General features: G+C 35.9%; 151 protein-coding genes, 3 tRNA genes, 3 rRNA genes, 1 other RNA gene, 1 riboswitch and 1 other annotated feature (1 of these 160 running past the window's edge). Of the genes, 24 read left to right on the plus strand and 134 right to left on the minus strand.

Translation table 11 applies throughout. The features are described from left to right. Positions 1-660, plus strand: partial view of a M20 metallopeptidase family protein gene (locus KPF49_RS07235; protein ID WP_183673703.1) — the 3' portion only. 519 nt of this gene lie to the left of the window's left edge; only the last 660 of its 1,179 coding nucleotides appear in the window; its start codon lies beyond the left edge, outside the window; it ends in the stop codon at positions 658-660. 275 nt (positions 661-935) lie between these two features. On the opposite strand, the gene KPF49_RS07240 is transcribed toward KPF49_RS07235, so the two are convergent. Continuing rightward, positions 936-1,841, minus strand: coding sequence for a nuclease-related domain-containing protein (locus KPF49_RS07240; RefSeq protein ID WP_246562831.1), 906 nt, complete (start codon positions 1,839-1,841; stop codon positions 936-938). 322 nt (positions 1,842-2,163) lie between these two features. Between KPF49_RS07240 and KPF49_RS07245 the strand changes: the two genes are divergently transcribed. Continuing rightward, positions 2,164-2,496 (plus strand): TM2 domain-containing protein, encoded by a 333-nt coding sequence (locus tag KPF49_RS07245; RefSeq protein ID WP_183673699.1) that lies wholly within the window; start codon positions 2,164-2,166, stop codon positions 2,494-2,496. Positions 2,497-2,536: 40 nt separating this feature from the next. On the opposite strand, the gene KPF49_RS07250 is transcribed toward KPF49_RS07245, so the two are convergent. The 33 genes from KPF49_RS07250 to KPF49_RS07410 all read right to left on the minus strand — a co-directional run bounded on the left by KPF49_RS07250 (position 2,537) and on the right by KPF49_RS07410 (position 40,804). Then, the gene (locus tag KPF49_RS07250; RefSeq protein WP_183673697.1) at positions 2,537-3,019 is read right to left on the minus strand and encodes a hypothetical protein; all 483 of its coding nucleotides are present in this window, start codon (positions 3,017-3,019) and stop codon (positions 2,537-2,539) included. A gap of 82 nt (positions 3,020-3,101) precedes the next feature. Then, the gene (locus KPF49_RS07255) at positions 3,102-3,551 is read right to left on the minus strand and encodes a hypothetical protein (RefSeq protein WP_183673695.1); all 450 of its coding nucleotides are present in this window, start codon (positions 3,549-3,551) and stop codon (positions 3,102-3,104) included. 65 nt (positions 3,552-3,616) lie between these two features. Beyond that, positions 3,617-4,804 carry an elongation factor Tu gene (gene tuf, locus KPF49_RS07260; protein WP_183673694.1) on the minus strand — a complete coding sequence of 396 codons (1,188 nt, stop codon included), beginning with the start codon at positions 4,802-4,804 and terminating at the stop codon, positions 3,617-3,619. Positions 4,805-4,928: 124 nt separating this feature from the next. Next, the gene (gene fusA, locus KPF49_RS07265; protein ID WP_183673692.1) at positions 4,929-7,010 is read right to left on the minus strand and encodes an elongation factor G; all 2,082 of its coding nucleotides are present in this window, start codon (positions 7,008-7,010) and stop codon (positions 4,929-4,931) included. Positions 7,011-7,069: 59 nt separating this feature from the next. Further along, the gene (gene rpsG, locus KPF49_RS07270) at positions 7,070-7,540 is read right to left on the minus strand and encodes a 30S ribosomal protein S7 (RefSeq protein ID WP_183673690.1); all 471 of its coding nucleotides are present in this window, start codon (positions 7,538-7,540) and stop codon (positions 7,070-7,072) included. A gap of 47 nt (positions 7,541-7,587) precedes the next feature. Next, on the minus strand, positions 7,588-8,001 hold the full coding sequence (gene rpsL / locus KPF49_RS07275; RefSeq protein ID WP_183673688.1) for a 30S ribosomal protein S12: 414 nt from the start codon (positions 7,999-8,001) through the stop codon (positions 7,588-7,590). A 263-nt stretch (positions 8,002-8,264) separates the two neighbouring features. Continuing rightward, positions 8,265-14,207 (minus strand): G5 domain-containing protein, encoded by a 5,943-nt coding sequence (locus KPF49_RS07280; protein ID WP_183673686.1) that lies wholly within the window; start codon positions 14,205-14,207, stop codon positions 8,265-8,267. A 204-nt stretch (positions 14,208-14,411) separates the two neighbouring features. After that, on the minus strand, positions 14,412-18,050 hold the full coding sequence (rpoC, locus tag KPF49_RS07285; RefSeq protein ID WP_183673684.1) for a DNA-directed RNA polymerase subunit beta': 3,639 nt from the start codon (positions 18,048-18,050) through the stop codon (positions 14,412-14,414). Positions 18,051-18,088: 38 nt separating this feature from the next. Next, the gene (gene rpoB, locus KPF49_RS07290) at positions 18,089-21,631 is read right to left on the minus strand and encodes a DNA-directed RNA polymerase subunit beta (protein ID WP_183673682.1); all 3,543 of its coding nucleotides are present in this window, start codon (positions 21,629-21,631) and stop codon (positions 18,089-18,091) included. Positions 21,632-21,928: 297 nt separating this feature from the next. Further along, positions 21,929-22,168 (minus strand): ferredoxin family protein, encoded by a 240-nt coding sequence (locus KPF49_RS07295; protein ID WP_183673680.1) that lies wholly within the window; start codon positions 22,166-22,168, stop codon positions 21,929-21,931. Positions 22,169-22,249: 81 nt separating this feature from the next. Further along, positions 22,250-22,843, minus strand: coding sequence for a class I SAM-dependent methyltransferase (locus KPF49_RS07300; protein ID WP_183673678.1), 594 nt, complete (start codon positions 22,841-22,843; stop codon positions 22,250-22,252). Between the two features lie 84 nt (positions 22,844-22,927). Continuing rightward, positions 22,928-23,293: a 50S ribosomal protein L7/L12 gene (rplL, locus tag KPF49_RS07305; RefSeq protein WP_183673676.1), complete on the minus strand. Its 366-nt coding sequence runs from the start codon at positions 23,291-23,293 to the stop codon at positions 22,928-22,930. A 43-nt stretch (positions 23,294-23,336) separates the two neighbouring features. Then, positions 23,337-23,852 carry a 50S ribosomal protein L10 gene (gene rplJ, locus KPF49_RS07310; protein WP_183673674.1) on the minus strand — a complete coding sequence of 172 codons (516 nt, stop codon included), beginning with the start codon at positions 23,850-23,852 and terminating at the stop codon, positions 23,337-23,339. A gap of 27 nt (positions 23,853-23,879) precedes the next feature. Continuing rightward, positions 23,880-24,028, minus strand: a sequence feature (ribosomal protein L10 leader region). Positions 24,029-24,080: 52 nt separating this feature from the next. Further along, positions 24,081-24,782 carry a 50S ribosomal protein L1 gene (rplA, locus tag KPF49_RS07315; RefSeq protein ID WP_183673672.1) on the minus strand — a complete coding sequence of 234 codons (702 nt, stop codon included), beginning with the start codon at positions 24,780-24,782 and terminating at the stop codon, positions 24,081-24,083. A gap of 67 nt (positions 24,783-24,849) precedes the next feature. After that, positions 24,850-25,275 carry a 50S ribosomal protein L11 gene (rplK, locus tag KPF49_RS07320; RefSeq protein WP_183673670.1) on the minus strand — a complete coding sequence of 142 codons (426 nt, stop codon included), beginning with the start codon at positions 25,273-25,275 and terminating at the stop codon, positions 24,850-24,852. A 143-nt stretch (positions 25,276-25,418) separates the two neighbouring features. After that, a complete protein-coding gene (gene nusG / locus KPF49_RS07325; protein ID WP_183673668.1) occupies positions 25,419-25,961 on the minus strand; it encodes a transcription termination/antitermination protein NusG in 543 nt (180 codons plus the stop codon). 16 nt (positions 25,962-25,977) lie between these two features. Beyond that, a complete protein-coding gene (secE, locus tag KPF49_RS07330; RefSeq protein ID WP_183673666.1) occupies positions 25,978-26,154 on the minus strand; it encodes a preprotein translocase subunit SecE in 177 nt (58 codons plus the stop codon). A gap of 17 nt (positions 26,155-26,171) precedes the next feature. After that, entirely contained in the window at positions 26,172-26,315 is a 144-nt protein-coding gene (gene rpmG, locus KPF49_RS07335) for a 50S ribosomal protein L33 (RefSeq protein WP_183673664.1), read from the minus strand. Between the two features lie 52 nt (positions 26,316-26,367). After that, a complete protein-coding gene (locus KPF49_RS07340; protein ID WP_183673662.1) occupies positions 26,368-26,955 on the minus strand; it encodes a sigma-70 RNA polymerase sigma factor region 4 domain-containing protein in 588 nt (195 codons plus the stop codon). Between the two features lie 58 nt (positions 26,956-27,013). Continuing rightward, on the minus strand, positions 27,014-27,538 hold the full coding sequence (locus KPF49_RS07345) for an NYN domain-containing protein (RefSeq protein WP_183673660.1): 525 nt from the start codon (positions 27,536-27,538) through the stop codon (positions 27,014-27,016). A gap of 6 nt (positions 27,539-27,544) precedes the next feature. Next, positions 27,545-28,282: a 23S rRNA (guanosine(2251)-2'-O)-methyltransferase RlmB gene (rlmB, locus tag KPF49_RS07350; protein ID WP_183673658.1), complete on the minus strand. Its 738-nt coding sequence runs from the start codon at positions 28,280-28,282 to the stop codon at positions 27,545-27,547. Then, positions 28,279-28,665 (minus strand): Mini-ribonuclease 3, encoded by a 387-nt coding sequence (locus KPF49_RS07355; protein ID WP_183673656.1) that lies wholly within the window; start codon positions 28,663-28,665, stop codon positions 28,279-28,281. The genes rlmB and KPF49_RS07355 overlap by 4 nt, the downstream gene beginning before the upstream one ends. Next, positions 28,658-30,052: a cysteine--tRNA ligase gene (cysS, locus tag KPF49_RS07360; RefSeq protein WP_183673655.1), complete on the minus strand. Its 1,395-nt coding sequence runs from the start codon at positions 30,050-30,052 to the stop codon at positions 28,658-28,660. The genes KPF49_RS07355 and cysS overlap by 8 nt, the downstream gene beginning before the upstream one ends. Next, positions 30,036-30,689: a serine O-acetyltransferase gene (gene cysE / locus KPF49_RS07365; RefSeq protein WP_183673653.1), complete on the minus strand. Its 654-nt coding sequence runs from the start codon at positions 30,687-30,689 to the stop codon at positions 30,036-30,038. The genes cysS and cysE overlap by 17 nt, the downstream gene beginning before the upstream one ends. A gap of 556 nt (positions 30,690-31,245) precedes the next feature. Beyond that, positions 31,246-32,706: a glutamate--tRNA ligase gene (gene gltX, locus KPF49_RS07370; protein WP_183673651.1), complete on the minus strand. Its 1,461-nt coding sequence runs from the start codon at positions 32,704-32,706 to the stop codon at positions 31,246-31,248. A 3-nt stretch (positions 32,707-32,709) separates the two neighbouring features. Then, the gene (gene ispF / locus KPF49_RS07375) at positions 32,710-33,186 is read right to left on the minus strand and encodes a 2-C-methyl-D-erythritol 2,4-cyclodiphosphate synthase (protein WP_183673649.1); all 477 of its coding nucleotides are present in this window, start codon (positions 33,184-33,186) and stop codon (positions 32,710-32,712) included. Next, positions 33,183-33,857: a 2-C-methyl-D-erythritol 4-phosphate cytidylyltransferase gene (gene ispD, locus KPF49_RS07380; protein ID WP_183673647.1), complete on the minus strand. Its 675-nt coding sequence runs from the start codon at positions 33,855-33,857 to the stop codon at positions 33,183-33,185. The genes ispF and ispD overlap by 4 nt, the downstream gene beginning before the upstream one ends. Further along, positions 33,854-34,876, minus strand: coding sequence for a PIN/TRAM domain-containing protein (locus tag KPF49_RS07385; protein WP_183673645.1), 1,023 nt, complete (start codon positions 34,874-34,876; stop codon positions 33,854-33,856). Before KPF49_RS07385 ends, ispD begins: the two co-directional genes overlap by 4 nt. A gap of 17 nt (positions 34,877-34,893) precedes the next feature. Next, a complete protein-coding gene (gene radA / locus KPF49_RS07390; protein WP_183673643.1) occupies positions 34,894-36,267 on the minus strand; it encodes a DNA repair protein RadA in 1,374 nt (457 codons plus the stop codon). A 125-nt stretch (positions 36,268-36,392) separates the two neighbouring features. Then, on the minus strand, positions 36,393-38,837 hold the full coding sequence (locus KPF49_RS07395; protein ID WP_183673641.1) for an ATP-dependent Clp protease ATP-binding subunit: 2,445 nt from the start codon (positions 38,835-38,837) through the stop codon (positions 36,393-36,395). Positions 38,838-38,840: 3 nt separating this feature from the next. Then, complete coding sequence (locus tag KPF49_RS07400; protein WP_183673639.1) at positions 38,841-39,854, minus strand: hypothetical protein; 1,014 nt, start codon at positions 39,852-39,854, stop codon at positions 38,841-38,843. After that, on the minus strand, positions 39,826-40,335 hold the full coding sequence (locus tag KPF49_RS07405; protein ID WP_183673637.1) for a UvrB/UvrC motif-containing protein: 510 nt from the start codon (positions 40,333-40,335) through the stop codon (positions 39,826-39,828). The genes KPF49_RS07400 and KPF49_RS07405 overlap by 29 nt, the downstream gene beginning before the upstream one ends. Before the next feature lie 4 nt (positions 40,336-40,339). Continuing rightward, positions 40,340-40,804, minus strand: a complete 465-nt coding sequence (locus tag KPF49_RS07410; RefSeq protein ID WP_183673635.1) for a CtsR family transcriptional regulator — start codon at positions 40,802-40,804, stop codon at positions 40,340-40,342. Positions 40,805-40,993: 189 nt separating this feature from the next. Here KPF49_RS07410 and KPF49_RS07415 point away from each other — a divergent pair, with 189 nt between their 5' ends. Continuing rightward, positions 40,994-42,208 (plus strand): NupC/NupG family nucleoside CNT transporter, encoded by a 1,215-nt coding sequence (locus KPF49_RS07415; RefSeq protein ID WP_183673633.1) that lies wholly within the window; start codon positions 40,994-40,996, stop codon positions 42,206-42,208. A gap of 72 nt (positions 42,209-42,280) precedes the next feature. Next, positions 42,281-42,736 (plus strand): stage III sporulation protein AH, encoded by a 456-nt coding sequence (locus KPF49_RS07420; protein ID WP_183673631.1) that lies wholly within the window; start codon positions 42,281-42,283, stop codon positions 42,734-42,736. 58 nt (positions 42,737-42,794) lie between these two features. Here the strand turns inward: KPF49_RS07420 and rpsN are convergent, their stop codons facing one another. Further along, positions 42,795-43,064 (minus strand): 30S ribosomal protein S14, encoded by a 270-nt coding sequence (gene rpsN, locus KPF49_RS07425; protein ID WP_183673630.1) that lies wholly within the window; start codon positions 43,062-43,064, stop codon positions 42,795-42,797. 128 nt (positions 43,065-43,192) lie between these two features. Between rpsN and KPF49_RS07430 the strand changes: the two genes are divergently transcribed. Then, positions 43,193-44,506 carry a MurT ligase domain-containing protein gene (locus KPF49_RS07430; protein ID WP_183673629.1) on the plus strand — a complete coding sequence of 438 codons (1,314 nt, stop codon included), beginning with the start codon at positions 43,193-43,195 and terminating at the stop codon, positions 44,504-44,506. Between the two features lie 62 nt (positions 44,507-44,568). Here KPF49_RS07430 and KPF49_RS07435 read toward each other — a convergent pair. The 8 genes from KPF49_RS07435 to folP all read right to left on the minus strand — a co-directional run bounded on the left by KPF49_RS07435 (position 44,569) and on the right by folP (position 49,081). Further along, a tRNA-Ile gene (locus KPF49_RS07435) sits at positions 44,569-44,642 on the minus strand. Between the two features lie 13 nt (positions 44,643-44,655). Then, a tRNA-Gly gene (locus KPF49_RS07440) sits at positions 44,656-44,727 on the minus strand. A 26-nt stretch (positions 44,728-44,753) separates the two neighbouring features. Next, positions 44,754-44,826, minus strand: a tRNA-Val gene (locus tag KPF49_RS07445). 111 nt (positions 44,827-44,937) lie between these two features. Further along, complete coding sequence (gene lysS, locus KPF49_RS07450; protein WP_183673627.1) at positions 44,938-46,431, minus strand: lysine--tRNA ligase; 1,494 nt, start codon at positions 46,429-46,431, stop codon at positions 44,938-44,940. 13 nt (positions 46,432-46,444) lie between these two features. After that, positions 46,445-47,452 (minus strand): tRNA dihydrouridine synthase DusB, encoded by a 1,008-nt coding sequence (gene dusB / locus KPF49_RS07455; RefSeq protein WP_183673625.1) that lies wholly within the window; start codon positions 47,450-47,452, stop codon positions 46,445-46,447. Continuing rightward, positions 47,445-47,921, minus strand: coding sequence for a 2-amino-4-hydroxy-6-hydroxymethyldihydropteridine diphosphokinase (folK, locus tag KPF49_RS07460; RefSeq protein WP_183673623.1), 477 nt, complete (start codon positions 47,919-47,921; stop codon positions 47,445-47,447). Before folK ends, dusB begins: the two co-directional genes overlap by 8 nt. Continuing rightward, entirely contained in the window at positions 47,921-48,283 is a 363-nt protein-coding gene (gene folB, locus KPF49_RS07465) for a dihydroneopterin aldolase (protein WP_183673621.1), read from the minus strand. Before folB ends, folK begins: the two co-directional genes overlap by 1 nt. Further along, the gene (gene folP / locus KPF49_RS07470; protein WP_221265228.1) at positions 48,284-49,081 is read right to left on the minus strand and encodes a dihydropteroate synthase; all 798 of its coding nucleotides are present in this window, start codon (positions 49,079-49,081) and stop codon (positions 48,284-48,286) included. 130 nt (positions 49,082-49,211) lie between these two features. Here folP and KPF49_RS07475 point away from each other — a divergent pair, with 130 nt between their 5' ends. Further along, entirely contained in the window at positions 49,212-50,225 is a 1,014-nt protein-coding gene (locus KPF49_RS07475) for a zinc-binding alcohol dehydrogenase family protein (RefSeq protein ID WP_183673617.1), read from the plus strand. Between the two features lie 44 nt (positions 50,226-50,269). Further along, positions 50,270-50,962 (plus strand): YsnF/AvaK domain-containing protein, encoded by a 693-nt coding sequence (locus tag KPF49_RS07480; RefSeq protein WP_183673615.1) that lies wholly within the window; start codon positions 50,270-50,272, stop codon positions 50,960-50,962. Between the two features lie 61 nt (positions 50,963-51,023). Here KPF49_RS07480 and KPF49_RS07485 read toward each other — a convergent pair whose 3' ends face one another. The 22 genes from KPF49_RS07485 to KPF49_RS07590 all read right to left on the minus strand — a co-directional run bounded on the left by KPF49_RS07485 (position 51,024) and on the right by KPF49_RS07590 (position 80,255). Further along, the gene (locus KPF49_RS07485; RefSeq protein WP_219490111.1) at positions 51,024-59,312 is read right to left on the minus strand and encodes a collagen-flanked surface repeat-containing protein; all 8,289 of its coding nucleotides are present in this window, start codon (positions 59,310-59,312) and stop codon (positions 51,024-51,026) included. Positions 59,313-59,573: 261 nt separating this feature from the next. Next, on the minus strand, positions 59,574-60,509 hold the full coding sequence (cysK, locus tag KPF49_RS07490; protein WP_183675412.1) for a cysteine synthase A: 936 nt from the start codon (positions 60,507-60,509) through the stop codon (positions 59,574-59,576). A 457-nt stretch (positions 60,510-60,966) separates the two neighbouring features. Beyond that, positions 60,967-61,833: an Hsp33 family molecular chaperone HslO gene (gene hslO / locus KPF49_RS07495; RefSeq protein ID WP_183675410.1), complete on the minus strand. Its 867-nt coding sequence runs from the start codon at positions 61,831-61,833 to the stop codon at positions 60,967-60,969. A gap of 48 nt (positions 61,834-61,881) precedes the next feature. Then, on the minus strand, positions 61,882-63,951 hold the full coding sequence (gene ftsH, locus KPF49_RS07500) for an ATP-dependent zinc metalloprotease FtsH (protein ID WP_183675408.1): 2,070 nt from the start codon (positions 63,949-63,951) through the stop codon (positions 61,882-61,884). A 73-nt stretch (positions 63,952-64,024) separates the two neighbouring features. Next, positions 64,025-64,567, minus strand: coding sequence for a hypoxanthine phosphoribosyltransferase (gene hpt / locus KPF49_RS07505; RefSeq protein WP_183675406.1), 543 nt, complete (start codon positions 64,565-64,567; stop codon positions 64,025-64,027). Further along, the gene (gene tilS / locus KPF49_RS07510) at positions 64,557-65,756 is read right to left on the minus strand and encodes a tRNA lysidine(34) synthetase TilS (RefSeq protein WP_183675404.1); all 1,200 of its coding nucleotides are present in this window, start codon (positions 65,754-65,756) and stop codon (positions 64,557-64,559) included. The genes hpt and tilS overlap by 11 nt, the downstream gene beginning before the upstream one ends. 60 nt (positions 65,757-65,816) lie before the next feature. Further along, positions 65,817-66,179 (minus strand): S1 RNA-binding domain-containing protein, encoded by a 363-nt coding sequence (locus KPF49_RS07515; protein ID WP_183675402.1) that lies wholly within the window; start codon positions 66,177-66,179, stop codon positions 65,817-65,819. 66 nt (positions 66,180-66,245) lie between these two features. Continuing rightward, positions 66,246-66,629, minus strand: a complete 384-nt coding sequence (locus tag KPF49_RS07520; RefSeq protein ID WP_183675400.1) for an FtsB family cell division protein — start codon at positions 66,627-66,629, stop codon at positions 66,246-66,248. Positions 66,630-66,675: 46 nt separating this feature from the next. Then, a complete protein-coding gene (locus KPF49_RS07525; protein WP_183675398.1) occupies positions 66,676-66,948 on the minus strand; it encodes an RNA-binding S4 domain-containing protein in 273 nt (90 codons plus the stop codon). Continuing rightward, on the minus strand, positions 66,935-68,095 hold the full coding sequence (locus tag KPF49_RS07530) for a MazG nucleotide pyrophosphohydrolase domain-containing protein (RefSeq protein ID WP_183675396.1): 1,161 nt from the start codon (positions 68,093-68,095) through the stop codon (positions 66,935-66,937). Before KPF49_RS07530 ends, KPF49_RS07525 begins: the two co-directional genes overlap by 14 nt. Further along, positions 68,092-71,568, minus strand: a complete 3,477-nt coding sequence (mfd, locus tag KPF49_RS07535; RefSeq protein WP_183675394.1) for a transcription-repair coupling factor — start codon at positions 71,566-71,568, stop codon at positions 68,092-68,094. The genes KPF49_RS07530 and mfd overlap by 4 nt, the downstream gene beginning before the upstream one ends. Further along, positions 71,561-72,133 (minus strand): aminoacyl-tRNA hydrolase, encoded by a 573-nt coding sequence (gene pth / locus KPF49_RS07540; RefSeq protein WP_183675392.1) that lies wholly within the window; start codon positions 72,131-72,133, stop codon positions 71,561-71,563. The genes mfd and pth overlap by 8 nt, the downstream gene beginning before the upstream one ends. A gap of 62 nt (positions 72,134-72,195) precedes the next feature. Continuing rightward, complete coding sequence (locus KPF49_RS07545) at positions 72,196-72,822, minus strand: 50S ribosomal protein L25/general stress protein Ctc (protein WP_183675390.1); 627 nt, start codon at positions 72,820-72,822, stop codon at positions 72,196-72,198. 115 nt (positions 72,823-72,937) lie between these two features. After that, complete coding sequence (locus KPF49_RS07550; RefSeq protein ID WP_183675388.1) at positions 72,938-73,912, minus strand: ribose-phosphate diphosphokinase; 975 nt, start codon at positions 73,910-73,912, stop codon at positions 72,938-72,940. A gap of 15 nt (positions 73,913-73,927) precedes the next feature. Next, entirely contained in the window at positions 73,928-75,040 is a 1,113-nt protein-coding gene (locus KPF49_RS08170; RefSeq protein WP_183675386.1) for a DapH/DapD/GlmU-related protein, read from the minus strand. A 107-nt stretch (positions 75,041-75,147) separates the two neighbouring features. Beyond that, positions 75,148-75,456: a septation regulator SpoVG gene (gene spoVG, locus KPF49_RS07560; protein ID WP_183675384.1), complete on the minus strand. Its 309-nt coding sequence runs from the start codon at positions 75,454-75,456 to the stop codon at positions 75,148-75,150. A gap of 46 nt (positions 75,457-75,502) precedes the next feature. Next, the gene (locus tag KPF49_RS07565) at positions 75,503-75,883 is read right to left on the minus strand and encodes a RidA family protein (RefSeq protein ID WP_183675382.1); all 381 of its coding nucleotides are present in this window, start codon (positions 75,881-75,883) and stop codon (positions 75,503-75,505) included. Positions 75,884-75,911: 28 nt separating this feature from the next. Then, entirely contained in the window at positions 75,912-76,745 is an 834-nt protein-coding gene (gene purR / locus KPF49_RS07570) for a pur operon repressor (protein WP_183675380.1), read from the minus strand. A gap of 33 nt (positions 76,746-76,778) precedes the next feature. Then, positions 76,779-77,618, minus strand: coding sequence for a 4-(cytidine 5'-diphospho)-2-C-methyl-D-erythritol kinase (gene ispE, locus KPF49_RS07575; RefSeq protein ID WP_183675378.1), 840 nt, complete (start codon positions 77,616-77,618; stop codon positions 76,779-76,781). Between the two features lie 158 nt (positions 77,619-77,776). After that, positions 77,777-78,706, minus strand: a complete 930-nt coding sequence (locus KPF49_RS07580; RefSeq protein WP_183675376.1) for a metal ABC transporter substrate-binding protein — start codon at positions 78,704-78,706, stop codon at positions 77,777-77,779. Then, entirely contained in the window at positions 78,697-79,524 is an 828-nt protein-coding gene (locus KPF49_RS07585; RefSeq protein WP_183675423.1) for a metal ABC transporter permease, read from the minus strand. Before KPF49_RS07585 ends, KPF49_RS07580 begins: the two co-directional genes overlap by 10 nt. Positions 79,525-79,529: 5 nt before the next feature. Continuing rightward, a complete protein-coding gene (locus KPF49_RS07590) occupies positions 79,530-80,255 on the minus strand; it encodes a metal ABC transporter ATP-binding protein (RefSeq protein ID WP_183675374.1) in 726 nt (241 codons plus the stop codon). A gap of 1,676 nt (positions 80,256-81,931) precedes the next feature. Between KPF49_RS07590 and KPF49_RS07595 the strand changes: the two genes are divergently transcribed. Then, positions 81,932-82,705, plus strand: coding sequence for a putative hydro-lyase (locus KPF49_RS07595; protein ID WP_183675370.1), 774 nt, complete (start codon positions 81,932-81,934; stop codon positions 82,703-82,705). Positions 82,706-82,756: 51 nt separating this feature from the next. Here KPF49_RS07595 and KPF49_RS07600 read toward each other — a convergent pair whose 3' ends face one another. The 26 genes from KPF49_RS07600 to KPF49_RS07725 form a co-directional block, all read right to left on the minus strand. Next, positions 82,757-83,686, minus strand: coding sequence for a nucleoside hydrolase (locus KPF49_RS07600; protein ID WP_183675368.1), 930 nt, complete (start codon positions 83,684-83,686; stop codon positions 82,757-82,759). Positions 83,687-83,738: 52 nt separating this feature from the next. Continuing rightward, positions 83,739-84,638: a ribokinase gene (gene rbsK, locus KPF49_RS07605; protein WP_183675366.1), complete on the minus strand. Its 900-nt coding sequence runs from the start codon at positions 84,636-84,638 to the stop codon at positions 83,739-83,741. A gap of 142 nt (positions 84,639-84,780) precedes the next feature. Further along, positions 84,781-85,068: a Veg family protein gene (locus KPF49_RS07610; protein ID WP_183675364.1), complete on the minus strand. Its 288-nt coding sequence runs from the start codon at positions 85,066-85,068 to the stop codon at positions 84,781-84,783. Between the two features lie 110 nt (positions 85,069-85,178). Further along, entirely contained in the window at positions 85,179-86,060 is an 882-nt protein-coding gene (rsmA, locus tag KPF49_RS07615) for a 16S rRNA (adenine(1518)-N(6)/adenine(1519)-N(6))-dimethyltransferase RsmA (RefSeq protein ID WP_183675362.1), read from the minus strand. Then, entirely contained in the window at positions 86,060-86,614 is a 555-nt protein-coding gene (gene rnmV / locus KPF49_RS07620; RefSeq protein WP_246562735.1) for a ribonuclease M5, read from the minus strand. Before rnmV ends, rsmA begins: the two co-directional genes overlap by 1 nt. Positions 86,615-86,658: 44 nt before the next feature. After that, positions 86,659-87,426 (minus strand): TatD family hydrolase, encoded by a 768-nt coding sequence (locus KPF49_RS07625; RefSeq protein ID WP_183675360.1) that lies wholly within the window; start codon positions 87,424-87,426, stop codon positions 86,659-86,661. A 16-nt stretch (positions 87,427-87,442) separates the two neighbouring features. Then, positions 87,443-89,410, minus strand: coding sequence for a methionine--tRNA ligase (metG, locus tag KPF49_RS07630; protein WP_183675358.1), 1,968 nt, complete (start codon positions 89,408-89,410; stop codon positions 87,443-87,445). 22 nt (positions 89,411-89,432) lie between these two features. After that, on the minus strand, positions 89,433-90,254 hold the full coding sequence (rsmI, locus tag KPF49_RS07635) for a 16S rRNA (cytidine(1402)-2'-O)-methyltransferase (RefSeq protein WP_183675356.1): 822 nt from the start codon (positions 90,252-90,254) through the stop codon (positions 89,433-89,435). Continuing rightward, positions 90,251-90,505: a GIY-YIG nuclease family protein gene (locus KPF49_RS07640; protein ID WP_183675354.1), complete on the minus strand. Its 255-nt coding sequence runs from the start codon at positions 90,503-90,505 to the stop codon at positions 90,251-90,253. Before KPF49_RS07640 ends, rsmI begins: the two co-directional genes overlap by 4 nt. Further along, on the minus strand, positions 90,498-91,226 hold the full coding sequence (locus KPF49_RS07645; protein WP_183675352.1) for a tRNA1(Val) (adenine(37)-N6)-methyltransferase: 729 nt from the start codon (positions 91,224-91,226) through the stop codon (positions 90,498-90,500). The genes KPF49_RS07640 and KPF49_RS07645 overlap by 8 nt, the downstream gene beginning before the upstream one ends. A 44-nt stretch (positions 91,227-91,270) precedes the next feature. Further along, positions 91,271-91,591 carry an initiation-control protein YabA gene (locus tag KPF49_RS07650; RefSeq protein WP_221265277.1) on the minus strand — a complete coding sequence of 107 codons (321 nt, stop codon included), beginning with the start codon at positions 91,589-91,591 and terminating at the stop codon, positions 91,271-91,273. Positions 91,592-91,593: 2 nt separating this feature from the next. Then, on the minus strand, positions 91,594-92,400 hold the full coding sequence (locus tag KPF49_RS07655; protein WP_183675348.1) for a PSP1 domain-containing protein: 807 nt from the start codon (positions 92,398-92,400) through the stop codon (positions 91,594-91,596). Between the two features lie 7 nt (positions 92,401-92,407). Next, on the minus strand, positions 92,408-93,301 hold the full coding sequence (locus KPF49_RS07660) for a hypothetical protein (protein ID WP_183675346.1): 894 nt from the start codon (positions 93,299-93,301) through the stop codon (positions 92,408-92,410). 2 nt (positions 93,302-93,303) lie between these two features. Next, the gene (locus tag KPF49_RS07665; protein ID WP_183675344.1) at positions 93,304-93,633 is read right to left on the minus strand and encodes a cyclic di-AMP receptor DarA; all 330 of its coding nucleotides are present in this window, start codon (positions 93,631-93,633) and stop codon (positions 93,304-93,306) included. Then, positions 93,630-94,262 (minus strand): dTMP kinase, encoded by a 633-nt coding sequence (gene tmk / locus KPF49_RS07670; RefSeq protein WP_183675342.1) that lies wholly within the window; start codon positions 94,260-94,262, stop codon positions 93,630-93,632. The genes KPF49_RS07665 and tmk overlap by 4 nt, the downstream gene beginning before the upstream one ends. Position 94,263: 1 nt before the next feature. Further along, positions 94,264-95,466 carry an Orn/Lys/Arg family decarboxylase gene (locus KPF49_RS07675; protein WP_183675340.1) on the minus strand — a complete coding sequence of 401 codons (1,203 nt, stop codon included), beginning with the start codon at positions 95,464-95,466 and terminating at the stop codon, positions 94,264-94,266. Positions 95,467-95,476: 10 nt separating this feature from the next. Next, positions 95,477-97,024, minus strand: a complete 1,548-nt coding sequence (locus tag KPF49_RS08145) for a glycine betaine ABC transporter substrate-binding protein (RefSeq protein WP_183675338.1) — start codon at positions 97,022-97,024, stop codon at positions 95,477-95,479. Further along, complete coding sequence (locus tag KPF49_RS07685) at positions 97,014-98,105, minus strand: betaine/proline/choline family ABC transporter ATP-binding protein (RefSeq protein ID WP_183675336.1); 1,092 nt, start codon at positions 98,103-98,105, stop codon at positions 97,014-97,016. Before KPF49_RS07685 ends, KPF49_RS08145 begins: the two co-directional genes overlap by 11 nt. A 375-nt stretch (positions 98,106-98,480) precedes the next feature. Next, positions 98,481-98,594, minus strand: a 5S ribosomal RNA gene (gene rrf / locus KPF49_RS07690). Positions 98,595-98,646: 52 nt separating this feature from the next. Then, positions 98,647-101,516 (minus strand): 23S ribosomal RNA (locus KPF49_RS07695). Between the two features lie 189 nt (positions 101,517-101,705). Further along, positions 101,706-103,262 (minus strand): 16S ribosomal RNA (locus KPF49_RS07700). Together the 16S, 23S and 5S rRNA genes form the textbook arrangement of a ribosomal RNA operon. Positions 103,263-103,616: 354 nt before the next feature. Then, positions 103,617-104,213 (minus strand): recombination mediator RecR, encoded by a 597-nt coding sequence (gene recR / locus KPF49_RS07705; protein ID WP_183672835.1) that lies wholly within the window; start codon positions 104,211-104,213, stop codon positions 103,617-103,619. A gap of 1 nt (position 104,214) precedes the next feature. Then, positions 104,215-104,538, minus strand: coding sequence for a YbaB/EbfC family nucleoid-associated protein (locus tag KPF49_RS07710; RefSeq protein ID WP_183672836.1), 324 nt, complete (start codon positions 104,536-104,538; stop codon positions 104,215-104,217). Between the two features lie 38 nt (positions 104,539-104,576). Continuing rightward, positions 104,577-106,187 (minus strand): DNA polymerase III subunit gamma/tau, encoded by a 1,611-nt coding sequence (gene dnaX, locus KPF49_RS07715; RefSeq protein ID WP_183672837.1) that lies wholly within the window; start codon positions 106,185-106,187, stop codon positions 104,577-104,579. A 119-nt stretch (positions 106,188-106,306) separates the two neighbouring features. Beyond that, an RNA gene (gene ffs, locus KPF49_RS07720) (signal recognition particle sRNA large type) lies at positions 106,307-106,572 on the minus strand. A 53-nt stretch (positions 106,573-106,625) separates the two neighbouring features. After that, positions 106,626-107,390 (minus strand): hypothetical protein, encoded by a 765-nt coding sequence (locus tag KPF49_RS07725; protein WP_183672838.1) that lies wholly within the window; start codon positions 107,388-107,390, stop codon positions 106,626-106,628. A gap of 154 nt (positions 107,391-107,544) precedes the next feature. Between KPF49_RS07725 and KPF49_RS07730 the strand changes: the two genes are divergently transcribed. Then, positions 107,545-108,312 (plus strand): 2OG-Fe dioxygenase family protein, encoded by a 768-nt coding sequence (locus KPF49_RS07730; protein WP_183672839.1) that lies wholly within the window; start codon positions 107,545-107,547, stop codon positions 108,310-108,312. 109 nt (positions 108,313-108,421) lie between these two features. Then, positions 108,422-109,795, plus strand: a complete 1,374-nt coding sequence (locus KPF49_RS07735) for a sodium/glutamate symporter (protein ID WP_183672840.1) — start codon at positions 108,422-108,424, stop codon at positions 109,793-109,795. Between the two features lie 114 nt (positions 109,796-109,909). Here the strand turns inward: KPF49_RS07735 and KPF49_RS07740 are convergent, their stop codons facing one another. The 5 genes from KPF49_RS07740 to KPF49_RS07760 all read right to left on the minus strand — a co-directional run bounded on the left by KPF49_RS07740 (position 109,910) and on the right by KPF49_RS07760 (position 115,056). Then, a complete protein-coding gene (locus KPF49_RS07740; protein WP_183672841.1) occupies positions 109,910-111,187 on the minus strand; it encodes an MFS transporter in 1,278 nt (425 codons plus the stop codon). 477 nt (positions 111,188-111,664) lie between these two features. Next, positions 111,665-112,477 (minus strand): MetQ/NlpA family ABC transporter substrate-binding protein, encoded by an 813-nt coding sequence (locus KPF49_RS07745; RefSeq protein WP_183672842.1) that lies wholly within the window; start codon positions 112,475-112,477, stop codon positions 111,665-111,667. A 22-nt stretch (positions 112,478-112,499) separates the two neighbouring features. Beyond that, a complete protein-coding gene (locus KPF49_RS07750) occupies positions 112,500-113,150 on the minus strand; it encodes a methionine ABC transporter permease (protein ID WP_183672843.1) in 651 nt (216 codons plus the stop codon). Beyond that, positions 113,134-114,168: a methionine ABC transporter ATP-binding protein gene (locus KPF49_RS07755; RefSeq protein ID WP_183672844.1), complete on the minus strand. Its 1,035-nt coding sequence runs from the start codon at positions 114,166-114,168 to the stop codon at positions 113,134-113,136. Before KPF49_RS07755 ends, KPF49_RS07750 begins: the two co-directional genes overlap by 17 nt. A gap of 75 nt (positions 114,169-114,243) precedes the next feature. Next, a riboswitch (SAM riboswitch) is annotated at positions 114,244-114,346 on the minus strand. A 173-nt stretch (positions 114,347-114,519) separates the two neighbouring features. Next, on the minus strand, positions 114,520-115,056 hold the full coding sequence (locus tag KPF49_RS07760; protein ID WP_183672845.1) for a DUF1307 domain-containing protein: 537 nt from the start codon (positions 115,054-115,056) through the stop codon (positions 114,520-114,522). Positions 115,057-115,199: 143 nt separating this feature from the next. Here KPF49_RS07760 and KPF49_RS07765 point away from each other — a divergent pair, with 143 nt between their 5' ends. Further along, complete coding sequence (locus tag KPF49_RS07765) at positions 115,200-115,754, plus strand: hypothetical protein (protein ID WP_219490117.1); 555 nt, start codon at positions 115,200-115,202, stop codon at positions 115,752-115,754. A 32-nt stretch (positions 115,755-115,786) separates the two neighbouring features. Here KPF49_RS07765 and KPF49_RS07770 read toward each other — a convergent pair whose 3' ends face one another. Beyond that, the gene (locus KPF49_RS07770) at positions 115,787-116,251 is read right to left on the minus strand and encodes a TipC family immunity protein (protein ID WP_183672847.1); all 465 of its coding nucleotides are present in this window, start codon (positions 116,249-116,251) and stop codon (positions 115,787-115,789) included. 256 nt (positions 116,252-116,507) lie between these two features. Between KPF49_RS07770 and KPF49_RS07775 the strand changes: the two genes are divergently transcribed. The 6 genes from KPF49_RS07775 (at position 116,508) to KPF49_RS07800 (ending at position 124,365) form a co-directional block, all read left to right on the plus strand. Continuing rightward, on the plus strand, positions 116,508-118,025 hold the full coding sequence (locus tag KPF49_RS07775; protein WP_183672848.1) for an SLC13 family permease: 1,518 nt from the start codon (positions 116,508-116,510) through the stop codon (positions 118,023-118,025). A 186-nt stretch (positions 118,026-118,211) separates the two neighbouring features. Further along, entirely contained in the window at positions 118,212-119,510 is a 1,299-nt protein-coding gene (locus tag KPF49_RS07780) for an MFS transporter (protein WP_183673116.1), read from the plus strand. A gap of 18 nt (positions 119,511-119,528) precedes the next feature. Next, the gene (locus KPF49_RS07785) at positions 119,529-120,470 is read left to right on the plus strand and encodes an ornithine cyclodeaminase family protein (protein WP_183672849.1); all 942 of its coding nucleotides are present in this window, start codon (positions 119,529-119,531) and stop codon (positions 120,468-120,470) included. Positions 120,471-120,639: 169 nt separating this feature from the next. Continuing rightward, on the plus strand, positions 120,640-122,136 hold the full coding sequence (locus KPF49_RS07790) for a peptide MFS transporter (RefSeq protein ID WP_183672850.1): 1,497 nt from the start codon (positions 120,640-120,642) through the stop codon (positions 122,134-122,136). A 135-nt stretch (positions 122,137-122,271) separates the two neighbouring features. Then, positions 122,272-123,903 (plus strand): hypothetical protein, encoded by a 1,632-nt coding sequence (locus KPF49_RS07795; protein ID WP_183672851.1) that lies wholly within the window; start codon positions 122,272-122,274, stop codon positions 123,901-123,903. Positions 123,904-124,176: 273 nt separating this feature from the next. Continuing rightward, complete coding sequence (locus KPF49_RS07800; RefSeq protein WP_183672852.1) at positions 124,177-124,365, plus strand: hypothetical protein; 189 nt, start codon at positions 124,177-124,179, stop codon at positions 124,363-124,365. 280 nt (positions 124,366-124,645) lie between these two features. On the opposite strand, the gene KPF49_RS07805 is transcribed toward KPF49_RS07800, so the two are convergent. Continuing rightward, positions 124,646-125,695, minus strand: coding sequence for a nitric oxide synthase oxygenase (locus KPF49_RS07805; protein ID WP_183672853.1), 1,050 nt, complete (start codon positions 125,693-125,695; stop codon positions 124,646-124,648). 120 nt (positions 125,696-125,815) lie between these two features. On the opposite strand from KPF49_RS07805, the gene KPF49_RS07810 reads away from it, so the two are divergent. Continuing rightward, positions 125,816-126,388: a thymidine kinase gene (locus tag KPF49_RS07810; RefSeq protein WP_183672854.1), complete on the plus strand. Its 573-nt coding sequence runs from the start codon at positions 125,816-125,818 to the stop codon at positions 126,386-126,388. A gap of 71 nt (positions 126,389-126,459) precedes the next feature. Here the strand turns inward: KPF49_RS07810 and KPF49_RS07815 are convergent, their stop codons facing one another. The 8 genes from KPF49_RS07815 to KPF49_RS07850 form a co-directional block, all read right to left on the minus strand. Next, entirely contained in the window at positions 126,460-127,674 is a 1,215-nt protein-coding gene (locus tag KPF49_RS07815; protein WP_183672855.1) for an NRAMP family divalent metal transporter, read from the minus strand. Between the two features lie 21 nt (positions 127,675-127,695). Next, positions 127,696-128,454, minus strand: coding sequence for a LamB/YcsF family protein (locus KPF49_RS07820; RefSeq protein ID WP_183672856.1), 759 nt, complete (start codon positions 128,452-128,454; stop codon positions 127,696-127,698). Between the two features lie 5 nt (positions 128,455-128,459). Beyond that, positions 128,460-129,812: an acetyl-CoA carboxylase biotin carboxylase subunit gene (locus KPF49_RS07825; protein ID WP_183672857.1), complete on the minus strand. Its 1,353-nt coding sequence runs from the start codon at positions 129,810-129,812 to the stop codon at positions 128,460-128,462. Between the two features lies 1 nt (position 129,813). Continuing rightward, positions 129,814-130,260 carry an acetyl-CoA carboxylase biotin carboxyl carrier protein gene (locus tag KPF49_RS07830; protein WP_183672858.1) on the minus strand — a complete coding sequence of 149 codons (447 nt, stop codon included), beginning with the start codon at positions 130,258-130,260 and terminating at the stop codon, positions 129,814-129,816. Continuing rightward, positions 130,260-131,249 carry a 5-oxoprolinase subunit C family protein gene (locus KPF49_RS07835; RefSeq protein ID WP_183672859.1) on the minus strand — a complete coding sequence of 330 codons (990 nt, stop codon included), beginning with the start codon at positions 131,247-131,249 and terminating at the stop codon, positions 130,260-130,262. The genes KPF49_RS07830 and KPF49_RS07835 overlap by 1 nt, the downstream gene beginning before the upstream one ends. Beyond that, entirely contained in the window at positions 131,239-131,967 is a 729-nt protein-coding gene (gene pxpB, locus KPF49_RS07840; RefSeq protein WP_183672860.1) for a 5-oxoprolinase subunit PxpB, read from the minus strand. Before pxpB ends, KPF49_RS07835 begins: the two co-directional genes overlap by 11 nt. A 197-nt stretch (positions 131,968-132,164) precedes the next feature. Continuing rightward, positions 132,165-132,935 (minus strand): M15 family metallopeptidase, encoded by a 771-nt coding sequence (locus tag KPF49_RS07845; protein WP_183672861.1) that lies wholly within the window; start codon positions 132,933-132,935, stop codon positions 132,165-132,167. A 54-nt stretch (positions 132,936-132,989) separates the two neighbouring features. Further along, positions 132,990-133,532 (minus strand): cysteine hydrolase family protein, encoded by a 543-nt coding sequence (locus KPF49_RS07850; protein ID WP_183672862.1) that lies wholly within the window; start codon positions 133,530-133,532, stop codon positions 132,990-132,992. Positions 133,533-133,652: 120 nt separating this feature from the next. Between KPF49_RS07850 and KPF49_RS07855 the strand changes: the two genes are divergently transcribed. Then, positions 133,653-134,420, plus strand: coding sequence for a polysaccharide deacetylase family protein (locus tag KPF49_RS07855; RefSeq protein WP_183672863.1), 768 nt, complete (start codon positions 133,653-133,655; stop codon positions 134,418-134,420). A 30-nt stretch (positions 134,421-134,450) separates the two neighbouring features. Next, positions 134,451-135,209, plus strand: a complete 759-nt coding sequence (locus KPF49_RS07860) for a formate/nitrite transporter family protein (RefSeq protein ID WP_183672864.1) — start codon at positions 134,451-134,453, stop codon at positions 135,207-135,209. Between the two features lie 77 nt (positions 135,210-135,286). On the opposite strand, the gene KPF49_RS07865 is transcribed toward KPF49_RS07860, so the two are convergent. From KPF49_RS07865 to KPF49_RS07875, 3 genes are read right to left on the minus strand one after another with little or no spacing between them, the layout of a single operon-like run. Further along, positions 135,287-135,742, minus strand: a complete 456-nt coding sequence (locus KPF49_RS07865; RefSeq protein ID WP_183672865.1) for an SRPBCC family protein — start codon at positions 135,740-135,742, stop codon at positions 135,287-135,289. A gap of 2 nt (positions 135,743-135,744) precedes the next feature. Then, on the minus strand, positions 135,745-136,776 hold the full coding sequence (locus KPF49_RS07870; RefSeq protein ID WP_183672866.1) for a M42 family metallopeptidase: 1,032 nt from the start codon (positions 136,774-136,776) through the stop codon (positions 135,745-135,747). Positions 136,777-136,788: 12 nt separating this feature from the next. Further along, positions 136,789-137,763: a YeeE/YedE family protein gene (locus KPF49_RS07875; RefSeq protein ID WP_183672867.1), complete on the minus strand. Its 975-nt coding sequence runs from the start codon at positions 137,761-137,763 to the stop codon at positions 136,789-136,791. A gap of 187 nt (positions 137,764-137,950) precedes the next feature. On the opposite strand from KPF49_RS07875, the gene KPF49_RS07880 reads away from it, so the two are divergent. Continuing rightward, positions 137,951-139,837, plus strand: coding sequence for an acyltransferase family protein (locus tag KPF49_RS07880; protein WP_183672868.1), 1,887 nt, complete (start codon positions 137,951-137,953; stop codon positions 139,835-139,837). 36 nt (positions 139,838-139,873) lie between these two features. On the opposite strand, the gene nadX is transcribed toward KPF49_RS07880, so the two are convergent. Together nadX and KPF49_RS07890 are read right to left on the minus strand one after the other, a co-directional pair. Next, positions 139,874-140,632: an aspartate dehydrogenase gene (nadX, locus tag KPF49_RS07885; RefSeq protein ID WP_183672869.1), complete on the minus strand. Its 759-nt coding sequence runs from the start codon at positions 140,630-140,632 to the stop codon at positions 139,874-139,876. A 265-nt stretch (positions 140,633-140,897) separates the two neighbouring features. Continuing rightward, on the minus strand, positions 140,898-142,412 hold the full coding sequence (locus tag KPF49_RS07890) for a TcaA second domain-containing protein (RefSeq protein WP_183672870.1): 1,515 nt from the start codon (positions 142,410-142,412) through the stop codon (positions 140,898-140,900). A gap of 146 nt (positions 142,413-142,558) precedes the next feature. Between KPF49_RS07890 and KPF49_RS07895 the strand changes: the two genes are divergently transcribed. After that, positions 142,559-143,482 carry a zinc ribbon domain-containing protein gene (locus KPF49_RS07895; RefSeq protein ID WP_183672871.1) on the plus strand — a complete coding sequence of 308 codons (924 nt, stop codon included), beginning with the start codon at positions 142,559-142,561 and terminating at the stop codon, positions 143,480-143,482. A gap of 42 nt (positions 143,483-143,524) precedes the next feature. On the opposite strand, the gene KPF49_RS07900 is transcribed toward KPF49_RS07895, so the two are convergent. The 3 genes from KPF49_RS07900 to guaB form a co-directional block, all read right to left on the minus strand. Beyond that, positions 143,525-145,096, minus strand: a complete 1,572-nt coding sequence (locus KPF49_RS07900) for a TcaA second domain-containing protein (RefSeq protein WP_183672872.1) — start codon at positions 145,094-145,096, stop codon at positions 143,525-143,527. 837 nt (positions 145,097-145,933) lie between these two features. Next, complete coding sequence (guaA, locus tag KPF49_RS07905; RefSeq protein WP_246562738.1) at positions 145,934-147,478, minus strand: glutamine-hydrolyzing GMP synthase; 1,545 nt, start codon at positions 147,476-147,478, stop codon at positions 145,934-145,936. An 18-nt stretch (positions 147,479-147,496) separates the two neighbouring features. Then, positions 147,497-148,966, minus strand: a complete 1,470-nt coding sequence (guaB, locus tag KPF49_RS07910; RefSeq protein WP_183672875.1) for an IMP dehydrogenase — start codon at positions 148,964-148,966, stop codon at positions 147,497-147,499. Between the two features lie 186 nt (positions 148,967-149,152). On the opposite strand from guaB, the gene KPF49_RS07915 reads away from it, so the two are divergent. Beyond that, positions 149,153-149,539 carry a general stress protein gene (locus KPF49_RS07915; protein ID WP_183672876.1) on the plus strand — a complete coding sequence of 129 codons (387 nt, stop codon included), beginning with the start codon at positions 149,153-149,155 and terminating at the stop codon, positions 149,537-149,539. Between the two features lie 29 nt (positions 149,540-149,568). Here KPF49_RS07915 and KPF49_RS07920 read toward each other — a convergent pair whose 3' ends face one another. From KPF49_RS07920 to KPF49_RS07930, 3 genes are all read right to left on the minus strand, one after another. After that, the gene (locus tag KPF49_RS07920) at positions 149,569-150,015 is read right to left on the minus strand and encodes a hypothetical protein (protein ID WP_183672877.1); all 447 of its coding nucleotides are present in this window, start codon (positions 150,013-150,015) and stop codon (positions 149,569-149,571) included. Positions 150,016-150,199: 184 nt separating this feature from the next. Beyond that, positions 150,200-150,772: a hypothetical protein gene (locus KPF49_RS07925; RefSeq protein ID WP_183672878.1), complete on the minus strand. Its 573-nt coding sequence runs from the start codon at positions 150,770-150,772 to the stop codon at positions 150,200-150,202. A gap of 53 nt (positions 150,773-150,825) precedes the next feature. Beyond that, the gene (locus KPF49_RS07930) at positions 150,826-151,032 is read right to left on the minus strand and encodes a helix-turn-helix domain-containing protein (protein ID WP_183672879.1); all 207 of its coding nucleotides are present in this window, start codon (positions 151,030-151,032) and stop codon (positions 150,826-150,828) included. Between the two features lie 139 nt (positions 151,033-151,171). Here KPF49_RS07930 and KPF49_RS07935 point away from each other — a divergent pair, with 139 nt between their 5' ends. Further along, positions 151,172-151,642, plus strand: coding sequence for a general stress protein (locus tag KPF49_RS07935; protein ID WP_183672880.1), 471 nt, complete (start codon positions 151,172-151,174; stop codon positions 151,640-151,642). A 48-nt stretch (positions 151,643-151,690) separates the two neighbouring features. Here KPF49_RS07935 and rpsR read toward each other — a convergent pair whose 3' ends face one another. The 17 genes from rpsR to rpmH form a co-directional block, all read right to left on the minus strand. Beyond that, complete coding sequence (gene rpsR / locus KPF49_RS07940) at positions 151,691-151,930, minus strand: 30S ribosomal protein S18 (protein WP_183672881.1); 240 nt, start codon at positions 151,928-151,930, stop codon at positions 151,691-151,693. A 131-nt stretch (positions 151,931-152,061) separates the two neighbouring features. After that, on the minus strand, positions 152,062-152,727 hold the full coding sequence (modB, locus tag KPF49_RS07945; RefSeq protein ID WP_183672882.1) for a molybdate ABC transporter permease subunit: 666 nt from the start codon (positions 152,725-152,727) through the stop codon (positions 152,062-152,064). Positions 152,728-152,734: 7 nt separating this feature from the next. Continuing rightward, positions 152,735-153,487 (minus strand): molybdate ABC transporter substrate-binding protein, encoded by a 753-nt coding sequence (modA, locus tag KPF49_RS07950; RefSeq protein ID WP_183672883.1) that lies wholly within the window; start codon positions 153,485-153,487, stop codon positions 152,735-152,737. Then, on the minus strand, positions 153,488-154,327 hold the full coding sequence (gene modA / locus KPF49_RS07955) for a molybdate ABC transporter substrate-binding protein (protein ID WP_183672884.1): 840 nt from the start codon (positions 154,325-154,327) through the stop codon (positions 153,488-153,490). Positions 154,328-154,503: 176 nt separating this feature from the next. Next, positions 154,504-154,980: a single-stranded DNA-binding protein gene (gene ssb / locus KPF49_RS07960; RefSeq protein ID WP_183672885.1), complete on the minus strand. Its 477-nt coding sequence runs from the start codon at positions 154,978-154,980 to the stop codon at positions 154,504-154,506. 24 nt (positions 154,981-155,004) lie between these two features. Then, positions 155,005-155,313: a 30S ribosomal protein S6 gene (gene rpsF, locus KPF49_RS07965; RefSeq protein ID WP_183672886.1), complete on the minus strand. Its 309-nt coding sequence runs from the start codon at positions 155,311-155,313 to the stop codon at positions 155,005-155,007. A gap of 133 nt (positions 155,314-155,446) precedes the next feature. After that, entirely contained in the window at positions 155,447-156,547 is a 1,101-nt protein-coding gene (gene ychF / locus KPF49_RS07970; protein ID WP_183672887.1) for a redox-regulated ATPase YchF, read from the minus strand. 17 nt (positions 156,548-156,564) lie between these two features. After that, positions 156,565-156,750, minus strand: a complete 186-nt coding sequence (locus KPF49_RS07975) for a DUF951 domain-containing protein (protein ID WP_183672888.1) — start codon at positions 156,748-156,750, stop codon at positions 156,565-156,567. Between the two features lie 9 nt (positions 156,751-156,759). After that, a complete protein-coding gene (locus tag KPF49_RS07980) occupies positions 156,760-157,707 on the minus strand; it encodes a mechanosensitive ion channel family protein (protein ID WP_183672889.1) in 948 nt (315 codons plus the stop codon). Positions 157,708-157,710: 3 nt separating this feature from the next. Continuing rightward, entirely contained in the window at positions 157,711-158,496 is a 786-nt protein-coding gene (locus tag KPF49_RS07985; RefSeq protein WP_183672890.1) for a ParB/RepB/Spo0J family partition protein, read from the minus strand. 12 nt (positions 158,497-158,508) lie between these two features. After that, the gene (locus KPF49_RS07990) at positions 158,509-159,318 is read right to left on the minus strand and encodes a ParB/RepB/Spo0J family partition protein (protein ID WP_183672891.1); all 810 of its coding nucleotides are present in this window, start codon (positions 159,316-159,318) and stop codon (positions 158,509-158,511) included. A 13-nt stretch (positions 159,319-159,331) separates the two neighbouring features. Then, positions 159,332-160,048 (minus strand): 16S rRNA (guanine(527)-N(7))-methyltransferase RsmG, encoded by a 717-nt coding sequence (rsmG, locus tag KPF49_RS07995; RefSeq protein ID WP_183672892.1) that lies wholly within the window; start codon positions 160,046-160,048, stop codon positions 159,332-159,334. A 43-nt stretch (positions 160,049-160,091) separates the two neighbouring features. Beyond that, positions 160,092-161,972 carry a tRNA uridine-5-carboxymethylaminomethyl(34) synthesis enzyme MnmG gene (mnmG, locus tag KPF49_RS08000; protein ID WP_183672893.1) on the minus strand — a complete coding sequence of 627 codons (1,881 nt, stop codon included), beginning with the start codon at positions 161,970-161,972 and terminating at the stop codon, positions 160,092-160,094. 12 nt (positions 161,973-161,984) lie between these two features. Beyond that, positions 161,985-163,361, minus strand: a complete 1,377-nt coding sequence (mnmE, locus tag KPF49_RS08005) for a tRNA uridine-5-carboxymethylaminomethyl(34) synthesis GTPase MnmE (RefSeq protein WP_183672894.1) — start codon at positions 163,359-163,361, stop codon at positions 161,985-161,987. Positions 163,362-163,372: 11 nt separating this feature from the next. Next, positions 163,373-164,173, minus strand: a complete 801-nt coding sequence (gene jag, locus KPF49_RS08010; protein WP_183672895.1) for an RNA-binding cell elongation regulator Jag/EloR — start codon at positions 164,171-164,173, stop codon at positions 163,373-163,375. 14 nt (positions 164,174-164,187) lie between these two features. Then, the gene (gene rnpA, locus KPF49_RS08015; protein ID WP_183672896.1) at positions 164,188-164,523 is read right to left on the minus strand and encodes a ribonuclease P protein component; all 336 of its coding nucleotides are present in this window, start codon (positions 164,521-164,523) and stop codon (positions 164,188-164,190) included. Between the two features lie 108 nt (positions 164,524-164,631). Next, the gene (gene rpmH / locus KPF49_RS08020; RefSeq protein WP_040928948.1) at positions 164,632-164,769 is read right to left on the minus strand and encodes a 50S ribosomal protein L34; all 138 of its coding nucleotides are present in this window, start codon (positions 164,767-164,769) and stop codon (positions 164,632-164,634) included. Positions 164,770-165,216: the final 447 nt, after the last annotated feature.

A 165,216-nucleotide genomic window follows, 5' to 3' on the forward strand; every position in this document is an offset into this window, starting at 1 on the left:
TGGAATTACGATTCTATGTATGCGAATGCAGATACTTTCACAATTACAGCTACTGGAAAAGGGGGACACGGTGCAGCACCTCATACATCACATGATCCTATTCTAGCTTCTGCATATTTAATAGAACAATTACAATCTATCGTTTCTAGAAATGTAGATCCATTAAAATCAGCGGTGTTATCAATTACTGCATTTAACTCTGGCCACGCATTTAACGTCATACCAAATGGTACAGAATTAAAAGGTACACTACGTACTTATGATAGTGACGTTAGAGAATTTGTATTATCTAGAATAGAAGAAGTCGCAAAAGGGGTTGGACTTTCTCAAAATGTTGATTTTAATGTAGATATCCATCGTGGTTATCCTGCTTTAAAAAATGACGTAAAAATGACTGATTACGTACGCGGACTTGCTGAAGAAGATGTTAACTTTGTTGAAAGTGTCGTTGAACTTCCGTCATCAATGGGTGGTGAAGACGCGGCGTACTACTTACAAAAAGTACCTGGCTGCTACTTCTCAACAGGTGTCGGAAATGTCGACAAAGGAATTGAGTACCCACACCACCATCCAAAATTCGATATCGACGAAGAAGGTCTCAAATCAGTCCTAGAACTTTTCTTAAAAATTGTGTTGAACTTCGACAAAGTGGACGCTTAGCACTGATATAAACAATAACCCCCGGTGAACATGCGAGATTTCCTAGTAATCAAGCGTATCAGGGGGTTTTTATTCTTGTTATTGAAGGGTTGTTATTTACAAAAATGAGTGTTGAAAACTAAAATTTGTTAAATAAGTTCAGTTAATTAACAAATTTATATCATCCAGCGCCATTTTTGTTAGATAAAAAGCTTTGTTTAACAAAAAACACTATATGGCACCGAAATATGTGAAATAAATCAGGATAACTCACAAAGTTAAAAGAATTTTGTTAATTAAATATTTGAGACGGTGATAATATTACTCTTTAATGTATAATATCTCCCTTTTTTACTTCCGTGAGTGTGACAGATTTTTTTGAGTAAACGTCTCAGTTTGCTTGGTGAATATGTATGGTCAATCCATTCTAATAAGCGTCTTAATGTTATTTCGTCATCAGGAAATAATGTCTCTAATTCAGTAATGCTTCTCCCAATCGCTGATTCTATTTCTTCCTTAGTCCCACATGATTGACACTTCAATTGTTTATACGTGTCTACCTCTAACCATCCAGAACAGTGCTGACATACTAAACCTTTCTTTGCTTTATTAAAATCTAATTTTAACTCATGCTCATAACGTGATTTTAATAATCGACCATCTTCTAATCGGTTAATTATATACTCATGTTTTTTATCGTAAACTTCCTCGTTTAACGATTCTAAAAATCGATTTAATTGACTCGCCATGACTACTGGCATGTCTCGTGTTAAACCATAAAGTGAAAACTGTTCGTTTACAAATGCAACATAATATTTTATATTTAAATTCAAATTTAATCGTTTCAAATGACTGTGTAACATGATTTCTGCACGTTCAACTTGTGAAAATGGATGTTTAATTTTTCTCAGTGGATTTAACCGATAAAATCCATCCGGCCGTATTTCAAAATCACCGTAATAACTTTTTACCTCAATAATAATACAACTTTGATTCAACAAAATTAAGAAGTCAATTTGGCATTCGCTACCGTTTACTTCAAAACGATAGTCACTAATCACCGCTATTTCAGGATGCAGTTTAGTTTCAATCAAACTTTTTAAATAATATTCTCCAATTTTTCCTTTTCTTTCTTTATCCAACTGAATTTTCTGATCACGGTCTAGATTATACCGTTTTTCTAACATCTCGAGATGAGTCATTTTCACATTATCCCTCCTATAAACATATGCTAGGAAATAACGTTTTTTCTTTTATCAAATTTATTATTTTTTATTTACAAAAATCCGTTCCGAAAACTGAAATTTGTTAAATAAAATCAGTTAATTAACAAATTTACATCATCCATTCTCATTTTTGTTAGATAAAAAGATTTATTTAACAAAAAGTACTATGTGGCATCGAAATATGTTAGATAAACCAGGATAATTAACAAAAACGACAATTTACTGTTAATTAAAATAGATTGCTGACCTTTATCGTAGTTAACCCTTTAATGATATAATATTAATAGGAGTTGATTGTATGAGAAATCTTTCGGTTCAACAAAAATCTTATATTGAAAATTACGTTTCAAATGAAAGAAAAAGTCTAATTATCGGATATGTATTATGGTTTTTCTTAGGTATATTTGGTGTTCATCGATTCTATGTTGGTAAAACTATCACAGGTCTAGTAATGTTAATATTAGGACTAATTTGTGGGTTACTTACTTTAATTTCATTCGGAACACTATCATTCCTTACAATGGCACCTATCACAATTTGGTGGTTCATTGACGCAGTACTCATTATTTTTATGGTAAATAACTATAATACTCGTTTAAGAAGAATTGCATATCGTGATATTATAAGATAAAAAAATGCTGAATCTAGTCGTGTACTAGATTCAGCACTTTTTATTGTCTTTCAAACTCCATGTCATTGGTAATATATTCGTCATAGTCCCTATAAGTAGATCCTTCTGGCATATCAAGAAACTCACTTTCACCGTTTACGATTGTCTCATTAATTTTAACAAGAATTTCTATCATATCGTCTTTTTGCTTTAAATTCACATCTAATTTTATATTCTCTGAGTCATAGTCATCATCTACTTCATTGAGCATTTCATACTCTAATTTTTCAATATCTTGCTTAGATAATTTACCATCTTTATAGTCTAAATCAAGTTCATAAACAAAATCATCAAAATCTTCACTATATAAACTGTCTTCCATCACAAAGACTAGCTCTAACTCTTTCACTTCAGATTTGTCATGTTTTAAATGAACGGCACCTTTACCATCATAATCTTCTTTTACATAAGTCTCTTCTTTAGCACCACACGCAGTGAGTGTGATTAGTGCAATAACCATCAACATATACTTTAAATATTTCATAATGAAAACCTCTCTTAAAAATTTACCCTTTTTTAAAATTATAGCATATATTGATGTAAATTAACCTAAAAAATTCAACTCGTTACTTTTCTTCAAATCCTTGTGTTTTTAAGAATTCTTTGACGTCTTTGAAAGTACCACCCTTTTTAGTATGACCGATGATACTCTCGCCATCATCTACATTTTCTGTCCCACTAATAATCACTAAAATACCGTCATCTGTCTCTTTTACTTTCGTCTTCGTATCGACACCTTCAAATTGGTTTAAATCTGAATAAAAACTTTCTAACTGCTTTAAATCCTTTTTAGTGAATGAATCATCACTAGACTCTACAAAGTTCAATGCTTGTTCTTTAGGTACTAAGTTTTTAACCTCAAACTCTAGTGATCTAAGCTCTTCTCCACTGTGGTTTACCGTAATAATCATTCCATTATCATCATTAGTTCTATTTTCAAACTGGGTAGATTCTGTATTACATGCTGATAAAAAGACTGTTAAAACTATAGCTAGTACATATTTTAAAAACTTCATCTTTTACTCCTCATATTAAAAAAACACTCGAGGATAATCCCCGAGTGCTTATATTTTAGTTACAATTATTCGTTAATTTCAGTAACTACACCAGAACCTACTGTACGTCCACCTTCACGGATTGAGAAGCGTGTACCGTCTTCGATAGCGATTGGTGAAATTAATTCAACGTCCATTTCAACGTTGTCACCAGGCATAACCATTTCAGTACCTTCTGGTAAGTTTACGATACCTGTTACGTCAGTTGTACGGAAGTAGAACTGAGGACGGTAGTTTGAGAAGAATGGAGTGTGACGTCCACCTTCATCTTTAGATAAAACGTAAACTTCAGCTTTGAACTTGCTGTGTGGAGTAATTGATCCAGGGTGAGCAAGTACTTGACCACGTTGGATGTCTTCACGTGATACACCACGTAATAACGCACCAATGTTGTCACCAGCTTCAGCGTAGTCTAATAATTTACGGAACATTTCTACTCCAGTTACAGTTGTCTTAGAAGATTTTTCAGCAAGACCAATGATCTCAACTTCTTCACCAACTTTGATTTGTCCGCGTTCAACGCGTCCTGTAGCAACTGTACCACGACCAGTGATTGAGAATACGTCCTCAACTGGCATCATGAATGGTTTGTCAGAGTCACGCTCTGGAGTTGGAATGTACTCGTCTACAGCTTCCATAAGCTCAACGATTTTTTGTTCATACTCTTCATCACCTTCAAGTGCTTTAAGAGCAGAACCAGCGATTACTGGAATGTCGTCGCCTGGGAAGTCGTATTCAGAAAGAAGTTCACGAACTTCCATTTCAACTAATTCTAGTAATTCTTCGTCGTCAACCATGTCAACTTTGTTTAAGAATACTACTAATGCTGGAACACCAACGTTACGTGAAAGTAAGATGTGTTCACGAGTTTGTGGCATTGGACCATCTGCAGCAGATACTACTAAGATAGCTCCGTCCATTTGTGCAGCACCAGTGATCATGTTTTTAACGTAGTCTGCGTGTCCTGGGCAGTCAACGTGTGCATAGTGACGAGTAGGTGTTTCGTACTCGATGTGTGACGTGTTGATTGTAATTCCACGTTCTTTTTCTTCTGGAGCGTTGTCTACTTGGTCGTATGACTGAGCGTCTCCACCGTAAGTTTTAGATAAAACAGTTGCAATAGCAGCTGTTAATGTAGTTTTACCGTGGTCAACGTGCCCAATTGTACCAATGTTAGCATGCGTTTTCGAACGGTCAAATTTTTCTTTAGCCATTTGAAATATCTCTCCTTATTTATATACAAAATTTATAATTTGTTTTGTCCACTTAATTAAAAGTGGACAAAATGATACCTATACTTTTTATACATTGTTATCGAGAAAAAATCAAGTGCTGTGATTATTCTCCAGTATTTTTCTTGATAATTTCTTCAGCAATTGAGTTTGGAACTTCTTCGTAGTGATCGAAGTACATTGTGTAAGTTCCGCGTCCTTGTGTGTTAGAACGTAATGAAGTTGCGTAACCGAACATTTCTGAAAGTGGAACGAATGCGTTAACTACTTGTGCGTTACCGCGTGCTTCCATACCTTCTACACGTCCACGACGGCTCGTTACGTCACCCATGATATCTCCTAGATATTCTTCAGGCATAACAACTTCAACTTTCATGACAGGCTCTAATAGAACTGGCTTACATTTTTTAGCTGCTTCTTTTAATGCAAGTGATGCAGCGATTTTGAACGCCATTTCAGATGAGTCAACATCGTGGTAAGAACCATCATATAATTTAGCTTTAACGTCTACAAGTGGGTATCCTGCAATAACACCATTTTCTAGAGCGTTTTTAAGTCCTTCTTCAACTGATGGGATATATTCACGTGGAACTACACCACCAACAATTGCGTCTTCGAATTCAAAGCCTGCACCTTGTTCGTTTGGTGTAAATTCGATGTGTACGTCACCGTACTGACCGCGTCCACCTGACTGACGGCTGAATTTACCTTGAACTTGTGCTGGTTGAGTGAATGTTTCACGGTAAGATACCATTGGAGCACCTACGTTACATTCAACGTTGAATTCAGATTTCATACGGTTAACAAGAACGTCTAAGTGTAACTCACCCATACCACCGATGATAACTTGTCCAGTTTCGTTGTCAGTGTATGCTGTGAATGTTGGGTCTTCCTCTTGTAATTTAACAAGAGCGTTAGACATTTTGTCTTGGTCCGCTTTTGATTTAGGTTCAACTGATAAGTGAATAACTGGCTCTGGGAATTCCATTGATTCTAAGATTACGCCAAGTTTTTCTTCAGTTAACGTGTCACCTGTACCAGTGTCTTTAAGACCTACTGCTGCAGCGATATCTCCTGAGTAAACTGTTGAAATTTCTTCACGAGAGTTTGCGTGCATTTGTAGGATACGACCGATACGTTCACGTTTATCTTTAGTTGTGTTTGATACGTATGAACCTGAGTCTAATGAACCAGAGTACACACGGAAGAATGTTAACTTACCAACGAATGGATCTGACATAACCTTAAACGCTAATGCTGTGAAAGGCTCGTCATCTCCTGGTTTTGCAACATATTCTTCTTCTGGGTCGTTAGCCATATGACCAACAATTGGTTTTACTTCAAGTGGTGATGGTAAATACTCGATGATTCCATCAAGTAATAATTGAACACCTTTGTTCTTGAATGCTGTACCACAGAATACTGGGAAGAACTCTACGTCACAAGTCGCTTTACGAATTGCTGCTTTAAGAGTTTCTTCTGTAAGCTCTTCTCCTCCAAGGTATGCTTCCATAACTTCTTCGTTTACGTCAGCAAGACCTTCGATTAATGCTTCACGCATTTCTTGAGCTTTGTCTGCATATTCTTCAGGGATTTCAATTTCCTCTACATCTTGACCTAGGTCATCGTTGTAAAGGTAAGTTTTCATTTTAACTAAGTCAATGATACCTCTGAATTCATCTTCTGCACCGATAGGGTATTGTACCGCGTGTGCGTTTGCTTGAAGACGGTCTCTGATTGTACCGATTGCATAGTCGAAGTTCGCACCAATTTTATCCATTTTGTTTACGAATACTAGACGTGGAACTTCATAGTTTGTAGCTTGTCTCCAAACTGTTTCAGTTTGTGGCTCAACACCTGATTGAGCATCTAATACTGTTACAGCTGAGTCAAGTACACGTAAAGAACGTTCAACTTCAACTGTGAAGTCTACGTGTCCTGGTGTATCGATAATGTTAACACGGTGACCTTTCCACTGTGCAGTTGTTGCTGCAGAAGTGATTGTAATACCACGGTCTTGTTCTTGCTCCATCCAGTCCATCTGTGATGCACCTTCGTGAGTTTCACCAAGTTTGTGGATACGGCCTGTGTAATAAAGGATACGTTCTGTTGTAGTCGTTTTACCAGCATCGATGTGAGCCATGATACCGATGTTACGAGTGTTTTTTAGAGAAAATTCTCTTGCCATAGAACCTTTTACTCCTTCCAATTTTTAAAAATCAATTTATACTACCGAGATCCACAATTCTACCAGCGGTAGTGTGCGAATGCTCTGTTAGCTTCTGCCATTTTATGCATTTCTTCACGACGCTTAACAGCACCACCAGTGTTGTTAGCAGCATCAAGAATCTCGTTAGCTAAGCGTTCAACCATAGTTTTTTCTCCGCGTAAGCGTGAGTAGTTCACTAACCAACGAAGTCCTAAAGTAGAACGTCTTTCTGGGCGTACCTCAACTGGTACTTGGTAGTTAGAACCCCCAACACGACGTGCTTTAACTTCTAATAATGGCATAATATTTTCTAATGCTTCTTCGAATACTTCGTTTGCGTCTCTACCTGAACGTTCTTCAACGATTTCAAAAGCACTATAAAGAATTTTTTGTGATGTACCGCGTTTACCATCAACCATTAACTTGTTAATTAATTTAGTAATTAATTTAGAGTTGTGAATTGGATCTGGTAAAACGTCTCTTTTAGGTACTGGACCTTTACGTGGCATACTAAGTAGCCTCCTTCCATAAAATTATCTCTATTTATTTCGTTAAATTATTTGCTAGCTTTTTTTGCACCATATTTAGAACGGCTTTGTTCGCGTCCTTCTACACCTGAAGTATCAAGTGCTCCACGAACTACAGTGTAACGAACCCCAGATAAGTCTTTAACGTGTCCACCGCGTACTAAAACAACTGAGTGTTCTTGTAAGTTGTGGCCAATTCCTGGGATATATGCGTTAACTTCCATGTTGTTTGAAAGTCTTACACGCGCATATTTACGTAAAGCTGAGTTCGGTTTACGTGGCGCCATAGTACCAACACGAGTACAAACTCCACGTTTTTGTGGTGAGTTGTTGTGAGTCACTTCTTTTTTAAGGCTGTTAAAACCTCTGTTAAGTGCTGGTGCTTTAGATTTAACGTTTTTAGATTTACGTGGTTTTCTAATTAATTGGTTAATTGTAGGCATCTTAGTATATGTCCTCCCTTCTTCATTTTAATAATCCACACATCCAGGTGGTTCATTTTTAAATAATAAAAAATGCGTAAGAATTTTTCAACTCTTACTGCTTTTCAATAGTAACACGTTACCACATCTACGGTAACCTTAATCATTATATCACTAACTAAAAAAGCGTGTCAACACAATATCCTCTTTATTTGGATAAAACTACATATTATTATTTAAAACAAAAAAACGCTACACAAAAGTGTAGCGTAAAAAGATGAAAACTAATCTTCTTTTCTATTTCTGCGTCGCCCAAATGTGAACGCACCACCTAAAGTTGCTAAAGCTGTAGCGAATAATGTTAGATCTCTCTCAGCTTCACCAGTGTTTGGTAATTTTTTATCATCCTCTTTATCTTTAGAAGCTGTTACTTTATTACTTTGATCTGGCTTATTCGGTTGAGCTGGAACATTCGGTTGCTCAGGTTTACCTGGAGTTCCTGGTTTACCTGGTTCTTGTGGTGTCTCATCTGGTTTGCCTGGTGCTTCTGGGTCTTTAGGGTCTTCCTCACCTGGTTGCTCTGGCTGCTCTGGAACTTCTGGCTCTTTAGGCTTACCTGGTTCTTGTGGTGTCTCACCTGGTGCTTCTGGGTCTTTAGGATCTTCTTCGCCTGGCTTTTCTGGGTCCTTAGGCTCTTCTTCATCTGGTGCTTCTGGGTCTTTAGGCTCTTCTTCATCTGGTGCTTCCGGATCTTTAGGCTCTTCTTCACCTGGTGTTTCTGGGTTTTTAGGATCTTCTTCGCCTGGTGCTTCTGGGTCTTTAGGATCTTCTCCGCCTGGTGCTTCTGGGTCTTTAGGATCTTCTCCGCCTGGTGCTTCTGGGTCTTTAGGATCTTCTTCACCTGGTTGCTCTGGATTTTCAGGATTTTCTGGGTCTTCTGGTGTTGGCTCAGGATCAGGGTTTGGTTTAGGTTCTTCTGGGTCTGGATTTGGTTGTTCTGGTGTTGGTGGGATTTCACAAACATTCTTCGTACCAACTTCGATAATCTTATCTTGTTTTTCTACGATTGTTCTCGTGTCCCTAGAAACTTCTTGACTGTTTTCAATTTTAACAGTAGTTTCTGTTTTTCCAACGACGCCTTCTTGAATAACGTTAGTTTTACCTGCCTCTAATTCAGGGTTTTCACGAACAATTACATTGTATGCTCGCTCACTTTCAAACGTGATTTCTCCCTCAGTCTTAGAACCGTATTCTACAACTTTATTCGTCGGCTCAACGCGCTCTTCTGTAATTTCAAGCTCGCCTGTTTCTTTATTGAACGTCGTTGTATATTTCACAGAACCTTTAGTTCCTTCAACAATTACTCTCGTTTCGCCTTCTTTAAGTTCAGGGTTGTGTCTGTATTCTATGTCGTGACCTAATTCAATTTCTTTTACAACAGGTTTTACTCCAACTCTAACAACACGATCTTCTTTTTCAGTAATTGTATTAACTGTTTCCGTTGGTTCACCAACTGGTTGTCCGTCTTTTACTTTTTGAGTAACCGTGACTTCTTCCTTACCTGGTTTTCCTTCATTTTCAATTTGTTGGAATCCAGCTTCAAGAGTATCATCATAGATTACTTTTGTTTCAAACGGAATTTCTCTTTCGATAGTATGAGTAGTTTCACCTTCAGTTGATTTTCTACCAACTTTAACGATTTTATTCACAGGATTTTCTGTTCTTTCGAATTTTCCTTCTTTAGTTTCAACTACTTTACCATCTTTGATGACTAACGTGTTCGTTCTCTCTTCGATACCAGGTTTACCTTCTTGAACTACTTTTTCTTCTCCTGGTGCTAAGCTGTCATCGTATTCAATAATCGTTTCGAAAGGAATTTCTTTCTTTTCAACGATTTCATGAGTACCGTCAGTTGTGCCTTTACCAATTTGGATGAGTGCATCTTCCGCTGGCACTTCTTCAGTTACTGTTGGTCCTTCTACAACTTTAGAATCCTTGATCGTCCAAGTCGTCGTCTTAGTACCGACTTTACCTGGTTTTACGATTCTATATTCACCCTTCTTAAGGTCGTCTACTTCTTCAACTTTATAGTCGAATGGTAGTTCTTCAGTATGTTCTACTTTACCTTCACTATCTAAGTCTCCAACAAGAATAACTGCATTCTTAGGCTCTCTAGTTGTCTTATACTCAGTTTCTTCAGTTACTTTAGAGTTAACGATCGTTAACGTTCTTTCTTTAAGGCCACTTTCACCTGTTTGTTGAACTCCGTCAACTTCGGCATATTTCCATTCACCTTTTTTAAGTGTTGGATCTTTTCTAACTTCTACTTCAAATGGAATTGTTTCAGTTTCTTTGTACTGTCCATCTGTCTTAGAACCAACTCTAATTTTTCTGTTCACTGGTTCTTTGGTACGCGTTGTTTCACCGCGAACTTCCTCGCCAGCTTCACCGTTTGTAATTGTTCTTGTCACCTTAGTTTCTTGTTCTCCAAGTTCACCTTTTTGGTCTTCAACGACTTCTCCCGGTTTTAGACTTGGGTCAACTGTTACTTCTGTTTCAAACGGAATTGGATCTTTGTCTACATATTCCACAGAACCTGTGAAGTCAGTATTACCGACTTCAATAATCTCATTGACTGGTGCTTTTGTTTGTTTCGGATCAGAAGTATTCGTTACTTTTGAGTTCTCAATCGTAATCGTGTATTCTTCTTCACCTTCCACACCTTTTTGAACGACTTTGTATTCGCCCTTCTTAAGTTCTGGGTTTACCCTTACTTCTACTTCAAATGGTGTTTTACTTGTATAAGTGTGTGTACCATCAGTCTTAGCAGGACCAACTTTTACAATTCTCTTAACTGGAGCTTTTGTTTCTTTAGTTTTGCCCTCTTTAGACTCTGTTACTTCACCGTTAACAATCGTATGAGTAACTGGTGTTTCTGTTTCACCAAGTTCTCCCGCTCGTTCAACTTTAACTGTACCTGGTTCTAATTCGTTATCTACAATATATTCTGTTTCAAATTCAATTGCTTCAGTTTTCTTCGTTTCGAAAGTACCTGTAAAATCTTTTTGTCCAACTCGAATTTTAGCTTTAACAGGAGCTTTAAATTCTACTTCCGGCTCTCCGACGATTTCTGAGTTTTTAATAGTCCAAGTAATTGTCTTAGTACCTTCAGTTCCTTTGACATCAATTACATATTGACCCGCTTCTAGATTTTCATCATATTCAATGTCGTAATCGAACGGGATTTTTTCCTCGTGAACTACTTTACCTTCAGTATTTCTACCAACTTTGATGATTCTATCCGTTGGTTCTTTAGTAATTTCAAAATCGCCTGGATCAATATTCGTAACCTTACTATCTTCAATAGTTAGAGTATTAGTTCTCGTTTTTTCACCTGGAATACCTTCTTGAGCTACCTTTTTCTCACCTGGTGCAAGGCTATCATCAAACTCTATGATTGTCTCAAATGGAATTTCAACTGTTTCATCTTTTTCAATTTTTCCATTTGTTCCATAGGCTACAAACTGAACTTCTACTTCTCTAGTTGCTATTTCTTGATCGCTGCCTTGTTCATAGTAATGAGCTGTTACTGGAACATTTAATAAAGCTCCGTTGATATTTTCACCTTCTGGTACTGTTGCTGTTACTGTACCAGTGTTTTCATCAATCGATACATTCCAAGCGTTTCCTTTATCATCTGTATAAGTATTAGAAGCGAGACTGTACTTAGTTGGTCTTCTATTGAACTTATCCTCTTCATTAAGGATAACATCTGAAGTTAGAACGTCTCCCGACTTACCTGCTTTCGCATTGTAGCGTGGAGTCATATTTGCTTTTTCTTTAATAACAAATTCTGCTCTAGTTTTTTCCTCAATATTTTTGTCAGGTTCGTTTTCATCGACATAACGTGTAGTTACTGGCACTTGAAGTTTTTCTCCTCCATCAAATTTAGTAGGATCAACTGGTTGTGCTGTAATTTCTCCTGTCGTTTTATCGATAGAAACATTCCACTCATTACCACGGTCATCTTTAAATTCTGTACCTTCTGGGATGTAGTATTCGACTGGTTTTAGTTTTTTGTCGTCATCTGATAATTCAGGTAGTGACTTTTGTTCTTCTGAAGGGAATGCTACTTGTACAGGATACTCTGGTTTATTATTAGTTGATTCTTGTACTACAAAGTGGAACCAGTGTGTATCTGTAGAACCGTTTGTATAAGTGTAAACTAATGGTACTGCAACAAACTCCCCTGCTTTAGCAGATGCTGGTGGGATGATTTTTAACGTCGTCGGTAGTGTATTTTCATCAAATTCTAACTTCCACTGATCTTCCTTCGCTTTATCCGCATTGATTTTATTAATAAATGAGAAATCAATCGAACCTACTGCTTGATTCGCATCTTTAGCAGCTTCCATCTCTTCAGGAGTTTTTTGGTTAGGGAATACATCTCTATCTTTTTTGTCTTCAGGAACATATAACTCAACCGTAAACTCTTCACCAGGCTTTACAGCAGATGACGTATGTTTAGAAGTATCTTCATTATTACCATCTATAAACCCTTGATCATAGTAACGCGTATCGTCAAGGTTAATATTAAAGCTACCAATTAAGTTATAGTGATCATAACGATCAATACCTTGCTTATCAATCACAACATCTTGACCTTTGTGGTTGATCGTCTCAGTACCAGCACCAGTTTGCGTGTATGCTCCTTCTCCATAATTCTCTGGAGTATTAGTATGAACTGCTTCAAACTCCTGTTGGGTTCTTGGACGTGCAAAGAATTTAACGCTTAAATTTTGTAGTCCTTTATATTTTGAATCTTTAAAGAAAATAGAATTCTTATTGATGTTTCCATTTTCATCAACTGCACCTTGTGGCATTTCAATTACAACTTTATCATTTTCGTCGATATATGCTTTAGCATCTGGTACAACTTCGCCAGTCACGGGGTGATACACTTGACCAACTAATCTTTCTCTAGCATTGTCATCGAGGTTTTCTACTGATACATCAGTAGTGATAGTTTGTCCTTGAACAAACTCCTTTTTATTATGACTACCATTTAGTTTAATTTCTGATAGCATATCATTTTCATTCGGCCATGGGTTGACGGTTAAGGTGAATTCAGCACTTGGACCTTGAGTAGCTTTTACTCCACTTGTATGATCTTTTGTATAATTTCCCTTCCAGCTCATTACAGTGTTGTTATTATCTAAACTATTAATGTGTGCCAGATCTTCTTTAGTTGATACAAGGTTTAAGTTCCTTTGAATACCGCTACCATTAATTTCAATATCTGATTCAGCCTTATAGTTCGTCGCTTTACTATCGTCAATTAATTTTACTCCCTCATCACTAGCAGGAATAGTTCCTTTTGTGAGGAATGAACCAAGATTCCCACCGTTCGTAAAACTAAATAAAGTATAAGTTCTTTGCCCTTTTTCTTTGTCGAATTCAATCTCGATACCCCATTTTTTCTTATCGGGACTATCATCACCTGGTTCTATAGTCTTGTAACGGAATCCATCTTTAAAATCCATGCTAGGATCTCTAAACTCAAAGTTCGTTCCATTTCCTTGTTCCAAGTCTGTCGAACGATAACGTTCATTTTTACTATAGTCTTTTATTTTCGCTTCATCTTTTGCATAGTTTGGTTCGTTTGTTGCCGCTTTTGCTGCAAATGTTACAACTTGTGGTTCTTCAGATTTTTCTGATTTAGCACCTTCAGCATTAGTGTCGTTTTCTTCAATAGCTGCTGGATTAGCGAGTTCTGATTTTTCTGTGGCATTTCCTGAGGCATCTTCTGAAACTTCATTTGTTACATCTCGTGGTTTCTCATCAATATCTAATTCTCTATTTTCTATGTCAGTATCGTTTTCTTCAATAGCAGGGTTTTCAGCGAGTTCTGATGCTGCTTCAACATCATCAGCATCGCCTTCATCCGCGTCATACTGTGTAGCTTCAGGCGTTTCATCAACCCCTTCAGATGATACATTTTCTTCAGGTAATGTCGTGTTGTTGTCTTCTAAATTATCTCCTTGAGTAGGAGATATTGGGTCAACTGTATCATCTGTATTCTCAGGTGATACGCTTGTTTCAATTATCGTTGGATCTTCCTCAGCTGCTTTTGCGGTATCCGCTTGTCCAGCTAAAAACATCGCGACTGCTACACTACCTAATCCAAGAGTTGTTTTACGTAATGTATATCTGTAATGTTTGTTCATTTTATCTACCTTCTTACATTTTTAAAAATTTAATAGTAATTTACACTACTTATTATAATATACATAAATATAATTATACCACAATTTAGTATTTTATGTTAATTTTTTCACATAAATAATAGTGTTTTTCTATTTAAATTGTATTAGTTCATATAATTTTATAAAAAATAAGCATCCACATTAAATGTGGATGCTTTTCATTATCTATTCTTCAATTAGTTCTGCTTCTCTTTCTTCTGCTTCTAATTGTAAACGTTCGTCTTGACCTTCGACTTCGATATCAACGTCTCTATAGCGACTCATTCCTGTTCCTGCTGGAATAAGTTTACCGATTATGACGTTTTCTTTAAGGCCAAGTAGCTCATCTCTTTTACCTTTGATCGCTGCATCTGTTAGAACTCGTGTTGTTTCTTGGAATGATGCTGCTGATAAGAAGCTTTCTGTTTCGAGTGAAGCTTTTGTAATACCTAATAGTACAGGTTTCGCTGTTGCTGGTCGTTTTCTTTGTTTGAATACGACTTTGTTTGCTTCTTGGAACGTATGAATATCTACTAATGCTCCTGGGATAAGTGATGTTTCACCAGCATCTATGATACGTACTTTACGTAACATCTGACGAACCATTACTTCAACGTGTTTGTCGTCGATTTCTACCCCTTGTGAACGGTATACTTTTTGTACTTCTTTTAATAGATATTCTTGTGTTCTGTTTAATCCTGCAACTTTTAGTAGGTTTTTCGGCTCAATTGAACCGTCTGTCAGCATTTCACCTGGCACGACTGCGTCGCCTTCTTCTACGATAATTCTCGCATTTGCTGGCGCTGTATACGTACGTGTTTCTTCGTCGCCTTTTACTTTAATTTCTTGTTGACGGTCTTTAATCATTTCGATTGAAAGAATATGACCTTCAATTTCAGAAATTACAGCTTCCCCTTTCGGGTTACGCGCTTCGAATAACTCTTGAATACGTGGAAGACCCATCGTAATGTCTGATCCTGCAACCCCACCTGTGTGGAATGTACGCATTGTTAACTGTGTACCTGGCTCACCGATTGATTGTGCTGCAATTGTACCAATTGCTTCTCCAACTTCAACCTTTTCACCAGTCGCAAGGTTTTTACCGTAACATTTCTCACATACACCGTAACGTGTATTACATGTGAATGCTGAACGGATCACTACTGATTCAATACCAGCGTTGACGATTTCTTTTGCGATATCTGTCGTAATCAGTTCGTTCGAACCAACGATGACTTCGTTTGTATTTGGATGTCTCACTGTTTCTTTTGAGTAACGTCCTTCTAAACGGTCAAATAATGGTTCGATTAATTCTCCACCTTCACGGATTTCAGACACTCTAAGTCCTTTATCTGTACCACAGTCTGGTTCGCGAACAATCACGTCTTGTGCAACGTCTACAAGTCTTCTTGTTAAGTAACCTGAGTCTGCTGTCTTAAGCGCAGTATCTGCTAGACCTTTACGCGCACCGTGTGTTGAGATGAAGTACTCGAGTACTGTTAGTCCTTCACGGAAGCTTGACTTAATCGGTAATTCAATAATCTGACCAGATGGGTTTGCCATGAGTCCGCGCATACCTGCAAGTTGTGTGAAGTTTGACGCGTTACCACGAGCACCTGAGTCTGCCATCATGTAAATCGGGTTGAATTTATCAAGAGATTCCATGAGGCGATCTTGAATTTCATCTTTAATATCTGTCCATAATTTAATTACTGCGTTATAACGCTCTTCTTCTGTAATTAAACCACGGTCATATTGTCTTTGAACTGTTTCTACTTTTTGTTCTGTTTCATCGATCATACGTTGTTTTTCTGGTAAGACAACGATGTCTGATACCCCTACAGTAATACCTGCACGTGTTGAATATTTAAATCCTAAGTCTTTCATGCGGTCTAGCATTACTGATGTTTCAGTAATGTGGAATTTGTTAAACACTTCCGCAATAATTTGACCTAAGAATTTCTTATCAAACGGCGGGATAGCTTCTTGCTCTTTAAATTTACCAACTAATCCTTCTTCACCGAGATCTTCTGCTTTAATGAAGAAACGATCCGGTGTTTTACGCTCTAAGTTTTCGCGTGTTGGTTCGTTTAAGTAAGGGAATGATGGTGGCATAATCTCGTTAAAGATTACTTTACCAACTGTCGTCATAAGAATTTTGCCGCGATTTTCTTCAGCGACTTGTTCGTCTGACATTTCATTTGTATGAACTCCGATTCTTGTGTGAAGTGAAGCAAATCCTGAACGATATGCCATAATAACTTCTTCAAAGTTTTTGAAGATATGTCCTTCACGTTTAGAACCTGGTTTTTCTAATGTTAAGTAGTAGTTACCAAGTACCATATCTTGTGACGGTGTAACTACTGGTTTACCATCTTTCGGATTTAAGATGTTTGATGCCGCAAGCATTAACATACGCGCTTCTGCTTGTGCTTCCTTTGAAAGTGGTACGTGCACTGCCATTTGGTCTCCGTCAAAGTCTGCGTTATAAGCTGTTGTTACAAGTGGATGTAGTTTAATCGCACGACCTTCTACAAGCACTGCTTCAAACGCTTGAATACCAAGTCTGTGTAATGTTGGTGCACGGTTTAATAGTACTGGGTGTTCTTGAATTACATCTTCAAGCACGTCCCAAATTGATTCATCTAAACGTTCAATTTTATTTTTCGCGTTTTTTATATTCGTCGCAAGATCTCTACGAACGAGTTCTCTCATAACAAACGGCTTAAATAATTCTAATGCCATTTCACGCGGTAATCCACATTGGTACATTTTTAATCCTGGACCAACAACGATTACTGAACGTCCTGAGTAGTCTACACGTTTACCAAGTAAGTTTTGACGAAAACGCCCTTGCTTACCTTTTAACATATGTGAAAGTGATTTTAATGGACGGTTACCTGGTCCTGTTACTGGACGACCACGACGACCATTGTCGACTAGAGCATCGACGGCTTCTTGTAACATACGTTTTTCGTTTTGAACGATAATTCCAGGTGCACCTAAGTCTAATAAACGTTTTAGACGGTTATTACGGTTAATTACACGGCGGTATAAGTCGTTTAAGTCACTTGTCGCAAAGCGTCCACCATCAAGTTGTACCATAGGACGAATATCTGGTGGGATGACTGGTAATGCATCGAGCACCATCCATTCAGGTCTATTTCCTGAGTTTCTGAATGCTTCAACGACTTCTAAACGGCGAATCGCACGCGTTAAACGTTGACCTGTTGCAGTTTCTAACTCTTCTTTTAACTCTTCGAGTTCTTTATCTAAATCGATATTAGATAATAGTTCTTTGATTGCCTCTGCACCCATTTTTGCGTTGAAACGATTACCGTATTCCATATAATACTCACGGTATTCACGTTCACTTAGTAAGTCTTTTGCTTCTAGACCTGTTGGGCCTGGATCAATGACTACATATGACGCAAAGTAAATAACTTCTTCTAAAGAGCGCGGTGACATATCAAGAAGTAATCCCATACGTGAAGGGATTCCTTTAAAGTACCAAATATGTGAGACAGGGGCAGCTAACTCGATGTGCCCCATTCTCTCACGACGTACTTTTGCACGCGTTACTTCTACACCACAGTTTTCACAAACGTGGCCTTTGTGGCGAATACGTTTATATTTACCACACGCACATTCCCAGTCTTTTGTTGGACCGAAAATTTTCTCACAGAATAATCCATCTTTTTCTGGCTTTAAAGTTCTATAGTTAATTGTCTCTGGCTTTTTAACCTCACCGCTCGACCAAGAACGGATTTTTTCAGGTGATGCAAGCCCGATTTTCATATATTGAAATCTATTTACATCTATCAATGAGCTTTCCTCCCTAAAGTTTGCTGTAAGCTCAACTTCTACTTCGTTACAACTTCGTCTTTATCTTCTGCACGTTCTGTTTCTCTTTGTACATCTTCTTCAACAACTGAGTTCATGTTCACTTCGTTATCTTCGTCATCCATAATAGAGACTTCTAGACCGAGAGATTGTAACTCTTTCATGAGTACACGGAATGATTCAGGGATACTTGGATTTGGTAGGTTTTCACCTTTAACAATTGATTCGTAAGTGTTCACACGACCAATAGTGTCGTCTGATTTCACTGTAAGAATCTCTTGTAATGTGTACGCTGCACCATATGCTTCAAGTGCCCATACTTCCATCTCACCGAAACGTTGTCCACCGAATTGCGCTTTACCACCAAGTGGTTGCTGTGTAACAAGTGAGTATGGCCCTGTACTTCTTGCGTGAAGCTTATCATCAACCATGTGAGACAGTTTAAGCATATACATGACACCTACAGACACACGGTTCTCAAATGGTTCACCCGTACGTCCATCATATAATACTGTTTTACCATCTCTAGCAAGACCTGCTTCTTCCATAGTGCTCCAAACATCTTCTTCGTTCGCACCATCAAATACTGGCGTTGCCATTTTAAGCCCCATCTCACGTGCTGCCATACCTAAGTGTAATTCTAACACTTGTCCGATGTTCATACGTGAAGGTACCCCAAGTGGGTTTAACATAAGGTCAATTGGTGTACCATCTGGTAAGAATGGCATATCTTCTTCTGGAAGAATTGTCGAAATAACACCTTTGTTACCGTGACGTCCTGCCATCTTATCCCCAACAGAGATTTTTCTTTTTTGAACGATATAAACACGTACAAGTTGATTTACCCCTGGTGATAATTCATGACCGTCTTCACGGTTAAACACTTTAACATCTAAGACGATACCACCTGCACCGTGTGGCACACGTAATGAAGTATCTCTAACTTCACGTGCTTTTTCACCAAAGATTGCGTGTAATAGACGGTCTTCTGGTGTTTGTTCAGTCACACCTTTAGGCGTAACTTTACCAACTAGAATGTCGCCGTCTTTTACTTCTGCACCAATATGAACAATTCCGCGATCATCTAATTTTTTCATTGCAGATTCCGCAACGTTTGGAATGTCTCTTGTAATTTCTTCAGGACCAAGTTTTGTATCTCTTGATTCTGATTCATACTCTTCAATGTGGATTGACGTATATACGTCATCTTTAACCATACGTTCAGACATAATGACTGCGTCCTCGTAGTTATAACCATCCCACATCATAAATCCAACAACTAAGTTTTGACCAAGTGCCATCTCGCCGTTATCCATTGAAGGACCGTCTGCTAAGATTTCACCTTTTTCTACTTCTTCGCCAACTGATACGATTGGGCGTTGAGTATAACAAGTTCCTGCGTTTGAACGCTCGAACTTCACAAGATTATATTTATCAATTTCTGACGTTTCTGTGTAGTTGCCGTCACCGTTTTTATCTACGTAACGACGTACATGTACTTCACGCGCTTCAACGTGTTCGACAACACCTTTATAACGAGATACAACTGCTGCTCCTGAGTCTTTTGCAGTAACGTGCTCCATACCTGTACCAACATATGGTGAATCAGGAATTAGTAGAGGTACTGCTTGACGTTGCATGTTTGCACCCATTAAGGCACGGTTTGCGTCGTCGTTTTCTAAGAATGGGATACATGCTGTTGCTGCAGAAACAACCTGTTTTGGAGATACGTCCATGTAGTCCATTTTGTCTCTGTGCATTGCTGTGTTGTTACCTCTGAAACGACAAATAACTTCTTCATTTTTAAACGTTCCGTCTTCATTTAACTCAGCATTCGCTTGTGCGACGACAAACTGCTCTTCTTCATCAGCAGTTAAGTAGTCGATACGCTCAGTTACAGCGTTTGTTTCAGGGTCTACACGACGATACGGTGTTTCAATAAACCCGAATTCGTTTACGCGTGCAAAACTTGATAACGAGTTAATTAAACCGATGTTTGGTCCCTCTGGCGTTTCAATTGGACACATACGGCCATAGTGAGAATAGTGTACGTCACGTACTTCCATACCTGCACGTTCTCTTGTTAGACCACCTGGTCCAAGCGCTGAAAGACGTCTTTTATGCGTTAACTCAGCAAGTGGATTTGTTTGGTCCATGAACTGAGATAATTGAGAGCTACCAAAGAACTCTTTAATCGACGCAATAACTGGTCGAATGTTAATGAGTTGTTGTGGTGTTACTGTATTTTTATCCTGAATAGACATTCTTTCACGGATTACACGTTCCATACGTGCAACACCGATACGGAATTGGTTTTGTAATAATTCACCAACACTACGTAGACGACGGTTACCTAAATGGTCGATATCGTCAGTAAATCCAACACCATTTAATAAGTTAAAGTAGTAGCTGATTGATGCGATAATATCTGAAGGTGTGATTGATTTAACTTCTTTGTCAGGAAACGCATTACCAATAACATTTGTTGTTGCTTCCTCATCACCGTCGACGTTTGATTTTACTTTAATTGATTGAACTTCAACTGGCTCTTCTAAGATACCATTTTCAAATTCAAATGTTTTTAAGTTAATTGACGTCTCAAGTTGTTCCATAATGTTGTCTAGCGTACGACGATCAATTGTCGTACCTTCTTCAACGATTACTTCTCCTGTTTCAGTATCTACAAGTGGTTCTGCGATCACTTGATTGAAAAGACGGTTTTGTAAGTGTAATTTTTTATTGATTTTATAACGTCCTACTGCTGCTAAGTCGTAACGCTTAGGGTCGAAGAAACGTGTATATAATAAGTTTCTTGCGTTTTCCACAGTTGGTGGTTCACCTGGACGTAATCTTTCGTAGATTTCAAGTAGTGCTTGATCTACTGTTTCTGTTGTATCTTTTTCGAGTGTGTTTCTTAAATATTCACTGTCTCCTAATAGATCAATAATTTGCTGGTCTGTAGCAAATCCTAAAGCTCTTAGTAATACAGTGATTGGCATTTTACGTGTACGGTCGATTTTTACATATACTGTGTCTCTAGCATCCATTTCATACTCTAACCATGCACCACGGTTAGGAATAACAGTCGCTGTGTAACTTGTTCTACCATTTTTGTCGAGCTTATCTGAATAGTATACAGATGGGCTACGCACTAACTGAGAAACGATTACACGCTCAGCACCGTTAATAATGAATGTACCTGTATCTGTCATGAGAGGGAAGTCTCCCATAAACACTTCTTGCTCTTTTACTTCACCAGTTTCTTTAATAATGAGTCTAACTTTAACTCTAAGTGGCGCTGAGTATGTAGCGTCGTGGTTTTTAGCTTCATCGACGTTATACTTAGGCTCACCGAGTTTATAGTCGACAAACTCAAGCGAAATGTTACCTGTAAAATCTTCAACAGGCGAGATATCTTTAAACATTTCGATTAAGCCAGATTTTAGAAACCATTCATAAGAATTCGTTTGAATTTCAATTAAGTTAGGTAACTCCAACTTCTCTTCGATACGTGAATAGCTTCTACGTTTTGCATGTTTTCCATACTGAATCACTTGACTCATCGACAGATTCACCCCTAAAAATATTTCCCACTATTATCAACAGATAGACCTTATAAGACAAAAAAGAAAACGGAATTTAAAAACCCCATTTCCTATGAACATTGACTTATATACAAGCTTCTACCAATATAATTTCCGAAAAATTTACATACTTCTTGATAATAATTTTCATTTAACAACTATATCATAGCTAATTTGTCAAGTCAAATTATTATGTTGTGATTATAACTTCATTTAACAATAATTTTTCAATATTAAAAAACTCCATCAACAATCGTTAATGGAGTATCTATTCTCTTATCTATTTTCGTAAAACTCTTCTGCTTTTTTGAGGTAAATTTCTTCTTCAGGTAACATCTCAGATTCTTCGACGATCGCATCTACTGGGCACACTGCAACACATGCTCCGCAGTCGATACAAATATCTGGATCTATGTAGAATTGGTCTTCGCCCTCTTCAATACAATCTACTGGACATACATCCACGCATTCACCAGACTTTTCTTCTGCACACGGTTGTAAAATAACGTACGCCATATTTAAAACCTCCTCACTTATCACGAATTACTATGTGTTTATTGTACACCTATTTAATTAAATATTAAACAATTATTCAGCTTAGTTTGTTTTAATACTCTTTAAGATGTAGTAACCTTTACACTTTTTTAGTTTTTCTACATTTCCATATAATGTTTCTAAATGTTTTAAATATGAAGGCATTCCTTGTTTTTTCTGAACCACCATATAAAACACCCCATTTTCAATCAAACGGTTATAACTATCATCTAATATCGATAATACTGTATCCTTGCCGGCTCTAAATGGTGGATTTGTGACATATAAATCAGTTTTTAATTCCATTTCATCATATGTTTCACGATTTACAATATCAAAATTTACAGCATTTTTACGCATATTTTCATCTAACACACTCACCGCATCTTCATTCACTTCTACCGCAATTCCATCACCTTCATAGTGATCGGCTAAAGTAACACTAATTGGTCCGTACCCCGCACCCATATCGATAAAATACCCTGGTCCTTGATAGTCTTGAAGTACGGCATTAAGTAGTAAATCTGTTCCAAAGTCAACTCTATCTTTAGAAAACACTCCGCGGTCAGTCGTGAATCTATAACTTTTACCGTTAATGTTATAGTTAATTTCTTTAAACTCATGCGGTGTATCATCTGTCGTATAGTAATGTGACATGTACACACTCCCCTATTAAGAAAAATTTCTATAAAAAAAGACTTATAAACGTTACGTTTATAAGTCTAAAATATCATATTTTAATTATTTAAGCTCTACGCTAGCTCCAACTTCTTCAAGTTGAGATTTAAGCTCTTCAGCTTCTTCTTTAGGTAATGCTTCTTTGATAACTTTAGGAGCGTTGTCAACAAGCTCTTTTGCATCTTTAAGTCCAAGACCAGTAGCTTCACGTACTGCTTTGATAACTTTGATTTTTGAAGAACCTGCATCTGTAAGTTCAACGTCGAACTCAGATTTTTCTTCAGCGCCACCTTCAGCTGCGCCACCTGCTACTGCTACTGGAGCTGCTGCTGTTACACCAAACTCTTCTTCAATAGCTTCAACTAATTCGTTTAATTCTAATACTGACATTTCTTTAATTGCTTCAATGATTTGATCTTTATTAGCCATTATTAAATCCTCCATTTTTAAAATAAATTATATCGTTAATAAATTAAGCTTCTTCAGTTTCTTCTGAACCTTCTTCTTTTTGTTCTCCGACTGCTTTAACTGCATAAGCGAAGTTTCGAACTGGTGCTTGTAGTACAGAGAGTAGCATAGATACAAGGCCATCTTTTGATGGTAATGTAGCGATTGCTTTAACACTGTCTAAGTCAGTAATTTCACCTTCAATGATACCCGCTTTAATTTCAAGCGCTTCGTGCTCTTTTGAGAAGTTGTGAAGTACTTTTGCAGGAGCGATAACGTCTTCGTTTGAGAAAGCGATCGCGTTTGGTCCTGTTAAGTGTTCTTCAAATCCTTCGATTTCAGCTTCTTTTAATGCACGACGTACCATCGTGTTTTTGTAAACGTGAAATTCAACACCAGCTTCTCTAAGTTGTTTACGAAGTTCTGTTGCTTCTGCAACTGAAAGACCTTGGTAATCAACTAAGATTGTTGATACAGAGTTTTTAAATTGCTCTGCGATTTCAGAAACTTGTTGTTTCTTTTGCTCGATAATGTTTGTCATTGTTACACCTCCGTTGTAGAAATTAATGGTGCAATAAAAAAAACACCTTTTACCCAGGGCAAAAAGTGCTCATATATTTTCAAATAATATACAAGTCATTTTTTGTTTGCCTCGGTAGGATAAGTTTTAAGTCAAACAGTGACTCCTACTGTCTTAGGTAAAACATTTAATAATATAATTTTTACAAGAGTAAATATACCACGTACATTTACTCTTGTCAATTTATTTTTAAACGTCTGTTCTAACTTCTGATGGATCAAGTTTAATACCAGGACCCATTGTGCTTGATACCGCTACTGAACGGAAGTAAACACCTTTTGCAGTTGCTGGTTTAGCTTTAACTAATGCATCATGTAAAGCATTAAAGTTCTCAACTAATTTTTCAGTACCAAATGATACTTTACCAATTGTTGAGTGAACGATACCAGATTTTTCAGCACGGTATTCTACTTTACCTGCTTTGATTTCTTCAACTGCTTTTTGAACGTCCATCGTTACTGTTCCAGTTTTAGGGTTAGGCATTAAACCTTTAGGTCCTAATACACGACCAAGTTTACCAACTTCTCCCATCATGTCTGGTGTAGCAACGATTACGTCAAAGTCAAACCAACCACCGTTGATTTTTTCAGCAAGTTCAGATTCACCTACGTAATCTGCTCCAGCTGCTTCTGCTTCTTTCGCTTTTTCACCTTTAGCAAATACTAATACACGTTGTGATTTACCAGTTCCGTTTGGTAATACGATCGCACCACGGATTTGTTGGTCGTTTTTACGTGTATCAATACCTAGGCGGAGAGCTACTTCTACTGACGCATCAAAGTTTGTTGTGCTCGTCTCTTGAGCAAGCTTAATAGCATCTTCAATTGAGTAAACTGCTTCAGGGTCTACCTTCTTAGAAGCTTCAAGATACTTTTTACTTCTCTTAGCCATTTATATTCCTCCTTGTGGTTATAGCGGGTGAACCTCCCACATGTACCAATACTTTAAATTAGATATTTTACTTTTTAACTGTGAAGCCCATGCTGCGCGCTGTACCTTCAACCATGCGCATAGCTGCTTCAACGTCTGCTGCGTTTAAGTCTTCCATTTTAAGTTCAGCGATTTCACGTACTTGATCAGCAGTTACTTCAGCCACTTTGTTTTTGTTTGGCTCGCCTGAACCTTTGTCAACTTTAGCTGCTTTTTTAAGAAGAACAGCTGCTGGTGGAGTTTTTGTAATGAAAGTAAATGAACGGTCTTCATATACTGAAATCTCCACTGGAATTAAAAGACCTGCTTGGTCTTGAGTTTGTGCGTTAAACTCTTTTGTGAATCCCATAATGTTAATACCTGCTTGACCTAATGCTGGTCCAACTGGTGGTGCAGGAGTTGCTTTACCTGCTGGGATTTGTAATTTAACAACGTTGATAACTTTTTTAGCCACGATGTCAACCTCCTCATTCTCGTGATGTGGTCACAGGATGTTAGAAATTTCATCCTCCCACTCATATCTTTTATATAAAAAGATGGTCGCATTTTTGCAACCATCTTATAGTAACATACTTCAATTTTCTTTTCAATGAAAAATTAGTCTATTTTTTCGATTTGATCATACTCGACTTCAACAGGTGTCTCTCGTCCGAATAGTTCAACTAACACAGTTAGCTTAAAGTGTTCTTCATCGATTTGGTCAATTGAACCAACTTGGTTATTAAACGGACCATCGATAATTTTAACCACTTCACCAAGCTCAACGTCAAAATCAACGATGCGCTCTGACATACCCATTTGTTTTAAGATGAAGCGCGCTTCTTCTTTTAATAATGGGTTCGGTTTAATACCTGCACCTTGGGATCCTACAAATCCTGTCACACCTGGTGTGTTACGGACAACATACCAAGACTCGTCAGTCATAATCATTTCAACGAGTACATACCCTGGGAATGTCTTTTTCATTTGTGTTTTCTTTTTACCGTCTTTTACTGTCGTTTCTTCTTCTTCAGGAACGACAACTCTAAAGATACGGTCTTGCATGTTCATAGATTCTAAGCGTGCAAGTAGATTTTGGTGGACTTTGTTTTCATAACCTGAGTAAGTATGAACGGCATACCATTGTTTTTCTTCGGACATAATATCCTCCCTTTTTTTACAGTGCCTCAATTAAATACGTAATACCTAAGTCAATCGCATAGAAAAAGAATAAGAAGAAGATTACAGTGAAAACAACAATCATCGTGTAGTTCACTACTTCTTTGCCTGTTGGCCAACTTACTTTTTTCATTTCACTTACGACATTCGAAAGGAAATTTCTATCGTTATTCATGCGACGCCTCCTAAATGTTATATAGAACTTTTATGAATCGTATGTCGGTTACATTGTTTACAAAACTTTTTTACAGAAATTCTAGAACCGTCTTTTTCAGCAGTTTTCTTAATATAATAATTTCTACTGCCACATTCACTACATAGTAACGCAATTTTCATAGTGTTACCTCATTTCAATTCTTATATACTATACCGACTGCAGACTGATTTGTCAATAAACCCCACGCTTCTTGCGTTTTTTACGTAAGATACGGTACAGGGTGTTTTGCACAGACTTTCGATTCGTCTGTAACTTTTCACTTATCTCATCTATAGTATAATGTTCACCTAAATATTTTAACACAGCGCGCTCATAATCTGAAAAAGTCTTTTTATCTTGTAACATTTGCTGATAAAGATCATCGTGAAATATACGATTCATACGGTCATATGTTTCGATTTCGTCACAGACGTAGTGAAACGCACTGTCACTTGGAGTTTCAGTGTAATAGTGTTGATAGTTATCAATACTATTTTTCTTCAGTTCTAAGTACGCAGATTTTAGCGCGAAGTTTTGAAAGTCACCACGCGTTTTATCATAGCGAAAACATGCATGCAGTAAATATTCCATAGCTATTTGCTCTAAGTCTTCACGCTCATACTGATCAGTCGTATGTTTATACGTCATCTTGCGTACTTTTAAACGAATCGCTTCGTCAATTTTGTCGAAATAGTCGATTTCACCGTTTTGAATATATTGTGCGTAGTCATTTAGTTTTGGGTCATAGATTACGAATGAAAATGAGTGAATACGATACATGAATGCCTCCCGTTTTTGTATTTATAATACAGCGGGAGAGTTGATATCACAAACTTCTCTAGTGTTTTCTACGACGCAGTTTTTCAAGTTCTACTAGCACATCTTCACTAATATTTAATTTTGTCTTAGGCACTTTTTGATTTATTGCGCTAATTTCAGCGCTAATATTTTTTTCTGCATGTTCTAAGTCTTCCCACATTTCTCGCGACGGAATACGGTAAGCGCCGTAAGAAAATATTGCGTTTTGTTCTGGTAAATCACTCGTAACGACAGTAATTTCTGTTAAGTGTGGGTGATAATACTTATAAACAAATCTTTCTATATATTCGTCTGCCGTTTCTTTTTCTTTAGTGTAGACCACTTGGACACCGTGATAATCATAAACAGTCTCTTTTGATTTCACTTCGTATGCGTCAAATACACATATTACGTTATATTTAGATACAGCTTGATACTCACTTAACACTGATAATAGTTCTTGTCTTGCGTATTCAAGGCTTAATTTTTGTTCTTCAGCAAGTCGCTTATTTGCACCGATTAAGTTGTAACCGTCGATGAGCATAATTTTTTCTTTTTTTCTCATCGGTTTTTATCCTTTTAATGGATGTTGTTTTCTATATACTTCATACATGAGTATGCCTGCAGAGACCGAAGCGTTTAAACTTGAGATTTTTCCAACCATTGGGATTGTTACTTTAAAGTCGCATTTTTCTAGCGTCTTTTTACTAATCCCTTCACCTTCATTACCAATAATTAATACAGTATTAATATCTGCAGGGTATTCTCTATAATCCATCGGTGCATCCATCGTTGTGCCAACTGTCCAAAATCCTTCTTCTTTTAGTCTGTCAATCGCTTGGTTAACGTTGGTGACTCGAACGACTGGAACGTACTCGACTGCTCCAACTGACACTCTTGCGACTGTATCTGTCACTTGGACGCTACGTCTATTTGGAATGATAACTGCGTCAAACCCTGTGGCGTCTGCCGTTCTTAAAATACTACCTAAATTATGAGGGTCTTCTAAACCGTCAAGAAGTAAAAGGTTCGCACGTTTACCATTTACGTTTTCGATTAACGTTTCAAGAGACATATATTTAAACGCACTCACAAATGCGAGGATCCCTTGGTGACGCTCGGTTGTATGTGACTCTATTTTATTTTTCGGAACTGTTTGTACGACGACTTTTTTCTTTTTCGCTAATTTTAAAATATCATTAATCTGATGTGTTTCGATGCCGTCTTGTATTAAAATTTTATTTAGATCACGATCACCTTGTAATGCTTCTTTTACTGCATGGCGACCGACAATTACCGACTCACTCATAAATACTCACCTCGCATAATAATTTCAAAAATTTCGTCGAGTCGTTCGAAATCTTCGTTTAAATATAACACGCCAACAAGTGCTTCTAAACCTGTAGCATTGTTGTATTCTTTACTCGTTGCGTTTTTCGCTTTCGTTTGACTCTTTTTGTTTTTCGCACGCCTCGCAATATCTTTTTCTTCATCTGTTAATACGTGTTCTGTTAAATACTCTAAAGCTTTCGATTGACTCGTTGCTTTTTCATAAGTCGTGCCAAGTGGATGCGCGTCTTTGACGCGCACTTTCTTGTTATCTTTAACGATATAACTTCTCACATACATACTGTACACAGCGTCGCCTAAATACGCTTTTGTTAAATCGTGTATCTCATAAAAATTATCCACGGCGGAATTTAACCCCGTCTTTTGTATCTTCTAAAATAATTCCTTTTTCATGAAGCTCGTCACGTATCTCATCTGCACGTTCGAAGTTTTTCTCTTTACGTGCCGCTTCACGTTCTTCAATTAGCGCTTCAATTTCTTCATCTAAGAGAAGTTCATCTTGTTCTAATGTAATTCCGATTACTTCACTGTATGATTTGTACGCGTCAATATAAGCGTTTAAGATATCTTTATTTGTCGCGTCACGGCGCATATATTTATTTAAACGCGTCGCAAGTTCGTGCCAAGCTGTAATTGCGTTCGCAGTATTGAAGTCATCATCCATTGCTGCCTCAAATGCTTTTAAATTGTCTTGAACAAATTCAATTTCACTATTGTCTTTGTCAGTGTTAATTGCTTTATCAACTCGTTCAAGTGCTTCGTTATACGCATTTAAAATTCTGTCTAAGCTTGTTGCCGCAGCATTAACGAGTTCACGGTTAAAGTTGATTGGTCCTCTGTAATGCACACTTAGCATGAAGAAACGTAACACATTCGGGTCAAGTTCTTTTAAAATATCATGTACTGTGATGAAGTTACCAAGTGATTTTGACATTTTTTCGTTGTCTATATTGATATACCCGTTATGCATCCAGTAGTTTGCGAATGTTTCATCTGTTGAGCACTCAGACTGTGCGATTTCGTTTTCGTGATGCGGGAATGTTAAGTCTTGACCACCCGCATGGATATCCATCGTCGCGCCTAAATGTTTAGTTGCCATCACCGAGCACTCGATGTGCCATCCTGGACGACCTTTACCCCAAGGACTATCCCAGCTGATTTCATCTTCTTTTTCGTGTTTCCAAAGTGTAAAGTCTAACGGATCTTCTTTACTCTCACCTTGCTGGATACGTGCACCAACTTTTAAGTCGTCAATAGACTGTTTAGATAGTCGCCCATAATCTTTATATGAACGTGTTTTAAAATAGACATCGCCATCTTTTTCGTATGCATGACCTTTATCGATTAATGTCTGGATGAATTCGATAATGTCATCCATATGGTCCATAACTCTCGGGTGTATGTCTGCTTGTTTAACGTTTAACGCACCCGTATCTTCAAAGTATGCGTTGATAAATTTGTCCGCAATTTCAGGCACTGTTTCGCCTGTTTCTTTTGAAGCATTAATCAGTTTGTCATCAACGTCAGTAAAGTTAGAAACGTACGTTACGTCGTATCCTTTATATTGTAAATATCTTCTTACTGTGTCGAAGACGATTGCTGGACGTGCGTTACCAATATGAATGTAATTGTATACTGTCGGTCCACAGACGTACATTTTTACTTTACCTTCTTCAAGCGGGACGAATTTTTCTTTTTTACGCGTCAATGTGTTATATATGAGAACCATCTTTTACCTCATTCCTCTCTTTTTGTTTAAATTCTGAGATTTCTTTTTCTAAGTCTAAAATTTTATTTAAAATTGGGTCTGGTAAGTTTCTATGGTTAAGCGTGTCTGACGGCACACGTTTACCATGACGTCTTACGATATGCCCTGGAATACCAACGACCGTTGAATATGACGGTACATTTTTAAGTACTACAGAGTTCGCACCGATATTTGTGCCTTCACCGATTGTAATATTACCAAGTACTTGTGCGCCTGTTGCGACGAGCACTTTATCTTCAATCGTAGGGTGACGCTTACCTTTTTCCTTACCTGTACCACCAAGTGTAACCCCTTGGTAGAGTGTAACGTCGTTACCGATTATTGTCGTTTCTCCGATGACAATACCCATTCCATGGTCGATGAAAAGTCTACGACCAATCGTCGCGCCTGGGTGAATTTCAATACCTGTCAGAAATCGATTCAACTGAGAAATTATACGCGCAATTACATGCATCTTTCTTTTATAAAACCAGTTGGCAACTAAATGGCCCCAAATAGCGTGCATACCGGAATACGTTAGAAATACCATCATACGACTCGTCGCAGCTGGATCAAGTTCTTGAACCATATCGATATCTTCTTTAACTCTCTTAAACATTGTCTCTCCTTCGATTATACCCCTAAAGCGGGGTGTATGTTTTATGAGGGTGGTAATTAGTGCGGGTAGCTTAAGAGTGTGGCTATTTAACAAAAAATAGTCGAATCTGTTAAAAAATTAATATATTTAACAGAAATCAGTTTTTTTATCGTTTTTTGTAAATTAAATGTAGATATTGAACAGTTTCAACTGAATACAAACCATTTTTGTTAAATAAAAGTATATATCTAACAAATTCGAATAATCTTTGTTAATTAAACGATAAAAAGCCCGCTCTAAATATTGCATTGAGGTATTCTTAGTATCTTTAACCTCTAAAGTCACTAAAGAAACCCCTACTCATCTTCAATTAATTAAAAAACACCTCTGCCCTTAATACGGACAGAGGTGCGTCGCACGGTTCCACTCTGATTTTTCCTTTAATATTGCATCTTTAATTATTGCAATTCTCTAAATAACAGTGTTGCTTTCGCACCGACCAAGCAATCTCTGATTTCACATTATTTAAATACTTTGAACAAAGGAATTATATATCGTTTTTTAATTCTTTTCAAGCTTATAGACTTTTGATAACATTCTCAATGCGTGTGAGTACTGTGTCTTTTCCAAGTAATTCTAAAGCGTTTGGAAGTTCTGGTCCTTTTGTTTCACCAGTTGTTGCAACGCGGATTGGCATAAATAATTTTTTACCTTTGATGCCTGTTGCTTTTTGTACTTCTTTAATCGCTTTTTTAATGTTATCTGCTTTAAAGTCTTCTAAGTTGTTAAATGTTTCTTTTAATGCGTCCATTAACTCAGGCACTTGTTCTTCAGCTAAAACAGCTTTCGCATCCTCATCGTATGTTACTTCTGTTTTAAAGAACTGTTCAGATAATTCAACGATTTCTGCAGCGTAACTCATTTGCGGTTGGTATAATGCAACTAATCGTTTTGCCCAATCGAGTTCTTCTTCTGAAGCATTTTCACTTACAACTCCTTCTTTTACTAAGAATGGTAATGCAAGTTCAAACACTGCTTCAGTGTCTTTTTGTTTCATGTACTGGTTGTTTACCCATGCTAATTTTGTTTTGTCGAAGAATGCCGGTGATTTTGATAGACGGTCTTCAGTGAATAACTCAATGAATTCATCTTTAGAGAAAATTTCTTCTTCTCCACCTGGAGTCCAACCAAGTAATGCGATGAAGTTAAATAATGCTTCTGGTAAGTAGCCAAGTGCTTCATAGTCTTCAATGAATTGTAAAATTCCACTGTCACGTTTAGACAACTTTTTACGATCTTCATTTACGATTAACGTCATGTGACCAAATTCTGGCGCTTCAAAGCCGAGTGCGTCATACACCATAAGTTGGCGTGGTGTGTTTGATATATGGTCATCTCCACGTAATACGTGCGTAATATCCATTTCGTGATCGTCGATAACAACTGCGAAGTTGTATGTCGGTGTCCCATCTTTTTTCACGATGACCCAGTCACCAATACCATTTGAATCAAACGACACGTCACCTTTTACCATGTCGTTAAATGTGTATGTTTTATCTTTTGGAACACGAATACGAATTGATGGTTCTCTACCCTCAGCAATAAACGCTTCTTCTTCTTCTTTTGTTAAATTTGCATGTTTACCACTGTATTTTGGTTGTTGACCATTTTTTAGTTGTTCTTCACGTTCAGCTTCTAATTCTTCAGCTGTCATATAGCAGCGGTATGCTTTATCTTCTTCTAAAAGTTTGTCGATATAAGGTTTATAAATATGACTACGCTCTGATTGACGATACGGACCATAGTCTCCTCCGACGTCTACTGACTCATCCCAGTCAATACCTAACCATTTTAAATAGTTTAGCTGTGACGCTTCACCTTCGTCGACGTGACGTGCTTTGTCTGTATCTTCAATACGAATGATGAAATCCCCGTCGTAGTGACGAGCGAATAGGTAGTTAAATAACGCACTTCTTGCGTTTCCGATATGGAGATATCCTGTTGGACTTGGTGCGTATCTTACTCTTACTTTACTCATTGTTTAACCTCTTTCTTTTAATAAAATAACTGCTTCACTTGCGATTCCTTCTTGTCGACCAATTGGACCGAGCTTTTCATGCGTTGTCGCTTTGACGTTAACGTTATCTATAGACGTTTTTAATAAACGCGCAACATTTTCTCGAATCTCGTCAATATGCGGTCTAAACTTCGGTGCTTCTGCAATTATTAACGCATCGACGTTTCCGACTTCATAGTTTTTCTCAAACATTTTTTCAACGACTTCACTTAAAAGAAGTTGTGAATCCATGTCTTTATACTTCGGATCATTATCTGGGAAAAACTTGCCGATATCTCCAAGTGCTAATGCACCTAAAATTGCATCAGCAATCGTATGAAGTAACACATCCGCGTCACTATGACCGATGAGTCCTTTGTCGTGATCGATTTCAAGCCCTCCGATAATTAACGGACGCCCACTCGTTAATTGATGAACATCATATCCATGACCGATTCTCATTCATCTCTACTCCTTAATATTGCTTCAGATTGAATTAAATCTTCCGTCGTTGTAATTTTAATATTATTATACGTCGAATCGACGACAAATACATCGTGCCCGAATGCTTCAACCATCATCGCATCGTCAGTTACTTGTAAATGCCTGTCTCTTGCATAGTGATATGCATCCATTAATAAATTATAACAAAAAGCTTGTGGCGTGTGCACCTCAATGGTCGTATCCCTGTTAATTGTGTCAACAACTTTTCCGTCAACGACTTTTTTTAATGTATTTTTCGTCTTTACACCGCAAATCACAGCGTCTTTTTTCACGACTGCTTTTTTCAATCTTGTAAGCGTGTCGTCATCTAAAAATGGACGGGCTGCGTCATGCACAAAAACATAGTCCGTTTTTGCATGAACGAGTGCGTTATATATTGAATCTTGGCGCTCTTTACCACCTACGACGATTTTTTCTATTTTATTTAAATCTTTTAAATCGTTTTCTAATATATTAACCTCTTCTTTTCCTGTTGCGATAATAATCGCGCTGCAGTCTCGGTCATTCTCAAAAATCTCTACTGTTCGTTTAATAATCGACTTACCATTTAATTCATAACGAATTTTATTGAATCCAAGACCCATTCGTTTTCCAATACCGGCTGCTGGAATAATCGCTGTGTAATTCATGATTTCTCTCCAAGTTTTGTAAATATAATTCTTCCAGAGTGTGTTTGTAAAATCGATGTCACTTCAACAGTAACTGTTTCGTTAATATAGGATATTCCAGAATCTAAAACAACCATCGTACCGTCTGTTAAATAACCAACCCCTTGATTATCTTCTTTTCCAGCTTTTGTAATAAGAATTTCGAACGTATCCCCTTGCTGGACATGTAACTGCATCGCTTCACTAAGTTCATTTACATTTAATACGGTAATCTTATGTACTTTAGCGACCCGATTTAAATTATAATCTGTCGTTAAAATTGCTGCTTTTTCTTCTTTAGCTAATTCAATCAGTTGTTGGTCGACATCTAACTTATCGTACTGGATAGATTTTATTTTAACGTGCTCAGAATATTTTTGAAGCTCATTTAGAATGTCTAAGCCATGTTGTCCTTTATCTCGCTTAATATGATCTGTCGAATCTGCAATGAGTTGTAACTCATCTAATACAAACTGTGGGACGATAATTTCCCCTTCTAAAAATCCTGATTTTAAAACCTCTAGCACTCTACCATCGATAACAACACTCGTGTCTAATAACTTTTTAGTTGAATTTTTAGGTGCTCGGTTAAAAAGCTCTAATACTTCGTTCGTCTTTTTTAAACCGAGTTGATAACCTAAATATCCAAGAATCACTGCAGATATGAGTGGCAGTATTTCTCTAACAATTGGAATGTCTAGCATATTTGATAAAAGCGTAATAAAAACAGTAAACAATAAACCAACTAACATTCCAATCGTTGCGAAAAATATTTCTGTGACGTTGTTTGATAATAGTTTTCGTTCTACTTTCTTTAAACCTTTTACAAAATAAGGCAGCGTCCATAAAGTGGCCGCTAAAAATACTATCCCACCAATTGCACCATATAAAAATACGTTATTAATTGCATCTGGTAACCTTAAATTTGTAGAGTGATAACACCATACCCCAAGTGTTACACCCGTAAGAAAGTAGACGAGTGTTAATAGCCATCTTAACATTCGTCCATCTCCCTTTATTAATTTTTATAAACTTCCCTCATCGCGTCTTTTAAATGTTTTGCACCAATCACTTCAATATCGACAGGCGCTAAACCTTGTAAGTTCGACGCCGGAATAATCGCACGATTAAACCCTAGTTTTGCTGCTTCTTGAAGACGTTGTTCAATTTTAGTCACACGTCTAATTTCTCCAGTTAATCCAACTTCACCAATAAAGCACATGTCTCCTCGCACTGAAATATCTTTAAAGCTAGACGCGATTGCCATAATAACCGCAAAGTCCACTGCTGGTTCGTCTAATTTCACACCACCTGCGACTTTTATATACGCATCGTGCTGCTGCATAAGTAATCCTTCAGACTTTTCAAGCACCGCCATAAGTAGAGATAATCTATTATGGTCAATACCTGTGGCCATCCGTCTTGGATTATGAAAATGTGTCGGTGTAACGAGTGCTTGTATTTCAACGAGCATCGCACGTGTACCTTCCATCGCACAAACAATCGCAGCGCCTGGTGTATTTTTACTACGCTCTTCTAAAAAGATCTCTGAAGGATTTAACACTTCTTTTAGTCCGTCGTACTTCATTTCAAAAATACCCATTTCGTTTGTCGAACCAAAGCGATTCTTCACCGCTCTTAGTACTCTAAACGTATGATGCTGATCTCCTTCAAAATATAAGACCGTGTCTACCATATGTTCAAGTAAACGTGGCCCAGCAATTTGACCATCTTTAGTGACATGCCCGACAATGAATGTCGCAATATTTTGCCCTTTTGCGATATTCATAATAGACTGCGTACACTCACGGACTTGAGATACACTTCCTGGTGCACTTGTAACATCTGGATGAAAAATTGTTTGAATGGAGTCAATAATTAAAAAGTCAGGATTTAACTTCGTAATTTCATCATGTATATAAAATAAATTCGTCTCTGCATAGACATGTAAATTAGACGCATCATCTGTAATTCGATCTGCGCGCATTTTAATTTGCTCGAGTGATTCTTCTCCAGAAACGTATAAAACATTATACTCTTCTGCGAGTGTGAGTGCTGTTTGGAGTAAAATTGTAGATTTCCCAATACCCGGGTCACCACCAATTAAAATAAGCGAGCCATCGACGATGCCTCCGCCTAACACGCGGTCAAACTCTCCACTTTTTGTATGGGTACGTGGTGCTTCTTTTTTACTTATTTTAGATAATTGTGTCGCTTTTGTTTTTTCATTAGACACTTTACCTAACGTTCCGCGGCCCTTGGTTTTTTGTTCTTTATGAACAATTGACTCTTCCATTTGGTTCCAGACCCCGCAGTTCGGGCATCTGCCGTACCACTTTGGAGACTCATATCCACATGCTAAACATTCAAAAACTGTTTTTGTTTTTGCCATTTGTCGAAGATATCCTCCTCTTTTGTATTACACATTATTATATAGTTTTATATAGAATTATGAAAGTTTTGATAATCGATAAAAATAGGGCTAAAACTGATAATATCAGCTCTAGCCCTGTATTATTATTCATTGTCTGCTACTGGTGATTTTTCTTTTGTATCGACTTTAAATTTGTCATCTTTAAAGTCTACAAATACAGTTTTTCCTGTGATTTCTTCACCACGTAGTATTGCCTCACTAAGTGTGTCTTCAACGTTTTTCTGGATACTTCTAGATAATGGTCTTGCACCAAATTCTTTGTCGTACCCGTCATCAACAAGTGCTGTTACTGCGTCACTCGTTAACTCAACGTGAATGTTACGGTCTTCTAAACGCGCGTTTAAATCGTCGATCATTAGTGACACGATCTCTTCTAGGTGTTCTTTTTCTAAGCTATGGAAGACGATAATATCGTCTACACGGTTAATGAATTCTGGTCTGAATGTGTTTTTCAGTTCCTTCATCATCGTATTACGAATTGTTTCGTAGTCCTCAGATTGTTCTGTTGAACCGAAACCGACAAACTTGTTGTCTCTTAACTCTGTAGCACCAACGTTTGACGTCATCACAATTACTGTATTTCTAAAGTCCACAGTACGTCCTGTTGAGTCTGTTAAACGACCGTCGTCTAATACTTGAAGTAACATGTTAAAGACGTCTGGATGTGCTTTTTCAATCTCATCAAAGAGAATGAGTGAGTATGGTTTTCTGCGAACTTGTTCAGTTAACTGACCACCGTCATCATATCCAACATATCCCGGAGGAGAACCGACAAGTCTAGCAACACTATGTTTTTCCATATACTCAGACATATCGACACGAATCATCGCATCATCTTCACCGAATAGTGTTTCAGATAGAGCTTTTGCAAGCTCTGTTTTACCAACACCTGTTGGTCCTAAGAAGATAAAGCTACCAATCGGACGTTTAGGATCTTTTAACCCTGCTCTTGCACGGCGTACTGCTTTAGATATTGATTGCACCGCTTCATTTTGCCCGATGACTCTATCGTGTAAAATACTTTCTAAGTTTAATAGTCGATCTGATTCTTCTTCAGCAATTTTTTGTAGCGGAATACCTGTCATTTTAGAAATGACGATTTCGATATCACCACGTGTCACTTTTTGTTTTTCTGAAGACTGAGAATTTTTCCAGTTGTTTTCAAGTGTTTCTAATTTTTCTTCAATTTTCGTTTGGTCATCACGATATTTAGCTGCCGCTTCGAATTCTTGAGACTGAACTGCTGCATTTTTCTCTTTTTTCACTTTTTCAAGCTCGTCTTCTAAATCTTTTAAATCTGGTGGTGACATGTGAGATTTAAGACGCACTTTTGATGACGCTTCGTCAATTAAGTCGATTGCTTTATCTGGTAAGAATCTATCTTGAACATATCTATTAGACATGACTGCTGCAGCGTCTAGTGCTTCATCAGTAATTGTAACTCCGTGGTGTGCTTCGTAACGGTCACGTAATCCTTTTAAGATTAAGACTGTGTCTTCTACTGATGGTTGGTCAACGATAACCGGTTGGAAACGTCTTTCGAGCGCTGCGTCTTTTTCAATATGCTTACGATATTCTTCTAACGTTGTTGCACCAATAACTTGTACTTCTCCTCTAGAAAGTGAAGGTTTTAAGATGTTTGACGCATCCACAGAGCCTTCAGCACCACCTGCACCAATTAACGTGTGCATTTCGTCGATAAATAAAATGACATTTCCTGATTTTTTAATTTCATCCACGACTTTTTTCATACGCTCTTCGAATTCTCCGCGGTATTTTGTACCTGCAACAACTGTACCCATATCTAACATCATGACTCGTTTATCTTTTAATGTAGATGGGATTTCATTTTTAACAATTTGCTGAGCAAGTCCTTCTGCTACTGCAGTTTTACCGACCCCAGGCTCACCAATTAACACTGGGTTATTTTTCGTACGACGTGATAACACTTCGATCACACGTGTGATTTCATCAGAACGTCCGATTACTGGGTCTAAACTACCGTCTGATGCTTTTTTCGTTAAGTTTGTTGCAAGGCTATCTAAAGTTGGTGTGTCTGACTCTTCTTTAGTTTCTTGAGATTTAAAGTTTTGCGGATTACCAAGCATACGAATTACCATCGCACGAGCACGTGTAATGTTTAAGCCAAGTGAAGATAATACGCGCGCTGCAATTCCTTCAGTTTCACGGATTAAACCGAGTAATAAGTGCTCTGTTCCGACAAAGTTATGATGAAGTTTACGTGCTTCATCCATCGATAGTTCAATCACGCGTTTAGCACGTGGTGTGTAGTGAAGTGTTGTTGGTGTTTCTGTCCCTTCAGTGACGAATTTACTAATTTCTTTTTCGATCACTGGCTCAGTAATATCAAAAGCGTTTAGTACTTTTGCTGCGATACCTTCTTGTTCTCTAACAAGACCAAGTAGTAAATGTTCTGTACCAATATTTGAATGTTTTAAGCGAATTGCTTCTTCCTGTGCATACGCAAGTACGCGTTGTGCACGTTCAGTTAATTTACCGAATAACATATATTATTTTCCTCCTAAAGTACGTTTTAAAAATGTAGCACGCGCTTTATTTTCCGCCGCTTCTAGATGTACAGATTCTACGTCTTCTAATCCTTGACGGATAAATGCGTGTTGAATTTGCTTTAGCAATGCTTGAAACTCAAAATTTTCAAGCTCTAAAACGTTCATATCTACGCCGTATTTAATATGACTTAAATGCATCGCTGCTTCTTCTAACGACATTTGTTCAGCGTATCTAAGTAACCCGTATGATCTAAATATCGCATCACGCACTGTCAGTGCACGGTTATGATAAAACCACTCTCTCATACGTGTTTCTTCATATATAATTTGTTCTTTTATTTCATCTAAATGGTGAATAATTTCTAACTCACTTAGTCCAAGTGTCACTTGGTTAGAGAGTTGATAAACGTCACCAACCGGATTCGATCCTTCACCATAAATACCTCTTAACGTATACCCCATTCTCGTTAAAACATCACGTAATCTTCGAATACGATTATTTCTCGTGAGTGCCGGCAAGTGTAACATAACTGAGGCACGTAAACCGGTACCGACGTTTGTGGGGCATGCCGTTTTAAATCCGTATTGACGATCGAACTGGTAATCAAAATCTTTTTCAATCGTATCATCGATATCAGAGGCGATTTCATATAGTTCTTCAAGTGAGTGTCCAACATTCATCACTTGAATTCTAATGTGGTCTTCTTCCCCGACCATAATCGATGTCGATTCGTCCTCACTTACAATTAACGAATGCCCTCTACGTTTAAATAGTGGACTAATTAAAAATTTTTCTATCATTAATTGTTTTTCAATCTCTGACAAATCGTCCATTTTAATAACCTCAAAGCCTGTGTACTTATTTCTAATAGTTTTTAAAACCTCATCGTACTCTGACTTATCTTTAATTAAGTGTGGATATGTTAACCCTTCAATATTCCTAGCAAGGCGGATGCGTGAAGACATCTCAATCGGTGCGTTTGGACTATTTTTCAGCCAAGGACTCGTCTTCATCGTTATCATCCTCCTTTAAGGCTTTAATTTCATCTCTAATAATTGCTGCTTCTTCAAACTCTTGTGCTTTTACAAGTTTATCGAGTTTCTTTTCAAGTGCTTCGATTTTTTCTTCTTGCTTTAAATACATTTCATAAGAACCTGGCACTTTTCCTGTATGGCTATCTTTTAAAAGTTGTGCACGGTTTATAATTTGATTTGCTTCTTCACTAAATGTTTTATAACAATCACCACAGCCAAATAAACCATTATCTCGTATCGATTGTAGTGTCGAACCACATGTAGGACAAGTTTTTACTTCTGATTGTGACTTCAATATAAATTTATTTAGTGAGTGATGATGCTGGTGTTTTGTGTCATTATTGCTTTGTAATAATTCGTGTGCGCATGTGTCGCATAAAAATAGTTCGCTTTTTTGATTATTTTGACTGATCGACACTTGAATCATTGCTTCACGCTTATGACATCTTTCGCATCGCATACAATCACTCCTCGTATAATATTGCTTCAATTACGTTACGCATAATATGTGCACGTAATATATCTCTTTCAGGTAATTCGATTAATAATGTTTCTCTTAAAATAATTCTATCCATAATACGCGCCTCATTATAAGTGATGACTTCTGCGTCGTACATCGACTGAATTAAATGTTGAGCATTCGTTTGAGAAAGTTTGTTACCGATTAGACTTAATATATGTTCTAAATAATCTGCTTTGTTATGAGTTTCTATTTTAGTAATTCTAATGTAACCACCGCCCCCACGCTTACTTTCAACAATGTAACCAAGTTCGTTTGTAAACCGCGTTTTAATAACGTAGTTTAGCTGAGACGGTACACAATCGAATTTCTCTGCGATTTGTGCACGTTTAATTTCAACGCGTTCATTATGAGACTCTGCAATTTTTTGCTTCAAATAAGCCTCAATAATATCCGACATGTTTCGCATAGAATCACCTCTTTTGACCTTCTTTGACTATAGTATAACTTATTTGACCTATTTTAATCAATTGCAACGCATTTTTAATACTATATACGATGGTTTTTACTTCACTGATTATCAATATAAGCCTTTACATCCGTTGTTATGAATAGGTATAATATTTCTGACGACTACATAATTTACAGGGGTGTCTATATGAATATAATATGGGGAGTTATCGGTATTGCTGTAACTTTTTTCCTCGCTTGGATTGCGAGTTCCGATAGAAAGCGTGCGTTTAAAAAGTGGAAACAAATACTGTTATTACTCGCTCTACAACTATTATTTGCCTTCTCAATTCTTTCAACTGGTGCTGGGCAAAAAGTAGTTGAAAGTTTAGCATTTGGTTTTGGAAAACTACTTGAGTTTGCAGCGGAAGGGACTAGTTTTGTTTTTGGCCCATTAATGATCGATGCAAACGGAGAAGCACAATTCGTTTTCTTCTTTAACGTATTAATTCCTATTATTGTTATTTCAGCACTAATTGGGGTGTTACAGTACTTAAAGATTTTACCAGCAATCATCCATGGATTAGGATGGATTTTATCAAAAATTACAGGTATGGGCTTCATAGAATCATATAACGGAGCTGCTTCAATGTTTTTAGGACAATCTGAAGTGTTTGTTTCATTAAAGAACCAAATTCCATTACTTGGTGAACAACGTCTCTACACACTTGCAGCGCAAGCAATGAGTTCTATTTCACTATCCATGGTAGCAGCATATATGACTTTACTTGCGCCTGAATACGTAATTACAGCGATTATTTTAAACTTATTCAGTGTTTATATCATTGTACATATCATTAACCCATACGACTTACCAGAAGAAGAAAACTATACAGCATCTGAATCAAATCCAGATGAAGGTAAATCTTTCTTCCAAATTCTAAGTGACTATATTTTACAAGGTGCGTTAATTGCAGTTATCGTTGGGGCAATGCTTATCGCGTTTAACGCATTAATTGCTATTTTAAACAACTTATTCTTAGCAATTCCTGGATCATCATTAACATTCCAAGATATTCTAGGCTATATTTTAATGCCACTTGCGGTAATAATTGGTGTACCAGTTGCTGAAGCACATGAAGTTGGTATTTTAATGGCAACAAAGCTTGTTACAAATGAATTTGTTGCGATGGAAAACTTACAACTCATTAAAGAAACACTTGCTCCAAGAACACAAGCAATGATCTCAGTATTCTTAGTATCATTTGCAAACTTTGGTTCTATCGGTATTATCGTTGGAACAGTTAAAGGTATTCATGCAAAATCTGGAGACTTAATTGCAAAATTTGGTTTAAAACTTGTCTACGGTGCATCACTTGTATCTGTTTTAAGTGCAGTTATCGTAGGATTATTCATAAGATAATTTTAAAGGTATGTCATTTGGCATACCTTTTTATTATTTAATAAATGATACACTATATATGAGGTGAAAGTTATGATAGCAATCAAAAATAATCCAACAGGTAAAACTTACGAAGCGTTATTAGATTTTCTCTTTAAAACATGTGATCAATTTCAACTCGTTGTACGTACAGATATTTTAAAGTATAAAGATTCATTTAAAGATTTAGATGAATGGTTTGGAGACTCTTTTATAGAAACACTTGATCAGCACGAATGGCCATCGACAAACCTTTTTGATGATATTGCGAAAGTGTACTATTTTAAAACGACAGAAGATGCAAAAGAAATTCTTTTAGAAAAGTCGAGCAGTCTTTTCGATTGGAGTTTACCTAATTTACCGGAGGACTTATGTTTCTTTAAAGATGATGAAGCGTATTTAAGTGTCTCTTCAGAACTTGAAGAAATCTATATTTACCCTACTTCACACGATGAAGTTCGTGAAATTAAAGAAATTGATGGTTTAAAAACAGTAGAAGTCTCATTTTAAATAAATTAATCCCTCTAAAGTTTATGACTTTAGAGGGATTAATTATATAAAATCTATATTACCAACTTGCTTTTTTAACACCAGGTATTTGACCCTTGTGAGCAAGCTCTCTGAACTTAATACGTGAAATACCAAATTGTCTAGATACACCGTGTGGGCGTCCTGTAATTTCACAACGGTTAACAACACGTGTTGGAGACGCATCTCTCGGAAGTTTTTTAAGACCTTCATAGTCTTTATTTTTCTTCATTTCTTCTCGAATCGCACGATATTTTTCGACTGTTTCTTGGCGTTTTTTATTTTTAGCTATTTTTGATTTTTTAGCCATGTAATCCTCCTAATTCGTAATTATTACGTTTTATAATTATACCACTATTTTCCCTAAATTCAAATTTATTTATCGAATTAATTTTAAAATGCTATAATAATATTTATTAATTTTAAGGAGAAAGATCAATGTCTATTAGAACGAATTTTGCTTTACTTTCAGGACGAATCACAAAACATTTACTCATGAAAACGACTGGTGGTGGTAGTAGCTTACCCGGGAAAGTCGCACATAGAATTTCACCAAATGTTTTAGATGATGTGAGTCAGTATTACGACGTCATCATCGTCACTGGAACGAACGGAAAGACATTGACGACGAGTCTAATCACTAATATTTTTAAAAGAAAATATGATAATATCGTCACAAATAGCCGTGGCAGTAACATGCTGCAAGGAATTATTGGTGCATTTGTTGATTCTAAACCAAACAAACATAAAAAAGGAATTGCGATTTTAGAAGTTGATGAGGGAAGCTTAAATAACGTTGTTGAAGCACTCAATCCTAAATACATTATTCATACAAATCTTTTCTTAGATCAAATGGACCGTTACGGCGATGTAAAAGAAACGTATCAATTACTCGTCAATGCAGCAAAAAAAGTGCCTGACGCTACACTTTTACAAAACGGAGATTTACCACTATTTTCTAGTGTACCTCTTCCGAATAAACGTAAATTTTTCGGCGTCGACGTTCAAGCTGAATCTCCAAAGATAAACCATTGTCCACGCTGTAATCATACTTTATCTTATAAAACTTATACATATTCTGGTCAAGGAAATTTCACTTGTCATGCGTGTCATTTAGAACGCCCAGAATTAAAATATACAGTAGATAATATTTATAACCTCAGTGAATCTAGTTCAACGTTTGAAATTGACGGCGAAAGATTTACGATACCTGTCGCTGGATTATATAATATTTACAATGCACTCGCAGCATATAGTATGGCAAAAGAATATAGTATAGAAAACGAAATTATAAAAGCAGCATTTTTAGAAATGAAACGCGTATTTGGTCGCCAAGAGTTAATTTCATTTAAAAATCAAATCGCGACATTAAATGTCGTTAAAAATCCAGTCGGCTTAAATCAAGTCCTCTCTTTAATTGAAAAGTCTGAAACACCATTAATGTTAGTCGCTCTTTTAAATAATCGTCCCGCAGACGGTGTGGACATTAGTTGGCTAAAGGATGGTAACTTTGAATCACTCGCTGATCAGGATATCATTGAAATTAAAACGGGTGGAATTAGTGCTGAAGTTATGACAAATCGCTTAATTGAAGCTGGATTTAATGAGTCACTCATCAAAGAGTATGACGATTTAGAAAAGATTGTTTCAGATTTACAAAATTCAGATGCTAAAAATATCCAAATTATTGCGTCGTATACAGCAATGTTAGAGTTTAGAAAAATATTAAAAGATAAAGAAATTATCAACTAACCGCTAATTTAATTAGCGGTTTTTTTGCATAAAAAAAGACAGTCATTCAGACTGTCAAAAAGTGGGCCTAGGTAGACTCGAACTACCGACCTCACGCTTATCAGGCGTGCGCTCTAACCAACTGAGCTATAGGCCCTTAGAATACAGAAAGCGGAAGACGGGATTCGAACCCGCGACCCCCACCTTGGCAAGGTGGTGTTCTACCACTGAACTACTTCCGCATATATATTCAATTTTGAAATAAAAATGGAGAATGGCGGGCTCGAACCACCGACCCCTTGCTTGTCGAGCAAGTGCTCTCCCAACTGAGCTAATCCTCCGTGTTGACGAACAAATATTATAATATCCCATATTTTTCACAAAGTCAATACATTATTCAATATTACTTATATATATTAAAGCATCCACCGATTTCTCGGTGGATGCTTTAATTATTTACTTTGTCTCATATATGGGAATAGTAGGACGTCACGAATTGATGATGCATTCGTTAATAGCATAACGAGACGGTCAATTCCGATACCTAATCCCCCTGTTGGTGGTAATCCGTATTCAAGTGCTTCAATGAAGTCTTCATCCATTTCGTGCGCTTCGTCATTTCCACTATCTGCTTCGTCGACTTGCATTTGGAATCTTTCTCGTTGATCAATTGGATCATTTAACTCCGTAAATGCATTCGCGTGTTCACGACCAACAATGAATAATTCGAAGCGATCTGTAAATCTTTCGTCTTCAGGGTTTTTCTTAGATAACGGTGATACTTCTACTGGGTGTCCGTAGACGAATGTAGGTTGATGTAGGTGCTCTTCTACTTTTTGTTCGAAGAATTCGTTTAACACGTGACCAAATGTACTGTGGAATTTATCGACTTCTACATCGTGTTCTTTTGCGAGTTCAAGTGCTTCTTCGTCTGACATCTCTTTAAAGAAATCTACACCTGTATATTCTTTAACAATTTCTGCCATATGAACTCTACGCCAACCTGGTGAAAGATCAATTTCTTCTCCTTCATATTCAATGACTGATGATCCGAGCACTTCTTTTGCAACGTGTGCAACTAAGTTTTCAGTTAAGTCCATAATATCTTTATAATCTGCATATGCTTCATATAACTCTAGCATTGTGAATTCAGGGTTATGGCGTGTTGATACCCCTTCATTACGGAATACTCTTCCGATTTCGTATACTTTATCGAGTCCACCAACGACAAGTCGTTTTAAGTGTAACTCTAAAGCAATTCGCATATATAAATCAACGTCTAGCGCATTGTGGTGTGTGATGAATGGACGAGCTTGTGCCCCACCAGCAATCGCATGCATCATTGGTGTTTCAACTTCTAAGAAGCCTTCACCGTCTAAATATCTTCTAATTTCAGTAATGATTTTACTGCGTAAAATAAAGCGGGCTTTAGACTCATCGTTAGTAAGTAGGTCTAAGTAACGTTTTCTATAACGCTCTTCAACGTCTTGAAGTCCATGGTGTTTATCTGGTAATGGGCGAAGTGCTTTAGATAAATGGAAATATTCTGTTGCTTTTACAGATAATTCGCCTGTATTTGTTTTAAACATAACACCTTCAATACCTACGATATCACCGAGGTCTGTTTGTTTCCATACATCAAACGCATCTTCACCAATTTGGTCTTTACGTACGTATATTTGAATTTGCCCATCGATATCTTGAACATGCGCAAATCCTGCTTTACCTTTACCGCGTTTTGTCATAATACGACCTGCGATACGTACTTTTGATTCATTTTCTTTTTCTTTTAATTCTTCTTTAGAAAACTCATCCCACTTTGCATAAAGTTCTTTTGACGTTGCGTCAGTTTCAAACTTTTGCCCGAACGGGTCGAGTCCTTTTTCACGAAGGTCGTTCATCTTATTTAAACGAACTTCAATTTGGTCATTAATCTCTTCACTCATTGATAGATTCTCCTTATACAAGTATTTCTTTGTTTAATTTATGTTCACGTGTTGATGTTTCTTTTAAAAACTCTTGAAGCATATTCACTAACTCTTCACGTGTACTTACTTCTTTAAGCGATTGGCGAATTTTACCTCCACCACGCACATTTCGTAAGTACCATGAAGCATGCTTTCTCATCTCCATAAGCGCTGTTTTCTCACCTTTTAAGTCGATGAGACGGTCCATATGAAGAGTTAATACATCAATTTTTTCTTTTAAATCTGGTTCGTCTAATAACTCACCAGTTTTTAAATAATGGACAGTTCTATAAATCATCCATGGATTCCCTTGTGCTGCGCGACCAATCATTACTGCGTCGACACCTGTTTCGTCAAGCATCTTTTTCGCGAGTTCTGGACTCGTCACGTCCCCGTTACCAATGACCGGAATACTCACCGCTTCTTTTACTTCTTTAATAACTTTCCAGTTCGCTTTACCTTCATACATTTGAACACGTGTACGGCCATGCATCGCAATCGCAGACGCACCAGCACGTTCAGCAGCTTTTGCATTTTCTACTGCATAAATATGATCTTCATCCCATCCGATACGCATTTTACACGTCACTGGCTTCTCAACTGCTTCTACAACAGCACTCACCATTTCGTAAATTTTGTTAGGGTCGAGTAACCATCTTGCACCTGCTTCACAGCGAATGACCTTATTTACTGGACATCCCATGTTGATGTCTATAATGTCCGCATTTGTATGCTGGTCCACATATTTAGCCGCTTCAACTAAAGTTTCTTTTTCACCGCCAAAAATTTGGAGAGATATCGGATGTTCAGCTTCATCGACTTCGAGCATCTTTAACGTTCTCTTACTATTCAATAACAATGCTTTGTCGCTGATCATTTCAGCGCATACCATTCCAGCACCAAATTCTTTCACAGTTTTTCTAAATGCGACATTGGAAATACCTGCCATTGGTGCTAACACGACGCGGTTTGGGATTTCAACATTCCCAATTTTAAACATTGTTGTCACCGTTTAATTCGTCTAACAGTTCTTTTACTGTTTTGTTGAATGTCGGGTGAACAGCGTTTGGCGCAATTTCGTTTAGTGGTTCTAAGACGAATTTTCTTAAATGCATCTCTTCATGCGGGACTATTAAGTTATCGATGTCGATTTCTAAGTCTTCATACATTAATACATCGATATCAATAATTCTTGGCCCCCACACTTCTTCACGCACACGTCCAAGTTCGTTTTCTACTGATAAACAAAATTCTAACAGTTCAATCGGTTCTAAATCCGTTTTTACTTCGAGTACCATATTTAAAAAATCAGGTTGGTCTGTTTTACCATATGGTGCAGTTTCGTAAATTGATGACTCTTTTGCTACTTCGACGTGCGGTCCAGCATTTAATAACTGAATTGCACGTTTTAAGTTTTCATGTCGTTCACCAATATTTGCACCAAGTCCTAAATAAGCTTTAGCTTTCATTATTTAACCTCTCTATTTAACGTCACACTCACATCTTTGTAGTTGCCGTCAATTGGTGGACTCGGTTTTGTGATTGTAACTTCAATTTTTTTCACAGCAGGATAATCACTCATAAGTTTTTCAATAATTTTATGTCCCAAGTGCTCGAGTAAATTCACTGGTGGACCTTGAACAATTGTTTCAACCGATTCATACACTTCGGCATAATTAATCGTGTCGTTAACATCGTCTGAAAATCCTGCGTCACTTAAATCCGTATATAATGCCACGTCAACGATGAAATACTGACCAATATCACGCTCTGCTTGTAAAACACCGTGATATGCGTAAAGTCGAATACCATTTACTTTTATAATATCCATTTAATTTCCTCTCAACTTCATATAAACATCACTAATGTCTCGGTTCATTTTTACATTATGAACACGCACTGCATCTACGCCGTGGTTAATACCAATAACTGTTGTTGCTGCAGTACCAGCGTCTCTATCTTTTGGTCCTCTATCGTCTTCGATAAGTTCTTTAATCATTCGTTTACGACTTGTTGCGAGTAGAACCTTATACCCTAAATCGACAAGTTTGTGTAAGTTTTTCATCACTTTAATTTCTTCGTCTCGTGATTTTACAAATCCAACACCTGGATCTAACCAGATGTTTTCATCTTTAATATTATATTTCTTACACAGTTCTACACTTTCTTTTAACTCCGCAATCATACCTTCAACGACATCGTCGTATTTACCATGCTCATTATTGTGCATTAGAATAATCGGCACGTTATATTCGCTGACGACTTCTAATATCTTTTCATCATACGTTCCACGCCACTGATCGTTAATAATCGTAGCTCCTGCTTCAATACTCGCTTTTGCAACTTCACTACGAAACGTGTCTACAGAAATGTCGACATTTAAATTTAAGTTGTGAATCGCTTCGACTACTGGAACGACACGTTTAATTTCTTCCTCAACAGAAATAGGAGTATGCCCTCCTGGACGCGTTGAATAACCGCCGACATCGATAATATCTGCACCGTCTTTAACCATTTGCTCTGCGTGTTCGACCGCATGATCTAGCTGATGAAACTCTCCACCGTCACTGAAAGAGTCCGGTGTGACATTTAATATGCCCATAATTTGTAGTCGCTTCACTCTAATCATCCTCAATTACATAGAATATAAGTATTATACCATTTTTTTATCGGCTTTTTAACTTATAAATTCTTTGACGGTTTCTTATGTTAGAAGTAAGGGTATTCATATATTAACTATTAAATTGGAGGCGTTAAACATGTATGCGATTGTTGCAGATGAACCATTTAAACTAAGTGAAGGAAATAAGTTTTACAAAAAAGACTTCGAAAAACCAGAATTAAACGATAAAGACGTATTTGTTAAAGTAAAATCGATTGGTATGAACCCTGTCGATACAAAAACACGTCAAACTGAAATTAAACACCCACCGAGAATACTCGGTTACGATGCGGTCGGTGTTGTTGAAGATGTTGGAAGTGAAGTAACGAGCTATAAAAAAGGAGACGTCGTTTTTTACTCTGGTCGTGCAGATGTCGACGGCTCGAACGCAACACATCAAGTGATGCATGAGGCATATATCGCGCATGCACCTAAAAACGTATCGCTTAATGAAGCGGCTGGATTTCCACTCACTAGCCTTACTGCGTCAGAAACACTTTTTGAAGTGTTTAATATTAGTAAAAATAAAGAAGACAATAAGGGTAAATCTATCCTTATTATTAACGGTGCAGGTGGCGTTGGAAGTATGGCGACACAAATTGCGAAACACTACGGCCTCACAGTCATCACAACCGCATCAAAAGATGAAACAAAAGAATGGTCAAAATCACTCGGTGCCGACATCGTGTTAAATCATAAAAATGATTTACGTGATGAATTTAAATCTCATAATATCGAAAACGTCGACTATGTATTTTGTACATTTGACACAGATTTATATTATGAAGTGATGATTGACCTTGTAAAACCACGTGGTCATATCGCAACAATTGTCGCATTTACTGAAAAACAAGACTTAAACCTCTTAAAAGCAAAAAGTATTACATTTACACATGAATTTATGTTTACAAGAGCACTACAAGATCTTGATGATCAGTATCAGTACCATAGATACTTAAGTGAAATTAGTCATCTTATTAATGAAGGTGTTTATAAACCAACAGTCACAGAGGTTATGAAAGGATTATCAGTAGACAATATCTTTAAAGCACATGAAAAATTAGAAAATCACGAAGTTCATGGAAAACTCGTTATAGAAGTTGAAGAGTAAGAGTATAAGTATGTTTAAAAAATTATAGATTTGGAGTGATTACTATGTCACAATTTACTCACGCACAAAATATAACTGAATTAGATAAAAAAATTAATGCATACGTCGCGCGTGGTTATGAACCGAATGAATTAACTGTATTTACCGCTCAACCAGTTCCCGAACTTTTACAAAAATATAGTGGACTAAACGAAGCGATTATTACCGACGAAACGACTGACGCTTCTGTTTTTAAAGATTTTACCGATGAAGAACTCATCGAAGTTTCTAATTTACTCGATCGAGGTGAGTACTTGTTATTCATCTTTAATGAAGGTGATAACAATAAACAAGAAGTACCTGGAAAATTCGAACTACATGAAGAACAACTCGTCGCGAATAAACACACTGTTGACGCAGGGGAAGTAAATGTTAGAAAACGTGTAAAAACACGTGAAGAAGAAGTCGATGTACCGATTCAAAAAGATTCCGTCACCATCGAACGTCATAAGTTTGAAGAAGAGCCGTTATTATCAGAATACAATAACGCTGAAGACACTGACGACATCAACGTTACGCGTATACCAGTGACTCGAGAGCGTATTCGCATTATTAAAGAGCAAGTCGTTTCTGAAGAAATTGTTATTCGAAAAGAAGTGACAGAAGAAGTGAAACATATTAAAGACACCGTCCAATACGATGACATTGAAGTCGATAAGACTGGTGATAATTTGAATGTAACAAAGAGAGAAAAATAAGCAGAAAAAACCCAGTAGCAATTTGAGCTACTGGGTTATTTTTATACCTAAAGATTAACCTTTAGTCCTCTTTACGTCTTCTAGTTCCTGCAAGCATTGAAGTACCAATTAATAGAAGTGCAGTAGCACTTAATGCAGTACCATTATTAGTTTCACCAGTTTCAGGTAAAGTGTTCTCTTTTACTTCACCATGATCATTAGTTGATTTTGGTGTTTCATTTTGAACATTCTCACTTACAACTGGTTTACTTGGTTGTACTGGTGTGTCTTCTGGTTCACCCGGTTCATTTGGTGTTTCATCTGAATCTTCTGGTGTATCTTCTGATTCACCTGGTTCATTTGGTGTTTCATCTGAATCTTCTGGTGTGTCTTCTGATTCACCTGGTTCTTCTGATGTCTCACCTGAATCTTCTGGTGTATCTTCTGGTTCACCTGGTTCATTTGGTGTTTCATCTGAATCTTCTGGTGTATCTTCTGGTTCACCTGGTTCATTTGGTGTTTCATCTGAATCTTCTGGTGTATCTTCTGATTCACCTGGTTCATTTGGTGTTTCATCTGAATCTTCTGGTGTGCCTTCTGGTTCACCCGGTTCATTTGGTGTTTCATCTGAATCTTCTGGTGTATCTTCAGATCCATTTGTACCACAATTACATGGAATAATTATAGACGTTCCGTCACTAAATTCAATGACTGTATTGTTATTTTCATCTCTGTAATTTCCTGTTATAAAGATGGACTTACCATCCTTACCTCCAGGTATAACTACAGTAGATCCATCACTGAACTCTAATGTAATATTACCGTCTTTATCTGTTTTTTGGCTTATAACTGTAATTGATTCACCATCTTGTCCATCTACTCCATCTTTGCCGTCTTTACCATGTCGAATATCGAATTCATTTAGCTTATTACCATTACCATCTTTAACAATAATAGTATATCCAAGCTCATTCTTATTCTCATCGTAAATTGTTTCAGTTTCAACAGTTGGTGTACCAACATCTTTTCCATCTCTACCGTTGTAAATATCATATTCATTAACAATGTTTCCATCGCCATCTCTGATAATGATATGAACACCAGTCACATCGCCATTTTCATCTTTGATTTCATTTGAATCAATAGATGGTGTCTTACCATCTTTTCCTTTTAACCATTCAAAGAAATCATCAATTGTTCCTGTATGACCTTGTTCTAGCCATAATTCATAAGCAGATTTACCGTCTTTTCCATTAGTTGTTGGAAGTTTTCCAATGTTTATAGTCTTACCATCGTTATACACTAATACGACTTCATTATTAACATTAACAATAACATTTTTAATCACTGACTCTGAAGGTAGTTGTCCTAATTTTTCTTTACTACCATCTTCACGTTCTACAATAATGTTATTGTTTTGATCAATAAAGATATCATTTACATTTGAGTTTGTAATTCCATTATCTTTACCTTCTTTGCCGTCAGCTCCATCTTTTCCGTCTTGGCCATTATAAATAATTCCTCGATCTAACTCTACTTTTGTTTCTTTATCGCGGAAGATAAATTCTTTTCCAATTTCTTTACCATTAGAATCTAAGACTGGACGTACTTCCACATCAACAGATTGACCATCTTTTCCATCTTTACCGTCAGCACCATCTTTACCACTGTAGATAATTCCACGGTCTAACTCTGCATTTGTTTCTTTGTCACGGAAGATAAGCTCTTGCCCGATCACTTTACCATTAGAATCTAGGACTGGACGTACTTCCACATCGACAGATTGACCATCTTTTCCGTCTTGACCGTCAGCACCATCTTTACCATCTCTGCCATGGTAAATTGTAGTTTCATCTAGAACTTTTCCTGATTCATCAGTAAAGATTAATCTCTCTCCAATTACATTACCGTCTTTGTCTTTAACTTCTTTAGTTTCAACATTTGGAGTCTGTCCGTCTTTACCATCAGCTCCGTCTTCACCGTCAACACCATCTTTACCATCTTGACCGTCTCTAACAAAGATTTCTTCTGTTTCACCAGTCTCAGGGTTAGTAATGATGAGTGTATATCCTGGATTTTCTGGATCTTCACTTGGTACGACTTCGATATTCGGAGTCTGTCCGTCTTTACCATCAGCTCCATCTTTACCATCACGGACTGTATTACGGCTAACTTCGTTGCCTTCTGGGTCTACAACAACAATGTCATACGTGCCGTCATCATTGTTTTCAACACGGACTGTGTTGCCGTCTTTACCGTCAACACCATCTTTACCGTCTTGGCCGTCTCTAACAAAGATTTCTTCTGTTTCACCAGTCTCAGGGTTAGTAATGACGATTGTATATCCTGGGTTTTCTGGATCTTCACTTGGTACGACTTCGATATTTGGAGTCTGTCCGTCTTTACCATCAGCTCCGTCTTCACCGTCAACGCCGTCTTTACCGTCTTGGCCATCTCTAACAAAGATTTCTTCTGTTTCACCAGTCTCAGGGTTAGTAATGACGATTGTATATCCTGGATTTTCTGGATCTTCACTTGGTACGACTTCGATATTTGGAGTCTGTCCGTCTTTACCATCAGCTCCATCTTTACCATCACGGACTGTATTACGGCTAACTTCGTTGCCTTCTGGGTCTACAACAACAATGTCATACGTGCCGTCATCATTGTTTTCAACACGGACTGTGTTGCCGTCTTTACCGTCAACACCATCTTTACCGTCTTGGCCGTCTCTAACAAAGATTTCTTCTGTTTCACCAGTCTCAGGGTTAGTAATGACGATTGTATATCCTGGGTTTTCTGGGTCTTCACTTGGTACGACTTCGATATTCGGAGTCTGTCCGTCTTTACCATCAGCTCCATCTTTACCATCACGGACTGTATTACGGCTAACTTCGTTGCCTTCTGGGTCTACAACAACAATGTCATACGTGCCGTCATCATTGTTTTCAACACGGACTGTGTTGCCGTCTTTACCGTCAACACCATCTTTACCGTCTTGGCCGTCTCTAACAAAGATTTCTTCTGTTTCACCAGTCTCAGGGTTAGTAATGATGAGTGTATATCCTGGGTTTTCTGGATCTTCACTTGGTACGACTTCGATATTTGGAGTCTGTCCGTCTTTACCATCAGCTCCGTCTTCACCGTCAACGCCGTCTTTACCGTCTTGGCCATCTCTAACAAAGATTTCTTCTGTTTCACCAGTCTCAGGGTTAGTAATGATGAGTGTATATCCTGGGTTTTCTGGATCTTCACTTGGTACGACTTCGATATTCGGAGTCTGTCCGTCTTTACCGTCAACGCCGTCTTTACCATCTTGACCGTCTCTAACAAAGATTTCTTCTGTTTCACCAGTCTCAGGGTTAGTAATGACGATTGTATATCCTGGATTTTCTGGATCTTCACTTGGTACGACTTCGATATTTGGAGTCTGTCCGTCTTTACCATCAGCTCCATCTTTACCATCACGGACTGTATTACGGCTAACTTCGTTGCCTTCTGGGTCTACAACAACAATGTCATACGTGCCGTCATCATTGTTTTCAACACGGACTGTGTTGCCGTCTTTACCGTCAACACCATCTTTACCGTCTTGGCCGTCTCTAACAAAGATTTCTTCTGTTTCACCAGTCTCAGGGTTAGTAATGACGATTGTATATCCTGGATTTTCTGGATCTTCACTTGGTACGACTTCGATATTTGGAGTCTGTCCGTCTTTACCATCAGCTCCATCTTTACCATCACGGACTGTATTACGGCTAACTTCGTTGCCTTCTGGGTCTACAACAACAATGTCATACGTGCCGTCATCATTGTTTTCAACACGGACTGTGTTGCCGTCTTTACCGTCAACACCATCTTTACCGTCTTGGCCGTCTCTAACAAAGATTTCTTCTGTTTCACCAGTCTCAGGGTTAGTAATGACGATTGTATATCCTGGGTTTTCTGGGTCTTCACTTGGTACAACTTCGATATTTGGAGTCTGTCCGTCTTTACCATCAGCTCCGTCTTCACCGTCAACGCCGTCTTTACCGTCTTGGCCATCTCTAACAAAGATTTCTTCTGTTTCACCAGTCTCAGGGTTAGTAATGATGAGTGTATATCCTGGATTTTCTGGATCTTCACTTGGTACGACTTCGATATTTGGAGTCTGTCCGTCTTTACCATCAGCTCCATCTTTACCATCACGGACTGTATTACGGCTAACTTCGTTGCCTTCTGGGTCTACAACAACAATGTCATACGTGCCGTCATCATTGTTTTCAACACGGACTGTGTTGCCGTCTTTACCGTCAACGCCGTCTTTACCATCTTGACCGTCTTTAACTTCACCTGACGCAATTGGATCTTGACTTGTATCTGGTTGACCAGTCTTAGGATCTACTGGATAGAACTTGATTGTTGTTGTTCCATCTTCTCCTTTTTCTACTACTGGAGCATATGTTTGACCGTCTTTTCCGTCTTCACCGTCAACACCGTCTTTACCATCTTGACCGTCTTTAACTGTTGTTTCTGTTGTTGATCCATCTGGGTTTGTCACAACAATTGTATGTGTTCCGTCTTCGTTGTCTCTAACTTCTACTTCTGGTGACTTACCATCTTGACCGTCTTTAACTGTTGTTTCTGTTGTTGATCCATCTGGGTTTGTCACAACAATTGTATGTGTTCCGTCTTCGTTGTCTCTAACTTCTACTTCTGGTGACTTACCATCTTGGCCGTCTTTAACTGTTGTTTCTGTTGTTGATCCATCTGGGTTTGTCACAACAATTGTATGTGTTCCGTCTTCGTTGTCTCTAACTTCTACTTCTGGTGACTTACCATCTTGGCCGTCTTTAACTTCACCTGTTGCGATTGGGTCTTGACTTGTATCTGGTTCACCAGTCTTAGGATCTACTGGATAGAACTTGATTGTTGTTGTTCCATCTTCTCCTTTTTCTACTACTGGAGCATATGTCTGACCGTCTTCACCATCAGCTCCGTCTTCACCGTCAACGCCGTCTTTACCATCTTGACCGTCTTTAACTTCACCTGACGCAATTGGATCTTGACTTGTATCTGGTTGACCAGTCTTAGGATCTACTGGATAGAACTTGATTGTTGTTGTTCCATCTTCTCCTTTTTCTACTACTGGAGCATATGTTTGACCGTCTTTTCCGTCTTCACCGTCAACACCGTCTTTACCATCTTGACCGTCTTTAACTTCGCCTGTTGCGATTGGGGCTTGACTTGTATCTGGTTCACCAGTCTTAGGATCTACTGGATAGAACTTGATTGTTGTTGTTCCATCTTCTCCTTTTTCTACTACTGGAGCATATGTTTGACCGTCTTTTCCGTCTTCACCGTCAACACCGTCTTTACCATCTTGACCGTCTTTAACTTCGCCTGTTGCGATTGGGGCTTGACTTGTATCTGGTTCACCAGTCTTAGGATCTACTGGATAGAACTTGATTGTTGTTGTTCCATCTTCTCCTTTTTCTACTACTGGAGCATATGTTTGACCGTCTTTTCCGTCTTCACCGTCAACACCGTCTTTACCATCTTGACCGTCTTTAACTTCGCCTGTTGCGATTGGGGCTTGACTTGTATCTGGTTCACCAGTCTTAGGATCTACTGGATAGAACTTGATTGTTGTTGTTCCATCTTCTCCTTTTTCTACTACTGGAGCATATGTTTGACCGTCTTTTCCGTCTTCACCGTCAACGCCGTCTTTACCATCTTGACCGTCTTTAACTTCGCCTGTTGCGATTGGGGCTTGACTTGTATCTGGTTCACCAGTCTTAGGATCTACTGGATAGAACTTGATTGTTGTTGTTCCATCTTCTCCTTTTTCTACTACTGGAGCATATGTTTGACCGTCTTTACCATCAGCTCCGTCTTTACCGTCAGGAATAAATTCTGTTTTTTCAGTTCCATCAATCTGATTACCTTTTGAGTCTGTTTCCCATACCGTAACATATACTCCGGTACGACCATCTTTAGTTCCTCTTTCTTGAGTAATAACTGAAGAGTTACCATCTTTTCCATCTTTAATAATTGCTTTTTGCGGTTCATCTTCACCCGGATTTTTAATAAAGATAGTTTTTGTGCCATCTCCGTTATCTATAACTTCTACCTCTGGTGACTCACCATCTTCACCTTTATCGCCTTTTTCACCCTTAGCTCCATCTGGGACAAAGAATTTATCAATTTCTTCATTAGTCTCTGAATTTCTAATTGTAATCCAGCTACCATCTTTTCCTTCATCATTCTTACCTCTGACTACATCGGTTTTAATAGATGGTGTTCGTCCATCTCGAGGTACAATAGTTTTACCTGGTTGACTTGTTTTACCATCAACTGTCGCAGTAGCTGTGATAGTTTCACCTTGTTTTAAAGTATAGTCAGGTAATGTAGTACTGAATCTACCAGAATCATCAGATTTTGTTGTATAAGTTTTACCACCAACATTAATTTGTATATCTGCATTAGGTACTGACTCACCAGTAATAGTATTTTCTCCAGAAAGTTTTGGATCTACAATTGGTGGTTTAGGTGCTTCATCTTCACTATCTAAGTTACCGATACCTAATTCTACTAATTTATTAGTAGGTGCTTCATTATATGTTTCTTTTATTAGTTTTCCTACATCTTCTCCATCGTAACTTACAATAGTATAGATTGTTCCACGTTTACCATTTTTACCTTCTCTAATAGTTCTTTGTTCACCCATAGGTAAATCTTTAGATACTCTATACTCAATTTGATATGGTATTTCGTCAACATCTGATATATCATCTCTAAATTCAAATTCTTTTTCTGGGTTACTTGATACTTTAATATAGTGTTGATCTCTAAAGTAGTTATCAAAAGTGTCTGGTCTAACTGCTGTACCAGCCACATCTTGAGAATACATTCCGATATTTCCATAGAAACCTAAATCTCCGTTCCAATCTGTTACTGGAACACTAAATCTATATTCTATATGACCATCGTTTTTTACTGGAAATTTAGTTATTTCTATAAATGTATTTGACGCATAGCCTGGAGGATAGCCAGGTTTTCCTCCAATAGACATATTGTGATTAGAAACAATTGGATTTTTTGTCCCTGTTATAGTCGACTGGCCTTTAATTACTGAAGGCACTTTATAAGCACTACCAAAATTTAACCCCCCAACTACAGCACGGTGGGCACTTTCTGTAGCATTTTTATCAACTTTCCATTTGACTGTAAAATCCATATTATTTGTCGAATGATTTGGTACTGCTTCAACAGTGTAATAGGCTGGATATTGATTTAAAGCAGTAGATCCTTCTCCATTAATTGTAACACCTGTATTTGGATCTATTTTTTTAAGGTTAAATTGTTCTCCTATTTGCTCTAATGAATCATAAATTTGATTTGGATTTTCTCTTACAGCAAAAGAAGTAAATGCATTTTTTTGCTGACTCGCATATTCTAAGCCTGCATAAATAACAGAATTATATAAGTCATTTGCTGAAATAGTATTGTAATCAACATCTAGATTATTCATAATACCTTCAACATCTTCGCTTTCATAAATTTCTGAAAGCATTGTTTCTACCATTTCTTTACGATTGGTTGTTGCATTATATTTATCTATAAATTCTTGAGGTGCTGCTGATTTTTCTCTTTCATCTTTGTCATTATTATATAGAGCAACTTTTACATCTTCTTTAGATTTTACAATTTCTTCTTGTTCTTCTAATGATTTATCTTTAGATACTTCTTTTTTAGGAAGTGCTTCTAATTCTTCTTGAGGTGATTCTTGTGTTTCATCAGATTCTTGTTGTGAGTTTTCATTTTGTTTTTCTTCAACTGGCTCTTTTGGAGTTTCTCTTTGGGGTTGTTCTTTTGTTTGATCATCTTCTACTTTAACTTCTGGATTTTGATTTTCCTCTGTTTCAAGTGGCTGTTGTTCTGGAGTGTTATTTTCATTTGACTTTTCTGAAGTTTCTTTTTGAGGCTGCTCTTCTACTTGTTCAGCTTCTACTGAATCTTCTGAGGTTTCGACTTCTTCTGTTTCAAATTTTTGTTCTTCTGGAGTTGATTGTTCTGTTAGAGATTGATCGTTCTCTTCAGTTTCTTGTTTTGATGTCTCTTCAAAATTATCCACTGAATCATTTACTATATCTTTTTGTGTTTCTTCAGTGCTATCTGGTGTTGTTTCAAGAGTTTCTTGATCGGCATTGGTTGTAACTTCTAAGTTGTTCTCTTCATCTGTTTTTGCACTTTCAATTTGTTCACTTGCTTCTACATCCTGACCTAAAAATAGTAATGAACCAATCAGGATAGATGCGGTTCCAACTGTAAATCTTCTAATCGAATATTTGTTTAATCGATTAGGAATAAAATCGTACTTTTTTCCCATTAAAACCTCTCCTTAATGTTTTAAATTCTGTACTTCAAATTAATTATTTTTAAACTTTATTGTATTTGCTAATCTTGCTGTCTACAATATCTTGACATCCTAGATATTACCCTTAGTGTACAATATCGTTTACTTTTAGTAAATATTTTAAACTTTAAAGCGTTTACATTATTTAAATAGCAGAAATCTCGATTTATATAATATCTGATAATATACGTAAAAAAACCTTTTAGAGTAATATGACTCTAAAAGGTTTTATTATTATTCAAAATTAAATAATGGTGTTGATAGATATCTTTCACCGTTTGATGGTAATACAGTAACGACTGTTTTTCCTTTACCTAATTTCTTCGCTTCTTCTAATGCTGCATATACTGCTGCACCTGAAGAAATACCACCAAGGATTCCTTCTTCTTTAGCAAGTTTTCTTGCGTATTCGAATGCTGTTTCATTTTCTACTTTTACAACTCCATCGTATACTTCAGTGTCTAACGTGTCTGGTACAAATCCTGCACCAAGTCCTTGTAGTTTATGTGGTCCTGATTCTCCACCTGAAAGTACTGGTGAGTCTGATGGTTCTAGTGCGTATACTTTTGTGTTTGGATTGTTTTCTTTTAGCACATGTCCAACACCTGTTACTGTACCACCTGTACCAACACCTGCAATGAATGCATCGATCGTGAATCCAGCACTTTTTGCTTGTTCTACAAGTTCTGGACCTGTAGTGTTTTCGTGAATTTTAGGGTTCGCAGGGTTTTCGAATTGTTGCGGCATGAAGTAACCATCTTTTTCAGCAAGCTCATTCGCTTTTTTAATTGCACCTTTCATACCATCTGCACCTGGTGTTAAGACAAGTTCTGCACCGTATGCTTTTAATAAGTTACGGCGTTCTTTACTCATCGTGTCAGGCATAACTAAAACTGCTTTATATCCTTTACTAGCTGCAACCATCGCAAGACCAATACCAGTGTTACCACTTGTTGGTTCTACGATTGTTGTATCTTTCGTTAATTTACCTGCTTCTTCTGCAGCTTCAATCATCGCAAGAGCGATACGATCTTTAACAGAAGAGCCTGGGTTCATGAATTCTAATTTCACATAAACATCAGCCATATTATCATCTGTTAATCTGTTTAATTTGACGAGTGGTGTATGACCAATCGCTTCATTAATATTGTTAAATACTTTGTTAGACATCTTTTGTCCTCCCAATTTAATATCATAGTAACTAACTATGAATATATCATTGTTTGAGTTTCTTTACAATGATGTTGTTTATATTGTTTTCCCTAAAAGAAGTTTTTTAATCATAGAATTTATAGAAAATCATAGACGAAGTATGATTTTTATCTTCAATGTCCTAAAAAACAAAAAGCTTCCGAACTTTAGTCTATAGTTCAGAAGCTTACTTTACTATTTAACATTTTTTCTTAAAAACTGTTAATTATATCGATTTATTTTACATTTTTTGACGAACTCGATTGCATTTTGTCAAATAAATCTTTTTATTTAACACTTTCCGTCCTCAGCGCACACTTTTCGTTAATTAAATCTTTTTATCTTACAAAACTAAGATAATTGCATAAGTTTTTGTTAATTAAACGATACAACTGCCTGACCCCGCAATAATCACGTGGGAATTTCCAGGACGGCACTAGTTTAATAACTCTTCGAGTTCTTCTTTTTCAATCCAAATTGTATTTCGGCAGAAGTTACACACTGCTTCTGCGCCTCCGTCTTCTTCAATCATTTGTTTGATTTCACTTTGATCAATTGATGAGATTGCGTTTAAGAATCTTTCTTTACTGCACGTACATTCAAATTCTACTGGCATTTCGTCTAACTTTCTCCAGTCTTCGCCAAGTACTTCATTGACAATTTGTTCTGGTGATAAGTCGTCGTCAATCATTTGAGAGATTGGACGCATGTCGCCAGCGACTTGTTCAAGTTTTGTGATTGTCTCCTCACTTGCTGACGGTAGAACTTGGATGATTAAACCACCTGCTGCTTTGATTGTATTGTCTGGATTAACAAGTACACCAAGAGCAACAATCGATGGGACTTGTTCTGAGTGGTAGAAGTAGTATGAGAAGTCTTCTCCGAGTTCTCCTGAAATAATTTCTACAGATCCAACGAAGTTGTCTTTTAGTCCGATATCTTTTGCCACTCTTAAGTAACCATTTGTTCCGACTGCACGTCTTACATCTAGTTTCCCATGTTCGTTTAAGTCAAAGTGAACGTCAGGGTGTTGAACGTATCCACGGACGTGTCCTTTTGAGTCAGCGTCTGTGACGATGGCACCAATCGGTCCACCACCTTCGACTGTAACTGTTACTTTATCGTCACCTTTTAACATTGCACCGAGTACAACTGTTGCAGTCATTGTACGTCCTAAAGCTGCAGCAGCTGTTGGATATGCACCATGTCTAGTCACTGCTTCATTTACTGTTTCCGTCGTGTCTAATGCAAAAATTCTAACTTCATCATTTAAGCCTAAGCCACGAATTAATTTGTCTGTCATATTATTTCCTCCATAATAAAAGTCGCCTAACTCGAGGCGACTTTTTTGTTATTTGTTGTCTGTATCGTCTTGTACATTACGTTGTTCGTTTGGATTTTTTGAATCCAGGTCATCTGTAACGTCTTCATCGTCAGTCATTTCTGGACGAGAGACTTCTTTCTCATCATCAGAAACATCTTCATGATGTTGTAGTTTTTCTTTAATTTCCTCGTATGAGTGACCAGCTTTTACGTCATCTCCATCATCTTCTTCTAGATGACTGTCATCGTATTGACGTTCAGGTAATTTACCCTCGTGGAATAACCCTTCGATTTGTTCGCGGTCTAACGTTTCTTCAACGAGTAATGTTTCTGCAATTAAAGTAAGTTGTTCTTGATGCGTTGTTAAGATATCATGACATCTTTCATACGCTTCTTTAACAATCTTCTGAACTTCTAAGTCAATCTCATAAGCAAATGTGTCTGAATAGCTTGGTTCGCTACCCATTTCTTTACCTAAGAATACTTGTCCACCTGTTTCACCGAACTGAATTGGTCCAAGTTTTTCACTCATACCAAATTCTTTAACCATTTTTCTCGCAAGACTTGTTGTTCTTTGGAAGTCGTTATGAGCACCTGTTGATGCTTCACCAAATGTTACTTCTTCTGCAACACGTCCTCCAAGTAAACCAACAATTCTGTCTTGAAGTTCTGGTTTTGTCATAAAGTAGCGGTCTTCTTTCGGTAGCATTACTGCATACCCACCTGCTTGACCACGTGGAACAATCGTAACTTTATGGACTGTTTCCGCTTCGTCTAATACCATACCAATCACTGTATGTCCTGCTTCGTGGAACGCTACAATACGGCGTTCTTTTTCACTCATTACGCGTGATTTCTTCGCAGGTCCTGCGATTACGCGGTCTGTTGCTTCATCGACGTCTCTCATATCGACTTTGTTTTTACCTGCACGAGTCGCAACAAGTGACGCTTCGTTTAGTAAGTTTTCTAAGTCCGCACCAGAGAATCCTGGTGTACGTTGTGCGATTGCTTTTAAGTCTACCGTTTCGTCTAATGGTTTGTTACGTGCATGTACTCTAAGTACTGCTTCACGACCTTTAACGTCTGGTAAACCAACTTGAATTTGTCTGTCAAAACGACCTGGACGTAATAGCGCTGGGTCTAAAATATCTGCACGGTTTGTTGCTGCGATCATAATGATTCCTTCATTACTCGCAAATCCGTCCATTTCTACAAGTAATTGGTTTAGTGTTTGTTCACGTTCATCGTGTCCACCACCGACACCAGCACCACGTTGACGACCAACAGCGTCAATCTCATCAATAAAGATAATACATGGTGAATTTTTCTTCGCTTGTTCGAATAAGTCACGTACACGTGACGCACCTACACCAACAAACATCTCAACAAAGTCAGAACCTGAAATTGAGAAGAATGGTACGCCCGCTTCACCTGCGACAGCACGAGCGATTAACGTCTTACCAGTACCTGGAGGTCCTGTAAGTAGTACCCCTTTAGGAATACGCGCACCCATTTTGTCAAATTTACGGTGATCTTTTAAGAAGTCTACAACTTCAACTAATTCTGCTTTTTCTTCATCTGCTCCGGCTACGTCAGAGAAGCGTGTTTTTGATTTCGTATTATCAAATTGCTTCGCCTTACTTTTACCGAAGTTCATCATACGGTTTCCACCGCCGCCTTGTGCGTTTGACATTAAGAATAAGAAGAAAAATAGAATTACAAGTAGCGGTATAAATGTAAATAACATACCTGTCCAAGGACTTTGTTCCTCTGCAGGCTCTACGTTAAATGTTAAGTCTTTATCTTCTTTAGCTGTTTCTAAAATTGAATCTAAATCTTGTGATGCATTATAAGGAATAACTGTACTAAACGATTCATGATCATTTTGATCTTTTAATTTACCATTTACTAAGTAAACGTTGCTCTCTGGTTGAATCGTCATTTTTTCTATGTCTTTGTTATCCAAAGCTTCTATAAATTGGTTGTATTGCAGTTCTTTGTCTGCCTGCGCACCACCATTAAAACTTTGGAAAATACCGAATAATATTACTGCTAATATTGCTAAAAGCAATATATTACGGCCAGTTTTTTTAGGCATCCGTAATCCTCCGTTTCTATTACACTAAAAGAAATATTAACATAGTTCTTCATGTATGTTCTACTGTTTTGCATTACTCATATAGTTCTGGCTTTAATAAGCCAATGTAAGGTAAGTTACGGTATTTTTCATTAAAGTCCAATCCATAACCAACAACAAATCCTTCAGGGATTTTTGTTCCAACATATTTTACTTCAACATCCAACTTACGATCTTCGACCGGCTTATCTAGAAGTGTGACCACTTCAACACTCGCCGGTTTTCTTGAACGTAAAAACTCAATGATATAATTTAATGTTGCGCCTGTTTCAACAATATCTTCAACGATAACGATGTGACGTCCTTCAATTGAAGATGAAAGGTCCTTTAAAATTTTAACGTCGCCTGTAGATTTTGTTCCAACGTAACTCGAAACATCCATAAAATCTAACTCTAGGTGCGTATCGACGTATTTTACAAGGTCACCCATAAACATAATCGATCCCTTTAATAAGGCAACGAATATCGGCTCTTTACCTTCGTAATCTTTTGTTAATTCGTCCGCAAGTCGCTTCGTAATTTCTTTGATATCTTCTTCGCTAAAAATTATCGTTTCAATATCATTTCTAAGCGTCATAGTTAATCTCCTCAATAGTTAAATTTACTTCGCGATTATCTTTATTCAATAGTTTTATTATATTATAAATTTCACCAACTGCAATGATTCTGCCGTTTTCATCAACGATAATTGGCATCGTTTTTCGCTTGTCGTTACTAATTTTTTTATCGATAAAAAGCCGACTCACTTTTTTAGTTCCAACGTCCTTTAATTTCACCCGGTCCCCGTTTTGAAATGTGCGAACCGTAAGCCCTCTTAGCCCTTTAACAGAGATTTTATACCCATTAAATTCATACGTGCCTGTTGAATCTATTGTTAAATGCGTTTTATAAGTTTTATCTTCACGGATATAACAATTATCATAGCTACAAACGAACATCTTATGACCAATTGGTAACTCAAACTGACTTTCGTTACTGTCTAATCTTCGTATAATTTCTTCGATGTACGTGCGGCTCACTTTGAGCCAAATGCTTAAAATATACACTTTCAATATATGACGACACTGATTAAACTGTGAGCGTTTAAACGGACGCTTTAAAAAGGCTTCAGCCTCTGATTTCGCAAGCGCTACTAATGCATTATAATCTTCTTTAAACGCTGTTAAACTCTCTAAATGCAGTGCCTCATGGCTATCTACATGAGTTAAAATCTCGTGACGAATGTAATTTCGTGTGTAATCATTTGTTTCGTTCGTCTGATCTAAAAAGTACGTCACATTATAATTATGAGCATACGTTTCAATCTCTTTTAAACGAACGTTTAACATCGGACGAACGAATCTTTTGTAAATCTCTTTTATGCCAACACCGTGTAAATAACGACTCGTAAGTAACTCGAATATAATACTTTCAAAATCATCGTCTTTATGGTGCGCAGTTAAGCAGTACTGGATATTATTGTTACGCATTTCTTGAAAGAAAAATTCATAGCGTAAAAGACGACCTTTTTGTTGAGAGAATTTTTCTATATTTAAAGTTGTTGATAGAAATTTAAAACCATCACGCTCAACACGTTTTTTTAACGCTTTCTCTTCGTCGAATGATTCGATTCTTGCACCGTGATTCACATGAAATATATACAACTTACGATATGTGTCTTTGTATGTTGTTTTTAAAAGATTATATAATACCATCGAATCAATACCGCCAGATAATGCAAGTGCGATATCATCAGATGGTTTCCAACTGACGTTTAGTTTTACCATGGCCAACACCTTAAAAGATAAAAAAGGCTAGAAAATTCCAGCCTTTTTTATTTCTGTTATTTAACGGCCTCCGCGACGCGCTTCAGCTTGCCTTTTAATTGAACTCATACGTTCTTCACTATCTTTTAAGAAGTTAGATAGTTTCTTTTCGAAGTCTTCTGGAGACTGTTCTTTACGCTGTCTCTTAGGTTTTTCTGCTTGTTTTATTGATAGCGAGATTTTGCCGTCATCACCAACGGATAATACTTTCACTTTAACCTCATCATTTACTTTTACATGGTCGTTAATATCTTCTACGAATTTGTTTGCGACCTCACTGATGTGTACTAGTCCACTTTTTCCGTCTGGTAATTCTACAAACGCTCCAAAAGGTTTAACCCCTGTAACTTTTCCGACGACTTTTTCGCCAACTTCAACTGACATGAAATTATATATCCTCCTGAATATTCTTTTAATTACTACTAATCATACCATTAAACTAGATAATAATCACTTTTCTTTATCTTTTTCTTTTTTAGATTCTGGTAGTGAAAATATGAGTTCTCCACTATCTGACATAAAGAAATCTCCACGTGCAATACGTCTAATATAATTATCATCGTTTAACTGCGCAATTTCTTGTTTTAGCGCTTCATGTTCTTCATTTGTTTCCTCTAAGACGAGTTCTGTGTCTCTCACCTCATCTTGAAGATTTCTATTTTCAACTTTTTGGTTGATGCCTATTGATATGAATACAAATGTTAAGACAAATGCAAGTATACTCATTGCTAACATACGTCGGCGTCGAACTTTTCGTTCACCTTTTAACACTTCACGTTTTGTATCAGAATCGATCGTATATTTATTGAGCATTTTTATAATTTTGTTTGTCATTTGTATTCACATCCTTTTTATTAATTTTACACGATTTTTAAGCGAGTTACCATTCAGAATCATCTTCGATTTTTTCATCGTTTATCAATTCTATCATTTGTTCTGCTTCTTCTTTTTTTGCATGTTCTTTTAAGTCGAGAACTTTATACGTGACGATGCGTTTTCCGAATCTTATTTTTAACTCATCACCCACTTCAACATTCGTTCCAGCTTTAGCGACTCTACCGTTTACTTCGATACGCCCATCATCACTCATCGTTTTAGCAAGTGGACGACGCTTAATAATTCGCGATACTTTTAAAAATTTATCGAGTCTCATTCGTATCCTCCAATATTTCAGATAATGATTTTTCGTTGTGGATCGTTTCTTTCATCCACTCAAGTACTTTTGTCGCGTACTCTTTTTCGTATTTAACGCGTTCTGTTTTACCTTCTTTTTTCTTTTGAGCATTCCATACTTCTTTTAAGTCGTCACTGTTATTGACAACCGCATCTCCAAAGACGTGCGGATGTCTATGGACGATTTTACGATTTAAACTTTCTAATATATCGTGGAAGTTAAAGTAGCCGTCACGCTCAGCGATTGCTGCATGAAGTCCAACCTGTAGTAAAATGTCTCCGAGTTCTTCAACGAGTAAATCGTCATCTTCTTTTTCAATCGCTTCAATAACTTCGTACGATTCTTCAATTAAAAATCGTTCAAGTGACTCGTGGGTTTGAACTTTATCCCACGGACAACCATTCTCTCCGACGAGCACTTGGTAAATTTCACGCATATAATACACCGATCGATTATCTAAGTCCGTACTTTCCACTTTTGGTACAAACATCGTCATTAAATTTGAGTTCGGTACATCATAATCGATTTCTTCAAGTGGTTTTGTAATTAGAGTTTCACTTTCACTTCCAGCACCAATAATCAGCGTCACTACTGTACTCGGGTCGTAATACTCGAGAAGTGTGAGTTTTGCGTCAGATACGGAAAACTGATCGTACACTTGAGTGATTAATGTATGCTGATGGTGATTTAAATCTTTTTCAGCGAGTGTTGACGCGTCTAATATTTGAAATCCTTCATTTACAGGAATATTGACCGCTTCAATACATACATCGATGAAACTTTGCCCACCGATAATCTCTACATTAACGTCTTCATCATTATTTAATAGTAATTCTGTCGTCGTTTCATAGAGTAGCGGTGATCCTGGCACAGCGTAGATGACGCCTTCGTCTTTTCCTCGCTTGAGTAATTCTTTGACTATTTTTTCGTACGTTTCTTCAAATGTCTCGCTTTCGATATAGTAATCATCAAACGACTGAAACGGGATATTTTCTTTACGGAGTAACTCAACTGCTGGATGGTCTTTTGTTCTTAAATATACATAGTCACTTTGTAACAATTTACGGTAGACGCCGACTGTCATATGGTCGACGTCACTACTACCAAGTCCAACGACTGTAATCATACCGTTTCCTCCTCTTTGCTCTCAGTTGAGCGTTTTAATATGTCAATGAATACTTTAATATCTTTCGTTTTAACCTGGAACTGAATTTCGTTATTTTCTACACGTATTCTTAATATACGTTTATAGTCCTCAGTATCCATAAATAGTTTCTCACCATTAATCTTTGCTGTTGCATCTTTCGTTAAGTTTAAATAAAAATAACGCTTATCTTCGTATACTTTATACGCACCGAGTATTAGTGCATATATTTTCACTTTCACGAGATCGATTAAGTTCTCGACTTCAACTGGATAATCTCCGAAGCGGTCAATCATCTCATCTTCAATATCTCTTAAACCTTCAATACTGTTTACAGATCTCAAACGCTTATATAAATCAATTTTAGATTGCTCATGTTGAATGTAAGTCGCTGGAAGATATGCGTCGAGTTCAATATCAACTGGTATATTTGCTGGTTCCTCTTCTTCAGTTGATAATCCACGTTTTTCCAATACTGCACTTTCTAACATATCTGAATATAACTCATATCCTACAGAATCTATAAAACCAGACTGATGTTTACCGAGTAAGTTACCCGCACCACGGATATTTAAATCACGCATCGCGATTTTAAACCCACTTCCAAGTTCTGTGTACTCTTTAATTGCAGCAAGTCTTTTTTCAGCAACTTCCGTAAGCACTTTATTTGGTTGATAGAATAGATATGCATAACTAATTCTATTACTACGACCGACTCTTCCGCGTAACTGGTATAGCTGAGATAATCCAAAACGATCGGCATCTTCAATAATTAGCGTATTCGCGTTTGGTACATCGACCCCTGTTTCAATAATCGTCGTTGTAACAATAATATCGTATTCCCCATTTACAAAGGCTTGCATCGTTTCTTCAATTTCTAATTCTGTCATTCTCGCATGCATGACACCAACACTCGCACCTTCAGCAAGCATTTCAACGTGCGCTGCTTTTTCGTAAATCGTATCCGTACGATTATGAAGATAAAACACCTGTCCACCTCGAGCAAGTTCTCTATTAATTGCTTCTTTTACGAAGTTACCATCGTACTCTAAAACGTACGTTTGAACCGGGAACCTGTTTTGTGGTGGTGTTTCAATAACTGATAAGTCTCTAACACCCATTAAACTCATATGCAGTGTTCTTGGGATTGGTGTTGCTGTTAACGTTAAGACATCGACGTTTGTTTTTAGTTGTTTAATACGCTCTTTATGTTTTACCCCGAAGCGCTGCTCTTCGTCGACGATAAGTAAGCCGAGATCTTTAAACTCGACCGTTTTACCGAGTATCGTGTGTGTTCCAACGACAATATCAACAGTACCTTCTTTTAATCCTTTTTTTACTTCACGCATTTCTTTCGGTGTTCTAAAACGAGACATCATTTCAACATTTACCGGGAAATCTTCGATACGTTCAATAAACGTCTCAAAGTGCTGCGCTGCTAAAATAGTTGTTGGTACGAGTACTGCGACTTGTTTACCATCTTGAACTGCTTTAAATGCTGCACGAATCGCAACTTCTGTTTTACCGTATCCAACATCTCCACATAACAATCTGTCCATCGGTTGAACTTTTTCCATGTCTTGTTTAATTTCGTGAATTGATGCGAGCTGGTCCGGTGTTTCTTCGTAAGGGAATCTTTCTTCAAATGACTGCACCATATCGTTATCTGAACTAAATTTAAATCCTTTCGTCGCTGCACGTTCTTGATAGAGTTTCAATAGTTCGTCGGCAAGCTCGTTTACACTACTTTCAACTTTTGCTTTTGTTTTCTTCCACTCTGTACCGCCAAGTTTGTGCATTTTCGGAGAACCATCATCACTTGACACATATTTTTGAACGAGATCCATTTGGTCGACTGGAACAAATAACTGGTCGGTACCTTTATATTGAAGCTTCATATAATCGTTATGGAGTCCGCCCACTTCTAATGTTTCAATACCTAGGTATCTACCGACACCGTGGTGTACGTGAACGATAAAGTCTCCGACATTTAACTCTTGGTATGATTTAATCTTTTCAGCATTTGATAATTTTCTCGTACGCTTTTTCTTTTTAGACGTTCGGTTATATAATTCTTTACTCGTCAGAACCGCTGAATGCATAAACGGTAATATAAATCCTGCTTCAAAATTACCCGTCGTAAGAACGACCCCTTGTTCGACAGAATCTGGTAAGTCTTTTATATAACTATCTATTTCTAAATCTTCAAGTAGCTGTCTTGTCTTTTTTAACTCGTCATCATCACGAAGTTCGATATTGATTAAAAATCCATCTCGGATCATTTGTGTAATATTCGATGCTAAAATATCGTATTGTCCGTAGTAAATTTCTGTTGGTTTTACTGAAATTTTGACGATATCTTGGATTGAGACTGGCATATTACTTAAAAACAGTGAGAAATATGCTACGTTTTTCTTGTATAGTCTTTCAAGCTGATGTTCCAGGTAATTCCCACCTTCAGCTAACATCTTCCCAGCTTCTTGAAGGCTCTCGTAATAATTGTGCATCGCTTGAACTTCACGCTCAAAACTTGCTTCTATATTTTTAACTTCGTCAACTAATATCGTATAATCGTCTTTTATATAATCTAAAATTGAAATCTCTTCTTCATGGAGTAAGTGGCTAAACTGACTAAGGTGGGTCATCGTATAATTTTCATCGGTAAGTTTTTCAAAATACGCATCTAATGTTTCATGTGCTGCCTTATCGATGATGGATTTTGTTTTATCGTATAACTTTGTGATATGTTTAACGAGTTCTACGCGTTCGTCTTCTTCTAAGACATATTCTGAAAACGGCTCGAGTGTTACAGATTCTAAATTATGTGTAGAACGCTTCGTTTCTTCGTCTATCGCACGAATTGAGTCGACTTCTGTGTCAAATAACTCGATACGAACGAGTCCACTCGACATGTAAATGTCAAAAATATCTCCACGAACTGCGAATTCACCAAAGTTCTGGACTTCTTCACGTCTCACGTAACCAATTTCTGTTAAATAGCGAATGAACGAATCATATTCTAAATCGTCACCGAGCGCGATATGTTTTTTATACTCGAGAAGTTTTTCAGGTCGCATTAATGGTTTCATCAGCCCTTCAGTAGGCACGATAAATAACCCTTTCTCATTCTCAAGAAGGGCATATAATGTTCGCATTCGTTCTTTTTTAAATTCAGGGCTTTGGTCTGCCATCGTTTCAATCATAATATCTCCAACAGGGAACGTATAAATATCGTCTGTATACGCACCAAGTTGGTTTTGAAGCTTTTCCATCTTATGGTTATTTTCAACAAATAAAACGACAGGCTTATCGTGACTTTCTACAACTTCATGAAAGAGTGGTCCTTTAAACTCTTCAGTTACGCCTGTCACTAAAATAGACGTTTCGGATTTATAGTCTAATAGCTCTCTAACACGTGAATCTGATTGGATTCTTTGTCTAATTCTCTCATGCATTCACATCACCATTATAACGATTCATGACGTCTGTGAATTCATGGTCGATTGCCATTTCACATGCATCTCCTGTAACACTAATTACTTTTTCTAACACAGGTTTATCTTCATCTGTAAATTTAGATAATACCCATTTTACAATCGGCATCGGACCATCTGGACGACCAATTCCAATACGTACACGTTTATATTTTTCAGTTTTAAAATACTGGTTCAACGAACGAATTCCATTATGTCCACCAGCACTCCCTTTTTGGCGTAGCCTTAGCTTTCCAATTCCAAGATCCATATCGTCGTACAGAACGAAAACATCATCTAAATCGATATTAAAGTAATCAATTAACGGACGTGCGCCTTCACCAGATAAATTCATAAACGTTTGTGGTTTCACGAGTATTACTTTTTCACCATTTACTAAACCAACGCCAAAATGACACTTGAATTTACTTTCATCTAGTTCGATATTAAACTTGTCACTTAACTCATCAATTGCCATAAACCCAACATTGTGGCGTGTATTATCATATTTTGTTCCTGGATTCCCGAGACCAATAAAGCACTTCATTATTCTTTCCTCCATATTAAAAAAGGCGATGGTCACCCACCGCCCTAGCATAATAATTATAATTACTCTTCGTCTTCAGATGATTCTTCAGCAGCTTCTTCTGATTCTTCAGCGTCTTCTGCTTCTTCAACTTCTTCCTCTTCTTCTTGAGGTACTGAAACCATCGCAAGAGTAGTGTCATCTTCGTCTTCAATCGTGAATGAGAACTGATCGCGGACATCTCCAACTGTAATTGAGTCTCCAACTTCAAGTTCTTCTACGTTAACTTCAATTTCTTCTGGAATGTCTGCTGGACGTGCTGTAACTTCAACAACGAAGTTAGGTTGTTCAACAACACCGCCGTCTTTTTCACCAGCAGCTTCACCAACAGTAACGATGCTTACTTCAACAGTTCTTTCTTCGTCCATGTTGATTGCGATGAAGTCGATGTGATCAATTCTATTTTTTAATGGTTCGAATTGATATTCGTTAACCATTACCTGAACTGACTTACCGTCAAGCTCTAGGTCAATAACACCGTTACGTCCGATTTCACGGATAAGTTTGATGAATTCAACTTCATCAACAGTAACAGATGTATTCTCTACATTGTAACCGTAAAGTACTGAAGGTACTTTACCAGCTGCACGTAATTCATTGAGTTCACCTTTAGTTAAACTCTCTCTTGAATCCGCAACTAGTTTTGCCATTATATTTTCCACCTTTCATAAACTAGCAGTCATTTTACCACTTTAACAAATAGCCATACGTAATAATACCATAAAAGAGACCAAATTGTAAAAGTATTTTAACTGTATTTACATTTTAGTCAAATAAACGACTCACTGAACGCTCTTCGTGAATACGAGTAATTGCTTCAGCAAGGAGTTCTCCGACAGAAAGTTGTTTAATTTTATCGATTTGTTTTTCTTCTGGTAATTGAATTGAGTTTGTAACGATAACTTCTTTGATTTGTGATTCACTTAAATTTTGAATTGCTTTACCAGATAATACTGGGTGTGAACAACATACATATACTTCTTTTGCGCCTTCTTCGATTAACTTATCTGCAGCAATTTTAATTGTGCCACCTGTGTCGATAATGTCATCGATAACGATTGCTGTTTTACCTTTAATATCTCCAACGATACTCATAACTTCCGCTACGTTTGCGCGTGGGCGACGTTTGTCGATAATCGCGATTGGTGATCCGAGTCTTTCAGCCATGCGACGTGCACGAGTTACCCCACCGTGGTCTGGTGACACGATAACGACTTCTTCTTCATAGTTTAAGTCGTGTTTTTCATCTTCAAAGTATTTTGTAATTAACGGCACACTCGTTAAGTGGTCGATTGGAATGTCGAAAAACCCTTGAATTTGTGCAGCATGTAAATCGATAGATACTACGCGGTCTGCACCTGTAGTTTCAAGTAAGTTTGCAACAAGTTTTGCTGTGATTGGTTCACGTGGACGTGATTTTCTGTCTTGACGTGCATAACCGTAGTACGGAATGACTAAGTTAATACGGCGTGCTGACGCGCGTTTTAACGCATCTACCATAATAAGTAATTCCATTAAATGATCGTTCACTGGTTCTGAAGTTGGTTGTACAACGAATATATCTTTCCCACGAACACTTTCTAAAATGTCGACTTGAACTTCTTTGTCAGAGAAACGATTCACTTTACATTTCCCAAGTTCGACTCCTAAATGTTTAGCGATTTCTTCAGCAAGTGGTTCATTTGCAGATAAAGTAAATACCTTCATATTATCTTCAGGGTTTTTTTGGTTATTTGTCATAATATCCTCCAACGATTAGTTTTTATAATAATTTTCTTTAGTCGTTTGACGCTCACGTGCGATTGCTAGACTGTCTGATGGTACGTCGTCAGTTACTGTGCTTCCTGCAGCAATCACTGATCGTTCACCAATTTCAATTGGCGCCATCATATTTGTGTTACAGCCGATAAATGCATCATCTTTAATAATTGTTTTATACTTATTCACACCATCGTAATTTACTGTAATAGATCCACAACCAATGTTTGTACGCTTTCCGACCTCTGCATCTCCAATATAACTTAAATGAGACACTTTTGCACCATCATCTACGAAAGATTTTTTCGTTTCAACGAAGTTTCCGATTTTTACAGATTCACCAAGCTTTGTGCCTGGTCGAATTTGTGCAAATGGACCAATTGAAGTCCCATCTCCAACTTCTGAATCTGTAATGACTGAATGTCTAATTTGTACATTATTTCCAACTCTAGCATTCGTTAATTCGCTGTCACCTCTGATTTCACAGTTTTCTCCGATAACTGTTTCTCCTTCAATAACAGCACCCGGATAAATGATGGTATCCATTCCAATCTCTACTGTGCTATCAATATACGTCTGTTCTGGGTTAATAATCGTCACACCATTATCCATTAATTTGTCTAAAATTACCGTTTGGTATAAGTAACGTGCGTTTGCGAGTTCTTTTCTCGTTTCGACAATAAATACTCCAAAGTCCGCTTCAACTGCCCCAATTTGTTTTGCCATATTATCAATCGTATCTAACTTAAGATTAGACACTTCTTTATGAGAAGCTATTAACACTTGACCGTCGACCACGTAAATATTGTCCATATCTTCTTCGTATAAACTTTGGTACATTTCATTAAAAATAAGTGGTGAACGACTGTCGACAAATACTGTATCTTGTTTTTCTAATTGAGTTGCGTCTGTAAGCACTGGATACGATTCAAACGTCTCATCTAACCCTTCTTTTGACGTTAGGTAAATATCATAAACGCCTGAAAGTTTTAGCTGATTAATAATATGTTGTAATATCGTTGTGCCACATAATTTGTGTAGTGTTGTATGTGTGTTTGATTTCATTAAAGATGTATCAACATCTGTTAAAATGACTGCTTGCCTTTGCATAATATAATATGCCTCCAAAATTGTTTACTTCTTTTACTATTTTACAATATTTCTCGGGAAATTTAAAAATATAAAAAAGCTAGGGAATTCTGCCCTAGCCTTCGTGATTACTCTTCTACTTCTTCGTCTTCATTTACTTCTTCATCAGGTTCTACTGGATCTTCAGTTTCTTCATAGACACGCATTACTTCTTCTTGGACATGTTGTCTCATGTCTGAATTAATTGGATGAGCGATATCTCTAAACTCACCGTCTGCTGTACGTTTACTTGGCATCGCCACGAACATACCATTATTTCCGTCAATTACTCTTAAATCATGCACGACAAACGAATCATCAAAAGTAATTGATGCTAATGCTTTCATTCGCGTATCCGGATTGTTAACTTTACGTAATCTTACATCTGTGATTTTCATAATTTGTGAGTCCTCCTGTAGTAAGTAATTCGGACATGTGTTTCTATTATTTAAAAGAAGCGATGAGTTCTATTTCAACTTTTACATCTTTTGGTAATCTACTCACTTCAACACATGATCTCGCTGGTAGTTTACCCGTAAAGTACTCGCTGTAAACTTCGTTAATGTCTTCGAAGTGATTCATATCTGAAATAAAGATTAACGTCTTCACAACGTTATCAAAATCTAATCCAACTTCTTTAAGAATCGCACCGAGATTATCTAACACTTGTTTTGTTTGTGCTTTTACGTCACCAGAAACGATTTCGCCTTTTAAATTTAATGGAATTTGCCCTGACGTATAAAGTAAGTCTCCAACTTTCATCGCGTGACTATACGGTCCAAGTGCTTCTGGTACGTTTTTTGTATTAATCATTTCTGTATTCATAGTAAACACATTCCTTTCCAGTTGTTATCTATCCCTTTTTAAAGTTATCTAAACAATTCCCAGGCTCTACAGTGAACGTTTCGTTAAACTCATCAATTTCTGACACTTTAACGATTGACGTATATTCTTTATAGCGGCGCTTACCACTATTATCTTTAGATTCAGCGAGTACTGTTACTCCGACGACTGTCGCTTCAAATTCTTCCATTAAACTAATGACCCCATTAATCGAACCACCTGCACGTAAAAAGTCATCGATAACTAGAACACGACTTCCTTGTTTTAACGTGCGTTTTGCGAGGATCATCGTTTCAATTTTTCGAGTCGATCCAGATACGTAGTTCACAGACACTGTCGACCCTTCAGTTATTTTATTATCTTTACGGATTACAGCGACCGGTACGTTTAATTTTGTCGCCACAGCATGTGCCATCGGAATTCCTTTTGTAGCGATTGTTACAACAGCATCAATATGCTTATCTTCATATAACGTCACGACAAGATCTGCTAACTTTGTCATAAGAGACGCATTTCCGACAATGTCCGATAAGTATAAGTATCCACCTGGTAATAAGCGATTCGACTGAGAAATTTCTTCTTCAAATTCCTTAACAATTTCCACTGCCGTATGATAATCGATTTTTGGTATAAAAGTCACTCCACCATTTGCACCGTGGGTTGTCACAATTTTACCGATATTTTCATTTTCAAATACTTCTTTTAAAATTCGAAGATCTTCACTAATCGAAGACTTCGCTTGTGTAAATTTATCTACAAAAGTAGATAAAGGAACACGTGCATTTGGGCGTCTTGTTAAATACTCTGTAATGAACACGAGCCGTTCACTGCGTTTATACTTCATTTGTTTCTCTCCATTTAGCTTTTTGTAGTTCATTTACCCGATTAAACGTACTTTGTATACTTCGTCACAAATCCCTTTAATTGCGTTAAATAACTGCGTTGCTTGATGTTCTTTCTTACAAATGCCGTACACTGTCGGTCCACTTCCACTCATTAGTACACCATCTGCTTTACTTTGCTTAAAACATTCGAGTAAACTGTCTACTTTTTTATAGCGTCGTCTCGTAATATTTTGTAAATCATTTGATAGTGCTGCTATGACGTCTTCGTATGTACCGTTATTTAAAGCTTCAACCATTTTCTTCGTACCACGATTTGACTTCTCTTTACGAACTGCTTGGTATATTTGCTTTGTTGAGACACTAAGCCCTGGTTTTGCGAGAACAACCCATGCATTCACTGGCTTTTTAAGCGGCTGTGTCATTTCACCACGTCCTTTTGCGATTCTTGTACCACCATACACGCAAAAAGGTATATCCGACCCGATTTCAGCACTACGACGTGCGAGCTCATTTATATCTAAATTTAAATCAAACAATGTGTTCATGCCTCTAAATGTCGCAGCTGCATCTGAACTTCCACCACCAAGTCCAGCAGACACTGGGATATTTTTGTCGATATGGATATTTACACCACCTGCTCCGTACTCTTGCATAATTAAAGCAGCCTGGTAAACGAGATTTTTCTTACCGAGTGGTAAAAATCCATAATTTGAAGATAAAACAATTCGATTATCTTGTCGCTTTTCAAATGTAAGATAATCATTTAAATCAATTGTTGTCATCACCATTTCGACTTCATGATATCCATCGTCGCGCTTATAGAGTACATCTAGCGTTAAATTAATCTTCGCTGGTGCTGTTTCTATATGCATATCATCCGTCCCTTACTGATTAATAAATTACTTATAATGATACTAATTTTTTTATATTATCTAAAGGAAAAACTCTTTTTTATCGCTTAAAAAAGACGGATTAGAATCTTCTAATCCGTCTTAATATATAACATTTTAGTTATGGCATACTAAAAATATTATTGATTCATACCGTCAGATAAGACGTTTAGGTTGTATCTTAAGTAATCTAAGTAAGTACTTGCTTCACTATCTTGGTTACCGATCTCGTCACTATATAGTGGTTTATCGTAAATCGGTACGCCAGATTCTTTAGATACAGCTTCCATTGGACGTCTATCGACATTTGATTCTACGAATAATACAGGTGGTTGGTGTTTTTTAACAAAGTCTGTTGCATCTTTAATTTGTTGTGGAGAACCGTTTTCTTCTGTATCAATCGCCCAGATATATCCTTCTTGAATATTATATTGCTCTGTTAAATACTGGAATGCAAATTCACTCGCAATTAAAATTCTACGATCATCTGGAATATCCTCAAATGTCTGACGATAATCATTTTCGATTTCCTTTAACTCATTAATATAATCTTCTCCACGTTCTTTATAGTACTCACTATTTTCTTCGTCGAGTTCGATTAGTGCACTTTTGACAGCTTCTGCCATCTTAATTCCAACGTTTGGGTCAATAAATGAGTGTGGGTTAATTTCTTCATCAGCAGTCCCTTCTGCTAAATACATCGGTTCAACGTCGTCCGTTGCACGAAATATTTTGTCCTCATCATAATCAACTGATGACACGAGTTTGTCTAACCAACCACCGTTTTCACCTTCTAAGTTCAATCCGTTATAAAATAACGCATCACTATCTGTTAAGAACTGAATGTCTTCTGGCTTTGGATCGTATTCATGTGGGTCTGTACCAAGTGGTACTAAGTTATATACCTCTACATGTTCGCCTCCAATTGCTTCAACCATGTCTGTCATGATTGAGAATGTCGACGTAATTTTTAACGGCTCGTCAGTTCCTTCATCTGCAGTTTCAGATGAACAGCCTGTTAAAATAAGTAACGCGACTAAAATACCTGATAATTTTTTAATTAAATCCATTTCCATAAAACTCCTTTCTTAGGTGCAAATATAAATGCGAGTAAGAAAAATGCTGTTGCAACGAGCACAATCGTTGGACCACTTGATAGGTTGAATTTAATACTAAACATTAGTCCAATAATTGCTGAGATTCCGCCAAGACTCGCTGATAATATAATCATGGATGACATACGTTTTGTGAGTAAATACGCAGTCGCTGCTGGTGTAATTAAAAGGCTCACAACTAATACAACCCCGACAGTTTGTAGTGATACGACTGTAACGAGTGTGAGCAAGACCATTAAACCGTAGTGAATAGTTTTTACCGGCATACCGCTTGCTTCTGCCATCGTTGGATCAAATGTTGTCATTAAAAATTCTTTATAGAATAACACAACAACAAATATTACAACTCCAGCAACAATCAGCGTTAATGTTCTATCGACATCTCGAACTGTTAATACGTTACCAAATAGTATTTCTGTTAAATCCATAGCCGTATTCGCCTTAGCAATAAGAAGTACCCCAATTGCAAAAAATGTCGAAAACACAATTCCAATAGCTGAGTCATTTTTAATATTACTGTTCTGATTAATAAACCCAATGCCAATCGCTGCAAGTAAACCGACAACAACAGCACCAATGAAAAAGTTAATGCCGAGCATAAACGAAATCGCAACACCTGGTAACACCGCATGGGAGATTGCGTCTCCCATTAACGCAAGTCCCCGTAAGACGATAAAGCTCCCAATCACACCACATACGATTCCTACAACTAATCCTGTGAGTAATGCTTTTTGAAAGAACTCATAAGCAAAAATATCTTGAAAGATATTCATGACCATTATGCTTCACCTGCTTTCACAATGATGTTATCACCGTATGCTTCTTTTAAGTTTTTCTCAGTGAATACTTTATCGACTGATCCGTAAGCTAATACACCATGGTCAACTAATATAAGACCATCAAAATAGTCGTGCACTTTACTTAAATCATGATGAACAATTAATATCGTAATGCCGTCTCTTGCCATTTCTTTTAAGACGTTGACGATAACTTTTTCACTTTTAACATCAATCCCAACAAATGGTTCATCTAAAAACACAAGATCACTATGTTGCGCGAGTGTTCTAGCCATTAATATGCGCTGAAATTGTCCGCCAGATAGCTCTCCGATTTGACGATCTTTAAATTCTTCCATACCAACCTTTTTAAGACTTTCTAACGTACGTTCCTTTTCTTTTTTACCTGGGCGTTTAATAAGCCCGAGATTTGGATACGTACCCATCAATACACAATCAAATACAGTCATTGGAAAAGTCATATCTATATTTGCTCGCTGAGGGACGTAAGACGTACGCTTTGCATGTTTTTTCATACGCTCACCATTAAAAGTCACTTGACCTGAACTTGGCACAAGATCTAGCATGCCTTTAATCAAAGAAGACTTACCAGCACCGTTCGAGCCGATAATGCCATATATATTACCTGTTTCTAGTTCAAATGACGCATCACGTATCGCATGGATATGTTTATCGTATACGACATTTAAATCTTCTACCTTTAGCATTTTATATCACCCTATCTTTGTATAATTTTTAGGATACCATATATTTATTTTTTAGTAAACCCTAAACATTTAGAAAATGATGAGAGTTTGAGGGTGGAGTTGCATTTATTCGTGTGAATAATTGTTTTTTTGCAGATAAAGAACGACTGTGTGAGCATAGAATTCATGTTTCGTTGCTCTTATTTACAAATTCGAGCTTGCAGCACTAAAATTTGTTAAATATATCCAGTTATTTAACAAAAAATCAGAATTGCGAACTATTTTTGTTAGATAAAAAAATATATTTAACAAATATCAATCGACTCAAGCAAAATATGTTAAATATATCCGGATATCTAACAGAATCACCATTTTTTTGTTAAATATAATTTTGCGAAGTATTTTATTACCCTTGAGAAGATAAACAGTCTATTTCAACCGCTTAGCTGCAAGACACCACGCTTTTCATCTCTCTTATTTACAAATTTATGCCTTGGATGCGGAAATTTGTTAGATATATCCAGTTATTTAACAAAAAAGATGATACATTAATAATGAGTGAGTCTATCTCTAAAGATAAAGAAATTACTACCAATTATTTAATATCAGAAAATGAAGTTAGTACATATGCATTAACAGACAAACAAGTCTTCGCTTTAGAATGGGCTTGTATATTCTCAAGCTACATGGGATGTATAGGAACATCACTAGCCGCAGGAGCAGCTGGAACACTAATTTCCAGACCTGTAGTAACTGTTACTGGAGCCTAGGAGGATGAGCTTGCAGATACCTTTTCCAAACACCAGTTGAACAATTCGGCGGAAAACAAGCCGCTTGTAAATTTTTTAGTTAAAGTGAGTTTTATTTTATGAGTAAAAGAAAAAATTATATGAAAATAATTTCATGGATAATACTTATAATATTTATTGATGTAATATTATTCTCGTTTTTACCTGATTCTAATTGGTTAGAAATATTATTTAGTTTCTCTACTATCATGATCGTGGGTGCAATAGGAGTAACTATAATTTTAAAAATATTTGATTAATTTTTATTCCTGTTTACTTCTAGTGTGACCAACAGCGAAGCAAGATAAAAAAGTTGTAGAATGACTTGAGAACAAACGACCTCAAGTCATTCGAATTTTTAGTATGTTTATGTTCGATATTCTAGAAAAATTTCCTCATAATGATAGCATCTTTAAACCTTTACATCATCTGCATGTTGCCTCTCATTCTTTATTTCGATTTTATAGACATTCATGACTAAAGGCCCATACAAGGTCTTATACACTCAATTTTATGATTTTTAAGGAAATCCTTTAGTTGATTAAAACCTAATTTCACTGCTTAACATCAGGAGACTACGCTTTTCATCTCTCTTATTTACAAATTCGAGCTTGCAGCACTAAAATTTGTTAAATATATCAAGTTATTTAACAAAAAATCAGAATTGCGAACTATTTTTGTTAGATAAAAAAATATATTTAACAAATATCAATCGACTCAAGCAAAATATGTTAAATATATCCGGATATCTAACAGAATCACAATTTTTTGTTAAATATAATTTCTCGAAGTATTTTATTACACTTGAGAAGATAAAACTCCTTCGTCCACCCACTTTATCTTCAAAAAACTACCACTATAACAAAACTCATGTAAACTATAAGTAACGATTGAACTAGGAGAGATATTATGGATGCTTATAAAGTTCGCGAACGTATTAGAAGTGGGCAACATAAGAAAACAACTTCTGGACTTGCAAATGATAATGTGCAAGCGAATCTTGTTGTCCTCCCTAAAGAGTATGCATTTGATTTTTTACTTTACGCGATGCGCAATAAAACACCCATTCCAATTATCGAAGTTTTAGAAGATGGTAAATTTAAGAGTCGATACGCAAAAGATTCCGACATTCGCACAGATATTCCGTTTTATAATATTTACAAAAATGGTGAACTCGTTGACACAGTCGAGGACGTAAAAGAATTTTGGCAAGATGATTTTGTATCATTTTTAATTGGATGTAGTTTTACGTTTGAAGACGCGCTTATAAAAGCAAATATCCCACTTAAACATATTGAAGAAAATAAAAACGTTGCGATGTTTAAAACAAATATCCCAACTGAACGCGCAGGAGTATTTCATGGAAATATGGTCGTTTCAATGCGCCCAATCAAAAAAGAATTCGTTGACCAGGCTGTTGAAATTACGTCACAGTTTAAAGATATGCACGGCGGGCCAGTACATATCGGTGATCCAAGCGCAATCGGTATTACTGATATTAGAACACCTGATTACGGAGAAGCTATTGAACTATCTGAAGATGAAGTTCCTGTATTTTGGGGATGTGGTGTAACTCCACAAAACGCTATTTTACAAGCGAAGCCACCAATTATGATCAGTCATAAACCAGGATATATGTTTATTACAGATATTAATAACGAAGCGTTTAAAGATTCGAAATAAAAGTGATAAGTAAAAACCAGTTCTATAAATAAAATAGAACTGGTTTTATCTTTATTTCTTTAATGTATCTATGAAATCTTTAACAAATCGTTCTCCATCAACTGCTGTACATACTTTCATGTTCGGCTCTTTGCCAAGTTGACCTCTAAAGTCTGCGATTGTTTGTCCGTAACTTAACGGACTTTGTATTTCTACATCTACATATACAGGTACTGTTTCTACATATGATTCGTCGAGCACGTATCCAATTGTCAGTGGATCATGTAGTGAACATTCATTTTTTCCATGTAGCTTTTCTCCGTATGAGCGATATATTTCTGTTGAATCTTTTACATAGTCAAAGTACTTCGTACCTTCTAATTCGTTTATATGGTCCATGTTAAGTTGTGTTTGATGTGTGACATCTAAACTGACCATTGTGATGTCGAGTCCTTTATGGAAGACAACTTTCGCTGCTTCAGCGTCTGCAAATATATTAAACTCTGATGTTGGAAGTTTATTTCCGTAACCTGCTTTACTGACAATTCCACCCATTAATACGAGGCGTTTAATTTTATGTTTAATCCCTGGCGACTTTTTCATAGCAAGTGCTAGATTTGTAAGTGGGCCTACCATGACAAGTGTGACTTCCCCAGGATATTTATTTACTGTATCGATAATAAAGTCTGCGGCGAACGTGTCTTCTAATTCCATTGTAACTTCCATATCATCTAGTGCATTTCCGATACCGTCTGTACCATGTACATGGTATTCGTGCTCAGGCTCTCTTAAATATGGTTCTTCCGCACCTGGATATACTTTAATATCTCTTCTGTCTGCAAGCTGAAGAATTTTTAACGTGTTTTTAGTAACAAAATCGAGCGGTACATTACCATTCACCGTCGTAATTCCTAAAATATCTAGTTTTTTACTTTCAATCGCATATAAAATTGCGAGCGCATCATCAATTCCAGTATCTACATCTAAAATAATTTTTTCCATTAGTAATCTCCTTTAAAAGAAAAACATAATAATAATTATAGAAGCTCTGAAATCAATTTTTATACTCCGCTTCTTCTAATATTTTTAATACTTCTTCTCGTCTTGGCATACCACTTTGTGCACCGAATTTTGTCACACTGGATGCTCCTGCTGCGTTAGAGAATTCTAGACTTTCTTTTAAGCTTTTACCGCTTGATAATTCACTTACGAGTGCACCGTTAAAGCAATCTCCAGCCCCTGTCGTGTCAACGACTTCTGCTTTAAAGCTTTTCACTCTTACTTCTTCATTATTTTCATTATAGTAATAACAACCCTCTTTACCGTCTGTGACGATAATCTTATGTTTAAAATCCATAATATTTGGATGATAACTTTCTAGTTGTTGTAACTCTAATCTATTCGGTGTTATATACGTACAAGATTCTAATATGTTGTCAGTAAGTGCCGCAGCAGGTGCAGGATTTACAATAAGTGGAATCTCATTTTCTCTACATAGTGTTGCAAGATAGTCCACTGTTTCTATAGGAATTTCGAGTTGCGTTAACACATAATCACTATTTAACACTTCATTTTTATGTATTTCTAAAAATTCTGGTGTTACATACTCATTAGCACCTGGTACGATAATAATTGAATTATCTTTGTGACCTACGGTTACACATGCGATACCTGTCGATACATTTTCAACAGGTGTTTCATCAGCAAGTTTAATACCTCGTGATTTAAAATTTTCAACAATTTCAGTACCGTAAAGATCTTCGCCAACTCGCCCAATAAACGTCACGTCATTACCAAGTTGCCTTAGAGCAACGGCTTGGTTCGCACCTTTACCTCCACTTGTAGTTGTAAAATCTTTACCTATAATTGTCTCACCAATTTCAGGGTGCTGATCTGTTACGACGACGAGATCCATATTTAAACTACCGACGACGGTAATTTTTGATTCACTCATAGTTTTTCTCCTTCTTCTATTTCACTCAAACTTATTGCCTTAACCGTATTAAATAAGTGTTAAAAAGTCAATTGCTTATGAATTTTTTAATATATTAAAAAACTCTCCAATCACAATAGTTGGAGAGTTTACTTTTAAGTATTTAATTTGCCACTTCTTCGTCTTCAATCAATACAAGTTTCTCTGTCTTGTCTTCATTGAAAACTGTGATTTCTACATGTTTAGTCAAGATGTCTGAATATGAATATGAGACACATTCAAAGTTATGTTTTTCTGGATCAAGTTCGACGACAAATATCGCTGGATGTGTTTCTCTTAACACACCTTTACGTCTAATAATTGTACGTCTACCACCCTGTGCTTCAAGTAATACGGGACTTCCTACTTCGTCTTCTAAGATTCCTCGGATATCTCTTAATGTCTTTGGCATAGTTCATCCACCCTTATCTTTACTTGCCTTATTATACCATTTTCTCACAATTTAGTCAATTTAATTTGAAAAAGATAACCGTTTTGACTATACATTCAGATTAATTTTTGTTAAAATTTAAGATTACTATTTTTGAAGCTTTCGTAAATACGGGCATATTCTTCAATTGATAAGCTCTCACCACGTCGTTTTGGATCGATGTTCGCTGCTTCTAGCATATCTAATATTTCTTGTTTTTTCTTTTTACCGTTGACAAATAAAGTTTGATAATTGTTATAGATTGTCTTTCTTCTCATCAGAAATGCCCCGCGCGTTAATTTAAAGAATGTTTCCTCATCGTCTACTTTAACGGGTGGATGCTCGTGCCTTACGAGTTCAACGACGATTGAGTCAACATTTGGTGGTGGCATAAATACTGTTTTTGGTACATTCTGAATAACTTTTGCTTCAGTGTAATACTGAATTGCAATCGATAAAGAGCCATAACTTTTACTACTTGGAGATGCACTCAATCTTTCGCCAACTTCTTTTTGCATCATCGTGTAAAATCGTGAAATCTTTTTATGATACATTAAAAAGTTCATAAGAATTGGTGTCGTAACGTAATATGGCAAGTTCGCAACAACAATCACTTCTTTAACATCACTAAATTCTTCGTCAATAACTGTTTCAATGTCTGCTTGTAAAATATCCTCGTGGATAATTTTAATGTTATCATACGCACTTAACGTATCATCTAATACTGGGATTAGACGGTCGTCAATTTCAAAAGCGACAACTTTTTTTGCGACTTTTGCAAGTTGTTCAGTAAGTGATCCGATTCCTGGACCCACTTCAATAACACCAATTTCGTCATTAATTTCTGCTTTTCTTAATACTTCTTGAATGATGTTTTTATCGATTAAAAAATTTTGGCCTAAACTTTTTTTCGTATTAAAGTTATACTTTTTTACAATTTCCTTTGTGCGACTAACTGTTGCGATATCTTTCATTAAACATCTTCCTTATAATCTTTTAGCACGTCTACGATCGTTGCTTTTTTAATTGAATATCGGTTAAATTTTTGCCTCATACTATTCGCATTCGCATATCCAATATTTAATTTTTCGGATACATAATGGCGTCTATCTTTAGAATCTTTTTGTCCAGATAACTTTAAGTCAATCATATCGCTTTTTGAGATTGTCTCTTCATCTTTTACTGAACTTGTTACAACTCTTTCTAGCGCTTCTTTTAGATCATTCGGTGACGCGTTTTCAACACCGATTTTACCTTGCTTATTTTTTGCTTTACTACGACTAATAAACGCTTCTTTAATATTTGGGAATCGTTCAAGTATCGTATTTCTAATTTTTTGACCTGGATAATCTGGGTCAGTAAAAATAATTGCACCTCGAGTATTTAACGCAACTTCTATTTCTTCAAGTGTACGATTACTAATCGCAGACCCATTTGTTTCAATCGTCTCACAGTTAAATACTTCGTTTAAACGACTTGTGTCATCACGACCTTCAACGATGATGATTTCTTTTATGTATGGTTTCACTATAACTCTTCCTTTTAAGTAAAATAGGGGCATCACTGCCCCCATTAAATATTGTAAATTCTTTTTGCGTTTTCAGTCGTTGCTTCTTCTACTTCTTCAATAGAAATACCACGAAGTTCTGCAAGTTCTTCTGCAACAAGTCGAACGTGCTTTGGTTCGTTACGTTTTCCTCTATATGGATGAGGAGTTAAGTACGGCGCATCTGTCTCTACAACGAGTCGATTTAGTGGGACGTACTGCGCCACTTCTTTCGGGCGTTTAGCATTTTTAAACGTAATAACACCAGCGAGTGACACATAAAAGCCCATATCTAATACTCGGTCGATTTGTTCATCTGTACCGTTATGAAATGAGTGCATGATGCCACCGACTGTTTTTGCGTCGTTTTCTTCTAATATACGAATCGCATCTTCTTCTGCCTCACGGTTATGAATAACAATTGGTAAGTTGACGCGTTTGGCGAGTTCGATTTGTTTAATAAATACTTCTTCTTGTACATCTTTTGGCGACTTATCCCAGTGATAATCTAGTCCCATTTCACCAATCGCTACGATTTTTTCATTGTCTGCGAGAGATTCAATCCACTCTAGATCTTCATCAGTACAATCAACCGCATCGACTGGATGCCATCCGATGACGCCGTATACCTCATCGTACGCTTCGATTAAATCCATCGTACGTTGAATCGTTTTACGATCAAACCCGATAACGACAAATTTTTCCACACCATCTTCTTTAGCACGTGTAATGACGTCATCAATTTCACCTTCATATTGATCTGCGTTTAAATGAACGTGTGTATCTATTAACATCGAATTTCTCCTTTAACTATTTAACAATACTACCGTTTTCAATACCATTTGGTACGGATACGAGTGTCAGTCTCGCATCTTTTTCTGCTGTAAGAATCATTCCTTGAGATAATTCACCACGAAGCTTTACTGGTTTTAAGTTCGTAACAACGAGTACTTTTTTACCAATAATCTCATCCGCTTCATAATGTTCACGAATTCCTGAAACGATTTGACGCTCTTCGTTTCCAAGATCTACTTTAATTTTGAGTAATTTATCTGCTTTCGGATGTTCTGTAGCATTTACAATCGTTGCGACTTTAATTTCGACTTTGTCGAAGTCGTCGATTGTAATTTCTTCGACTTCTTCTGTGTCTTCCTCAGTTGCTGCAGGAACTGTTTTTGACATCTCATCCTTAATGAATTGAACTTCTTTTTCGACTTCAAGTCTTGGATAAATTGGTGTTGCTTTACTAGCTACTGGTTCAACGTATTTTACACCGCCGTAATTGTAAATAGAATCATATTCAGTTTGTGATTCAGTCAGACCAAGTTGCTTAAAGATTTTTTTAGAACCTCTTGTTAAGAATGGTTGCGTTAAAATACCAATAATACGGATGTTCTCAGCTAAATGGAACATAACGTTACCAAGCTCTTCTGTTTTTTCTTCACGCGCTAATATCCAAGGTGTTGTTTCATCGATATATTTATTTGTACGACTTACAATTATCCACACTGCTTCAAGTGCACGGTTAAATTGTAATTCTTCCATTGAGTCCTCGTACTTCTTAATATTATTTTTAACTGTTTCTTCTAAGTTAGTATCAAAGTCATTTTGCGCGCCGTTGTACTCAGGTACTTCACCGTCAAAGTATTTATTAATCATCGAGACTGTACGATTGACTAAGTTACCTAAATCATTCGCAAGATCATAGTTCACTCTGTCGACGAATGCCTCGGGTGTAAATACTCCGTCAGAACCAAACGGTACTTCACGCATTAAGTAGTAACGTACCGCATCTAATCCAAAGCGCTCAACGAGCATATCTGGATACACGACGTTTCCTTTAGATTTAGACATTTTACCGTCTTTCATGAGTAACCAGCCGTGTCCAAATAAGCGTTTAGGTAATGGTAAGTCTAACGCGAGTAACATAATTGGCCAGTAAATTGCGTGGAAACGGACGATTTCTTTACCGATCATTTGAACGTTTGCCGGCCAGTATTTTTCAAAGTTTGACGGGTCATCACTGTTATAGCCAAGTGCTGTAATATAGTTCGCAAGTGCGTCAATCCATACGTAAATGACGTGTTTCGGGTTTGAACGCACTGGAATTCCCCAGCTAAATGACGTGCGCGTCACTGCTAAGTCTTCGAGTCCTGGTTTAATAAAGTTATTAATCATTTCATGTTTTCTCGATAAAGGTAAAATAAACTCAGGATTTTTTTCGTAGTGTTCTAATAACTGATCTGCGTATTTACTCATTTTAAAGAAGTAACTTTCTTCTTTTACACGCTCAACATCGTGACCACTCGGTGCTTTACCACCAATGACGTTACCATCTTCATCTTTATACACTTCTGCAAGTTGTGTTTCAGTGAAGTACTCTTCGTCTGACACTGAGTACCAACCTTCATACTCGCCAAGATAAATATCTCCTTGTTCTAGAAGTTGCTCGAAAATATCTTGGACTGCTTTTTTATGGTAGTCATCTGTTGTACGGATGAACTGATCGTTTGTAATATCTAATAGCTTCCACAGTTCTTTAATTTCTGTCGCCTTATCATCGACATACTCTTGTGGGGATTCGTTTAAGCTTTTCGCTTTCGTTTCAATTTTTTGACCATGCTCATCTGTACCTGTTAAATAATGCACATCATACCCTTGCAGGCGTTTATAACGTGCAAGAACATCTGTAGCAATTGTTGTATATGAGTTACCAATATGGAGTTTACCACTTGGGTAGTAAATTGGCGTCGTAATATAAAATGTTTCTTTCGTCATGGAAATCTCCTCTATTTATCTATTAAGTTCTATGATACGTATCATAGACATCCTGTGTTTTTAACTGTCGTAGCTTTGCTACTTCTTTAATTGCAGCTTTTGGCTTCAACCCTGTTTCAATTAACATATCGACGTGTGTATTTATATCCATATCAAATTCTTCGACTGAATCGTCAACATGTCTTTCTATTACTATAACAAATTCGCCCTTTAAAGGGATATCTGACGCGAGCTTTTCTCTAACATTTTTCGCTGTGTCTGTCACTGTTTGTTCGAATCTTTTTGTGATTTCTCTTGAAATCGACACGACTCTTTCTTCGTCGAATTTATAAATATCATCGACGAGTTGTTTTACTCGGTACGGTGATTCATATAAGACAGACGTCTTGTCATGTGTTAATATTTCTTCTAGCTTTTCTTTACGCTTCTTATTTGATTTCGGTAAAAATCCGAAGTATGTAAATTCAAACGATTCAATGCCAGATAAAACAACTGCTTGCTGAAACGCACTCGCCGCTGGAATGACTGTATAGTTTAAATCTTCACCTTGCATACTTTTCACAAGTTCATATCCTGGATCTGATATGACGGGCATCCCTGCATCACTAACAAGTGCAAACACTGTGCCTCGTTTCATTTCTTCTATAATATCTTTTGTAATAGTTTCTTTATTAAAATCATGATAGCTTTTTAAAGGTGTTGTGATATCAAAATGATTCAGTAATTTAATTGTCATACGTGTATCTTCTGCTAAAATAACGTCGACATTTTTAAGCGTATCGATTTGTCTAAAACTCGCATCTTCTAGATTTCCGATTGGCGTGCCTACAATGTATAAGTTCATCGTTTCACCTCAGACATTAACTCTTCTTTTTGTACTCGTGTTAGCTGCTTAATTGCGTACTCTCTTTTTAACGCTTCACTTTTTGTATCAAAACTCTCCGTATATTTTAAAGTAACCGGCCGTCTTGCACGCGTATACTTCGCACCTTTACCGCTATTATGTACTTTAATACGCGCTTTAACATTAACGGCGTATCCTGTGTAATATGTACCGTCACTACATTCTGCGATATAGATATGATGTTTACCCATAGTAAATCGCTTCAACCTCTTTTGTATATTCCCCATGTGTATTGTATATATAAAGTGGTGGTAACACTTTTACAAGAGCAGTACTATTAAATATCGCTTCAACGAGTACAAAATGCGCCGTCTCATTTTCAGGTTTACTATAAACAAATTGTAATTTTGACACTGTAAAATTATTCTCATGTAATAACGAAATAATTTCATGCACGCGTTCTGAACGGTGGACCATGTAAAATTTACCCTTATTGTTAATCAGGTAGCGCGCCGCTTCAATAATCCCTTTTAAGTCAATTAAAACTTCACTTCTCGCGATTTCGTGATGCGTCAAACTGTGCGTCGGCTGATTATTTTTAAAGTACGGTGGATTTACTGTAATTAAGTCAAACACTGAATGATTATACTTTAATTTTACATCTTTTAAATCGAGGTGCTCAATCTCTATTTGTTCTTTTTTACCATTTAAATCAATCGAACGCCTCGCCATATCGACAAGTCTTTCTTGCACTTCGATACCTGTAATTGGCTTTTTCGTTTTATATGATAAAAGTAACGGAATAATTCCATTACCACTACAAAAATCCGCAATATTTTTCACGCGTTTTGTGACGTGGACAAAATTACTAAGTAGTAGCGCATCAATTGAAAAGCTAAACGTATCTTTACTTTGTATTATTTGAAAATTTTCACGATATAAATCATCTAAACGTTCGTTTTCTTTTAGCATATCGATAGCTCCTCACAAAAATAAAAGCAGCGAGTGCGCTGCTTTTATAAGTCTCGAGTTAATATTTCTTGGCAAAACAAGCATTTTTCACCGTGACGATGCGTCCCAAACGATACGTTACATACGTGAAAACCTTCATCGTATAGACTTTGTAACGTATTACTTTTAAACGTTTCTTTTTTTGTTTTCTCTTTGTCAGCAGTCGTTTCTTTAAGTAACTCTTTAAAATTTTTGTTTTCCATTTCTAAACGAACATTTTCTTCTAATAATTTAACTGTTCGTTGTTTTAACTCTTCGAATTCTTCATTCAGCGTATCGAGGTGTTTTTCCATTTTAAGAATATGTTCAAATAGCTCATCACGCATCACTACACCTCATTTGCTTCCAATTCATCTAAACTAAACTCATGGATATAATTATCTTTATTTTTCGTGCGAATTTGAAGTTCTAATATATTTAACCCTATCACTTCAACTTTACCTTGAGGTGTGTAGATAAACTCACCAACATCCGGGAGTTTTTCACGCGCTTCTTCATATTGATCATTTTCATAGCTTAAACAGCACATTAAACGACCACATGCGCCAGAAATTTTCACTGGTGTCAGTGATAAGTCTTGGTTTTTCGCCATTTGAATTGATACTGGCTCAAAGTTACCAAGGTATGTCGAACAACAGTGACTATACCCACACGGTCCAACACCTCCAAGATATCTCGCTTTTTCACGTAAGCCAATTTGTCTTAATTCAATACGCGTTTTAAATTGTTGTGCGAGTATACGAACAAGCGACCTAAAGTCTACACGCTCATCCGCCGTAAAGAAGAATATAAGTTTTTCTTTATCAAGAGAATATTTAGAAGTGAGTAAATACATTGCTAAATTTTCTTCTCTAACTGCATCTATACAAAATGATAGTGCAGCTTCCGCTTCTTTATCATTTAGCTGATCCTTTAAAAAGTCATCATTTGTCGCTAAGCGGATAAATTTACCATCTGGCTCGACAATGTCATCTTTAGACACTTGATAACTTTCTTTCAGCACTCTGTAAAGAAATTTACCATGCTTAGTTTCTGCGACGATAACATCGTCGTAATTTAACGGTTCACCGTTTTTTACTTCTAGATATACTACTTCATTATATTTTAAAAGTGTTGCTTTTACTAACGTCAACATAACACGCTCAACCTTTCGAGCTAATAATCATGCTCTCCATCACGAGCATATTGTTTACATTAAAATTAAGCATTTTATTTGCTTCTTCAATTTTTTCTAAGTTTTTTGTAAGCTGAATGACATTTACTAAATTAGGTAATGAAACATCAAAATGCTTTTTGTAATCGATGTTTAAAACATCATACATCGCTTCACGCATCATACCATCTAATAATATCAAAACAAGAAAATAATCTCGACGCTCTTTACATAACTCAGTGAGTGTCGTTAAACGAATTAATGCACGCGGATCATTTTTTAACCAAAGTTCCACAACGCGAATAGATGCTGTGACAATTTTTGAGAACCTGTCCTCAAGATCTAGGACGTGATCATAGTTTAGACCATAATCTTTTACGACTTCTTGAAGTTTTTCTGGTAAATCTTCTAATATCTCAACTGATTCGTCTTTTCTTCTAGGGATATAGATGTATTGACTCCTAGAAAGTGTAGTCGGTAAAATACTGCTTTTATCTGTTGTTAATAAAATCGCAATTGTGTTTTTCGGTGGTTCTTCTAAAAATTTTAATATACTATTTTCAGCTTGAACGGTTAACTTATCAAATGCTTCAATAATATACACTTTAAAGTTAGACTGCACCGGCTTTTGACTCATTTGGTACATTAAATCCTGGACGTCTTCTTTTTTTATTGTCGCAGCATCTGTTTCTAAATAGTAGAAATCTGGGTGGTTAAATGACTCAATCATTTGCTTGCTACGTGCATCATCTGAAAGAATTTGTGTCGCAAATTCAATAGACACCGCTTTTAAAGTTTCCATCGAATCACTTTCAAATAAATAAGCATGACTCAGCTTATTATTTTCGATGATTTTAGTTAACGTATGAGAAACATCAACCATACTTAAAATCTTTCAAACTGTTCAATTGGAAGGACGAATACTGTCGCTCCACCAACTTCTACTTCGACTGGATAAGGGATATATGAATCCGCATTACCACCCATTGGTGTAACTGGTGCAACCGTTTGTTCACGGTTTCCACATGTATCGTCAATAACATTTAATAATTCATCGACACGTTCATCTTGAACCCCACATAAAAATGTCGTGTTCCCTGAACGTAAAAACCCACCAGTTGAAGCGAGTTTCGTGTTTCTAAAGTTATTTTTAGTTAATTTATCAGTTAATCTTTGACTATCGTGATCTTGTACGATCGCAATTACCATTTTCATATTCTTTCACCTCTAGATTTAATAAATTGTTCTATTATATGAATCGTATCGCTTAATACAGCTTCTACATTTTGATTTGCATTGACCGTTTTAATACGATTTGGATATTTCTCTGATAACTTATTATATCCCATAACAACACGTTCATGAAAGTCTACCTCTTCGTTGTCTAATCGATTATGCTCGATATCATTATCTTTTTTACGTAATAATCCAATTTTTGGATCAAGTTTAAGATAAATCGTTAAGTCAGGCATATACGTGTCTATCGCAAACTGATTTATCGTAAAAATAGACTCAAATCCAAGTCCTCTTGCGAATCCTTGATATGCTAGACTACTATCTATAAAACGGTCACATAATACAATTTTACCATTTTTTAGAGCTGGTATGATTTTTTCTACTAAATGGACGCGCCTACTCGCTGCAAAAAGTAATGCTTCTGTTTGACCATCCATATCGTGTTCATCATTTAATAGCAGATCTCGAATGGATTCACTTAACGAAATCCCACCCGGTTCACGAGTAACGAGTGTTTCGTAGTTGTTTAAAAGGTATTCATTAACCTCTTTTATAATTGTTGATTTTCCAGAGCCTTCTGGTCCTTCAAATGTAATGAAGACACTCATATTATACCTCAATCTTATAGTACTCTAAGTTTTTCCTTAGTCCTTCTATTTTAACATTTTTCGTTACAAATTCATCCAATAGTTTAATATCGATAAATTCCCCTTCTAATATTAAAGGTACTCCTGGTGGATACGGGGTAATCGTCTCAACTGCAACTTTTCCGTCGAGTTTAGAAATGTCTATTTTTTCATCTTTTATCTTTTTTATATTTAACTGATTAATGTTACTTAATAGCTCTTGGAATGGATATGTGTCACCATAATGCAACAACGGCAGACACCATAACACTCCCCGGTGACTGACCATTTCACTATAAATATTAACATCTCTTAAACTTCTTTCTAAATCATACGGTGAAAATCCTTCGATACTGAGTACAAGTTTTGCTGGATCATCGACAGTTTCAACTATAATATTATTCTGTTTTAAATGTTCGATGAGTTCAGCACGCTTTTTAAAAAATATTTCATCATTATAAGTATTATAAAAATGAAGCGCATTCTCAATTGATGCCATCACTAGATAGTTCGGCGATGAGGTTTCAAAGATATTAATGTAATGCATAATCTTTTCATACAATCGTTTTTCTTTTACAAAAGTCACTGACGCACCTGTAAAGCTCGGTAGCATTTTATGGTACGACTGAATGACAACATCAACGTCACTATGTATTAAAGACCGAGGAAAGTTTCTCGTTACGTTAAAGTGTGCCCCGTGTGCTTCATCGACAATAATACGTACATCTTTTTCTTTTGCCTTTACAATGATGTCTGTAACGTCTAAAAGATCACCATAATAAGTTGGAGACGTAATTACAATTACGTCTCCTGATTTAAGTAAATCTATATTGAACTGCTTTGGTTGCTTATTCAAGAGGGAAAGTGCATTGTATAAAGATTTATGAGATTCACCTATATAGAAAAAGTCATTACTTTGATTATTTAATGCGTGTACAGATGCTAGCATTCCAGTCGTAGAACCATTTACAACAAGTTGTGCGTAACAATTATGAACACTTCCAAGTGTATCGTTTAACTCTTTTAATATATCCTCAGGTTCATGTAAATTATCTAATCCTGGAACTTCTGTTAAATCATAATCGATTTTAATGTCAGATAAAAAACCAATCGTATTATTTTTATGTCCAGGAACGTGCATTGAAATACCACTACTGACTTTTTTTAATGCATCATGTAAATCCATTTAATTACTCCTAATCAATTAGTTCTTCTTCTTTTAATAACTCCATCGCAACTTCTTTTTCAGTTTTACCGTCGATGTCGACACGTTTATTTAATTCACGCATTCTGTCGTCATCGATTTTACCTGCAAAGGAATTTAAAATATCTCTAAGCTCTGGATGTTTTTTAAGAAGTTCTTTATTTACAACAGGTGCAGCGTAATATGGTGGGAAAAGATTTTTATTATCTTCAATAATTTGTAAATTAAACTCCTCAATTCTTGCATCTGTTGCATATACGTCAGCAACGTCGATATTATTCGTACGAAGTGACTCATAAACGATCCCCGAATCTAGCGTCTCAACTTGTTTAAACTCTAAGCCATAAAGCTCTTCAAGACCAATAAATCCATCACTACGTTCTTGGAATTCTGCCGATCCACCAAATCTTAAGTCTGTAGAAATTTTACGTAAATCAGACAGTGTTTCAATACCGTTTTCTGCTACATCATCTTTACGCATTGCGACCGCATACGTGTTGTTAAAACCGATCGTATCGAGCCATTCAGAATTCATATCTTCTTCATAGCGCTGTTTTACGTGTTCATACACTTCTTCAGGCGTCTCGTATTCAAAGTCGTCTTCTTTTAAAATGTCAACGAGCGCTGTACCTGTATATTCAACATACATATCATATTGACCGTTGTTCATACCTTCAACAATATTTGATGTACCTGTAATATATGACTCTTTACGTACTTTTAAGTCTGTATTTCTTTCTACTAACTCTTTATATGCATACACCAAAATTTCTTGTTCTGTATCTGCCTTACCTGTAATAACGATATCGTCTGAACTAAATAATGGCTTAAGCGCTCCGAAAAACATGATGAATAAAAGAAATAACACGACGATACCAAATATTACTTTACTAATGATATCACCTTTCTTTTTCCCTGGTGTCGCGTGACTCTCTACAAATTTAAGCAGCATGTCAAAGAGTAATGCAATAATCGCTGCTGGAATCGCACCTGCTAAAATAAGTCCTGTATTATTTGTTGAAAGTCCTCTAAATATAAAATCTCCAAGACCGCCAGCACCGATTAAACCTGCAACAGTCGCAACACCTACAACAAGAACTGTTGCTGTTCGAATACCACCCATAATCACACGTGCAGCTAACGGGATTTCAACGATGAATAACTGCTGTAAATTCGTCATCCCCATACCGACACCAGCACGAATTGTCGATTGGTTAACATTTTCGATACCAACGTACGTATTTCTAAGTATCGGTAATAATCCATAAATTGTCAGTGCAATAATTGCTGGCCACTTACCTGTTCCGAGAATTGGTACCATAAATACGAGTAGCGCTAAACTTGGAATTGTTTGGAATATAGATGCGATTCCAATAATTGGTCCGGCTATTTTAGGTGTACGTGTCAGTAAAATACCTAAAGGTACTGAAATAAGAATCGCTATAAATAACGATATCATTGAGATTTCAATATGTTGTTGGACTAAATCTAAAAGCTCTGACGAACGCGTAGTGATAATATTATAAAATTCATTCCACATACGCTTCACCACGCTTACTGTCAGTACTTAACATACTAAATAATTTTTGAATATCCAGAACACCAGTATAATTATTAGCTTCATCTACAACAATATGTAGCTTCTCTTTATTCGCACTGATTGTATTCATTGCCGTATTGAAATCTGTATTTTCTTTTAAAGCAACGACATCTTCCAATTCGAAATCATCTTCTAATAACCGGAAAAGATCATATGCATAATAATTATTTTCAATTTTGACTGGAATTTTACTTATACGTTGTTGTTTCATGATTGAAATTAATTCATCTTTAGATTCATCTAAAACTTTTGGATAACTTTTATTTGTAAAATCTTTTACTTTAAAATGCTCCATTATATACTTTCTTTGACGTTCTTCACCAATAAAATTTTGAACAAATATACTATTCGGATTAAAAATTAACTCTTCCGGTGTACCGATTTGCTCGATTTTACCATCTTTCATGACAGCAATTCGGTCTGCAATTTTTAATGCCTCATCCATATCGTGAGTAACAAATACAATTGTTTTCTTAATTGTCTCTTGTAAATAGATAAATTCATCCTGTAATTCACTTCTTGTCACAGGATCTAATGCAGAGAACGCTTCATCCATTAATATAATGTTTGGATCAGAATATAACGCACGAATAACACCAATACGTTGCTGCTGACCGCCAGATAACTCCTCGGGATACCGGTCTTTAAAGCTGTCATCCATATTGACTAGTCTTAGTAACTCCTCAATACGACCCTCATCTTTCTTTCCACCTTTTAAACGATTCACAAGACTAATATTATCGCTAATTGTCATATGAGGCATCAACCCGATATCTTGAATAACATAACCGATCGAACGTCTCAGTTCGACTTTATTGATGTCTTTGATATTTTTATCATCTATATATATGTCGCCTTCAGTCATATCTGTCAGGCGATTGATCATTTCCATCGTTGTTGTCTTCCCACTTCCAGATGGACCGATGATGACAAATAACTCATTCGATTCTATATCAAAACTTATATGATCAACGGCTAAAAAATCACCGTATGCCTTTGTTACATTTCTAAAGGAAATCATGGTAACCTCCTGAGTCTCAATTTGATAAAGATATACCGTTAATTATAGATATTCTATAATGCAAATTCAAAATAAGGAGTTAGCAGTGATAAAAAACGAAGGGATAGATTAATTGTCAATTTAATAAAAGAGCAATAAATGCAAAAAGGTTTTATGTAAAAAAGAAATTTATATTTTAATAAAAAATCGTTTTGCGTAAAAAGAGAAATTAATACGTTAACACAAATAGAGTAATTGTTAATATAATCAAAACTTATTTAACGCAAACCGATTTTGTGTTAAATAACTAAAAGACGAACATAGTCGTCTATTATATAACTTATCATTTATAAAAAGATACAAAAAAAAGGAGACCCTATTGGGTCTCCATTGAGTGCCTAGCGACGTCCTACTCTAGCACGGGCAAACCGAACTACCATCGGCGCTGGAGAGCTTAACTACTGTGTTCGGCATGGGAACAGGTGTGGCCTCTCCGCTATCGTCACTAGACAATACACTCAAAACCAAATAGAAGCAATTCGTAGATACACGCTTTATCATATTGAATAAGTCATCGATGAATTAGTATTTGTCCGCTGAGTATGTCACCATACTTACACGCCAAACCTATCAACCAGATCGTCTCTCTGGCATCTGTAGGGAAATCTCATCTTGAGGGGGGCTTCATACTTAGATGCTTTCAGTATTTATCCCGTCCATACGTAGCTACCCAGCTATGCCGTTGGCACGACAACTGGTACACCAGTGGTATGTCCATCCCGGTCCTCTCGTACTAAGGACAGCGCCTCTCAAATTTCCTACGCCCACGACGGATAGGGACCGAACTGTCTCACGACGTTCTGAACCCAGCTCGCGTACCGCTTTAATGGGCGAACAGCCCAACCCTTGGAACCGACTACAGCTCCAGGATGCGATGAGCCGACATCGAGGTGCCAAACCTCCCCGTCGATGTGAACTCTTGGGGGAGATAAGCCTGTTATCCCCGGGGTAGCTTTTATCCGTTGAGCGATGGCCCTTCCATGCGGAACCACCGGATCACTAAGTCCGTCTTTCGACCCTGCTCGACTTGTTGGTCTCACAGTCAAGCTCCCTTATACCTTTACACTCTTTGAATGATTTCCAACCATTCTGAGGGAACCTTTGAGCGCCTCCGTTACACTTTAGGAGGCGACCGCCCCAGTCAAACTGTCCACCTGACACTGTCTCCGTACCGGATCACGGTACCGGGTTAGAACCGCAAGTACACCAGGGTGGTATCCCACCAGCGTCTCCACATACACTGACGTGCATGCTTCTTCGACTCCCACCTATCCTGTACAGGTGTACTCGAGATTCAATATCAAGCTACAGTAAAGCTCCACGGGGTCTTTCCGTCCTGTCGCGGGTATCCAGCATCTTCACTGGAACTATGATTTCACCGAGCCTCTCGTTGAGACAGTGCCCAAATCGTTGCGCCTTTCGTGCGGGTCAGAACTTACCTGACAAGGAATTTCGCTACCTTAGGACCGTTATAGTTACGGCCGCCGTTTACTGGGGCTTCGATTTGTACCTTCGCTTACGCTAAGTACGCCTCTTAACCTTCCAGCACCGGGCAGGCGTCAGCCCCTATACGTCACCTTTCGGTTTGGCAGAGACCTATGTTTTTGATAAACAGTCGCTTGGGCCTATTCACTGCGGCTCATTTTCATGAGCACCCCTTCTCCCGAAGTTACGGGGTCATTTTGCCGAGTTCCTTAACGAGAGTTCGCTCGCTCACCTTAGAATTCTCTTCCCAACTACCTGTGTCGGTTTGCGGTACGGGCAGTCTAACACTCGCTAGCGGGTTTTCTTGGCAGTGTGAATATCGATCTTCGGGTCATTTCCCTCCGCATCATGACTCACCTTACACTCATGCCGGATTTGCCTGGTATGACAGCTTGTCACTTGCACGCACGTCCATTTGTGCGATTCGATTCTCCTCCTGCGTCACCACTTCACTCATACGTGTTACACCGGTACAGGAATTTCTACCTGTTGTCCATCGCCTACGCTATTTGCCTCGGCTTAGGTCCCGACTTACCCAGAGCGGACGAGCCTTCCTCTGGAAACCTTAGTCATTCGGTGGACGGGATTCTCACCCGTCTTGCGCTACTCACACCGGCATTCTCACTTCTATACGCTCCACTTTCCCTCTCGGTTTGGCTTCAATGCATATAGAACGCTCTCCTACCATCCTTACGGATCCACAGTTTCGGTAATATGTTTAGCCCCGGTACATTTTCGGCGCAGCGTCACTCGACTAGTGAGCTATTACGCACTCTTTAAATGATGGCTGCTTCTAAGCCAACATCCTAGTTGTCTGTGCAACGCCACATCCTTTTCCACTTAACATATATTTGGGGACCTTAACTGGTGGTCTGGGCTGTTTCCCTTTCGACAATGGACCTTATCACCCACTGTCTGACTCCCATACATCTCATCGATGGCATTCGGAGTTTGTCTGAACTCGGTAACCCGGGATGGGCCCCTTATCCAAACAGTGCTCTACCTCCACGATGATAATATGAGGCTATACCTAAATATATTTCGGAGAGAACCAGCTATCTCCAGGTTCGATTGGAATTTCACCCCTACCCACAACTCATCCGGTCATTTTTTAACATAAGTCGGTTCGGTCCTCCATCCAGTGTTACCTGGACTTCAACCTGGTCATGGGTAGATCACCTGGTTTCGGGTCTACACACACATACTATTCGCCCATTTCAGACTCGCTTTCGCTACGGCTCCACATTCCCTGCTTAACCTTGCATGTATGCGTAACTCGCCGGTTCATTATACAAAAGGCACGCCATCACCCACTTAGGGCTCTGACTACTTGTAAGCACACGGTTTCAGGTTCTCTTTCACTCCCCTTCCGGGGTGCTTTTCACCTTTCCCTCACGGTACTGGTTCACTATCGGTCACCAAGGAGTATTTAGCCTTAGGAGATGGTCCTCCCAGATTCCGACGGAATTCCTCGTGTTCCGCCGTACTCAGGATACTTCTAGTGCACTTCAATTTGTCGTGTACGGGACTGTTACCCCCTATGGTTAATCTTTCCATATTATTCCACTAAATCGTCGTGTCACACGTTGAAGTCCTACAACCCCAGTCTATACTGGTTTGGGCTCTTCCCACTTCGCTCGCCGCTACTACGGGAATCGTGTTTACTTTCTCTTCCTCTGGGTACTAAGATGTTTCAGTTCCCCAGGTCTACCTCTCATATACTAATCAGTTCATATATGAGTGACATTATTAAATGCCGGGTTCCCCCATTCGGATATCTTCGGATCACAGCTTACTTACAGCTCCCCAAAGCATTTCGGTGTTTGTTCCGTCCTTCGTCGGCTCTTGGTGCCAAGGCATCCACCGTGCGCCCTTCACTACTTAATCGTAATGAATTTGTGAGAGAGTATCTCTACTCTATCGCGCGTGTATTTTGAACTTGTCGTTCTCGGTTTCTACGCTTGAAATCATATTTTTATATATAATCTTTGCTTCTATTTGGTTTTCAATGTACTGATGAGTGATAACACTCAAAACTGAATACAATATGTCAACTTTCCGTTCCATTATCCTTAGAAAGGAGGTGATCCAGCCGCACCTTCCGATACGGCTACCTTGTTACGACTTCACCCCAATCATCGGTCCCACCTTCGACGGCTCCCTCCAAATGGTTAGGCCACCGGCTTCAGGTGTTACCAACTTTCGTGGTGTGACGGGCGGTGTGTACAAGACCCGGGAACGTATTCACCGTGGCATTCTGATCCACGATTACTAGCGATTCCAGCTTCATGGAGTCGAGTTGCAGACTCCAATCCGAACTGAGAACAGTTTTATGGGATTCGCTTGACTTCACAGTTTCGCTGCCCTTTGTTCCTGCCCATTGTAGCACGTGTGTCGCCCAAATCATAAGGGGCATGATGATTTGACGTCATCCCCACCTTCCTCCGGTTTGTCACCGGCAGTCACTCTAGAGTGCCCAACTTAATGATGGCAACTAAAGTTAAGGGTTGCGCTCGTTGCGGGACTTAACCCAACATCTCACGACACGAGCTGACGACAACCATGCACCACCTGTCTCTCTGTCCCAAAGGGAAAATCATGTCTCCATGACGGTCAGAGGATGTCAAGATTTGGTAAGGTTCTTCGCGTTGCTTCGAATTAAACCACATGCTCCACCGCTTGTGCGGGTCCCCGTCAATTCCTTTGAGTTTCAGCCTTGCGGCCGTACTCCCCAGGCGGAGTGCTTAATGCGTTTGCTGCAGCACTAAGGGGCGGAAACCCCCTAACACTTAGCACTCATCGTTTACGGCGTGGACTACCAGGGTATCTAATCCTGTTTGATCCCCACGCTTTCGCACATCAGCGTCAGTTGCAGACCAGAGAGCCGCCTTCGCCACTGGTGTTCCTCCATATCTCTGCGCATTTCACCGCTACACATGGAATTCCACTCTCCTCTCCTGCACTCAAGCGAAACAGTTTCCAATGACCTTCCCCGGTTGAGCCGGGGGCTTTCACATCAGACTAATCTCGCCGCCTACGCGCGCTTTACGCCCAATAATTCCGGATAACGCTTGCCACCTACGTATTACCGCGGCTGCTGGCACGTAGTTAGCCGTGGCTTTCTGGTTAAGTACCGTCACACAGTAAGCAGTTACTCTTACTGTCGTTCTTCCTTAACAACAGTGCTTTACGATCCGAAGACCTTCTTCGCACACGCGGCGTTGCTCCGTCAGGCTTTCGCCCATTGCGGAAGATTCCCTACTGCTGCCTCCCGTAGGAGTCTGGACCGTGTCTCAGTTCCAGTGTGGCCGATCACCCTCTCAGGTCGGCTACGCATCGTCGCCTTGGTAAGCCGTTACCTTACCAACCAGCTAATGCGCCGCAGGCCCATCCTTAAGTGATAGAAATCCACCTTTCAACTTCTATACCGTTGTATAAAAGTATTATCCGGTATTAGCCACGGTTTCCCGCGGTTATCCCAGTCTTAAGGGTAGGTTGCCCACGTGTTACTCACCCGTCCGCCGCTCGATGATTACGGTGTCCCGAAGGACGGTGTAATCAGTCGCGCTCGACTTGCATGTATTAGGCACGCCGCCAGCGTTCATCCTGAGCCAGGATCAAACTCTCCATAATTAAGAGTTCTCTAGCTCTTTATCGCGTTTTATACTAGTCGCTCTAGTTGTATTACTTCTTCATTTAAAAGTAACCTATTTATCGGAATTAACGTTGACATATTGTCATTCAGTTTTCAATGTTCTTTCGCCCTTCCTCTGAAGCGCATTTTCTACTATAGCACGTTGCGGAAATTAATGCAACCATAAAGTTTAACTTTTTAAAACTTTATTTTCTTATGTGCTTTTTTGTGTGAGGTGTCTCTCGCTCACAAGTAAATACTATACACGCCTTTGAATTTAAATGCAAGGGGTTTTTATTAAAAAGTTTAAATTTATTTAAAAAAGCTGTGTAGACCTTGGTCTACACAAGCTTTTACAACTCAGTTCTATATTCTATAGCTTTCGATAAAGTCACTTCGTCTGCGTATTCTAAGTCTCCCCCGATAGATAAGCCTTGAGCGAGGCGCGTTGTTTTAATACCAATCGGTTTAACAAGACGTGTGATATACATCGCGGTCGTTTCACCTTCGATGTTTGGATTCGTTGCAAGTATTAACTCTTTAACTTCCTCATCTTTTAATCGTTCAATAAGACTTGGAACATTTATATCTTCTGGGCCGATACCATCCATTGGTGAAATTGCCCCGTGAAGTACATGATACAGTCCATTATATTCACGCATTTTCTCCATAGCAATTACATCTTTTGTGTCTTGAACGACACAAATCATCGAACGGTCTCTTTGTTTATCTGAACAGATGTAGCATGGATCTACATCAGTAATATGACCACAAACTGAACAGTATTCTAATTCACGTTGTACATCCATTAAACTTTTTGAGAAGTCAACAACATCTTCTTCTTTCATATTTAATACGTAAAACGCGAGACGCTGTGCTGTTTTCGGACCGATACCTGGCAACTTCATAAAACTATCGATAAGTTTTGATATTGGCTCAGGATAATACATGTTACATCAGTCCAGGAATATTTAGACCTTTAGTGTGTTGGCCAAGTTTTTCTGAAACTAACTCATCTGCTTTACTTAAAGCATCGTTAGTTGCTGCAGTAATTAAATCTTGAAGCATTTCAATATCCTCAGGATCTACAACTTCTTCATTAATTTCTACATCTAATATTTCTTTATGACCTGACACAGTAACTTTCACCATGCCACCGCCAGCAGTTCCCTCTATTTGTTCTTCTTTGAGTTTTTGCTGCTCTTCTTCCATTTTCTTTTGCATTTTCTGCATTTGTTTCATCATGTTTTGCATGTTACCCATTCCACCACGCATGTAAATTACCTCCAAATAATTTCTTTACTTCATATATTTTAGTCTGACTCGTCTTTTATTTCAATTATACTGCTATCAAATAATTCTTTTGCTTTCTCTGAGGACTTTACCTCTTCTACTTTTTCTTGTTGGGAATTTTTAAGTGAATCGACGTATTGCTGACGTACTTGTTGCCAACTATCTTCTGGTACACCGACAACTTTCACTTTTTTACCAATCACAGAATGTATTAACTTTTCAAGTTCTTCAGTTTTACTATTATCTTGATTGATAAGTTCAGAGTGTACATCTTTTTCAAAACCAATTAACACTTTCGTTTCACTCGCTGCGATTGGTTTTGACCCTTGAAGCAACGCTCGAAGTGAGCTTTTACCTTGTGCTTCTACTTTTTGACAAATGTTTGGCCATTCTGCGACGAGTTTATTTATATCTTCATGATTCGCTTTGTCGAGTACTTCTTTAATTTTTTCAAGTGAATATGGCTTCTTACGATGAATCTTTTTCTCTGGCTGTTTTTCTCTAACGACACCATTTTGAATTTTATCTTGTAGTTTTCTAATTTCAATTTTTAATGACTCAATCTCTTCATTAGATGAATTGACCGTTTTTTCTTTTAATGCCTCTATCATTTTAACAATGACGATTTCTAAATGAACAGAAACGTTTATGCTAAAACGCATCATGACCATCGCATCGTTTAAAATATCAATCATCCTATATAATGTAGAATCTTCTATATTATATAGTGCATATTTTTCTTCTTTATATAGAATCGTATCTCTTAAATAGTAAACTAATTCGTGAATTAAACGAACTGGATCTTTTCCTTCATCTATAAACTGATGGTATTTTATAAATGCTTCTCTTGTTTCTAAATTCGCAATTAATGCCATAAAGTCATTTAATTCTTCGAATTTAATACCACCTGTAATCATAACCGCATCATCTAACGTAACTATCTCACCGCTATATGCAACAACCTGATCTAGTATAGATAAAGAGTCGCGCATCCCACCTTCAGCAGCACGTGCGATATATTCTAGCGCTTCAATTTCATATTCGATGTTTTCCGCTTCAGCAACATATTTTAAACGCTCGACGATATCTTCTTTTTCAATTGCTTTAAAATCAAAACGCTGTGTTCTTGAAATGATTGTTGCTGGAATTTTATGTGGTTCGGTCGTTGCTAATATAAAAATCGCATGACTCGGCGGCTCTTCTAACGTTTTTAGTAATGCGTTAAACGCACCTGTCGTTAACATATGCACCTCATCTATAATATAGACTTTAAACTTTGCCTCATTTGGTGCGTATTTTACTTTTTCACGAATGTTACGAATTTCATCAACACCGTTATTTGAAGCTGCGTCTATTTCGATGACGTCATTTGAACTACCGTTTGTAATACTTTTACAAATTGGGCACTCATTATCCGGTTCACCATCTTCATTATTCGGACAATTTACAGCTTTTGCAAAAATTTTAGCAATCGATGTTTTACCTGTCCCACGTGGCCCACTAAAAAGATAGGCGTGAGACTCTTTTCCACGTATGATTGCATTTTTTAACGTCTGAGTAATATGCTTTTGGCCAACAACATCCTTAAAACTTTGCGGCCGAAACGCACGATACAGTGCTTGATATTCCAAAGTTCGCACCTACTTTTTAGTTTATTCTTTATGATTATATCATAGTGATGTCACTCTGATTATATTAAAAAAAGCAGAACTCAAGGTAATCCCTCAGTTCTGCTTTCTTCTTAAAAAAGCCGTGCACCACTTTGTCGAACATCAAACACAAGCGTTACTCACGCATTCGACTCAACCTCGGCTACCCTACGGCACATAGAATGGGTCACTTAATGCTGCTTCCTTCCGGACCTGACATGGTTCATGACGTTCTATTGCATAGGACCGAGATCTCAACATCGACGTACGTGAGGCAGACCTCACATTTGATTCCTCGAAAGTGGAGTTCAGTCTTGCTAGAGCGGATTGCAAGTACAGGGCACCGCTAATTCCCCACTTAGCACGGTAGAATTAATATTAACAAAAAAATCTTTCATTGACAACAAAAACACGATTTATTTACTTTCTATTACGTAAAATAAGTGCGATTACACCGATAATCGTTAATATAATAACACCGACAACAGAAAATATTAATGCTTTAGATGTTTCCTTTACTTCCGGGTCTTCTTTTTGAATTGTTTCTTCTTCATCTTCACTTTCATCATCTGAAATTTTAATATCGACATTAATTTTATCTTTGTCTGTAATTTCTACGTCGACCGTTTTATTGACACTTTTACCGTCCGCTTCAACAACTTTAATTGTATGTTTACCTGGCTGTAGTTCTTCAATTTTAAACTCACCTGGCTGTTTTGTTTCAAACGTTTTGTCACCAACTTCTAATTTGGCAGGCACTTTTTTATCATTTACAAATACAGTACCGCTAATTGAGTAGCTATCTTGCTTTACTTTTGTAACGATAGATGACGACTCTTCTTCAGCTGGTTCTTCAACCTGAGGTGCTTCTTCGATTGGTGGCTCGTAGTTCTCTTCGACTGGCGGTTCATAATTCTCCTCGACTGGTGGCTCTTCATAATTTCCTTCTTCATTAACACCGTCTTCACTTTGCTCCGGGTTATAGGTATCATTTTGGTTAAAATCATTTTGATTATCTTGACCCTGTTCGTTATTTGGGTCTACTTGGTTGTTCGGATCACCTGGGTTGTTTAAGTTACCATCATTATTATCGAAATTATTATCATAATTTCCATCAGTTTCATCTGCATAGGCAGGTGACGCAACAAGTAACCCACCGAGAAGTATCATAATTGTTCGCTTCATATTTACTCTCCTTGAATACATTAAAACTTAAGATTCTTTACATTAAAATCATTATAACACGGAATTATCAGTATCTATACGTTATGTCTACACTTGAATGTCTATTTTATTTTCCTTAAACTTAATATGAATAAATAACAAAGGAAGAATTAATATGAGCGAATTAAAAACACAAGGGTATAAGCGTTATGATTATATGAAAGACTTATATTATGAAGGAATTGAAAAAGACTACGAAGAACTCCGTGATTATTTCCGTAACGATTTGCCTGAAGATGAATACGCAAAAGGTTTAAACCGTTTTAGACGCTATTCTCGCGCACTCGTTTTACCAACGAGTAGACAGATTGAATGGTTGCCAAACATTAAAAAGGACGACAAAGAGTATGCAGCGTATTTCCAGGGAAAATTCAACCCTGAACACCCAGGAGATTACCGCGAATTTGCTGCGATTGACGAGCCTATTTTAAACAATAAACTACTTCGAAAAATTATTATGGCAGATTATGACGAAACATTTTGGAATGAAGAAGATTTAATTATGCCAATTCACGTTGGTGTTCACTTTGTAAAACTACGCGTAGAACATGAAAACGATATCGCCGTGTCATCGCCAAACTCTTTACATCAAGACGGCGAGCCATTTACATTTGCACATCTTATTGAGAGAAGAAATGTCGAAGGTGGTACAAACGCAATTGGTATCCCAGAAGTTCGCCATCAATTACCTGAAGACACTAAAGACGGTGAGTTGCATGAAGTGTTTGAAATTACAAAACCATTAGAATCATACGGAGTCGCTGATCACATGGTCAGTCATTACGTTAGCCCAATCACACGTGGCGAAAAAGATGAAGAAGGACTACGTTCTATATTATTAATCGACTATCAGTTAACAGTCGTTGCTGAAATGGATGAATAAAATAAATAAACCGGCTGAGACTAATTCTCAACCGGTTTTAATTTTACATTCTATTAAATCGTTTTCATGATATAATAGCTAAGATTAAATTGTTAAAGGAGAGCTGTGTATGACGATTCAAGATTTTGTAATCGACTTTGCATTTGCTTCCATTCTTATTTTGATTGGACAGCTTCTTAGATCTAATTTAAAAATTTTCCAGAAATTCTTCATTCCTGCAAGTGTACTTGCTGGATTTTTAGGTCTCATATTTGGTCCAAATGGACTCGGATGGATCCCTTTTTCTGAAGCTATGGGAGGATATGCCGGACTTTTAATCATCCTTGTATTCGTTGTTGTTGGAGTCAATGGCTTTGAATTTAAAAAAAGTACTGGCGGAGATTCCCAAGTAAAAAGAATTATCGGATATCAAATTTTTAAAATTATCGTCTGGGCGCTACAGATTTTCGTTCCTTTAATTTTTACAATCTTTGTACTTAAGAAAATTTGGCCAGGCTTAAATGACGGTTTTGGAATGCTACTTCATTCTGGTTTCTACGGTGGACACGGTACTGCAGCTGCAGTCGGTTCAACGTTTGCAGACCTCGGATTTGAAGATGCACAAGATATCGCAATTACATTTGCAACGTTCGGTATTCTTACTGGAATTTTCGGCGGGATTATTTTAATCAACATTGCAGCACGTAAAGGTCAAACCGCTTATATGAAAGACTTTAAGTTTATCGATGGAGATATGAAAACAGGACTTGTTTCTTTTGAGAATAGAAAACCTTTTGGACAACAAACAATCTCGTCTGTTTCTCTAGATACATTAAGTTATCATGGTGCATTTATTATAGCGTTAACAGGGATGACGATACTCTTAAACAGATGGCTTGCAGAACATGTATTAGCAGGTATCCCAGACTTCACGTTAGGATTTATTGTAGCACTCATATTCTTCTTAATATTTAGAAATACACCAGTCTATGATTATCTCGACAAAGATGTGAATACTAGAATTTCTGGTTCAGCAACAGATTACCTCGTTGTATTTGGTATTGCAGCCGTTAAACTAGACGTTGTAATGTCTTATGCTGGCCCAATTATTTTATCATTATTAGTTGGATGGTTACTCGTATTCATTATTGTTTGGCCATTTGGTAAAGCGTACAACAAAAATGACTGGTTCGAACGTTCAATTTTCGTTTACGGATACTTAACAGGAGTCTTCGCGATTGGATTTGTCTTATATAGAATCGTAGACCCTGATAACGTTTCTGAAACAATTGAAGATACCGCAATGACCCCTGCAACAAATATCGCAGAAATCGTCATATGGTCACTCTACCCTGCGCTTCTCATTAGCGGACAATGGTTAATTGCTGCAGCAATTCCATTCGTAATTATCATTGCGAGTATTATCGCAACAAAAGTTACAGGAACATGGGTATTTAACGTACCAGATAGCGAACGAAACATACTAAAAAATCAAATGAAATAACAAAAACCCACGTTTTAAAACGTGGGTTTACTATTACCAACCAATATCCTCAAGTGGAATGAACTACTCACCTAAAATCCAACATTATATTTTTCAATAAATTAAGCTAAGTTTCTACTTTTCTTTTTGTATCTCTAACTGATAATCATCGTTCGCTTCATTAATAATATTAGTTTTAAGTAAAAAAATAGTTACAATTAATGTTAAAAAACCAGCAAATATATTGACTACAAAATATAACTCCAAGTCATAGAGCAAACCAAATATGAAAAAGCCTATTGGCATTGTCATCATAGAGAAAACAGAAATTAAAGAAAATACTCTCCCTTTCATAGAATCATCAATAGTTGTTTGATAGTAACTCATGATAGGTGTATTAACAAATTGAACAGTTAAAGTAATTAATATAAATAATAATGAAATCAAAATAGTATTTCCTATATCACTTAACTCTAAATATATTGGTAAAGGTAACAGAGCAATAATAATCGCAAATAACATGCTAAATATTTTAGCGATCGACAAAGGCTTTTCAAAAACTTTCACCGTACTAATAATCATGCCACCTAAAATAGTACCTACAGATAATGCCGCATAACAAAATCCTACTAAAGTTGAATTAAGTTCTAAAATATTGATGAGCATCTTAGCAGGCAATATACTAATTGTTGTCGTAACAAAGTTTATAAAGAATAAATAGATTATAATCATTTTAAGGATGCTACTCTCTTTAATATATTGAATTCCACCCGAAACATCTTTGAAGAATTGTTTTATACTCGAAATTTCTTCGTTTTTTTCCTCAATCTGATTCTGTTGTTTAAATTTTAAATTAAAGTCAAAACTTAATGCGATGATATTAAATACAATAAAAATCATAATCATTATTTCAAATGAAAAAATTCCAATTAAAGCACCTGCTATAATGGGTCCTAAAAGTGATGCAGATTCTGTTAGTATAGACGAGTATCCATATACTTTTTGAACTTTATCAACATTAAATAATGCAGTAATCGCTGACTGAAAAGCATTCCCAACAAAAGATCCTGTAATCGTCATTAGTGCCGTAGTAATATACAAAGCGATTAAATTAAATCCAAAATAATATGTATAGACTAATAATCCTATTAATATAAGAGGATCAAGTGCTTCACCCAGGATAATTATACTTTTCTTGTTTCTAGAATCTGATATCACACCTGCTACTGGTAAGAATAATAGTGATATAAGAGTAAAAATTATTAAGTTAATAGACGAATATATAGCGGAACCAGTGTAATACATAATGTAAAACGATACTGCAAATGTATAAGTGTTACTACCAAAAGCGAGAAATGCGCGACTGAGTAAATATAAAATTAAGTTTTTATTCCAAAAACCTTCTTTAGTCATTATTTCCCTCCTTATTATCAAAATAACTATCAATAAATACATAGTAATTACGGTCATTATTATTAAATCTATTCATTAATCCAATTAAACCAGAACTCCTAAACACGCCTTACTTTTTCATAATTATATCTGTAATTACCTACTCTTTTCTTTCATTTATTCTAAATAATACACAATATAGAAATCGTTTTCAAATATATTCTCAGAATATTTTAATTTTTAAAATATCTCGATTTTTTTTAAAATCACCTTATCTATTAGCTTATTCATCATTCATATAGTTATTATTTATAGTGAGGTGTTTAAAAATATAAAAAAATTAGAATTAGCAATGAATCTATCGATTATTATAAAAATATAGAATTTAGCTCAAATTAAAAGTATGTCTCCTGAATTCTTCAAGAGACATACCTTAAAATCAGCATAATACCAATTAGTACAACTTGGGTAACATATCATTATAAACGTGGGTTTACTTTACCAACCGATATCTTCAAGTGGAATGAACGTTGGAATTAACGCACCATCATATGTTTCTAAAATAAGATCTTTCGTATCATCTTCTTGGTAAAGTTCAGCAATTTTATTTAAAGTTTCGTTGTCTTTATCTTCTGCGCGTACTGCGATGATATTAACATATGGTGTTGCTGTGTCATCTTCTAAGAAAATCGAATCATTTTGAATATCAAGTCCAGCGTCACGAGCGATTCCGTTATTAATTGCGCCTGCTGTTACGTCATCTAAAGTTCTCGGAATTTGTGCTGGTGCAACTTCTTTAAATTGAATATTTTTCTTATTCTCAACAACTGCGTCCTCAATTGAGTCTAAACCGTTATAGTTATCAACTAATTTAATGACACCCGCTTCTTCTAAGAGCATTAACGCACGTCCTTGGTTTGAAACGTCGTTTGGTAATGCAACTGTGTCTCCTTCTTCTAACTCACTTAAATCATTAATTTTATTAGAGTAAATCCCCATTGGTGCTAAGTTAGTCGTTGCAATCGGTACTAAATCTAAATCTCTTTCTTTAATAAATTCATCGAAGTATGCAACGGTTTGGAATGAGTTCGCATCAATATCTCCATCGGCAAGTGCAGTATTTGGTTGAACGTAGTCGTTAAATGATACAATTTCAATATCTATACCTTCTTTTTTCGCTTTTTCAGCGACATGATCCCAAACAGTCGTATCTGTACCACTGACTCCGATTTTTACTTTCTCGTTACTGCCACATGCGCTAAGAACAACTAAAGATATAAGTGCTAAAAGTAATACACGTAATTTATTCATAATAAAAATTTCTCCTTTAATTTTACTTTCTTCTGACTATTTTTGATAATCCGTTTCCGAGTGATTGTAATCCTTGAACTAAAATAACAAGGATGATTACTGTCACTAACATCGTCGCTCCATCAAATCGTTGATAACCGTATGTAATTGCTAAGTCACCAATACCGCCACCGCCAACTGTTCCAGCCATTGCTGACGCTCCGACTAGACCGATTGTTGCAATTGTAAAGTTTAAGATTAATGACCCGAGTGCTTCAGGAATAACAAATCTAAAAATCGTCTGTAGAGGTGTCGCCCCCATTGCGTCCGCTGCTTCAAGTACCCCGTCATCAACTTCAAGTAACGAAGACTCAACGAGCCTTGCAATATATGGTCCTGCGTATACGACCATCGGTACAATCGCAGCTGCTGTTCCGATTGAACTTCCGACAACAAATCTCGTAAACGGAATAATCGCAACGAGTAAGATAATAAATGGAATGGATCTTAAAATGTTAATGACGAAACTTAGAATTGTAAATGTAATTTTTTCTTCTAAGATTCCACCACTTCTTGTGACATATAGTAATACTCCAAGTGGTATTCCGAGTAAAATACTAAATACAAAAGATACTGTCACCATTTGAAGTGTCTCGACGAGTGCGCTTAAAATTTTATCAGTACTCACTAACATTTCTTGTCACCTCACTATATAAGACCTCTTGCTCTGTTAAAAATTCTTTAACTTTTTCAATCTCATTATCCTCACCAATAAATTCGACGATTAAATTTCCAAATGGTGTACTTTGAAGCTCTGTAATATTTCCAAATAATACACTCGCTTCAACATCAAATCTCTTAGATAGTTGACTAAGCACTGGTTGTCCTGCACTATCTGCAATGAAATTCAGTCGATAGATGTGACGTCTTTGATCATCACTCAATAATCTAAGGACGAAGTCCGGAACTTCACTATGCATCACTGTATTAACAAACTTAATTCCTGTTTTCGTGCTTGGATTAGAGAATATATCAAAGACGCTACCAGACTCTATAACTTCTCCATTTTCCATAATTGCAACTTTGTCACAAATCTCTCTTACAACACTCATCTCATGGGTAATAAGTAAAATCGTAATGTTATATTCTTCGTTTACTCTTTTTAGCAATCTTAAAATTGACGCTGTTGTTTCAGGGTCTAGAGCACTTGTTGCTTCATCACAAAGTAAAATTTTCGGTTGTGTTGCGAGTGCTCTCGCGATTCCGATACGCTGCTTTTGCCCGCCAGATAACTCATCTGGATAGTTTTGAGCTTTATCTTTTAAACCGACAAAATCGAGCAACTCGTTCACTCGGCGCTCTATTTCTTCTTTTGGAGTACCAGATAAAATCAGTGGCATCGCTACATTTTTAAATACTGTTTTTGAGTTAAGTAAATTAAAATGTTGAAATATCATGCCGATATCCTTTTTAATTTCACGAATTTCTTTACTATTCGCTTGACTTAAATGCTTACCATCGACAATTACTTCACCACTTGTCGGTACGGTTAAATGGTTAATTGTACGAATTAACGTACTTTTTCCAGCACCACTAAATCCAACAATGCCGTATATTTCTCCTTTTTCTATATTTAGTGAAACATCTTTAAGTGCATTAGTTTTTACACCTTTACGATCAAATGTCTTTGAGACATTTTCAATTTGAATCACGAAATTCACCTTCCACCAACATATTTCAAAATAAAAAACCCTATTTTTATATAGATAAAAATAGGGTTTACGCTATTCTTATCTACTAGCTATAAGCTACTGGAATTGGCACAACACATAAAAAATGCTCGCTGCCGAGGCTTCAAAGGGCCAGTCCCTCCACCTCTCTGGATAAGATAAATTAAATTGTTGGATATAACTTTAATTCAATTAATTATGAATGTCAACAAGTTTTCTGAAAATTTTATATATTTATTCAATTATCTCGAATTCTGCACCAATCTCAAATTTAACGTTCTTACCGACCATAACACCACCAGTTTTTAATGATACTAATCTTTTTCAATACTCTTATTTTTTCTTAAATCCAGCTTCTTCTAAGTCTTTAACAGTTAAATCGTAACTCACTTTTGTAAACCGACCTTCTTCATTGTCATCAGCAGGGCGTGCGAGTTCATTCAGTCTTTCTTGACTGAGTTTTGTATACTCTACGTCTAGAGTTTCAACAAAGTGATCTTCTTTAAAATCAACATCATAGTTTAAACCTTTTTCATCTTCAAATTGATCTAACGCACCGATTTCTTCAAACATCTCTTTTGCTTCTTCTTTATCTTCAGCTTCAATCTCATCATATTTTGCAGTGGTTGTTGTTACTTGTCGAATTAATTCTTCCCCATCATGTGTCAAGTCAACATTTACGACCACACCATCTTCTTTCTTTTCATATGTGACAGTTTCTGTTTTTTCATCATCTTTAGGTTGTTCGTCTTTTTCTTTATTTTCAACTGGTTGTTCTAAATTTTTCTCATCATTATTATCATCTTTGCCACATGCAGCAAGTGTCACTACAACTGTTAAAGATACAAACGTTAAAATTATCTTTTTCATATTCACTCCACCTTTAATTCGTTCGTGACATAAGTTTAAATCTATTTAAACAGTAGTGCAAATAAGTTTACAATAAGGTTTAAATGTTTCTTTTTCTAGAATTATGTGTAGAATATGAATACTACTTTCAAGAAGGTGACACAATGTTTTTAGGTAAACTCGCGATGCCACACACAACTAGTGGTTGGATATTCATAATATTATTGTTCGTCGGAGTGATTGTCATTTCAATGCGGTTTGATAACCGTTTTAAGCGAAACCAAAACGATACAAATACTGCACAACTCGAAAAAGAAAGTCTAACGACTCATAACGATAACCAAGTAGTCTATAAAAAAGTCAATGACATTAATAATACATCATCTATCGTAAAAATCGTTTACGAAAATGATCATCCAATTTCAATTGAAAAAACAGAGATATTTACAACAAAAGAGGGAAATATCGAAGAGTCTGAGCTAAGAAAAAGAAAGCAAAAACTTCAAAAAGAAGTGCTTGATGGCGTAATGAGTTTTGACACCGTTGAATACGTCGACTCAAGCTATCATCGTGATGGTGAGCACTTAATTGGTAAAGCATATATGAAACAAGCATTAAATAACGATACGAATAGCGAAACACTCATCGGTTTGACACTGCCATTTACTAAACATCAAATTGAAAAGAAAATGATAAGAGATGGGTATAAGAAATATTAAAACGAACGATTCAAAGAATCGTTCGTTTTTCACTACTCTTTTACAATCTCCACATCGCCTAAATTATCCATGCTGAATCGACTCGAACGTGTTTCGAACCAGTCTTCTAGAAATTCTTTGTTAAAAACTTCTTTTAAATCCGCTTCTTTTGTAGAATCTCCACTAAATGATTCGTATAGTTTTTTATCATCCGCTTTATACTTCACTTTGTATGTACTACCATTATCAGTAATCTCAACAATGAATCCACCACCAACGTCTTCAAAGTGATATTCAACGGACACCTTTTCAACATTTTCGATCTCTTTATATTTTGTCTCAATCTCATCTTCTTCTTTGTCAAAAAGCGTTGAAGACGATGAATATTTTGTTTTAGATATTGAGTAAATTTCTTCAAATACATTTTCGTATTTTTCATGATTCGCGATTTTAAACGCTGCAAAAACTATAAATATAACAAATAATACAATGAGCACTATAAAGACAGGACGCTTCATGACTAGATCTCCATTTCATATATATTCATTTACATTGTGCAATTTTTAACGAATTTTGTCTACCTTCTTAAAAAATGTGCTTGTTTTCACATAATATGGCTAAAAACCTTGATTTAGTATGAACTATATAGGAAAATATATATGTAAACAATGACTCTAAATTTTATAACAATTTTGTCAAACGTTCTCTTTTATAAAGAAACGTTCATGATTTAAAATAAAATTAAGAAGAAAATTTAAGAAAGGAATGGTTTTTATGAGTCGTAAAGACGATACAAAACCAAAAAAGAAACTACTGAATAATGTCACATGGACTATTATTGCATTTATAGTTCTTATTGGAATTTTACTTATTCCAACACCAGACAACTTACCAGTAGTTGCACATATGGCACTTGCGATTTTAGCATTTGCAATTATTATGTGGGTAACTGAAGCCGTGTCGTATCCGACATCTTCTGTAATGATTTTAGCACTTATTATATTACTTATTGGATTTAGTCCAACTGGAGAGCTCGGTCAATATTTAACTAAAGGGGATTTATCTGGCGCTGACCCTGTTGGTACTAAAAATGCACTAGGACTCGCATTTAGTGGGTATTCTTCACCTGCACTTGTGCTAGTTGCTGCGGCACTATTTTTAGCAGCTGCGATGCAATCAACGAATTTACACAAACGTCTTGCACTTTTCATATTATCACTCGTTGGTAATAAAACTTCTCGAATTGTAATCGGAAGTATTGTCGTTTCAATTATTCTAGCATTCTTCGTTCCATCAGCAACTGCACGTGCAGGCGCTGTTATTCCAATTTTAATTGGTATGATTACAGCATTTAATATTTCTAAAGATAGTAAACTTGCTGCTCTTTTAGTTATGACTGCAGTACAAGCTGTTTCAATTTGGAACATCGGTATTAAAACAGCTGCGGCACAAAACTTAGTGGCAATTAACTTCATCGGTGATACGATGGGCGTTGACATTTCATGGGGTGAATGGTTCTTATACGCAGCTCCATGGTCAATCATTATGTCAATCATTCTTTACTTTATCATGATGAAAGTCATGAAACCTGAGTACGATGAAGTACCTGGTGGTTCTGAAATGATTAAATCTCAACTCGACGACATGGGTAAAATTACTGGTCCTGAATGGCGTTTAATTATTATCTCTGTACTATTACTTGTCGGTTGGGCAACTGAAAAAGTATTACACCCAATTGACTCATCATCACTCACGTTAGTTGCGATCGCAGTGATGTTAATGCCTAAAATTGGTGTAATTAAATGGGAAGACGCTGTGAAGTACATCCCTTGGGGTACGGTCATCGTATTCGGTGCAGGTATTTCACTTGGTAGTTTACTTCTAAATACAGGTGGTGCTCAGTGGTTAAGTGATAAAACATTCGGATCACTTGGTTTAGATTCTATGCCGATACTTGCAACAATTATTATTGTTTCTATATTTAACGTACTCATCCACTTAGGATTTGCGAGTGCAACAAGTTTAGCTTCGGCATTAATCCCTGTATTTATATCACTTACAGCAACATTAAACTTAGGTGATCAAGCAATTGGTTTCGTATTAATTCAACAGTTCGTTATTAGCTTTGGATTCTTATTACCAATCAGCTCACCACAAGGTATGCTCGCTTACGGTACTGAGACATTTACAGTTAAACAGTACTTTAAAGCCGGTGTACCACTAACAATTGCTGGTTTACTCTTAATCTTCCTATTCAGTGCAACATACTGGAAATGGATTGGATTGCTATAATCGAATAAAAAAATATAGCCCTATGACTTTTTTGAGGCTGAATTAAAGCATGCTTCCTAAGTGATTTAGGAAACATGCTTTTTATTTTGCTTCGGTTTTTATAATTTGACTAGTTTTTTATTACTATCTCATATATCATACAAATATGTAAGCGTTTTTAAAAAAGGAGGAATATTTATGGCAGAAATGGATAAATCATTACAAAGAAAAGTCTTAACAGCAAGTTTAGTTGGATCATCAATTGAGTGGTTTGACTTTTTCTTATATGCGTCTGTGGCAAGTGTAGTATTTAACACGCAATATTTCGTCACAGATAACCCTACACTTTCAACGATGATCGCTTATTTTGGTCTTGCATTATCATTTTTTATACGTCCTTTTGGAGGCGTTTTCTTTTCACATATTGGAGATAAAATCGGTCGTAAGCGTACGCTCGTCATTACACTAACATTAATGGGTGTTGCGACTGTAGGTATCGGTTTAACCCCAACATATGCTCAAATTGGTATCCTCGCACCAATTTTACTTCTGTTCTTTAGACTCATTCAAGGATTAGGAATTAGTGGTGAATGGGGAGGCGCATTACTCCTTGCAACAGAGTATGCACCGGAATCTAAACGTGGATTTTTCGGAGCTGTACCACAAATGGGAGTTACAATCGGTATGGTACTCGGGTCTTCATCGTTTTACCTAATGACGTCAATTATGAGTGAAGAATTATTTTTAAGTATCGGTTGGAGAATTCCGTTTATCTTAAGTGCATTTTTAGTTTTATTTGGTTTATGGATTCGTAAAGATCTTGATGAAACACCAGAATTTAGAGCATCTATGGAATCAGGTAAAATTCCAAAAGTACCAATTGTTGATACGTGGAAATATCATAAACGTGAAGTACTCATTACGAGTGGTGCAAAATTTGTTGAAACTGCACCGTTCTATATTTTTGGTACATTTATTGTCGGTTATGCAACAAAAACTTTAGGGTATGAATTTAGTACAGTAATGCTTGTCGTTATGATCAGCGCAACAATTACATCAATTTTCATTCCTTATATGGGTACACTAAGTGATCGTATTGGTCGCCAAAAGTTATACTTAATCGGCGCAGTAGCGATGTTTTTATTTATGATTCCGTATTTCTTAATGCTTCAAACAAATAACGTAATTATGCTGTTTTTAGCAACGATTATCGGTTTAAGTATTATTTGGTCACCAATAACTGCGGTGCTCGGTACGATGTTCTCTGAAGTATTTAGTACTGAAGTACGTTACACAGGTGTGACACTTGGCTATCAAATTGGAGCAGCACTTGCAGGTGGTACAGCTCCGATGGTCGCAGAATTTTTAATGGGCAAATTCGATCAATCATGGTTACCAGTCGCTCTATACATTATGGTTATCTCTTTAATTTCAATTTTCAGTGTGTTACAAATTAAACATAAGCCACAAGTTCAAGAAAGCAAATTAACTGTAGAAGAAGTTTAAATTACGGGAGGTTTCAAATTGAAAACTTTTACTGATAAAGAAATCGAACAAGTCTATAAAATGGACGAAGCAATTAAAGATACTTACAACACATTAAACACTTTAAATGAAGGTCTTATTAAAATGGAGCAACGTACAGTGATTCCTGTTGAAGGCGATAAAGTAATGCTTTACATGCCATGTGTTGATAACAAAGAAAAATTTTCAGCAGTGAAAATTATCTCAATTTACCCAGATAATGCAGCAGACGGTTATCCTGCAACACAAGCAGTTACTGTACTAACAGAACTCGAGCACGGTGAAAACGTCGCAACGCTTGATGCGAGCTATTTAACAAAATTACGTACCGGTGCGATGACAGGTATTGCGACAGATTTACTCTCTAAAAAAGAGGCAAAAGAATTAGGTATTATCGGAACAGGCGGCATGGCATTCGAACAAGCACTCGGAGTATTAGAAGTTCGTGATATTAAAAAGATTCGCTTATTTAATCGTACGTTAAGTAAATGTGACAATTTTAAAATACGTTTGGAAGAACACGGTGTAAAAGCAGATATTGAAATTTGTGAAGACGTAAATGACGTAACAAGTGCTTCAGACATCATCAATACTGCAACGAACTCAACACAAGCAGTGTTTGAAGACGAACACGTAAAAGAAGGTGCGCACATTAATGGTCTTGGATCATACATGCCTGAAATGCGTGAAATTCACACTGATTCAATTAAACGAGCACGCCACGTAATATTCGACGACGTCGACGGTGTAATTGAAGAAGCGGGAGAATTCATTCATGCAGTAGAGTCTGGAGATTTTAAATGGAACAAAGCAATCGGTTTAAAAGATGCATTAAATCAAGAATTTGAAAGAAATAACTCAGATATCACAATTTTTAAATCCGTTGGTGCATCTTACTATGATATGTCTGCAGCAATCGGCGCTTATAAAAAATTAGTGTAAAAATTTTAGTTAAATTAACATAACTTACATCTGTACTTATAAAATATTAGTTAGTAATTACTATTAAAGAGAAACTTTGAAATAGTTTCTCTTTTTTGTTCGGTTAAAAATGAGAAATATATGATAAACTAACTTATGTTAATTTCAAAATTAAAGGAGTCTATTAATAATGGCTAAAGAGAATTTAAATCATCAGCCTATACCTGATAGCGGTTTCTTCGGACAACCAAGAGGCCTATCTACATTATTCTTTACCGAATTTTGGGAACGTTTTAGTTACTATGGAATGAAAGCAATTCTAGCTTACTACTTATACTACTCGGTAACTAAAGGTGGATTTGGACTCGATCAATCAACCGCTTTACAAATCGTATCAATTTATGGTGCGTTAATTTATATGAGTGGTATTATTGGTGGCTGGTTAGCAGATAGAATTTTCGGTATTAGACATTCCATTTTCTATGGTGGAATTCTAATAATGTTCGGTCACATTTTACTCGCATTACCAAATAACTTTACTATTTTATTAATCGCATTATTTTTACTCATTATTGGTACTGGTCTTTTAAAACCAAATATTTCAACAAATGTTGGTATGTTATATGAAAAAGATGATCCAAGAGTGGACGGTGGTTTTACTTTATTCTACATGTCGATTAACTTAGGAAGTTTACTCGCACCACTACTTGTTGGTACGCTACAAGTAAACTTCGGATTCCATGCAGGTTTTGCGCTTGCAGCAATCGGAATGTTCTTAGGACTATTAACGTATGTATTAACAAATAAGAAAAATCTTGGTGACCTAGGTTTAAAACCATCAGATCCTTTAAAAGATGAAGAAAAGAAAAAGTTCAGCATCATCGCTATAGTTGTAATACTTGTGATTGCCCTATTTATTACATTCACATTAATGACGAATACATTAACTATCGGGGCATTTGCGAATTTCATTACATTCCTAGGTGTCGTGTTACCGACTGTACTAATTACAAAAATGATTATGTCTAAAAAAGTTACAAAAAAAGAACGTTCGCACTTATTTGCATACATTCCACTCTTTTTAGCATCTGTAGTTTTCTGGATGATCCAAGAACAAGGTGCGACTGTACTTGCAGCTTTTGCAGATACTAAAACAGAGTTAAGTGTCTCTAAATTAACAAATGGTTTGATTGACTTTAATATACCTGCAGCTTGGTTCCAGTCATTAAACCCTGTATTCATAGTATTACTTGCACCACTAATGTCACGCTTATGGATTAAACTTGGAAAACATAATCCTTCAACTGTTACGAAATTTACTGTTGGGGTATTACTTGCAGGTGCAGCATATCTCGTAATGATTATACCTTTAAATACTGAAGGTTTAATTCACCCACTATGGCTTGTCCTAAGTTTCTTATTAGTAACTGTTGGTGAATTATTCGTGTCACCAATTGGTCTATCTACGACGACAAAACTTGCACCAACTGCGTTCCAGTCACAAATGATGTCTATTTGGTTCTTATCAAATGCAATGGCACAAGGACTAAACGCACAGATGGTTAAGCTTTATGCTCTTATTAATACTCAGCAGTACTTTATGTATTCAGGACTGATTGCTGTAGGTGTTGCAGTTGTTTTAATTGTTTTAGGATCAAAAATCCGTAAAGTTATGGGTAAACTATAATTTTTTCAAACTGTAATTCAGTTTTTACGAAACTGTGTTACAGTTTTTTCTTTGTTTTTTATAAAAAACGCTTTCATTAAAAATTTATAATGATATAATTATCATAATAATTAGATAATTTAAGGAGGGATACTTTTGTCTATCTCGTTATGTGCATTATCTGTACACAATAAAAAGTTAAATAGTATATGTAGACCTTTAGCTGAAGATAATTATCGCCTCATTGATTTTATCTATACGAGTCACCGCGTATTAGAAAACTATAGTGATTTAGATATTGCTTTAAGAAGGATTCACGAAGTACTTCATAAAGACAAAGTGGTTATATCTATATCTGATTTAGACCACATTGACGTTCTTTGTAGTTTTGGAATGACGCCTTCTATACATAAATCACTTAAAAATTCGGGGCTTACAACTATCCATCAATTAAAACAATTATCTAAAAAAGAATATGATGATCATTTAAAGCGTGAATCCAATTCTATCTATAAAAAAACCCAAAATATTATAAAGAAGTTTGAAAGCGTTTTTTCAAATAATTATATTGATATTATCTCGTTCCTATTACTCGTTCAACATGACGTGGACAAAAGAGTCGATGTGAAACAGTTAATTCAAACAGCTGAAAAATTTTATTCTCTTGCTGAAAACAAAGTATTACTCACATTAAATACGTTAGTCGATGAAGGTATCCTTATAAAAAATAACGACTCTTATTATGTAAAAAAATGGACGTTACATGAAGTATTAAATTTTGATTTTCCTCACAAAGACACTTACTTAATGCGTCTTCAAGGGGTGAATGTCCGAGATATCGGTAAAGAAACTGGCGTTTCTAGAACTTCTGTGTTGACGTATGTCTCTAGAATTAATGATCACTTCATCCCCCATCATTTAGAAGAAAATAAGTATAGTATCTTTTTAACTAAATATAATATGCCTAGAAGCACCTTTGAATATGTCTTCAATTTAGATGAGGTTATTATAGACTATCTATACTGTAACTTTGAAACACACGATATAAATACTGACATCGAACAAATTATTACCGATAAAATATTAAAAAAAGATCAGTTAGATCGTTTACTCTATATTGAAAAGAAATTTATAAATCATCAAGGTAAAATTGTTCCACAATCAAGTACGAACATTTTTGAAGACATTGTCCACAAACATCCGAATCAATCATTTACGTTAAATTCTTTTTATAAACGATATATGAATTGTTTAAAGCATAACAATATTATCAATATTAAACCGACAGATATTAGAAGGTTTGAATCAATTATTGATGAATCTGAATACGTTGTGAAAAGTATTAAGCACGAGTTTCGGTATTTTGACATTAATATCTCTAAAGAAACGATCGATAAAATTAACGCTATTTTAAATAACCTAGACGGAAGTTATGGATTACCGTTTATCTTTAAAAATAATAAAAAAACTTTAACAGAAATTGGTCTAAAAAATGGATATGAACTCGGTAGTCTTATTAATAAGGTAGGCCTAGAAAAATTTGAAAATGTCAATTCGATTATTAGAATTAGTACAATTCAACTTGGCAAACGTACTCATCAAGAATTTGTTGAAGATAAAATTTCGGAATTTAGAGAGTGCATGGTAAACACTCTATTGAATCATCTACAAAAATATTATGGTCTTCACAAAGATACGATGTCTACGTATATTTCAAATCAGTACTTCGATTATATTTTAGACGGAAAAATTTGCGGTAAAGAAAATATACCTATCTCTAAAACATGAAAACTAAGGCCATAACGAGTGAATAAGTTAGTGAACGTAAAGTATGTATATTATACGTTTTAAATAAAGAGAATTCTATAACACTTCAAGAGGAGTCAGATTTATGACAGCAATCATTGCAAATGGAATATAGATTTATTGCGAATATTCGACCAATCAGACAGATAAGAAAACACTATTATTATTTTTGACTCTTTATAAATAAAAGTATATGCTTTTATACGTTATATATTTCAGTGGAAATTATTAACACAACAATGGAGAGTGAGATATATGCCTGAAAAGACGGGAGTAAGAGATTCATTAAAATACAACTATTTCCTATTGATTGTGAGTATAGTGAGTTTTGTTTTCTTTTATTTTTTACTTGGTGTTGATTTTTTAATGAGTTTTGTAATTGCGATGGCTCCATTTACTATTGGATTTATAAATATCAATCGAATAAAAAATGAGAAACAATAGGAGTTTTTGCTTATCTAACAGTAGAGAATGATAATTAAAGAATGATTTTATGACATTATTTAGCCAGTTATTTACTTACTGCTTAAATTCTACGAAACCTTTCTACACTAGTATTACTCAGAAAAATATTACAGATGATATGAGCTGCATCCTTAAAGTTGAATTTTAGTATCCAACTTTAGGAGTGCAGTTCATTATGATTAAAATCCGTCTAATAATTAATACTGAAAATTTCTTTTTAAAAGTTGTCTACAGTCTTATTATTTCCGAGGAAATATTTTTAATGCACTGGGCATTTGTTTTCTCTATATAAGAAGTTTGGTGAGCGTGTTGTGTTATCAAATCCATAGTGATAGTTATGTGTAAGTGACGGTGATAATGGTGGTGCGAGCCAGCTCCATTTTCCTGTAACTGTGCGTCCCGCTTCTTTTTCTAATCGCTCAAATGTTTTAAATTGTTTAGATGCTGTAATATGATCGACCATCGTTACTTTACTGTCTCTAAATGAATGATAGACTGCATAGCTAATTTCTACGAGTGCACGGTCTCTCCAATATGTCGTTGTTTTTGACATGTCTAACTCTAGAGCTTTCGCGATACTTTCTAGCTTGTTATAACGATAATCATCCGTGAAGTTTCTGACTGCGATTTCTGTTTCCATATACCAGCCGTTAAATGGCGGGGTATGATAGTAAATACCACCAATTTCTAAATCCATGTTACATATAATTGGCACTGCGTACCATTTTAGCCCTAAATCTTTAAGCTTTGGATAATCATGGTGCTCGATATTTACTTCTTTAATAAGCCCTTCACGATACTCATGATATTTAATATCTCCATCTTTTACTCTATAAATCAGTGGAAGTACATTAAAATCACTCGGTTCTTTTTTCCAACCGACCTTTTCTGCTTGTTTTGTTGCTTCTCTTGACCTAGGATCTCCATTATTATCATATCCTGCATAACGTATAAGTTGTTCGTTATATAATTTAATATCATTACTATACACTGAAATCGTTGGCACAATTTTACCACCGTTTGTCGCATCATTAATATGCGTCTCAATAGATTCAACGAAATCCGCTTCATTATCGATATGTCTTTCATCTCTAACAACAAGTTTCTCCCAGTACAATCTACCAATACATCGGTTAGAGTTACGCCAAGCTACACGTGCACCGTATTCTAATTCTTTAGACGTATGCGTATAAATGCTCGTCTCATTGATTTCTTTTTTTATTTCACTTAATCTTTTCGCTGGACTTCCTAAATTCAACTCATCATACATCATTTCTATAAACTCTGTTGCTTGTTTAAATAGCTCCATACAATCGTTCCTAACATTATCTATTCAATTATTATGTTACACGAAAATACACATTTATAATATATAAATATAAAATTCATGTTAAAATTGATGCTGATTATTTAAAGATTGGGGATTATTATGGCGAAACTTTATTACCGTTACGGTACAATGCAAAGTAATAAAAGTAATCAAATTATCACGACTCATCATCAATATACGACTCAAGGTAAGAGATGCTTGGCGTATACAACACCGATTGATTCGAGAAGTGGATATAAGAGAATAAAGTCTAGAATCGGCCTAGAACTCGAAGCAGAGTATGTCACTGATGATATCTTTGAAAAAGTTAAAAAAGAGAATGAGAAAGAAAAAGTGTTTGCTGTTTTGATCGATGAAGCTCAATTTTTATCGAAAAAAGATATTCATAATTTAAGCGATATTCCAGACTTACTCGATATTCCTGTTATTGCTTTTGGTTTAAAAACCGACTTTAGAAATAACTTGTTCGAAGGCAGTCGTGCATTACTTGAACTCGCCGATGCTATCGACGAATTAAAAACAGTTTGTCAGTTCTGTAATAAAAAAGCGACATTAAATATGAGATTACATAATAATGTACCGACGAATGTCGGAGAAACAATTCAAATTGGTGACGAGGAATACGTCCCTGTATGTCGTAAGTGCTATAAAGAACGATTGGAATTAGTATAGTAAAAGTAAATATATCATCAAATTAAAAGAGAGAATATTTAAATATTCTCTCTTTTCTAGTTTATAATACTTTATTCATTCCAAAGTTGTGCAAGACCTTCAAGTGATAGTACACCTGCTACTGCAGTAACAATAACTGCTACAATTCCAAATATAATCCAAGTTACTGGATGTTTGTAATCTCCAACGATACTCTTTTTTCTAGATGCAAGCAGTATCGCGCCAAGTATTATTGGTAAAATTAAACCGTTGAATGCACCTGCTAATATAAGTAGTGTAACAGGTTTACCAATAAATACAAAAACAATCGTTGAGGCTAAAATAAACGCTACAATGAAGAGGTTATTGTACTTATCAAACACTTTTCCAAATCCACGTAAGAAGCTTGCACTCGTATATGCCGCACCAATTACTGATGATAGTGCTGCAGCGAGTAGTACAACACCGAAAACTTTTTGTCCAACGTCACCAAGCGCAAATTGGAATACTGATGCTGGTGGGTTATCTGGATCTAATACTGCTCCTTGAGCAAGTACACCGAGTACTGCTAAGAATAGTAACGTACGCATCACGCCTGTTGTAATAATTCCGTAGTTTGCTGCTTTAGATACAAAACGTAAATTTTCTTTACCAGTCATACCAGCTTCAATTAAACGGTGCGCACCTGCAAAGGTAATATAGCCACCAACTGATCCACCAACAATAGTAACGATTGGTAATAACATTGAGAGAGGTTCTTCTGGAACGATTGTTCGAAGCGCCGCTTCACCGAGATCTGGTTTTGATTTAATCGCAACGAATAATACGATTAAAATCATTAGTACACCGAGAAATTGTGTCACGATGTCCATAACGGCACGACCATTTTTAATTAGAAAAATGATAATCGCAAATATTCCAGTAATCGCTGCACCAATGCGAACATCCCAGCCAAATATTGCATTAAATCCGAGTCCTGCACCCGCAACGTTACCGATGTTAAATGCAAATCCTCCAAGAACTATTAGAATAGAAACAAAAGTTCCTAAGCCACGAAATACTTCGTTCGCTACATCTTGTCCGCGTTTTCCACTGATTGATAAGACACGCCATATGTTTGATTGTGCACCAATATCAATGATGATTGATATTAAAATTGCGAATCCAAAACTCGCTAAAAACTGTTCGGTAAAAACGGTCGTTTGTGTTAAGAATGCTGGACCAATCGAAGACGTGGCCATTAAGAATACTGCACCAAATAGTAGCCTACGCTGTGCAGCGGTTAATTTTTGTTTTTCATTTTGCATAATTTCACTCCCTCTGAGTTATTACATTTTTTTGACTTCAATTCCTTTCGCTTCTAAAGCTTTTTTAATTTCTTTTACAAATTGTAATGCTTTTTCTCCATCACCATGGACACAGATACTATCTGCTTTAATATCGATATCTTGACCATCGATTGTTTCAACTTTTCCTTCTGTTATCATACGAATACCGCGTTCAACTGCGAGTTTACTATCGGTAATCATCGCACCTTCTTTACGTCTAGACACAAGAGTTCCGTCGTTTTCATATGCACGATCTAAAAATACTTCGTGAACAACTTCTAAACCTATTTCTTCTCCTGCTTTTACGAGATTATTTTCTGATAACCCCATCAATTTTAAGTTTGGGTTGAAGTCTTTAACTGCTTGTGCGATTACTCGTGCAAGATTCTCGTCAGTAAATGTTGCGTTGTATAATGCACCATGTGGTTTAACGTGGTTCATTTCAACACCAACTGTTCTCGCGATACCGTCAAGTGCAGAAAGTTGATACAATACCATACTATAAATTTCTTCGTTTGTACAGTCCATATATCTACGTCCAAATCCTTCTTTGTCTGGGAACCCTGGATGTGCACCGAGTCCAGCTCCGGATTCTTTAATTAGTTTGACTGTCTCTAACATTACTTTTGGATCGCTTGCGTGAAATCCACATGCGACGTTTGCTGATGAAATTAACGGAATAATCTTTTTGTCATTTCCAATAATATAATTACCAAAACTTTCTCCTAAATCGGCATTTACGTCAACACTTAACGTCATTATTATCACTCCGTATCGATAATATTTTCTTCGTAAATAAATTTAATATCGTAATCATTCGCAATCACTTTTTGATGTGATAGTAAGAAAAATTGGAAATCTAAATTTGTTTTAATCGGTTCAATTACAGTTTCACCGATAACAAGTTTTAGTTTCGCAAGTGCTGATGCACGGTCTTTATCTCTTACGACTAGTTTTGCGACCATTGAGTCATAATACGGTGGAATTGAATATCCTGTGTATAGATGTGAGTCAATACGCACATTACGCCCAAGTCCAAAATGAAGGTGTTCAATTTTACCTGGTGACGGTCTAAAGTTATGCATTGGATCTTCAGCGTTAATACGCGCTTCAATCGCATGACCATTTAATACAACATCATCTTGGGTAAAGCCAATTTCACCGTCGTAAGCCACCATAATTTGTGCTTTTATAATGTCTTTATCTGTCACTTCTTCAGTAATCGTATGTTCAACTTGAACACGTGTATTCATTTCGATGAAGTAAAACTTTTTCTCTTCTTCGACATATAAATATTCAACTGTTCCTGCACCACGATATTTTAACTTTTTCATTGCGTCTCGTGTTGTTTCAGTAATGTATTTACGTTCTTCATCTGACAAGATTGCTGCAGGTGCTTCTTCTAATAGTTTTTGGTTATTACGCTGAATCGAACAGTCTCTTTCATATAAATGAACCGCGTCACCTTTACCATCGCCTATGACTTGGACTTCAATATGTCTTGCTTTTTCGATAAATTTTTCAACGTAGAGTCTATCATCATTAAAGGCATTTTTGGCTTCATTTTTCGCATCGTAATATAACTTATCGACGTCTTTATCACTATAAGCAAAACGCATACCTTTACCTCCACCACCAGAAACTGCTTTTATAACGAGTGGATAATTATGTGTTTTGGCGATTTGCTTCACGTCGTCGGCTGAGTCGATGATTCCGTCACTCCCTGGGATAACAGGAACTCCAACACTTGCCATCGTTTCACGTGCAACAGATTTATTACCCATTTTTTCCATCATATCCGCAGTTGGTCCAATGAATATAAATCCAGCTTCTTCTACACGTCTTGCGAACTCTACAGATTCTGCTAGAAATCCGTACCCTGGGTGAATCGCGTCAGCACCTGATAGTTCTGCCGCTGTTAAAATCGCATCGATATTTAAGTAGCTATCAATACTTCTTGGGCCCCCAATTGCATATGCTTCGTTCGCAATAGCGACGTGAAGTGCGTCTTTATCAGCAGTTGAATAGACTGCAACACTTGTCATATTCATTTCTTTTAAAGTACGAATAATACGTACTGCAATTTCACCGCGGTTTGCAATTAATACTTTTCTCATACTAATTACCCTCCGGCTCTACTAGAACGAGTACTTCTCCGAACTCTACGTCTTCTCCATTTGCAACGACAATTTCTCTTACAATTCCAGAAACGTCTGATTTTAAATCGTTAAACATTTTCATTGCTTCAATATAACCAATTTGATCTCCGGCTTCAATACGATCTCCAACTTGAATAAAGTTCTCACTACTGTGATCATCTTTTCTCGTATAGAACGTACCTATTTGTGGTGCAGTAATTTCTTTATACTTAGAAGGATCCGCTGGCTTGTTTGTAGCTTTACTTTCAGTAGATTGAGTAGGTCTCACGACTGACTGAGTACTTCCTTTTGATGTACTCGTATCTCTTTCTAAGTGTACTTTAATGTCGTCACTTTCAATTTTTAATACTGATAAATTTTCTTCATTTAATAATTGAATTAGTTCTTTTACTGTATTAATATCCATTAAGAATTACCTCCGATTAATGTGTGAATACGTTCTGATACTGGTCGTCTCACGTTACTAAATTCTTTTGTTGTACCGATAAATTCCTTATTTTTAATTGCACGTAGATGTTCTTTATATAGTTCTACTGCTTCTTCAACCTCAATGAGTTTAAATTGAATCTTATCTCCAGGTTTCTTTTGTGCAATTTTTTGAATGTCAACTTTCGCAACCGTTGCGATTTTCGTGTAACCTCCTGCAGTTTGGCGATCTGAAAGTAAAATAATTGGCTTACCATTTTTTGGAATTTGGATGCTTCCAAAAAGAATTGTTTCACTAATAATATCGTGACTTTCTGCTTCTACAGATTCACCATCTAAACGATATCCCATACGGTCACTATCTTTAGATACTGTATACTCACTATGGAAAAAGTTATCTAAGTTTTTCTCATCAAAATAATCGTACTGCTGGCCTTTAACAACTCGAATGACATTTGAAGTATCGATATCCTTTGTCACAACTTTATAGCCATGACGCGCAAGTCCACCATTTAAATCAACAACGTCAAATGGCTGTAAAGGACGTCCAACCCCACCGATTTTACTTCTAGAGTGTGTAGAATAACTTCCGAGCTCTGGTTTAATATCAAATCCACCTAAAAATGCAACGTATGTACGAACACCTTTACGCGCAACACCAAACTCTACAACGTCTCCTTTGATGAGGTCGATTGCAGCGCCAACTTTATATTCTTCATCGTTAATAAGTAGTGGCATATCCGCACCCGCTGTACCGATTGTAACATTACTTGTTACTTGGAATTTAGCACCTTTAAGAGTCATCTCTAACACAGGTGTGTTTAAATCATTCCCAATAAGTTGATTGGCTAAGTAATAACTTTCATAATCCATTGCGCCTGCTGGTGAGAACCCGAGTGATTCATAACCAAAACGGCCTTCATCTTGAATTGTCGTATAAATACCAGGATGAATAATTTTAATTCCCAATTTCACTACCCCTTTCTGTCACTTTCGCTTTGTATACACCATTATTATACGCTTCTGTAATTGTGTCGTATTCTCCCTCACTGATTGAGCGAAATACAATGCGATCTCCCGCTTCATAAAGAATTGGATCTTTACGACGTTTATCGTATAACGGCACTGGTGTCCGTCCGATAATATTCCATCCCCCTGGACTATCAAACGGATACACTCCCGTTTGTTCTCCACCTATTCCTACAGAACCTCCAGGAATATTTGTTCTTGGATTATCTAATCGATCTTTAAATAGCTTTTCGTCTAGCCCGCCAAGGAATGGAAAACCTGGCATAAATCCAAGCATAAAAATATGATACTCCTTGCCTGAATGTAACTTGATTAAGTCTTCTACAGTAAATTCTTCTGATTCAAAACGCTCAACGTCTGGACCATATTCACCACCATAGCACACCGGAATTTCAACGACTTTATATGACAACTCTGAAGCATCGAGTGAGTCACTATCTACTTCTCTTAATTTCTTTTTTAACGTATTTACATTTGTATTTAAAATATCAAAGTGAACTGTTAGCGACGTATAGGATGGTACAATTTCTTTAACCCCTTTAAGCTTCCACGTTTCAATTAATGACTTTAAAAGCATTAATTTTTGGTTTGTCTCAACATCAACAGTGTCACCAAGGTAAATCGTTAACGCATCTTCAGAAAACTGCTTAATTTCCATGAGTCATACTCCTTCATCCTTATTTCTCATCTTTTCTAAAATGTATCGAATAAATACGAATTATTCAACGCTTCATATAAAAAAAGTTCGACATTTTTAATTTTATTAAATAATATGTTGACTTATTGAAAGTGATTTCCTAGTGTAATAAAAAAATTCAATCCATACATATGAATTGAATCTTAAAAAATGTTCACTTATTCTACTTCACTCACTGGTGTAATAGAAATATTATTTGATTCTATATACTCCTCATACGTTAACCCGCTATCATGCACGTCTTGTGCCAATTCTTTTCCTAAATAGCGGATATGCCAAGGTTCGTACATATAACCTGTGATATCTTCTTTTCCTTCTAAATATCTCACAATAAACCCATATTTATGTGCATTATTTTTTACAAACTCTCCTTCAGGTGTTTCTTCAAAACTCTCACTTAACCCGAAGTACGCACTTTCACTACTCACATCCATTACAAGTCCTGTTTGATGTTCACTTGTCCCTGGTTTTGCACTAAAACGATCAGCTTCTTCTTGACCGTGTTGATTGACGTAATTATTATAAAGCCCTTCTTGAGTAACGTATGAGCGGTAACCACTCACTGCGTAAAGCTCTAACCCTTCGTCACTTGCTGCTTCAAATAACTCTCTAAGTGCTGCGTTAGCTTCACTTCTTAAATAAGTATCTTGAGTACTTAATAAGTCTACATACTCTAGGTCCTCTGGTTCATATGTTTCTGGTAAAGGGTATGCAGGATTTACAAGTTGTTCTATTGAGCCTTCAGTAAATACATCATCCTCAGTAATGAGTGGTGTCTTTTCTACAACATCTTCAGTCTTTTCTTCAGTTTCTTCTGGTGCTTTACTCGTTTTACCGTTATCAGTATTATCTGTATTGTTAATACCGTTATTTCCTGTACAACTCGCTAAGAGTAACGTGACTGTTAAAAGTCCAATTATTCTTTTCATACTAAACAACGCTCCATTTTAAAATCTGTTTATTCACTTTAATTATATCATGAATTATTCTATGATTTCTGAATGAAAACAGCGCTGCATATGCTCGAGTCCTGATTCTTGTTGATCTGTAAACGTTGCAACACCTCGTTTATGAATGACTGTTTTAAATCCATAAGCATCTGCACCTGATGCTGTTAAAAATACACAAATATCAGTCGCAACACCGACGATATGCACTGTATCAACATCGCGTTTACGTAGTTCATCTTCTAATCCTGTTTTGAAAAAAGCATTATAATTCTCTTTCATAGAGTAGATAATATGGTCATTATCTTTATTTTCGTCGTACCATTCTTTTAACTCTCCGTATAATTCTTGTCCTTTACTTCTTGTAACGTTATGTACGGGCCAAGAATCGAAGTGCTTATCATCTGGTGCGTGATCGTCCATAGAAATAACAACGTATTTATCATCTTTTAAAAACTTATCTGCTAAGTCTCTAATGTAAGGTACAATCGCAAGTCCTGCTTCACCAACATTTAATGGGCCCTCTAAGTCTACAAAGTCGTTACTCATGTCTACGATTAATAAAGCTTCTTTACTCATTAAATCCACTCCTATAAATATTTACTTATTATTATACTAATCTTTCAAACAAATGTGATAATTTTATCAAAATCTTATATAATTATATTATATACTAAAAGTTAGAGGTGAAGAGGGTATATGAGAAAATATTTATGTATAACAATTATTGCCTTGTTTACTTTATCTGCATGTTCGAACGATGAAAATAACGACACCTCAGAACAAAACGTTAACAATGAAGAGAATTTAACTGAACAAAAAGAAGAAAAAACCCCAGAATATTATGTGGATCCAACTACTTTTCAAATTTTACCTAAAAATGAAGACACAAATCCTCAAGTGGCATTACTAACTTTTGACGATGCCCCAGACCAATATGCAGTAGACATCGCACATACTTTAAAAGAACATGATGTGTCTGCGATTTTCTTTGTGAATGGTATGTACTTAGAATCTGAAGAAGGAAAAAATCGATTAAAAGAAATCTACGACCTCGGTTTTGAAATTGGAAATCACACACAAACACATCCGTACCTAGACACGTTATCGTATGAAGAAACAGAATATGAAATTAAAGAGACGAATGCACTTGTCGAAGAAATTACAGGTGAAAAACCTCGGTTTTTCCGTGCACCATTTGGTATTAACACTGAAGCGTCTGCAAAAATTGTTGAAGATGAAGGTATGCAGTTTATGAACTGGACATACGGTTACGATTTTGAAGCTGAATATCAAAATAAAGATGCGCTTGAAGACATCATGGTAAATACTGAACTACTCAGTAACGGTGCCAATCTTCTCATGCATGACCGTGAATGGACAAGAGATGCAATTTCTAACATCATTTTAGGGCTACGTGACAAAGACTACGAATTGGTAAATCCAAACAATATAGATTTAAATTAAATCAAAAAATTTTAAGTAAGAAGGGTTATTATGTTATCGCCAGAAGAAGTCTTAGATAAGGCTATCGAAAATGGTATTAAAAAAGTAAACAGATCGTTTCAAGAAAAAATGATTTTAGGATTTTTAGGTGGCGCACTTATCTCTCTAGGTGCACTTGCCTTTTTAAGAGCCATTGAATTATTTCAAGGTGAACTTGCCGGATTTGGTCCTCTTATCGGAGGACTACTATTCCCAGTCGGTCTCATCATTATACTCATTGGCGGAGGTGAACTCGCAACAGGTAACATGATGGTCGTCGGAACATCATTATTTGCTAAACATATTACTATTTTAGATTATGCCAAAAATATCGGTACTATTTTATTTTGGAATTTCATTGGTGCACTGTTTGTTGCGCTATGTTTAGGAAAAATTGCTGGGACATTTGATCCATCTGTAGCGATTAGTGTCGCTGAAGGAAAGTTGAACGGAAGTTACATTTCTATGTTCTTTTCAGCAATTGGATGTAACTGGCTCGTTGGTGCTGCTGTTTGGATGAGTACAGGTGCTAAAGACGCTGCAGGAAAAGCAGTTGTTATTTACATTCCAGTTGCGATATTTGTTATTTTAGGATTCCAACACAGTGTCGCGAATTTTTTCTTTTTAAGTGCTAGTGCTTTCTCAAATGGAACAACTTGGTTTGACCTAATCTATAACGCAGTACCTGTTATTCTCGGTAATATCGTCGGCGGGCTATTATTCGTCGCAGCCGCTTATTACTACGGATTAAATTCTAAAAAATTTAAATAATATTCCTACTTCTTGAAAAAATAATTTAAAAAATCGTACAGAGATAATAATTTCTCTGTACGATTTTCTTTATTATTCTATTTCTTATATATATTTTGTATTCTCGTTAATAATGCTTCAATACTTTTATCGTGATGAGATTTTGATAATAATTTTAATATCATATTACCAATTACGTATTTACCTCGCATCTCACCACTATATATGAGTGTCGTTTCATCTTGTGATTTCTTCATCAAATTATATTGTATATCTTTTTCAAAAAATCGACTAATCGTATAAGAAAAGCGCATCATTTTAGACGTCTCACTATTTTTAAAATCATCTAAATGAACGATATATTCAATCGTTTTACCTTGTTCTTCGTGCGTCACTTTATACTTACTACCAATCTTTTCATTTGTTTCACGTACAACTTGAACATTTTTAAACTCTGGCTTTATTTGACTAAAATTTTCTACATTAAATAGATGAAATATATCTTCAATTGGAGCAGAAATATCGACTGTTTTATGCCATTTAATTTTAGCCATAGTTAATTTTCAATATATTTAACAAGTAATTTATACGTATTAAGTAGCGCATCGATGTGTGTACGTTCCATACCGTGACTATTCGCAACTCCTGGCCCGATTAATGCTGCTTTAATATTCGATCCACCACTTAGTGCTGCACTCGCGTCACTCCCATACATTGGGTAAATATCGACAGCATAATCGAGGTCTTCATCTTTAGCATATTCAACTAAATTAGAAATCATATCGTAATCATAAGGACCTGATGAATCTTTCGCACAAATGCTGACGTCAAATTCTGTACAGTCTAAGTCTTCACCAATACAACCCATATCTACTGCGAGCAATTCAGTCACTTCTTCAGGTAAGTAAGCTGCACCATGTCCGACTTCTTCATATACTGTAAAAATAAATTGTAAATTTGTCTTTGGTGTTACGTTACCTGCTTTAATCGCTTTAATTAAATGAACGAGTACAGCGACAGAAGCCTTATCATCTAAAAATCTTGATTTTATAAATCCAGATTTTGTAACAACAGTTTTCGGATCATAAGCGACAATGTCTCCGTTTTGAATATTAAGTTTTCTGTCAACATCTTCTTTAGACGAAACATGTTCATCAATTTTTACAACTAAATTATCAATGTCTCTTTCTTTTTTAGAAGCATCTTTAAATACATGGATCGATGGTGATTTTGATAAAATCGTACCTGTATAAACATCACCATTTCTCGTAATAATATCACAATACTCACCATCTAACGTTGGTGTTAATGGTCCTCCAAGTTTTGTTAAATTTAACGTACCGTCATTATTGATTGAACGTACCATTAGACCTAACGTATCAACGTGACCAGATAATGCACGTGTCACAGATGTGTCTTCACCTTCAATATATGCAATTAAATTTCCTTTAGGTGTCGTTGTAGTCTCTACACCAACCGCTTCTATTTCTTTTCTTAAAAAGTCGATAACTTCTTTTGTGTAACCTGTTGGACTATTTATACTAAGTAATTCTTTTAAAAATTCTACTGTTTCTTCTTGATTAAACATGTAATCTCTCCCTTAATTACTTTCCTGCTTAGTTCTTATTATAGTCATTATTTGAACTCCGAACATCATAAAAATCATAGACACAAATCCGCGCCATGAAAGTGCTGCTGTAGATACAAGCACGTTACCGACTGCACATCCTTCTGCGACAATCGCACCAAATCCCATTAAAGCACCGCCAATTACTGCACGCTGTGTATTCAAATTTGTAATTTTATGCCAATAAAACTGTCCTTTAATTTTAGTTGAAAAAAATGCACTGACTAAAATTCCAATAACAAATAACTCTTTCCAACTAATGTAACTAAAATCTCCGGTCATTAAAAACTCCATTATTTTACTCGTCGGTCCTGCGACTTCAATGCTTCGACCAGTTCCACTAATATCACCAATCAACCAACCAATTAGTGCAATTATAGCAATAGAAATTGCAACTAAATAATATTTCGTCTTTTCTTTATTTGATAAGTGATATCTTTTAAATGAAATGATAATGAATATGATTGAAATAACAGTCAACATAACTGATACTTTGATTCCGGATATACCTAAAGTTGTCGGTATATCTGATTCGACAACAAAAAATTGTTTTAAAAATTTTGAAACAGGTTGAAGTAATCCGTATCGTGTCATACCGGCAACAATTAAAAACATTGCTAAGTTAATAATACCGTCTGTATAACCCTCACCCGCTCGTATATACGATAATGTACATCCATACGCAATTCGTATCCCGACTCCAAATATAAAAGATCCAAGTGCGGTCGCAAGTACCGAGAATTGCTCATTCAAAACCGTAATTAAATTAAAATAATGAAGTAACGAGACACCGATGCTTTGAAGTGAAATCGTCAACATTAATACAAAAAAGTAAGTAAAATCTCGGTCAACTACAAGATGCTCGAAACTAAGACTTACACTATACTTGGAGCGATGTAAAACAAACCCAAATGCTGAACCAAGTAAAAATCCCATAATTAGTATCATGACTATACACCTTCGCAAATTTAAAACTATTATTAATATTTTAATATAATAATTATGTATATTAAAATTTAACAAAACTATTAAATACTTCTCTGTATTTCGATTGTAATTTTTGAAATCATTCGGTAACATTTAATATTATGATGTAATAATATCAAACTCTTAAAAAGAAAGGCACATGTAGGTTATGCCAAAGTTTTTTCCTTTTTCTCTCAAACCTAAACGATATTTAACTGGACTTGATGGTCTACGTGCAGTAGCTGTTATTGCGATTATTATTTATCACTTAAATCCACTTTGGTTGCCCGGTGGATTTCTAGGAGTAGATACTTTTTTCGTAATTTCAGGTTATTTAATTACAAGTTTACTTATCCATGAATATCAATCAAAAGGAACGATTGATTTAGGCGCTTTTTGGATTCGCCGTATTAAGCGTTTAATTCCTGCAGTATTTTTCTTAATTAGTGTTGTCATTTTATATACGCTGTTTTTTGAACCACAAATTATTAAAACAATTAAACACGATTCAATCGCAGCATTTTTTTATGTATCAAACTGGTGGTATATATTTGAGGAAACCAGTTACTTTGAAGCTGGTGAACCGAAGCCTTTAATGCATCTATGGAGTCTTGCGATTGAGGAGCAATTTTACATCATTTGGCCGGTTATTTTCTTGTTTCTACTTAAAGTAAAGAAGCTTCATAAATACATACCGTATATTATTATCGGTATAACAATGGTTTCTTTAGGTTTAATGATCTATTTCATGGTGCCAAATATGGATAACTCACGCGTCTACTTTGGAACAGATACACGTGCGCATACGATTTTACTTGGTGTGTTACTTGCATTCGTATGGCCGCCATTTAACTTAAAAACAGAAACCCCAAAAAGATATCAAAGAATTATCGATATTACAGGTGTAACATCATTAATAATACTCATCTTGTTTATGATTTTTACAAAAGATTATTCAAACTGGTTATATGCAGGTGGACTATTCCTTGTCACACTATTAACGCTTCCAGCGATTGCTGCAAGCGTACACCCAACGTCAAAACTTGGCCATGCATTATCTAATCCTATTATGTTATGGATTGGAACACGTTCATATAGTTTATACCTATGGCATTATCCGATTATCGTCTTTATGAATATGCACTATGTTGCGGGGCAAATACCCCTTCACATCATTGTTTTACAAGTTGTACTTACGTGTATTGCTGCAGAGTTATCATTTAGATTTGTAGAAACACCAATTCGTAAACAAGGGTTTAACTTCTTTAAACCTTCATTTAATACGAGTCGTGCATTCATCGTTAAATCATCTATAAGTGTAATTTTAATCACTGGATTACTCATCACGTTATTTGGTTTTTTCGATCATTTACATGAAGATGTTAATAAACAGTCTACATTTAACACAGAGAACGGTACATTATTTACAAGTACACCGAATGAAATTGCTAAAGATGTTAAAAAACATCATAAAGAATTTATCGATGAAAAAGAAAGAATCGCAAAAGAAAAAGCGGAAAAAGAAGAACAGGAAGAACAAGAGAAAAAAGCTCAAGAGCTTGCAGATGAGTTTTTACAGGAATCATCTCCTTTATTTATTGGAGACTCACTACTAGTAAATATCGGAAGTCAAATTCAATCCCGTATCCCAAATGCTGTTATTAACGGTGAAGTTGGCCGTCAAATGTATGAAGCTGTAGATCTTTCAAAGAATAAGTATCAACACTTTAATAAAAAAGATGAAAATATCATCTTAGAACTCGGAACAAACGGTGACTTCTCAAAAGAACAGCTGGAAGAATTCATTAAAGTATTCGATGAAGCAAATATTTATCTTGTTACAACACGTGTTCCAAGAGACTGGCAAAATAGCGTAAATAAGAAAATGATTGCTGCTGAAAAAGAGTATAAAAACGTGACAGTCATCAATTGGTACAACGCATCAGAAGGGCATGTTGAATACTTTGAACCAGATGGTATTCACTTAAATCATGATGGTGTAGAGTCAATGGTAGACTTAATTGTTCGAGATATATTAGATAATCAAAACTTTTAAAATAAAAAATCAGGCACTTTTAAGTGCCTGATTTTTTTATCCGATAATAATATTATTTTCTATACGTTCTAACGTACTTAACACACTTAATGCTGCAAGTGCACTCGTTTTCGGATTCTCTTTTAACGGGTTATTTTTAATTTCAATTGTCGCTTCGCCAAATTCTCCTTCAATTTTGACGTGATGTGTATTTTTAGTCGCATTAGGGTCTGCAATAAGTCGAACTTTCGTTTCATCTATCCCTAATCCAGCTAACGATAAAATAATCGATACGTTCATATTTTTTGGAAATTTATCGATCGCATCTTTTGCTACGCCTTCGAATACAACAGTCGGTTCTGATACCTCATCATCTAGAAGTGACGCAGCTGGTTTTGTCGTTGTAAGTGTCACACTATTTAGATGTTCTAGTGTTTTTACGTTTTGTATTAAATCCAAGCCACCAACAGCACCTGAAGGTAAATATAGTTTGTGCTGGTTTTCTTTTACATCCTCTAATAGAGAAGTGTCACTAAATGCGCCAATACTAATTACCATCATATCTTTTATATTTAGTACATCTTTTAGATAATATTTAACTGCTTCAACATTTGCTGCTTCTACAACGATATCGATATTCGATTTTAAAAAATCATTGAGATTCGTATACAACTCTACATTATACTCATCTACTAAGTAATGATACTTTTCTTCATCTCTTACAAGAATACTTGTGACATGTAGGTTATCTTGACTTTTCATATGGTTTAATAAAAATCGTCCAATCGCACCTGCACCAATTAAACCGATGTTCATCGAATCTCTCCTATTCAATTTCTAATTTTTTCTTTTAAATAATAAATACGGATTATAGTTAAATACATAATTTACTGTACTTTGCGGTTTCCTTCAACCATTCCCTCTAAGTGCCGCACATTCTCTATGCTACCCTAGTAGTTGTTGTCGTGGTAATTTTGAAATTAAATCTTCATGTCAAAGTCTCAAATAATCACCTCTTATTAATAGGTTAAATTATTCATATATATTAAAAAACTGTAGACATTTCTGTCTACAGTTCTTATTATAGGTCCTGATAGTTTGTTATTTTTAAACCACCTTGTTTTTTATCATAAATAAGATCATAACCTGTTGTAAACTCTTGTCTAGTATCCAAGCCATCATGCTTGATATCTGATCTTAAACGAATTGAGTATTTATTATCCCCCTTATCTTCAAAGTGACTAAATTTATCTGGGATAATACTCATATTTTTAAAGTTTCCACTTTCAATATTCTTTTTAAGTGCTTTTTCCATCTCACTATCTTTTTTGACGAAATCTTCTACTTCAGCATAATCAGATACATCATACATTTCTTCTAAGGCATATTGGAAATTTCTAATAAACGATTCGATTTCCCCTCGCTTATCTGCTTCAAATTTTTCATGATTTCTCTCATTCTCTTCTTTTTTCTTTTCTTTTTCGATTGCATTTTTAATATCATCTTCATATTTTAGTTGTAAAGCTACTGTATCTCTAGTGTCATAAGTTTTTGAGTCTTCAATACTATTCTCATCAAAATTAAATTTAATTGGCTCTGCTTCAATTTTCTCACCATCATGTTCGACTATTGCATTAAGCTCATATTCTTTCCCATAAGCAAGAGGACCTATAATAAACCTATCTTTATTACCTTCTTTGTTTTGGACCTCAATTTCATTTCCATTAAGTTGGATGGTTGGTTTTTCAAATGACTTTAATATAGATTCATATGGTATATAACCATAATCATTTCTAAGTTCAACAAAATAAAAATCTCCTATAAATTTAGCTGGAACCATATTTCCATCATAAGAACTATATTTTGGAACAATTCTCGCAGTTGCTTCTACATCATTTTCTAATATTGCAGTTCCTTCAAATTCATATATTCCAGGAATAAGTTCGGCAAACGTATCCTCACCTTTAAAGACTCTTTCTTTACCGTCCATTGTATATTTAAATTCTTTTATATTACTTAATAAATTATTTTCTGAGTCAGTTTCAAGCACTTTTACTTGATATTTAGGAATTTCAAATGTGTAGTTATCAAATAGCAACCACTTTTTTCCATCATTATTCACAGATAACAGTTCTAGCGTACCATTATTAATTTTACCACTATTAAATTGATTGAAATCTTTTTTTAATTGATCTACATCTTTTAAAAATTCTTTTTTACCGTGTTTATCATTAATAAATACAAAGTAAGCATTAGCTTCATCATCAGAAATGTCTGTATCAATTGCCGATTTTAATTTACTCACATCATTATTTTCTACTGCTTCAACGATTTTGTCGACAGTACGTTCTGGTGATGATAAGTTACTCCCTAATAAATATAACGCTATAATTACTACAAGTACTGCTCCAACAATAATTCCAATTAATTTATTACGTTTTTGAATTTTTGGATCTATTGGCTTTTTACTTGCCTGATCTGGAACACTTTTAGTTTCGGATTTGCCATTACTATTAGAATCTACTAGTGCACCACAGTTTGTACAAACTTTTACATTTTCTCTTAGTTCTTGACCACATTTTTTGCAAAACTTCATTATTATTTCAATTCCTTTCTAAAAAATAATTATTTTAATATAGTCTATCATATAAAATGTAAAGTAATACTAAAATATGAAATTGATTTTAAAATAGGTTTTGTTATACTTTAATAAGTAATATTTAAATGAAAGGAGATTTTAAAATGCACTGTCCAAAATGTAATGCTCAAATTTTCCAAGGTGATAAATTTTGTGGTGAATGTGGTGCCGATGTTTCAAGTTTAAGTAGCAAAGAAACTTTTGTTCCAAATAATTCAAACGCAGGCAAAAAAAATGAAGAACCTTCTAAAGTAAATCAGTCTCAACATATTAACGAAGACTCAAACCAACAACCAGATCATCATATTCATTCAGATAATGCCAATCAACAAACACGTCCAGTAAATCACAATACACATCACCAATCTGTACAAAACGAAAAAGTAAATGGTTTCTTTAAAGATACGTTGAATTTTATAAAAGATACATTCAAGTCACCAACGCACACGGCTTTAAATGCTAGACTTTATAGCCCAACTATAACTATTTTTGCACTCGCAGTTTTTGTACTTATTAATTCACTTGTATTTACTGGAATGTTATCATCACTCTATGGTTCTGCACATATGCATATGTTTAGCTCTTTCCCATTCTTTGGGGTACTTATACGATTATTTATAGTAATCTCACTATACTTATCAGTATTATATGCTGTAGGACTTGCGTTATCTATGATTTTCAACAAAACGATCGACGCTAAAACATTACTAAATCAATATTCAAGTGTGTTTATTATTTCAGTAACATTAAACATTATTTCATTACTATTTGCGTTATTAGGTAGTTTCCAATTATATGCATTCTTTATGTTATTTGGATTAATTGTACTTGTATTTACACCACTTTACGTATTTCTAATTAACTCAGAAAACAAATCTGTTGGCTTAGACAAGTTATACATTTCAATTTTACATTTTCTAGCAATAGGAATTGGGCTTGTCATCGTAAGTATGTTATCTTTAGAAATCCTATCTGAACCTGTTATCGATTTCTTAAATAGTCCGTTAACGGATTTTTATAATTTCTAATAAAAAACCGCCTAAATCATATGATTTAAGCGGTTTTTTTAATTATAAGTCTACAAAGTTCGTAATGACAAGACGGCCTTCATCTTTTAAGTATGTTAAATGATATTCTGTTAAGAATGTTGCAGATGATTTAATATCATCATGATTACGTGTTGATCTCATACGAATTGTATAATTATCACCATCTTCAGTAAAGTGACTAAACTTGATGTTGTAAATATACATGTTAGCAAAGTTTTTGTTGCTTACGTTATTTTTTAACGTACCTTCAACTTGACTACCATCAGCAATGAATTCATCGACTTCACTATAATCAAACACATCATACATATCTTCTAATGCATAAACATATTGATATAAGAAAGATTCAATTTCATCTCGTGCATTATCTTTGAACTCTTTATAGTTTTGTTCTGCACGATCTTTTTTCTCTTTCGTTTCTTGTGCGTCTTTAATTGCATCTTTGTTAAATTCTATTTTGTATGAGACGATGTTTTCTTCTTCGTCATAGCCGTCTCCACTTTCGTCAATGGTATCTGCATTTACATTAAATTTCAATGGCTTTAGTTTAATTGTTGCCCCATGGAGTTTTGTACTTCCTGTTAACTCGTATTCCTCATCATAAAGAAGTGGGCCATATAATAATTCGCCATCTTCAGTATTCTCAAGTTTTACATCTTTACCGTTTAATTTGTATACTGCTTTTTCAAAAGCTGCACGTTCTTCTTCATTTAAACTATAGTTTGAAATTAATGTTTCATTAATTAATTTAATAAAGTAAAAGTCACCCTCTAACTCAGCAAATACTTTACCATCTTCGTTTAAACCATTTTCAAACGTTGTTTTGATTGTTGCCGGTGCTGTTGTATCATTACTTAATGTCGATACACCATCAATTGAGTATTTCCCAGGAATTAATTCTGCGAAATCTTTACCGACTTCCCACTCTACATCATTTTTACCTTCTTTATATTTAAACGCTTTTACGTTAGAAGTTAGCCCATTTGGCTCAATTTCTACTTTATACTTTGGAATTTCTAATGTGTAATCATCAAATAGTAACCACTTTTTACCAGATGCCTCGATGTTCAATAATTTAATATCACCGTCTATAATATCACCTTCGTTATACGCTTCTACTTGACGCTTAACCTTTTCAGCACTCTTTCTATAATTATCTTTACCGATAACATCATCAATATAAGCAAAGTATGCTTTTGCTTCTGTATCACTAATCTCATTATTCAGTGCTGACTGTAATTTACCGACATCATCTTTTTTAACCGCTTCAATAACTCCATCGATTTTATCGTCTGGTGATGCCATTGATTTCAGTACAAAATACGCTATCAATAGTACCGCAATTAATAAAAGGATAATTCCACCGATTATCATGTTCTTCTTATTAGGCTTTTTCTTAGGTGTTTTTTCTGTAGATCTTGTAGATACTGCTTGAGATGTCGTGTCGTTATTAACTTCATTATTTGTAGTCTCGTTATGTATAGCTGTTTCCTCAGGTGTGTTATCTGCCATTTGTTCAACCGGTGTACCACAGTTCGTACACACTTTCGCATTCTCACGAAGCTCGTGACCACAGTTTTTACAAAACTTCATACGGATACCCCTTTTCATAAATATTATATTTATACTTTATTATAACATTTATAAATAAATAAAAATTTATTTTTATATTTATTTTAATAAAATATAATACACAAAAAGACCACAGCTAAGCTACGGTCTTCATATTTTTATATTGATAATATATTATTTCACTTACATGATTTTCAGTTAAAATTTCTAACAGTTCTTTTAATTTTTCCTTGTAAACTTTTTCATGAATTGAATTTCTTTTCTCTTGAAAGGTGCAAAATAAAGCTTCATTTTTATTTTCCAAATTTTCTATGCTATGGTTAAAATACACTAAATTAGGAGAACACGTGAATGTAATGGTTACCTTTTTAGAATCTTTATCCAAAGAAGATGAGGTGTTGAAGCTGTAATTATCACTGAATTAACACTTTATGGAATAGCTACAGATTTTGAAAACTTAGGAGGTAATTATAGTCTCTTTGATGACTTCTACGAAACTAGAGGTTATATTTAAAACAGAAAGTGAGGGCTAGTAACGTGAAATTTTTTGAAGGTAATTGGTTCATTTTACTGATTTCATTTGTAGTATCTTTAGTGATTGCTCTGAACAATAAAACGATAGAATTTACGGGTAATCATTTATTATATTTTTCTTTAGAACTATTTATCTTAATCGTTATAAGTTTTATAGTTATCAAGGGTGTTTCAATTTTATTTTTTAAACTAAGTCAAAGATAATAAATTACTTAAGAAGTCTGTTTTCGTTGAAAAACAGACTCTTTTTTTATCTCTTCTTAAAATTTTTACAAAAAAATCCCCTTCATACCTAGTTATGTAAGTATGAAGGGGTAGTATTTATTATTCCCACTCAATTGTTGCGGGTGGTTTGCTAGTAATGTCATATACGACACGGTTTACATTTTTAACTTCTTTAACCATACGTTTTGAAATCTTTTCAAGTACATCCCAGTCGATTTTCGCAAAGTCTGATGACATTCCGTCTACACTGTGTACTGCACGAATTCCTACTGTGTAGTCGTACGTTCTTTTATCATCTTTTACACCGACTGATCGGATGCCTGGTAATATTGTAAAGTATTGCCAAATACTCTTATTTAAACCAGCTTTCTGAATTTCATCGCGTAAAATATAGTCTGTTTCACGAACGATTTCTAATTTTTCTTCTGTCACTTCTCCAAGGACACGAATTCCTAAACCTGGTCCTGGGAATGGTTGACGCCATACAAGTTCTTCAGGAATACCTAACTCAAGACCTAATTGACGTACTTCGTCTTTAAATAGTGTTGAGATTGGCTCGATTAATTTAAATTCCATATCTTCTGGTAATCCACCAACGTTATGGTGTGATTTAATTGTTTCTGAAGTTTCAGATCCTGATTCAACGACATCTGAGTAAATTGTACCTTGTGCAAGGTAGTCGATTTCTTTAAGTTTTGCCGCTTCGTCATCAAATACGTAAATAAATTCATTACCAATAATTTTACGTTTTTGTTCTGGATCAGAAACACCTTTTAATTTTCCTAAGAAACGGTCTTTTGCGTCGACTTTAACGATATTAATGTTAAATCCTTTACCGAACGCTTCCATCACCATTTCTGCTTCACCTTTACGAAGTAAACCGTGGTCTACAAAGATACATGTTAAGTTGTCGCCAATCGCCTTTTGCATAAGTACTGCTACAACTGATGAGTCTACCCCACCACTCATTGCACAAATTACTTTTTTATCGCCGACTTCTTCACGGATTTTCTCAACTTCGATGTCGATAAAGTTACCCATTGTCCATTCACCGTGACACTCACAAATATCTCTTACGAAGTTTTCGATGAATGTGTCGCCGTTATCTGTTGATTTTGACTCTGGGTGGAACTGAATACCATAAATTGGTTTTGATTTATGCTGAATTGCTGCGTATTTTGAATCTTTCGTGCTACCGATGATTTCATAATCATCACCAATTGACGCAACTTCGTCATGGTAACTCATCGCAACATTGACTTCTTTGTCTAAACCTTTAAATAGACGGTTAGAATTATCAAGTTCGATTGTATCAGTACCTGAAAATGCGTTGTCTAATGGTTTTACTTCTCCACCATTATTATACGCGATTAACTGCATACCATAAGTGACACCGAGTACAGGAATTCCTAAATCAAAAATACCTTTATCGACAGTGTATGCATCGTCTTCATATACTGATTTTGGACCACCTGATAATACAATACCTTTTGGGTTTAATTCTTTAATTTCTTCTAAAGTAATACTTGGATTACGGAGTTCACTATATACGCCTAAATCGCGGATACGACGCGTTAAAAGCATGTTATATTGACTACCATAATCGATTACAATAATAAGTTCTTGTTCTTTTGCCATTTCCATAAATTTATAGCCTCTCTCTTAAATAGAGTAGTTCGGAGCTTCTTTAGTAACTTGGACGTTATGTGGGTGACTTTCAATGAGTCCTGCTGCTGTAATGCGAGTAAATCTACTTTCTTCTCTTAAAGCTTTAAGATCTTTAGATCCTGTATAACCCATACCTGAACGAAGTCCACCCATTAATTGATAGATTGTGTCTTGTACTGGTCCTTTGTACTCTGTACGTCCTTCAATACCTTCAGGAACATATTTAGTCGCTTCTTTTTCATCTTGGAAGTAGCGATCACTTGAACCTTGCTCCATTGCACCAAGTGAACCCATTCCACGATATGTCTTATAACGACGTCCTTGGAATAATTCAACATCACCTGGAGATTCTGTTGTTCCGGCAAGTAAGCTACCAAGCATTACCGCGTGTCCTCCTGCAGCTAGTGCTTTAACGATATCTCCTGATAATTTAATACCACCATCAGCAATAATTGATTTACCATGTTTACGTGCTTCTGTTGCACAGTCGTAAATTGCTGTAATTTGTGGTACACCAACACCTGTAACCACACGTGTTGTACAAATAGATCCAGGTCCAATACCAACTTTAACAGCATCTACACCCGCTTCAATTAGTGCGCGTGTACCTTCAGCTGTTGCAACGTTACCTGCGATAACTTCAACTTCAGGATACTCATCAACAATTTTTTTAATTGCTTTTAATACGCCCGCAGAGTGCCCATGTGCTGTGTCGATAACTAAAGCATCTACACCAGCTTTAACTAATTCTTCAATACGTTTATCTGTATCTCTAGAAATACCTACAGCTGCTGCTACAAGTAAACGACCTTGTTCATCTTTTGCTGCACTTGGGAATTCAATTACCTTTTCAATATCCTTGATAGTAATAAGGCCTTTTAATTCATAATTTTCATTTACAATTGGTAACTTTTCAATACGATGATTTTGGAGTATGTTTTTTGCGTCTTCTAAAGTTGTACCTTCTGGTGCAGTAACGAGGTTTTCTTTAGTCATTACGTCATCAATGACTACAGAATAGTCTTTAATGAAACGTAAGTCACGATTTGTTAGGATGCCAATAAGTTTTTTCTCTTCTGGATTATTTACAATTGGAACACCTGAAATACGATATTTACCCATTAAATGTTCAGCTGCGAATACTTTTTCTTCTTTTGTTAAGAAGAATGGATCAGTAATTACGCCGTTTTCTGAACGTTTAACTTTTTCAACTTCTTCGCATTGTGCTTCGATTGACATGTTTTTGTGAATTACACCTAATCCACCTTGGCGTGCAATCGCAATCGCCATTTGTGACTCTGTTACGGTATCCATTCCTGCAGAAACAATCGGAATACCAAGCTTAATCTTTTCAGTCAGTTGTACACTTGTATCTACTTCTCTTGGTAGAATCTCTGAATGTGCTGGCATAAGTAATACGTCGTCAAATGTCAATCCTTCTTTAGTAAATTTGTTTTCCCACATTTAATTAGCCTCCTAAAATTGATTAGTACTATTATAGACCAGTCTTTAACGTATTTAAAGTATATAATTTCTTAAGCTAAATATTTTAAATTATCTAAATTTTTTATGTATTTATTCACTTTAGTTTATAAGAAATGATTTAGGGTACATATTAAGTATGACTATTTTCAAACGAGGTGTTCTATAATGGAACAAAAAGGTATTTTCGAAGTATTTGATGATATTGGTAATGTCAGTAAAAGAGTTCAACAACTAGGACATGAAGGTATTGATGAAAGACGAATCATCCTCTTCTCAAAACATTCTCCACCAACAGAATTTACACGTGAGCATGATGTAGATATTCGTATGGGAGAAGGAAACTTATGGCAAAAATTTGAGTCTCTATTTACCGATAAAGACGGAGAAGAACGTGCGACTGAAGATTTACAATTAAATCAACATGAAGAGGAAGCGTTTAGTAAAGCAATGGATGCCGATCAATATGTTCTATATATTCCTCACGATAGTAAGGCACGCGTCCAATCTGAAGATGAGGAAGTAGTTGACTTAAGTAACAAAGGTGATTACTAAAAAAGAAGAGACAGTTGTCTCTTCTTTTTTTAAATTAAACTTTTTTGAATTATCGAGGTTTTAAAGCGATTTAAAAATTTTCGATACTCTTTTAGCGATTTCGTTTTACCTGGATGTCGTGGAATTGATATTTTATTATTTCTTTTTAAAAATAAATAATAGCTTTCACATAAATAATCTGTAAATCCTGTAAACAGCTGATGTTTATAACGATTGTATAGTTCACTATTATCTTTTAACATCAATTCTATCTCTTCATACATCGAGATAATTAGATCGACTTCTTTAATGTGAGAATCTGTAATTTCTTCATCCATCTCTAAAAACTGAAATACTTCTATGTATAAACTACTAATTCCACTTCTAATAATGTCGATACAATAATCACAGTAATCCCTATACTCCACGCAATCACTCTTCTGCTTTCTTAGTTCTAGTTCGTCACATAATTTTAAGCGAGCATGTAAATTTTTCATAAATACATCCTCCAAAATACTTACAGAATAAATTCTGGACACAAGCAGTGTAATTGATCTAATGAAACGATAAATGTAGTAGCTAATAGCAACATTCTCATAACAATCTCTCCTTTTAAAATGAATAATTTAAATTGATTATAATCGAACGTTACAAATATTTAGAGTTTTATTTTTTAATTATTCAAATACGAATATTTCTTAGATTTTGTTTGACTTTTTTATTTGGATAGTCATCTAAAAGATAAAGAATATATTGATACTGCTTTTTAGTATTCTTATGATCTGTATTAATATAAAACAGTAATCGTGCATACTCGATTTCTAACTTAAAATATGTCGACTCAAACTGTTTTAATAATGCTGTTGCTTGATTTAATTCTCTATTCACTAAATGAAATAATTGTCTTCTACAATACGTTGCAGCTAAGTTACAACGCACTTTAACGATTCTTTCAAAATTATATTTTGTTTCAGTCACTGCGCTAAGTAGTTCACTCGACTTCTTAAAATGTTTAAACGCATCTAAATTTAATTCTAAAGACAACACTCCGAGTGCTAAATGTATTTCAGAAAGTAAAAGTGTAGAATGACTATCATTTTCTAATTCATACTGAATACCATTTAACTTTTCATAAGCACTTATTTTATTATTTTCTTCATAGTCAATAAGTGCTTCATGATATACACAATGTGTATGTAAATATTTATTTTTCTCCCGTAAATTACTCGGTATCATTTTTAATATTTCTTTCATTCTCACAAAATCATTATTTTTTCTTGCTTCATCCAGTCGTTTTCTTGGACTAATTAAATCGAGTCTCTCAATAAATTCATCTCGTCAATGTCTAATGTTTCTAATAACATAAAAAACTCACGAATACTTCCAGTATCGTGTCCGTTCTCAATTCTTGAAATTACTGTTTGGCTAATTGCACTTTCAGAAGATAAATCACATTGTGTCCATTGTAATAGTGAACGCTTTTCTTTTAAAAATACTATCATTTCTTTCAGCATAATTTTACCTCATATAATTATTTATATAAAATATATATGATGACTTTAAAAAAGACAATATACACGTTTATTATAAATTAATTAGAGCTATGATTATGTTATGATTTATTTAAATAGACTAAGGATTAGGTGACTGTTTATGCAAATTTATACATTTAAAGATGAAAAATCACTCATTCAAAAAATCAAAAATCTAAAATTAGAACGTGTAAAAACAAAAGATATGACTGTTATAAGTAAGGAAAGGCCATCTGCAGAATTTAAGCCATATAAAGATATTGAATTTGTTAAAGGTGATGGATCTATTTGGGAGAAATTTCTCGGGAAATTATTTAATAAAAATTCTGAAGAACTAATTTCACGCCGATTTGATTTTGATTTAGAAGAATATAACATTTATCATGAGGCATTAAAAAATGGAAAAATTATTTTAGTCGTTAAAAATTTTGAAGAAGACACTTCAAATAATAAAATGAGTGACTATAGAAAAGAAGAGAATACTGATGTCAAGAACTCATCAAAAGATGAAGAATTCTTAGAAATATTAGATGATTATGGTTTAAATTCAGAACTTTCTTTTACCGAAAAAGAAAACAATAAAAATAATTAATAATTAAAAAACTCCACTGTAATTCTTATACAGTGGAGTTCTTTAGAATTAAGCTTCTTCTTTAACGAAAGGAAGTAATCCCATGTGACGTGCACGTTTAATTGCAGTTGTTAACTGACGTTGATACTTCGCTGAAGTACCTGTTACACGTCTTGGTAAAATTTTACCACGTTCTGAAATGAATTTTTTCAGAAGATCTACTTCTTTGTAGTCGATGTGCGTAATTCCGTTTGCAGTAAAGTAGCAAACTTTTCTACGACGACGACCGCCTCTTCTTGGACCTGCCATAGTAATCCTCCTCTTAATCATAGATTATATTCGATGTGTGTGATCGAAACGTATCTATAACTACATGTTCAAAACGTGTATAATAGTGTGTTTTATGTGCGTTATTATTATATATGTTTTAAAATTTAATGTCAATTTTCTTTAACTCGTATAAATAACATCATTACAAAACTAATTGTAATAATAGAAATTACCCATAACCAAGCAAGTGTCATATTTCCTGATTGAATCGCCGAATATACAGCTGTTGGAAGTGTTTGAGTTTTACCTGGTATGTTGCCAGCAAACATTAATGTCGCACCAAATTCTCCAAGTGCACGCGCAAAACTTAACATCGCTCCTGTGATGAGTAAGTTTTTTGATAGTGGAATGATAATTTTAAAAAATATACGCATGTCTGAGTTTCCATCTACACGTGCCGCTTCAATAATATGTTCATCAATCGATAAAAATCCATTTTTAGCAGACTGATACATTAATGGAAATGCAACAACTGTACTCGCGATAATCGCTGCATATACTGTAAATAAAATTCCATGATCGAATACCAACTGTATAAGTTGACCAATAAATGAATTTTTACCAAAAATGATAATCAATATAAAACCAACAACTGTTGGTGGTAGTACAAGTGGTAACATTAAAATCGTTTCTAAAACGACTTTACCCTTGAATTGATACTTTGTCATGAGTCGCGCAGTTAGTACTCCAAACGTAAATGCAAGTATAAGTGCAACTGATGCAACTTTTAACGATAAAATTACTGGTGTCCAAAAGGCCATGTCAGTAATATTCATATTAAACCTACTCTATAGTAAATCCGTATTTTTTAAAAATTTCTAACGTACTATCTTCATTTAAGAAATCATAAAATGCTTTAACTTCTTTTGAGTCACTTAATGTTCCGATTGGATAGATAATTGGTGTATGTGTATCTTTGCCAAATTCATCTACAATATCTATATTATCTTCTTCAGTTTTTGCATCTGTTTCATATACAACACCAGCATCAACTTCGCCTTGTGCGACGTATGTTAACACTGCACGTACGTCACTCACGTAAATATATTTATTTTCTAACTCATCAAAGATATTTAATGATGTAAATGCTTCTTTCGCATATTTACCTGCTGGAACTGTATCTACTTCACCAATTGCGATTTGTTCTGCATTTTTTAAATCAGCAATCGAGTTGACTGTAGTACTATCATCAGGACAAATTAAAACGAGTTTGTTCTCGAGATAATCTTTTTTCTCTATAATTAAACCTTCGTCTTCAACTTGTTTAAAATCATCTTGTGACGCTGAAATAAATAAATCAACTGGAGCGCCTTTTAAAATTTGTTCACGTAACGCACCCGAACCACCGTAATTAATATCAATGTTAATATCGTTATCTTTATTATATTCTTCAATTGCTTCATTTAATGCATCTTGTAAACTCGCTGCTGCAGAAATTGTAATTGTATCTACAGAGCTTGAATCTTCCGTTACATTATCAGTACTACAAGATGCTAACAATATAAATGCTAATGCTATTAATGATAACCGCTTCATTTAAATGATATACCCATACTCAGAAAACACGTCTAAACTGTCATTAGATAAAAGATAATCGTAAACAGTTTTTGTACTGTTCTCGAGACCTTCCTTATTAATGATTCCTATTTTGTAAATATAAGGTTCAACAATGTTTCGAGGTAATCGTTTGAGTACTTCGTAGTTTTCATCATCCTCAACATCAGATAAATAAAGTACACCGACTTTTGCGTTTTCATTAGTAATATCTTGTTTTACATCTTCTATACTATCACCAAGAATAAGGTTATCTGTTGTACTAACGTCTTTAAATTCTTCATTTTCAAACACTTTTTTGCTTAACTCTCCCTCTTCATAAAACTCAGGGTTTAAGATAGCAATTCGTGTTTCATTTCCAATATCACCAGCTTTTTGAATATCAGAAGAATCTGCTTTAGTGAATAACACCAATTCATCCATCATCGCTACGCCTGTATCTTTATATTCGATCATATTTTCATCAATAAGATTATTCACAACATCTTCTGTTGTAAATGCAATTGCATTCTTATCATTATTGACTGCTTCTTCCATCATTTCGTCATTTTTCATGTATTGAACGTTTAACTTAATGTCCTCATGATTTTCTTCAAAGTTTTTAATCACTTCGTCAAATGGGTCTTTTAAATTTTCTCTTACATATACATTAACGACTTCTGGTTCTAATGTTTTAACTTCTTCATTTTCTTCACTTTTTTCTTCAGATGGCTTCGATTCTTCTTCATTTGATGAATTACTATTTTGACACGCAGTTAATATAACAAATAACGACATTAAAACGAATAGTAATATGGATTTATTTCCACTTTTAAAACTCATAAAATATACTCCTTAAATTTTGCCATTACACACTAATTATAAAATTTTTATTATATTATGTAAAAAAATAAACCGAGACGATTGTCTCGGTTTGCACACACCGAAATCCACACATTGATTTCAGTTTTAACACTACTTACACACATACACTTGTAGTTATAAAATTAAATTCCCTATTAAAACGGTAAATCATCTTCACTAATATCTACATTACCTGTAGAGTTCGCGAATGGATTCTCAGGTTCACGAGATCCATATGACTGATTTCCGCTGTTATACGGTTCAGAATAACTTTCTGCCGCATGATTTGCCTGATTACCGCTGCCTTGTCGATTTTTCGGTTCTAAGAACTGAACACTGTCACAAACAACTTCTGTAACATATACTCTTTGGCCCTCTTTGTTCTCATAGCTACGTGATTGAAGTCTACCATCTACACCGACTAGACTACCTTTTTGAACGAAGTTTTTGACATTCTCTGCTTGTTTTCTAAATACAACACAGTTAATAAAGTCAGCACCACGCTCTCCGTTTCTGTCAGTAAATGGTCTATTCACTGCTAAATTGAAATTACCAACCGCAATACCGCTTTGACTCATACGAAGCTCAGGGTCTCTTGTGAGACGGCCAACTAAAACGACACGATTCAGCATGTAATCATCTCCATTTTTTATTCATTACTTGTTTTCTTCACGTTCTTCGTCGCGAACAACGATGTGACGAATGATGTCGTTACTAATTTTAGCAAGACGATCGAACTCATCAACTGCTTTAGAATCATCTGCATCTAATTTAACAATTTGGTATAAACCGTCTTTATAGTCTTCGATTTCGTAAGCTAAACGACGTTTACCCCACTCTTTAGATTCGATGATTTCAGCACCGTTAGAAGTAAGCACTTCGTCAAAACGTTCAACTAATTGTTTAACTGCGTCTTCTTCCATGTCCGGACGTACGATATATAAAATCTCGTATGCTCTTTTCATCTTTACACCTCCTTATGGACTTTGCGGCCAAAACACTCGTTTTGGCAAGGAATAATTTTCATTACTCACAATCAGATATTATACCAGTTAGATTTACAAAATACAATTGTTAATATAACTATTCCTCTAATTTTTATACGTTAAATCTAAAGTGTACGACGTCACCGTCTTGCATAATATAGTCTTTACCTTCGAGGCGTGATTTACCAGCTTCTTTAACAGCCGACTCACTTCCGAGTTCAACAAGATCGTCGTAACTCATTACTTCTGCACGAATGAATCCTTTTTGGAAGTCTGTGTGGATAATACCAGCACATTCTGGTGCAGTCATTCCTTTTTTGAATGTCCATGCGCGTACTTCTTGTACACCTGCTGTAAAATATGTTGCAAGTCCTAATAAATCATAAGTTTGACGGATTAATTTATCCAGCCCTGACTCTTCTAATCCGAGTGCTTCTAAAAATTCTTGTTTATCTTCATCATCTAGAACTGCCATTTCTTCTTCAACTTTTGCTGAAACAGGAACAACTTGTGCACCTTCAGCTTCTGCATACTCTGTCACTTGTTTTAAGTACTCATTATTTTCTAAATCTGTTAATTCGTCTTCAGCAACGTTCGCAACGTATATAATAGGTTTTTGTGTTAAAAAGTTTAAATGTTTTACAACTGCTTTTTCATCGTCTGTAAGTGAAACTGAACGGACTGGTTTATTTTCTTCGAGTGCATTTTTAATTTTTGTTAATGTGTCAGTCTCAAACATAGCGTCTTTATCTTTTTGACGTGCCATTTTTTCAACACGTGGTAAGCGTCTTTCGATACTTTCTAAATCTGCAAAAATTAACTCCATATTGATAACTTCAATATCGTCTATTGGGTCAATTTTACCTGAAACGTGTGTGATATTATCGTCATCAAACGCACGAACAACTTGACAAATCGCATCTACTTCACGGATGTGAGATAAGAACTTATTTCCAAGTCCCTCACCTTTTGATGCGCCTTTTACAATTCCAGCGATATCTGTAAACTCAAATGCTGTTGGGACAGTTTTTTTAGGTACGACGATTTCAGTTAATTTGTTTAAACGTTCATCTGGTACGTCAACAATTCCAACGTTTGGATCAATTGTTGCGAACGGATAGTTTGCTGCGAGTGCTCCCGCTTTAGTAATTGCGTTAAATAATGTAGATTTACCGACGTTTGGTAAACCGACAATACCTGCTGTTAATGACATTATATTCTCTCCTCAAATTAAAATTGCTTCACGTTTTTTAATCGTTTTAAAAAATCTTGTCTTGGCAACATAATCGTACGATCACATTCCGTACATTTTACTTTAATATCTGCACCAAGTCGTGTCACTTTAAATTCATTGTTCCCACAAGGATGGGGCTTTTTCATTTCGACAATACTACCTAGCTGAAATTCCTTACTCATATTTTTACCTCATTGTTGTTCTTCTTCGTTAAATTCAATAGATGGTACACCTAAAGTTATACCATTATTTTGAAGATGTGATTGTATGTTAATACGGTAATCACGCATTACTTGTAAGTGTTCCATCGGTCGAGTAACAAACATAATTCTATATTGTAATTGTCCACTCACAAAATCTTGCACACCAATTAATTCTGGTGGTTCGATAATATTTTCGTTTTTCTGCCAATTTTCTTCTAAATAAACACTTAAGATACGTTCTACACGACGAACATCTGCATCAATTGGTAAGAAAAAATCTAAGAAAGCAACTGTGTTTTCTTTTGAGTAATTGACAACTTCTCCTATTGTACCATTTGGTATCATATACATTTCAGAGTTGTACCCTAAAATTCTAGAGCTTCTAAGACCTAAGTAAACAACTTGTCCTTCTGCAACAGTTCCACCTAGATTAGTTACTCTAACGAAATCACCTTTATCGAACTGATTTTCTAAAATAATAAAAAATCCTGTAATCATATCTTTTACTAAACTCTGTGCGCCAAAACCAATTGCTAACCCAGCAATCCCTGCTCCGGCGAGTAATGTCCCAACAGGTATGTTAAATGTTTCTAATATCGTAACAACGATTACGAACCACCCAAAGACTGTGACTGTATTTTGTAGCATACTAACGAGTGTTTTATTTCTCTTTGAACTTTTATGTGCTTTTGAGTTTCTAAGACGTATTCTTCTCATTAAGAAGTTTTCAATAACTCTATTAACAACACTAATAATAATCATTCCAACAATAATAAACACAATCGACCATAGAACACGTTCACCAATATTAATCCATAGATCTACAGATGTCATTTTTTCCCATATTGTATTTAAAAATCCAGTATCCATCGGTTTTTCAATTGCTTCGACACCTTCTGATTCCTGTGCCATTAATGTTAACCAGCTAAAAGACATCTATTATTCTCCTTTTTCATTTAATAATTTAATGAGTCGTTTATATTCATCGATACTTGTAAAAGATAAAACAATTTGACCTTTATTCCCAACTTGCTTAATTTCAACATTTGTTCCTAATTGATGTTTGAGTGATTCTTCTGTTCGTTTTATAGCAGTTGGTTTTGAAGTATATGTCACTTCTTTTTTAGGTGTATGTTCGAACTTGCGAACGAACTTTTCCGTTTCCCTTACACTCCACTTTTCTCTCATTACTTTTTTTGCAGATTCTTCAATAACTAATGGATCTTTTAATGAGAGTAATGTGCGGCCATGTGCGGTTGTTAACTTATTTTGTTGAATCATAGATATAACCGAATTTGGTAAATTTAATAGACGAATCATATTGGCGATGTAAGATCTTGATTTGCCAAGTCTTTTAGCTGCTTCTGATTGGTTAATATTTAAACTATCCATAAATCGCTTATAACTTATCGCTTCTTCAAAGGGATCTAAATCTTCACGTTGTAAGTTTTCAAGAATTGCATAAGTCATCATTTCTTCGTCTGACATTTCTTTAACAATCGCATCAATTTTCGAACGATTTAGCGATTTAAATGCACGCCATCTTCTTTCACCGGCAATTAAAGTATAACCGAACACACTTTTACGTACAGTAATTGGTTGAAGTAGTCCGTTTTCTTCAATTGATTGTTTAAGAGATTCTAAATCTTTTTCATTAAAATTTGTGCGTGGTTGATACGGGTTTTTTTTGATGTCAGAAACGTTAATTTTTTTAAGTTCACTCATTTCTGCATCTCCCTATTTTTTTATACGTATTTTAATTGTGTATTCTTCGTCATCCTCACCTTTGTCGTAAATGACGTCATACCCTTGATTTTTTATCTTTTCTATTTGATTATCCAAATCATTTAAAACGAAACTCATATTATCGTTAAAGTTTATTTGAGTCTCTTTTTTCTTCACTCGGTTTTTAACAAGTAGTTCAGTATCTTTTACCGTTAAGTCTTTTTGTCGTACTTTGTCTAACACTTCATACTGCATAGCGTTATCTAAAGAAAGCATTGTTCTCGCATGTCTTTCAGTGATTTCACTATTTTGTAACGCCGTTATAACGGGTTCAGATAACTTTAAAAGTCTTAACTTATTAGCGATAAATGACTGACTTTTACCAAGTGATTCTGCTAAATCTTTTTGAGTCACATCATCCATCGATAGAAGATCTTTATATGCTAACGCTTCTTCAAAGGGAGATAGGTCTTCACGTTGAATATTTTCAATAATTGCGATAATCGCTGCTTCTTGATCAGTAAAGTAGCGGATGATTGCTTCAACATTTTCAAAATTTAATGACTTTACGGCTCTAAATCTACGTTCTCCAGCGATAATTTCATACATACCTTCTTCGATTGGTCTCAAAGTAATCGGTTGAAGTAGTCCATGAACTTTAATTGAATCTGCTAATTCTTTAATCGATTTTTTATCGAATACTTTTCTCGGTTGAAATCTATTTGGTACTATTTTTTCAACTGGTATATTTTCAATTTTATCTTCTGTATGATGATCCGTTTTATCAAGTAGATTAAAAAGCTTTGAAAATGGTTTTTTCAACGTGAATCCCCCTTTACTTTATCAATGGTTTTTTGTTTGGTGTTCCGGGTTTTCTTGGATAATCTCTTGGTGTTTTACGTTTTTTATCAAATTCAATTATAAATCTTTCACTATTTTCGTCTGGAAGAGATAATGAGAACACTTGGCTTAACTCCCCGCCGAGTAATTCTAATGAAAATTCTGCTTCTTTTAATTCTTCTTCTGCTCTTTGTCCTTTTAACACGATTAAACGTCCACCAGTACGTACAAGTGGTAAACATAACTCGAGTAAAACATTTAGTCTTGCGACTGCACGTGCAGTTACGATATCAAACATATGACGCTGACCGTGTTGGCCAAATGTTTCTGCACGATCATGGACAAGTGTTATTTTATCTAGATTTAAGTTTGCTGTTAACTCATTTAAAAAATTGATTCGTTTTTTTAATGAATCGACGATTGTGATTTTTAAATCTGGACGAATAATTTTCATTGGTAATGACGGGAAACCAGCACCAGCTCCAACGTCACAAATTGATGTATCTTCTTCAATATCTAAGAAAAATAATGGTGTAATTGAGTCATAGAAATGCTTTTCGTACACTTCTTTTTCTTCAGTAATCGCTGTTAAATTCATTTTTTTGTTCCATTCGACGAGCATATTAAAATATGTGTCGAACTGTCTCATCTGGTCTTCAGTAACTTCGATACCTTCTTTACGTAAGTAATCTACAAACTCATCTTTTGTCATCTTATTCCCTCTAAACTTAAGAAAAAAGGCTTATTATAAGCCTTTAATCTTGTATTTTCGCTATTTTACCTTGCTCAATATAAACGAGTAATATAGAAATGTCTGCTGGATTCACTCCAGAGATTCTAGATGCTTGTGCGATATCTAAAGGTCTTACTTCTTTTAGTTTATCACGAGCTTCTGTTGCTAGTGAATGAATCGCGTCGTAATCAATATTGTCCGGAATTCTTTTTTGTTCCATACGTTTCATTTTATCAACTTGAGTTAATGATTTTTTAATATAACCATCGTATTTAATTTGAATTTCAATTTGTTCTTCTTCTTCTGGTGTTAAATGAGATTCTTCTTCAAGTATGTTTAAAATATCGCTATATGTCATTTCTGGACGACGAAGTAAGTCTCTTGCTAAAATGCCATCTTTTAACTTAGATCCGCCTTTACTTTCAATAATACTTTGTGTGTGATCGTTTGGTTTAATACGTATGTTAGAAAGTCTATCTAGTTCTTTTTCAATACGTGCTTTTTTGTCTTGAAATCTTTCATAACGCGCTTCAGAAATTAGACCTTCTCTATAACCAATTTCAGTGAGTCGTAAATCTGCGTTGTCGTGACGTAAAATTAAACGATGTTCTGCACGTGACGTTAAAAGTCTATATGGTTCTTGTGTACCTTTTGTTACAAGGTCATCGATTAATACTCCAATATATGCATCCGTACGGCTTAGAACTAATGGCTCTTTACCAAGTAATTTGTTTGCCGCATTAATTCCAGCAATAATTCCTTGTGCTGCCGCTTCTTCGTAACCACTTGTACCGTTAATTTGTCCTGCTGTAAATAAGTTTTCTATTTTCTTCGTTTCAAGTGTTGGCCATAACTGTGTTGGAACAATCGCATCATATTCAATTGCATAACCTGTACGCATCATACGTGCATTTTTAAGTCCAGGTATTGTTTTCAACATTTCATGTTGAACGTGTTCTGGCATACTTGTTGAAAGCCCTTGAACGTACACTTCTTTTGTATGTCTACCTTCAGGCTCTAAGAAAATTTGATGACGTGGTTTATCATTAAATCTTACGATTTTATCTTCAATTGATGGACAATATCTTGGACCTGTACCTTCGATAAGTCCAGAATACATCGCTGAAAGATGCAGGTTATCGTTAATGATTTCGTGCGTAAATTCATTTGTATGTGTTAACCAGCATGGAAGTTGATTCATATTAAACTCTTTCGTGTCATAACTAAATGCTCGCGGTACATCGTCACCTGGTTGAATTTCTGTTTCTTCATAATCAATTGAGTCTTTGTTGACACGTGGCGGTGTACCCGTTTTAAAGCGTACGATATCAAAACCAAGTTCTTTTAAGTTGTCTGCAAGTTTAAGTGATGGCATTTGGTGGTTTGGACCGGATGAATATTTTAAGTTGCCTAAAATAATTTCACCGCGTAAAAATGTTCCTGTTGTAATAATCACAACGTCACTAAAGTATTCTGTTTTAATATTTGTACGAACACCTTTGACTTTATTATCTTCGATAATTAAATCGTCGACCATCGCTTGTAAAATATCTAAGTTTTCTTCATCTTCAAGTATTTGCTTCATTTCTTTTTGATAGTCGAGTTTGTCTGCTTGAGCGCGTAACGCACGGACTGCAGGTCCTTTACCTGTATTTAACATGCGCATTTGAATATTAGTTTTATCGACGACTTTTGCCATTTCTCCGCCAAGAGCATCTACTTCTCTCACGACGATTCCTTTTGCAGGTCCCCCTACTGACGGGTTGCATGGCATAAAAGCAATATTATCTAGGTTAATTGTCAGCATTAAAGTTTTTAACCCTTTACGAGCTGTGGCAAGACCTGCTTCAATTCCAGCATGTCCTGCGCCGACAACAATTACATCGTATCTATTATGCTCCATATCTATTTCCTCCTATTTTCCTAAACAGAATTGACTAAATAACTGATCAATCAATTCTTCTGAAACGTCTTGTCCAATTACTTCACCAAGTAATTGCCACGTTTTAACTAAATCGATTTGAATCATATCTACAGGTATATCCATTTCTGCTGCTTCGATTGCGTCACTAATACTATTATTCGCTTGCTCTAATAAGTGAATGTGACGGTTATTTGAAACATATGTTGAATCTTGTAGTGATAATCCTCCGCTAAAGAAGAGTTGTTTTATTCCTTCTTCTAGACTTTTGATTCCTGTACCTTCAGTAATTGAAGTGAGTACGACTGGAAAGTCGTATTTTGATTCCATATCTTTTATATCAATTTTTCCGTCTAAATCCATTTTATTCACAATGATAATTACATTTCTGTCTTTTAATACATCTAAAATTTCCTCATCTTCTGATGAAAAACCTTGAGTGTTGTCGAGTAAATATAAAATCAATTCTGCATTATTTAATGCTTCACGTGATCTTTCAACTCCGATACGTTCAACGACATCTTCAGTTTCACGAATTCCTGCGGTATCAACAAGTTTTAATGGAATTCCATTCACATTGACGTATTCTTCTAGAATATCTCTCGTCGTTCCTGCAATATCTGTAACAATCGCTCGGTTATCTTGAATCAGATAGTTTAATAATGAACTTTTACCAACGTTTGGTTTTCCAACAATAACTGTATTTAGCCCTTCACGTAAAATACGTCCTTCGCGTGAAGATTTTAATAAGTCTTCAATTTCTTCTTTGATTTTTTGTGATTCTTCGAGTAATTGACGTGTCGTTGCTTCCTCAACGTCATCGTACTCTGGATAGTCGATATTAACTTCAACTTGAGCGAGTACTTCTAATATTTCTTGACGCAGTCTTTCAATATATTCTTTTAAACGTCCTTGCATTTGTTGATTCGCTATTTTAGAAGCATCGTCTGTTTTTGATCGAATGAAATCCATAATTCCTTCAGCTTGAGATAAATCAATACGCCCATTTAAAAACGCTCGTTTTGTAAATTCACCTGGCTCTGCCATCGTCGCGCCATTTTGTAACGTGAGCTGAAGAATATGGTTAATCGTATGAATCCCACCGTGACAGTTAATTTCTACAATATCTTCACGTGTATAAGTTCTCGGTGCACGCATAACGGCCACCATTACTTCTTCGATTACTTCTTCTGTTTTTGGATCGACAATATGCCCGTAGTTAATCGTGTGTGAGTCGACCTCTTTTAAGCTTTTCTTACCTTTATATAAACGGTCAGCAATATCAACCGCATCTTCACCAGAAAGCCTAACAATAGCGATCGCACCTTCACCTACAGGTGTCGATATGCTTGAAATTGTATCAAATTGCATCACTCATCACCTTATTCCTTTTCGATAACAATATGACGATTTGGCTCTTTACCACTCGAGTATGTTTTAATATTTGTAACGTTATAAAGAGCGTTATGAATTATTTTTCTTTCGTAAGCAGGCATCGGTTCTAGATGGACTGGTAAGTCTGTTCTCACTGCTTTTTTTGACATATTAATTGCTAGATTTTCGAGTGTTTCTTTACGCTTTTCTCGGTAATTTTCTGTGTCTAAAATGATTCTTCCATATCCTCTGTAGATTCTATTGAAGTAATGTTGAGCAATTTCACCTAAAGCATTTAAAGTCGTCCCTCGTTTACCGATGACTTTCGCAGCCGTTTTTGAGAAGATTTCAATTGTTACTTCTCTATCTTTGATAGTGAAATCTGTATAGTTTGAAATATCCATCTCTGTAATAACTGATTGAATATAATTCGCAGTACTTTCAACCGCTTCTTCAAAAGTAAGCGATGGCTTTTTTACATCTGTCTCATCTTCAGGTAGTGTTTCATCTATTTCATCTTCATCTATTTCTTTTATTTCGGGTTTAGTTTCAACAATTGTTTCTTTTCGTTCTTCTACTTTTTGTTCTTCTTGATATCTATTTTGTATATCTTCAATAGAGTATAATTGTTTTAGTTCTGGATTTATTATTGTTAGTTTAACTTTAGCTTCTTTTTTCATAAATCCTAAAAAACCTTTAGAGCCTTCTTCTAAAACATCGATATTAATATCATTTTCTTCTACATTTAAATCACTCAGACCTTTTTGAAGCGCATCTTCAACTGTTTCGCCTGTATAAACTTTGTACACTTGTCAACCCTCCATTATTTTATGCATTTTGCGATTCGCAACACATGCAATAAAGATTTTTCAATGTCATGATAATCCATATCTTTAACTGGTTGTCTTGCAATCACAATATATTCAGTTGTCTTTAATGTATCCTTATAGTTTGTAAAAAATGAACGAATCCAGCGTTTAATCTGGTTTCTTTTTACTGCATTTCCAAGTTTTTTTGAAACACTAATACCGAGTCTAAAATGATCAGCATTTGTTTTATCTTTTGTGTAAACAACAAATTGTCGATTTGCTACTGATTTTCCTTTTTTAAATACAAACTGAAAATCTTTTTGTTTTTTTATACGATACTCTTTTTTCATAACTACTGACCTCTTACTATGATTACATATTATACAAAAATTAGGCATTATATGACACTTTAAGAATTGACACAAAAAAAGATCACCTATGACTAGATGATCTTCATATTATGCAGATAGAACTTTTCTACCTTTTCTTCTACGACGTGCAAGTACTTTACGGCCATTTTTAGTGCTCATTCTCGCGCGGAAACCGTGTACTTTAGAACGTTTACGTTTATTTGGTTGATACGTACGTTTAGGCATTACTACACCTCCATGATATCCATTACTATATGAATTTTTCTGTCAATAATTTTAGCAACTATTACATGATAACAGAATTCATTTTTCATTTCAATTATTTTTTAAGTTTAATCTTCCTTATACTCTGTGGATTATTCACGTTTTCTTCCCTCTTTTTGTGGATAACTTATTTTAAAATTACATCTATTCACGAGTTGTGCATAACTTATACACAAAATAACACACTTATTTTAATAGTTGTGGATAACTTGTTGAATTGTGGATATCTATTAAAACTCATTGATAAAATAACATCTATCAGTTATAATTTTTATGAATTAAGTGTGAAGAATTAAAAATTACTATGTTTTATCCACAAATGTGGAAACCGTGTGGATAACTTTTCACACAACTGTTTATATGTTTTTCCACAATGTGTGAAATTGTTAAAAAGTGAGGTTAAATTTT

It is taken from the genome of Nosocomiicoccus ampullae (genome assembly GCF_019357495.1).
Taxonomy (GTDB): Bacteria; Bacillota; Bacilli; order Staphylococcales; family Salinicoccaceae; genus Nosocomiicoccus; species Nosocomiicoccus ampullae.

Bases quoted from the DNA above. Each gene is read 5' to 3' on its own strand.
- KPF49_RS07240 (WP_246562831.1), bottom strand. From the start codon at position 1,841: ATGACTCATCTCGAGATGTTAGAAAAACGGTATAATCTAGACCGTGAT.
- KPF49_RS07245 (WP_183673699.1), top strand. From the start codon at position 2,164: ATGAGAAATCTTTCGGTTCAACAAAAATCTTATATTGAAAATTACGTT.
- KPF49_RS07250 (WP_183673697.1), bottom strand. From the start codon at position 3,019: ATGAAATATTTAAAGTATATGTTGATGGTTATTGCACTAATCACACTC.
- KPF49_RS07255 (WP_183673695.1), bottom strand. From the start codon at position 3,551: ATGAAGTTTTTAAAATATGTACTAGCTATAGTTTTAACAGTCTTTTTA.
- tuf (WP_183673694.1), bottom strand. From the start codon at position 4,804: ATGGCTAAAGAAAAATTTGACCGTTCGAAAACGCATGCTAACATTGGT.
- fusA (WP_183673692.1), bottom strand. From the start codon at position 7,010: ATGGCAAGAGAATTTTCTCTAAAAAACACTCGTAACATCGGTATCATG.
- rpsG (WP_183673690.1), bottom strand. From the start codon at position 7,540: ATGCCACGTAAAGGTCCAGTACCTAAAAGAGACGTTTTACCAGATCCA.
- rpsL (WP_183673688.1), bottom strand. From the start codon at position 8,001: ATGCCTACAATTAACCAATTAATTAGAAAACCACGTAAATCTAAAAAC.
- KPF49_RS07280 (WP_183673686.1), bottom strand. From the start codon at position 14,207: ATGAACAAACATTACAGATATACATTACGTAAAACAACTCTTGGATTA.
- rpoB (WP_183673682.1), bottom strand. From the start codon at position 21,631: ATGAGTCAAGTGATTCAGTATGGAAAACATGCAAAACGTAGAAGCTAT.
- KPF49_RS07295 (WP_183673680.1), bottom strand. From the start codon at position 22,168: ATGGCGTACGTTATTTTACAACCGTGTGCAGAAGAAAAGTCTGGTGAA.
- KPF49_RS07300 (WP_183673678.1), bottom strand. From the start codon at position 22,843: ATGTCACATTACTATACGACAGATGATACACCGCATGAGTTTAAAGAA.
- rplL (WP_183673676.1), bottom strand. From the start codon at position 23,293: ATGGCTAATAAAGATCAAATCATTGAAGCAATTAAAGAAATGTCAGTA.
- rplJ (WP_183673674.1), bottom strand. From the start codon at position 23,852: ATGACAAACATTATCGAGCAAAAGAAACAACAAGTTTCTGAAATCGCA.
- rplA (WP_183673672.1), bottom strand. From the start codon at position 24,782: ATGGCTAAGAGAAGTAAAAAGTATCTTGAAGCTTCTAAGAAGGTAGAC.
- nusG (WP_183673668.1), bottom strand. From the start codon at position 25,961: ATGTCCGAAGAAAAACAATGGTATGCCGTTCATACTTACTCAGGTTAT.
- secE (WP_183673666.1), bottom strand. From the start codon at position 26,154: ATGAATAACGATAGAAATTTCCTTTCGAATGTCGTAAGTGAAATGAAA.
- rpmG (WP_183673664.1), bottom strand. From the start codon at position 26,315: ATGAAAATTGCGTTACTATGTAGTGAATGTGGCAGTAGAAATTATTAT.
- KPF49_RS07340 (WP_183673662.1), bottom strand. From the start codon at position 26,955: ATGTATCGTATTCACTCATTTTCATTCGTAATCTATGACCCAAAACTA.
- KPF49_RS07345 (WP_183673660.1), bottom strand. From the start codon at position 27,538: ATGAGAAAAAAAGAAAAAATTATGCTCATCGACGGTTACAACTTAATC.
- rlmB (WP_183673658.1), bottom strand. From the start codon at position 28,282: ATGAGTGAGTCGGTAATTGTCGGTCGCCATGCAGTAAAAGAAGCATTA.
- cysS (WP_183673655.1), bottom strand. From the start codon at position 30,052: ATGGTTCTCATATATAACACATTGACGCGTAAAAAAGAAAAATTCGTC.
- cysE (WP_183673653.1), bottom strand. From the start codon at position 30,689: ATGTTTAAGAGAGTTAAAGAAGATATCGATATGGTTCAAGAACTTGAT.
- gltX (WP_183673651.1), bottom strand. From the start codon at position 32,706: ATGAGTAAAGTAAGAGTAAGATACGCACCAAGTCCAACAGGATATCTC.
- ispF (WP_183673649.1), bottom strand. From the start codon at position 33,186: ATGAGAATCGGTCATGGATATGATGTTCATCAATTAACGAGTGGGCGT.
- ispD (WP_183673647.1), bottom strand. From the start codon at position 33,857: ATGAATTACACAGCGATTATTCCAGCAGCCGGTATTGGAAAACGAATG.
- KPF49_RS07385 (WP_183673645.1), bottom strand. From the start codon at position 34,876: ATGTTAAGATGGCTATTAACACTCGTCTACTTTCTTACGGGTGTAACA.
- radA (WP_183673643.1), bottom strand. From the start codon at position 36,267: ATGGCAAAAACAAAAACAGTTTTTGAATGTTTAGCATGTGGATATGAG.
- KPF49_RS07395 (WP_183673641.1), bottom strand. From the start codon at position 38,837: ATGTTATTCGGTAAATTAACTGAACGTGCACAACGCGTACTTGCGTAT.
- KPF49_RS07400 (WP_183673639.1), bottom strand. From the start codon at position 39,854: ATGAAGACGAGTCCTTGGCTGAAAAATAGTCCAAACGCACCGATTGAG.
- KPF49_RS07405 (WP_183673637.1), bottom strand. From the start codon at position 40,335: ATGCGATGCGAAAGATGTCATAAGCGTGAAGCAATGATTCAAGTGTCG.
- KPF49_RS07410 (WP_183673635.1), bottom strand. From the start codon at position 40,804: ATGCGAAACATGTCGGATATTATTGAGGCTTATTTGAAGCAAAAAATT.
- KPF49_RS07415 (WP_183673633.1), top strand. From the start codon at position 40,994: ATGAATATAATATGGGGAGTTATCGGTATTGCTGTAACTTTTTTCCTC.
- KPF49_RS07420 (WP_183673631.1), top strand. From the start codon at position 42,281: ATGATAGCAATCAAAAATAATCCAACAGGTAAAACTTACGAAGCGTTA.
- rpsN (WP_183673630.1), bottom strand. From the start codon at position 43,064: ATGGCTAAAAAATCAAAAATAGCTAAAAATAAAAAACGCCAAGAAACA.
- KPF49_RS07430 (WP_183673629.1), top strand. From the start codon at position 43,193: ATGTCTATTAGAACGAATTTTGCTTTACTTTCAGGACGAATCACAAAA.
- lysS (WP_183673627.1), bottom strand. From the start codon at position 46,431: ATGAGTGAAGAGATTAATGACCAAATTGAAGTTCGTTTAAATAAGATG.
- dusB (WP_183673625.1), bottom strand. From the start codon at position 47,452: ATGTTTAAAATTGGGAATGTTGAAATCCCAAACCGCGTCGTGTTAGCA.
- folK (WP_183673623.1), bottom strand. From the start codon at position 47,921: ATGAAAGCTAAAGCTTATTTAGGACTTGGTGCAAATATTGGTGAACGA.
- folB (WP_183673621.1), bottom strand. From the start codon at position 48,283: ATGGATATTATAAAAGTAAATGGTATTCGACTTTACGCATATCACGGT.
- folP (WP_221265228.1), bottom strand. From the start codon at position 49,081: ATGATTAGAGTGAAGCGACTACAAATTATGGGCATATTAAATGTCACA.
- KPF49_RS07475 (WP_183673617.1), top strand. From the start codon at position 49,212: ATGTATGCGATTGTTGCAGATGAACCATTTAAACTAAGTGAAGGAAAT.
- KPF49_RS07480 (WP_183673615.1), top strand. From the start codon at position 50,270: ATGTCACAATTTACTCACGCACAAAATATAACTGAATTAGATAAAAAA.
- KPF49_RS07485 (WP_219490111.1), bottom strand. From the start codon at position 59,312: ATGGGAAAAAAGTACGATTTTATTCCTAATCGATTAAACAAATATTCG.
- cysK (WP_183675412.1), bottom strand. From the start codon at position 60,509: ATGTCTAACAAAGTATTTAACAATATTAATGAAGCGATTGGTCATACA.
- hslO (WP_183675410.1), bottom strand. From the start codon at position 61,833: ATGACAGACAAATTAATTCGTGGCTTAGGCTTAAATGATGAAGTTAGA.
- ftsH (WP_183675408.1), bottom strand. From the start codon at position 63,951: ATGCCTAAAAAAACTGGCCGTAATATATTGCTTTTAGCAATATTAGCA.
- hpt (WP_183675406.1), bottom strand. From the start codon at position 64,567: ATGACGCTTAGAAATGATATTGAAACGATAATTTTTAGCGAAGAAGAT.
- tilS (WP_183675404.1), bottom strand. From the start codon at position 65,756: ATGGTAAAACTAAACGTCAGTTGGAAACCATCTGATGATATCGCACTT.
- KPF49_RS07515 (WP_183675402.1), bottom strand. From the start codon at position 66,179: ATGTCAGTTGAAGTTGGCGAAAAAGTCGTCGGAAAAGTTACAGGGGTT.
- KPF49_RS07520 (WP_183675400.1), bottom strand. From the start codon at position 66,629: ATGACAAACAAAATTATAAAAATGCTCAATAAATATACGATCGATTCT.
- KPF49_RS07525 (WP_183675398.1), bottom strand. From the start codon at position 66,948: ATGAGACTCGATAAATTTTTAAAAGTATCGCGAATTATTAAGCGTCGT.
- KPF49_RS07530 (WP_183675396.1), bottom strand. From the start codon at position 68,095: ATGATTACAGTCGTTGGACTTGGTAGTAGTGACGTCGACCATATGACA.
- mfd (WP_183675394.1), bottom strand. From the start codon at position 71,568: ATGCATGAGAGAATTAGACAAAGAATCCAATCAGATTCACGTGTTAGA.
- pth (WP_183675392.1), bottom strand. From the start codon at position 72,133: ATGAAGTGCTTTATTGGTCTCGGGAATCCAGGAACAAAATATGATAAT.
- KPF49_RS07545 (WP_183675390.1), bottom strand. From the start codon at position 72,822: ATGGCAAAACTAGTTGCGGATTCAAGAGAGAGTTTAACTAAAGGTGAA.
- KPF49_RS07550 (WP_183675388.1), bottom strand. From the start codon at position 73,912: ATGACAAATAACCAAAAAAACCCTGAAGATAATATGAAGGTATTTACT.
- KPF49_RS08170 (WP_183675386.1), bottom strand. From the start codon at position 75,040: ATGCAAAGGCAAGCAGTCATTTTAACAGATGTTGATACATCTTTAATG.
- spoVG (WP_183675384.1), bottom strand. From the start codon at position 75,456: ATGAAAATCACAGATGTAAGATTACGTAAAGTTAACAATCCGGATACG.
- KPF49_RS07565 (WP_183675382.1), bottom strand. From the start codon at position 75,883: ATGAATACAGAAATGATTAATACAAAAAACGTACCAGAAGCACTTGGA.
- purR (WP_183675380.1), bottom strand. From the start codon at position 76,745: ATGAAGTATAAACGCAGTGAACGGCTCGTGTTCATTACAGAGTATTTA.
- ispE (WP_183675378.1), bottom strand. From the start codon at position 77,618: ATGCATATAGAAACAGCACCAGCGAAGATTAATTTAACGCTAGATGTA.
- KPF49_RS07580 (WP_183675376.1), bottom strand. From the start codon at position 78,706: ATGGATTTAATTAAAAAATTATCAGGTATTTTAGTCGCGTTACTTATT.
- KPF49_RS07585 (WP_183675423.1), bottom strand. From the start codon at position 79,524: ATGAATATCTTTCAAGATATTTTTGCTTATGAGTTCTTTCAAAAAGCA.
- KPF49_RS07590 (WP_183675374.1), bottom strand. From the start codon at position 80,255: ATGCTAAAGGTAGAAGATTTAAATGTCGTATACGATAAACATATCCAT.
- KPF49_RS07595 (WP_183675370.1), top strand. From the start codon at position 81,932: ATGGATGCTTATAAAGTTCGCGAACGTATTAGAAGTGGGCAACATAAG.
- KPF49_RS07600 (WP_183675368.1), bottom strand. From the start codon at position 83,686: ATGGAAAAAATTATTTTAGATGTAGATACTGGAATTGATGATGCGCTC.
- rbsK (WP_183675366.1), bottom strand. From the start codon at position 84,638: ATGAGTGAATCAAAAATTACCGTCGTCGGTAGTTTAAATATGGATCTC.
- KPF49_RS07610 (WP_183675364.1), bottom strand. From the start codon at position 85,068: ATGCCAAAGACATTAAGAGATATCCGAGGAATCTTAGAAGACGAAGTA.
- rsmA (WP_183675362.1), bottom strand. From the start codon at position 86,060: ATGAAAGATATCGCAACAGTTAGTCGCACAAAGGAAATTGTAAAAAAG.
- KPF49_RS07625 (WP_183675360.1), bottom strand. From the start codon at position 87,426: ATGTTAATAGATACACACGTTCATTTAAACGCAGATCAATATGAAGGT.
- metG (WP_183675358.1), bottom strand. From the start codon at position 89,410: ATGACGAAAGAAACATTTTATATTACGACGCCAATTTACTACCCAAGT.
- rsmI (WP_183675356.1), bottom strand. From the start codon at position 90,254: ATGAACTTATACATTGTAGGCACGCCAATCGGAAATCTAGAAGATGCG.
- KPF49_RS07640 (WP_183675354.1), bottom strand. From the start codon at position 90,505: ATGGGTAAACATCATATCTATATCGCAGAATGTAGTGACGGTACATAT.
- KPF49_RS07645 (WP_183675352.1), bottom strand. From the start codon at position 91,226: ATGCTAAAAGAAAACGAACGTTTAGATGATTTATATCGTGAAAATTTT.
- KPF49_RS07650 (WP_221265277.1), bottom strand. From the start codon at position 91,591: ATGCGTGATGAGCTATTTGAACATATTCTTAAAATGGAAAAACACCTC.
- KPF49_RS07655 (WP_183675348.1), bottom strand. From the start codon at position 92,400: ATGTTGACGTTAGTAAAAGCAACACTTTTAAAATATAATGAAGTAGTA.
- KPF49_RS07660 (WP_183675346.1), bottom strand. From the start codon at position 93,301: ATGGTTGATGTTTCTCATACGTTAACTAAAATCATCGAAAATAATAAG.
- KPF49_RS07665 (WP_183675344.1), bottom strand. From the start codon at position 93,633: ATGAAAATGGTAATTGCGATCGTACAAGATCACGATAGTCAAAGATTA.
- tmk (WP_183675342.1), bottom strand. From the start codon at position 94,262: ATGAGTGTCTTCATTACATTTGAAGGACCAGAAGGCTCTGGAAAATCA.
- KPF49_RS07675 (WP_183675340.1), bottom strand. From the start codon at position 95,466: ATGGATTTACATGATGCATTAAAAAAAGTCAGTAGTGGTATTTCAATG.
- KPF49_RS08145 (WP_183675338.1), bottom strand. From the start codon at position 97,024: ATGTGGAATGAATTTTATAATATTATCACTACGCGTTCGTCAGAGCTT.
- KPF49_RS07685 (WP_183675336.1), bottom strand. From the start codon at position 98,105: ATGATTTCCTTTAGAAATGTAACAAAGGCATACGGTGATTTTTTAGCC.
- recR (WP_183672835.1), bottom strand. From the start codon at position 104,213: ATGTATTATCCTGAGCCAATATCAAAACTTATCGATAGTTTTATGAAG.
- KPF49_RS07710 (WP_183672836.1), bottom strand. From the start codon at position 104,538: ATGCGTGGTGGAATGGGTAACATGCAAAACATGATGAAACAAATGCAG.
- KPF49_RS07725 (WP_183672838.1), bottom strand. From the start codon at position 107,390: ATGAAGCGAACAATTATGATACTTCTCGGTGGGTTACTTGTTGCGTCA.
- KPF49_RS07730 (WP_183672839.1), top strand. From the start codon at position 107,545: ATGAGCGAATTAAAAACACAAGGGTATAAGCGTTATGATTATATGAAA.
- KPF49_RS07735 (WP_183672840.1), top strand. From the start codon at position 108,422: ATGACGATTCAAGATTTTGTAATCGACTTTGCATTTGCTTCCATTCTT.
- KPF49_RS07740 (WP_183672841.1), bottom strand. From the start codon at position 111,187: ATGACTAAAGAAGGTTTTTGGAATAAAAACTTAATTTTATATTTACTC.
- KPF49_RS07745 (WP_183672842.1), bottom strand. From the start codon at position 112,477: ATGAATAAATTACGTGTATTACTTTTAGCACTTATATCTTTAGTTGTT.
- KPF49_RS07750 (WP_183672843.1), bottom strand. From the start codon at position 113,150: ATGTTAGTGAGTACTGATAAAATTTTAAGCGCACTCGTCGAGACACTT.
- KPF49_RS07760 (WP_183672845.1), bottom strand. From the start codon at position 115,056: ATGAAAAAGATAATTTTAACGTTTGTATCTTTAACAGTTGTAGTGACA.
- KPF49_RS07765 (WP_219490117.1), top strand. From the start codon at position 115,200: ATGTTTTTAGGTAAACTCGCGATGCCACACACAACTAGTGGTTGGATA.
- KPF49_RS07770 (WP_183672847.1), bottom strand. From the start codon at position 116,251: ATGAAGCGTCCTGTCTTTATAGTGCTCATTGTATTATTTGTTATATTT.
- KPF49_RS07775 (WP_183672848.1), top strand. From the start codon at position 116,508: ATGAGTCGTAAAGACGATACAAAACCAAAAAAGAAACTACTGAATAAT.
- KPF49_RS07780 (WP_183673116.1), top strand. From the start codon at position 118,212: ATGGATAAATCATTACAAAGAAAAGTCTTAACAGCAAGTTTAGTTGGA.
- KPF49_RS07790 (WP_183672850.1), top strand. From the start codon at position 120,640: ATGGCTAAAGAGAATTTAAATCATCAGCCTATACCTGATAGCGGTTTC.
- KPF49_RS07800 (WP_183672852.1), top strand. From the start codon at position 124,177: ATGCCTGAAAAGACGGGAGTAAGAGATTCATTAAAATACAACTATTTC.
- KPF49_RS07805 (WP_183672853.1), bottom strand. From the start codon at position 125,695: ATGGAGCTATTTAAACAAGCAACAGAGTTTATAGAAATGATGTATGAT.
- KPF49_RS07810 (WP_183672854.1), top strand. From the start codon at position 125,816: ATGGCGAAACTTTATTACCGTTACGGTACAATGCAAAGTAATAAAAGT.
- KPF49_RS07815 (WP_183672855.1), bottom strand. From the start codon at position 127,674: ATGCAAAATGAAAAACAAAAATTAACCGCTGCACAGCGTAGGCTACTA.
- KPF49_RS07820 (WP_183672856.1), bottom strand. From the start codon at position 128,454: ATGACGTTAAGTGTTGACGTAAATGCCGATTTAGGAGAAAGTTTTGGT.
- KPF49_RS07825 (WP_183672857.1), bottom strand. From the start codon at position 129,812: ATGAGAAAAGTATTAATTGCAAACCGCGGTGAAATTGCAGTACGTATT.
- KPF49_RS07830 (WP_183672858.1), bottom strand. From the start codon at position 130,260: ATGGATATTAATACAGTAAAAGAACTAATTCAATTATTAAATGAAGAA.
- pxpB (WP_183672860.1), bottom strand. From the start codon at position 131,967: ATGGAAATTAAGCAGTTTTCTGAAGATGCGTTAACGATTTACCTTGGT.
- KPF49_RS07845 (WP_183672861.1), bottom strand. From the start codon at position 132,935: ATGAAAAGAATAATTGGACTTTTAACAGTCACGTTACTCTTAGCGAGT.
- KPF49_RS07850 (WP_183672862.1), bottom strand. From the start codon at position 133,532: ATGAGTAAAGAAGCTTTATTAATCGTAGACATGAGTAACGACTTTGTA.
- KPF49_RS07855 (WP_183672863.1), top strand. From the start codon at position 133,653: ATGAGAAAATATTTATGTATAACAATTATTGCCTTGTTTACTTTATCT.
- KPF49_RS07860 (WP_183672864.1), top strand. From the start codon at position 134,451: ATGTTATCGCCAGAAGAAGTCTTAGATAAGGCTATCGAAAATGGTATT.
- KPF49_RS07865 (WP_183672865.1), bottom strand. From the start codon at position 135,742: ATGGCTAAAATTAAATGGCATAAAACAGTCGATATTTCTGCTCCAATT.
- KPF49_RS07870 (WP_183672866.1), bottom strand. From the start codon at position 136,776: ATGTTTAATCAAGAAGAAACAGTAGAATTTTTAAAAGAATTACTTAGT.
- KPF49_RS07875 (WP_183672867.1), bottom strand. From the start codon at position 137,763: ATGATACTAATTATGGGATTTTTACTTGGTTCAGCATTTGGGTTTGTT.
- KPF49_RS07880 (WP_183672868.1), top strand. From the start codon at position 137,951: ATGCCAAAGTTTTTTCCTTTTTCTCTCAAACCTAAACGATATTTAACT.
- nadX (WP_183672869.1), bottom strand. From the start codon at position 140,632: ATGAACATCGGTTTAATTGGTGCAGGTGCGATTGGACGATTTTTATTA.
- KPF49_RS07890 (WP_183672870.1), bottom strand. From the start codon at position 142,412: ATGAAGTTTTGCAAAAAATGTGGTCAAGAACTAAGAGAAAATGTAAAA.
- KPF49_RS07895 (WP_183672871.1), top strand. From the start codon at position 142,559: ATGCACTGTCCAAAATGTAATGCTCAAATTTTCCAAGGTGATAAATTT.
- KPF49_RS07900 (WP_183672872.1), bottom strand. From the start codon at position 145,096: ATGAAGTTTTGTAAAAACTGTGGTCACGAGCTTCGTGAGAATGCGAAA.
- guaA (WP_246562738.1), bottom strand. From the start codon at position 147,478: ATGGAAATGGCAAAAGAACAAGAACTTATTATTGTAATCGATTATGGT.
- guaB (WP_183672875.1), bottom strand. From the start codon at position 148,966: ATGTGGGAAAACAAATTTACTAAAGAAGGATTGACATTTGACGACGTA.
- KPF49_RS07915 (WP_183672876.1), top strand. From the start codon at position 149,153: ATGGAACAAAAAGGTATTTTCGAAGTATTTGATGATATTGGTAATGTC.
- KPF49_RS07920 (WP_183672877.1), bottom strand. From the start codon at position 150,015: ATGAAAAATTTACATGCTCGCTTAAAATTATGTGACGAACTAGAACTA.
- KPF49_RS07925 (WP_183672878.1), bottom strand. From the start codon at position 150,772: ATGAAAGAAATATTAAAAATGATACCGAGTAATTTACGGGAGAAAAAT.
- KPF49_RS07930 (WP_183672879.1), bottom strand. From the start codon at position 151,032: ATGCTGAAAGAAATGATAGTATTTTTAAAAGAAAAGCGTTCACTATTA.
- KPF49_RS07935 (WP_183672880.1), top strand. From the start codon at position 151,172: ATGCAAATTTATACATTTAAAGATGAAAAATCACTCATTCAAAAAATC.
- rpsR (WP_183672881.1), bottom strand. From the start codon at position 151,930: ATGGCAGGTCCAAGAAGAGGCGGTCGTCGTCGTAGAAAAGTTTGCTAC.
- modB (WP_183672882.1), bottom strand. From the start codon at position 152,727: ATGAATATTACTGACATGGCCTTTTGGACACCAGTAATTTTATCGTTA.
- modA (WP_183672883.1), bottom strand. From the start codon at position 153,487: ATGAAGCGGTTATCATTAATAGCATTAGCATTTATATTGTTAGCATCT.
- modA (WP_183672884.1), bottom strand. From the start codon at position 154,327: ATGAGTTTTAAAAGTGGAAATAAATCCATATTACTATTCGTTTTAATG.
- ssb (WP_183672885.1), bottom strand. From the start codon at position 154,980: ATGCTGAATCGTGTCGTTTTAGTTGGCCGTCTCACAAGAGACCCTGAG.
- rpsF (WP_183672886.1), bottom strand. From the start codon at position 155,313: ATGAAAAGAGCATACGAGATTTTATATATCGTACGTCCGGACATGGAA.
- ychF (WP_183672887.1), bottom strand. From the start codon at position 156,547: ATGTCATTAACAGCAGGTATTGTCGGTTTACCAAACGTCGGTAAATCT.
- KPF49_RS07975 (WP_183672888.1), bottom strand. From the start codon at position 156,750: ATGAGTAAGGAATTTCAGCTAGGTAGTATTGTCGAAATGAAAAAGCCC.
- KPF49_RS07980 (WP_183672889.1), bottom strand. From the start codon at position 157,707: ATGTCTTTTAGCTGGTTAACATTAATGGCACAGGAATCAGAAGGTGTC.
- KPF49_RS07985 (WP_183672890.1), bottom strand. From the start codon at position 158,496: ATGAGTGAACTTAAAAAAATTAACGTTTCTGACATCAAAAAAAACCCG.
- rsmG (WP_183672892.1), bottom strand. From the start codon at position 160,048: ATGACAAAAGATGAGTTTGTAGATTACTTACGTAAAGAAGGTATCGAA.
- mnmG (WP_183672893.1), bottom strand. From the start codon at position 161,972: ATGGAGCATAATAGATACGATGTAATTGTTGTCGGCGCAGGACATGCT.
- mnmE (WP_183672894.1), bottom strand. From the start codon at position 163,361: ATGCAATTTGATACAATTTCAAGCATATCGACACCTGTAGGTGAAGGT.
- rnpA (WP_183672896.1), bottom strand. From the start codon at position 164,523: ATGAAAAAAGAGTATCGTATAAAAAAACAAAAAGATTTTCAGTTTGTA.
- rpmH (WP_040928948.1), bottom strand. From the start codon at position 164,769: ATGCCTAAACGTACGTATCAACCAAATAAACGTAAACGTTCTAAAGTA.